Origin of the sequence: Bradyrhizobium sp. SPXBL-04 (assembly GCF_051853035.1) — a bacterium.
GTDB classification, from domain to species: domain Bacteria; phylum Pseudomonadota; class Alphaproteobacteria; order Rhizobiales; family Xanthobacteraceae; genus Bradyrhizobium; species Bradyrhizobium zhanjiangense.
The window spans coordinates 6,822,205-7,048,957 of record NZ_CP182472.1 but is presented as its reverse complement, the minus strand read 5'-3'; the positions used below and the strand labels follow the sequence as shown (position 1 = coordinate 7,048,957).

The following is a 226,753-nucleotide window of genomic DNA, read 5'->3' as shown; positions in this document are numbered from 1 at the left end:
GTAACCGATCGCATTGTCGTTGTAGGACGGACGATCGAAGGTGCAGTCGGTGACGGGGCAGACCAGGAGCTGGCCGGCGATGTCAGGCCCGCCGCGGTCGCGCGCGAGCTGGCAGGTGACGGCGGCGATGTTGCCGCCGGCGCTCCAGCCTGCGACCAGTACCGGGCCCGGCGTGCCGCCGAGCTCGGCGGCGTGCTCGGCGATCCAGCGCGTCGCCGCATAGCCGTCCTCGGCCGCGGTTGGGAAGCGGTGCTCCGGCGCATGGCGATAGCCGACGCTGACGAAGATCATGCCGGTCCGCCGCACCATGTCGCGGCAGAACGGCTCGTCCGACTGCTCGTCACCGAGCACCCAGCCGCCGCCGTGGAAATAGACCACGATCGGATGCGGTCCTGCTGTTGCGGGCTTGTAGACGCGGTAAGGCAACGCGCCGTCGGTAACTGGCAGGGTGCCGTCGACGATGCCGCCGATCGGCCGCCCCGCAGGCCGGCCCTTGTTGAACTCGTTGACGAAGGCACGTGCGCCGAGCGCGCCCATCGACTCGATCGGCGGCAGGTTCAGCGACACGAGCAGGTTCAGCACCAGCCGCACGTCCGGCTGCAGGCGCACCACTTCGCCGTCATTGCATTGCGCGGCGCTGTTGGGGCCGGTGAGCCTGAAGCCGAGCATGCCGCGGCTGACCACCTCGTCGCAGATGCTGCGATAGGGGCCGACGCCGCCGGTATAGGGCATCAAGCCCTGGACCTTGCCGGGCACGTTGGCGCCCGTGTACCAGGTGTTGGCGAGCCGGTGCAGCGTCAGCATCGAGCAATCGGCCATGTGCCGGCCCCAGGCGGCCTGCGCCGTCTCGGTCGGCTCGATCGTGTTGAAACCGGCATCGCGCAGCGCGGCAAGGCGATCGACGACCCAGTCGACATGCTGCTCGATCGACACCGCCATGTTCGAGAGCACCGACGGGCTGCCGGGGCCGGTGATCATGAAGAAGTTCGGGAAGCCTTCGACCGTGAGGCCGAGATAGGTCTGAGGTCCCTGCGCCCAGACGTCGGAGAGCGACCTGCCGCCCCGCCCGGTGATCGGATGCACGGCACGGATCGCGCCGGTCATGGCGTCGAAGCCGGTCGCGAACACGATGACGTCGAGATCGAAGCTGCGGCCGTTCGTGGAGATGCCGCTCGCGGTGATCGCCTTGATCGGCTCCTGGCGCAGATTGACCAGCGTGACGTTCGGCCGGTTGTAGGTGGCGTAGTAGTTGGTATCGAGGCAGGGACGCTTAGCGCCGAAGGGATGATCGTGCGGCGTCAGCGCCGCAGCGGTTTCGGGGTCGTTGACGGCGGCGCGGATCTTCTCGCGGATCAGGTCCTGAACGATCTTGTTGCCGTCGACATCGACGGCCTGGTCGGCCCAGAGCTGCGTCAGGATGTGGACGAGGTCGCCGGCTGCCCAGGCGCGTTCGAACCGCTCGCGACGCTCGGCATCGCTCAATTGCCAGCTCACGACGGTCTGCTGCGGGTAGGGGACGCCGGCCATCGACTGGCGCGCCTGCTCGCGATAGGCCGCGCGATCGCCTTGCAGCAGGCTCATGCGGTCTGCTGGCGCCGGGCCATTGTGTGCAGGCAGCGCGAAATTCGGCGTGCGCTGGAACACGGTCAGATGCGCGGCCTGCTCGGCGATCAGCGGGATCGACTGGATGGCCGACGAGCCCGTGCCGATCACAGCGACGCGTTTTCCCGCGAGATTGACGCCGTCATGCGGCCAGCGTCCGGTGAAATAGATATCCCCCTTGAAGTCCTTGACGCCGTCGATCTCCGGCGGCTTTGGCGCGGAGAGGCAGCCGGTGGCCATGATGTAGTGGCGGCAGGAGACCGGCGCGCCGTTATCGGTCATGAGCTGCCAGCGCTCCGTCGCCTCGTCCCATTTGGCTTCGGTCACCTTGGTCTTGAAGCGGATGTCGCGCCTGAGGTCATAGCGATCGGCGACGAAGCCGAGATAGCGAAGGATTTCGGGCTGCGTCGCGTATTTCTCCGACCAGGTCCAGGCGGTCTCGAGGTCCGGATCGAAAGTGTAGCTGTAATCGATGGTCTGGATGTCGCAGCGCGCGCCGGGATAGCGGTTCCAGTACCAGGTGCCGCCGACGTCGCCGGCCTCATCGAGGGCGATCGCCTTGAAGCCGGCCTTGCGCAGGCGATGCAGGAGATAGAGCCCGGCAAATCCGGCGCCCACCACGGCGACGTCGACCTGCTGGGCTGTTCCGCCCGCCGCTTGGGACTCACGTGCGGCGACCATTGCGTCAGGCATGGCATTCCTCCCGTGGATTTGTTTTGCCGGCAGGCTATCGCTGCAGGTTCGGCTTGTCATCAGGACAAGTGCAATCTTCGGTAGTCGTTTGCGGCGGCATCGTGGCCGCGGGAAGGTTATGGCGATACACGCACCGCGATGCACAATCGCCGGGATTGTCCGGGCTAATCAGACCACATCCTTCTGTGTATGCTTGCGCTTACAAGCCACGCGTACCGACCGGGCGTCATGACAGAGTTGAGCGAGCGAACCAAAGCGAACATGGACGTCGTCCTGGAGGAGACGTGCCGCCAATTGCCACATGGCGGCGATCACGACAGCCGCAGATTCATCGCCGAACGCCTGATCGAGGCGGCACAGTCAGGGCACTCCACGCTCGGTGAGCTCGGCATCATCGCGCGCCGCGCGCTGGCGGAGCTCCTCGCCAAGAGTGGTTAGGTCGCAGGCGCGATTGAGCCAAGCGTCTGGCCGCATCGAAGGTGCGCTCCCTCGCCCCGCGCTTACGGGGCCGCGACGAGCTTCGCTCGCGCTGGGAGGTAAGACCTAGCTTGCCTCGCTGGCGGCCGCGGACGTAACCTGCTGGAACCGTTCCGCGCATCGAGATGCTCCGAAGATGCGATCCGTGCTCGCGCTTGTTGCGGCTTCCATTGTCCTGTGTGGCGTCGGCTCGGCCGTGGCACAGCCGGTCGGACAGTTTCCATTTGCGCTGACGCGTGAAGGACAGATGCTTGGCGCCGTCGAAGGCGAGGTGGCCTCCTTCAAGGGGCTGGCTTACGCGGCGCCGCCGGTCGGTGCGCTGCGCTGGCGCCCGCCGCAGCCGACGGCCGAGAGTTCGGAGATGCACACCGCCTACGACTACGGCGCGCCGTGCCTTCAACCGTCGCTGCCGGCCGCGCGCGAGGATTGCCTCACGCTGAACGTGTTTCGTCCCTTCGGGGTCGATGGTCCGTTGCCGGTGATGATGTTCATCCATGGCGGCGCCTTCGTCACGGGCACCGCGAACGATGCGGTGTTCGACGGCGCCAGGCTGGCACAGGCCGGCCTCATCGTCGTCACCGTGAATTATCGCCTCGGTGTGCTCGGCTGGCTCACTCACCCGGCGCTGTCGGAGGGCGGCTCCGGCAATTACGGCCTGATGGACCAGATTGCGGCGCTGCATTGGGTGCAGGACAATATCGCGGCATTCGGCGGCGATCCAAACAACGTCACTCTGTTCGGCAACGGCGCAGGCGCGACATCGATCGCACTGCTGATGCTGTGCCGGCAGGCGCGCGGTTTATTCCAGAAAGCCATTTTGCAATCGGTGCCCGGCCGCGCAGCTCTGCACTCGCCGCAGGAGGCGGAGGTCGTGAGCGCGTATTTCGCCGCTGGCCTCGCTTCCGAGCCGGATTTGCGGGCGGTCCCGCCGGCACGATTGCTGGCTGCCGAAGATCGCCTGCTGGCGAAGTTCGCGCGCGCCTTTGTGCCGGTCATGGATGGGAGCCTGGTGACGGAGAACATCGCTGCGGGATTCACAGCAGGGCACGAGAGCCGCATTCCCCTCATCATCGGCTCGAATGACGACGAGACGGGTTTCGGCGATGAACTCGACGACCAAGACGATCTTGCATCATCGGGCCGCACGATCGATGGGCTGCGCGAGCTCTATCCCAACCTTTTGAAACCTTCGGAGCTGAAAGCTCGGTTCTATACCGACAAGGTCTTCTCCGAGCCGGTCAGACTGCTGGCCCGTCTTCACGCGGCCACGGGCGCGCCGACCTTTCGCTATCGCTTTGGCTATGTCCCCGAGGCGCGGCGCGCAAATCCCGATCGTGGGCACGGACGCGAGTTGCAGTTCATCTTCGGTGCGGAAGGCGTGCCCGGTGCAGGAATCTTCTCGCGCGGCGATCGCGAGGTCGCGAGCCGCATGCGCGGCTACTGGATCAACTTTGCAAGAAGCGGCGATCCCAATGGTCCCGGTTTGCCCCATTGGGACGCGGCCGCAGACCGTGATCGCCTGCTGCTGATCACCGACGACCGCATCGCGAGCGGAGACGACCCCTTCGCGGAGCGTCTCGATCGGATGGCAGGTGAGGGCAGGAAATGAGTTGGATTATGCCGCGAGCTCGACGCGCGGCGCCGGGCTCAGCCGGTCTTCTTCCAGATAGTCGATCGCGCCGTCCTTTTCGACGGCGTAGAACTGCTGGCCTTCCCGCGACTTGAAGGCGGCGCGAACGACGCCGCGGCGGCCCTTGTCACTGTTGACGACGTCCCCCAGCGCAAACTTCCTCATCTTCCGTCCTCGTCTTCTGGCCGACTGCTTCGGCCACGCCGGGGATTTTGGAAGCCAAATCGTTAACGGCTTGCTAACCATGCCAGTTTGCCTATGCTCGCCGCCGATCGCGCGGGCAGCTCGCACGCGCCTGTTGCCAACGAGACACGAGCCTATGACGCGACTTCCGACCTTGTTCCTGTCGCATGGTGGCGGCCCCTGGCCGTTCATGGAGGACAGGCGGGTGCAATATGCGAAGACCGCCGCGGAGTTCGGCCGGTTGCCGCAGCTGCTCCCCGAAAGGCCGAAGGCCGTGCTCGTCATCACCGGACATTGGGAGGCCGACGCCTTCACCGTGTCGACCTCGGCGCATCCGCCGATGGTGTACGACTATTACGGTTTCCCCGAGCATACCTATCACCTCAAATATCCGGCGCCGGGCCAGCCCGCGCTTGCCGCAGAGGTGAAGGCGCTGCTCGCGCGCGCCGGCCTCGATTGCCGGGAGGATCCCAATCAGGGTTTTGACCACGGCACTTTCGTGCCGCTCGGCCTGATGTATCCGAACGCGGACATGCCGATCTTGCTGCTGTCGCTGAAGTCGAGCTATGACGCGGCCGAGCACATCAAAGTGGGGGAGGCGATCGCGCCGCTGCGCGACGAAGGCGTTCTGATCGTCGGCAGCGGGCTGACCTATCACAACATGCGCGGCTTCAATCGACCGGAGTCCAAGCCGGTTTCGTATGACTTCGAGGCCTATCTGAACGAGGCCATCAGCAATCCGGATGCGGCGTGCCGCAATGCCATGCTGGTCGACTGGGAGAACGCACCCAGCGCGCGTCTTGCGCATCCGCGCGAGGACCATCTGCTGCCGCTGATGGTCGCAGCCGGCGCCGCCGGCAGCGATTTCGGCCGCCGCGTCTTCGTCGACGAGGTCGCGGGCGTGGCGATGGCGTCGTATGTGTTTGGTGCGTGACTTTTCTCCCTCACCCCGCTTGCGGGGAGAGGGTCGGCGTGAGGGGGAGTCTCCGCGAGCGAGGTGAGAGTTGGATTCGTGGAGAGTCCCCCTCACCCGGAATCCGCGCTGCGCGAATTCCGACCTCTCCCCGCAAGCTGGGAGAGGTGAAGGGCAGCTCATCCGTATTTCAGCTTCATGAACAGAATGCCGCCGGCGAGCAGCATGGTGATGGCGTTGGCGGCGACCAGCGGGGCGTCGCCAGAGAGCAGGCCGTAGAGGAGCCAGAGCGCCAAGCCCAGCACCATGACCAGGAACATGCCGAGCGAGATGTCGCGCGCCGAGCGCGTTTTCCAGACTTTGATGAATTGCGGCGCGTAGGCGACGGTGGTGCAGGTGGCGGCGGCAAAGCCGAGCAGCTTGATCACGAAGGGGTCCATGCCGGGCTCTATAGCATGGATTCGACAATGGCCATGCCTAGAGTCCCGTTCCGATGAAATCGGAACGGGATTCTAGATTCTAGTTTTGACGCGTTTTCTTCACGCGAACCGGCATCCACTTCGCTCGAAAACGCTTTACGTGCGGCGCGCCGCCATGAGGTTGCGGTAGAGCACGGCATAGTCGCCGGCGCGGTTGCGCCAGGAGACGTCGGTCGCAAGGCCGCTTCGTTGCAGCCGCCGCCAGGTCAGCTTGTCGTGGAAGGTGGTGTTGGCCTTGCGCAGCGTGCCGGCGAGGGCGTCCGCTGTCACGGGGCCGAACTTGAAGCCGGTGGCATCGTGGCCGGACGCGTCGGCCTCGCCGATGTCGACGATGGTATCCTCGAGGCCGCCGACACGTGACACGATTGGGACGGCGCCATAGCGCAGCGCGCAGAGCTGGGTCAGGCCGCATGGCTCGAAGCGCGACGGCACGATCAGCGCGTCCGAGCCGGCCTGGATCAGATGCGCCAAGATCTCGTCATAGCCGATCACGACTCCGATCCGGCCGCGATTGGCGCGTGCGGCGGCCTGGTAACCGTCCTGGAGATCGCGATCGCCGCTGCCGAGCAGCGCGAGCTGCATGCCTTGGTCCAAAATGGTCGGAATGGCTTCGAGCAGGAGATCGAGCCCCTTCTGCCAGGACAGGCGGCTGATGACGCCGAGCAATGGCGCCTCGTCCGAGGAATCGAGATTGAACTGCTGTTGAAGCGCCGCCTTGTTCGCGGCCCGAAAGGTGAGGTCTTCCGCGCCGAAGCGGTAGGCGATGTGCGGATCGGTTTGCGGATTCCACACGGAAATGTCGATGCCGTTGAGGATGCCGCTGAGCACGCCCGCGCGTGCACGTAGCAAGCCGCCGAGCCCCATGCCGCCTTCGTCGCTCTGGATCTCCCGCGCGTAGGTCGGCGACACCGTGGTAATGCGATCGGCGAATTGCAGGCCCGCCTTTAAAAAGCTGATGCCGCCGAAATATTCGATTTCGTTGACGTTGAGGGAGTGCCAGGGCAGGCCGATCGCACCGATCAGCTCAGGGGCAAACTTGCCCTGATAGGCCATGTTGTGAATGGTCATCACGGTGCCGGGCCGCGGCCGGTTGTCATAGTGCAGATAGGCCGGCGCGAGCCCCGCCTGCCAATCGTGGGCGTGCACGATGTCGGGCACGAAGGCAGGCACGAGGCCGTGACCGATATCGGCGGCGACGCGCGAAAGCGCGGCGAAGCGCACGCCATTGTCCGGCCAGTCGACACCCTCGCTGGTGACGTAGGGGTTACCGGGCCGCGCATAGAGATGCGGCACGTCGAGCACGAACAGATCGAGGCCGTCGTGCGAGCCGGCGAGCAGCCGGCCCGGCCCGCCGAAATAGTTTGGCCAGCGCCGGATTTCCTCCGCGCCGGCGAGCATCCGCGTCACGTCGGGATAACCGGGCATCAGGGTGCGCATCTCGACGCCATGCGCCTTCAGTGCAACCGGGAGCGCGCCGGCGACATCCGCGAGGCCGCCGGTCTTGACGATGGGATAGACTTCAGAAGCGACCGCGAGGACGCGAACAGGTGTCATGTATTCAGCTTGTCGATCATCGGCTGGGTGATCAGCGAGATGCCCTGCTCGGTGGTGCGGAAGCGCTTGGCGTCGAACTCGGGATCTTCGCCGACGACGAGGCCCTCGGGGATGTCGACGCCGCGGTCGATCACGACGTTCTTCAGGCGAGCGCCGCGGCCGACATTGACATAGGGCATGATCACGGCGTTCTCGACATTGGCGTAGGAGTTGACCCGCACGCCGGTGAACAGCAGCGCGCGGCGCAGTGCGGCGCCGGAGATGATGCAGCCGCCCGAGACCAGCGAGCTCACGGCCTGGCCGCGCCGGCTCTCCTCGTCGTGGACGAATTTGGCCGGCGGCGTGATCTCCGCATAGGACCAGATCGGCCAGGCGCGGTCAAACAGATCGAGTTCCGGCACGACATCGGTGAGATCGATATTGGCGGACCAATAGGCGTCGACGGTGCCGACATCGCGCCAATAGGCGCCGTTGTGGCTGCTGGAGCGGACGCACGAGGTCGAGAACTGGTGCGCGAACGCGCGGCCGTTCTTGACGAGGTATGGAATGATGTCTCTGCCGAAATCGTGGTTCGAGTTCGGGTCCTCGGCGTCGCGCTTGAGCTGGTCGAACAGGAATTTCGCGTTGAAGACGTAGATGCCCATGCTGGCGAGCGAGACGTCCGGCTTGCCGGGCATCGGCGGCGGATCTTTCGGCTTCTCCAGGAACGAATGGATCCAGCCTTTCTCGTCGATATGCATGATGCCAAAGCCCGAAGATTCCGCGCGCGGCATCTCGAGGCAACCCACCGTGACGTCGGCGCCGCTCTCGACATGCTCGCGCAGCATCACCTCGTAGTCCATCTTATAGATGTGGTCGCCGGCCAGCACCACGATGAAGCGGCAGGCGTGGGATTCGATGATGTCGATGTTCTGGTACACAGCGTCCGCCGTGCCGACATACCACATGTTCTCGGAGACGCGCTGGCTGGCCGGGAGAATGTCAAAACTCTCGTTTCGCTCCGGGCGGAAGAAGTTCCAGCCCATCTGAAGGTGCCGGATCAGGCTGTGCGCTTTGTATTGGGTCGCGACCGCGATACGGCGGATGCCCGAGTTCACCGCGTTCGACAGCGCGAAGTCGATGATGCGGGACTTGCCGCCAAAATAGACCGCCGGCTTGGCGCGCCGGTCGGTCAGCTCCAAAAGCCGGCTGCCGCGTCCACCGGCGAGGACGAACGCCAACGCTTGGCGGGCAAGCGGTTCATTACCGACGGCACTCATGTCATCCTCCCACACTCTGGCATGCCGGGCTTTTTGTCGCGAGAAGCCCCGCGGTCCCGCGCCCATTGGAACCGATAGTAACGGTACGAATAGTAAATCGGGAAGTGGGTTGTTGGTTGCGCGCAACGGGAAGCTTAATGCTTTGCCTTGATGTCTTTGCCGTGGCCGAAGTGCTACAGCGTCGCGCCGCTGTCACATCGGGCGGAGCAGGTCGTTGGGCCTCACGTGCCGGCGACCACTTTGCAGCGGGGTATGAACGGGACTTGTGCGCCGCACGCAAGGTCCGGGCTTTGACTTGGCGCTTTGACTTGGCGCAAGGATGTTCGATCATGGTGTTGCGATCCTTTTCCAAGCGAAACGTCAGACAGGGAGTAAGACGATGAGGATCTGGACAACGGCAATTGCCTGTTCGCTGGCCGGCGTGGTCATGGCCGGCCAAATCGAGCAGGCCGCGGCGGGACCGATGCCGACCAACGTCGCGACCATGAAGGCCGCGGCCGGTGATGATGTCACGCAGGTGCATTGGCGCGGCGGCGGCTGGGGATGGGGCCTCGGTGGCCTCGCGGCCGGCGCGATCATCGGCGGCGCCATCGCCAGCGGCGCGCCCTACGGCTATGGCTATTATGGCGGCCCATATTACGGCGGCTATGGATATCCGGGATACGGCTATGGTTATGCGCCGGCCTATTACGGCTACGGGCCGGCCTACGCCTATCCGCGGTACTATGGCTATCGCCGGTACTATCGGCCTTATTACGGCTATCGGCCGTATCCGCGTCCGTACTACCGTGCCTATTGGTGATTTCACGCGGCTAAAGCGGAAGCCACACGATCAGGCTCATGCAGGCCAAATGCGCGAGCACGATCGCGGCGAGATGCAGCGGGCCTGGCTTGAGGCGAAAGCCGCGCATCTCGCCGCCCTTTGCCTTGCGGGATTTGCCTATTTCCGCGAACACAGTGCGCTCCCTCTCCCGCTTGCGGGGGAGGGTCGGGGTGGGGGTGTCTCCACGGACGAGAACCCCCAGAGGAGAAAGCCCTCACCCGGCGCGCTGCGCCGACCTCTCCCGCAAGCGGGAGAAATTGAGCGAGCCCGCGGCGCAGTCCGAAGGTCATCTCAACCGCCGTGCCACAGAACTGGCTCTCGCGCGCAAAGATCCGCATCGCGCCGATCGACGACGGCGTGGTCGCGGACGAGCAGAGCACGATCGACCTCTATTTCCGCTGGGGCCTGATCAAGCAGAAGCTGGATGCCGCGGAGATCGTGGATCGTTCGTTCGCCGATGCAATTGCGAAGGTGGGGTTGTAGTAGCGGCTCTCGTGTCCCGGACGCGGCGCAGCGTGAAACGCTGCTCCGCAGAGCCGGGACCCATGCCGCACAGAATGCTCTCACGGTTGGATGGGCCCCGGCTCAGCAGCGCATCGCTGAAGAAGCGCTGCGCTGCGTCCGGGGCACGAAACCTCACGAAGTTCTCAAGCATCCGTGAGACGAGACAGTGTTTCCATGGCACTCGCATTCCTCGATGCTTTCCTTCTTCGTTCTTCACGCCTGACAACACCCCCATTGCTATTTGCATCGCCTCCCTTGCACCCCGCGGCTCCGCGGCAAAAATCAATCCGACGACCATATCGGGAGACCGGCCATGGGCCTGCAAGAAACAAAAATCGAATCGCTTCCCTTCGTTACTGCCGAACTCAACTATCTCGCACCGACATCAGCCAAACCGCGTACCTACGCGTTCGATCCGCCCCCGGGCGAGCCGAAGAGCACGGCGCTTGCGGAGCCGCATCAGGTCCCGATCTTTGACGCGCGGCTGATTGCGCAGAATTTCTCGCTCGATCGCGAAGGCTTTGCGCTGGTGCGCCATCCGACGCAGGTGAAGGATTTTTACAACGACGAGGAAATTCGCGCCGTCTACTATCCCGCCGTCGAGGCGTTCCTGCAGGCGACGCTGAAGGCCGATCGTGTCGTCATCTTCGATCATACCGTGCGCAAGCGCGTCGAGGGCGCCGCCGACATTCGTGGTGGCGGCCCGCGCCAGCCGGCGACGCGCGTGCATGTCGATCAGACCGCTGTCTCCGGCGCCAATCGCGTGCGCGAGCACTTGCCTGACGAAGCCGAAGAGTTGCTGAAGGGGCGCGTGCAGGTGATCAATCTCTGGCGGCCGATCCGCGGCCCCTTGCGCGATTCACCGTTGGCGATGGCCGACGGCACGACGGTTGCGCCCGACGATCTCGTCGCCTCCGATTTGATCTATCCCAACCGTCGCGGCGAGACCTATTCGGTGAAGTACAATCCGAACCACCGCTGGTTCTATTTCCCCGAGATGACGCCGGGCGAGGCGCTGCTGCTCAAGTGTTATGACTCCGCAATCGACGGCCGCACGCGGTTCGGGCCGCACACGGCCTTCGTCGATCCGACCACACCGCGAGATGCCGCCCCGCGCGAGAGCATCGAGGTGCGCACGTTGGTGTTTCACAATCGGTAACAAAGTGTGATGGCACTGCCGGGCACCGCCCGGCAGTCTGTTGGGAACCTTGGGGAACAAAGCGACGTTGGCAGCGCCGGGCAGGTAACCGGGAGGGTGCCGTGCAAGCGCAGACGACGCTATTGATATCTCTTGCCAGCTTTTTGCTTTTTGCCTTTTCCGTTGCCCACGCCGAAAGCGGGCTTGCTTCGTACTACGGATATGGAAAGGCCGGTAAAGGTGGCGAGCTGACATGCGCGCACCGGACGCGTCCTTTCGGCACCGTGCTGAGGGTATCCTTCAGCGGACGAACGATTCAGTGCCGCGTCAACGATCGTGGCCCGTTCATCCGCGGCCGCATCGTCGATCTCTCCGTGCCCGCCGCCCGCGCACTGGGCATGATGAGCGCCGGCGTGGTGCGGGTCTCGGTGGATTAGGCCGGCAAGCGGGCTATAGTGCCACCCAAAGCAAGGGGTGAGGGCGCTATGGCAAGAATCAGAGTGGGACTCGTCGGCTGCGGCTTCGTGTCGGAGCTGCACATGTATGCGTTCCGGCGCGTCTATGGCGTGGACGTCGAGGTTGCGGCAGTGGCTGCGCGCGGCGATCATGTGGTCGAGTTCGCGACCCGCCACAACATCCCGCGCGTCCATCGCAGCTTCGCGGAAGTGATCGCGGACCGCGAGCTCGATGTCATCGACATCTGCACCCCGCCCAACCTTCATGCCGAGATGATCGTCGCCGGCATACAGGCGGGCAAGCACGTCATCTGCGAAAAGCCGTTTGCGGGCTATTTCGGCCGCGAGGGCGATGCGCGGCCGATCGGCAAGCATGTGCCGAAGGCGCTGATGTATGAGCGCGTGCTGGAGGAGATGGACGCGACGCGAGCCGCGATCGAGCGTAGCGGAAAATTGTTCATGTATGCCGAGGATTGGATCTACGCGCCCGCGGTGACCAAGACCGCCGAGATCATCAAGGCGACGAAAGACAAGATCCTGTTCATGAAGGGCGAGGAGAGCCATTCCGGCTCGCACGCCGCGCATGCCGCGCAATGGGCGATGACGGGCGGCGGCTCGCTGATCCGCATGGGCTGTCACCCGCTCTCGGCCGTGCTTTATCTGAAGCAGGTCGAGGCCAAGGCGCGTGGCGAGACCATCGGCGTCGCCAGCGTCACTTGCGATGTCGGCAACGTTACCGCTGGCCTCAAGAGCGAAGAACGCACCTACATCAAGGCCAATCCGGTCGATGTCGAGGATTGGGGCACGCTGACGGCGACCTTCTCCGACGGCACCAAGGCGACGGTGTTCTCCGGCGACATGATCATGGGCGGCGTGCGCAACCTGATCGAGACTTACACGAGCGGCGGCTCGCTGTTCGCCAACATCACCCCGAACACGCATCTGATGAGCTATCAGACCAGCGAGGAGAAGCTCGCCAGCGTCTACATCACCGAAAAGGTCGACCGCAAAACCGGCTGGCAATATGTCTGCCTCGAGGAGGAATGGACGCGCGGATATTTGCAGGAGATCCAGGACTTCATGGAATGCGCCGCGACGGGACGGAAGCCGCTCTCGGACCTCGCGCTGGCCTATGAGACGATCAAGGTGAACTATGCCGGGTATTGGGCGGCGGAGCAGGGAAGAAGGGTGGTGTTGTAGGGAGTGCTGCTCTTTACCCTCCCTGGAGGGGGAGGGTCGATCGCGCGAAGCGCGAGCGGGGTGGGGTGATCTCTCCAATCGGGCAGTGCCCGTGTGGAGAGATCACCCCACCCCGCCACGCATTCCGCTTCGCTGCATGCGTAGCGACCCTCCCCCTCCAGGGGAGGGTGGACCGCTCGCGCCGCGCCTCACGCCCCGTAGGTCGAGCCCTTCGGCAGCGGGAAGACCGGCTCCCGCGTCCGGATATTCGTCGGCCACACCACCGAGATGTGCTCGCCGGCATTCTGCATCACGACCGGGGTCGAACGCTCGTTCTGGCCGGAGAGCGGCGTGCCCGGCGGGAAGAATTTCACGCCATAGCCTTGGATGGTGCCACCGGCGGGGATGTCGACGTCGAGCGCTGCTTTGCGAACGGCCTCGGGCTCGAAGCTGCCGTACTTCTCCTTGGCGACCGGCAGCACATTGTTGAGCAGCACCCAGGTCTGGTTAAAACCCATCGAGCAGTGCGGCGGCACGTCGGTCGCGCCGGTCTTGGCCTGGTAGCGGGAGACCATGGTCTTGATCAGATCGCCCATGCCCGGCGCGAGCTTGGCGGGATCGAGCAGCTGCGCCGGTACCGGATCGATGTTGCAGAAATTGTCGATGTCGGAGCCGAAAGTCGCACGCAGCTTGTCGAGCTGGCTGTAGCCGGCACCGGCCCCGAACAGCATCTTGAAACGCAGGCCGCTCTCGCGGGCCTGGCGCAGGAACAGGGTGATGTCGGGGTTGTAGCCTGCGTGCGAGATCACGTCGGCCTTGGCGCGCTTGATCTTGGTGACCAGCACCGAGAGATCGGGCGCCGAGGCCGAATATCCCTCGCGCAGCACCACCTGGATGCCGGCCTGCTTGGCGTAGGCCTCGTCGGCGGAGGCAACGCCGACGCCATAGGGGCCGTCCTCGTGGATCAATGCGACCTTGACCTCCTTGGGGTCGATGCCGAGCTTGGCTTTCGCATGCTCGTTGATGAAGCTTGCAAAGGCCTGCCCGTACTGGTCGGAATGAATCTGCGCGCGGAAGACGTATTGCAGATTCTTGTCCTTGAACACGGCGGTCGAGACCGCGGTCGTGATCCAGAGGATCTTCTTCTGCTGCTCGACCCTGGCGGCGAGCGGCACGGCGTGCGAGCTCGCATAGACGCCGTTGAGGATATCGACCTTCTCCTGGTTGATCAGGCGTTCGGCCTCGTTGATCGCGACGTCCGGCTTGCTCTGGGAGTCGGCGGCAACAGGCACGATCTTGGTCTTGCCTCCGATCCCGCCCTTCTCGTTGACGAGATCGATGGCGATCTGCGCACCGATCGAAGAGGCGACCGAACCGCCTGCGGCGAACGGGCCGGTCAGATCGTAGATGACGCCAATTCGCAAATTCTCGGCTTGGGCCTGGGCCCGTGTCCAATCGAGGCTGAGTGCGGCGGCGGCAGCCGCCGAGGTCTTCAGCAGCTGCCTGCGTGAAGTCGGCATCCTATCCTCCCTCAATTAATTTGGATATTTGGCTGTTATTTTTGCGAAGTATTGGGAGCGGGATGGCGAAAGTCAACATCGCCCAAGGTCGATAGGGCAGGCGGCGGCGTAGAACGCATCTGCGAAAGGCAGCAAAAAGCCCATCACTCCGCGCGGAGCGATGGGCCTCCTGTCGATGCGACTGGTTACTGCGACAGCTTGACGAAGGTCGGAAACTTCATCTTGCCCTCCGCGATCTTCTCGGGCCAGACCACGACCTGCTTGGAGTCCTGCCACTGGAAGACGAGGCCGGTGACAGCACCGGGGCCCGACTTGATGCCATGGGTGAACTCGTCGTTCTTGCCGTAGAACTGGATGCGGCCGATCGTGCCCTCGTAATCGGTCTTCTCGAGCTCGGCGACCATCTTGTCGGGATCGGTCGAGCCGGCGCGCTTGATTGCTTCCGTGATGAAGTAGACCTCGTCATAGGAGGTGTAGCCGGTATAGGCCGGCGGCGTGCCGAACTTGGCCTTGAAGGCGGCCGCGAACGGCTTCGTCTTGGGAGTGACGGCGACGTCGGGCGTCGCCACCGCCAGCGACGGTATGCCGTCGGCCGCGCCATTGGTGTCCTTCCAGAAGGTCGGGCTCAGCGCCTGCGCGCTGATGCCGAACATCGGGATCGGCACCTGCTGGTTCTTCCACTGCACCGTCGGCTGCACGCCGACATGCGAGATGCCGGTGACGATCACGTCGGGCTTCTTGCCTTCGATGTTGTTGAAGATCGGCGTGAAGTCGGTGGTATCAGGTGAGAAGCGGACGTGCTCGACGACCTTGAGGCCGGCCTTCGGCAGGCATGCCTCGTAGCCGACATCGAGCGGCTTGGTCCAGGCGGCGTCCTCGCTCATGATCGCGACGGTCTTGAACTTGAGCTTGTCGACGAGCAGGTCCTTGGCCGCGTCGCAGACGAGCTGCGCTTGGGCTGCCGAGGTCAGGTAGCCGTGGAAGGTGTACTTGTTCTTCTCGTAGTCGTTGTGGATGGCCTTGGTGATCTCGTTCGAGGCGGCGCCTGGCGTGATCAACGGCATCTTCAGCCGCGCCGCCCAGGGCTCCAGCGCCAGAACGACCTCGCTGATATAGCTTGCGATCACCGCGGAGACCTTGTCCTCGCTGACCGCACGCTGGAAGGCGCGCACGGAATCCGCCGACGAGCTCTTGTTATCGTAGGTGACGATCTCGATCTTGCGGCCGAGCACGCCGCCGTTGGCGTTGATCTCGTCGGCAGCGATCTGCGCGCCGCCCGGCGTCGCCGCACCGGCGATCGACTGCACCTCGGCGATGACGCCGATCTTGATCGGATCGGTCGACTGCGCGTAGGCGGGTGCCGCGAGGCACAGCGCCAGCGCGTAGGCGAGCAGGCTGCTGTTGAGAACTAATGGTCGCATGGTCGTTTCCTTTTCCATGTTTTTTGTTGATGTTGACGGACTCAAAGAAAATCGGCGCCGGCCTCGCTCGCGAAGCGGCCGGGATCGCCCTCCCAGACGATCCTTGCATGCTCCAGTACATAGACCCGGTCGGCATGCGGCAGCGCGAAGGTCACGTTCTGCTCGCCGAGCAACACCGTGATCGACGTGGTCTGCCGCAACTTGGTCAGCGCCTTGGACAGTTGCTCGAGGATGACGGGGGCAAGGCCCAGCGTCGGCTCGTCCAGGATCAGGATCTGCGGCTGCATCATCAATGCGCGGCCGATGGCGAGCATCTGCTGCTCGCCGCCGGAGAGCGTCTGTGCCAATTGCCCCTGGCGCTCCTTCAGGATCGGGAACAGCTCGAACAGCCAGGCGAGCTGTGCCGCGCGCTTGTCATCGGAAAGGTGCTGGCCGCCGAGATCGAGGTTTTCCCGCACGCTCATCTCGCCGAACAGCTCGCGCGATTCCGGGCATTGCACAAGGCCGCTGCGTGCGATCCTGGCTGGGCTGATGCCGCGCAGCTTCTCGCCGCCACGGACGATCTCGCCACTATAGGGCAGGAAGCCGGAGATGGTGTTGAATAGCGTGGTCTTTCCGGCGCCGTTGAGGCCAACGACCGAGACGAACTCGCCCTCATGGACGTGGATCGAGACGTTCTCCAGCGCCTGGGCCTTGCCGTAGAACACGCTGACATTCTCGACCTGGAGCAGCGGCACCTTGTCCTTGAAGCTGGTCTCGGGCCGCGCATGGGTCTCGATGGCGCCGCCGAGATAGACACGACGCACGGTCTCGTTCTTCATCACGTCGTCGGCCCTGCCGGTGACGATCTCCTCGCCGAGATACATCGCGAGCACGCGGTCGACGAGGGCGGCGACGCTCTTGACGTTGTGGTCGACCAGCATCACCGCGCGGCCCTCGTCGCGAAAGCTGCGGATCAGGTCGGAGAAGATGTCGACCTCGGCCCGCGTCAGGCCGGCGAAGGGCTCGTCGACCAATACGACCTTGGGGTCACGCGCGATCGCCTTGGCAAGCTCGAGCCGGCGCAGATCGGCAAACGGCAGCGTCGGCGGGCGGCGGTTCATGACTGCGCCGAGGCCGACGCGCTCGGCGATCCATTTGGCGCGCTCGACCAGCGCCTTGTCCGGAAACAGCATGAACAGGCTGTCCGGCAGCAGCGCCACCATGATGTTTTCCAGCACCGTCTGCCGGTTCAGCGGCCGCGAGTGCTGGAACACCATGCCAAAGCCTTTGCGCGCGATCTTGTGCGCGGGCAGGCCGGCGACGTCCTCGCCCTCGAAGACGACTTCGCCTGATGTCGGGCGCTCGATGCCCATCACGCTCTTCATCGCGGTCGACTTGCCGGAGCCGTTCGGCCCGATCAGGCCAAAGATCTCGCCGGCGTTGACCTCGAAGCCGAGGTTCTTCACCGCGGTTAAGCCACCGAAGCGTTTGGTCAGGCCGCGAACTTCGAGCACGGCCCGGTTTGAAAGCCTCATATCCATCACGAGCGCGCCTCGCGCGAGAGGGCCGCTCCGAGGAAGCCGCCGGGGAAGAACAGCACGACGAGGAGCGCGACCGCCGAGACGATGAAGGTTGCGAGCTCACCGGTCGGCCGCAAGAACTCGCCGGCGACGATCAGGAAGATCGCGCCCAACGCCGCGCCAAGCACGGTGCGGCGGCCGCCGAGCACGGCCGAGACGATCACGTTGACGCCGACCGCGACGTCGACGACGGTGCCGACCGAGGCGGTGCCGAAGTAGAACACCAGCAGCGCGCCCGACAGCCCCGAGAAGAACGCGCTGACGATGAAGGCGGCGAGCTTGTGCTTGACGATGTTGAAGCCGAGCGCGCCGGCCTGCACCGGATCCTGGCCGCTGGCCTGCAGCACGAGTCCAACAGGCGATTGCGACAGGCCGTAGAGGATTGCGGCCGAGATCGTCATGAAGCCGAGCGCGATCCAGTAGTTCGTGCCGGCATTGATGGAGATGACGTCGGGGATGGTGAGCCCGATCTCGCCGCCGGTGAGGTCGGCGAACACCACGATGAAATTCTGCAGCATCAGCACCGCAACCAGCGTGGTCAGGCCGAAATAGGGCCCGCGCACGCGCAAGGCCGGCAGCGCCAGCACGAGGCCGGCGATGACGGCGGCGAGGGCGCCGAGGACGATGCAGAGATAAACCGACCAGCCAAACTGGGCATTGAGGATGCCGGCGGCGTAGGCACCGACGCCGATCAGGAAGGTCGGCCCGAAATTGACTTCGCCGGCAAAGCCGAACAAGAGGTCCCAGGCCATCGCGAACACGCCGAAATAGAACGCGACGGTGAGCAGGCCGAGCACGTAGCCGGAGACGTAGAGCGGCAGCGTTGCCGCGATGATGACGAGCGCGAGCGAGATGAAGAACAGGCGCGAGGTGAAGAAGGTAGACATCTCAGCGCCTCCCAAGAAGGCCCTGGGGCCGGATGTACATCACGAACACGAGCAGCAGCAGCGCCGGGATGGTGCGGTAGGCCGGCGAGAGCAGGTAGGCCGTCAGGGTCTCGAGATAGCCGACCACGAAGGCCGCGATCAGCGAGCCGGACACGCTGCCGAGCCCGCCAAGCACGACGATCGAGAACGCGCTCGCGGTCAGCGGACCGACGCTGTAGGAGCTGACCCCTAAGAACATGCCGAGCAGCACACCGGCGATGCCGGCCAGGATGCCGTAGATCGCCCACACCACGATGTAGATGTTGGTGAGCTCAAGCCCGAGCAGGGTGACACCGCGCGGGTTCATCGAGGCCGCCAGCACGGCCTTGCCGGTGCGGGTGCGGTTCACCAGGAGCCACAGCAGCGCGATGACCAGGCAGCAGACGATCGCCGTGAAAATCTCGTTGCGCGGCGTGCGGACGCCGAGGATCTCGACCACGCCGTCGACGATCGGCAGCACGGTCTTGGCGTTGTTGGTGAAGAAATAGGCGATCAGCTCCTGGATCATGATGCCCCACAGCAGGGTGCCGGTGAGGACGAAGATCTCCTTCTCCTCGTTCGGAATGCGCCGCGAATCCTGGATCGGCTTCACCACCGCGAAATAGGTGGCGAAGGCGGTGAGAAGCGCGACGCCGACGCCGATCAGCGCGCCGGCATAGGTGCCGACATTGAGGATGCTGGCGGCGGCCCAGGCCGCCACCGCTGCGGCCACCATGATGGCACCGTGAGAGAGGTTGAGCACGCCGGAGACGCCGAAGATCAGCGTGAAGCCGGTTGCACCGAGAGCGTAGAGAGCGCTGATGGCAAAGCCGTCGATCAAAATCTGGAATGCTCGCATTGAGAATTGGCCGGGCAGTCTGGCTGCCGCTTGGAGGAAAAGCTGCTGCGTGCACCGCATGCGGAATGCTTTCCGGGCAAGGCCCGGATGCCGTTCCGTTCAATTTGCGGTGGGCTTGATGGAGCTCTGGAGACTGACGTCAGTCCTGACGACGTCCTCCGGCGCGCCGGTCACGGCGGCGTCGAGCGAATTCGCAATGCAACAGAGAGTCTTTTCTTCATGTTGTTTTTCTCCCTTGAGCAAGCCTCTTGTGAGCTATTGGGGCGCGACTATACCGGCGAGGGCATTCTCGGCAAGTGAAACTGCATTGAGGATTGTGAGAGGCGGACTAAAGTCTAGCGCCGCGCAAATAGAGAGCAGCGGGGGCTCAGGGCCATTAGGCATGCAGATTTCGTCGGCGCCCATGCAAGTACGCGCGAACATGACTTCGCTCGGTTCAGCGCGTTTGCAGCAGCGACGGATCGAGTGGACTAAGCCGCGCGGGATCGAATGGTGAGAGGTCGATCTGCGTTGTCCCCTCGGCGATCAGTTGCGCCAACGCCTCACCGGTGGCGGGTGCGTTGAGAATGCCCCAGACATTGTGTCCGGTCGCAACGTAGAGACCCTCGCTCTGCGGCACCTTGCCGATCAACGGCAAGCCGTCCTGCGTCACCGGGCGGAAGCAGGCCTGCCGCGCGATGATCTTCTCGGGCCGGAACAGCGGCGACAGCCGCTCGCTCATCGCCTCCAGGCGCGCGATCGCGTCCTGGTCGGGCGTCACGGCTGCGGGATCGAGCGGCAGCGGCGCGACGTCGGAGAGTGCCGTGATATGCGTGCTACCATCGGCGCGCGGGAAAACCTCGATCGACACGGCGCTGCCGCCGTCCTCGTGCTCGAGGAACAGCGCATCGGCCGGCACGTCCGCGCCGGTGTCGTACACGATGCTCGGGCTGCGCTGGCCGTAGACCGCGGGCAGGCTCATCCATTGCGAGGCCAGCAGCGACCATGGTCCCATGGCGATGACGACGGCGTCCGCCTCGATGATGTCTCCGTCGATCTCGACGCCCTTTGCGGCTATTTCATCTGCGTCGCGCACGATGCCGGTGACGCGGCCGAGGCGAAGCTCCGCACCTAGCGCGAGTGCCCCGTTCATCGTGGCCGACGTGAATTTTCCGGGATGGACGATCGCAGTGGTTTTTGGCGTGCCGATGCGCTGTGCGATGATGACGCCGTCACTCAGCCAGCCGAGCGCGGATGGTGAGTCCCGGCGAGGATCACTATCGGCTGCAACGAATCCGCTATATGCGGACATCGCGCGATAGCCCCAATCGCCCGCGATCTGCTCCGGCAGTTGTGCGTGAAGCGCAAAGCTACGCCGCGCCAGCGCATCGAGCGGCGTGCCGGCGCACCAGTCGCCCGCCAGGAAGCCACCAGCCTTGCCGGACGCGGCGGCCGCGATCTCGGTTCGCTCCACGACAGTCACGTCGATGCCGCGGCGCCGCAGAAACCAAGCAGTGCATGCGCCGATCACGCCGCCGCCGCAGATCACGACACGCATGGTTTTCTCCTCGAAGTGCACTCGCGCGCCGAAGGATTATCAAAACAATTCGGCGCCGGCGAGGAGCGCCGGCGCCGCTTCGCAATGGAGCTTGCATCGCTCAGCCCGGGCCGGCGCCTTGCGTCGCCGTGTAGACCGCGTAGAGCGACTGGCTCGCGGCCATGAACAGGCGGTTGCGCTTGGGGCCACCGAAGCAGACGTTGCCGCATACTTCCGGCAGGCGGATGCGGCCGAGCAGCTTGCCGTCCGGTGACCACACCGTCACGCCGTTGTAGCCGACGGCGCGCCCGGCATTGCTGGAGGCCCAGACATTGCCGTTGACGTCACAGCGCAGGCCATCCGGCCCGCACTTCACGCCGTCGATCACGCAATCGCTGAACTTCTTAGGGTTGGAGAGCTTGTTGTCGCTGCCGACGTCGAACACGAAGATCTCGCCCTTGCCGCCCGCTCCGGTGTCGCCCGGTCCCTTGCCGGTCGAGGCGATGTAGAGCTTCTTGTAATCGGGTGAGAAGCAGAGGCCGTTCGGATCTGGCACCTGGTCTTCGGTGACGACGAGGTCGATGCGGCCCGAAGGGTCGATGCGATAGCAGTTGGTCGGCAACTCGCGCTTGCCTGCCACGAAGCCGGCGGGTTGTCCGATCCGCGGATTGAGCTTGCCGCCTGCATTGCTCGGGCCGCCTGCGACATCGGGCTCGCCTTCGTAGAGCTGGCCGCCATAGGGCGGATCGGTAAACCAGTAGCTGCCGTCGGGATGCGCGGCGATGTCGTTCGGCGAGTTCAGCTTCTTGCCCTGATAGGAGTCCGCGAGCACGGTGGCGGTGCCGTCATGCTCATAGCGGGTCACCCGACGCGTCAGGTGTTCGCAGGAAAGCTGGCGGCCCTGGAAGTCGAATGAGTTGCCGTTGGAATTGTTGGACGGCGCACGAAACACGCTGACGCGACCGTCGTCCTCGCTCCAGCGCATCTGACGGTTGTTGGGAATGTCGCTCCACAGCAGATAACGTCCTTGCGCGCTCCAGGCCGGGCCCTCGGCCCAGAGCACACCGGTGTAGAGCCGCTTGATCGCGGTGTTAGGCTGCGCGAGATCGTTGAAGGACGGATCGACGGCGATGATGTCGGGGTCCCAGAAATAGGTGGTCGGCGCGCCACTGGGGCCGAAGTCGCGCGGCGGGGTGGTGATCGTCGTTGGCGGTGCGGCGGGGCCGGCCTGCGCCAGCGCGGAGCCGGCTCCGGCCATTGTGGCGGCGGCGCCGAGCGCAAGCCCTTGTACAACTCCTTGGACGAGTGTTCGTCGTGACAGCGCACCATCGTGGTCACGCTGCTCTCCGTCACGAGCCTCTTGGCGTGTCATCGCGTCCTCCCGATCATGTTCGCTGGCCGGTTGATCCGGCCGAGCGGGCGGAGGTTAATGCGGTCCGCAGCCGGTTGCGAGGGGTGGAATCGAAACCGCTGCGCGAGGCGGGTCGCAATTTCGTCACCTTCGAATGCGTTTGGGTTGGAGGCTGACGGGGATAAAGCCGGAGCTCATTGTGCAAATTGTCGTCCTGGTCATTCTGCTCGCGATCCCATTTGCGGCCGGCTACTTCACGCGGGACTACGTCTCCCGCAAAAGGCGGGCGGAGGCACGCCGCTGGCGTGAATACACTGAGCCGGATTGGCTCTCCGCCCACGCGCCGGCAAACACCAACGAGATCACGAACGCCGGCGCCTCCGTGGTTACCACCGGCGAGCTTGGCCAGATGCTGAACCGCTGGGAGAGCAGGGCCCGCGCCCGTCGCACCGGCACCGGATAGCCGGCAGTCGCGCGCTAGCCGACAAATTCCCCTCTACTAGGTCAGCTCTCCTGACCATCTTTTGGCGTTGCAGTTGCGGCCGTTTCTCGTCTAGAAACGGGCGCATCGAGCCTCCCGGCAACCAACCGTCAACGGTTTTGACCGAGGATTGTGGGCTCAAAAAGGGTCTGGCAATGCTGATTCGCGGCCAAATCGATGGGATTTCGGGTGAGGTGGCTGCGGCCGCCGCCACGATCCCGGCCGCGCTGCCCACCCTCCTCCTTGGCGGGCTTCTTCTTAGCTGCCCCTGAGGGCCGGCTGGGCGCCACGCGCCTGGGCGCTCAGGGGTTGGTCGAGATCACCGGACACCTCAAGCGCCCAGCAGACTGAACGGCGCAAAAGCTCAAAAGGAAATTTGGAATGGCCACCGTGAACAAGTCCGACAAGGACCGCGTCATCATTTTCGACACCACGTTGCGCGACGGCGAGCAGTGCCCCGGCGCCACCATGACCTTCGAGGAGAAGCTCGAGGTCGCCGAACTCCTGGACGACATGGGCGTCGACGTCATCGAGGCCGGCTTCCCGATCACCTCCGAAGGCGACTTTCAGGCGGTCAGCGAGATCGCACGCCGCTCCAAGAATTCGGTGATCGCCGGCCTGTCGCGCGCGCACCCGGCCGACATCGACCGCTGCGCCGAGGCGGTGAAGTTCGCCAAGCGCGGTCGCGTCCACACCGTGATTGCGACCTCGCCGCTGCACATGCGGGTGAAGCTGAACAAGACCCCGGAGCAGGTGATCGAGACCTCGATCGCCATGGTCGCCCGCGCCCGCAACCAGATCGACGACGTCGAATGGTCGGCCGAGGACGGCACCCGCAGCGAGATGGACTTTCTGTGCCGCATCGTAGAGGCCGTGATCAAAGCCGGCGCCACCACGGTGAACATCCCCGACACCGTCGGCTATACGGTGCCGGAGGAATACACCCACTTCATGAAGACGCTGATCGAGCGCGTGCCGAACTCGGACAAGGCGGTGTTCTCCGTGCACTGCCATAACGACCTCGGCATGGCGGTGGCGAACTCGCTGGCCGGCGTGGTCGGCGGCGCGCGCCAGGTCGAGTGCACCATCAACGGCATCGGCGAGCGCGCCGGTAACGCGGCGCTCGAAGAGATCGTGATGGCGATCAACGTGCGCAACGACAAATTCCCGTACTGGAACAAGATCGACACCACGCAGCTGACCCGCGCCTCGAAGATGGTATCGGCGGCGACCTCGTTCCCGGTGCAGTACAACAAAGCCATCGTCGGCCGGAACGCGTTCGCGCATGAGAGCGGCATCCACCAGGACGGCGTGCTGAAGGACGCCTCCACCTACGAGATCATGCGCCCCGAGATGGTCGGCCTGAAGCAGTCCTCGCTGGTGCTGGGCAAGCATTCCGGCCGTCATGCCTTCGTGCACAAGCTCGAGGAGATGGGCTACAAGCTCGGTCCGAACCAGCTGGAAGATGCGTTCACGCGGATGAAGGCGCTGGCCGACCGCAAGAAGGACATCTACGACGAGGACATCGAGGCGCTGGTCGATGAGGAGATCGCGGCCTCGCACGACCGCATCAAGCTGACCTCGCTGACCGTGATCGCCGGCACCCATGGCCCGCAGCGTGCGACCATGAAGCTCGACGTCGACGGTCAGATCAAGATCGAGGAGGCCGAGGGCAACGGTCCGGTCGACGCGGTCTTCAACTGCATCAAGCGCCTGGTGCCGCACGAGGCCAAACTCGAGCTGTACCAGGTTCACGCGGTAACCGAAGGCACCGACGCACAGGCCGAGGTCTCGGTGCGGCTGTCGCAGGACGGCCGTTCGATGACGGCGCGTGCGGCCGACCCGGATACGCTGGTGGCCTCCGCAAAGGCCTATCTCGGCGCGCTCAACAAGATCGTCATGAAGCGCCAGCGCGATACGGTGACGGCGGCAGCGGCGAGCTGACGCAGCTGACTCCGCCTCTCCCGCTGGCGGGAGAGGCCGACGCGCTCGGCAGCGCACTTGCGCGCCGGAGCGAGGCGGGTGAAGGCTCCGTTCTCACAGGGAATGTCCCCGCGCTCTCCCCAACCCTCTCCCGCAAGCGGGAGAGGGCGCAGCGATGCTCGCGGCATTCACCATGAATACCTGCCCTGCTAACGGCCAATAGCCGTGCAGGCTGCCGGCCTGTATTGATGCTGTCGGCATGAGGATAGGCCGCTCGGCATGCTGGGCGGCCCAATAACACCAGGGAGAGATTATGCGCACCTTTGCGATCGCGGCCTCCGTCGCGGCTTTGGCCTTGGGCCTTGTCGGCCCCGCCAGCGCTGACCCGATCATCATCAAATTCAGCCACGTCGTCGCCACCGACACGCCGAAGGGCAAAGGGGCGGAGAAATTCAAGGAGCTCGCCGAGAAGTACACCGGCGGCAAGGTCAAGGTCGAAGTCTATCCGAACTCGACGCTCTACAAGGACAAGGAAGAGCTCGAGGCGCTCCAGCTCGGCAGCGTGCAGATGCTGGCGCCGTCCAACTCGAAATTCGGTCCGCTCGGCATCCGCGAGTTCGAGGTGTTCGATCTGCCCTACATCCTTCCCGACCTGAAGACGCTGCGGAAGGTGACGGAAGGCCCGCTCGGCGCAAAGCTGCTCAAGCTCCTGGACGCCAAGGGCATCACGGGACTTGCCTATTGGGACAATGGCTTCAAGCAGATGAGCGCCAACAAGAAGCTGATCGCGCCTGCCGACTATCAGGGCGTGAAATTCCGCATCCAGTCCTCGCGCGTGCTCCAGGCCCAGTTCAAGGCGCTCGGCTCGCTGCCGCAGGTGATGGCGTTCTCGGAAGTCTACCAGGCACTCCAGACCGGCGTCGTCGACGGACAGGAGAACACCTGGTCGAACATCTATACCCAGAAGATGCACGAGGTGCAGAAGTACATCACCGAGACCAATCACGGTTACATCGGCTACGTCGTGATCGTGAACAAGAAGTTCTGGGACGATTTGCCGGCCGACATCCGCGACCAGCTTTCGAAGGCGATGAAGGAAGCAACCGCCTTCAGCAACGCGCAGTCGCAGAAGGAGAACGACGACGCGCTCGCCGAGATCAAGAAGAGCGGCAAGAGCGAGATCATCAAGCTCACGGGCGAGCAGGACGAGGCGATGCGCAAGGCGATGGAGCCGGTCTACAAGGACGCCGCAAGCCGCGTCGGCCAGCCGCTGATCGACGAATTCCTGAGGGAAGCCAAGAGCACGACCAACTGATCTGGAAAGACGATGAAGGGGGCTTCCGTGCGAGCTGCACGGAAGCCTTTTGTTGCGAATGATTTCCAATTGTGGCTGGCGGTAAAATCAGGCGTCACGTCGTCGTAAGAGCGCCGCTTCCTGTCCAAGTTGTAAGTTGCGCGCCAGCCGCACCGCGCTCATCCTCAGGGCATCCTTCCAGAGGAGGTCCGTATGAGGAAGTTCACCATCGCTGCCATTGCCGTGCTCAGCATCGCCGGCTCGGGCGTGGTCTATGCTCAATATCATCGCCCGTGGATGGAGCGCTTCCATCACATCCGCATGAACCCCGAGGACCGCGCCGCCTTCGTCGACGCGCGGATCGCCGCCGTCCATGCCGGCCTGAAGCTCAATGCCGATCAGGAGAAGCTGTGGCCGCCGGTCGAGGCCGCCGTGCGCGATTTCGCCAAGCTGCGCATCGACCGCGCCAATGCGCGGATGAATGCCGGCCCGGGCGATACCGACAAGCCGGAGGATCCGATTGCGCGCCTGCGCCAGCGCGCCGAGGACATGGGCGCCAGTTCCGCGGCCCTGAAGAAGATCGCCGATGCCGCCGATCCGCTCTACAAGACGCTGGACGAGGGCCAGAAGCGGCGCCTCGCGGTGCTGACCCGCCACCGCGGCCCATTCGGCGGCGGCGAGGACAGCCCGCCCCGCAACTTCATGGAACGCGGCATGGACCGCATGATGGAGCGCGGCATGGAGCACTTCCACCGTGACCGTTTCGACCGCGACGGCGGTCCGGACCGGGACGGCGAAGGCCGGCTCTAAGGGGGGGCCGGATTGTCCCCGGATTAACCCTGGCGAAGCCGCTGGAATCCGGCGGCTTTTCGCTTTTTTGGACGTGTGGACGAAGCCTTGGAAAACTTGCGTCCCATCGCTTGCCATACCCGGATCGCTTTGCTAAACGACCGGCCTCGCAAGGCTTTAACCGCCTTTCGGGCGCATAGCTCAGTTGGTAGAGCAGCTGACTCTTAATCAGCGGGTCCCAGGTTCGAGCCCTGGTGCGCCCACCAAGCTTTTCAAAGACTTGGCCAGACCTCGCGCAGAACGGACCTTTCAGTTGGGAGGTCAGTTGGGAGTTTTTGTTCGGTTTCCGTGCTCGTCGACACTGCCGTCTGCTCAGCAATTGACTGGCGGGATGGCTGCGCGTTACCGCAGCGGCTATCTCATTCCCGGCGGCGTGGAGCGCTCTCTCACGCAGAAGCCTTGGCGACCGGTGAACGCCTTCACCTGGAACCGTCCACATCCCAAATTCTCGCTGCTTCTCTATCCGTAGACCGCGCTCAGCTTCTTGATCGCTGATTCCGCGAGTTCGACGCGACCCCCGAGGTAGTGTGCGTCCAGTATCTGCTGCACCGTAGCCATGGAGTGTCCAGTAATCGCGGCGATCTCGGGCACTGAGCAGTTCGACAGCGCAAGCCGGGTGACCGCCGTTCCGCGCAAATCATGAAAGTGCAAGTCTTTCAGCGACGTCTTTTTGAATGCCTTGTCCCAACTTGTCCGGAAACCGTCTTCCGTCCAGGGGCGGCCGAACGAGTTGACCAAAATGGTGACAGCTGAACGCTTCTCCTTAAGCGCAGCATCGAGGGCCTCCTTCAGCGGTGGTCCGACTGGTATCGTTACGCGCTGCCGCCCCTTATTGCCGCGGCCCTTTGACTGGCGCATCCGGATACACGTGCCATCGTAGTGGCTCCAGGTCAGCCGTAGCAGATCTCCCTGGCGCTGGCCTGTCCATAGCGCAAGCAGGAGAGCGGCCTGCAGCTCGATAGACGCCACACTGCAAAAGGCACGGATGTCGTCGGCGGTCCAGATTATCTCCGAGCGATCGGATTCATAAAGCCGCCCGCCACGTTCGCAGACGTTCACACCGATCTTGCCGTGGTCCTTTGCGACCGAGAGCACTCGCGCGATCGTCGTCCAGACGTAATCCGCCTTACGCGGTGTGGACGCGAACGTATTCCGAAATGCCTTGAAGTCCCCCCGTGCACGCCTGTCCTCGATCGCGCCAAGCGGCATCCCGCCAAACTTGCCCTCGATCAGAGCGAGATACTGGTCGTAGGCGCGCTTGCTCTTGTCGCCAAGACCCGTGTACTCGCTCTGATCTTTGAAGTAGTCGATGAGCGAGCTAAACGTTTCTGCATCCTTCTTCGGTCTGGCCGCAATCGCCTCACTGTACAGCCGTACGAAATCCGGTGTGCCAGGCTCTGCATCGATACGTGGACCGCCCTTCCATGCGTACCAGTACGTCTTGACCGTCCCGTCAGCGAGCCGTTTTGTTAAGCTGTTGATGCCTCTGAGCCGCATCCGCATTTTGCGAAGCCTTCCATTCGTCGTAGGGTGACAGCTGCGGTCGAATTTTAGAGTCGAGACCAGACATCCGGTCAAGGGCTGCATCGATTGCTTTTCTATCCCATTTGCGTGTTCCAGGAATTGACTTCGGCATAATTCCGCGTCGAACCCAGTCGTGGAACGCCGAAATCGACTCGCAACCTGCGTAAGCGGCAGCCTGTTCTTTCGACATGCCACGGGACTCGATCACTCGGCGCGCTCCATTGCCAATTTAAATGGTGTCGAATTTCGATCAAACCCGAAAATGCGGCCGAGCAAAGAGTGTTGGATCGGCTGTCGTATGTTCGGCCAGCCCGGCGTGGAAATGGGTCAGTGTGCGCGCATGATCACGGATTTGGCTCGTGGAACATGATGCGGCACGCGGCAAGAGTGAAGGCGCTCGAAATCTGGACAAGCTTCCAAAAGATTATAAAGCACTGCTTTGCGGAGTTTCGTGCCTGCGTCTGATCAGCGCCGCGCGCGGGCGTTCTTGGTGTGGAGCTGCTTTGGTCTCGATCGCTTGTCCTGTAGTGCTGGTGCACAACGGTCTTTAAGTGTTACTAGCTTGGCGATCGCTCGAGCCAAAGCGTCAGGGGTATCGAAGCGAGCGATTCCACGACGAACGCGAGCCCTCTCAGAAAAGTTTATGGTTCGTTTTACTTTCCCGTCGGCCGACAGCAGTACGTAATCGAGCACTGACTCGTTATGCTCAGACAGCCTGATGGCGGCGATCCAGCCCTGAGGCAGGCGTGCCCTGCGCTTGATCGACCAATACGGCGCTCGATTTTGCCTTCCGCAGCAGAGGGCTGATCGAATTGAGATGTTGACCGATCCACGCACGCGCAAGTAATCGGTCCGGTTGCTAGAGGTGATGCGACCACCAGCTTTCCTGATGGCCATGGCGATGTGAGAGCCCAGCTTGGCCTCTTGCTCCGCCCAGCGCGGACGCGACTCAAGAAATGCATAGTTTCGCTTGGGAGCGTAGCCGATTAACCGATACACGTTCATCATGCTGCCGAAGTGAGTTTGATAGGTCGAAGCGCAGGGAAGGCCGACCGTGCTGGCTATGATAGCAGAGCTCAGGCGCCCTTCCTTGAGCAGCGTTTTGCGTAGACGGGCAAGCATCTCCTCTTCAGTGAGATCGACACGCCGTTCCTCAATGATCTTGTTTACTTTCAGGAAGACTTCGCGTTCGATGATCGGCTCGATACATCTCTCGCTGGTGATCCAAAGCTCGGGAGGATTGCAGGTGCAGTTCCGCCGCAGCTTGCGTGATCGGCGGTTGAAGGTCAGGTTTCCAATGTAGTTCTCGTTTCTAAGCACCGTGTTAACCGCTGCGCGCGTCCACCGAACTCCCGTGCTTGTGAGTATGGCCCTCCGGTTTAGCTCCCGGGCGATAGTCGCTTCCGACTTTACCTGCAGAAAGCGCTCGAAGATCCACTTCACCACGGCTACTTCCTCGGGAATGCCGGGTCGCACTCGGACGTGATCAGTCATGAGGTACTTTTGGTCACCGTTCTTCAGCACACCTCGCGACCGCTGACTCTGATCGACAAGTTCTCGCAAGAGAGCATAACCAGGGCGACCTCCGACCTTGAAGCCAAGTCGGGCGAACCGGCACTGCGCAGCGTGGACCTTCGCCGAAAGCTCACGACTGTACTCGGCTGCCATTACGCGCTTGATGTTTTTGATGATGCTGGAGAGCACGCTGCCGTCATTGTCAAACTGCTCAGCACAATACACGATGTTGATGCCTGCCTGTTTGCATACGAATTCGTAATACGCGCTCTCATCGACGTCCTGAAAGCGGCCCCACCGGCTTACGTCATAGACCAGAATATGACCGAAATCGGCTTCTCCTGTTTGGACATCCTTGATGAGCTGTATAAGGCCGGCCCTGTTCTTGATGAGCAGGCCGCTCTCTCCCTCGTCGCGATAGGTTCGTACAATGGTCAGGCTATGGGCGTGCGCGTATGCTGCAATCACAGCAGCCTGATTCTGAATCGAGTATTGCTGCCGTTGTGTCGACATGCGGACATATTGTGCCGCTCTCATGCCGAGCTGCGATCGTACCGGATGAGCCTTATAGATATCGAGCGCGTTGGCCATCATTCTCGCTCCCGAAAGTTACACCGGAGCAAATCAAACATCTATACGACGCTTGCAGCAAGAATTACATCAATTCAAGAAAATAGTCCGCCATCGCCGCCGGTGTCGACGCAGTTGGGCGACCACCTCTCTTCGCAGCTCGCGTGCCGAGGAGCTCGTTCAAGAAGCATCTACAACGCCCAGCGGCGGAGGGCGCGATGCGGGCAAAGTATGTCTTCGGTGCCGCGTATATTTAGCGCATTAAGGCGGTCTTATGCTATGGCTGTATCAATCCTTCTCTGTAACGCTCAAGCATGATCGTGGCGATGCGCGACGTTCTGCAGGAGCTTCTCTCCTCCGCCGATGCGGTCGAACGCGAGGTCTACCGGCTCCTCTACGAGCCTTTCCTGCATCCGCTGCGGAACTGCGCCAACGTGATCTTCCCGGAAATGGATCCCGAATGACTGACGAAGAGACGCTGTTCGTCCGATCGTATGGGGATCAGAGCATCCTCGAGAGCGCGATTGTCTGGCGGGGACTCGGATTTCTGCGCAACGGCGCGGTGGATACCGGTAAGTTCGAAGCTCTCTCGAAGACGCTGACCGCGGTCGCGTCGGCCGGAATCACATCGCTCGGAGAGAAGCAGCCCGAGAGGCGCGAAAACTTCCTGTCCTTCGTGCGACGCGTGGTGGACGAGGTTGCGGCCGAAGATGCCAACGCGCTGGTGCTGGTGGATTACACCTCCGCCCGGTCGCTGTGGTCCTGGCTTTCCGACGAGAACATCTCTTCGGACATCTATCTCGAGGACGTCGCCGCCGCGCCTCCCTCGTCGTGGAAGAAACTGCGCTTCGTTCGCGTCAGAGAAGGGTCCGCCGGACGGCTTTCCGTTCTGACCGAGAGGAAATGGACGCCCGTCACGCGCGAGGGTCTGCCGGTCGCCGCCGACCCCGTCGAGGAAGTCTACGCCAACGCCGCGGAGCGCCTCATCGAAAGTTTGCCCGAAGGAAACGCGCGGGCACGCCACTATCTGACTGCGCATGGCTTCGACGTCCGCAATCGCGGAGCTCGCCGGCAGTCCGTCTGACTCGATAAACGAGGTTCAGGCGTCGCAGGAAACCGGAGGCAATGAGGACTCTTATCGTGGTGCTGCACTTTGCCCGAGCTGCCCGTCTTGCGCTCGAAGCTGACCCGGGCCCCCTCACAAAGAGCGGTGTAGCCCGCCTTCTCGACTGTCTTAAACTGAACAAATACGTCAGCTTCGCCACCTATCTCATGGCCAATGCACCCGCATGAATGGGCTTCGCAGATGGTATCCGCGGTCGTTGTGACATCCCTGTACCTGGTTACCATATCGTCCCGCGCCGTTGATGCCTGACGCATCGCCTTAGTCGGGGCTCGCGTATGGCGCAGCGCCTGAATTTTCGTCAGATCGAGGCTTTTCGCGCGTTCATACTCACCGCACGAGATCGCGGCCGCAAACAAGCTCAACACCGCGCACCCGTCGATTAGCCGCTCGATTGCGCAAATTCAGTCGGCAGCAAACTCAAGCTGTCCGAACTCGATCGCGGCCGGCTGCCTCCGACGACGGAGGCGCTCATGCGGTTGGAGACGGCGTGGCGGAGTTTCCGTCCTTGAAGTCATCGAGGGGATGGTGGTGCTGCTACGGCTCTCAGGGATAGGACAACTGCGCACGTCCCTGTACGCCGCGCCGGGCATGAGCGTCATGCGCGCCTTCATAGCGCGACGCCGCCCTCTCAAAAGGAGCCTCAACGGTGAGGGCGTGCGAGGGGGCGCGTAACCTTCGTACCTGACCATAAGCTTAGCGGTCTGCGCTAAAGTATCTCGCAACCGGTCAGGAGCGGGCATTGTCGATGGGTGCCTGCGAGGGTTAGCTCCGGGTGGAGCAATTTTTGTCAAAGCCCATTGTGCCCCTGCTGTGCCCCAGCTTTTTCGGGGCACACATCAAGGGAATAAGATCCCTAACTAGCTGTCCTAAAATGCTAAATGGTGGGCGCACAAGGGATCGAACCTTGGACCTCTCCCGTGTGAAGGGAACGCTCTCCCGCTGAGCTATGCGCCCGGGACCATCATGCAGGCGGCCGGACTTTCGGCCGGCCGGCACATCGGAGCCCGCGATTTAGAAGTGCGGGCCCAAGGTGTCAAGTTTCCAGGCGCCGTGGGGCCGGAAAACCTGCTGCAAGCCAGGCAATTCGGTAGGAAGCCGGGTTTTGGCCCAATTACGCGCCCTGTTGGCGGGCACGCGAGGCGTGGGCCTGGAGCGCACGGATGCGCTCGGCGAGCGTTCCGCCGCCTTCGGGCAGGGTGCTACCGGCCGCGCCGTTGCTCGCGGCATCGTTGGCCGGGCGCGGCGCCGGCTTCGGCGGCTCGCCCGCCTCGGCCGCGAGCAGCGCCTCGATCGGCGAGTTCGGGCCTTCGAGCTGCATCGCGAGCTTGGCGACCTCGGCGGCGATGTCGTTGATGCGCTCGCGCAACAGCGCGTTCTCCATGCGCTCGGTCGCCCAGGAGCTCTCCGCCTGCTGCTGGATCGCGTTGATGTCGCGCTGAAGCTTTGCGCGCTCGTCGCGCGCGGTACGGAGTTGCTCTTCCAGCGCGGTCTTCTCCGCGCGCAGCGCTTCGAACGCGGCCGACGACTTGCCGCCGCTCAAGGCGGCGATCTCGACGCGGAGCTCCTTGACGGTGCGTTCGGCACTTTCATTGGCCTGGCGCAGCTGGTTGTTCTCATAGTCGCGCTCGGCGAGCAGCTTGCCCTGCGTGGCGAGGCGTCCCTCGAGGTCGGCGACGCGGCCCGACAGCATCTCGGCCTCCTTCACTTGCACGATGAGCTGGCGATCCAGCTCGGTGACGCGCTGGCTCAAATTCTCGACGCGGCCGCGCGCCTCGCCGAGTTCGCGCGAGGCGGTCTCGGATTCGGTCCGCTCGTGCGCAAGGCGCGCTTGCGTCGCGGCAAACTCCTTCTCGGCATCGCCGACGCGGTTCTTCAATTCCTCGATCTGCGCGCGGACGACGACGAGCTCGACTTGGCGGCTCTCCGCCATGATCGAACGGTCGGACAGTTCGGAGTTGATCTTGGCGAGCTCGGCCTGCTTGTCGCTCAGCGCCAGCTCGGCGGCGTGCAGCGCCTCGGTCTTGGCGTTGAACTCCTCCTCGGTGGCGCGGAGCTGCTCCTTCACCGCTTTCTCGCGCGCCTCGAGCGCGAAGATCGTGGCGTTCTTTTCGCCCAGTTCGATCTTCATGCGGTTGATGGCGTCGCTCTTCTTGCCGAGCTCGGCGAGCTGGCTCGTGGTCTTGTTCTTGAGCTGCTCGACGCTCATCTCCAGCCGCCGCGCCGACATGGCGAATTCGGCGCGAAGCTGGTCCTTGTCGGCCTGGATCTCGGCCATCGACAGCGGGGTGGCCGCCTCGAGCCGGCGTGTGGTCAGGCGCACCGCGCGGTTATGCACCAGCGGCACGAGGGCAAGCCCGCACAGCATCGAGAGCAGGAAACCGATCGCCAGGTACATGATCGGTTCGACCATGGGCCAAAACTCCCAGAGCTAAGGAAAAATTTACCAACGACAATGCCATGGCGGGCCGGCAAAAAGCCAGACCCGCCCTGTCGTTAACCTTGATCCGTACCCAGCTGGGAGAAGAGCCCTAAAACGGGTTCCAGGTCGCACGCGGCGTGTATTTGAGATAGCCGATATTGGCTCCCAGCCGCAGGCCGAGGCCGGAGCGAATCGGCACCAGCACGATGTTGTTGGCGGTGAGCGCCGTCATGCCGAAGCCGCCGATGATATAGGCCGAGCCGTCGAGGCCGGCGAAGCGCTGGTAGATCGCGTTGGTCGCGGGCAGGTTATACACCAGCGTCATGGTGCGGGCGCCGTCGCCGCCCCAGTCGAAGCCGAGCGAGGGGCCCTGCCAATAGACGCGCAGGTCGCCGGCGTTCTTGGTGTAGAGCGTGCCCTCGCCGTAGCGCAGGCCGGCGACGAAGGCGCCGGAACCTTCCTCACCCAGGATATAGCCGTTCGGCAGACCCCATTGGCTGACCGCCTTCTCGATGATCGAGGCGAGCCCGCGCGAGACGTTGCCGAAGAAGCGATGACCGGCGGTCACGAGCTCGTCCGGCCCATAGGTGCTGGGCGTCGGGGTGCGCTGCGGCGGCGGCAGGTTGGGCGGCGGCGCCTGCTGGGCGGAGGCCGGCACGATCCAGCCGACCATCGCGGCGAGCGCGAGCGCAGCAAGGCGTGATGCGAAAGTCATAAAAGAACCCCTGGTATCGAAACCGATCGCTTCCTTAACCTGATGCCAACAGGCACGGTTCTAGGTTGCACCGGATGTCCCCTCGACTCGGATGTTATCCGCAGCAACTATGACGGCACAACGGCAGGAAGATAGCCCTTTGCGCCCCGGAATTGCCTTGATCGGCCGCCGCGTTTGCCTCGTCTGCCTGCTGACGGGCATTTGGATCATCTGCGCAGGGTTGCCGGCAAGGGCTGCCACCACCGAGCGGATCGTCGTCAACCGGTTCAGTGGCGTCGCCATCGAGGGCTTCGATCCCGTCGCCTATTTCGTCGATGGCGCGGCCGTGCGAGGGAAGGCGCAGTTCGAGGCGAACCTCTGGGGCGCGGTCTGGCGCTTCCGCAACGAGGGCAACCGGGCCTCCTTCCTGTCCCATCCCGATATCTACGGGCCGCAATTCGGCGGCTATGATCCCGCCGATATCGCCCGCGGCGTCGTCATCGCCGGCAATCCCCGCTTCTTCGCGCTCGTGGCGCAGCGGCTCTATCTGTTCAGCCGCGAAGCCAATCGCGACGCCTTCGCTGCCGACCCGGAGCGTTTCCTCTATGAGGTCGGCAAGCGCTGGCCGGCCCTCCAGGACCAGCTCGGTCAGTAGCGGTCGACCGCCTGCGGGTCGCCCCAGGCGACGAACTCCGGGATGATGAAACCATTGCCGCTGCGCTGGCCGAAGCGGAGCTCGCCGCCCTGGCCGTCGGTCACCCTGCCGCCGGCCGCGGTCACGACCGCAGAGCCGGCCCCGACGTCCCATTCCGAGGTCGGTCCGAAGCGGGGATAGATGTCGGCGCTGCCTTCCGCGATCCGGCCGAATTTCACGGCCGAGCCGACCGTCCGCCTGACCGCATTGGGCCTGCCATCGATGAACGCCTCGCTCTTGGGATCGCCGTGAGAGCGGCTCACCGCCGCGATCCAGGGCTCGCCCGGCGCCGGAAGCTTGCGGGTATGGATCGGCTCGGCCGCGCCGATGGTTGCGCCGTCAAAGCTCACGCGCTCGGCGCCGCGGCCGACAATGCCGCGCCAGAGCAGCCCGAGCGCGGGCGCAGAGACGATGCCGAGCAGCGGCACGCCTTCAGTCACCAGGGCGAGGTTGACGGTGAACTCGTCGCGGCCGGCAACGAATTCCTTGGTGCCGTCGAGCGGATCGATCAGGAAGAAGCTTTCGCGAAACGGCGGCGAGGCGAGCTGGCTCCGCTCTTCCGACAGCGTCGGCACGTCGGCCGCAAGCTGCGCGAGACCCTCCGCGATGATGCGGTCGGCGGCAAGATCCGCCTCGGTCACCGGCGAGCCGTCCTGCTTGCCGTCCACCCGCATCGCCGCGCGGTTGACGGCAAGGATCGCTTCGCCTGCCTTGACCACCAGCGCGGTGAGCGGCTCCATCAGGCCGGATGCGGCCGCGCCGTCGATGATCCGCTTCACTTGGATGCCTCATTCATCGGCAATTTCGTTCCTCCTCGACTGATTCGCCAGGATTGATCCGATTGGGGGCTTATGGCCGCCTCGACGTGATCGCAAGCTAGCTGCCGCGGGCTTGCGAATGTTAGAACCCGCAGCATCCGTCAAGCATGCGTGATTCGCGGCGTCCAGCGCCGTGCAATTCCAGGAACTCTCCAGGACCCCATTATATGTCTGACGCCTCGTCGCCCGCGACCGTTACTGCTCCCGATATGCTCGAACTCGCCGCGCTCTTGTGCTCGCGGGTCTGCCACGATCTCATCAGCCCCGTCGGCGCCATCGTCAATGGGCTCGAAGTGCTCGACGACGATCCCAAGCCCGAGGACCGCGAGTTCGCGCTCGACCTCATTCGCAAGAGCGCCAAGACGGCCTCGGCCCGGCTCCAGTTCTGCCGCCTTGCTTTCGGCGCCGCTGGGTCCTCGGGCGCCCAGATCGATCTCGGCGATGCCCAGACCATGGCGCGCGGCCACATCGAGGACGGCAAGTGCTCGATCACCTGGAATCTGCCGCGGCTCCTGCTGCCGAAGAATCGCGTCAAGCTGCTGCTCAACATGCTGGTGGTTGCCCAGCACACGATCCCGCGCGGCGGCATGCTGACGATCGATCCGATCGGCGAGGGCGAGACGATGAGCTTCCGCATCACCGCGACCGGACACAATGCGCGCCTGCCGCAGAACATCTCCGAGCTCCTGAGCGGCGAGCGCGGGCCTGCCGCAGATGCGCATGCAATCCAGCCTTATTATACCAGGCTGTTGGCGCAAGCCTGCGGGCTCACCGTGAGGCTCGCACCGGAAGGCGAAGCCATCACCGTTACCGCTTCGTAAACGCGCCCTTCGCTCTCGAAGTCTTAATCCAATCTTTACGAGGCGCTTCGGTTTGTCCGGAGCGCCTTATCTCTTTGTTGGTTCCGTTCTTTTGCACTTACTCAACCAATATTAAACGCTTTGCGGTGAAGCTGGCCCCATTCTGAAATGGCGCATCACGCCTCGTGCGCGCCCTTCCTGTATGAAGGCCTGTTTTCATGGATGATCTGTTGCGGGAGTTTTTGACGGAGACCAGCGAGAGCCTGGACACCGTCGACAATCAGCTGGTGAAGTTCGAGCAGGAGCCGAACAACGCCAAGATCCTGGATAACATCTTCCGCCTGGTCCACACCATCAAGGGCACCTGCGGCTTCCTCGGCCTGCCGCGGCTGGAAGCGCTGGCGCATGCCGGCGAGACGCTGATGGGCAAATTCCGCGACGGCATGCCGGTGACCGGGCAGGCGGTGACGGTGATCCTGTCCTCGATCGACCGCATCAAGGAGATTTTGGCTGGCCTCGAGGCGACCGAAGCCGAGCCGGAGGGCAATGACCGCGACCTCATCGACAAGCTGGAGGCGATGGTCGAGCAGGGCATGGCGGCCATGGCGGCTGGCGCAGCTCCCGTTGCCGACGCGCCGCCGCTGGCGCCGGAAGCCCCCGCCGCTGCGCCCGCCAAGGAGATGACCACGGGCACGCTGATCGAACAGACGCTGGAGCGCCCGTTGCGTCCCGGCGAAGTCTCGCTCGACGAGCTCGAGCGCGCGTTCCGCGAGACCGCGATCGAAGCGCCGGTGCCTGCGGCGCCCGTTGCCAAGGCTGAAGCCAAGGCCGAGCCCGCGCCGGTGGTTGAAGCCCCGGCAGCGAAGGAAGCCGCCAAGCAAAAGCCCGCGCCGAAGAAGTCGATGGCCGACGAGAGTGCCGGCGAAGGCGACCGCATCGCCAACCAGTCGATCCGCGTCAACGTGGATACGCTGGAGCATCTGATGACCATGGTCTCCGAGCTGGTGCTGACCCGCAACCAGCTGTTGGAGATCTCCCGCCGCAACGAGGACACCGAGTTCAAGGTGCCGCTGCAGCGGCTGTCCAACGTCACCGCCGAGCTGCAGGAGGGCGTCATGAAGACGCGCATGCAGCCGATCGGCAACGCCTGGCAGAAGCTGCCCCGCATCGTCCGCGATCTCTCGAGCGAGCTCGGCAAGCAGATCGAGCTGGAGATGCACGGCGCCGACACCGAGCTCGACCGCCAGGTGCTCGACCTGATCAAGGACCCGCTCACCCACATGGTGCGCAACTCCGCCGATCATGGCCTGGAGACCCCCGCCGAGCGCTTAGCGGCCGGCAAGGGCGAGCAGGGCACCATTCGGCTGTCCGCCTATCACGAGGGCGGCCACATCATCATCTGCATCGCCGACAACGGCCGCGGCCTCAACACCGAGAAGATCAAGGCCAAGGCGATCTCCTCAGGGTTGGTCACCGAGGCTGAGCTGGAGAAGATGAGCGAGGCGCAAGTGCACAAGTTCATCTTCGCGCCCGGCTTCTCCACCGCGGCCGCCATCACCTCGGTCTCGGGCCGCGGCGTCGGCATGGACGTGGTCCGCACCAATATCGACCAGATCGGCGGCACCATCGACATCAAGAGCGTGGCCGGCGAGGGAAGCTCGGTCACCATCAAGATCCCGCTGACCTTGGCGATCGTCTCGGCCCTGATCGTCGAAGCCGCCGGCGACCGCTTCGCCATCCCGCAGCTCTCGGTGGTCGAGCTGGTGCGCGCCCGCGCCAACAGCGAGCACCGCATCGAGCGCATCAAGGACACCGCGGTCTTGCGCCTGCGCAACAAGCTGCTGCCGCTGATCCATCTGAAGAAGCTCTTGAAGATCGACGACGGCGCCGCGTCCGATCCCGAGAACGGCTTCATCGTGGTGACCCAGGTCGGCAGCCAGACCTTCGGCATCGTCGTCGACGGCGTGTTCCACACCGAAGAGATCGTGGTCAAGCCGATGTCGACCAAGCTGCGTCACATCGACATGTTCTCCGGCAACACCATCTTGGGCGATGGCGCCGTGATCATGATCATCGATCCCAACGGCATTGCCAAGGCGCTCGGCGCCGCCGGCTCCTCGGCCCATGACATGGCCGACGAGAACGCAGGCCATCACATCGGCAGCGGCGAGCAGACCACCTCGCTGCTGGTGTTCCGCGCCGGCTCGTCCCAGCCCAAGGCGGTCCCGCTCGGCCTCGTCACCCGCCTGGAGGAGCTGCCGGCCGACAAGATCGAGTTTAGTAACGGCCGCTACATGGTGCAGTACCGCGAGCAGCTGATGCCGCTGGTCGCGATGGAGGGCGTCACCATCGCCAGCCAGGGCGCCCAGCCGATCCTGGTGTTCGCCGATGACGGCCGCGCCATGGGCCTCGTCGTCGACGAGATCATCGACATCGTCGAGGAGCGGCTCAACATCGAGGTCGGCGGCTCCGGTTCGGGCATTCTGGGCTCGGCCGTGATCAAGGGCCAGGCCACCGAGGTGATCGACGTCGGCCACTTCCTGCCGATGGCGTTCGCCGACTGGTTCACCCGCAAGGAGATGAAGCCGTCGCTGCACGCGCAGTCGGTGCTCCTGGTCGACGACAGCGCCTTCTTCCGCAACATGCTGGCGCCGGTGCTGAAAGCGGCGGGCTACCGCGTCCGCACCGCGCCGACCGCGCAGGAGGGCCTCGCCGCGCTGCGCGCGCAGAGCTTTGACGTGGTCCTGACCGACATCGAGATGCCCGACATGAACGGGTTCGAGTTCGCCGAACTGATCCGCTCCGACAACAATCTGGGGTCGATGCCGATCATCGGCCTCTCCGCGCTGGTGTCGCCGGCGGCGATCGAGCGCGGCCGTCAGGCCGGCTTCCACGACTATGTCGCCAAGTTCGACCGTCCCGGTCTGATCGCGGCGCTGAAGGAGCAGACCGCGGGCGCCGCCGGCGCCTCCGAGCTGAGCCGGGCGGCGGCGTAAGGGCGACAAGGAGATAGATCGATGAGCCGCAAGACCCAGTCCACCGAGGGCGCCATGGTCGAATACGTCACCGCGATGATCGGCGGCCAGCTGTTCGGCCTGCCGATCTCCCGCGTCCAGGACGTGTTCATGCCCGAGCGCGTCACCCGCGTGCCGCTGTCCTCGCGCGAGATCGCCGGCGTCCTGAACCTGCGTGGCCGCATCGTCACCGTGGTCGACATGCGCGCCCGGCTCGGCCTGCCCAAGGCCGAAGACGGCAAGGTGCCGATGGCGGTCGGCGTCGACCTGCGCGGTGAATCCTATGGCCTCCTGATCGACCAGATCGGCGAGGTGCTGCGCCTGCCCGAGGACGGCAAGGAGGAAAACCCCGTCAACCTCGATCCGCGCATGGCCAAGCTCGCCGGCGGCGTCCACCGCCTCGACGGCCAGCTCATGGTCGTCCTCGACGTCGATCGCGTCCTCGAGCTCGCGCCCGAGATGATGGCGGCCTGATACGGCGGCATCGCCATCATCGGGCCCGCAACCGGAAGTGCCCCGGCAAAGGGGAGGAAGCAGAGGTTCACATGCGAACTTGTCTCGTCGTTGATGATTCCAGCGTCATCCGCAAGGTTGCGCGCCGGATCCTGGAGGGCCTCGACTTCCAGATCCTCGAAGCCGAAGACGGTGAGAAGGCGCTGGAGGCTTGCAAGCGCGGCTTGCCCGACGCGGTGCTGCTCGACTGGAACATGCCCGTGATGGATGGCTACGAGTTCCTCGGCCATCTCAGGCGCATGCCCGGCGGCGACCAGCCCAAGGTGGTGTTCTGCACCACCGAGAACGACGTCGCGCACATCGCGCGCGCGCTGCACGCCGGCGCCAACGAGTACATCATGAAGCCCTTCGACAAGGACATCGTGACGGCGAAATTCCAGGAAGTCGGCCTTATCTGACCGATCGCCCGGAGGCTGAACGGATCCTTCGGCGCTTGTTTTCAACTGAACCGTTTCAGTCTGAGTTGGTGAGTAATGAGTACTGCGTTCGCAGGTAGTTCGACCACGGGTTCGTCGCGCGAAGCGGGGCCGCTGCGGGTGATGATCGTCGACGACTCCGTCGTCATCCGCGGTCTGATCTCGCGCTGGATCGGCGCCGAGCACGACATGGAGGTCGCGGCCTCGCTGCGCACCGGGCTCGAGGCGGTCAACCAGATCGAACGCATCAATCCCGATGTCGCCGTGCTCGACATCGAAATGCCCGAGCTCGACGGCCTCTCGGCGCTGCCGCAACTGCTGGCGAAGAAGCGCGATCTCGTCATCATCATGGCCTCGACGCTGACCCGCCGTAACGCGGAGATCAGCTTCAAGGCGCTGTCGCTTGGTGCGGCCGACTACATTCCGAAGCCGGAGTCGACGCGCGAGGCTTCCGCGGCGGACACCTTCCACCACGATTTGATCCAGAAGATCCGTCACCTCGGCGCACGTCTGCGCAGGAAGCCCGCGATTGCGAGCCCGCCGCTGGCGCCCGCGAGCCCCGCTCCGGCCGTACGTGCACCAGCCGTCGCGCGGTCCGCCGCGCCTGCGCCGGTCCCGGCCGCGCCGTCGTTGGGAGCGCTGGCGATGCGCCCGTTCTCGACGCAGACGCCGAAGGTGCTGCTGATCGGCTCCTCGACCGGCGGTCCCCAGGCGCTGATGGCACTCGTCACCGAGCTCGGCCCGGTCATCGACCGCGTCCCGGTGCTGATCACTCAGCACATGCCGCCGACCTTCACCACCATTCTTGCCGAGCATCTGGCGCGCTCGAGCCGCAAGCCGGCAGCCGAGGCGATCGATGGCGAGCCGGTGAAGCCGGGACGGATTTATCTGGCGCCCGGTGGCAAGCACATGCGCGTCGTGCGCAGCGGCGCCGACACCGTGATCGCGCTCGACGACGGCCCCGCCGTCAATTTCTGCAAGCCCGCAGTCGATCCGCTCTTCACCTCCGCCATCGACATCTGGCACGGCGGCATCCTCTCCGTGATCCTGACGGGCATGGGCTCCGACGGCATGCGCGGCGGCAAGGACATCGTCGCCGCCGGTGGCAGTGTCATCGCGCAGGACGAAGCTTCCAGCGTGGTCTGGGGCATGCCGGGCGCGGCCGCCAATGCCGGCATCTGCGCGGCGATCCTGCCGCTCAACCAGATCGGCGCCAAGGTCAATCGCCTGTTCGCGGGAGACCGCTCGTGACGCCGGTCGACTACGACTATTTGCGCAAGTTCCTGAAAGAGCGCTCCGGTCTCGACCTGTCCGCCGACAAGCAATATCTGGTCGAGAGCCGGCTGCTGCCGCTCGCTCGCAAGGCGAGCCTATCTGGCATTCCCGATCTCGTGCTGAAGATCAGGAACGGCGACGGCCGGCTCGCGACCGACGTGGTCGAAGCGATGACCACCAACGAGACCTTCTTCTACCGCGACAAGATCCCGTTCGATCATCTGCGCGACACCATCCTGCCCGGCCTGATCCAGGCACGCGCGGCGCGCAAATCGCTGCGCATCTGGTCGGCCGCGTCGTCGACGGGCCAGGAGCCCTATTCGATCGCGATGTGCGTGAAGGAGATGGGAGCGGCCTTCGCCGGCTGGCGCATCGAGATTGTCGCCACCGACCTGTCGCAGGAGGTGCTGGAGAAATCCAAGGCCGGCGTCTACAGCCAGTTCGAGGTGCAGCGCGGCTTGCCGATCCAGCACTTGATGAAGTACTTCACGCAAGTCGGCGAAGTCTGGCAGCTCAATGCCGACATTCGCGCGATGGTGCAGTTCCGCCAGCTCAATCTGTTGCAGGACTTCTCCCATCTCGGCACGTTCGACGTGATCTTCTGCCGCAACGTGCTCATCTATTTCGACCAGGACACCAAGGCGGTGATCTTCGAGCGGATGGCGAAAGGACTGGAAGCCGACGGCACGCTGCTGCTTGGCGCCGCCGAATCCGTCGTCGGCATCACCGACGCGTTCCGCCCCATCACTGAGCGCCGCGGTCTCTACCAGCTCAACCCCGCGCGCTCCGGCCGCCCGATGGGCGGGCTGATGCCGCCGTCGCTGAAGATCGCCGCGGCGCGGTGAGGTGCCTCTTCACCCTCTCCCCTTGCGGGAGAGGGTGGCTTCGCGGCAGCGAAGCCAGGTGAGGGATCTCTATCCTCACGAACGATCTTGCGAGTGGAGAGAACCCCTCATCCGGCGCTTCGCGCACCTTCTCCCACAAGGGGAGAGGGGAAGAGATGCATCTCTCACAAAATCGCGTGCGGCAGAAACCGCGAGCGGTTGCCCGTGATCGGGCTCTCGTCCTCGCGGATCGACAGGCCGCAGGGTTCATGGTTCACCAGCCAGCTTCCGAGCACCGGATAGAAGCCTGAAAAATTCGGCAGCGGTGCTAGAGCCTGTCGCACGAAACCTTCGGCACCGTACGGACCCGCCTGCTCGTCGAGCGGCATGCCACCCGACACGATCGTGACGTTGGCGCCTTCGCGCGACAGCAGCGGCTTGCGCACATAGGACGTGCCGAGCTCGGCTGCGCGCGGGTCGTCCTCGAAGAAGGCCGGCAGCAGATTGGGATGGTTTGGAAACATCTCCCACAGCAACGGCAGGATGCCCTTGTTGGAGAGCACGGCTTTCCACGGTGGCTCGATCCAGCGTGTCGGTGCGTCCTTGAGCTTTGCGCCGAACGTGTCGTGGAACATCCACTCCCAGGGATAGAGCTTGAAGGCGAGCGCGATGTCACAATCGTCGAGATCGACGAGCCCGCCACCATCATCGCGCCAGCCGACCTGTTCGATGTCGAGCAGCCTGGTCGAAAGCCCCGCTGGCGGGCGGTGTCTTCGAGATAAGCAAGCGTGCCGGCGTCTTCCTCGTTGCCGGTGATGCCGGTGAGATGGACGTGGCGACCTGCTGCAATCTGCTTCCACGCTGCGATTAGCCGCTCATGGATCGAGTTGAACTGATCGGCACGCGCCGGGATCATGCGGCGTTCGATCGCCTGTTCGAGCCAGGTCCATTGAAACACCGCAGCCTCGAAGATCGAGGTCGGCGTGTCCGCATTGTATTCGAGCAGTTTTGCCGGGCCATTGCCGTCGAATTTCAGGTCGAGCCGGCCATAGAGGCTGCGGTCGTTGCGCTTCCAGCTCTCGGCGATCAAGCTCCAGAATGCTTCCGGAATCTTCAAACGGCGCAAGTAGCGCTCATCGCCGATGACGCGGCCGGCGAGCTCCAGGCACATGGCGTCGATCTCACCGGTCGGCGTCTCGATGCCGCGCTCGATCTCGTCGAGGGTGAAGCCGTAATAGGCGCGCTCGTCCCAATAGCGTTCGCCGTCGATGGTGTGGAAGACGAAGCCGCATTGCGCTGCGGTCTCTCGCCAGTCGTCGCGCTCGAGACAAACGATGCGTTGCATGTTATTTCCTGCGCATGATCTTGCCGGAAAACCGGTGGCCACTTTTCCGGATCATGCGCTAGCCGCCGCCCGAGAAGCCATGGCCGAACGAGCCGAAGCCGCCGCGGGTCACGCTGTGGGAGCCCGAGTCGGACGACGTTCCCGACGAAGAATGGCTTGAGGAATCGCCGCTGAAGAAGCTCGATCGCGACGACCAGCGCGAGCTGCTGCCACTGGAGGAGCTGCTTCTGCTGCTGCACGCGGTGCTCACCTGTGCCGGCGTCTCCGTTCCGGAAACTGTCGCCCCGGCAGGAGGCGGCTCGCAGGTCTGCCGCGGCATCATCGTGTAGGCGGTGCTGCCGACCGCGAGCGTGCCCATCACCAGCAGCGCAACATGGCCGGAGCGCTTCATCGGTGGCCGCGGAGGCGGTGGCTCGGTCACCGGCCGGCGCTTGCCGAACTCCTTTTTGGAGGATTTGTCGGCCATGTCAGTAGATCATGCAGGCGGCGTTCAGCAGGCCCGCGGCGAGCGAGGACAGGCCGAGCCAGATCGACGGGGCAAGCTCGCCGGCAGAGATCCGCGCCGACAGGTTCGGCACCGGGACCTTCACGAGGAAGAACACGATCACCTGCACGATCAGTGCGATCGTCGCCCAGATCAGGCAGTCGAGCACGTTGGCCGAATGCGCGATGGCGCTGACCAGCGGTGCGACGAAGCCGAGCAGGCTGAGGCCGAGCGCGATCGCCGCGGCCGGCTCATTGTCGCGGATCAGCTGAAATTCGTTATGCGCCGTGATGCGGGTGTAGACGAACAGATAGGCCACGATCGCGATCAGCCCGGCGCAGAAATAGACCAGGAAAGCGGGCAGGCCGGCGAGTGATTGCAGGATCATCGTTCCCCCATCGTGCAGCGACCATTCGTCGGCTGGCGGAGGGTAGCGGTTCAAACGTTAAGCTTCGTACGAAGCGTCCCCAAAAACAAAACCCCGCCATTTGCGGCGGGGTCCAGGCTGGGAGGAGCGAGCCCCGAGGGGCTCGCGACGTAAACCCAGGATCAGGCGGGGATGCGCTCGTCGGCCTCATGCGGCTCGCGCAGCACGTAGCCGCGGCCCCACACGGTCTCGATGAAGTTGCGTCCCTCGGAAGCGTTGGCGAGCTTCTTGCGGAGCTTGCAGATGAAGACGTCGATGATCTTCAGCTCCGGCTCGTCCATGCCGCCATAGAGATGGTTGAGGAACATTTCCTTGGTGAGGGTCGTGCCTTTGCGCAAGCTGAGGAGCTCCAGCATCTGATATTCCTTGCCGGTCAGATGCACGCGCTGGCCGCCGACTTCCACCGTCTTGGTGTCGAGGTTGACGACGAGGTCGCCGGTCTGGATGACCGACTGGGCATGGCCCTTGGAGCGGCGCACGATCGCGTGGATGCGGGCCACCAGCTCGTCCTTGTGGAAGGGCTTGGTCATGTAGTCGTCGGCGCCGACGCCGAGACCCTTGACCTTGTCCTCGATGCCGGCGAGGCCGGAGAGGATCAGGATAGGTGTCTTGATCTTGGAGACCCGGAGCTGCTTGAGCACGTCGTAGCCGGACATGTCGGGCAGGTTGAGGTCGAGGAGAATAATGTCGTAATCGTATAGTTTACCGAGATCGACGCCTTCTTCCCCCAAATCGGTCGTGTAGACGTTGAAGCTTTCCGACTTCAACATCAGCTCGATCGACTGCGCGACGGCGCTGTCATCTTCAATCAGCAAAACGCGCATGCCAGTTCCCCATAGTCGCCGCTCCTGGGCGTCAGGTCGGCCGCATTCGCGGCACTCAACAAAACGCCTTTGAACAACTGATTCGGATCCTGACAACAGATGGTTAACAAACTCTGATTCTGGAACGCAAGTCCCCCCGGTGCAATTTTTGTCGAATCGCCCTAAGGTCTTGCGTACGAAGCAGCTTTCGTCACCCGATTCCGTTCAAGCTCCACTTTAAGAGACGGGCCTAACCGACTCCCGCGACTCAGCCTTCTTCTGAAGGGAAGTCACGCTCAGTCTCAAAGACAGTGACGCAATGATTAATGATGCGGGTAAACACGAAGTTAAGCGCCGTTCAGAAATATGGCGAAACTTAAGAGTTTCACCGTGAAGTCCCGGATGACGAAGGTGCGCACCTTATGAAGGCCCACCGATGAAGGCTTTGGCCGAACAGATCGGCGACATCGACGGCATTAATATTTACGGCCGCGTGGTCGGCGTGCGCGGCCTGATGGTCGAGGTGGCCGGTCCCATTCACGCCATGTCGGTCGGCGCGCGGCTGGTGATCGAGACCGGCGCCAACCGCTCCATCCCCTGCGAGGTGATCGGCTTCTCCGGCAACAATGCCGTCGTGATGCCGTTCGCCGGTCTCGATGGCGTGCGCCGCGGCTGCAAGGCGGTCATCGCCAATGCTGCCAATCAAGTGCGACCGTCAGCGGCCTGGCTCGGCCGTGTCGTCAATGCGCTGGGCGAGCCGATCGACGGCAAGGGGCCGTTGCCGCAAGGTGCCTCGCCGATGCCGTTCCGCAATACGCCGCCGCCCGCGCATTCGCGCAAGCGCGTCGGCGCGCCGCTCGATCTCGGCGTGCGCGCGATGAACACCTTTCTCACCTGCTGCCGCGGCCAGCGCATGGGTATCTTCGCAGGCTCCGGCGTCGGCAAATCGGTGCTGCTGTCGATGCTGGCGCGCAACGTCGATGCGGCGGTCAGCGTCATCGGGCTGATCGGCGAACGCGGCCGCGAGGTGCAGGAATTCTTGCAGGACGACCTCGGCGAGGAAGGCCTGGCGCGGTCCGTCGTGGTGGTCGCGACCTCGGACGAGCCGGCGCTGATGCGCCGTCAGGCCGCGTATCTGACGCTCGCGGTCGCCGAGTATTTTCGCGACGAGGACAAGGACGTGCTGTGCCTGATGGACTCGGTGACGCGCTTTGCCATGGCCCAGCGCGAGATCGGCCTGTCCGCCGGCGAGCCGCCGACCGCCAAGGGCTATACGCCGACCGTGTTCACCGAACTGCCGAAGCTTTTGGAGCGCGCCGGACCGGGCCTGGGGGAGGGCGCCATCACCGCGATCTTCACCGTGCTGGTCGACGGCGATGACCATAACGAGCCGATTGCGGATGCCGTCCGTGGCATCCTCGACGGTCATATCGTGATGCAGCGCTCGATCGCCGAGCGCGGCCGCTACCCCGCCATCAACATCCTCAAATCCGTCTCCCGCACCATGCCGAAATCGGCCGATCCGCAATTCTGGCCAACCATCCAGCGGGCGCGGCAGGTGATGGCCACCTATGCCGACATGGAGGAATTGATCCGGCTCGGCGCCTACCGGGCCGGCTCCAGCCCCGAGGTCGACGAGGCGATCCGCCTGCATGAGCCGCTGGAGGCCTTCCTGCGCCAGCGCAAGGACGAAAATGCATCACTCGCGGACGGCTATCGCCAGTTGGCGCAAATCCTCGGTGATTTGGAAACGGAACGCTAACTTTGTCGGTTCATCATCCGATCCCACAGAGTAGCAGAGCCGGTCTTGGCCGCAATCGGGCCTGTGGGCAGACCGGTGCCGTCCCACGTGCAGCGAGGGGACTTCTGGGGAGTACGAGTCGATGAAGTCACGTGATACCCTCATCCGCCTGAAGAAGTTTCAGGTCGACGAGAAGCGCCGCCGGGTCACCCAGATCGAGACCATGATCGCCGACTTCCAGCGGATGTCGGTCGATCTCGAGCGCGAGATCCAGACCGAGCAGGAGCGCGCCGGGATCAACGATCCCTCGCACTTCGCCTACCCGACCTACGCCAAAGCCGCGATCCAGCGCCGCGAGAACCTGACCCGCTCGGCCGACGAGCTCAAGGGCCAGCTCGACGAAGCCAAGGCTGCGCTAGCCGAGGCCTTCGAGGAGCTGAAGAAGGTCGAGCTGCTGGACGAGCGCGACCAGGCCCGCGAACGCGCCGAAGAGAACGCCCGCGAGCAAGCCGACCTCGACAGCATCGGCCTGATGCGCGCCCGCATCGGCGCCGTCGCCTAACGGCGCCAGCCGCCAGATCGCCGAGAAATCTGCAAAACCCGGACCCGCAAGGTCCGGGTTTTCGTATGTGCTGTCCACAGTGTGGCGCTGCGCCCCTTGGTGGTCGGCTTTGTCGCGCGCTATGGTGAGGATGATTTTAGGTTTAGGGCCGGTCCGCTGGCTCGGTTCACCTCGCCCCGCTTGCGGGGAGAGGTCGGATCGGCATCGCCAGATGCGATCCGGGTGAGGGGGACTCTCCGCGAGTCCGTCTGTTACCTCCTTCGTGGAGACTCCCCCTCACCCCGGCCCTCTCCCCGCAGGCGGGGAGAGGGAGAGGAGCAACGGGGCCGCGTGTCGGGGGGCTGAATGCTGACGCCAGCAGAGCTGGTTGGGCTGATTGAGGCGGTGGCGAAGGGCGATCAGGCCGCGTTCGAGCGGCTCTACGTCGCCACGCGCGCGAAACTTTATGGCGTCGTGCTCCGTATCTTGCGCCGGCAGGATCTCGCAGAGGAGGTCATTCAAGAGACCTACGTCAAGATCTGGAACAACGCCGGCCAGTTCAATCCGGCCATGTCCTCGCCGATCACGTGGATGGCGTCGATCGCGCGCAACCGCGCGATCGACATCGTGCGCAAGAAGTCCGAAGTCTCAATCGAGGAAGAGCCTCAAGCGATGGAGGTGGCGGCCGACAGTCCTGATCCGCTGGCGCGGAGGGAGATGACCGAGGAGTTGAAGCGGCTCTTGGAATGTATCGGCCGGCTCGAGCCGGACCGCCAGCGGCTCGTGCTTCTCGCCTATTACAATGGCTGGAGCCGCGAGCAATTGGCGGAGAAATTCGCTGCGCCCGTCAACACCGTGAAGACGTGGCTTCGGCGCAGCATGTTGGATATCCGCGAGTGCCTCGGACTTTAGAACATGATGAGAGTGGCAGGAACAAGCGCGGCAACGACGACATTCCACCTCTCCCCGTTGGGGAGAGGTGAAGGACAGTGATGGCCTACACGGAGGACCATATCGCGCTCGCCGCGGAATATGCGCTCGGTACGCTCGACGCCGACGAGCGCGCGCAGGTCGAGACCATGATGGCGGTGGACGAGGCGTTCGCCGAAATCGTGCAGGCCTGGGCCCATCGGCTCGGCGTCCTCAACCAGATGGTCGGCTCGGTCGAACCGCGTCCGATCGTGTGGGAGGCCATCAGGTCCGAGATCGCGCGCACGGCCCTTGCGCAGGAGCCACCTGCGCTTGCTGAGGCTTCGCCGCTGCCACCTCCGCCCATACCGGAATTGCCCTCGCCGGAGACTGCGCCACCGGAATCCGCGACGGAGGGCGTGCAGTCCCCTGAGCCGCTGCAACCCGAAGCGGAGCAGCCGCAGCCGTCGCGTCCCGAGCCCGACGCTCTTCCGGACATCGCGCCGCAGTTCATCCCGCAGGTCCATGCCTCCGATCTCAATGTCGTCCGTCCGCAGGCGCCGGTCGTCGACGATGGCAACGTGATCCGTCTCGAAGGGCGCGTGAAGCGCTGGCGCAACATCGCATCCGCCGTCGGCGCGCTTGCGGCCGCGCTGCTCGTGACGCTGTCGCTTCAGATATTCCTGCCTGATGCACTGCCGGGCGCCTTGCGTCCTGCGCCACGCATCCAGACGGTGGAAGTGAAGACACCGGCCGCCCCGCTCACCGCCTCCGCGCAATATGTTGCCCTGCTGCAGGGCCAGGGTGGCGGCCCCGCCTTCATCCTTACGGTCGACGGTGCGACGCGGAATTTCACGGTCCGCAAGGTCGGCGCGACCCCGGAGCCCGGCAAGAGCTTCGAGCTCTGGCTGATCTCCGACAAGCTGCCGCGGCCGCGTTCGCTCGGCGTAATCGGTGCGAGCGATTTCACCGCGCGTCCGCTGCTCGCTTCCTATGATTCCGACGTCGTCAACGGCGCGACCTACGCCGTCACCGTCGAGCAGGCCGGCGGTTCGCCCAATGGCCAGCCGACTTCGGCGCCGGTGTTTTCCGGCAAGCTGATCGAGACCGTGCCGCCCGCGCAGCCGCCGGCGCCGGCGAGGAAGTAGGTGTCGTAGCCCGGATGGAGCGCAGCGCAATCCGGGTCCACCGTCCCGCATTCCGCTCTGCTCCATGCGGGCTACGAGCAAAAATTGTCGTCACGGTCCACCCCGCCGTCGCATTCCGACAAGTCCCGCCGATTCCGACCGCGATTTGAACCTGCCTGCACTTGGCGGCGTCAAATCCCCGGAATTTGCAGTCGGCGCCGCCGATCATGGTGCCGGAGAGGGGCTAGAAATCAGATGGATGCAGCGAGAACGCCAGGCATCTTCGTTCACCAATATGGAGGCCTGCCGCAGGGTGCTGCGTTCGAGCATTGGCGCGAGCGGGCCTTCGGGTCCTGCGGCCTCGATATCGGCCCGAGCCAGGGCGAGAGCATCGACTGCCGGATCCAGGTCAGCGTCGTCGACAACATTGCGCTCGCCATTCCCGAAGGCGCTTCCGCACAATATTCACGCACGCAGAGCCACCTTGCCGACGGCAGCGACGATCTTGTGCTGATTGCAGCACATGCGGGCCTCGTCCGCGTCGGGCAGAACGGCCACACCGTCGAGCTCGCGCCGGCGCAGATGGTGCTCGTCGACATGAGCATCACCGGCACCGTCGGCCACACCGACGAGGAGCGCTTCACCACCATCCGCATGCCGCGCCGCGCGCTGCTCGACATCAATCCGCGCGCGGAGGACAAGCTGTCACAGGTGCTCTCCGACGGCGCGGTCGCCGAGACCATCTTCCGCTACCATGCGCTCGCCGCCAATCAGGCGCCGCATCTCGATGCCGTCGGCCAGCGCCTGACCGCGCAGCACATGGTCGATCTCGTCGGCCTCCTGCTCGGGACCGACGCCGAGCATGCCGGACTTGCGCGCGGACGCGGGCATGCCGCGGCTCGTCTCGATCTCATGCGCGCCGACGTGATGGCCGCGCTCGGCCGTAACGATCTCTGCCTGTCCGAGATCGCGACGCGCTCGGGCCTCAGCCCGCGGCAGGCGCAGCGCCTGTTCGAGCAGGCCGGCACGACCTTCACCGAATTCGTGTTGGAGCAGCGCCTGCTACAGGCCCGCAAGCTGCTCGGCGATCCCCGCGCCAGGGCGCGCAAGATCAGCGACATCGCGCACGCCTCGGGCTTCGCCGATCTGTCCTATTTCAATCGCGCCTTCCGCAAGCGTTTTGGCGCGACGCCGTCGGAGCTGCGCGAGGCGTAAGTCGCGATTTTGTGCAGCGGTGCGGCGCTGCCGTAGTTGGTGGATGCGGGCTGTTGAGCTATATCTACCTGCGCGGGCAGACCGCGGGATTGCTTTGGAAAGTAGTGTAGGCGGACATGGCGCGTATCGTCGTGCTCGGCGCCGGGTTTGCAGGCCTGTGGGCGGCCATCGGTGCTGCGCGCAAGCGCGACGAGATCGGCGCGAGCGGGCGGGACATCGAGATCCGCCTCATTGACCGCAATCCCTATCACAACATCCGCGTGCGCAATTACGAGGTCGACCTCGGCGAGGTTGCGCTACCGCTGCCCCAACTGCTCGATCCGATCGCCGTCAGCCATGGTCTCGGCGAGGTTGAGGCCATCGATCCGGCACATCGCGAAATCTCGCTGGTCACCAGCGGCGGCGAGGAGACGTTGCACTATGACCGCCTCGTGCTGGCGCTCGGCAGCGAGGTGATGCGTCCGGACATTCCAGGCCTTGCCGAGCACGCCTTCGACGTCGACACCTATGCTGCGGCGCTTCGCCTCGAGGATCATCTCGTCTCGCTCGGACGCAGCGCCCCGTCGCCGGGGCGTGCGACGGTCGTGGTGGTCGGCGCCGGCTTCACCGGCATCGAGGTCGCAGCCGAGATGCCGGCCAGGCTGACGCGTGCGGGCATCAGCGGCAGCCGCCGCATCATTCTCGTCGATCCCAATCCAGCGGTCGGCGCCACCATCGGCGCGCAGGCGCGTCCCGTGATCGAGACGGCCTTGGCCTCGCTCGATGTCGAGATGCGGCTCGGTGTGCGCGTCGTCTCGGTCGAGGCCGGCGGCATGCACCTGAGTTCGGGCGAGTTCATTGCGGCGCAGACGGTGATCTGGTGCGCCGGAATGCGTGCAAGCCCCTTGACGGCGAGCCTTCCGGACGCGCGCGATCGCCTCGGACGCATTCTGGTCGATCCCTTCATGCGGGTTGCGGATGTCGGCGGCGTGTTCGCGGCCGGCGACGTTGCCTCGAGCGTGATCGACGGGCTGCATCCGACCGTGATGTCCTGTCAGTTCGCGCGGCCCATGGGTCGCTTCGCCGGCCACAACGTGGTGGCCGATCTCGCCGGCCTGCCGATGTTGCCGCTGCGGATCGACTGGTACGTGACCGTACTCGATCTCGGTGCCTGGGGCGCGCTCTATACCGAAGGCTGGGATCGCGAGGTGCGCGCCACCGGCGCGGCTGCGAAGGTAACCAAGGAGACGATCAACCGCAGGCGAATCTATCCACCGCTCACAGGCAGCAAGGACGAACTCTTCGCTGCCGCCGCGCCGACGGTGCAGGCGCCGCCGCCGACTTATGGGGGGCCGCGTCGTTGAGCTGCTCGTGCGCCCTTCAGCCAGTCGAAACGAAACGTAGGCGACGGACTCGCACGGTCGAAATCGCCACGACCACGGAAGAGACCCGCTTTGCAACAGCCTCGCGTAGATGAGCGCAAGCGTTCAAACCAGAGCATCATCGGACATGTTGGAGCTTGTAGTCGGCAGCGCCTGGGGCGAACAGCTCCAGCGCGGCGGCTGCCGGCCTTCGTCCGCTCCGGGGCCCTAAGCCGACCTTGCCGCTAGCTGCCGAGAGGTCGGCAATTGGACCCGAAGCCGACCTTAGGCCGCCGCGCCGCGTCCGGAGCGGTTCTGCCTGCGTACGGGTGGCTTAGGTTGAATATGCTAGGCTCCATTTGATGGTCCGGTAGTCGACGCGATGAAGTGGGATCGCTTCATTGGTGTCAACAACTTAGCTGAGGTCGCGCCATGCCGTTCCGTTTCAGCATAGTTGTCACAGTCCTGCTTTTCGTGGGAGCTTCCGTATCGGGTGGCGAGTTGCAGGTAAATGGATTTCCCACCGATGCCAACTTCTTCCCGATTGGCGTTTGGTTGCAATCGCCGACTCGCGCTGCCTCTTACAAGGCAATCGGGATCAATACCTTTGTGGGATTGTACGAAGGACCCACTGAAGAGCAACTCGCCGCATTGGCGCGGCAGCACATGTTCGCCGTTGCCGGCCAAAACGACGTTGCGCTGAAATCGGTCAACCGGCACGTTATAAAAGCGTGGATGCAAGAAGACGAACCGGACAATGCCCAACCAATCGGGCCAGGACTGTACGGAACATGCATTCCAGCAATTGAAGTCGCTCGGCGTACGCAAGAGATGAAAGCCCGGGATCCAACGCGACCGATGATGATCAATTTCGGGCAGGGTGTGGCCAACGAATTCTGGCGCGGTCGTGGCCCCTGCAACGGTGATCAGGGATACTACGATATTGCGATCCAAGGTGCAGATATCTTGTCGTTCGACATCTATCCAGTGGGATCCACTACGCCTCAAGTTAAAGGAAGGCTGGAATATGTTGCGGGTGGCGTCACCAATCTCGCGAAGAGGGCTACCGATGGGCAAAGCGTATGGATGGCGCTCGAGACGACGGCACTAGATCCTACTCGTCGACCGACTGCGGCGGAAGTTCGGGCGGAGATCTGGATGGCATTGATTCATGGCGCGACAGGAATTTTTTATTTCGTGCATGAGTTTAAACCAACCTTCCGGGAAGACGCCATCTTCCGTTACCCCGATATCGTGGAGGAGGTCACGAGAACGAACCGATTGATCTTGTCTCTCTCGCCAGCGTTGAAGAGCCCAAGCGTATCCGGGGCTATATCCGTAAGCTCGCAGGTCCCGATCGCAACCATGGTGAAGGTGTACAAAGACAACACGTATATCTTTACCGTCGCGATGCAGAACTCTCCGTCCACAGCGCGGATCACGGTCAATAACGTTCATCAGACCAGTGCTCGGGTCATCGGCGAGGAGCGTAGCGTATCCCTCGCGCAAGGTTCTTTCGAAGACCAATTTGAAGGCTACGGGGTACATCTTTATCAAATTCCCTAGCAGGCCATTCTGGAGCGAACGGGATTTCGCCGCCCAAGCTGCGACTTCCGAATCTGGCCCGTAGCTGACCTTGCGGTGCGGTTCGCCGACGTCAGCTTTGATTCCAATTCCAGAAATTTGACACAGAGGCTACTGATCGAGACCAACCCGAGTGGGCCCAGTTACAAGCCATTGCGTTGCCTGACGGGCAAAACACCCCAGGCCATGGGCAATCAGCACCACCAAAAATATTTCACTTTATCGAAATTCGGAAACGGCGTATGTGTCGCCGCAACCCGGGCCCAAGGAAGAGGGGCGTATCGCGATCGTCACGAAGGCGGGCCGGGCGGCGGTGGACGTGGGTCACATCGGCGCGAAGGGTTTTGCAGGGCGGGTAACCGTGAGCAAAGGCCTCGCGCATACGACCGGTGTGATCGGGGTACGGCCAAATCGTGTCGTCCTGGCGCCCGGGGTCTGTGCGCCAAGTCTTGTGGTGATGTGGCGGCCCAACCGGGCACGTGCATCAGCCATCTGCAAGGCGACGGGGGCAATAGTGCATCGCTCCAGAGAGCACGACATACGCCGTTCCAACCACTGCGCAGGGAAGGCCGGGATGTCCTGGCTACACCTGTATGCCGCTGTGCAGATTTTCTCACTGCAATTTCGCACAGTGGACCGCGGGTGCCAGCGGGCTCCCGGTCTTCCCTGCGCCCTCTTTCATTTGAGGGTGAAGAGATAAAGCAAAGCTCGGGCGAAATGCGCCGCGAGGCTGCGAAGGTGTGTCTGCAATGAAGATGCGCTTGATGAAGCGGCCATGTCGTCCCACACTCCGTCATTGCGAGGAGCTCTTGCGACGAAGCAATCCAGACTATCTCCGTGGAGGGAGTCTGGATTGCTTCGCTGCGCTCGCAATGACGGGTACCCCAGACATGAGAAAGCGCCCGTGGGGGGCGGGCGCTTTCTGTAGTCGACTTGGGGTTGGGGTCGTCTACATATCCACGTGGCGACTTTGGGGGGCTGGTAAAGAGCCGCGTGAATTCACAAAACTCGTCAGATCTCCTTAGCGAACGAGGGACGCGTTCGAACTGGTGATAACGACCGGCTTGTCGGCCTTGATGACGCGGGCGGTCTGGGTCAGGCCTTCATCCGAACCCGTGCGTGCCGTGATGCCGAGGCCCGCCACCGCGATCCCTGCGACGAGGGCGACGACCACAATCTTCAAATGGGTCGCGCGATCAGCGCTGTAGATCGAGTGGTTCATGGAAGCCTCCTGCCGCCATCTACCCGAAGTAGTCGCCAGCCTTTCCCGGCCGGTTCATGCTTCCGGTGCCCAACAACCTAGTATTGGGAGGATTCGTTCCCAAGAGGCCATCACAAGGGCGTGAAAGGACGTGAAACGTCGCGATCAAAAACGCCGCTGGATCGTTCGATTATATAATTATTTCAAAGATGTAATGCGCCCGCTGGTTGCCTTTTCGATGCTTGGTCCACAAGGCGCCAGGAACTGAAAAACCATTTGCCTGTGGCCGAAAAACACACGGCTTCTTAAGGCAAATCAGATGCTTCCGACCGTTTTCAACCTCGCCCTAGGGTGGATTTCGGCCTGCGACAGCACGGTGGTCTGGGCTCGGAACCGTTCCACCAGGGAACGCACGAACGGACGAATTGCGGCAGAGGTGACCAGCACCGGCGCCTCGCCTTCGCGGGCGGCACGCTCGAAGGCTTCGCGCACGGCGGTCATGAACTCCGACAGTTTCGAGGGCTGCATCGCGAGGCTGCGCTCCTCGCCCTGGCCGATGATGGATTCGGCAAAGGCCTGTTCCCAGCGCGCCGACAGCGCGATCAGCGGCAGATAGCCGTTGTAGGAGGTGTTCTGCGCGCAGATCTGGCGCGCCAGGCGGGCGCGGACATGCTCGACCATGGTCGCGGGATTGCGCGAGAAGGCGAGCGAATCGGCGATGCCTTCGAGGATGGTCGAGAGGTCGCGGATCGAGATGCGCTCGGCGAGCAGGAGCTGCAGCACGCGCTGGATGCCGGAGACCGTGACCTGTCCCGGCACGATGTCCTTGACCAGCTCGCTCTGCTCCTTCGGCAGCTCCTTGAGCAGCTTCTGCACCTCGCCATAGGAGAGCAGGTCCGACATGTTGGCCTTGAGCAGCTCGGTGAGGTGGGTCGAGAGCACGGTCGCGGCGTCAACCACGGTGTAGCCCTTGAGCGAGGCCTCTTCCTTGAGGCTGGCGTCGACCCAGGTCGCGGGCAGGCCGAAGGTCGGCTCGGTGGTGTGGATGCCGGGCACCTGCACCTGGCTGCCGCCGGGGTCCATGACCATGAACTGGTTCGGCCAGATCTTGCCGGAGCCGGCGTCGACCTCCTTGATCTTGATGACGTAGGTGTTGGCCTCGAGCTGGACGTTGTCGAGGATCCGCACCGCCGGCATCACGAATCCCATCTCGATTGCGAGCGAACGGCGCAGCGCCTTGATCTGCTCTGTGAGGCGGTCGGTGCCATCGGGTCCGTTGACCAGCGGCAGCAGGGCATAGCCGAGCTCGATCTTGAGGTCGTCGATCTTGAGCGCCGCCGAGATCGGCTCTTCGGCCGCAGCCGCGCCCGGCGCACCCGGCATCCCCGGAGCAGGCGCGGCCTTGGCGGCTTCCTCGGCCTTGACGGCGGTCTTCTTGTGGTTGCGGGCGTGCCAGGCCAGCGCGCCAGCGCCGGCGCCGAGCGCGAGGAAGGGGATGGTCGGAATGCCGGGCAGGGCCGCCAGCACCAGCATAACCGCCGAGGACATGGCCAGGGCCTGCGGATAGCCGGAGAACTGCTTCATCAGCGCCTTGTCGGCGGCGCCGGAGACGCCGGCCTTGGAGACGAGCAGGCCGGCCGCGGTCGAGACGATCAGCGCCGGCACCTGGGTGACGAGGCCGTCACCGACGGTCAGCAGCGTGTAGCTGCGGCCGGCGTCGGCAAAGGACATGCCCTGCTGCGCCACGCCGATGATCATGCCGCCGACGACGTTGATGAAGACGATCAGCAGGCCGGCGATGGCATCGCCGCGGACGAACTTGGAGGCACCGTCCATGGCGCCGAAGAAGCCGCTCTCGTCCTCGAGCTCCTTGCGCCGCTCCTTGGCGACCTTCTCGTCGATCAGACCGGCAGAGAGATCGGCGTCGATCGCCATCTGCTTGCCGGGCATGGCGTCGAGGTGGAAGCGGGCGGCAACTTCAGCGATACGGCCCGAACCCTTGGTGATGACGACGAAGTTGACGATGATCAGGATGGCGAAGACGATGATACCGATGACGAAATTGCCGCCCATCACGAAGCTGCCGAAGGCTTCGATAACGTGACCGGCGGCAGCCGTGCCCTCGTGCCCGTGCGACAGGATCAGCCGGGTCGAGGCCATGTTGAGCGACAGGCGCAGCATGGTCGAGATCAGGAGGATGGTCGGGAAGGCGGAGAATTCCAGCGGCGCCTGAATGAACAGCGACGTCATCAGGATCAGGATCGAGAGTGTGATCGAGATCGCCAGGAACAGATCCAGCACGATCGCGGGCAGGGGGAGGATCAGCACCACCAGGATGGTGAGGATGCCGAGCGCCAGCGCGATGTCGCCGCGCTTGAGGATCGTGACGATCTCGTTGAGGGAGGGAATCGAGGGCCTTGCTGCGCCTACGCCCTGTCCTGCGGTGACGTCGACCATGGTAGCTGCCTCCCCGCGCGACTGCCGTCCGCGCGCCCCAAACGTCTGCGCGGCGGCCGAAGGGCCGCCGCTCCGAAAGTGAGGCACCGCACTGGCGTCCACGGGGGATCTCCCGTTCTACCCGGCTGACGACACTCGACTTCACCCGGCAATTTTTGCCCGGTGTATGGTTAGCAAAGGGTTAACGGAGGGCGCGGCAGGGGCGCGGGGCGGGTGTTTCGGGCCACCAAGGGTTGTCATTCCGAGGCGCCCGAAGGGTGAACCCGGAATCCATCGTGCTGCAGGTGTTGTGGGGAATTTTCTGATGCGCAATTGCGCATCATAGCTCGCGCCAAGAGGCGCGCGCCCCGGAATGACGGCTGAAGAGCGGTCGCCTACTTCGCCTTCTCCATCTTCGTCACCGTGTACCCCGATGCCGCCTCCTCGGCCTCGAAGGTCACCTTGTCGCCGACCTTCACCTGCTTGAGCATCGCTGTGTCCTTGACGCGGTAGACCATGGTCATGGGTTCTTCCATGCCGAGGCTCTTGGCCGGCCCGTGCTTGAGCGTGATCTTGCCGGCGCCCTCGTCGATCTTCTTGACCTCGCCACTGATCGAGGCAGCCCCGGCTGCCAGGGCTCCAGTGGCAACGCCTAACGTCAGCGCCAGCGCTGCAGTGATACGGATGATGCGGTTCATGGGGGTCTCCATTGCTTACTTCACGGTGACGTGGCCGACCATGCCGTAGTCGCGGTGGTCGGGAATCAGGCACGAAAATTCGAACGTGCCGGCCTTGCTGAACTTCCAGACGATCTCGGCCGTCTTGTTCGGGGCAAGTCGCACTCCGTTCGGATCGTCATGCTCCATGTGCGGATGCTTCTTCATCACCTCGGCATGCGCGAGATTCTCCTTCGGTGTGGCGAGCAGAAACTCGTGATCCTCCTTGCCGACATTGCGCAGCACGAAGCGGATCTGCTCGCCGCGCTTCACGTTGATGTTCGACGGATCGTACGACATCTCGCTCAGCGCGATCTCGATGGTGCGCGCCGGCTTTTTGGGATCGCCGGGCTCGCCCGCTGAAAAGGACGTATGGCCGTGATTTTCGTGCGCACCGGCGGACGAGATCGAGAGCGCTGCCAGCGCGAGGACGAATGTGACGGTCTTCTTCATTGTAGTCTCCAGTTGGTGGTTCATCGAAACGCTCACATCTTCATGTGCTTCATCGGGGGGCTGCCTGGTTTTTGCCGTGCCGGCTCTGTGGTTGGCGCCGTGACCTCGTAGGCGACGGTGCCTTTCGGGAATTGGTAGGGCCCGGGATCGCGGTAGTCGTCGCGGGCGAGGTCCTCGCGGATCTTCATCACCGTGAACATGCCGCCCATCTCGATCGGCCCAAACTGGCCGGTGCCGGTCATCATTGGCAGCGTGTTGTCGGGCGCGGGCATCTCCATGTTGCCCATCGCCATGCCGGTCGAGCCCATCGCCATGCTGTCAGGCGCGAGCTTACCGACGGCCTTCGCGAGATCCTTGCGCGACACGCCGATCAGATTGCGCACCTCGTGTCCCATCGCATTCATGGTGTGGTGCGACTTGTGGCAGTGGAAGGCCCAGTCGCCGGGATTGTCGGCGAGCACGTCGAACACCCGCACCGCGCCGACCGGCACGTCGGTCGTCGTCTCCGGATATTGCGCGCTCTCCGGAATCCAGCCACCGTCGGTGCAGGTCACCGCAAAGCTGTGGCCGTGCAGGTGGATGGGATGGTTGGTCATGCTGAGATTGCCGATGCGCACGCGCACCTTGTCGCCGAGCCTGACCGGCAGCGGATCGATGCCAGGAAACACCCGCGCGTTCCAGGTCCACATATTGAAATCGGTCATCTCATTGACCAGCGGCAGATAGGTGCCGGGATCGACGCGATAAGTGCTCATCACGAAGACGAAGTCGCGGTCGACGGGCCGGAAGTTTTGATTGCGCGGATGCACGACGACCATGCCCATCATGCCCATCGCCATCTGCACCATCTCGTCGGAATGCGGGTGGTACATGAAGGTCCCGCTCTTCTTCATCTCGAATTCGTAGACGAAGGTTTTTCCCGGCTGGATGTGCGGCTGGGTCAGCCCGCCGACACCGTCCATGCCGCTCGGAATGATCATGCCGTGCCAGTGCACGGTGGTGTATTCGGGCAGTCTGTTCGTGACGAAGATGCGGACCTTGTCGCCCTCCACCGCCTCGATGGTCGGGCCCGGCGACTGGCCGTTGTAGCCCCACAAATTCACCTTCATGCCTTCCGCGAACTCGCGCACCACAGGCTCGGCGACGAGATGGAATTCCTTCCAGTCGCCGTTCATGCGGAACGGCAGCGACCAGCCGTTCAGCGTGACCACGGGCCGGTAGGCCGGACCGCTGATCGGATGCAGCGGCGGCTGCATCACCACCTTGTCCATGTGCGGGGCCTCCGGAATCGACGCGGCCTGGACGCGGCCGCTGATGGCTGAGGCGCTGGCAAGCGCGGCTGTGCCCAAAAATCCTCGGCGGGAAAACATGTCGGCCTCCATGTCAGTGGCCGCCATCGGCAGGCGCTGCCGCGGCGATGGTGGTTGGATTGTCGCTGCCGGCCGCAGGCGAGCCGCCGCCGTTGACGACGGTCTGTAGGTCGGATTGGGCGAGGAAGAACCTTTGCTTTGCATCGATGGCGCCGCGCAGCGACGCCAGGCGCTGCCGTGCCTCGGTGAGCAGCGCAAAAATGTCGACCTGCATGCTGGAGAAACGCAGCTGCATCTCCTCTGTGATGATCTTTCGCAAGGGGATGATCTCGCGCTGGTAGTGGCTGGCGATGTCGTAGCTGGAGCGATAGCTGCGATAAGCGTCGCGTGCTTCCGAACGGACGTTGACGGCGCGCTCGGTCAGGCGGTTGAAGGCGAGATTGTAGGTTTCCGCCGTCTGGCGCACGCGGACCTCGCCGCCGTCGAAGATCGGGATCTGGAACTGGACGTCGAAGCCGCGCTCGCGGAACGGCGCACCTTCCGGATCCTGGGTGCGGCGGGAGATGCCGGCTAGATCGAGCAGGGTGACGAAGCGCGTCGCCTCGGTGAGATTCAGCGATTTCGCCAGCGCCGTCAGCTCCAGCCGCGCGATCTGCAGGTCAATGCGATGGGCCACCGCGTCGGTTTCGATCGAAGGCAATGTGTGCGGTCGGCGCGGCAGCGGCGGCAACGCGTTCGGCAGGCGGAAGTCGAGGCCGCCGTCCCACAGTCCCATCAGGCGTGCGAGCCTTTCGCGTGCGCTCGCTGCCGTCTGCCGTGCGGTGGCGAGGTCGGCGGTGGTCTCGGCGTAAAACACCTGCTCGCGCGCCTGGTCGAGCTTGTTGAGCGAGCCGGTTTCGCCGAGCTTGACCGCGAGCTGTGCGGTCGATTCCGCCGTCGCCTTCGCGTCCGTCAGCAGCACCACCATCTCGTTGCCGGCAACGGCGCGCCAATAAGCGCGGCGGACGTCGGCGGCGAGCCGCAATGTTGCCAGTGCCGCGCGCAATTGGGCCTGGCGAAAACGGTCGCGGGCGATGTCGGAGCGGAACGGCAGGGTGGCGAGCGCGAGGATGTCACCCACCACCTGGCGCTCGATCTCGCTGGCGCCATTGCCTGAGATCCGCGAGATCGAGAACACAGGATTGGGCGGCAGGCTCTGCTCGACCAGATCGGTCTCGGCCAGCGCCAGCTCGTTGTAGGCCGCTTGCAGCCCCTTGTTGTTGAGCAGCGCGATCTGCACGGCAGTGTCTGCGGTCAATGTCCGCGACAGCAGCTGGCGCATGCGCCCGTCAACTGCGCCCTCTCCCTCGCTTGTTCGCACGAAGGCGACGTCCTTGCTGATGCTCTGGCTCGTCAGCTCCGAGACTGTCGTCATGCCGCTGTCGGGCGACAACGCGGCGCAACCGGACAGACTGAGCGCAGCGAGAACGAGCAGGCTTCGCGCGAAATGATGTGCCATGGCGCGCTCCTACCGGTCTTGCTTCGGCTGCGGCGCGACATTCTCGTTGCGCTCGCGCCATGGTGCCGGCGTCGCCGGCCGCAGGCTGCTGTAGGGCGCGATCGTGGAACGATAGATGGTCGGCGCCACCTTGGCCGCGGGATCGGCAGGATCCGCGGCGGCGATGTGTGTCGTTGCGGGCATGCAGCCGGCCAACGCCAGCACAATCACGGTCAGCAGCGACCAACTAAATAGAAAATGTCGTCCACGCGCCGCGGATGCGGCGGCGGACTTCGCCCCGGAAAGCGTCAACATGATTCATCCCTGATCTGTCCGTAAAGACCACAGGTTCGCGCGCAGACGCGCGCTCGGCCTGAGGTCGTCGCGTCAGATCAGGCGATGGGAGGGCGGTAGTGCAGGGGCGGCGTCGCGCTGTGCAGGCTGGCCACGATCTCGGGCGCGCAGGCGGAGATGGGCTGAAGCGGCTTGGCGACGCTGGGCAGATCGGTCGGCAGCGCACTCACGCACATCATCCCGCAGCACGGTCCGGTGGTGCCCTTGCCGCCATGATGATGCGGAGCGGGCGCGTCCTGCGCAGCGGTCTGGTGATGCGCATGCGCTCCCGCGTGGTCATGCGAGGGAGCGCCATGCTGATGGCTTGCCTGCATCTGGTGGTGCGCCGGCGCGAGATCGGCGAGCGGGGCCTCGTCCGCAAGGCACGGTGCCGGACCGCTGCCCCAGGCGAGCGCTGCTGCGGGCGCGAGCACGCAGAACAGATAGGCGAGGGCAACGAGGCGCCCCACCCTGATCCGCATCGATCGTGTCAATCGCAACAGCATTCCGCCGACATGTTCCCCGCGCGGCAATGTTGCACACGCTGATTGCAAACTAGTGGCAAAACCCGCGTTCGCCAAGCTCCTTCTTACCGCAGTGCACCGCGCATGCCCAATATCGCGCCACGATGCTTGACCATGTGGCAATCAACGAACATGGTCCGTTCCGTGCACGCGCCAAATCATCCAGGACAAACCCCGGCTTCATTCACCCCTGATTCGCGTCAGGCTTGGATACGGCTGGTCATTGCGCTCCTGATCGGCTCGATCGGCGCCGTCGGCATGTGGGCGGTCGTGGTCGTGATTCCCGTGGTGCAGACCGAATTCGGTGCCACACGCGGCGCGGTGTCGCTGGCTTTCACGCTGATGATGTTCGGTTTTGGGCTGGGCGGCGTGATCGCCGGCAAGATCACCGACCGGTTCGGCATCGTGCCGGCGATGGCGATCAGCATCGCCTTTCTCGGCATCGCCAACGTGCTCGCGGGGCTGTCGACGCAGCTCTGGCAGTTCGTGGCGGCGTATTTCCTGATCGGGCTCGGCACCTCCGCGACTTTCGCGCCGCTGATGGCGGAAGCCTCGCATTGGTTCGAGCGCTATCGCGGACTTGCGGTGACCATCGTCGCCAGCGGCAATTATGTCGCCGGCACGATGTGGCCGCCGATCGTGAGCTGGGGCACGCAGACCGCCGGCTGGCGCTACACCCATATCGGCATCGGCCTCGTCTGCGCGAGCACGATTGCACTTCTGGTCCTCGTCCTGCGCGCGCAGATGGGCGACGACCATATCCGCGATCATGCCAATGCGCCGCCGCCGCGGGTCGATCTCAAGCTGTCGACCAACACGCTGACGGTGCTGCTCTCGATCGCCAGCATCTCCTGCTGCGTCGCCATGGCGATGCCGCAGGTGCATATCGTCGCCTATTGCGGCGATCTCGGTTATGGCGTGGCGCGTGGTGCCGAGATGCTGTCCTTGATGATGGGCTGCGGCATCGTCAGCCGGATCGGGTCGGGCTATCTCGCCGACAAGATCGGCGGCATCCGCACGCTGCTGGTGGGATCGCTGGCGCAGGGCTTTGCGCTGGTGTTCTATTTGTTCTTCGATAGCCTCACTTCGCTTTATCTGATCTCGGCGATGTTCGGCCTGTTCCAGGGCGGCATCGTGCCGAGCTATGCCATCATCGTGCGCGAGGCGATGCCGGCGAGCGAAGCCGCAACGCGCGTCGGCATCGTGATCTTTGCGTCCGTGTTCGGCATGTCCTTCGGTGGCTGGGTGTCGGGCGTCATCTTCGATGCCACCGGCTCGTATGCCGCGGCATTCGCGAACGGCGTGGCGTGGAATGCGCTGAACATCGGCATCGTCGTGCTGCTCTTGATCCGCTCGCGGATGGGCTCGGTCAAGACCGGCCCGGGTTTTGCCACCTAAACGGACTGTCCCGCCTTCAGCAGCGAGCAGCCGGTGATCTTGTAGCTGCCATCCGGCTGTTGCTCGAGCGTGTAGAGCGCCTCCCAGGCCTCGCCATTGGCATCGATGATATGGACGCGCTGGGCGATCCAGTCGCCGTCGGTCTTGCTCTCGCCAAATTCGAAACTCTTGTGACGATAGACCGGCGCGTAGCCGTTCTGCACCATGGACATGAAGATGTCGGGTGCGGGAAAGATCTCCTTGATCGCCGGTGCCGCATAGGAATAGGCCGCCGTCGCATCGTCGCGAACGAAGGCTTGCTCCTGGGCGCGGATGACGCTTTGCGCCGCCGTGACATCGCCGGCGCGTGCGGCGAGGAGACTAAGGGCAATCGTGAGGGCGACGACCAAGGCTGCGATGCGCATGACAGGCTCCGCGTCGATATCCCGACGGTGGCGATGCTAGCACATCTCCGCGCCTACCGCTTCCGCCTCGGCGCCGATTTCGCTGGCCTGGCTGCGCGCGCCTTGGCCTTCTCTGGCTGCACCCGCAGCCCGTCGATGAACACGTCGAGGAGCCGCAGCGCGGTTGACTGCCAGCCGGGCTGGTCGTGGATGTAGCACATGCCGAAGAACGCGCGCAGCAAGTCCTCGGCACTGATGTCGGCGCGCATCTCGCCGGCCGCGATTGCGCGGTCGAGCAGCGAGCCGGTCGCCTTCGTCAGCCGATCGAACGAGAAGGCGTGCAACTCGGACCCGCTCTGCACCGCGAGCGCCAGGGCTGCCATCATCCCCTTCTTGGTGGCGACGAATTCGACACCTGAGCGCAGCCAGCGCCTGAGCGCATCGACGGGGTCCTTGGCGTTCTTCAGCTGTTCGGCGAGTTCGCTGAGCTGCTCGACCTCGCGCCGGTACACCGCCTCGAACAGATCCTCGCGCGTGGGAAAATGGCGGTAGAGCGTGCCGATGCCGACGCCCGCGCGTTTGGCGACCGCTTCCAGGCTCGCTTCGGGGCCGCCCGCGCTGAACACCAGCTTCGCCGCTTCGAGCACGCGCTCGCGATTGCGCACGGCGTCGGCGCGGGGCTTTCGGGTCTGGTCGGTGTGGTCGTCCATATCAGGCAATGTAGATCACGAATTGGTTAGATTGAACACTTCTTGAACCCTTGGCGAGCCGCATCGCGTTGTACGCGCATGGGCTTTTGACGAATTCCAAATATTTCCGAGCGGCTCTTGTTAAACGGAGGGTGCCTCCGTATCTTCGCTTGAGCGTCGGCCGCATCATGTCCGGGCGACGCCACGTTGACGGCGGCCACGGCGGTGGCGCGCTGCACGACTAGTCATGTCCATATCTGATCGGAGCCTTGTATGAACCACTCCATCAGCCTCACCGTGAACGGTGCGCGGCGCGAATTCGTCCTCGACGATCCGCGCGTCACGCTGCTCGATCTCCTGCGTGAGCGCCTTCATCTGACCGGAACCAAGAAAGGATGCGACCGCGGCCAGTGCGGTGCCTGCACCATTCTCGTCGACGGCAAGCGCATCAACTCCTGCCTCGCACTCGCCATCAGCCATGACGGCGCCGACATCCTCACCATCGAAGGCGTTGCGCGCGGCGACCAGCTTCATCCGGTGCAGGCCGCCTTTATCGCCCATGACGGCTTTCAGTGCGGCTTCTGCACCCCCGGCCAGATCATGAGCGCCATCGGCATGATGAGCGAGGCGCAGGCCGGCAACGATCCCGAGCGCATCCGCGAATGCATGAGCGGCAATCTGTGCCGCTGCGGCGCCTATGCCGGCATCGTCGATGCCGTGCTCGACGCGCAAGGACGCATGGACGAATCCAATCAGAGGCGCTCCGCATGAAACCGTTCGATTATGTCAGGCCCGCCACGGTCGCCGAGGCCGTTGCCGCCGCGGCCCAGCAGGGCGCCGTCTATCTCGCCGCAGGCACCAATCTGCTCGATCTGATGAAGGGGGGCGTCAGCCGTCCGGATCGTCTCGTCGACGTCACGCATCTCGATGGGCTCGACGGGATCGAGCGCCTCGCCGACGGGTCGTCGCGGATCGGCGCGCTCGTGAGCAACGCCGATCTCGCTCATGACACCGAGTTCGCGAGATCGTATCCCGCGGTCGCCGAAGCGCTGCTCTCCGGTGCATCCGCGCAACTGCGCAACGCCGCGACGGTCGGCGGCAATCTCCTGCAACGGACGCGCTGCGCATATTTCTACGACACCGCGAGCCGCTGCAACAAGCGCGAGGCCGGCAGCGGTTGCGATGCGCGTGAGGGCGAGAACCGCAGCCATGCCGTGCTCGGCTGGAGCGAGAACTGCATCGCCACGCATCCGTCCGATTTCTGTGTGCCGCTGGTCGCACTCGACGCCGTCGTCGAGATCGAGGGCAGGAACGGCCGGCGCGAGATCGCGCTCGACGGACTGCACCGCCTGCCCGGCAATACCCCGGAGCGCGAGTCGGCGCTCGAGCCCGGCGACCTCATCACTGCGGTGCGCCTGCCGCCTGCGGCGCGCGGCTTTGCCGCGCATGCGCGCTACCTCAAGGTTCGCGAACGTACGTCCTATGCCTTTGCCGTGGTATCGGCTGCGGCCGCATTGCGGATCGAGAGCGGCAAGATCGTGGAGGCGCGGCTCGCGCTTGGCGGCGTCGCGGCAAAGCCCTGGCGTGCGCGCGCCGCGGAGGATGTTCTGAGGAGCGTCGCGCCCACGGCCGACGCCTTCCGGGAAGCCGCCAGCCGCGCGCTCACCGATGCAAAGCCGTCCGGCGACAATGCTTACAAGATCGAGCTCGCGCACCGCATTCTCGTGCGCGCGTTGACGCTGGCCGCAGCCGGTACGCCCGCGCGCCTGCCGGCGCTGCCGGCCTCTCCCTTTGCCTCGACCTCCGGAGCCATCCATGCCTGAGCTCAACCTGACCAGTGCGCCCGCCCATCTGCGCCACGGCTCGAATATCGGCCAGCCGCTGACCCGCCGCGACGGCATCCTCAAGGTCAAGGGGCAGGCGATCTATGCCGCCGACAATCATCCGCCCGGCATGCTGTTTGCGGTGATGGCCGTCGCCAGCATTTCGCGCGGCCGTGTGACCTCGCTCGATGTCGCCGCTGCCAAGCGCCATCCCGGCATCGTCGACGTCATGACGCCGGACCACAAGCCGCAGCTCGCGGTCGACCCGGAGATCAAGACCAATCCATTCGTGTTCCGGATGGAAGTGCTGCAGAGCAATGAGGTCCGCTACGCCAATCAGCCGATCGCCGTCGTGATCGCCGAGACGCTGGAGGCCGCAACGGAAGGCGCGGCGCTGCTGGCGCCGCGTTACGAGACGCTGCCCGCGCTGATCGGTCTCGATGCCGGCGAAAGTTTCGTGCCGCCGGTCGTCGGCGTCGGCAATCCCGCGGAGCATCACCACGGCGATGTCGAGGCGGGCCTTGCCTCGGCCGAGAAGCAGATCGACGCGGTTTACGAGACGCCGCCGCAATATCACAACGCGATGGAGCCGCATGCGATCGTCGCCAGCTGGAACGGCGACAAACTGTCGGTCGACATGCCGACCCAGGGTTTGACAATGTCGCTGGCGCGTATCGCCGAATTGTTCGGCATCGCGCACGACAAGATCCACATCCGCAGCCCGTTCCTCGGCGGCGGCTTCGGCTCCAAGGGGCTGATGGCCGGCCCGCCGACGCTCGGTATCATGGCGGCCAAGCTGGTCGGCAGGCCGGTCAAGCTCGTGCTGCGCCGTGAGCAGATGTACGGCCCGGTCGGCCATCGCGCGCCGACGCGCCAGCGGTTGCGCATCGGCGCCGACGGTAAGGGGCATCTGACCGCGCTCGATCATCATGCCCGCACTGTGTCGAGCACGTTCGACGATTTCTACGAGCCCGCGGCCGGCGCCTCGCACTCGCTCTATGCAGCCCCTGCAATCCGCACCTCGCATGACGCCGTGCGTGTCAACACCGGCACGCCGTTGTTCATGCGCGCGCCCGGCGAGGCGACAGGATCGATCGCGCTCGAAAGTGCGATCGACGAGATGGCCTGGGCCTGCGGCATGGATCCGCTGGCCTTTCGCCTCAAGAACTACGCCGAGGTGGAGCCGATCACCGGCAAGCCCTTCTCCTCGAAAGCGTTGCGCGCCTGCTACGAGCAGGGCGCGGCGCGCTTCGGCTGGGCGAAGCGCTCGCTCCAGCCACGGCAGATGCGCGACGATGCCGGCCTGCTGGTCGGCTGGGGCATGGGCACCGCGACCTTCCCGGCGCTGATGTTCCAGGCCGAGGCCCGCGCGGTGATCCGCCGTGACGGCTCCGGCGCCATGGAGATCGGCGCGCATGACATGGGGCAGGGCGCCTGGACGGCATTGGCGCAAATCGCCGCCGATGCGGTCGGTCTCGACATGGACCGCCTCACGTTCAAGGCCGGCACGTCCGACCTGCCCGATGCTGGCATCGCCGGCGGCTCGGCGCACACCGCGACCGCTGGTGCGGCGATCCACAGCGCCGGCGCGGCCGTGATTGCAAAGCTCGCCGATCTCGCCACGAACGATGAGCGCTCGCCACTGTTCGGTGCCGGCAATGCCGGCGTGGTCGCGCGCGACGGAAAGCTGTTTCGGCGCGACGACCTGGGCCGCGGCGAGAGCTATGCCGAGATCCTGGCACGCGCTGGCGTCTCCGAGGTCGAGGCGCGCGGCACCGGCGCGCCGAACCCTGCGGCGATGGAGGAATACGCGATGCACGCCCACGGCGCGGTGTTCGCGGAGGTGAAGGTCGATCCCGAGCTCGGCCAGGTCCGGGTCACCCGCATGGTTGGCGCCTTCGCGGCGGGACGCATCGTCAATCCGCGGATGGTGCAGAGCCAGCTGTTCGGCGGCATGATCTGGGGTCTGTCCTTCGCGCTGCACGAGGAGGCCATCACCGACCGCCGCAGCGGCCGGATCATGAACGCCAATCTCGGCGAGTACCACATCCCCGTAAATGCCGACGTGCCGCCGCTCGACGTGATCACGGTCGAGGAGCATGACCCCCACGTCAATGCGCTGGGCATCAAGGGTGTCGGCGAGATCGGAATCACCGGCAGCGCCGGCGCGGTCGCCAACGCGGTCTGGCATGCGACCGGCGTGCGTGTCCGCCGCTTTCCGATCAGGATCGAGGAGTTGTTGGCGCAGTTCTAGTTGCCGTTCCGGAACAAAGCGGCCCCGGAGTGCCTAGGAGTCCGGGGCCATAACCTCAGCACCTTTTGCGCGAGGCTGCTCGGCTACGTGATGACCGTTAGCCCAGGTTCGGCCAGCGGACATTGAGGTGGCTCAAGCGCGCTGAGAATTCGAGCGTGACCAAATTCCTTGAGTTAGCGCAAGAAGGCTGGCGGGCCGACGCGGGCTCGCTTCAGAACGTCGGCGGCGTGCAGGCCGAGATCACTTCGCACGGCTTGCCGCCGACGCAGCGGAAGCGATGCGGGCGGCGGCTCTCGAAATAATAGGCATCGCCCGGATTGAGGATGCGGCGCTCATCCTCGACGGTCACTTCGAGCTTTCCGGAGATCACGATGCCGCCTTCCTCGCCATCATGGACGAGGTGGACGCGCCCGGTATCGCTGCCGGGCTCGTAACGCTCCTTCAGGATCTGCAGGCTGCGGCCGAACAGATTGTCGCCGACTTGTTGGTAGGAGATCGGCTTCTTGCCGACCTCGGTCAGCTCCTCGGCGCGGTAGAAGATCTTGCGCCTCGACTCCGGCTCCAGCGCGAAGAACTCGGCGAGCCCCATCGGGATGCCGTCGAGGATGCGCTTGAGCGCGCCGACCGACGGGTTCATCTGGTTGGATTCGATCAGCGAGATCGTCGAATTGGTGACGCCTGCTCGCTTTGCCAGCTCACGCTGCGACAGCTTGTGGCGCGCCCGGATGAATCGCAGCCGTCCACCGATGTCGACGCTCATGCCTTGGTCTCGTGTTGCAGGTGTTGCGGATCGCGCAAATATGGACCGACAGCCCTAGTGAAATCAATGGTTTGCAGCTGATCAGAAAAGGACTTGTTGCGCCTTATGAGCCGTGGCTCTGGTAGCAGGTCAGCAAAGGAGCGCGGCCGTGACCCTTCATCAGATTCCGAACACTATCAAGACCGACTCGTTCTGGATGCCGTTCACGGCCAACCGGCAGTTCAAGAAGGCGCCGCGCCTGTTCTCCTCCGCCGAGGGGATGCACTACACCACCGTCGACGGCCGCAAGGTGATCGACGGCTCCGCGGGCCTGTGGTGCGTCAATGCCGGTCACGGCCGCAAGCAGATTGCTGCTGCGGTCGAGCGGCAGCTCATGACGCTGGACTTCGCACCGTCGTTCCAGATGGGCCATCCGCTGGCGTTCGACTTCGCCGAGCGGCTCGCCGAGATCGCGCCGAAGGGCCTCGATCGCGTCTTCTTCACCAACTCCGGATCCGAATCGGTCGATACCGCGCTGAAGATCGCGCTCGCCTATCACCGCGCCAACGGCCAGGCCAGCCGCACCCGCCTGATCGGCCGTGAGCGCGGCTATCACGGCGTCGGCTTCGGCGGCACCTCGGTCGGCGGCATGGTCGCCAATCGCCGCGCCTTCGCCACCCTGCTGCCGGGCGTCGACCACATCCGCCACACCCACGATCTCACCCGCAACGCCTTCGCCAAGGACCAGCCTGAGCACGGCGCCGAGCTTGCCGACGATCTCGAGCGTCTGGTGGCCCTGCACGGTGCCGAGACCATCGCCGCCGTCATCGTCGAGCCGGTGCCGGGCTCGACCGCGGTGCTGCCGCCGCCGAAGGGCTATCTGCAGCGCCTGCGCGAGATCTGCGACAAGCACGGCATCCTCCTCATCTTCGACGAGGTCATCACCGGTTTCGGCCGCCTCGGCATGCCGTTCGCCGCCAACTTCTTCGGCGTCACGCCGGACCTGATGACGACGGCCAAGGGCATCACCAACGGCACCATTCCCTGCGGCGCGGTGTTTGCGAGCCGCAAGGTGCATGACGGCCTGATGGTCGGCCCCGAGAACCAGATGGAGCTGTTCCACGGCTACACCTATTCGGCGCATCCAACCGCCTGCGCGGCCGGCATCGCGACGCTCGACATCTACAAGGATGAAGGCCTGCTCACGCGCGGTGCGTCGATCGCCGAATATTGGCGCGATGCGCTGCATTCGCTGAAGGGCCTGCCGAATGTCGTCGACATCCGCAATTGCGGCCTGATGGGTGCGGTGGAGCTGGCGCCGCGCGGCGGTGCGGTCGGTGCCCGCGGCTACGACGTCATGGTCGATTGCTTCAACACCGGCCTCTACCTGCGCATGAGCGGCGACAGCTTCGCGATGTCGCCTCCGCTCATCGTCGAGAAGAGCCACATCGACCAGATGGTCTCGATCCTCGGCGACGCCATCAAGAAGGTGGCCTGATAATTGCTCCCGCGGTTCACGGAGTTTCTTCTTGCAGCGGCGCGTGATGCCGCGGGAGTTTGACGAAGCGTGAAAGTCTTGATCCTCGGCAGCGGTGTCATCGGTGTCACCTCTGCCTACTACCTCGCGCGTGCCGGCCATGAGGTGACGGTCATCGACCGCCAGCCCGAGCCTGCGCTGGAAACCTCGTTTGCCAACGCCGGCGAAGTGTCGCCGGGCTATTCCTCGCCCTGGGCCGGCCCCGGCGTGCCGGTAAAGGCGATCAAATGGCTGTTGATGAAGCACGGCCCGCTGGTGATCCGGCCGAAGCTCGATCCGGTGATGTGGGTCTGGCTGCTCAAGATGCTGCGCAACTGCACCAGCGCGCGCTACGCGGTCAACAAGAGCCGGATGATCCCGATCGCGGAATACAGCCGCGATTCCTTGCGCGATCTGCGCCGCGACATCGGCATTCAATATGACGAGCGCTCGAAAGGAACGCTCCAGCTGTTCCGCTACCAGGCGCAGCTCGACGGTACGGCCGAGGATATCGCCGTGCTCAAGCAGTACGGCGTGCCTTTCGAGGTGCTGAGCCGCGAGGGCTGCATTGCGGTCGAGCCGGCGCTCGGCGGCGTGAAGGAGAAGTTCGTCGGCGGGCTTCGCTTGCCGCAGGATGAGACCGGCGACTGCCACATGTTCACGCAGGCGCTGGCCAAGCATGCCCAGGCGCTCGGCGTGCGCTTCATATTCAACACAGGCATCGACCGCATTGTCACCGATGGCGCGCGTGTCAGCGGCGTCGCGACCAGTGTCGGCCTGTTACAGGCAGACACTTACGTCCTCGCGCTCGGAAGCTGGTCGTCACGGCTCGTTGCGCCGCTTGGCATCTCGCTGCCGGTCTATCCGGTGAAGGGCTATTCGATCACGGTGCCGATCAAGGACGCCTCCGGCGCGCCGGAATCGACCGTGATGGACGAGAGCTACAAGGTCGCGATCACCCGCCTCGGCAATCGCATCCGCGTCGGCGGCACGGCGGAAATCTCCGGCTACTCGGACAAGCTCTATGATGCGCGCCGTGCGACGCTGGACCATTCGCTGACCGACCTGTTCCCGCGCGGCGGCGATCTCGCCAAGGCGACGTTCTGGAGCGGCCTGCGTCCGATGACGCCGGACGGCCCGCCCGTGATCGGCCCGACGCAATACACCAATCTCCACCTCAACACCGGCCACGGCACGCTCGGCTGGACCATGTCCTGCGGTTCAGCGCGCGTGCTCGCGGACATGCTGTCGGGCAAGAAGCCCGACATCGACGTGAGCGCGCTGGCGGTGGACCGGTACAAGCATCGGTATGGGTGACGCTCTCTCCGCGCGTCATTGCGAGCGCTGCGAAGCAATCCAGTATCCGTCCGCGGAAACAGTCTGGATTGCTTCGTCGCAAGGGCTCCTCGCAATGACGGCGTGGAGGCAGCGCGCCCTTAATCTATCACCGTCACCCTGCGGCGTGAACGCGGCGGCGCAACAGCGCCGCTGAGCGAGCCTCGAAGGATGCACGGAGCTGAGAATGTGCGCGTGGAAGGAAGCTTACGCCCCCGTCACGCAATTCACCCACAGCACCATTGCCTTCGCATCCTGTGCCGGATTGGAAAACCGGTGCGGCCGCCGGCTCGCAAACCTAAAACTGTCGCCGCTCTTCAGCGACCATGTCTCGCTGTCCACCGTCAGCATCATCTCGCCTTCAAGCACGAGGCCGGCCTCTTCGCCGTCATGGGTGTAGAGCTCGTCGCCGGTGGAGCCGCCGGGCTCCAGATGCACCAGGAATAGATTGAGTTTGTTGTCGGCGCTCGCCGGGCTCAGCAATTGCTTGGATACGCCGGTGCGCCAGAGCTTCAGCTCGGGGCGCTCAAGCCCACGGGTCACGACCTGGTCGGATCCGCCGTCAGCGCTCGGGCTCGCGCCGAACAGCGCGGCGATGCCGACGCCGAACACGTCGGCCAGCGTCGCCAGCACACGCAGCGAGGGAGATGACAGGCCGCGCTCGATCTGGCTGAGGAAGCCGATCGACAGCTCCGTGCGCGCCGCGACCGTTTCCAGCGAAAACTGCCTGACGCGCCGGAGATCCCTGATGCGGCGGCCGACCGCGACGTCCATTGCGGGCTCTGCGGGTTTGGTGACAGCCTTGGTCCTGGCTTTGGCCTTCAGCTTCTTCGCCGGCCTCGCGGCCGGTTTGCGCATTCTTTTGCCACCGCTCACGTCAGATCGCTTCCTTCATGTGCATGAAAACCGCTTGCGCGATCTGCGAAAGTATGACCAAATTTTCATATTGGTGAAAATAGGCCGAAACGGTCTGGCCCGCAACGTCTGATCCCATGACACGCGCCAGTGCCGCCATCGGCCAGACCCAAAGGGGGATGCGATGAAGCGTTTTGGTCTGGCCGCGATCGCGGCACTCGCAATTGCAGCCGTGGTGCCGGCTTCGGCGCAACAGGTGCTGAAAGTCGGCTCGACACCGACGGGCATTCCCTTCACCTTCCTCGACACCAAGACCAACACCATCCAGGGCATCATGGTCGATCTCGTCACCGAGATCGGCAAGGACGCCGGCTTCAACGTGCAGATCGAGCCGATGCAGTTCTCGGCGCTGATCCCGTCGCTGACCTCGAGCAAGATCGACATCATCGCCGCCGCGATGTTCATCACGCCGCCGCGGAAGGAAGTCGTCGACTTCTCCGACCCGATCTACACTTACGGCGAAGGCCTCGTCGTGCCGAAGAGCGACACCAAGGCCTATACCACGCAGGACGACCTGAAGGGCGAGACGGTCGGTGCCCAGGTCGGCACCGCCTTCGTCGATGCGCTGAAGAAGTCCGGTCTGTTCGCCGAGGTCAAGGCCTACGACACCATCCCCGACATATTGCGCGACGTGAACACCGGCCGCCTCAAGGCCGGCTACGCCGACTATCCGATCCTCGCCTACAATCTGAAGCAGGGCGGCTTCCCCGAGGTGCGCCTCGTCGACGGCTACAACCCCGTCACTGTCGGCTCGGTCGGCATCGGCGTTCGCAAGGGCGAGACCGCGCTGCTCGGCAAGATCAATGCCTCGCTGGCGAAGCTCAAGGCCAATGGCACCATCGCCAAGATCCTCGATAAATGGGGCCTGAAGGCGCAAGGTTGATCGTCAAAGTCTGATCAATAGAGACCGGTCGAAGGCTGCCCGATGAAAGGCTTCTGGCGCGACGCCGTCGAGTTCTTCCCGATCCTGTTGAACGGCGTCGCGCTGACGATCATCGTCACGGTCGGCTCGCTGCTGCTCTCGACGGTGCTCGGCCTCGTCTGGGCGATGATGCGGGTCTCCGGCATCAAGGTGCTGTCGATGCTCAGCGCCAGCCTGATCAACGTGATCCGGGGCATCCCGATCATCGTGCTGTTGTTCTACCTCTATTTCGTGATGCCCGATCTCGGCGTCACGCTGTCGGCGTTGCAGGCCGCGATCCTCGGTCTCGGCATCGCCTATTCGGCCTATCAGGCGGAAAATTTCCGTGCCGGCATCGAGGCGATCGACAAGGGCCAGATCGAGGCGGCGCAGACAATCGGCATGGGCTGGTGGCTCACCATGCGCCGCGTGGTCCTGCCGCAGGCCGTCCGCATCGTGCTGCCTCCTTACGGCAACGTCATGATCATGATGCTGAAGGATTCGTCGCAGGCCTCCACCATCACGGTCGCCGAGCTCGCGCTGCAAGGCAAATTGATCGCGTCCTCGACCTTCAAGAACACCAGCGTGTTCACCCTTGTTGCGCTGATGTACCTCACCATGAGCATCCCGCTGATCTTGCTGGTCCGTCACTTCGAGAAGCGGGCTGGCAAGCGATGATCGAGCTGAACGACGTCCACAAGAGCTTTGGCAAGGTCGAGGTGCTCAAGGGCATCAATGCGTCGGTGCAAAAAGGCGAGGTGGTTTGCATCATCGGCCCGTCCGGCTCGGGCAAGTCTACAATCCTGCGTTGCATCAACGGGCTAGAAAGCTACGACCGCGGCGAGATCAGCGTCGAAGGTCTGAAGGTCGATCACGATGCACCGTCGATCGTGGCGATCCGCACCCAGGTCTCGATGGTGTTCCAGCGCTTCAACCTGTTCCCGCATCGTACGGCGCTCGAGAACGTGGTCGAGGGACCGCTCTATGTGAAGAAGGAGCCGCGTGCGCAGGCGCTGGAGCGCGGCCGCGCGCTGCTCGCCCAGGTCGGGCTCGCCGAGAAAGCCGACGCGCATCCGCCGCAACTCTCGGGCGGCCAGCAGCAGCGCGTTGCTATCGCGCGTGCGCTCGCGATGCAGCCCAAGGCCATCCTGTTCGACGAGCCGACCTCGGCGCTCGATCCCGAGCTCGTCGGCGACGTCCTCGGCGTCATGCGCAAGCTTGCCGATGACGGCATGACCATGGTCGTCGTCACCCACGAGATGGGCTTTGCCCGCGACGTCGCCGATCGCGTGCTGTTCATCGACGGCGGCGTCATCGTCGAGCAGGGGCCGGCCAAGGCGCTGCTCAACCAACCCCAGCATCCGCGCACGCAGGACTTTCTGCGCCGTGTGCTGCATCCGCTCTGATCGGTCTTTGCCATGACCACGCGCCTGCCTCTGCCGCCCTCGCTCTACGCCGACACCGCCGTCGCGCCGGTCGCCACGCCGCCGCTCGACATCGACAAGACCGTCTCCGTCGCGATCGTCGGCGGCGGCTACACCGGCCTGTCCACGGCGTTGCACCTGGCCGAGCAGGGTGTCGAGGCGCTGGTGCTGGAGGCGCAGGAGCCCGGCTGGGGCGCGTCCGGCAACAATGGCGGCCACACCAATCCCGGACTGAAGCACGACCCCGATCAGATCGAGGCCGATTTCGGCGCAGATCTCGGCCGCCGCATGATCGACTTCTCCTACGGCACCACCAACTTCACCCACGAACTGATCCGCCGTTACCAGATTCCCTGCGAGGCGCGGCAGAGCGGCACGCTGCGCGCGGCCTACAACGAGGCCAGCGCCGCCGCGATCGAAAACACCGCGCAGCAATGCATCCGGCGCGGCATGCCGGTGTCATTCCTGAACCGCGAGCAGTTGCGCGAGATGACCGGCACCGACCGCTATATCGGCGCCATGCTGGACACGCGCGGCGGCGATCTGCATCCCCTCAGCTACGCTCGTGGCCTCGCGCGCGCCGCGATCTCCGCCGGTGCGAAGGTTTTTGGCGAGACGCCGGCGCTGTCGCTGCGCCGCGAGGGCACGCGCTGGCGCATCGAGACGCCGCGCGCGATCGTGCATGCCGAAAAAATCCTGCTCGCCACCAACGGCTTCACAGACGATCTCTGGCCGGCACTTCGCCGCACCATCGTGCCGGTGTTTTCCTCGATCGCCGCCACCGCGCCGCTCTCGGACGCTATCGCGCACGCGATCATGCCGACGCGTCCCGTGCTCTACGAGAGCGGCCACATCACGGTCTATTACCGCATCGATCAGCACAACCGCCTGTTGATAGGCGGCCGCGGCCCGATGCGCTGGATCAAGTCGCCGAACGACGTCGCCTATCTCATGCGCTACGCCGAGCGGCTATGGCCGCAGCTCAAGGGCGTCACCTGGACGCATGGCTGGAACAGCCGGCTCGCGATCACGGGTGATCATTATCCGCACGTGCATGAGCCCGCGGAGAACATGCTGATCTCGCTCGGCTGCAACGGCCGCGGCGTTGCGCTCTCCACCGCGATGGGGGCGCAGCTGGCGCGCCGGCTGCTCGGCGGGCCGAAGGTGGAGATCGATATGCCGATCACGGGCATCAAGCCGATGCCGATGCACGCGTTCTGGCCGATCGGGGTGACTACAGCGGTGATCGCGGGGCGGGTGAGAGATCGGTTAGGGATATAGAAAGGGCGCTGCCGAGGCAGCGCCTTGCTCGATCCGATGTTCAGCAGCGGCCCTGTTTCCACAGGCCGGGCGGGCAGCCCATGCCGCGCCAGCCGACCTTGCGCCCGTGGTACCATCCCGGCGGCGTGCCATGGTAATGATAGCCCATCGCGTGGCCACGACCGTAGCCGTGCCCATGTCCATGCCCGCCCTTGGCCAGTGCAGGGCTGGTCAATGTGAGACCGGCCGCAACCATCAGCGACGCGGCGAGCGCAAGTTTCTTCATCATGTCCTCCACTGGGGCGAGCGCACTTGTCCGTTCACTGAACGAACGGCGGGTGGGTAAGTTCCCTGCGAATGTGGAGGAGTCATGACGCTCGCGGAGATTCGCAATCGCGCGACGGCTCAACGAGCGCTGGCACAAGCTCGCATCGATCCGTGCGCTCAGCCTTCCACCACCGCTTCGGCCCACGGTTGGAAAATCTCGACCGCGCCCGAATTCGTGTCGCCCTGGCGCATCACCACGCTCGGGCAGGCGAACTTCATCGGCAGTGCCTGCACCTGCGTCTCCTCATAGTCGAACCGCGCCGCCAGCGTCTTGCGCGCGTCCGCGGGCAGGCGGGCATCGCCGATCACGACCGCGCCTTCGCTGGCGTCGATGCGCGGCTGGTGGATGGCGGCATCGAGGTCCATGCCGAAATCCATCGCAAAGGAGACGAGCTGTATCACCGCCGGCAGGATACGGCGGCCGCCGGAGGCGCCGACCGCGAGGCGCCTGCCGTCCTTCGTCTCGGCGATGACGGGCGTGTAGTTGGTGAGACAACGCTTGCCAGGGGCGAGCGAGTTGGTGGTAGCAGGCGTCGGATCGAACCACATGATGCCGTTGTTCATGGGGATGCCGGTGTGCGGCGTCACGTATTTCGAGCCGAAGGTGGATAGCAGCGTCTGGGTCACCGCGGCCATGTTGCCGTGACGGTCGACCACAGAGAAATGCGTGGTGCAGGCCGGCGCCAGATATTCCGCCCCGAGCGAGCGCTTGCCGTCGGCATCGCCCATGTCGCCCAGCCGCTGGCGGTAGGCCGATTGCAAAGCGAGCGCGTATTCAGCGTAGGCGGCCGCATCCGGCGCGGTGCCCGGCTTCAGGTTCTGCTGCAACAGGCGTAGCGCATGCGCCATCGTCGGCCCGGCCGTGAGCTCCGGCGTCGCAAACACCTTGCCGCCGCGATAGGGGATCGCCAGCGGCTCGCGCAGGTGGCTGCGGAACGCGGCGAGATCCTCCACCGACAGCGAACCGCCATCGGCCTTGATGTCGGAAGCGATGCTCTTGGCGAGATCGCCCTCATAGAAATCGCGCGGGCCGGCCGCGGCGAGATGGGCCAGCGTCGCCTTCAGCTTGTCCTGAGGCAGCCGCGTCTCGGCCTTGATGCCCCAGGGCGCATTCGGCGGCAGACCGTCCTTCAGGAATGTCTCCGCGCTGGCGGGATAGCGCCGGAGGTCGGCGGCCGTGCTCGCGATCATCAGCGTCGTCCACCAATCGACCAGCAGGCCTTCGCCGGCGATTGTCGCGGCGGGCACGACCAGATCTTTCCAAGGCATCCTGGCGTGGCGGCGATGCGCTTCCTCCATGCCGGCGACGACGCCGGGCACCGCGATCGAGCCAGGCCCGTGAATGTTGCGATCGTCCTTCACCCGCGGCCAGGGGAACAGGTCGGAGGCCGCGCCTTCGCCCGTGATCGGATAATCGGTTACGCGCAGGCTCTGCGGCGCGCACATGCCGTAGTCGATCACCTCGTAGCGATTGTCCTTGGCGCGGTAGAGCACCATCGCGCCGCCGCCGCCCATGCCGCTCATCCAGGGCTCCAGCACGTTCAGCGCAAACGTCGTCGCGACGATGGCGTCGACGCAGTCACCGCCCGCCGCCAGCACCTCTGCGCCAACCTCGGCGGCCCGGCGCGATTGCGCGGCGACGATGCCGCCCTTGGTTCTGACTGCGGGTTTGCGGATCTGTTGGGCGCGGCTGAACTGGTGAGGCATGTTGTCGTCTTGATGTTTGTCGTGGCTTTGCTGCGTTAACGTCGAGGCTCCGCAATTGGCGAAGCCCGCGGACAATGGCACATTGCCGCCAACGAGAACATCGAAAGCGGGCGCGACATGGCTGGTGTGAAACAGGCGCGGGATGGGAGGATACTGGTTCGTCGCGACCAGGCTAGTCCCGGGCATCCATATCTTCCGCGGGTGCTCCAAAAACGTGGATGGCCGGGACAGGCCCGGCCATGACGACGGAGATCAATGGGAAAGCGACGAGCCGGAGCGCTCAGAGTGGGCGGGTCAGCCGGCTCGCCTGATATTTGGCGCGCCATTTCGGGCCAGGGCCGCGCATGTAATGAAGCTCGGGGCGGTAAGGATCGCCTGCGACCCTCATCAAGGTCTGCCATTTGGTGGCGACGAAGCTCAGGGGGTGGCGGAGCAGGGTCAAGGGAGCGAGCAGCATGGCATCACCTCAATGCGGCTTGCCGAGCATGGCCGTGAAGGGGAGATCGAAAATCTCCTCGCCATCGTCGTCGCTGACATGGATCACCCAGTCGCGCCAATCCTCGTTGCTCGGCGTCAAGATCATCGACCGCATGATCTGGGCTGCGCGGTCGCGGGCCTCGGTGAGATTGGAGACGGCGGCGCCGTAGCGATCGATCAGTGTGCCCTCGGTATTGGAGCAGTGAAAATAGACCTGGACCATATACGCCTCCTGTAGGGAGCGATTGGGATGGCAAACTGATACCACCCGAGGCATTCGCGAAACATTCGGGTCGAACCCGGTAAGGGAATTTACGGAGATTGGTCGCCTCCGAGGTCGTTACAGGTTTAATCACAGGCGGGTGATGATCAGCTGGACCGCGCTTCGGCGGCATGGAACAACCTCCGACGAAAGTCGGGGGAGGCGGCAGTGAAACATCTGACAATCTGCGTGGAGCGCCGGAGCCTGCGCGTGTGTGCAGCCGCCTTCGTCGCGCTCCTGCTTGGTCTTGCCCCCGGGGCATCGTCCGAGTTCGCCAGGCGAGGCGGCTATGCGATCGGCACGGACAACTGCGGCAGCGGCGATCTCGCTTTTCCCAGGATCCAGATCGACATGAAGGCAGGCTTTTGCGCCGGCCTCGTCGCCAGCGAGGACGACCGCCTGAAATTCCCGCGCGCGATCATCCAAGTGCCGGGCCGTGACCTGTTCGTGGTGGCCGACATGGGCGGCTGGGGCCATACCGACGGACGGCTGCTGCTGCTCGACCCGCGCGCGCCCCAAGGCCAGCGGTTGAGGGAATTGCTGACCGGCGTCGAGTATCCGTTCGGTCTGGTGATCGGCCCCGACAGGAAGCTCTATGCCTCGACCGCAGAGACGATCTTCCGGTTCGATCCGCTTGCGGACAATCCGCGCGACACGGTCGAGACCATCATCCGTCGCATGCCCGGTCGGCGGATCAGTCTGCCCGACGGCACTAGGCTCGACGAAAGCGCGCATCCGCTCAAGCAGTTTGTCTTTGACAGGAGCGGGCGGCTGTTCGTCAATATCGGCTCACATAGCGACGACTGCATCACGCCGGCACCGATCACGAAGCCTTGCGCGGCCGCCGAGGGCGCGTCCGCGATGGCATCGATCTGGCTGTACACGCCGCCTGCGGGTGGCGTCTTCCCGGCGCTGCAGCCGAGCGATCCGGATCCGCCGCACACCGTCTATGCGCGGGGCTTGCGCAATTCGATGGCGCTGGCGCTGCATCCGAACTTTCCCGATTCCGGCTACGCCTTCCTGCAAGGCGAGAATGGCCGTGACCTGCCAGACATCTTCAAGCCGAACGAGGAGATCAACGCGATCGAGCAAGGCAGGCATTATGGCTGGCCCTATTGTTACGATGTGTCGACGCCGAGCCCGGAATTCAGGGGCGTGTTGCAGTCCGGGGTCTACAAATCGCTCTGCACCGCGAATGCGCTTTACAAGCCGCCGCTCTCGCTGATGCCGCCGCACGGTGCGCCGCTCGCGATGCTCTATTATCACGGCACAAAATTCCCGGAGCTGGAGGGCAAGCTGCTGGTCGGTCTGCACGGCTATCGCCCGACCGGCAGCCGCGTCCTCATCTATGACGTCGACGACCACGGCTTCCCAAAGCCTGTCCCGGCGCCGGTGCACTATCACGTCAGTTGCGCCGCGGACCCGACCCTCAGCTTCCTGACCGATGCCGGCGAAGTCGCCGCCGCGCCGTTCGAGGAGCTGATTTCAGGCTGGCACCGCGTCAACGGCGCGCGGCCGCACGGCGCCCCGGTCGGCATGACGGTGGCGGAAGACGGCGCGATCTGGCTGGTCGAGGACAAGAACAAGACCGTGATCCGCATCGATCGCGCCACAGGCGACGCGCCGGCGCCGCTACCCTGCGACATCCGCAGCCAGGCGATGATCGACCAGCTCGCGGCATTCGTGGTGAGAGACGCACAGAACAGCGTCCGGCTCACGACGCTGCGCAAGGGCCTCGTCGAGAAGCATTGCGTCGGATGCCACTCGGATTTCGGCCTGAAGCCGGGACAATCGGATGCGGATAAGGACGGAGCCGTGCTCCGCTTCATGCTGTCGCAGGACGGCTGGATCTATCCGGGCGATCCCGACGCCGGCAAGCTGCGCACGCGGCTGCGCGGTCTCGGTGCGGAGAAGCTGATGCCGCCGGGCGGCGAGGGCCTGCCGAAGAGCGAGCCGGGTTACACGCGGCTGCTCGACATCGCGGACCTGCTCGTTGCGAAAATGGTTCCGGGCACGCGGATGCGGATCAAGCCCGGTCCGCCGCAGCGCAAGTTCTTTGATAAGACCAACAAGGAATGCGGCGAAATACCGGCCGCCAAGGTCGTGGTCGTGACACAAAGGAGCGCTGTAGACAAACCCGGCTTCAGCCGATTCTTCCGGCCGGCCGATCCCTATCTGAACGGCGAGTGCACCGACGGCGATGGCTATTACATCCGGCAGGAATTTCTGGTGCCTGTGCAGTAGCATTTTGCTCGTCGCGACGCTGCCGGCCGCTGCCGAGACCAAGCTGTTCGAAAGCGCACAGGTGACGCCGACGGGCGAATACACCTTCGGCATCGAAGGGCCTGCCGCCGACCTCGACGGCAACCTCTTCGTGGTCAATCTCGGCAAGCAAGGCACCATCGGCAGGCTGCCAGCCGGCGGGGCGGCGTCGGAGCCGTTCACGATGCTGCCCGAAGGCAGCGTCGGCAATGCCATCCGTTTCGATCGGAACGGCACCATGTTCATTGCCGACTACAAGAAGCACAACGTCTTCACGATTCCGAAGGGAGCGACAGAGCCGTCCCTCTGGTTTCACTCCGACGAGATGAACCAGCCCAACGACATCACGATCGCCCGCGACGGCACGATCTATGCGAGCGACCCGAACTGGAAGGGCCGCGAGGGGCACATCTGGCGCATCGCGAAGGCAGCGGACGGATCGGTGCAGGGCCAGGTCATGGCGGCGCCGCGCGCGATGGGCACCACCAACGGCATCGATCTCAGTCCTGACGGCAAGACGCTCTATGTCGGCGAATCCAGCAGCGGCCAGATCTGGTCCTATGGCATCCGGGGCAACGACCTCGTCGACGCAAGGCTCGTCAAGTCGTTCCAGCCCGACACCATCGACGGCCTGCGCACCGATGTCACCGGTCGGCTGTATGTGGCGCGCATTCTCAAGGGCACGATCGCGTTGATGAAGCCCAACGGCGCGGTCGAGCGCGAGATCGCGCTGAGGGCCAAGGAGCCGACCAACCTCGCCTTCGGCGGTGGCGACGGCAAGACCGTCTTCGTCACGCAGCGCCAGGGCGGCTTCATCGAGGCCTTCCGGACCGACCAGCAGGGCCGCGAGCACTGTCTTCAGCGCGGGCGTTGCTGAGCATCACGGGCGATCTGCCTTCAGCGCAGGACAACGCGACAGGGGCGGCATTCTTCTTGCTTGCATCTGGCCGCCGCGGAGATCAAGACTCTGCGCAAATTGAAGAGCATGCGACCCACGGAGTGTTTGAGTGAAAGCCGTTCATACCGAACTTCATCGCAGCCATGATCCGCAATTCTTCCTGGTTCGCGGTGTCGTCAAGCGCACCACCGAACAGCCCGAGCGCGCCGACCGTCTGCTCAAGGGATTGAAGGATGGCAAGCATCAACTGGTCGAGCCGACGAAATTCGGGCAGGGCCCCCGCGCGCGCATCCATAGTCCGGAATATCTGTCGTTCCTGAGCGAAGCCTGGGATGCCTGGACTGCGCTCGGCGATTCCGGCCCGGAGATGATCGGCAACATCCATCCGGTGCGCCACGCCGCGACCTATCCCACCCACATCGTCGGCAAGCTCGGCTGGCACACCGCCGACACCGCCGCGCCGATCGGGCCAGGCACGTGGGCGGCCGCCTGTGCCGCGACCGACGTCGCAGTCACCGCGGCGCAGATGGTGATGGACGGCGAGGATGCGACCTATGCGCTCTGCCGTCCGCCGGGCCATCACGCCTATCGCGACATGGCCGGCGGCTTCTGCTTCCTCAACAACAGCGCGATCGCGGCGGCTCATCTGCGGCAGAAGCACGAGCGCGTCGTGATCCTCGACGTCGACGTCCATCACGGCAACGGCACGCAGGGCATCTTCTACGCGCGACCGGACGTCTACACGATCTCGATCCATGCTGATCCGATTGCGTATTATCCGTTCGTGTGGGGCTATGCTCATGAGCGTGGCGAGGGCCCCGGCCTCGGCACCAATCTCAACATTCCCTTGGCCATCGGCACCGGCGATGACGGCTACATCCAGGCGCTGGACGTCGCGCGCAAGGCGATCGAGTCCTTTGCGCCTGGCGCCCTCGTCATCGCGCTCGGTCTCGATGCCTCCGAGTACGACCCGCTGAAGGGACTGGCCGTCACCACGCCGGGCTTCCGCCGCATCGGCCAGGCCATCGCGAAAATGGGCCTGCCAACCGTATTCGTGCAGGAGGGCGGCTACCTCTCGGATATTTTGGGCGCGAACCTGACCTCGGTGCTGGCAGGGTTCGAAGAGGCGCGGTGATCTCCGCCTCTTGCCGCCCTTGCCAGAAGCCTTGGCGAAGGCGGATGCGGGCAGAGGCCGGAAAACGCATCATTGCATCGACAGACGCGCAGCCGCGAGGTCGTCATTCAGCCGCTTCCTGGAGCGGCCAGGCATTGCGGCTGATGGGAAGGCCGCCGTCCGCACGGGAGCCGTCGGCGATCGCGAGGCGATGTGAGGGCGATGGCGAGCACAGCGAGAAGCGCCATCCATGCGGATCGTCGGCGATATCGGGCTTGAAGCTGATCTCGATGCCCGTGCGTGACACCTGCATTGCGAATGCATCGAGCGGCAGATTGAGCCCAAAACCCCTGGCCTTCAGGTAGGCTTCCTTGAGCGTCCAATAGTCGAAGAAGCGCTCGATCGCGTCGGGCTCGGGCAGTCCGCGCAAGACTTCGACTTCCTCCGGGGCAAAGAAGCGAAGCGCGGTGGATAACGGCGCGACGCGCCGGGATACGGTTTCGACGTCGACGCCGACGGCCTCATGCCGCGACACGACGCAGGCGACGCAGCCGTCGGCATGCGACAGGCTGAAATGCAGCGCGGTCGAGGTCTTGGGCGCTGCGACAAACGGCCGCCCATAGCGGCCGGCCGCAAAGGACCAGTCGGAGGGCGCAACGTTGGAGGCGACCTGCGACAGCGCCATGCGCAGCATGGCGTGCGCGAAAATATATTGCCGGCGATGCCGCTCGAACATGAAACGGTCGGCGCGTATCCGCTCGTCGGCCGAAAGCAGGCGCCAGCACGCATCGACGACGCCTGGCGTGTCGATTGTCTCGATCAGTCCGACAAACAGTTCAATTCCGTCGTCTGCCATCAATGAGGCCTTTGGCGTCAGGCGGGAGGGAATCCCCCGGCGCGGGACGCAAGAATCAATTGAGCAGACCGCTTCTAGCGGTCCACTCGGGCGAATCCTTGTCGATTGCTGGCCGGTTTACAGACGCAAGCTTGTGCGAGACCCCAACTCGACAGGCGAGCGGTCGATTCTTAAACAATCGCGCGGCGTCCCCGGCCGACGCTTACTTTTTCTTCTTCCTGGATTTCTTCTTGGCCCCGCGCAGAGCCTTAAGGCTGTCGTCGACATCCTTCAGCGCGACCTTGAGCTTGTCTTTCTCGAAGTTGAGCAGCTCTCGCAGTGCCTTGCGGTCCTCCTCGCTGAGCGAGGTCTTCTTCGTAAATTTGATGAAACCCATAACATTTCCCCGGTTGAAAATAATCGTGCAAATCAAAGCCCGCGAACAATCTTGCGCGGTGGCGCCAAATAATCAAGATGCAACTGGATCATTCACAGCTTCGACGAGCCGGCGTTTTCCTCCGGCTTGAAATCAGGCTGCTCTGCGGTCGAGCAATTTGCCGAGAGGCACGCTGGGCTCCGCGATCGCCGCCGCCAGCAACGCGACGAGATCCTCCATCCAGGCGCCGACCATGCGGCCGTCTAACAGCTCCCGCTTGTAATTGCATGAACCAGTGATTCCGGTCGGGCGTTCCTTGAGCATCAGTGACAGCCAGGTCTGGTCGATCGGCAGCACCGGCTGGCCCTCGCGAGCGATGTTGCCGATCGATTCTGTCGCGAGATCAGGCAGATCGAGCGGCTGGCGCAGTGGATTTTGCAAGGTGAAGTAGACCTGGAGCAGCGAGGCCGGATCTACCCCTTCCTGCTCGAGATGGTCGGCCAGGATGTTGAACGGCAGCTCCTGCCGGGCATGCGCGTCCAGCACGCTCTGGCGCACCCGCGCCAAGGCTTGCACGAACGACAGCTCCGGCGTGATTTTGGTGCGGACGATCACCGTGTTCTCGAACGGGCCGACGATTCGGTCAGTGTCCGGCTGGGCGCGATTGGCCATGGCGGTGGCGACCGAGATGTCGGTGCGGCCCGTCCGCGACAGCAGCAGCGCCTTCAGGCCGGTGAGAAGGCACATGAACAGCGTAGCGTTATGCCGGCCGGCGAACGCCGTGAGCCGGCCGATCAGCTCACGCTCGAGGCTCACCGGATGATGCCCGGTGGATGCACCCGGTCTTGATTCGCCATCGAAGAGCGGGGCCGCGCCGCGCAAATTTTCGGTCCAGTCGGCGAGCTGGCGGCGGGCCGCGTCGGTGCCGCACCACCAGCGCTGCCAGCGCGCGACGTCCGAAAAGGCTGGCACTCGTTTCGGCAGCGGCACCGACGGATATCCGGCCAGCGCCGAATAGCGGTTCGACAATTCCTCGAACAGCACGCCGATCGACCAGCCGTCGACGATGGCGTGATGCAGCGTCAGCAGCAGCACGTGATCGTTGTCGTGGAGTCGCAACAACCGGGCGCGCAACAGCGGCGCGCGCGTGGTGTCGATCGGAGTATAGGTTTCCTGCTCGATCAGGAGATCGATCTTCCTGAGCTCCAGGGCCCTGCGTCGCTTGTTGTTGTGGGGAAGACCATCGCCGATGACCTCATTGGTCAGGACTCGGCCGAGGGTGCCGGGTGCGCCGATGTGGCTGATGGGCGCCTCGCCGTTCCAGTCGAACCAGGTTCGCAGCGATTCGTGTCGGCGAACGATATCATCGATCGCCTGTGCCAGGGCGGCCCAATCGAGTGGGCCCTTGAGGCGGAAGGCGAAGGGCAGGTTGAACAGCGGCAGCCCCGGCAGGTTCTGCTCGATCCGCAGCATCTGATCCTGCGCGATCGAGAGCGTCGGAGGACTGCGGTCGGCCAGCCTCGTTTCAGTTTGCCTTATCCCGCTTGCGGCAGGCTTGCGCGGCTTCGCCGCTACGGCCGCGTCGACCTGCCGGGCCAGCTCTTCGATCGTCGGGGCCTCGAAGATGGTCTTGATCGGCAGCGACACGCCGAGCGCACGTGCGACGCGCGCCATCATCTGTCCCGCGAGCAGCGAATGGCCGCCGAGATCGAAGAAATTGTCGGTCACACTGATGCTCTCGACCTTCAATAGGTCGATCCAGATGTCGGAGAGCGCCTTTTCGGTGAAGCGCCGCGCCGGTACGGCCGCATCCGGTCCGGACACGTCCTGCTGCGCCGGCGCCAGCAGCGCAGACCGGTCGAGCTTGCCGTGGGCATTGAGCGGCACCTGATCGAGGAACAGGAATGCGGACGGGATGGCATGGCCCGGCAGCCGGCTCTTCAGGAATTCGCGCAGCTCGCTGGCGCTGCTGGTGCTGCCGGGCCTTGCGACGATATGAGCGATCAGCCTGATATCGCCGCTCGCCTCGCGGCGCGGCTCGACGATGCCGGCGTGCACACTCGGATGCTCGGCAAGTACATTCTCGATCTCCTTGAGCTCGATCCGGTAGCCACGGATCTTGACCTGATGGTCCGCACGGCCGAGGCATTCGATCGTGCCATCAGCGCGGCGGCGGGCGAGGTCGCCGGTCCGGTAAAGCCGCGCGCCCGCCCGGCGCGAGAACGGATCGGGCATGAAACGCAGCCGGCTCTGGGCGGGATCGTTGATATAGCCGCGGCCGACGCCGGCGCCGCCGATGCAGAGCTCGCCGGTCACGCCGACCGGCTGCGGCTGGAGGCTTGCGTCGAGTACGTAGAGCTGGGTGTTCGGCAGCGGCGCGCCGACCGGAACGTTGCCGGTCGCGATTGCCGGCGCCTTGGTCAGGCGATGCAGGGAGACGTCGTCAGAACATTCCGACGCGCCATAGGCGTTGATCAGCGGCACTTTCGGGCAGCGGGCGAACCAGGCCCGGCAGAGATCGACGGGCAGCGGCTCTCCGGTCGAGATCAGCAGCCGCAACTTGGAGAAGGCGCGTTGGACCTGCGCCTCGTTCATCCGTTCGACGACGACCCGCAACAGCGAGGGAACGATCTCGAGCACCGTGACGCCTTCGCGCTCGATCTCCTGCGCCAGCAGGATCGGGTCCCGCACGGTCGCGTTGCCGCAGATATGCACGCGGGCGCCGACCATGGGACCGGCGAGGAACTGCCAGACTGAAATGACGAAACTCTGTGGCGCGGTCTGCGCGATCACGTCCCTGGCCGTGAGCCCGAGCTCGGAGATGAGCGAGGCCAGATGGTTCGACAGGCCGCGCTGCTCGATCATGACGCCCTTCGGCGTGCCGGAGGACCCGGAGGTATAGACGAGATAAGCGAGGCTCGCGGCGGCGCGCGGTGCGGCGCGGGCCGGCTTGGTCGTCTCTAGCGCGATCACGTCTTCGACCTCGGCCACATGGATGCGCTCGACCAGCGGATCGAGCAGCGTCTCGACCATGGCGGATTGGGCCCGCCCGGTCAGCAGCACGCGGGCGCAGCTCGATCCGAGGATGGTCGCGAGCCGTGCCGTCGGCTGGTCGGGATCGAGATTGAGGAAGGCTGCGCCCACGCTCTGCACCGCGATCATCGCGGCGAGCAGGTCGGGCCCGCGCTCCGCCAGCAAGGCGACCACGCTCTCGGCACCAACGCCTTCGCGGGCCAGCCAGCGCGCGACCGCCTGACTGCGGCGCCCAAGCTCGCGATAGCTCAGGGACGTGCGGCCGTCCGACACCGCAATCGCGTTCGGTGTCGTCTTGGCCTGGCGGTCGAAGCGTTCGCTCAAATTGCCGCGCATGGTGAAATTGGCCGGCACGCCCCGGCCTTTCGCCAGCAATTGGCGGCGTTCGGCTTCGGTCAGCAGCGGCAGGCGCGAGATGCGCTGCTCCGGATTGGCGATGGCCGCCTTGAGCAGGGTCTTGAACTGGGCGGCAATGCCGTCGATCGTCGCCGCGTCGAACAGATCGGTGGCGTATTCGAAGAAGCCAGTGAAACGGCCGTCGGCCTCGACCAGTTCGAGCGTGATGTCGAAGCGCGCCACCTTGGGATCGACTTCCAGCCGCCGCGTCGAGAGGCCCGGGAAGCGCACCGCCTCGATCGAGGCGTTCTGGAGGATGAACATGACCCGGAAGAGCGGATTGCCGTCGCTGCAACGCGCGACCTGGAGCGCGCGCAACACTTCCTCGATTGGAAGATCCTGGTTGCGGTAGGCGTCCAACGTGACCTGCCGCACCCGCCGCAACATCTCGCCGAAGCTCGGATCGCCGCTGAAATCGTTGCGCAGGATCAGAGTGTTGGCGAACAGCCCGATCAGGCGCTCGTTTTCGATCTGGTTGCGATTGGCGATCAGCGATCCCGTCGCGACATCCTCATGCGAGGTGTGGCGGAACAGCAGGCATTGGAACACGGCGAGCAGCGTCATGAACGGCGTGACGCCCTGGTTCTGGCTCAGCGTGCGCAGGTCGGCCGACAGAGTCTTTGAGAATTCGAGGTAGTGACGGGCGCCGTGGCCGCTCCAGATCTCCGGTCTCGGCCGGTCGGCTCGCAGTGGCAGCATGGTGACGCCGTCGAGCTGGGTTCGCCAATAGTCGAGCTGTTCCTTTGCCGCCGGCGTCTGCGCCCAGCTCTGCTGCCACAGCGCAAAGTCGCGATATTGGAAGGCGGGTGGCGTCAGCGCGGCGGCGCTCCTCTTGTGCGCGGCCGCATAATGGGCGGCAAGCTCTTCCCAGAACAGCCGTTGCGACCAGCCGTCGGTGACGAGGTGATGGACGTTGACCACCAGCGCGTGGCTCGTCTTGTCGAATGACAGCAGCGTCACCTTGAGCGGCGGTTCGTGCGAAAGATCGAACGGATGTTGCGCGAGCTTGAGCGCCTCGCGCCGGATCACTGCGATCCGCTTGTCCGCAGGGCACGGCTTGAGCTTGATCCGCTCGAACTGCGGTGGCGATTGCAGCACAAGCTGCGCCGGCTCGCCCTGCCGTTCGGTGAAAACCGAGCGCAGCGCCTCGTGGCGCACGCAGATCGCCGCGAGGCCCGCAGAAAGCACCGCGACGTCGACCGGGCCCTTGAGAAGCGCGACTTCGGCGACATTGTAATTGTAGTTGGTCGGATCGAGCCGCGAGAGCAAATACATCCGCTGCTGCTGGAACGACAGCGGCGCGTTCGCGTCTATGGCCTTGCGCCATGCCGGCGGCGCCGCCTCGCGGTGGCTTGCGGCGGTCTCGAGCCGGGCCGCAAGAGCTGTGACCGTGGCGCAGTCGAAAATGTCCTCGAAGGAGAAATCGACGTTGAAGCGTTCGCGCAGGCGCGAGCGCATCTGCGTCACCGCGAGCGAATCTGCGCCGAGCGCGAAGACGTCCTGATCGGCGCCGACCTGCGGCAGCTCCAGTAGACCGGCCCAGATCGCGGCGAGCTGGGTCTCTAGCGCGTTGCGCGGCAGCCGGGCCTCGTCGCCGCCCTCTACTGTTGCGATCAGATCGGCCAGCGCATTGCGCTTGACCTTGCCGCTGGCGCCTTTCGGCAGCGCGGTGACGCTGCGGATCAGGCTCGGCACCTTGTAGGCCGCGAGCCGCTTTCGCGCGAACTGGCGCAACTGCTCCGAGCTCGCCTCGGAATTCGGTCGCAGCACCACGACGGCCGCAACGTTCTCACCGAGCTTCTCGTGCGGGACGGCGAACACGCCCGCCTCCAGCACCGCCGGATGGCTGAGCAGGACCTCTTCCACCTCCAGCGGCGAGATCTTCTGCCCGCCGCGGTTGATGACGTCCTTGATGCGGCCAACGATGAAGAGGTAGCCGTCGGCGTCGAGATAGCCGAGATCTCCGGTCCGGAACCAGCCGTTGCGGAACGCGGCCTCTGTCGCCGCCGCGTCATTATAGTAGCCGCGGCTCATGTTGGGGCCGCGCAGCATGATCTCGCCATGCGTGCCACTCGCGACTGCGCGGCCCGTCTCGTCCATAATCGCGATCTCCGGGCCCGCCGCGCGGCCGACCGATCCGACCTTGCGTAGCTCGAACGGGTTGGCCGCGATCTGCGAGGCCGCCTCGGTCATGCCGTAGGTCTCGAGCACGGGAACGCCGAACATCGCCTCCAGCCCTTCGAGGATCGCCGGCGCCAGCGAGGCGGAGGCCGAACGGATCACGCGCAAGGACGACGACCGGGCGCGGTCCGGATCAGCTTCCGCCGCCGTCAGCAGCGCGCGATGAATGGTCGGCACCGCCGTGTACCAGGTTGGCTGCAGCTCCCGCATCCAACTGAAGAAGGACGAGGCGTCGAAACCGTCGGTGCAGATCACGCTGGAGCCTACGGTCAGCGCTGTCAGCAGGCCAGAGATCAGACCATGGGCGTGAAACAGCGGCAGGACGTTGAGCAGACGATCGTGCGACGTGAGCGACAGCACGCGGCCGGCATTGTGGGCGGATAGGCACACATTGCGATGCGTCAGCGGCACCATTTTCGGCCGCGCCGCCGTGCCCGACGTCAGCAAGATGAATGCATCGTCGTCGCCGCGCGAGGTGCCGCTGGCATTTGCCGGCCCGATCGTCGGCCCGATGAACGTACAGCCGGCGAGATCGTTCACCGGCCCTGGCACGAAATCGATCACCGCGATGTCGAGCGCCCTGGCGACGTCGCGGCTCGCCGAGTTCATGTCGGCCCGGGTCACGAGAGCCGTCAGCTTCAGTTCGCTGAAATAGCGCTGCAGCTCGTCCGCGGTCAGATCGGGATTGATGGGGACGCAGGCACCGCTCGAGGCGACCGCGATCAATGCCAGCGCGCTGTCGGCGCCGCGCGGCAGCGCGACGGCGATGCGGTCTGCGGGACCGATGCCGAGCCCACGTAAGGTACGGACAAGTTGCTGGATCAATTCGCCCAGTGCGCCGTAGCTGAGGGCCGGCCGGCCCGGGGCGAGGAGGGCGGGTGCCGCCGGCATCTTCCGCGCATGGAAGTCGAGGACGCCGCCGATATGGGCAAAGGACCTGGTTTCGGCGCCTATGCCTTCCGATTCCCGTTTCGCTCCGGATGCAATGTCCGACAACGCCATTCCCTTTTGATCTGATTGAGCTATTCTTTCCAGGAGTTAGGGAACGCGTCCAGTCTGAGGTGAAGTTCGGGCCCCAAAATCTGTGGTTGAGGGGTCCAAAGCCCTAGGACGGAGTGATGGTCGGTCAGAAATCACCATGCTGGAGAACGAGCCGGGTACGGGAACGGAGGGCGGGCTGAAGCGCTGGCTCGAGGGTATCGGTCTCGGCCACTACACTGATCTGTTCGCGCAGCACCGTCTCGATCTCGACGTCGTGGCGGACCTGACCGAGTCGGATCTAGTCGAGCTCGGATTGCCGCTCGGTGATCGCAAGCGGCTTCAGCGAGCCATGTCGGCGCTATTCCAGGCTGAAACGGCGGAGCCGTCGGCGGCAGTGGCGCCTGCGCAAGCGCGGGCGGAGGTTGGCGCGGAACGGCGTCAGCTCACCACCATGTTCTGCGACATGGTGGATTCCACCTCGCTCTCGGTTCAATTCGATCCGGAAGACGTGCGCGACATAATCGCAGGCTTCCGCGAAACCTGTGTCCGCGTGGTCAAGCATTACGAGGGCTTTGCCGCCCGTTTCGTCGGCGACGGTATCCTGGTCTATTTCGGTTATCCGACCGCTCATGAGGACGACGCCGAGCGCGCGGTGCGCGCCGGGCTCGAGATCGTGCGAGTGCTGTCGAGCGCGCGCGCGACCGAGCCGCGCGGTGCGCTCAGCCACTCGCCCGCCGTCCGCATCGGGATCGCGACCGGTCTCGTCGTGGTCGGCGATCTGGTTGGGCAGGGCACCGAGGAGCGCGATTCCGCGGTCGGAGAAACCGTCAATCTCGCCGCGCGCCTGCAAGGCCTGGCGCCGCCCAACGGCGTCGTGATCTCCGCCTCGACCCAAGCGCTGCTGAAGGGGAAGTTCGACTACCGCAATCTCGGCGTCCATGACCTGAAGGGCATCTCCGAGAAGACGCAAGCCTGGCACGTGATGCGCGCCTCGCGGGTGGAGACCCGGTTTGCCGCCGCCATGGGCACGCGGCTGACACCGCTCGTCAACCGCGAGGAGGAGATCGCGCTATTGATGGGGCGCTGGCAGCAGGTCAAGGACGGCGACGGCCAGGTCGTCGTCAAGTTCGGCGAGCCCGGCATCGGCAAGTCGCGCATCATCCAGGAAATCTTCGAACGGATATCCGGCGATCGCCATGGACAAGTCTCGCTTCAGTGCTCGCCTTACTACACCTCCACGGCGTTCCATCCCTTCGTCGAGCAGCTCAAATTCTCTCTCGGTCTCGACCGCGAGGATGCGTCCGCGCAGTCGCTGGCGAGTCTGGAAACCGCGATCTCCGCTGCGCATGGCGACGTCGAGCAGGTCGCGCCGCTGTTTGCTGCACTGCTGTCGATACCGACCGGCGACCGCTATCCGCGGCTCGACCTTTCGCCGCAGCAGCAGAAGGATGCGACCGTCGCGGCGCTGGTCAATCACTTCCTGGGCCTTGCGCGCGAGATGCCGCTGGTGATTGTGTTCGAGGATCTGCATTGGATCGACCCGACCTCGCGCGAGGTGATCGACCTCCTGGTCGACCGGGTGCAGAACCGGCCGATGCTGGTCATCATCACCGCGCGATCCGAATTCCAGCCGAGCTGGAACGCGCATTCGCATGTCACGACCCTGGTGCTGAACCGTCTGAGCCGGCAGCTGCGCACGACGCTGGTCGAGCGCGTCGCCGGACGAGAGCTGCCTAAGGAAGTCGTCGAGGAGATCATCGTCAAGACCGACGGCGTGCCGCTGTTCCTGGAAGAGTTGACCAAGACGGTTCTGGAATCCAACCTCCTGACCGAGCGGCATGGGCGCTACGTGCTGTCGGGCCCGTGGCGGCAGCTCGCGATCCCGGCGACCCTGACGGACTCGCTGATGGCGCGGCTGGACCGGATGGGACCGTTCAAGCGGATCGCACAGATCGGCGCCACAATCGGCCGCGAGTTTTCCTACGAGACGCTGCACACAGTCGCCAACACGCCCGCCGAGCAGATCGAAGCCGCGCTCAATCATCTGGAGCAGGCGGGCCTGATCATGCGCCGCGGCCATCCGCCGGACGCGCTCTACTCCTTCAAGCACGTGATGATCCAGAACGCCGCGCATGCGAGCCTGCTGCACAGCGAGCGCCGCAAGCTGCATTCCCGGATCGCCCAGGTGCTCGCCGAGATGTATCCGGAGAAGACCGAGCGCGAACCGGAGCTGCTCGCTCATCACCTGACCGAATCCGGCCAGAGCGAGGGCGCCGCGAGCTTCTGGCTCAAGGCCGGCAAGCAGGCGGCCAAGAGCGGCGCCAATCTGGAAGCGATCGGTCATTTGCGGCGCGGCCTCAGCGTCGTGCAGGCCAATGCGCGCATGCAGGGCGCCGACGAGATGGAGCTCGAGCTGCGGATCGCACTTGGCAACGCGCTGATCGCCGCCAAGGGCTATGCCGTGCAGGAGGTCGAGGAGAACTACATCCGCGCGCTCGAGCTCGGCCAGCAGCTCGACGACGACGAAAAGACCTTCGCCGCCACGCGCGGGCTCTGGGTGTGCCATTTCATCCGCGCCGATCTCACGCGCGCGCACGATCTCAGCGTCGAATTGTTGAGATTCGCCAAGCGCGAGCGGCTGAACCAGCGGGCGCAGCCGTCGCAGCAAACCGGTTATCTGATCGAGGCGCACCGCGCGATCGCGATGACCATGCTCTATCGCGGCCGCTTTGCTGCCGCCCAGCATCACCTGCACCGCTGCATCAACCTCTACAGCCCCGATCTGCACTCCGATCTGATGGAGCGTCACGGCATTGATCCCGGCGTCGTCTCGCTCTCCTATCTCGGTTATCTCCTCTGGTTCCTCGGCCGTCCCGACGCGGCGCGCCAGCACAGCGAGCAGGCGATCGCGAACGCCGAGAAGATTCGCCATCCCTTCACCCTCGCCTTCGCGCTCATGTTCGGCGCCTATCTTTGCCAGCATCTGCGTGACGTCGAGGGCACGCGTGATCACGCCAACCGCGCTATGATCATCGCCACCGAGCACAATTTCCTGCACTGGAAGCAGCAGGCGGCGATCCTGCGCGGTTGGGCGGTGGCTCAGCTCGGCGAAGCCGACGAAGGCCTCAGCCAGATGCGCTTCGGCCTCGACGAGTATGAGGCGATGGATTCCTGGCTCGCCGGCTGCTGGTTCCGCTGCCTGCTCGCGGAGGCCTATGCCAAGGTCGGGATGCGAGATGCCGCCTTGCGCGCGTTGGATGGTGCGCTCGCGACCGCAAGACGAACCGGCGATCACTCCTACCTCGCCGAAGTCTATCGCCTGCAAGGCGAGATCACGCTGTCGGACGGCGACCCGGCATCAGTGCGGGAGGCCGAGGATATGTTCGCCCTGTCGCTGGAGACCGCGCGCAAGCAGGGCGCATTGTCCTGGGAGCTTCGTACCGCCGTCAGCCTCGCGCGGCTGTCGCACCAGGCCGGCAGGCGCGAGCACGCAAAGCTCCTGCTCGTGCCCATCGTCGGCAAGTTCAGCGAAGGTTTCTACACGCCGGACCTGAAGCAGGCGATGCAGCTGGTCGACGAGCTCGGTGCGGACGCGCTCGTCCGCGAGCAGGCCGCCCCTTGACATGAGCGATCTTGCCGCAGCGCGTGCGCGTTACGCCGAGACAATCGCAAAGCGCGAGCGGATTGCCTCAAAGCGCCTGCTCGAAGCGCTCGCCACCGTCCCGCGCGAGGATTTTCTGCCACGCGGACCCTGGCGCATCAAGAGCGCGACGTCGCGCAGCTATCGGCTGACGCCGGACGCCGATCCCGTACATCTCTACGACAATGTGCTGGTCGCGATCGACGCGCGCCGCAGGCTTGATACCGGGCTGCCGAGCCTGTGGGCGCACTTCATCGACGTGCTCGAGGTCGGGGAGAAGGACCGGGTGGTCCAGATCGGCTGTGGGCTCGGCTATTTTTCCGCGGTGCTGTCGAAGATCGTCGGCCCAAAGGGCAGGGTGCTTGCAATCGAATGCGACGAGCGGTTTGCGAAACGCGCTGCGGGTCACCTCCGCGCTTATCGCAATGTCGAAGTGGTCCATGGCGATGGATGTGAGAAGATCAGCGAACCCGCCGACGTCATCATCGTGCACGCTGGTTTCACGCACCCGCACCCACTCTGGCTCGAGCAGCTCCGTCCGCGCGGGCGGCTCCTGGTGCCGCTGACGCAGCGGGACCGCGAAGGTGCCGCCCTCAAGATCACGCGCAAGGGCAGGGGTTTTGAGGCCGAGGCGGTGCAGCAGATCCGGATCTTTCCCGGTCAGGGCCGCGGCGTGTCCGCCCTCGACGACCGCGTCGCCGACTGGTGGCAGCGCGCTTCCGCACTGGAGCCACTGCGCTTTCGCAGGCTCGAACAGGGGCTGCCGGCGGATGGCTAATACTTCGTTTCATTTTACCTTGATTGCGAATGGACGTATCCAACGCGTCCTGACGCGGCTATGACTGCGGCTTGACTGCCATTCGAGCGCGCCCATGCATTCCGTTGCCCTGCTGACCGCCAGCTACGCCAAGGATATCGAGCGCTTTTCGCTGCTCAGCGAGAGCATCGACACCTGGCTCTCGGGGTACACGCGGCATTATGTTCTCGTTAACGATGAGGATGTGCCGCTGTTCGAGCGGTTCGGTTCCGACAAGCGCGTCATCGTCCCGGCCTCGCGTTACCTTCCGAAATGGCTCTTCGCGCTGCCGCCCGCCCTCCAGTTCATCAGCAGCCGGCGCGTCTGGCTCTCGCTGCTCTCGTCACCGGTGCACGGCTGGCACATCCAGCAGATCCTGAAGATCGCCGGCGTTCTCAACGCGCCGGAGCAGCGCGTCTGCATCCTGGACTCGGACAATCTGTTCTTCCGCGAATTCGACGTCGGCCAATACGCCGGCGGTGAGAAGACGCCGCTCTTCGTCACGCCGAAGGCCATCGCTGCCGATGCGCCGCTGCACAGCCTGTGGCTGCGCACGATCGATCAGCTCCTCGGGGTGAAGGACCGGTCCTTCCCCGCGGACGACTATGTCGGCAACGCGCTGGTGTGGGACAGAGACACCGCGCGCGCGATGACCGGCGCCATCAAGGCGGCGACGGGGCTGAACTGGGCCCTGGCACTGTGCCGCAAGAAGAAGTTTTCCGAGTACCTGCTCTATGGCCATTTCGTCGCGAGCTCGCCCGAGCAGCTGGCCACTCACCAGGTCACGGAAGACAGCATCGCGGTCTCGCACTGGGACGACACGCGCCTCGACTGTCCGGCCATCGAAGCGATGATGCGCGCTGCCTCGCCCGAACAGGTCGCGCTCTGCATCCAGTCCTATTCATCGACCTCGATCGACGACATCCGCGATGTGTTCCGGTTGAATTCGCGCGACCGGCGCGCGCCGAGCCTGTCTCCCGACCATATGGGAGAGGTGGCCATATTCGAGGTGCCGAAGACACGCTAGACGCCGACGCGCTCAAGCATCCTTCGTGAACTTGCTGATCACGTCCATGAACGGCTTCGGCTTGAACTCGCCGTCGAGCGGCAGAGGACGGTTCGGCTGCTTGTCCTTGCGGGCGAAGGTGCCGTTGATCCAGCTGTAGCGATCCGAGATGCCCCAGGTCAGGATCGAGCGCACCGGTCCGCTGGTTGAAATGGCCGTCAGCAGATCGTCGACGCGCTTGGCGACGATGACGTCGCGCTCGGCCGGGCTTCCCGTCAGCTTCTGGTCGTCGACGTCGAGCTCGGTGACGAGCACCTCGAGCCCCCAGGAACGCAGCTCGGTGACGAATTCGGCAAGCCCGTGCGTGTCGATCTCGAGCTCGGCATGCAGATGCGATTGCAAGCCCACGGCATGAAGCGGAACGCCCTGGTCGAGCAAATCCATGATCAGGTTACGGTACGCTGCGCGCTTGGCGGTGAAGGAGTCCTTGGCCGATTCGATGTCGTATTCGTTGATCGCGAGCTTGACGAAGGGGTCGGCCGCGGCGGCGGTACGGAAGGCCAGCGGAATCCAGCGCTCGCCGAGATGCTGTGTCCAGAACGTATCGCGCCGGTCAGTGATCTTCTTCGGATTGTCCGGGATCGGCTCATTGACGACGTCCCAAGACGTCAGCTTGTCCTTGTAATAGGAGACGACGGTGCCGATGTGATCGACGAAGGCGCGCTCGACGCCCTTGCCGTCCTTGATCTGCTTGGTCCAGTCTGGAATGTCGTGATACCAGGCGAGCGCGTGGCCGCGCATCGTCAGATCGTTGTCTCGCGCGAAATCCAGGATCGCGTCGGCGCGCTCGAAGGCGAAGGTGTGCGCGTCCGGCCGCAGCATCGGCCATTTCAGCTCGAGCACCGGCACGACCTGCGTGCAATAGGTGCTGATGGCGTCCCCGAGCCGCGGATCGGCTTGCAGGTCCCACAGCGTCGCCGCCGCGCCATAGCCCGGGCGGCGCTGGGCACGTTTCGAGGCCGGCACTGCTGACGCGGATGCGCCCGCTGCGAGCGTTGCAGCGCTACCGAGCAGGAATTCGCGTCTGTCGAGCCTCGTCACGCGTGGTTCTGCATTGCCGCTTCGGCGATCTCGTAATACTGAAGCGCGCCCTTCTCGAGCGTCAGATTGTCCAGCACATAGTCGCGCGGCGCGAAGTCGCCGGCGCTAGCCTGCGACCAGAAGCCGTTCCAGCCGGATCTGAAGCCGTCCGCATCGGTGAAGGTCATGCCACAGCGTGCGTCGAAATAGGGCACCGAGGATACGCCGCCCTGGTACCTCACTTTGTTCGGGAAATATTTCGGATCCTGCCACGGCCCGCCGCGATCCCAGGCAAAGACAGGGACACCGCTCGACAGCGCCTGCTGGCAGGCGATGCCCTGGCTCTCGTGCTCGCAGAGGAAGACCATGCTGCGGCAACGCGCTAGCGCCGCTTTGTAGTCGTCTTCCTTGTAGTGGCCGTAGCGGATCACCTCGACTGAGCGGCCGCTCGCTTCGAGATACCTGCGGACCGGCTCGATCAGCTCCGCCTCGTACCGCTCGTAATCCCAGCGGACCTTGTCATAGAGCAGCACGTCGACGCTCTTCTGCTCGGTTGGCGCTGGTGTCCACAAATCGGTCTCGATGCCGACGGGCCAGGCGCCGACATGGGGCCAGTGCGGACGGAACATGTCGGCGTACCAGGTGCATGGCACCAGCACGCGCTTTACGTCGAGGTCCTTCAGACTCTCCGGCGCATCGATCGGGTGGTCGTACATGGCGACGCCGAGCAGCAGCGGGTTCTTCCACTTGAACCAGTCGAGCACGAACGGCCGGCCGATGATGCAGGCCAGTTCTTCGGGATGCTTCTGGATGTAGCGATAGTCGTTGATGCGATAGCGGATGCCGAGCCGATCGAGGCCCGCGCACAGATTGAGGAGCACGCGCCGCTGGCCGCTGACGTAGGACTTGCCCAGCAGCAAGCGCCGCAGCAGCGGCCGGAGGTGGCGGTCACCGGGAAACCAGCGATCGTCCCGTTCCTCGAAGAAGAGGTTGAGGACCATCCTGTCGCCGCCAGTCATGCCTGGGGTCGCCGGAACCAGCGGCGCGTCAGCGCCGCGATGCGGCCGAGAGGTCGGCTTCGCCCGTGTTCGTTCGGCAACGTCCATGTCAGTCACATCAGCGCATCGGAGGAGTCGGGCGACGTTTCGCTATCATTGCTTCTTTTCTTTGATCCCGCCGGCCCCTTCAAGGACAGGGCAAATTTAACGCTAACGCGCGATAACCGCGCGAACGCTTCATTCGCGGTCCGATTTTGCAGGCTTATGCGGCTATCTTGCCGATGCCCAGCGGTGCAGTTCGATTGTTCCAGCAAAGTCCAAGTGTTTTAACGCTTCGTTAATCCTCACGGCCGCAACCGGTCCCAGTGCGCATGCTGAATCGCCATTTCTCCATTTATCTCGTCGCCTACATCCTGCCGGCGGCGGTGGGGTTCTTCGCGGTCACGGCCTACACGCGGCTGCTGACGCCGGCGGAGTACGGCGTCTATGTCGTCGGCATCAGCCTTGCCGGAATCTTGGGCGCGATCTTCTTCGCCTGGATCAAGCTGTCGGTATCGCGCTATCAGGCGATGTCGGCGGAGGTGGATTTTCGCGGTACGGCCATGGTCGCCTTTGCGCTGACCGCCGCGGTTCTCTGCGCCACCACTCCGCTGGTCTTCCTGTTCCGCAGCGACGTCAGCGTCGAGCTGCTGCTCGCCAGCATGTTCGTCGCGATCATGGCCAATGCGGTCGATGTCGGCCAGGAATTCGAGCGTGCCAAGCTGCGCCCCTACCGCTTCGCGGCGATCTCGATCGTGCGCAGCGTGTCGAGCGTCGGCTTTGGCCTCGCCGGCATCTGGCTCGGCTGGGGTGGATTGGGGCTGCTCGCGGCATTCGGCCTGGGCTCGCTCACCGGCATCATCCTGAATCTGGTCGGTGACCGCACCAAGATCGCGCGCTTCCAGCGCAGCCAGTTCATGCAGCTCGCACGCTATGGCCTGCCATTGACGCTGGCCGGGCTTTCCGTTGCGGTCTATTCAGCCTGTGACCGTCTTATCGTCGCTTATTTGCTAGGCACGGACGCCGCCGGCATTTTTGGCGTCGCCGCGGACCTGCCGCGCCAGTTCATGGTCATGATCGCCTCCAGCGTCGCTGCGGCCACAGTGCCGCTGGTGTTCCGCTCGTTGTCCGAGAAGAACGATGTGGTGACGCGGGAGCGACTATCCGAGAGCCTCGAGCTGCTGCTCGTCGTCGTCGCGCCGGTCGCGGTCTGGCTCGCGCTGGCGGCAGACCAGGTCGCCGGCACGCTGGTCGGCGTCGACTTCCGCGCCGGTGTGTCCGCGCTGCTGCCGACCCTGGTGCTCGCGCGCTTGTTCGGCATTGCCAATCAGTTCTATGTCCAGATCAGCTTCCAGCTCGCCGAGCGGCCCTTCATGCTGGCGGCACAGTCCTTCCTCACGCTGGTCGTCAGCGTCATCCTGATGTTCGCGCTGGTCGCTGGCTACGGGCTCTACGGTGCGGCACTGGCGACCTTCGCGACCGAGGCGATCGGTTTCCTCGTTGCCGTCGTCCTGATGCATCGCGCCCACCCGGTCCCGTTCGACCTCAACCGCCTCGCCGCTGTTGCCGCTTCCGCTGCGGCGATGGCGGTCGCGATCCTGATCGCGCGATCGCAAATGGGCGGCACCGGTATCGGGTCGCTCATCGTCGTGAGCCTCGCCGGTGGCCTCGCTTACGCTGCCGCGGCGTGGCTGATGAACGTTGCGAACGTGCGAACGTTGTCACTGCGCCTCCTGCGAACGTTCAACCGGAAGGCGCTGGGCGTCTAGTTGTGCAGTGGGCGTGGTCGCCGCCAGACGTCGGCCCCCGGGGCAGCCAATCCGGACATTCTGCCGCAGCGATCGAGGCCAGCTTCGGGCCAGCTTCGGCCGGAGGCCGCCTTCCGCCTGTGCGAACCGTCATATATGAGAGATTGTCGCCGGAACGTGCCGAATCTCGCCACAGAGGGAACGTAAGGCGGCTGCGAATTCTTAAGTCAAAGAGCGCAATTTGACATTTGAGCGACACCGGCAGACTGGCAGTTCGACCGAGGATGGCATGAAAAACCGATCGACGACGGCGCAATCCACCAGGGCGATGCGGCGTCGGGGGCCTGCCGGGATCATTGCGCTTGCGGCAGTGGCCACGTTTGCAGCGGTGGCCCCGGCGACCGCGGCCAAGCAGCCCCGCCAGGCGGCCGAGGCGGTGGCGCCGCGCGTGGCCGGCGAGCCAATCATGGCGATCGTGTCGATCAAGAGCCAGCAGGTCACCTTCTACGACGCCGACGGCTGGATCCTGCGCGCGCCGGTGTCGACCGGCACCACGGGACGCGAGACGCCGGCCGGCGTTTTCGCCGTCATCGAGAAGGACAAGGACCATCATTCGACCATGTATGACGATGCCTGGATGCCGAACATGCAGCGCATCACCTGGAATGGCATCGCGCTGCATGGCGGGCCGCTGCCCGGCTATGCCGCCTCGCATGGCTGCGTGCGGATGCCGTTCGGCTTTGCCGAGAATTTGTTCGAAAAGACGTATATCGGGATGCGCGTGATCATCTCGCCGGACGATGCGGTCCCGACTGAGTTCTCTCACCCCTCGCTATTCATGCCGAAGCGGGAGGCCATGGCGGCGGCGCCGAGCCGTGCCGACAAGCTCTCCGTCGAGGCCGAGGAGGCCACGAGGGCCGCCGACGAGGCCAAGAAGGCCGCATCGGCCGCGGCGAAAGAAGCCGCCTCGCTCCCGGCGGCGCTGCGCAAGCTGGACCAGCAGAAGGCCCGCGCTGACGCCGAGCTCGCCTTCGCCGACAAGTCGCTCGCGAACGCAAAGACCGATCAGGCCCGCGCCAAGGCCGAGGAGCTGAAGCAGAAGGCCGCCACCAAGGCGGCGGATGCCGCGACGCAGCTCGATGCTGCCAAGACCGCCGCGCAGCCGAAGCGCGACGCCGCCGCCGCCACCAAGGAGGCCGCCAAGGCGGCGGCGACCAGGAAGGCCGACGTCGTGAAGGCGGCGACCGACGCAAAGCTCGCGCTCGAGCCGGTCTCGGTCTACATCAGCCGCGCGACGCAGAAGCTGTATGTGCGGCGAAACACCCACAAGCCGGCGCCCGACGGCGGCGGCGAGGTGTTCGACACCAGCATCGAGGTCCCCGTCACGATCCGCAATCCCGACCTGCCGCTCGGCACGCACATCTTCACGGCGATGGCGAAGACCGATACGGGTCTGCGCTGGAGCGTGGTCACGATTGAAAACGGCGACGGGGCGAGGAACGCGCTCGACCGGATCACCATCCCGCAGGAGGTGCTCGACCGCATCGCGCCGACCGCGTTGCCGCGCTCGTCAATCATCATCTCGGACGAACCGTTGAGCAGCGAGACCAATTACCGCACCGAATTCGTCGCGGTGCTAAGCAACCAGCCGCAGGGCGGCTTCATCACGCGCAAGCCGACCGCGCCGGCCATGATCGCGAGCGATGACGGCTGGGACAATGGCGGCAACGGCTTCTTCTTCTTCCAGCAGCGCGACCCGTATGTGCAACCGGTCAATCCGCGCCGGCAGCGTGGCCAGTACCAGTACTATCAGTCGACGCAGCCGATGCAGCGGAATTGGTGGTAAGCGGGCGCGCCATCGCGCCGGGGCCGTACATGACGGACGCCGAAGTCATCAGATGCGGCGCGCCGTGATCACTAGCGCCTGGATCTTGGCTTCGACCGGCCCTGACCCGTGGCGGATTCGGATCGCCTCGGCAACGGCGTCGGTCGCAGCCTGAAGCCTGCTCGCATCCCGGGCTTCGATCTCGCCACGTAGTGGCGTTCCCTGGCAGTATGCGATCGCCACGTGGTCCGCCGTTGGCGCGCGGCTGATTGCGGCTCGCGTTTCGATCGAGACGTTGCCAAAACCTGCGCGTTCGAGATCGGCTCGGATGATCGTCTGGTCGAAATAGCCGTGCGGTGTCCGCGCCATGAAACGAGGCGGATCATCGGGAAACAATTTGCCGAGGGCCATCGTTGCATCGTGGGCGAACACGTTCTCCTCGATGCGGTCCCAGACATTGAAGAGGAACGTGCCGCTCGGCTTCAAGACGCGCCTTGCTTCTGAATAGCCCTTGACGCGGTCCGGAAAGAACATGGCACCGAACTGACAGCAGACCACGTCGAACTCGGCGTCGCCGAAGGGAAGAGCGGTTGCATCCGCCTGGCGCCATGAAACGCGGGGATCCTCACCCTGGCGCTGCGCTGCGATCGCCAGCATCGGCTCGTTGAGATCGGTTGCAACGTAGCGGATGCCGGGCGGCAGCGCTGCCGTCACCGCGCGCGTGACGGCGCCGGTGCCTGCGGCGGTCTCGAGTAGGACCGAGGGCGAAAGTGCGGCGACGCGTCTTGCGATGTCGTCGGCATACTCGGCGAAGATCATCGGGACGAGATATTCGTCGTAGAGTTTTGGGACCGAGCCGGCGAAAACCTTGTCAGTGTCGGACATGCTTGCCTCGCTGAAGGTCTGGACACGGGATTCAAGCTAGCACGGATCGCCACGTCGCCGCGCCAGCAAAGACGTGACCCGGGCCGGCTGCTGCATCGCCTATGCGGTGCTGTTCTTCCTGTCGGACGAAAGCGTCTACGTCACCGCGCAGACGCTCGCGGTCGACAGCGGCCTGAGCGGGATGTGAGGCCGCCAGCGTCTTATCGCGCGTGCGATCGCGCGCGACAGATGAGATGGTCGAGCGAGATATGCCCGGGTCCGTAAGCCATGAGTGCGAGTGCCATGGCCGCCCAGGTGAGGTGAAGCGGCCAGCCGTCGGGCACGGTGAGCTCGACGATGACGGTCATGAACAATAATCCGAGCGCGGCGAACCGTGTGCCGAGACCCAGCACCAGCAGGATCGGAAACATGATCTCGCCACATCCCGACAGAAAGGCCAGCACCGCCGGCGCAGGAAAGTGATAGGGCCCGCCGGGCAGATGCAGCATGAACTCGTCGCTGAACAGCGCCACCGCGGTGTCGTTGAGTCTGAGGAAGCCGTCCCACTTGAGGATGCCCGAGCGCCAGAACGGAACGGCAAGCGCCGCGCGCAGCACGAGCTGAACGAGCGAGGGCGCGGCAATCGTCCGTATCAGATCGTTGGCCTTGTCGAGCAGCAGCCCGAGTGACGGCAGGCCGCTTCCTGCGGTCATGCGTTGGTCGGTGATCATCGTGCGTCTCCGAGAACAAGCGAAGTGAACGCGCCAGCCTCGATCAGGCCGGTGATGTTGAAAGCGAGATCGAAATCGGGGCATGCATCCAGCGCCGACGCAGCGGCCCCGCCGAGTGGTTCGCCCGACGCCAGACGTTCGGCAAACACTGCGCCGCCGGGCGGAAGGCGCCGCACCATGACGTCGAGTTCGGGCCGGCTGATCAGTGCGTCTTCCGGCGTAGATGCGTCGATGCGCTCAAGCGGTGCGTCGTCGCGGTTGGCGGCAAACACCGTCACCGCCGAGAATGACGAGCGCACGATCCGCAGCGCCGGATGCGGGACGAAGACGAGATCGGCCAGTCGCTCCGTGGCGACGGCTGCGAGCCCGGCGGGCGACAGCGGTGCGGCGTCTCGCGCATGGTAGGCATCGAGCCACGCCCGCTCGATGCGGGCGACATCGGCAAGCCAGGGCATTGTCTGCGCGTACTCATATCGTGCGATGAAGTCGGCAAACTCGCGGCCATATTCGAACAGCAGCGGGGAAGTTGGCGGGCTGCTGCGGATGTGGAAGCGCGCCATGGCACGGAAGAAATCAGGACCGGTGATGCGCTGCACCGCTGGATAAATCGCAGCGAGCGCGCTGATCAGGCTCATCGTGACATTGTTGCGGTAGACGGCGTAGCGCTTGCCGGCGGCCTTGCCGTTGGGACCCGCCACGATCGCAGGCGCCGACCGCGCGGGGTCCAGCAGGCCCCGCGCAAAGGCGGCGGCAAAGGATAGATCCTGCTCAGGCGGCATGACGGTCTCCCACCAGCGCGGCCGGGCCGTAACGATCCAGAATCGCTTGTGCTGCGGTGGCTTCCGCCTGCAGGACCGGCCAGTCCGGAATCATGCTGTCCCATTCGATCAGCGTCGGCACGCTGCCGCGGCGCCGGATGACGATCTCGTAGAGCTTCCATACGGCATCCGCGACCGGGCCGTCATGGCTGTCGATCAGCAGCAGGTCGCCTTCGTCGTCCGCCTGCTCAGCATGGCCGGCGAGGTGGATCTCTCCGACGCGCGACAGCGGAAACTCCGCGAGATACTCAAGCGCGGAAAATCCGTGATTGGTCGCGGATACGAAGACGTTGTTGATGTCGAGCAGCAGCCCGCAGCCGGTGCGTTCGGCAATGGCGCGGATGAAATCGGTCTCGCTCATCGACGATTCGCGAAAGGCGACATAGGTCGACGGGTTTTCCAATAGCAGCGGACGGCGGATCGCGTTCTGCACCTGGTCGATGTGGTCGCAGACGCAAGCCAGCGTCGCTTCGGTGTAAGGCAGTGGCAGAAGATCGTTGAAGAAGCTGGTGTCATGCGTCGACCAGGCAAGATGCTCGGAGACCAGCGCCGGCTGGTAGCGAGCTACCAAGCCTCGGAAGCGGGCCAGATGCGCCTTGTCGAGCGGCTGGGGTGAACCGATCGACATGCACACGCCGTGCAGCGACAGCGGATGGTCGCGGCGGATCGCCTCCAGCGCGCGATGGGGCGCGCCGCCCGCGCCCATGTAGTTTTCGGCGTGCACCTCGAAGAATCCGCGTTGCCGGTCCGCGCTCAGGATGGCCTGGAGGTGCTCGGGCTTGAAGCTCGTCCCGGCAACGCCGCCGATGGGAGCGGAGTAGCGGAGTGGCACCGCCGACACGTCGGGCACGATTGCCGTCGTCATGGTCTCCTCCGCTTTTCCATATTGTCGTGGGCGCGACGCCGCGCGTTAGACCGGCTTGAGCGAACCCTTCTTGCCGTTCGGCAGCTCGATGCCGGAGCAGGTGCCGCCCTGCACGAACTTCCAGGCGTTGCCCTGGAAGTCGACGGTCGAGGTGCCCTGGCAAGTCGTGCCCGGCCCCGCCGCGCAATCGTTCTGGCCCTTCAGCGCGACGCCGAAGCATTTTTCCTTCTTGGCGGCGATGGCCGCATCGCCCTCCGCCTTGGTCAGCGGGCCGGCGGCGGCAAGGGTGGCGAGGGCGGTTGATACCGCGCCGGCGAGAACGATCGACGTGACGACATGCTTGGCAGACATCGGAGTTTCTCCTGTTCGAGATAGCATCGCCCGGGCAGGCGAAGGCGCATGGTCTGCTTCGCTCCGCGCGCAGCCCGCGTTACCGCGAAGCTGCTCACGAATCCGTGAGACCGTTTGGATCTGGCGCACCACAGGTGCGCTTGGGTCAGGATTAGCGGGCATGCGGCCGTTCAAATCCAATGCCTTGGCGCTATCGAGACATTAGCGGGAGAGCATTGGCTGCGACCGATTGAGCCTGCCAGAGGTAACGAACGGCGGAAGCCTGCGTAGAGCGATGACAGGAGCCGTGCGCGGCCGAAGGCTGAAACAACCCATGAACGTCGATCCCGGACGGCAGCTTCGCGCGATCGCCAGGCTGACGGTCAGCATTCGCCTGGCCGTCTCGGCCCTGGTCCTGGCCGCGATCCTGCTGACCGCGGCGCTGTCGAGCCTGTTGTGGTGGCGAACGGCGGAGGCGACCAGCCGGCAGCTTGCTTCGACTATCAACGAGCAGATCGTCGCGGCGGTCCGCAAGGAGGTCTCGGCCATCGTCGACGAGGCGCGCGCCGCGCACACCGCAATCCGCACCCTGTTCCTCCAGAACGTGCTCGACACCCGCGAGGCGGACAAGCGCGAATTCGTGTTCCTCTCGCAGTTGCAGTCGCAGGCGACGATCTCCTGGGTCGCCTTCGGCTGGCCGGACGGCTCCTTCTTCGCCGCGCACAAGCTCGGCGATCGCCGCCTGGAGATGATGGAGATATCGCTGACCGACCATGCGGGCCAGCGGCGCGTCGACGAGTATGACGTCGTGCCCGGCGATATCGAGTTCGCCAATCGCCGTTTCGAGCCGACCGAGTTTCGCGTCGCCGACCGCACCTGGTTCAAGGCTGGGCTCGCGGCCGAGGAGCCGCAATGGTTCAGGGTGATGGACCATCCCACCGGCGAGCGGCCGTCGATTGCCTTCGCAGGACCGATCGACGTCTATCAGGAGCGGCAGGGCGTGCTCGCGATCATGATCGAATATACGCGGCTCGCGCGCTTCCTGTCGCAGCTCGAGGTCGGGCGGACGGGAACGGCCTTCATCATCGATGATAGCGGTGAGCTGGTCGCCGCACCGGATAAGGACGCCGACGAGCTGCATCCCGCCAAGGGCGATACCAAGCTGCTCCCATTGGCGCGGTTGGCGCTGGCGGCGGCAGGCGACGAGGGCCGCAAGCGGGCCTCGCGCAGCCGGCTGACGTCCGCTGGCGCCGCCTATGAAGTCGCGCTCGCGCCGCTGCCTTTTCACGGCTGGTCGCTCGCCACGGTGATCCCGGAGGCCGAGTTTCTCGGGCCGGTCGAGGCGACGCTGCGGCGGCTGATCCTCGGCCTCGCAATCGGCGCCGTGCTCGCGGCGCTGGCATCGGCAATGTTGGCGCGCTCCGTCATTGCTGCGCCGCTGTCGCGTGTCGTGGGCGAGCTCCGCCACGTCGAGGCTTTCGCGCTTGAGCAGGTCCGCCGCCATCCGTCGCGTCTCAAGGAGATCGCGAGCCTGTCGGGCGCGATCGCCGAAATGGCAGCCGGCCTCTCCGCGTTCCGCAAGTTCATCCCGGCCGATCTCGTCCGTTCGCTGCTGCGTCAGGGCGTCGAGGCCAAACCCGGCGGCGGCATTCAGGTGCTCAGCGTGATGTTCATCGACATCGCCGGTTTCACCGGATTGTCGGAGCGGCTCGGCGACCGCGTGGTGCCGCTATTGTCGCGCTACCTCGACCTCGCCTCCGAGGTCATCGTCGCCAATGGCGGCACCATCGACAAGTTCATCGGCGATGCCGTGATGGCATTCTGGGGCGCGCCGCAGCCGCAGTCCGACCACGCGCTGCGATGCTGCCGCGCGGCACTCGGCTGCCGGAGAGCAATCGACGCCTCTGGCCTTGCCGACGATCTCGGCCAGCCGCTCCAGATCCGGATCGGCATCAATTCCGGCCGGATGCTGGTCGGCAATATCGGTTCGGAGCTGCGCCTGAACTACACCGTGATTGGCGACGCGGTGAACGTTGCCAGCCGTCTCGAGGGCGCCAACAAATCCTATGGCACGCAAATCCTGATCGGCGAGGCAACCGAACGTCTGGCCCGCGGCGCCATCATCACGCGCGAGATCGACAGCATTGCCGTGTACGGACGCGAGGAGGGATTTTCGGTCTATGAGCTGATCGGGCTCGTCGGCGAGGATGGCGTCGGCAACGAGCCTCCCGGCTGGGTCGGTCACTACGCGCAGGGACTGGCCCATTACCGCGCACGCCGATTTACTGCCGCGCTCGCCGATTTCGAAGCCGTGCTGTCTGAGCGCGGCCGCGATGGTCCAGCCGAGCTGATGCGCGAGCGCTGTCGGAAATCGTCCGCCGCTGCACCCGATGACTCCTGGCGTCCGGTCGCAGCGTTGACGACGAAGTAGCAAGCGCGTTGCTCAACGAGCCGACCGGCGGACTCCGACGCGAAGGTCTGATGGCGCTCGGAATCGGCGCGCGTCATTTGCCAAACCAGTTGGCAAAGTCTGCCCATCACGGGCATGATGCGGACATGAAAACCACGCTGCTCAAACCCGAACACTACACCCGCTCGCCCTGGAAGAACGGCGGCGGCATTTTCACCGATATCGCGGATGCCCATCGCGCTGGCGCGCCCGTGAAGGATTGGGACAGCCTGCTATGGCGCTTCGCCTCGACGCCGATTGTGGCGCCGGGTCCGTTCTCCCATATGCCCGGCATCGACCGGCTCCAGATGATCGTAGGCGGGCGCGGGCTGGTGCTGAAGTCGCCCACGCAGGAATTCGACGAGCGCGAGCCGTTCACCACGGTGCGTTTTGCCGGCGAGCTCGCGATCGTCACCGAGCTCGAGGCGGGTCCCGTCGAGGTCGTGAACCTGATGGCGCGGCGGGGTGCGGCGGAGATCGAGCTCGAAGCGCTCAGGGAGCCCGGCGATCGAGCGTTGTTTGCCGGCACGCATCTGGTTTACGCGGTTCGGGACGATTGCAGCATCCGTCTTGGCGACGCGCATTTTGCCATTCCTGGCGGCGGCACGCTGAAGATCGAGCTCACCGAGCCATCGCGCCTTGCGCTCGCATCGGGTCTGGCGGTGCTGGGATCGATCCGGATCGTCGGCTAGACGGCGACTGTCCCGCCAAGCCGCTGCGCACAAACCGGGCAATTGGCCAGGTTGACGCCGCCGCATCGGAGCACGATATCTGCTCGATGTAGACCGCCGCTAAAAAGGGCAGGATATGAACGCGCCGCCAGACAACCACGCCCCCACGCAAGCCGACAGCGTCGTCGACTGGCTGACCAACGGCACGCGCGACGAGCGCTTCGTCGACAATATCTTCGCACAGATGTGCATCCGCCTCCAGCAGGCGGGCATCCCGCTCAAGCGGTCGACGCTTCACATCCTGATCCATCACCCGCAATGGCTGGGGGCCCGCATGATGTGGTCCGACGGGATGCGGGAGGCGGAGATTGCATTGGTCGACTATGACGTGCGCGAGCGGTCCGAATATATCGGCAGCGCCGCCAACGAAATCCATGACGGCGCCGCCGAGGTGCGCGAGCGGCTCGAGCAGGATTCCTCGCTCGGCCGCAAGCACGCCCTCTATGACGAGATGCGGGCGCGAGGCCTGACCGACTATGTGGCCTGGCCGCTTTACCACACGCTCGGCAAGCGCCATATCGTCACCTTCGCGACCGACCGGCCCGGCGGATTCGACGATGCGCACATCGCCGGCCTGAAGAAGCTGCTGCCGGTGCTGGCGCTGGTCAGCGAGATCCGCGTCAAGAACCGGCTGGCGCGCACTCTGCTCGAAACCTATGTCGGCTCCCATGCCGGCGAGCTGATCCTGGCCGGCGCCACCAGGCGTGGCACCGGCACGACGGTCCGCGCCGCGATCATGATCTGCGATCTCAGGGATTTCACGAAAATCTCCGACAACTGGCCGCGCGACGACGTCATCGATCTGCTCAACGACTATTTCGATGCGATGTCCGAACCGATCGCGCGACATGGCGGCGAGATCCTCAAATTCATCGGCGACGGCCTGCTCGCCATCTTCCCGCTCAGCCAGCCCGATGCCTGCGCCAACCTGCTGCATGCCGTGACCGAAGCCCGCAAGGCCATGGCCGCGCTGAACGAGCGCAACAACGGGACCGGCCGCGCGCCGCTGAATTACGGCATCGGCGTCCATGTCGGCGACGTCATGTATGGCAATATCGGCTCGACCAGCCGGCTCGACTTCACCGTCATCGGCCCCGCCGTCAACATGGCCTCCCGCCTCGAGGCCTTGACCAAGCAGCTGGGACGAACGGTGCTGCTGTCGCGCGCCTTCGCCGAGCTGGTGGAGCGGGAGTTCGAGCTGGAGCATGTCGGCCAACACGAGGTGCGCGGCTTCAGCGACCCCATCGAACTGTTTGCGTATCAGGGGTAACGGCGCGCGGAAGACCGGCGACGTCGTCGTCATAGATGTCCATGTCCTTTCGGGTGCGGGCTGGCTTGAATGGCGCCCCCGCAACGGCCATGGCCGCGATCGCGCCTGCCTGGTCGTTGCGTTTCCGAGATCGAACGAAAATTCGGCCCCCGCGATCTGCGGCGGCAGCGGAGCCTAGGATGCGGGCCTAGGAGGGAGGAGGGGCGGGTTGGAAGTGCTGTTGCCAACCCCGGATTGTACGACTACGTTTTGCCGAAGGTCCGCCCAAACGGTCTTTGGCCCATCCGTTCATGCCGAAATTCCTTCGCATCGGAGTCCATCAGTCCAACGTTTCCGGATACACGTCGAAGGCGTGGTGTGTCAGGCGCGTCGGCTCGGCGGTCTTCCTGAAGTGGGGCGCCGTCGAGGTGCAGGGCGCCGGCGACGGGCGCAAAGTCTACTGGTCGCGATCGCCGCAGCAGAAGACCGTTCGTTGTGGCACGGCGCAACGTGCCATTGATTACGCAACGGCGGCGATCGCGCGGCGGCGCAACCATCGCTACGAGCCGCTGACCGGACCGATCGCGCTCCGGCGCAGATCCACGATGCGCAGCACCGAGCTCAAGCAGGCGCTCGCCACCATCCTGATCGTCGATATTGTCGGCTCCACCGCAAAGGCTGCCAAGCTCGGCGATGCGCGCTGGACCAAGGTGATGGGCCATTACTACGCAGCCGTCCGCAAGGAGCTGAAGAGCTCGCGCGGCAAGGAAGTCGTGACCACCGGCGACGGCGTGCTGGCGACCTTCAAGAAGCCCGCCGCCGGCATCAATTGCGCGACCGCGATCCAGAAGGCCGTGCGCACGCTCGGGCTCGAGATCAGGGTAGGCCTGCACGCCGGCGAATACACGATCAGCGGCGGCGAAATGGTCGGTCTCGCCTTCCACATCGGCACCCGCGTTGCCGCGAAGGCGCGGGCGGGGGAGGTTTTGGTGTCGAGTGCGGTCAAGGAGCTGGTTTCGCAGCCCGAGATCCGTTTCAGGGATCACGGCGTGCATCAGCTGAAGGGCGTGCCGGAGCGGTGGAGGCTGTGGCGGGTGGAGGGGTGAGTTCTCAAACGCGTTCGGCAAGCCCCGTCGGCTAAGAGGGTCGCGGAGGCGAGGTCATCGCTTCCAGTTGCGCTGTTCGCGTTGCTAACCCAGCGAGCAAGCTCTTGTGCAGCCGATCCTCGGGGTCGAAATTTCGCGCGAGCCTTCGGACGGTCTCGACAAATCGCAAGCGATAAGTCGCCGCCCTGTCGACGTCTCCGTGCTTCGCGAAGATCTCGGCGGCAGTGCCGTACACCCGCCACGAAGCAATCGGGAAATCGGCGTCGTCAACGATCTCCAGCGCGCGGGAGAGGTGCGGTAGAGCGTCCCCCGAATCGCCCAGGCCAAATGCGATGCGCGCAAGCAGCTCGTGGGCCTTGGCCAGGTGATTGAGATCGGGCGCCGATGCGACATAGTCGTGCAGCTGGCGTGCCCATCTGCGAGCCTGGGTGAAGTCGCCGATCAGCAGGCAATATTCGCCGAGACAATGATACACCTGCGTTGCGGCAGTAAATTCGATGTCGATGCCTTCTTCACGCCTGCGGCGCTCAATATCATCGAATTGCTTGCGAGCTCCCAACGGATCATTCAGGCCGACAAACGCCTTCGCAAGGACGGCCCGCTTGTGGAAATATGTGGACTGATCGCCCACCAGCAGACTGTCGTCGACGCTTTCGCAGAGCTCCCGGGCTCCCTCGAAATCCATCGCTTCGACATGCAACCACGCAAGCGTCAGCCGGCACAATGCGCTGCTGGGATCGTTCGCGTTCCTGACCGCCAGTTCGAGGCCGGCCGTGATTTCGCGCTGTAATTCGCGCCACTCGCCGAGATGAATGAGCGCGATCGACTCGAGGACATTGAACAGGACGAACGTGTAAACGTCGCCAACCATGCGCGCCAGCCGCTTTCCCTCCGTGCCGGCGCGGCGGCATTGCTGGTACCGCGATCTCCAGCAGTCAACGATCCCCGATATTCCATGACGCCGGATGAGGATGCCATAGTTGGTCGCGCTGGCGCTCAACTCGATCGCCCTGTCGCAGAGCGTGGCGTCCTGATCCCTCCAGCCGTTGAGGAACAGGTTGATGCTGGCGCTGCTGCCCTGGGCCAGGGCCTTGAATGTGTCGTCCGCAAGCGCCTGGCTTCGCGCCAATACATCGTCGGCTGCCTCGAGGCAGGCGTGGCGATCGACCCGCAGCCATAAAGAGCTCACGGCCATGAGACTGTTGAGCTGCTGCTTGATTTCACCGACCTGTTCGGCGCACGCAATCACATCCTGGAGATCGCGGATCGAGCCGACGAGGTCGCCTCCCGAACGGAGAGCCAAGCTTCGTTGCCGCAGAAGTGCGATGCGGGTTGAGAGTTTGTCGGCAGCATCGAAGCGGTCGAGTATGCCAAGCGCGCGGGTGAGATAGCTCGCGGCCTCGGCATGGCCGAGGCGCTTCATCGAGCTCTGTGCCGCTTCTCCGAGGTAGCGCAACGCGCTCGGGAAATCGCGACCCTGCTCGAAATGAAGGGCAAGCTCTGGCGCTATTTCGCCGGTGCGGCCCGCATAGGCCTCCTGCAGCCTTTTGCCCAAGCGCTTGTGTGTCTGCGCGCGATGTCCAGGCGGTAGATTCTGATAAATGACGTTCTGATAGAGAATGTGACGGAAGGCGTAAGCACCCGAATAAGTTCCATCGGGCCATTCGGAAACACCTGAACGAACAAGGATATGATCCTTCCGGATCAACGCTTCGATGTCGCGTTCAACGTCGATGGCGTCATCGGATAGGCCGGCTGCAACGAGAGCTGCAGAAAATTCTTCGCCGGCAACGCTGGCGACATCGAGCAGGCGCCGTTCGTTATCGGTAAGGCGTTCGAGTTCATGGCCGATCATCTTCAAGAGGCTGTCCGGAATGCCGTCTCGAGCAAACGCGCCTTGCGAAGACAGGCGCCATCTGCCGTCCACCTCGACGATCCATTCCTGGTCGATCAGATGCTTGAGCAGTGACGCAACGAACAGCGGGTGCCCCAAAGTTCGCTCGAATACCGGCTTTGACAGGGTCGAGGCCAATTCGGCGTCATTGAAACGCAATGCGAGATAGTGCCCGACCTCCTGGGGCGACAATCGATCGAGGTGCAATTCGCTGCAGCACCCATGAATCTCGAGATCCTGGTGCAGGCGGCGGATCGGATGCCCACCGATGGCGCTGTCGGCGGGCCGATAAGAGCAGAGGACCAGCACGCGTGCCTCACCCTTCCCGCGCGCGAAACGAGACAGCACGTCGAGTGTCGCGAAGTCGCTCCAATGCAGGTCTTCGAGAACAATCACCCAGGGGCGGCCGGCGCTCAGCGCTTCGAGGAGATCGCAAAACTCGCGCAGCATCCGCTCACGCGTCGCGCCGAACACTTCATTCTGGAAAGCCGCGCGTTCCGATGCGTCGATGGCGCCTGGCAATTGCAGCAGCCACGTGGGCGCGTGGGTGCGAACCGCCGAAATCAGCTCGGGACCGTTCGTTCGATACCTGTTCACCAGGGCATCGATGAGCGGCAGAAACACCTCGTCTGTTCCGAACCGTTCGGTACAGCGCCCATAAAGCAGATCGAAGCCCTGTTCCGTCAACCGCTCGATGGCTTTGGCGATGAACGCCGTCTTGCCAATTCCGGCTTCGCCCGTGACAAAAGCCATCTGCCGTTTGCCGGACGATACGTGCCGGGTCATCTGATCGATCATCCCGAGGGGGGCTGTCCGGCCGACCACCAGGGTGGAGGTTTCGATCTTCAGAGGTGCGACTGCGCTCTCGACCTCCCTCGGTGCTTCCCGCACCGTGCCGATAAAGCGGACGCCTTTGCGCGGTAAAGTCTTGATCAGCCGTTGCGCCTCGCCGGAATCGCCTATTCCCGTACGAGCGGCGTTGATGCGGGTGGTGAGCGCTGACTCCGAGATGATGCGCCCGCCCCAAATTGCACTGATCAGATCGTCCTTGGTCACCACCCGGGCGCGGTGGCGGATCAGATATTCGAGGAGGTCGAAAACCTGAGGCTGCAACGGAATCGCACGTCCGTCGCGGCGCAATTCCCGCTGGTCGGTGTCGAGAACAAATTCGTCAAATAGATACAGCAAAACAATGCCTTCGGAGGTGCGCGCCAGGCGGATATTGAACCGGTACACCGGGCCGAAATCAAGCACACCCTGCAAAATCAAGGAAACGATAAGAACAAATTAAGCCCGCCTTAAAGCGCGGCGCGGCGTCCCGTTCGATACTTCCAGCCGTATCCAGCCACTCACACAAGGTGTTCGTGTCATGCGCTTGGAAGAAAGAGCGCCGCGTCTCACTCGCGTGTTCTATGAGGCGTTGCTTCACAAGGTGTTTCAGTCGATCGCGGCACCCTCCGTAGCACTATTTAACAGCAGAGCTTCAACCAGAAGCGATGCGCCATTTTCGGCGAATTCGTTTGTCGCCTCCACGAGTTCTTCCCGAAAAGAAGACCGGTTTGGGCGCCTCCTTCAAACGCTCCACCACTCGCGACGGCTGCAGGCAGGGTCAACCCTTCGACAGCATCGTCGTCTGATCGACAATACGTGGCACCAGTTTGCCTCTCGGTCAGATATTGGCGGAGGTGACAATGTCGGCCAGTGAAGAGTCGTTCGAACGCAAGCTTCTGATTTCGGCATTGAGCGAGAATGCGCTGCTTGCAACGATCGCCATCTGCTTTGTCATTTTGCACATCCTTGCAGCCACGATGTTGACGTCGACCGGCCAGAGCGATGCTGGAGCTGCGCCCGAACTGCCCGGGCTGTCGTCGGAGGACTAATCGCAAGGTCGCCATTCCAGGATGAAAGGTTAGCTCATGGGCGACATTGCGTCGTTTTGCCTGCTCAGTATCGCAGTGTTTTGCGGCGCGTTCGTCTCGGGCCTCGCGGGCTTTGCCTTTTCGGCGGTGGCTGGCGCTATTCTCCTTCACGTTCTCCCGCCACTGGAGGCGGTCCCGCTGATGATGGCCTGCAGCATCACCGTGCAGGCCACAGGTCTTTGGGCCTTGAGAAAAAGCATTCGCTGGAAACAGAGCTCAGTTCTCGTCGTTGGCGGTTTGCTTGGCGTCCCGATCGCTGTGTGGTTGCTGCAAGCTGCAGACGCGCGGATATTCAGGGAGAGCTTTGGTCTCGCGGTCGCCTGCTATGCGGCCTACACGTTATTCCGGCCGGTGCTTTCTCATCGCTCGCAGATGAATGCGGGACGCAATGCATTAATCGGTTTCGGCGGAGGCTTTGTCGGCGGGTTGACGGCAATGCCGGGTGCAATACCGACCATATGGTGTGACATCCACGGGGTGCCAAAAACCGAGCAGCGCGGAATGGTTCAACCCTTCATCGGCGCCATGCAGATATTCGCCCTTGTTCTTATGCTGATCCGAAGAGATCTCTCGACAAAGGTCCTGGTTGACTTCGCCATCACCATCCCGGCGCTCCTCGCAGGAACGGCGCTCGGTATTTATGTTTTTCGCTGCGTCAATGACGCGCTGTTCCGGCGGATTATTCTCAGCATCCTGCTGGTTTCGGGACTGTTGCTGGTATTTTAGTTCCGAACGTCGCGCCTCCGGTTGCAACGGCAGCCATTTGGAGCACGCGCACGCGCTGATCCTGAAAGCAAGCCGGCGCCGTCGATTTCTTCAACGCGATCTATGGAACCATGGATTCGACCATGGCTTGGCCGAGGAAAATATTCCCGGCATGTGCTCGCGTCTCGTACCCTGTGTCAAACCGGTCGGGGCGTTTCGCCGTGAAGTGGGCTGCGAAAACGCTTGACAGCTGACGAAATACTTAACATGTTAAGTATATCCACCAGTACCCGGGATGATTGAGGCCATCGGAAGAGCGATGCCATTCGTCCCTGGATTCGCGGAAAAAAGGTGGAGGCTCGCTGCCCGCGTGCGGCGCTGCAAAAAGGGAGTGAACCGTCATGTCCAAGCTGCAGGAAAATATCGTCAAGGCCGAGCGCCACCTTGCCCGCTTCAGAGAGACGGGCGTGCTCAACCGTATCGGCGGTGAAGATGTCCCGGCTGCGGACAATGCGACTTTTGAAACGATCTCTCCGGTCGACCTGAAGCCGCTCGCCAAGGTATCGCATGGCAAGGCCGCGGACATCGATCGCGCCGCGAGGGCGGCGCAGGCGGCCTTTCCGCAATGGGCCGAAACATCCGGCGATGCGCGAAAGGAGCTGTTGCACAAGGTGGCCGACGCTATCGTCGCCCGCGCTGAAGAGATTGCGTTCGTCGAATGCATGGATACGGGACAGTCGTTGAAGTTCATGGCCAAGGCCGCGCTGCGGGGAGCGGAGAATTTCCGCTTCTTCGCCGACCGCGCGCCCGAGGCGCGCGACGGCAAGTCGCTTCGCACCGCCGGTCAGGTGAACATGACCACCCGCGTGCCGATCGGTCCGGTGGGCATCATCACGCCCTGGAATACGCCCTTCATGCTGTCGACGTGGAAGATCGCGCCGGCGCTCGCGGCCGGCTGCACCGTCGTCCACAAGCCCGCCGAATTCTCGCCGTTGACTGCACGTCTGCTGATCGAGATTGCGGAGGGGGCCGGGCTGCCCAAGGGCGTCTGGAATCTCGTCAACGGCTTTGGCGAGGGCGCCGGCAAGGCGCTGACCGAGCACCCGCTCATCAAGGCGATCGGCTTCGTTGGCGAAAGCCGCACCGGATCGATGATCATGAAACAGGGCGCCGATACGCTGAAGCGTGTTCATTTCGAACTGGGCGGCAAGAATCCGGTGATCGTATTCGCGGATGCCGACCTCGAACGCGCCGCGGACGCGGCGGTGTTCATGATCTACTCTCTCAACGGCGAACGCTGTACCTCGTCCTCGCGTCTTCTCGTCGAGGCGAGCATCTATGATAAATTCACGGCGATGGTTGCGGAGAAGGCCAGCCGGATCAAAGTGGGGCATCCACTCGATCCCGAGACCGTCATCGGTCCGTTGATCCATCCGGTTCACGAGAAGAAGGTGCTCGAATACGTCGAGATTGGTACAACGGAGGGCGCCAAGATTGCGACCGGCGGCCGCAAGATCGACGGTCCCGGCGGCGGTTGCTACGTTGCGCCGACCCTCTTTACCGGCGCCAACAACCAAATGCGCATCGCGCAGGAGGAGATCTTCGGGCCGGTGCTGACGGCGATCCTGTTCAAGGATGAGGCCGAGGCCCTCGCGCTCGCCAACGACGTTCAGTATGGCCTCACCGGATATCTCTGGACTGCCGACGTCACCCGTGCCTTCCGTTTCACCGACCGGCTGCAAGCCGGCATGATCTGGGTCAATTCGGAGAATGTTCGTCACCTGCCGACGCCCTTTGGCGGTGTGAAGAACTCGGGCATCGGACGCGACGGCGGAGATTGGTCGTTCGATTTCTATATGGAGACAAAGAACGTCGCGTTCGCCACCACCGCGCACAACATCCAAAAATTGGGCGGCTAAGCGGTCCGCAGCAGACCAACGGAGGAAATCATGGCATTGCCCAAGCCCAATCTTTATCCACCATTCAACATCGTGCGTCTCAGTCATGTCGAACTCGGCGTGAGCGATCTTGCGAGGTCACGGGCCTTCTATGTCGACACGCTTGGTTTGCAGGTGACGGACGAGAGCTCGGAGGCGATCTATCTTCGGGCGATGGAAGAGCGCGGCCATCATTGCATCGTGCTGAGGAAGTCCGAGAAGATCGAAGCCCGTGACCTCGGCTTCAAGGTGTTCAGCGAGGAGGATCTCGACAAGGCGGCCAGCTTCTTCAGCAGCAGCGATCTGCCGGTTGAATGGGTCGAGCGTCCCTATCAGTCCCGCACGTTCCGCACCCGCGATCCCCATGGCATTCCCCTCGAGTTCTATTCCAAGATGGACCGGCTGCCGCCGATTCATCAGAAATACGCGCTCTACAAGGGCGTGAAGCCGCTCCGCATCGATCACTTCAATTGCTTCTCGCCGAACGTCGATGAATCCGTCGCCTTCTACAACGAGATCGGCTTTCGCGTGACGGAGTACACGGCGGATGAGGAGACCGGGCGGCTGTGGGCTGCCTGGACTCACCGCAAGGGCGGCGTTCACGATCTGGCCTTCACCAATGGCCGCGGCCCGCGCCTGCACCACACCGCATTCTGGGTGCCGACCCCGCTCAACATCATCGATCTTCTCGACCTCATGGCCACCACCGGATGGGTGTCCAACATCGAACGCGGTCCCGGCCGCCATGGCATCTCGAATGCCTTCTTCCTCTATATCCTTGATCCGGATGGTCATCGGATCGAGATCTATTGCTCGGATTACCAGACGGTCGATCCCGATCTCGAGCCGATCAAGTGGGACCTGAAGGATCCGCAACGTCAGACGCTTTGGGGAGCGCCCGCGCCGAAATCCTGGTTCGAGCATGGCAGCCTCTTTGCCGGAGCTGAACCGCGCGACGCCGATCTGGCCGCCCAGCCGATCATCGCCCCGTGACCGGCATTCGCATATCGCCTGAAACAAGGGAAAGACGTCACATGTCTCGTCCGAGGTTCGTCAGCTTCACCCGCAACGGCACACCCGGCTACGGTCTCCTGGGCGATCAGGGCGTCGTCGACCTGTCCGGCCGCCATGGCAAGCGTTGGCGTACGTTGCGTGAGGTGATCGAAGCCGGCGCGCTGGTGTCGCTGGCCGACGAGAGCGCAGCGTTGCCGGCGGATTTTCCGGTCACTGATATCCGCTACGAGATTCCGATTCCGGAACCGGAAAAAATCATCTGCGTCGGCGTGAACTTTCCGGACCGAAATGAGGAATACAAGGACGGGCAGGCAGCCCCCTCAAATCCCTCGCTCTTCATCCGTTTTCCGCGCTCGTTCACGGGCCATGAACAGGCTCTGCTGCGTCCCCCGGAGAGCCCGCAGCTCGACTATGAAGGCGAAATCGTCATCGTGATCGGCAAGGGCGGTCGCCGGATTCCACAGAGCGAAGCGCTCGACCATATCGCCGCAATATCGCTGTGCAACGAAGGCACGATCCGCGATTGGGTGCGGCACGCCAAATTCAATGTGACGCAGGGGAAAAACTTCGATCGCACCGGTTCGATTGGGCCTTGGCTCATCCCCTATACCGATGAGAGCCAGCTTGGCGACGTGAAGCTGGAAACCCGGGTCAACGGCGAGGTCCGCCAGCAGGACCGCACGAGCCGGATGATCTTCTCCTTCCGCAAGATCATCAACTATATCTCGACCTTCACGACGCTGGTTCCTGGCGATGTCATCGTGACCGGTACGCCGACGGGTGCCGGCGCGCGTTTCGAGCCGCCCATCTGGCTGAAGCCCGGCGACGTCGTCGAGGTGGAAGCAGAGGGCATCGGTATCCTGCGCAACACGATCGCAGATGAGGCATGATCCTTGTCGACTGCCAAGGTCGGGCAGAGGACTTTGGATTGCTCAAGCCGCTGATGCGGCATGCACGCGAATCCGACCGTCGTCATCCACGACGATCGGAATGGCATCGAGGGCGCAATTCAGGCCCAGTCCCTCGACGCCGGTGCCATCTTGAACGCGAAATCCGGCACTGTGGTTGGTGCACCGAAGAACCGTGCCGTCCGCGCTCAGCACGTTCTCGCCGCGATGATCGAGGGGCAGGTACTGATGCGGACATGCATTGACATAGGCTGCGAGAGTGTCCGCCGACCTGACGATCAGGATCGGAAAATCTGCGGGACCGAACTTGATGGACTTGAGGCTCCCTTCGCCAACGTCATGGGCGTCGCACAGGATGGTTCCTTCGGCCGGCGCGCCGCGATAGCTCTTCCATGCGTCAGGTATGGCTGCCTCCATCAGGATGCCTTGAGGACGCCGCGCTCAATCTGATCGGCCTCGATACTCTCGAACAGGGCCTTGAAATTGCCCTCGCCGAAGCCGTCATCTCCCTTCCTCTGGATGAACTCGAAGAAGATCGGGCCGATCACGGTCTTTGAGAAGATCTGAAGCAAAATGCGGGTCAGTCCGCCATTGACGACACCTTCGCCGTCGATCAGGATTCCGTGCTTGCGCATGCGATCGAGCGGCTCGGTGTGGCCCTTCACGCGGTCAAACGACTTGTCGTAGTAGATCGAGGGCGGCCCCGGCATGAATTCGAGCCCGCGACCGGCGATAGCGTCGGTCGCCGCATAGATGTCGTCGGTGCCGACTGCGATGTGCTGGATGCCCTCGCCCTTGTACTGGCGCAGATATTCCTCGATCTGGCTCTTGTCGTCGGCGCTTTCGTTAATCGGGATCCGGATCTTGCCGCAGGGTGACGTCAGAGCGCGCGAGGTCAGGCCAGTCAGTTTGCCGGAAATGTCGAAGTAGCGGATCTCGCGGAAATTGAACGTCTGGCTGTAGAACTTGTACCAGGTGTCCATGTTGCCGCGCATGACGTTGTGCGTCAGGTGATCGAGATAATAGAACCCGACGCCTTTCGGTGTTGGATCGACTTCGCCGGTCCAGTCATACTCGGCTGCATAGGGCGAACCCTTGGCGCCATAGGTCTCGACCAGATACAGCAGGGATCCGCCGATGCCGACGACGGCGGGCACGTCGAGTGACTTGTCGTTGCCGGTGTATTCCGTTCCGCCGAGTTCGAGGACGCGCTTTAGGGCGTGTTTGGCATCGACGACGCGCCAGGCCATCGCCGGCGCGCAAGGTCCGTGTTGTGCGACAAAGCGGGCGGCATGGGAGTTCGGCTCGCGGTTCAGGACGTAATTGATCTTTCCCTGGCGCCAAACAGAGATGTCCTTGGTCTTGTGCCGGGCGACCTCGGTGTAGCCCATTTGCTCGAAGAGCTTGGCGAGCTTCTGCGGCTCCGGATGGGCGAACTCGACGAACTCGAAGCCGTCGGTGCCGGCCGGATTGACTGCCGAAATCGTGGCGGGTGGGGCATCGTGAGGGAAGGGGCCCATATCGCGCTCCTGGAATAGTATTTGATTTAGATCAAAATACCGCGGCTCCGTTGCACGATCTTCGCATAATCTGCTCGACAAAATCAGATTATGCGTGAAACATGCGCACATAGCCATTATCGTGCAAGGATCACGCATGGACCAATTTGACGTGAAATTGCTGCAAGCGCTCCAGTCCGATGGACGCTTGTCGAATTTTGAACTGGCCGATGTTGTCGGCTTGTCGGCATCTCAATGTTCGCGCCGTCGCGCGGCGCTCGAAAATGCCGGCACGATCGCAAGCTACCATGCTCATCTCGATCGCGAATCGCTCGGGCTGGGCATCGTCGTCTTCGTACAGGTGACGCTCGCAACGCACTCGCCGGACAATTCGAGACGCTTCCTCAAGCTCATCGAGAGCCTGGAGGAAGTGCAGGAGGCGTATGCGCTCACGGGCGAAGCCGACTACCTTATCAAGGCCACGATCACCGACCTGAGGGCACTGTCACGCCTGCTGAATGACGTATTCCTGCCGCACGACAGCGTTGCGCACGTGCGCTCGTCCATCGTTCTCAATCGGTTGAAGCAAACCTCCCAATTGCCGCTCGGGCATCTGATGCCTGCTGATAAGAGCAAGGCTCATCCTGCGGGCCGTTCGGGATCCCGAGGCAACGCTCATCCACAATCCAAGCAATCCAGAAAGGCTTGAGTTGGTAAACCGGTCCACGCCCAGGTACAGGTTTCGCCGCGAGCGCTGAGCAGCGATGCCGTCAACCCTCAGCGCTGCCCATCGTGCACCGAGATATCCGATGCGGCGAGCCCGCCGATCCGCGCATGCGGCCTGCCACCGGTCGCCATCACCAGGCCGAAGGCGATCTCGTCACGTCTCGGTGCATCCCAGAGCGTCATCTCAGCCGTCCCGAAATGACTGCGCACATAACACGCGTGGATGTGTCCAAGTGGGACCATCAGGCGCGTGCCGGGACCGCCGATTGTCTTCGCCGCCGGAACGATCGCCTTGGGTTGCCCAAGCACTTCGCGCATGCCCTGGCCGCCAGCCTCATGCCAGACGGCGCCGTGCTCGAGCTCGCCGTCCTCGCCGACGATGATGCCCTTGCCATAGGCTTCGATATGCGACGCGCCGCCGAGTTGCGCGATTAGCGTGCTCGCGAGCGCGCGCCCGAGCTCACGCAACGACGCTTGAAACGGCATCATGTTCGGCTCGTAGCGGCCCGCGAAAGGATTGGCGACGACCGCAACGGCCGTCCCGACCAGGAGCGGCTTTTCCAGCCGGGGGCCGCGCTCGTGCCAGACCGTCTCGACACTGAGCGCGGTCTTGCGAATGTCATAGGACGACATGCGAACCTATGCCTCGTCCACGACCGGATTACTGAGCACGCCGATGTTCTCGATCTCGACCTCGACCACGTCGCCGGGCTTGAGGAAGATCGGCGGCTTGCGGGTGAAGCCGACACCGGCCGGCGTGCCGGTGGCGATGACATCGCCAGGGACGAGGTCGAAAATGGTCGAGCAATATTCGATCAGCCGCGGGATCGAGAAGATCAGCATTGAGGTGTCGGAGGACTGCACCGTCGTGCCGTTGACGCGCGTCTCGAGCTTCAGCTTGGCGGGATCACCGATCTCGTCCGGCGTGACGAGCCACGGTCCGAACGGGCCCGTGCCGACGAAGTTCTTGCCGGAGGCGATCTGCTGCGCATGACGCTGCCAGTCGCGCACGCTGACGTCGTTGTAGATCGAATAGCCGGCGACGTGATTCCAGGCGTCGGCCTGGCTGATGTGACGGCCGCCCTTGCCGATGACGACGGCGAGCTCGCCCTCCCAGTCGAAATTGTCCGAGACCTTCGGCCGGACCACGGGTGCGTTGTGGCCGACCTGGGAGCGCCAGACCCGCAGGAAGATCGGCGGGAATTCGGTGATCTCGCGCTTCATGCCGAAGGCGACCGCTTCGTTGTGGTGGTCGAGATAATTGCGCACCGCGCAGACGATCTTCTCCGGGCGCGGAATGACGGGCAGATATTTGGTGGCGCTCAGCGCCATCGTCGGCTTGTGCTGGGCGACGATGGCATCGCGCCGCGCATAGTCGTCGCTGCCGACGAAGTCCGCGAGCGTCGGATACCGGGGCAGGGCACGGCCCAGATCCACGACCCCGTTTTCGACAACGGCTCCCCAGCTTTCCCGATTTCCATCCAAGAACGACAGCAGCTTCATGATTACGACCCGCGCGTTAGCATTTTTCGATGATATGTATTATTTTCGAAAATAATGCGAGACGCAAGCCCGCGGGACCCAAAAAAGGCCGCAGCGCCTATTCGGCGTCGAGCAGGTGTCCGGCGTATTTCGCGACGTTGTCCGCGGTGGTGCGGATATGGGTCTCGATCAGTTGCACGGCGAGATCGGCATTGCGCGATATGGCCGCCTGCATGATCGCCTGGTGCTCGCCGGCCTTGTCGCGAGGGCGCGGCCGGAAATTGGCCGACAGATGCCGGTAACGCTCAGCACGATCGAACAGCTCGGCCCGGATCGCGAGCAGGGTCGCAGAGCCGCAGGCGGAGACCAGCGCCTGGTGGAATTGCCGGTGGGCGATCTTCCATTCGGGATCGCGCAGCGGATGCTCGGGATCGCGCTGCTCGATGCGCTTCAGCCTGTGCAGCGTCGAGATGACGGCGATTTCCCAGTCGTCGTCGCCCCGCTCAATCGAGCGGCGGATCAACTCCACTTCGATCAGAACCCGGGCATCGGTGACTTCGACAAGATCCTGGCGGCTGACCGGTGCCACGCGAAATCCGCGCTGCTCCTGGGCGTCGACCAGGCCCTCGGCGGCAAGGGCGGTCAGCGCCTCGCGCAAAGTGGTGAAGCTCGCGCCGAAGCGCTCGCGCAACACGTCGAAGCGCAGCGGCTCGCCGGGGGCCAGAGCGCAGGTCACGATCTCCTCGCGCAGCCGGTGGGTGATGTCGGCGGCGATCGTCTTGCCGAATTCCTTGCGGGGGCGAATGGCGCTGTCAGGCATGGTCCTGCCGATGAATCGATGGCCCAAGATGCCGCGCCAACGACCATCTTGCAATAATTTTCGTAACCGCTAGTATTTTCGAAAATACGGGTTCAAGGAGGGGAGATGAGCTCATGAGAGCGGTTCTGGTACGTCAACCGGGCGGGCCGGATGCCCTCGAGCTGGTCGAGGCGCCGGTGCCAGCGCCCGCCGCCGGACAAGTTCAGATCCGTGCTGAGGCGTTCGGGGTGGGGCAGCCCGACGTGCTGATCCGCCGCGGCGTCTACAAATGGATGCCGCCGCTGCCGGCCAATCCCGGCAATGATGTTGCCGGCCGTATTGCCGCGCTCGGGTCGGGCGTTGAAGGCTTGCAGGTGGGCCAGAAGGTCCTGCTGAGCGCGCGTGATCTGTCGCAGCGCGGCGGCTGTTACGCCGAATACGTCGTCGCACCGGCAGACGCCGTTCATGCACTTCCCGACAATGTCGATCTGCAAGCAGCGGTGTGCCTGTCGAACTACCAGGTCGCCTACGCACTGCTGCACGAGTGCCGCCATCCGCGCGCGCCGAAAAGCGTGCTGGTGATTGGCGCAGCCGGTGGTGTCGGCACCGCGCTGGTGCAACTGGCCAAGCTGGCGCAGATGACCGTCATCGGCACGGTCTCGACCGAGGAGAAGGCCGCGTTCGCGCGAAGCAACGGCGCCGATCACACCATCCTCTATCGAAGCGAGGATGTGGTGGCGCGGACCCGCGAAGCGACAAACGGCGAGGGCGTCGGTCTCGTGCTCGATCACGTCTGCGGACCCGAGTTCACCTCCTATCTTGGCGCGCTCGGCAAATGGGGCACGCTGCTGTCGTACAACGCCTTCGCCGGGTTGCCGGAAGAGAATCTGATGACGGCGATGCGCAATCATCTCGACATCTGCCCGGCCGTGCGTTGCTTCTCCTTCCACATCTATGACCACGACCGCGAAGGACGTCGCGCGCTGATGCGCAACGTGATCGAGGCCCTGAGCCGAAATGCGATCAAGCCGGTGATCTCGGCGACACTGAAGCTCGACCAGGTCAGGCAAGCTCACACACTGCTCGAGCAGGGCTCCGCGCTCGGCAAGATCATCATGACGCCATGAGAGAGTGAACCAACACAATGACGACCCAAGCGCCCATTGCCCGATTCACACGGCTGAGACACGCCACTTTCGCCTCGCCGGATTGCGAGCGACTGCTCGACTATTACCGCGGAGTGATTGGCCTCGGCCTGGTCGGTCGCGATGGACATCGCATTTTTCTCGCCAGCGATTCCGAGCAGCTTTCGCTGGTGATCGAGCCCGGCGAGGCGGCGTTGAAGAGCATCGCTTTCGAGATTTCTCCGAATGTGGAGATCGAGGCGCTGAGCGCCGCCCTGAAACGCGCGGATTTGCGTCCCGAACTGCGGAGTGATCCTCTGCCCGGCGTCTCCAGGCTGCTGTCGTTCATCGATCCCGAAGGAACGCAGTTCGAATTGATCCAGGGTTGGACGCCTACGCCGGCGCAGGAGCGGATCGGCGCGCTCGCTGTCACCAAGCTCGGCCATGTCGCGCTTCGTACGCCCGATCCGCTTGCGGCCTCGGAGTTCTATGCGAACGTCATGGGTTTGCGGGTTTCCGACTGGGTCGAGGACCGCTTCGTTTTCATGCGCAGCGGCTACGAACATCACACGCTGAACTTCGCCCGTGCTCCCGTGCGCAGCCTGCATCATCTCGCATTCGAATTGCGCGGCCCGTCCCACATGCAGCAGGCCTGCGATCATCTCGCCCGCCACAAGCTCCCCATCCTTTGGGGGCCGGTCCGTCACGGTCCCGGCCACAACACAGCGGTCTATCACCGCAATCCCGATGGTCATCTGGTCGAGCTGTTCCACGATCTCGACCGCATGATCGATGAGGAGCTCGGCTATTTCGATCCGCGTCCCTGGCATCGCGATCGTCCGCAGCGCCCGAAGGTCTGGGTCGGACTGCCGCGCGACGTCTGGGGTCTGCCGCCATCACCGGAATGCGTCGAGTTCGCCCGCTAGAGCATAAACAACAGTCAAGGGGAGGATGCATCCATGCGGTGGATGAAGCGACTTGCTGCGACCGGATTTCTGCTTGGCAGCTTTGTGGCGGCCGGCCCGGCCCAGTCGGCGGACAACTATCCGTCGCGCCCGATACGCTTGATTCACGGCTTTGCCGCCGGCGGTGCGGCCGATACGCTGTCGCGCATCATCGCCGACGGGCTGTCCAAGAAGCTCGGGCAACCGATCGTCGTCGAGGCCAAGCCCGGCGCCGGCGGCAACATTGCGGCGGACGCGATCGCCAAGGCCGAGCCTGACGGCTACACGATCGGACTCGTCACGGGCGCCCACGCCATATCGGCCGCGACGTACAAGAGTCTGAGCTATCAGCCGGCCGAGAGTTTCGACATGATCTCGACGCTGGTCTACTACGCGCTGGTCATTGCGGTGCGTAACGACTACCCGGCCAAATCGCTCGGCGAATTGATCGCGGCGGCAAAGCAGAAGCCCGGCGCGCTCAGCTTCGGCTCAGTCGGTTTCGGCAGCACGCATCATCTTGCGGGAGAGCTGCTCGACGCGATGGCCGGCATCGACATGGTGCATGTGCCTTATCGCGGGGACTCTCAATCGGTCACCGCGCTTCTCGGCGGAGAAGTGCCCGTGATCGTCGGCACGCCCGTCCTGCTTGCACCGCAAATCCAGAGTGGGGCCATTCGGGGCTTGGCAGTCACTTCGCCGACGCGGACCGCGCTATTGCCGGATGTTTCAACGGTCGAGGAAGCCGGCGTCAAGGGATATGACGTGCGGACCTGGGCGGGCCTTCTCGCTCCCAAGGGCACCCCGCCTGCCGTCGTCGCCTCACTCAACTCAGCGACACTCGACATCCTCAAGAATCCCGAGATCAGGCAGCGGCTGGAAACGGCCGTCGGAGGCGAAGTCCGTGGCAGCTCTCCCGACGAGATGCAGAAGCTGATCCAGTCCGAAATCGCGAAGTGGTCGGGCGTGGTTGAGCGGGCGAAGATCCCCAAGATCTGATCCGCGCGGCCGCCTCGACTCCGCGACGATCATGCTGGCCTTTTCGCCGAGCCCGTCGTGGAGGCCACAGACATTGTGCTCGAGTGATAGAAGTCGGGTCAGACGGATACGGAAGAGGACTGACTTGGTGGGCATGACGAGGCCGCGATGGCATCCGCCTTGAGCCGCGCCAATTCGCCTGCGAGGCGAGGACCCTGGTGGGATTGCCGCTCCGCGAACCGGCAATCGATGAGGCGCTTCTGGCCGCCGGCCCATCCGACCTCGCGCAGTCCTCGGCGAAACGCCTCCAGGGTGCGCCAGCCAACGGTGCCCCAGGCGTCCTGCGGGGCGCGCACACCCATCGGCCGTGCAATGATCGGCTGCGGCCTGCGTTTGATCTTGATCAAGTTCAGCAGCGTCGCCGCCACGATCATTGTTAGGACGCCACCAACGCTGAGCGTGATCTGCATCGCAAGCCCCTCAGATATGTCGAGCAGCGCCAGGAGGCTGACGAGCGTAAGCAGAACGCCGAGGCAGAAGATTGGCAACGAGTGCCTGCCACAGAGGATGGCGCCGCGCATCACCGCAGTCGTCAATGCTTGGCGGTTGGGCGGCACGAACCATACCGCTACAACTGCAAGAGCCAGGAAATGCAATAGACGCAGCGGATCGAGATTCGATTTGTCCATCGGGTAAACCAACTTCGTCAGCCCCTGCGGGATCAACGCCTCCAGCGGCTTGATTCTCCAGCTCAATGCGATGACGAGACTGAAGACCAGATAGAGAACGGCAGGCGTAAGCGCCATGCGTGACGTTAACCAGGGGCGCACTCTTTCGCCCTCGATTATCATCCACGCGCCAAGCACCACTAGCAGCTGCCAAGCCAGCGGATTGAACGCCCAGTGGCCGTTCGGCCACGCCGGCAAGGACCAGCCGAACATATGCACCAGCGTATAAAGCGCCAGCGAGGCGCCAAGCGTCACGTTCGGCAGTCGGAGCAGCAACCACAGCAACGGCGCGAACAAGAGGTGGAGAAGCACGAAGATCGGCAACACGTCGGTATTGACCGGGCGGTACTGCAGAATCGCCGCATGCGCGAGCGTCGCGCCCGGCTGGTCCAGCAGAATGCGCGTATTGCTCTCGTCAGCAAGGCGTTCCACGCCAGCGATGTGGACCAGGAGGGCGCAGGCGAGCGTGAGCAGCAGAAATGCGACATAAATGTCCCGGCTTCGCCGCAGCGTCCGGCGGATCACGCTGGTCCATCCCTCGCACCTCCATACCTTTCCGTAGGCCAGTGCGCAGGTGACGCCCGAGACGAACATGAACACTTCCGCGGCATCGCTGAAGCCGTAGTTTCGCAGCGTCAGCCAACTTCCAATGTTATTGGGGACGTGATCAAGAAAGATGCACCAGAGCGCGATGCCGCGGCAGGCGTCAATGCGCAGGTCGCGGCCGTTGGCTTTCAGCTCCGGCAGCGCGTCCGCTGATGGCTTCGGGGTGGCGGTTCGGTCATGCATTGGCTTGCCTCGTCCAGCGTGCGCGCACGCTTAAAGAGGAACGATCGAGACGGATCGAATTTGAAAAAAAGCGCGGCCCTGCGGGTCGTGACAGCGCCGCAGTTCAGGGTTGCTTCACATCGACCTGGCCACGACAGCAATTGCGACAATGATCATATGGCCGTGTCGAGTAAAACGCTGGTGGAGAGGCGGACTGTCGACATCATCGTTCAAGTGGCGCAGTGTGTAAATCGGCCGCAGGTCGGTACAGAGAGGTGCCTAGGTCCTATGACCAAGGTATCGTCCGGGCCGCGGCATCTATTTGATACCCTTTAGACACGTGATGAGTAATTCATCGCTCGCGTGGACGGAGAGGCCAGCGAGTACCGCGCTTCACGTCGTCCGCGCTCACTACGATTGTGTGCCGATTGCAACCATTGCACACAGCAGCGCTCGACTCCTACTTTGAGTGCCTGACGGCGGAACCACTGGACCAGAGATAGAAGGTGGACGGTTTCGAAGGTGGGTGTATGATTTCATTGATCTCCGGGCGCTCAGAGAACGGAGAGCATTTTTATGAAGGTTCTTGTTGTTGACGATCACACATTGATCCGCGAGGCGTTGCACGGCGTCCTGAAGCAATTGAAGCGAGAGGCCGTGATATTCGAAGCTTCGAGCAGTCGAGAGGCCATGCACATCGTCGAGCAGCATCCCGATATCAGCCTCATTTTGCTCGATATCAATTTGCCTGACCGCGACGGCTTCTCTGTCCTTTGCGAACTGCGCCATCGCTATGCGACGATTGCTATCATCATTCTCTCGTCCTCCGATGATCAGGACACGGTCAGGCGCGCTTTCAAACTTGGCGCGCTGGGTTTCATCCCGAAAACCACGGAACGTGACGTGATGCTCAACGCTATTGAGTTGGTGTTCTCCGGCGGAGTTTACATTCCCTCGGAGATTCTGGAGGAAACGGCGGGTCCGCGGCTTGCAGATAAACCATTGGCTCGCGACTCGCTCAAGGGGCGCGGATTGACCGATCGTCAGATCGACGTACTTGCGCTGCTGATGAAGGGAAAAAGCAACAAGGTCATTGCCAGGACGCTCAATATGGCAGTGCCCACGGTGAAGAATCACATCACGGTCGTTCTCAAGGCGCTCGGCGTAGCGACGCGCACTGAGGCCGTCATAAAGGTCGGAAAAATGGGCTGGGAATGGCCGCCGAAATCTGAATCATGAAACTGCCCCGGTGCCTCTTCCACCATCATGATCCCTAAGGAGCTCATGCATGACAGCGCGGAGCCGCATCGGGTCGACGGGCTTGTGCAGCAAAATGTAACCTCTGTCCCTCGCGTCCCGCAGAGGTTCAGCTCCGGTATCGCCGCTGATGAGAATGGCGGGAATTGACGAGCCAAACGCCGCATTGATTTGTTCAATTGCCCGGATTCCGGTCTTCCCGCTTGCGAGATGATAGTCCGAGATGATGAGATCTGGGCGCTGTTCGCGCTCGGCAAGTCGGACGAGTGCAGCTTCGTCGGATCCGGTGGCAAGAACCGAGTATCCCCATTTGCTGAGCAATCCGCCCGTTCCCTCCCGCACGATCGGAGTATCGGCAATAACGAGAATTGCCTTGCCGTCGACCGCGAAGGCGCCTGGGTATGGTAAATCGGCGGGCGCCGCGGACCTGACGCATTGATCGACTTTCGGAACTAGGATCGCAAATCGCGAACCTCGGCCCACAGTCGAGGCCAGGTCGATTTGATGGTTGAGAAGCAGGCGAAGCTTGTCGACGATGGCGAGGCCGAGGCCCAGTCCGCCCGACCGGTTCTGTTCTGAGGTGGGAACTTGAAAAAACTCGCCAAAGATATTGTGCTTTTGATCGTCGGGAATGCCAGGACCGGTATCGCATACTTCGATGCGCAACATTTCACCGCGACGACGACATCCGACCAGGATACCGCCCTGCAACGTATAGCGCACCGCATTTGATACAAGATTCAGCATGATGCGTTCGAGCAGCATCGCGTCGCTTCGCACCCAGACATCACTTGGCCTGACGCGTAGCCGCAGACCCTTTTTTTGCGTCGCCTGGTCAAACGCCGTCTCGATTTTCTGCAACAGGCGCCCGATCGGGAACTCGGTCATTTTGGGCGTGAGTATCCCGGCATCCAGCCTGGACATGTCCAGGAGCGAATTGAACATTTCATCCATTTCCTTGCGGGTGGCGTCGATCCGTTCGATCGTCTTTGTCCTTTCATCCGGGTTGAGCGGCGTGCGCAGCTGGGCGACGAACAACCCCAACGCATGTAACGGTTGCCGCAAATCATGGCTTGCCATGGCGAGAAAGCGCGATTTCGCTGCGTTGGCGAGCTGCAGCTCCTGCGTGCGCTCTGCGACCTTCTGCTCGAGCTCGAGGTGCGCGCGGCGCAGGCTTCCTTCGGCAATCTTGCGGACCTCGACATCCGCGCTCAACAGCAAGCTTGGAACGGTAATGCTGATCAAGAACATCAACACGAGAAGGAATGACGCATTGGGATCTGGCGTCGCGAAGGGGCCGCCGCCCGTGTGCGTTCCCCAAATCGTGATGCCCGCAAGCACGAGGGCAACCGTTGCGGTATCGCGTGGACCGCGACGCAGCGCCGCCCATAACATGGGCAGGATCACCAGAAAGCCGAGTGGATCTCGGCCGGGCGTCTGCTCGATCAGGGGGCTGAAAGCAATGAGGCCAACAGCCGCCGCTGTTGCGAGGACCGCTGCCGTCTCCACAAAATCGTGCCGGTTGAAGGCATGATGGTGGTTTGATGCCCACAGCACGATCACGGGGGCAATGCCTAGTGCGCCGGTCACGTCGCCCAGCCACCAGGTGATCCACGCGTCCGCGAAATTCTCCGGCTCGATGTACCCGAAGAGTGCCAGGCTGGTCAGTCCGATGCTGGCGCTGATCGGCGTCGCGATCACGACGCAGATCAGGGTAAACTTTGCGACGGAATTTGGGGTTGAGAACGTTTCACAGCCGCCTGACCACTGATTAATGAGATACGCGCCGGCAATCGCTTCAAGAGAGTTCCCGGTTGCAATCGCAGTTGCAGTGGCAACGGAGCCTGCCGTCGTCGCATTGGCGATCAGCGCCGCCGCAAAAATTGCGGGCCAAGTTCGATATCCCCGCAACAGCACCGCCGCCAGCGCAACGCCTGTCGGCGGCCAAATTGGCGTTGCGCTGGGATGAATGGAGGCGAGGGCAAGGCCACCCTTTGCCGAGGCGAAATAGATCACTCCAATCACGACCAGACCGCCGACGTAGCTGACGCTGCGGTATGAATCCATGTTGGAAACTAATGATCGTCGATCGGACATCGTCCTGGACTAGGCAATTGGGTCGTTCACTATGACTGACTTTTAATTTAAAGAGGCGACGCGTGCGCTGGAGGAACATCTGGCCGACTTGCGGTCCATCCCTCGCCTCAGCACCAGTGGGAGACGAACGGGCCGCCGTTGCGCCCGGAGGAATTCGCGCCGTCTCGCGTTCACCCGATTTTTCGGGGGAAGCCATGGTACGACGAAGATAGGCTCTCCGAAAGGCTGGATTTGAACTCGGACAAAGTCGCTGTGTGCGATAAAGGCCCTATCTCTCGTTGGAGCCTCGGGACCAAACCACTTGCACGATAAATGCTGTGGCGGACGAGGAAGCGCAAGTTTGACTCAAGAATAGAAGCATCCCCATGACCGATGAGATGCAGGGTCCATTTGCGTCGGCGGAGGCGTTTGCGATGAGCGGCGCAATTCTCCTTCGATAGAATGAGCGCCAACTCGAACTCGTCTTGAAGTGATCGTGTTCGCAACTTTGTGTTCCTGGCGACCAGGACGACGCCATACGGCGGAGGCCGTGCCACCACCGAGTACCCAATCGGGCACCGGCCGGCCCTGTTGCTCCAGGTCCAAAAGCCCGTCGAGCGTTCGACCAAGTAAGCTACGCCAGCCGCTCAAATGCGCGCTCCAATGTGAGGTTGGTCTCGCCAGTGACCGACTTCATCGATCGATAAGCGGCAGCCAAATCTTTGATGGGAATGGCGTGAAGCCGAGCGAACTGCAAAACCAGTTCAGGTCGCACCTCAGTGAAGAATGTGACGACATGCGCGATCCAGTTCTGCCAATCTCTCGACGTGAGGCGAGCCACGAGATCCGTCGAATTGATTGTCCGGCGGTATGGAGCGTTCGTAGTGCCAAGAACGAGTTGCTCAACATCCTTGGGCGTGGACCGGCGGTTGGAAAAGCGTCGGATGCTCTTCTCAAATTTCTTCGCGGAGTGGGTCCGCTCGTATTCCTCCGCATCGGCCGCAAGGACTTCCAGCGCTTTCCGCTGGGCGTCCATCTTCGTCTTCAGCGTCAATGCGTCCTTTAGCTTCGTGCGGCGGTGCTTGCCGACGAGATCGGCCCATCGCGACATTTGCTGCGGTTGCACAAATGCGGTCGGCATCGGAGCGAAGCGGACATCGCCGACGGCGTCCTAGCTCTTCGTCGGGTGACAGATGATCTGTTGGATGCTGTTGAACGGCGCCACGAGAGGCCTAGCTTTTGCGTGATCCGTATGATCGCTCCCAGCGATGAAATCCCTCCCCACGATGTAGGGCGGGTACATGGTGCATGCATTCTGCACGCCGAACACAATCGTCAAGGACTCGCAGTCCTCTACTAGCTTCGAGAGATGGCCCTCCAGCGTATGCGGGTCGATCTCCGACATCAGGCTGCCCCCTTAGTTGGACTTCAATCTCAATCTGCAGCTTAATGAGGACTTCGACAAATGCAGAAAAAATCCGAGGGACCGACGCCGGAACTTCCCCCGGCCCCTCGCGCGACGGTCCTCCTCTTCGAGCCGACATCTCATATCGAGGCAGGACTGTCCTACGCTCGTCCCACGCCCCCACGGCGCCGGGCGGGCTGCCCGTGCGCGGCGGTGGCGGCATTGCCCCAGCGGATCATTGCCAGCTCGCGGCCGGCCTCGGTGTTGCGGACCACTGGGGCAGGGCAGTCGGAGAATGCGCTGGGCATCGGCGGCAGGTTGCTGACGTAGCGTCACGCGGAACAGGACGATGATGGCCGCTTGGTTCGTCGTGATGCTGTAGAGATTGCACATGTCGTTCGACTACTTCGTCTCGGCTTTGGAATTGAAGAAAGCTAAAAACCTTTGCCATCTCGTAGGCTTCGATTGAAAACCTCGGAGCCAATTTTTGTAGTCGTCTTCCTTGGGCATCAATCCCACTCGGATGCGGAGCCAAGTCAAATAGTTGGGCTGCGGCAACGTCCTGCGCGCCGTAGCACTTCGTGGTGGCTCTGCCGACGCATCATGCGTTGATCATAGCATGCACGGTCCGCCACGACTGTGCGCAGGGACCGTCGTTGTCCACGTCCTTCCGGAATGCTAGCAATAGCCCCATGGCCGAAGGCGACCCATCCGCATCATCCCTCACCGTGGCGTAGACGACGATTGCGAGAGCCTTGAGGTGGGGTTTGCGAACGGACGGAAGTCGATCCGGTTCTATTGGGATAACCTTGTCGCACGCCGATTGAGCAGCAGCACCCTCACGAAAGAGCAGGCCACCGAGAAAGCCACGGCGCTGGCAAGGGCCGATAAGTTGGACAACCCCGAGTGAGCCGACACGGGCGACGCCTGTACCGGCTACGGCTTAATCGAGACATGCGAACGTTTCCAAAACGCGCCAGCGAACACCGCGCGAACCGTTGTCACACCCTAGTGGGCCGGGTGTGACAGCGGAACGAAAAGTGGAATACTTTCAAGGGCGATGATGCTGCCGAATGGTGGGGCCCGGCAGGACTCGAACCTGCAACCAGACCGTTATGAGCGGCGGGATAATGGTCAGGTTCGTTGATCTTGCTGCGTTTTCGTTTGATTTTGATCGCGCTCGTTGCGTTTTGATCAGGTTGTTTCTGGTGCGAATCTGGTGCGTAGCTACAGCACCCGAACCGCGGTGCTTCCTTCCGTCTGGCGGGCAGTGAGGGGGTGCAGGACAACGCAAGGAAGAGTATGGCTGGGTGGTCGAGACCAAGTGCGCAGGAACTGGCCGCTAGTAGGTACAACGAAGCGAGCTTTGAGCAGCGACGTGACCTCTTCGCAGTACGATCAACGCAGTCGGGCAGCAGTGCTGAAAGTCAGTTACCTGCTGGTCGTAACTGCGGCCACATTTGTGCTCCCGGCCCTGTCTGCAACCCATTCCCTCCGCTGGTTTTTTGTCTCGGTCTTGCTCGCCGTTCAGGTGCTAGCGCTGCTCATCTGCCGCGTTCCGACTAGTCAGGTCCTGCGTCCGGGGTGGCGGCTCAAATGGTTGTTCCTGTTCCTGATCGGCTCTTACACGCTGCTTCCGCCGGAGCATTCCGCAGCGGATCTCCTGCTGCACTGGCGAGTTCCCGGCCTCGGATGGGTGTTTCCTTTTAATCTAACCGGCCTGGATCGCGCCGCGGTGATGTGCCTGCAGATTCTGACCGTGCTGCTCACCTCAGCCGTGGTTCGACTGACGGGGAGCCAGGACGACTTGGTCCATGGGCTGCTGCGGCTACGGTTGCCCGACTTGTTCGTTCACTCGTTCGACCGCACGCTCTCGCTGCTCAGCGGTTCCGACGAGCGAAGCCGGCGCCAGGCCCGTGAAGTCGGTGAGGGGGCGCAACACGGGGCCTTGACGGCGCTCAAGCACTTGCTGCGCGGCAATATTGGGGGCTTCGTGCTGTCGATAAAGGCGAATGTGGAGCTTGCGGGCAGCCAATCCGAAGGAGGCGATAAGCCCAAGCTCGAAGCCAGACTCGCTCACGATGTCGCCATCGTGAGCGGCATCGCGCTCTGCATGGCATCCTTCAAGATGCTGAAATTCCTTCCCGGTTTGCCCTTTGCCTCGGGGCATAAGGCTGTTCTCCTGTTCCCGCTGTATGTGCTTGCCGCCCGCCTCACCCATTCGCGCTGGGGTGGCACAACCGCGGGCGCGATCATGGGCGTGATCGGCTTTCTGCAGGGAGACGGGAGATTTGGCGTGCTCGAGATCCTAAAGCATATCGCGCCGGGCCTCGTGATCGACCTTGCAGATCCGCTTGTACGCCGGTTGCCTGTGTGGGCGCTCGGCTACTGCCTGCTCGGACTCCTCGCCGCTGTCGCCAGGACGAGTACGGAGCTGGCTCTGGTTTTTCTTCTGGGCGCGCGGGCGGAAATATATCTTTTTCCCGCGGCTAAACTGGTGCCGAACCTGTTGGCGGGATTTTTGAGCGGTTTCGTGACAGTGTTCGTGTTGCGCGTCTTCTCGCGCGAGCCAACAGTCCAGGATCATCCGCGACACTGATTGCGCGCGTGTCCAGAGCCGACTTATCTGTCAGAAAGTACGCATTATTTCGATTTCGCGCTTTACCACGGAACTCGCCCAGTTTTTGACTTATCTCGCTGCCTTCCGCGTGAGAGAGATCCCCCACGCACCAAAATCTCCTCGCGGGCCATGCGGATGCGCCCAAAATGAACTGAAGGTGCAAACGAGAGTTAATAAGCGCGGCTGCGCCCGGGAACCCGGCGAAGCCCGTCTGACGTGTCGCGAAGGAGTTGTCCCGTGCGGCGCCGGCTCCTGTTCTTCGCCACTATGTCCGCGATACTCGCCGGGCTGTGGTATCCGGATGCGGCGTTAGCCGCCGAGCCGAGCGACGTGCGCGTGGCTGCGGCCGCTGACTTGAAATTTGCCTTGGACGAGGCCGCGGACCTCTTCCGCGCTCGGCATCCGAACATCAAGCTCCAGATCACCTATGGCTCCTCGGGAAATTTCTACGCCCAACTGTCCAACCATGCTCCCTTCGATGTCTTCCTCTCTGCTGATGTTGACTACCCACACCGCCTTGTTCGGGACGGTCTTGCGTCGGAGGGCGACGAGTTCGTCTACGGTGTGGGACGGATCGTAATTTGGGTCCCGCGGTCCTCGTCTATCGACGTCGAAAAGCTCGGCATGCAGTCTCTGCTGAGCCCCGACGTCCGCAAGATTGCGATCGCCAATCCGCGCCACGCCCCTTATGGCCGGGCGGCGGAAGCCGCGATGCAGAGCATGGGGGTCTACAAACAAGTGAAAGACCGGCTGGTGCTCGGTGACACCGTGCTGCAGGCGGGCCAATTCGTCGAGAGCGGCAGCGCCGACATTGGCATCATCAGTCGCTCTCATGCGCTTGCCCCCTCGCTGCGGGACAAAGGAAGGTTTTGGGAAGTGCCGTTGGACGCCTATCCTCGCCGTGTGCAGGGAGGCGTGATCCTGTCGTGGGCGCAAAGCCGTTCCGCGGCCGCGGCCTTGCGCGATTTCATAATGGGCGAGGAAGGCCGAACGATCTTGAGACGCTTCGGGTTCGAGAGTCCGGAGGAGTAAATGGATATCGAGGCGATATGGGTCAGCGTCGAACTCGCGGCGTTCACCACCCTGATCCTGTTCCTCCTGGGGCTGCCTTTCGCCTATTGGCTGTCCGTGACGCGCTGGCGCCTGAAGTTCCTGCTTGAGTCGCTGGTCGTTCTGCCGATGATTCTACCTCCGACCGTCCTTGGATTTTATGTTCTGGTTGCCATTGGGCCGATGAGCCCGTTGGGCCGGGCCTACGAACACATGACGGGACATGCCCTTGCGTTCTCGTTCCAAGGCCTGTTGCTCGCGTCGATCCTCTATAGCATGCCCTTTGCGGTCCGGCCGTTCGCCGCCGCTTTCGCCAGCGTTGACCGGCGACTGATCGAGGCGTCGTGGTGTCTCGGCGTCTCGCGAATTCGTACTTTCCTGCAAGTCGCCTGTCCGCTCTCGTGGGCGGGCATTGTTACAGGCCTCGTCCTTAGCTTCGCGCACACGCTCGGTGAATTCGGCGTCGTGCTCATGGTGGGAGGCAACATTCCTGGTGTCACGCGCACGATATCGATCGCGATCTACGACGAGGTTCAAGCGGTCAACTATAGAGGAGCTGCGATGGCCTCCCTCGTTTTGTTGGCATCGTCTTTCATTGCGCTCTCGGTGACGCATCTCCTCAATCGGAAGGGAGGACATGGAGCCTGAGCTCGTAGCGGAGTTCGAGAAGAAGTTCCCAGACGGTCCTCCGATAAAGGTCCGGCTGCATCGCCCGCTCGGCCATTTTTCGCTCACCGTCTTGTTCGGTCCGTCGGGCTCCGGAAAAACAACTGCTCTGCGATGCCTGGCCGGGCTCGATCGACCGCAGCACGGCTACATTCGCTTCGGCGATGAGACTTGGTTTGATGCAAGTCGCGGCATCCTGGTTCAGCCGCAGCGCCGCCAAATCGGTTATCTGTCTCAAGAATATGCTTTGTTTCCGCACCTCACTGTCGCGCGCAACATCGCTTACGGAATTCGTCGCATCGGTGATGCAGAGCGGCGTAAGCGGATCGCTGAACTGAGCGATCTGCTTGATCTCGCAGGCTTGGAGGGCCGCTACCCTGACCAGCTGTCGGGCGGACAGCAGCAACGCGTCGCGCTCGCCCGCGCATTGGTGTGCCGGCCGCGCCTGTTATTGCTGGATGAGCCGCTCTGCGCGCTGGATCAGCCAACCCGCGAGCAACTTCGACGTGACCTGCGCCGTTGGCTGACGAAGTTGGCAGTACCAGCCGTAATGGTGACTCACGACCGTGTCGAGGCCTTGGGATTGGGCGACCATGTCATCGTGATGGACCACGGCTGCGTTCGCCAATGCGGCCCGCCGCAGGATGTCTTTTCCGCGCCGATCGATCCGGCCGTGGCCCGGATCGTCGGTGTCGACAATATCGAAGGTGGCAAAGTCATTCGGAAGGTGAATGGATTGGCGACCATACAAATCGGCTCAAGCGAGTTGCTCGCGCTGTCGGCAGCCTGCGTCGGCAGCCAGGTATGCGTTTGCATTCGTGCGGAGGACGTCATGCTGGAAAGGGGCGCAGTCGCCCGGCAGGGCAGCGCACGCAACCACCTCGTCGGTCGCATCCGGTCGCTGGACCGTGAAGGTCCGATGGTGCGCGTGGGCATCGATTGCGGCTTTCTTCTCAAGGCGCTGGTCACGTACCAGGCTTACGAGGACATGGGACTGTGCGATGGGATGGAAGTAACTGCTTTGGTCAAAGCGCCCGCCATTCGCCTGATTGCGCGGGATTGAGCCAGGAAACAATGACCGCTCGTGAATGGCGGAGCTTGCATCGAAGCTTGAACGAGGAGGAGCCATGTCGCGAGTTGGTTCTTTTGGAGTGCGATCTGTGCCGGCGCAGCGATACGTGATGGTTGCCGTCGCGATACTCCTGCTCGCGCTCGTGACAGCATCGCCGGGGCAAGCGCAGGTGCGTGCTACGCTGGGAGGGCACACCCTCGCGCTCGCCTCCGTGGCCTACTCGCCCGAGGGAAAACACATAGCCACGGGCAGCTATGATCGCACTGCGAAGGTGTGGGATGCGACAAGCGGCAAAGAGCTGGTCACCCTCATTGGACACGAAGCCGCGGTCGAAGCTGTGGCCTTCTCGTCGGACGGCAGAATCCTGGCGACAGGCAGCTATGACTCGACTGTCAAACTTTGGGATTGGGCTGCCGGAAAGGAGCTCGCTACATTTCGCGGCCATACAAACATGATCCGCTCGCTGGCGTTCTCACCTGATGGCAAGACCGTCGCTTCAGGCAGCCACGACAACACGATCAAGCTGTGGGACGTTGCGACCGGCACGGAGCTGGCGCAGCTCAATCACAAAGGCGCAGTTCGATCGCTGGCGTTCAGTCACGACAGCAAGCATTTGGCATCGGGCAGTAACGACTACACCGTCAAGATCTGGGATGTCGCGACTGGCGCCGAGGAAGCTACCCTGACGGGGCACGGGCATGGCGTGCGGGGCATCGCGTTTTCGCCCGACGACAGGACGCTGGTCACCGGCAGTATGGACACGACAGTGCGGCTCTGGGATGTCGCCACGCGCGCCGAGCGCATGATCCTCGAGGGATCAGAGAACGAGGTGCTCTCCGTGGCGTACTCGCCAGACGGCAAACTTGTTGCCGCGGGCGGCCAGGACGATACCCTCAAGATTTGGGACGCAGCGAGTGGACAGGAATTGGCGAGCATCCCGGATGCGGGTGACCGTGTGCGCGGAGTCGAGTTCTCTCCCGACGGCAAGACGCTGGCGACCGCCACAATGGATACGCTGGCCAGGCTGTGGGACGTCGAAGAGGTCCTCAAGCGCCGAATTCAGGCGCCCGCGGGAATGGTGAAGGATGAGGGGCAGGAATCCTTTGCGGGACATACCGGCTACGTGACCGCTGTGGCATTCACGCCGGACGACAAGATCCTCATATCCGGCAGCCACGACCACACGGCTCGGCTGTGGGATGTCAGGACCGGCAAGGAACTCGCCATCCTCAAAGGTCACACCGGCGCGATCGTCACGCTTGTGCTCTCACCTGATGGGAAGATTCTGGCCACTGGCTCCTATGACCGGACGGTCAAACTCTGGGATATGGCGAGCGGCAAAGAACTTGCGACCTTGCGCGGCCACACCAACATCATTCGCGCTGTGGCCTACGCACCGGACGGCAAGACGATCGCATCCGGAGGATATGATCAAAAGATCAAGATTTGGGACGTCACGGCCGCAAAGGAGCTCACCACAGTCGTCGGCCATACTGGTGGTATTAAGGCGCTGGCTTACTCTCCCGATAGTCGCCTTCTCGCATCGGGCAGCATCGATGGCAGCGTCAAGCTCTGGGATCTTGCTACCTGGAGCGAGATCGCAACGATCGACGTGCATACCGGGCCGGTGCACTCGGTGGCATTCTCTCCCGACGGCAAGCTTCTGGCGTCGGCAGGCGCCAGCAACGATGTGCAGCTCTGGAACGTCGCGACCCACGAAGAGCTCGAGCCTTTCAAGGGCCATACGCGCTGGGTCCGCTCTTGTGCTTTCTCGCCTGACGGCAAAATGCTGGTCTCTGTCGGGCTAGACAACGTCGTGAGGTTCTGGGACGTCGCCACGCGTAGTCAGGTTGCCGCGCTCACCGGACACGAACGGCGGATTCATTTTGTAACATTCTCGCATGCCGGTACGTGGGTCGCGACCGCAGGTATGGATCGTAGCGCGAAGCTTTGGAGCGTGCCTAAGGAGCCGACCGCGCGTGTCTCTGAGCAAATATCCAAATACGATGAAGTGACGCAGAACGAAGCTGGTAGCCGCGGAGCTATGCGTTCCGCCTGCAAGGGGGAAATCGATAGATTGTGCCTCGGTGAAGAGCATGTCGGGCAGTGTCTGCGTAAACACAAGGAGCAGCTGTCCGCTGGGTGCCAAACCTCAATGGGACGAGGACATTGAATGAAGCGATCGTCTCGGCGGCGCGACTGGGCGCTCCGGTTGAATGGAGGACGAGATGGACAAGGAAATCTTGGACCGAATGACGATGGCGCTGATGGGCGCGAGTCCCACCGACGACGAAATGATGGCGAGTCTCGACAATCAGCCGGTCGTGCAAATCCTCCCCGATGCCAACGTCGTCAAGGTCGGCGGTCAGAGCTTCATTGACCGCGGGCGGGCCGCGGTGTTTCCGCTCATTGAGGAGATCGTCGAGAATCTTCCCCGCCATAAGATGATCATTGGTACCGGCGCCGGTACACGGGCGCGCCACGCTTACAGCGTCGGCCTGGACCTCGGTATGCCAACGGGCGTGTTGAGCGTGCTCGGCTTCTTCGTGAGCATTCAAAACGCCAAGATGATTCATTACCTTCTGGCCAAACACGGCATTCCGTCAATCGAGCCGGCGCAATTCGCGCAATTGCCGCTATACCTGGCAGAGCGCCAAGCCTGCGTTTCCGTCGGCATGCCTCCTTATGCGTATTGGCAGCCCAATCCGGCGATCGGGCGCATCCCGCCTCATCGCACCGACACCGGCTGCTATCTGATCAGCGAAGTGCTCGGCGCGCGCTCCATGATATTCGTAAAGGACGAGGATGGCCTTTACACCGCCGATCCCAAGAAGGATCGCAACGCGCGCTTTATCCCGAAGATCACTGTTGAGGAGCTCGAACAGCTCGATCTCGCCGATGTCGTGCTGGAGCGATCCGTTTTCGAATTGATGAAGACCGCAAAACACCGCCGGTCGGTGCAGATCATCAACGGACTAAAAAAGGGCAATCTTACCCGCGCGCTCAATGGCGAGCCCGTTGGGACCATTATCAGCGCGTGATCGGGGATCTTGCCATGTCATCATCAGACACGTCGTTTACCGAAATTCCGGCCGATGGCCGTCATCACGTCAAGTCAATGCTGATGCGCGAGAGTCTCCTCGACAAGAAGGTGATGTCGTCGACCGAAACGCCGGTCGTTCGCATGCTGCCATTCGCTCATGTTATCAAGGTCGGCGGACGATCCATCATCGATAACGGCCGCAAGGCGACTTATCCGCTGGTGGATGCGCTCGCTGCCGCGCTTGATAAATTCAAGCTGGTGATCGGACTTGGCGGCGGTATTCGCAGCCGGCACGTCACATCGATCGGAATGGATCTTGGCTTGCCGACCGGAGTGCTCGCGCAGTTGCGGATCATCGACGCGCTAGGCAATGCCCACTTGCTTGGGACGCTGCTCGCTCCCTATGGCGTCGTGGCAATTCCGCCGGAAATCCTCGGACACATGCTGCCGTTTTTTATCAAGTCAGCTCCGGGCGTCATCTGCAACGGCGATCCGCCGTTCTCGATCTGGGAGCATCCGCCGCGGTTGGGCCGTATCCCGCCGCATCGCACGGATGCGGGCACATTCCTGCTGGCGGAATGTTACGGATGTGCCACGCACACGCTGATCAAGGATGTCGACGGGCTTTACGATGCTGATCCGAATGCCAACCCGAACGCAAATTTCATCAAGGAGATCACCGTCAGCGAGCTGAAGGAGCGCAATATCTCCACACTGCCCTTCGACCGGGTGCTGATCGATCTGCTCGCCTGCGCTCGCCAGGTGAAATGCTTTCAGATCATCAATGGATTGAAACCGCATTTGCTTGAACCGGCGCTGCGAGGTGAACACGTCGGAACGATCGTACGCCAGGACGCGTCCTGAGACGTCACCACCGTCTAAAGGCGCTAACTCTTCAAGCAGGCCTTCGAGCGCGCGGCGACCAAGTGAATAAGGTGAAAGCTCTCGGGAACTTAGAGCCGATATCGAAGTTGCCGTAAGTTTCCCAACTGGAGGAGTGCCATGCGTAGAACGATTCTGGCATTGACAGTGATTTTTTTGGCGCCGACGGCAGTGATGGCGTTGACGGCCGGCCGTGAGCAGGCCGGAGATCCTCAATCGGGAGCTGCTGCGACTGCCATCCAAAAGCGCCAAATCGCTCCCGGCGACGTCGCCGGAAGCGGCCAAGGAGGCTCCTTGGAAGGCAAGGTGATCCTCGCCAAGGGCGACAAGTCTGGAAGCGGTCCTGGTCGTGGCGGCCATAAGGGCGCCCACAAGGGGGAGCGCAAGGGCGGCCAGAAGCATGGTAAATCCTGAGCGTTCGTTACCTTGAGCCGTCATAAGCTTCGTGCGGTCCGCAAGACTTGGACGGCACACGCCACCCCGACACGGCGCCCTGGTCCGCGGTATACACAATTGCGGACCACCGGCGCTGGATAACCCCCCATTGAATGACTGGTGGGCCCGGCAGGACTCGAACCTGCAACCAGACCGTTATGAGCGGCCGGCTCTAACCATTGAGCTACAGGCCCCGCCGCGAGGCGGCCGCTTTGCGCGGCCGGCAACGGTGCGCGGTTCGTTTACAGGCCCTGAGGCGGGGGTGCAATGCCGGCTCTGGTCAACGGAAATCCGGGGCTGCGCGGCAAGCACTGCTGGTCGGATGATTGCTGGATTCGGAATAATCGCATTTTGCCAGTGTTTTGCCCGACGAGTCAAATGGCCATGCGGTCATCCGGCCGGTTCCTGCTCTTGCGTTTCTCTAACCCGCTGTGATTGCTCACGTCTTCTACTGTGCATGGGGTTGTTTTCGCACTTTTTGGTTTGAAGGGGCCTGTCGGCCCCTCCAACCCTCTTGCCCGCAAGCGACGCACCCCGGCGCAGGGCCGCTTCCTAGTCCACCGAAACCCCGGCGAACTCCACCACCTTGCGCCATTTCTCGGTTTCGTCGGCGACCAGCTTGCCGAACTCGGCCGGGGTCATCGGCTTGGGGATGCCGCCGGTCTCCGCGAGGCGCGCGACCAGCTTCGGGTCCTTCAGGGCTTCGCCGACGGCCTTGTTGAGGATCTCGATCACCTCGGGCGGCGTGCCCTTCGGCGCGGAGATGCCGTAGAAGCCGACGGACTCGAAGCCCGGCACGGTCTCGGCGATCGCGGGCACGTCGGGCACGCTCGGCCAGCGCTGCGGCGAGGTCACCCCAATCGCGCGGACATTGCCGCCCTTCGCCTGCTCCATCGCGGAGGGCAGGTTGTCGAAGATCAGCTGCACCTTGTTGGAGATGATGTCGGGGAAGGCGATGGCGGAGCCGCGATAGGGCACGTGCACCATGTCGCATTTGGTCATCACCTTGAACAGCTCGGCCGACATGTGCACCGAGGTGCCGTTGCCGGACGAGGCAAAGGAGACTTTTCCGGGATTGGCCTTGCAGTAGTCGATGAACTCCTGAACCGTCTTCGCCGGGAACGCGTTGGAGACGACCAGCATGTTGGTGAGCTGCATGATGCTGGCGACCGGCACGGTGTCGCGCAGGAAGTCGAACGGCAGCTTCTTGTAGAGCGAGGTCGAGATCGCGTTGTTGGGCGCGACGAACAGCAGTGTGTAGCCGTCCGGCGGCGAGTTGATCGCGGCGGCGGCCGCGATGTTGCCGCCGGAGCCGGTGCGGTTCTCGACGATGAATTGCTGGCCGAGACGATCCGACAGCCACTGCGCCATGATCCGCGCCACGATGTCGACCGGGCCGCCGGCGGAAAAGCCGATCAGCCAGTGCACGGGGCGGTCGGGATAGGCGGCGGAGGCCGGAGGTGTGGCGCTGAAAAGACCTAAAAGAACTGCGAGCCCGAAAACACCATTACGCAAAATTCGCAACATGACGCCTCCCATTGTTCTATTGTCGTTGGGGGCATGCTTTCACAAAATCGGGCTGCTGCCTACATCGTCGCAAGTCGGTGTTGACGCAGGCTCGGCGGTAATGACCATGAGATTCGCGACTATCGTTCTCGCAGCGGCGCTGCTCTTTGGCCCCGCCGCGGCTCAAACCGGAGGCAACGCCATTCCGACCACGACACTCAGCCTCGGCACTGCGACGCCCGGCGGGGGCTTTCCGCTCTATGGCAATGCCTTCGCGGAGGTGATGAACGCGGCCGATCCGCAAATCAGCATCGTCCCGCGCAACACCAAAGGCAGCAACGAGAACATCCCGCTGCTGGAGAAAGGCGAGCTCGATCTCGCGTTGGTCGCAGGCGAGCCGGCCTATGAAGCCTTTGCCGGCATCGGCCGTGCGAAGGTTGCGCTGAAGATCCTCACCGCGATCTATTCCAACCCCGGCATGTTCGTGGTGCGGGCGGACAGTCCCTACAAGACCATTCGCGATTTGGTCGGTCAGCCCGTCGCGTTCGGCGCCAAGGGCTCGGGCCTGCCGATCCTGGCGCGCTACGTGCTCGATGGCCTCGGCCTCAAGCAGGACGAGGATTTCAAGGCGGTCTATCTCGATCGCGCCGGCGACGGCCCCGCGATGGTCGAAGACGGGCGCGTCGCCGCGCTGTGGGGCGCCGGCATCGGCTGGCCCGGCTTTGCCGCGGTCGCATCGAGCGCGTCAGGCGCACGCTTCATTGCGCCCAGCGCCGAAGAGATGACGCGCATCCGCGCCAGGCATGCGTTCCTGAAGCCGCTCACCGTGCCGGCCAATAGCTATCCGAAGCAGACGGAGCCGATTGCCTCGCTGGGATCGTGGAGTTTTGTCCTGACGCGCGAGGATTTGCCGGATGACGTCGCCTATCGGCTGGCAAAGACGCTGCACGGCGCAGAAGTGACGTTCTGCAAGAAGCTCGCGCAGGCTTGCGAGACGACGGCCGCGAACACGGTCGCGGCCGCGCCGAAGGTGGAGCTGATCCATCCGGGCGTGATGAAGTATTTTCGCGAGATCGGAGTTGTGAAGTGACGGTCGCAACCACACCCCACGCTCGTCATGCCCGGGCTTGTCCCGGGCATCCACGTTCTTCTGTCCACGTGGCGAGACGTGGATGGCCGGAACAAGCCCGGCCATGACGTTTGCGGCTAGCTTGCGTTGCCCGTCACTTCTTCACCAGCGCACATGCCGGGTCCGGCGGCCCGAACGCCTTGTCGCCGGAGATCGTCGTGAGGATCTTGTAATAGTCCCACGGATATTTGCTCTCCTCCGGCGTCTTCACCTGAACCAGCCAGAGATCGTGCACCATCAGATTGTCCTCGCGCAGTCTGCCGTTGCGGGCGAAGAAATCCTCGATCGGCTTCTCGCGCATCTTGGCGGCCACTTTAAGCGGATCGTCGGTGCCGGTCTCCTTGATGGCGTTGAGATAGTGCATCACGCTGGAATAGACGCCGGCCTGCCACATCGACGGCATCTTGTTCATCTTGGCGAAATAGCGCTTCGACCATTCGCGGGTCTTGTCGTCCATGTCCCAATAGAACGACGTGGTCAGGAGCAGGCCTTGGGCCGCCTGCAGGCCGAGACCGTGGATGTCGGTGATCAGCGCCAGCAGCGCCGCCATCTGCTGGCCGCCCTTGAACACGCCGAACTCCGAGCCGGTCTTGATCTCGTTCATGTTGTTGGGCGGACCGGCGGCAATGCCGATGATCTTGGCCTTGGAGGCCTGCGCCTGCAGCACGAAGGAGGAGAGGTCGGGCGTTGCCAGCGGCGGCCGCACCGAGCCCAGCACCTTGCCGCCATTGGCGGTGACGACGGCGGAGGCGTCGCGCTCCAGTGAATGGCCGAAGGCGTAGTCGTCGGTGATGAAGAACCAGCTGTCGCCGCCGCGCTTGACCACCGCATCCGCCGTGCCGACCGCGAGCGCGCGGGTGTCGAACACCCATTGGATCGCGTAGGGCGAGCAGAATTTGCCGTGGAAATCCGCGGTGCCGGTGGAGTGGGTGATGAACAGCCGCTTCTTCTCGTTGGCGATGTTCTGCACCGCGAGCCCGACCGCGGAGACCGGCACGTCCACGATCAGATCGACCTGGTCGACGTCGTACCACCGCCGCGCGATCGCGCCGCCGACATCGGCCTTGAGCTGGTGGTCGCCGATCACGACGCTGATCGGCTTGCCGAGCACGGTGCCGCCGAAATCGTCGATCGCCATCTGCGCCGCCGTCACCGAGCCCTGGCCGGTCGGTGCCGAGGCCGGGCCGTTCATGTCGGTGAGCACGCCGATCTTGACGACGTTGTCCGACACCTGCGCCGACGCCACACCCGGCAGCAGCGCCGCCAAGGCGGCCGCGACCGGCAGTCCAAATCTGTTTGGATTCATGCTTCTCCTCCCCTGATCCGGCTCGTTGGCCGGTGTTGCCCGGGTATGCCCGGCTGAATTGGTTTCTTTTGCAACTATTCGGGGGCGGGCGTCAATGTCAGGCCGCAAAGCGGATCTGTCCCGCGGGCGAGGGGTCGTAGCCGGTCAGCTCCTCGGCGCGCTGTCGCAGCCGCCTTTCGCCGAGCAGCCGGAGCAGGGCCTGCATGGCGGGGCGGAAATAGCTGCGCTGCCGCATCGCGAGGTCAAAATTCTCCCAGACCAGCGGCACGAAATCCAGCCCGGCCGAGCGCGCCGCCGCGCGCGTCGCGATCCCGCAATCGGCCTGGCCGGCGCGGAGGATATCGACGAGGTCCGGGCCGGTCAGAGCCGGCGTCTCGATGCGGCGCAAATCCCGCGTCGAGGCGCCCGCGCGCTTGAGCAGCCCGTCGAGCAGCATCTGCGCGCCCGTGCCCTGTGGTCGCATAGCCATCCTGGCGCCGCGTGCGAGCACGTCGGACAGGTCGTGCAGCTGCTTGGGATTGCCGTGCGGCAGCACGAGACCCTGCTCGCGGCGCACGAACGCGACCAGCACCGCATCGTGCAGGTCCGGAGCTGCCCGCAGCGCTTCGACACTGGCATCGCTGGCGAGATTGTCGGCGGCGTCCAAGGCATGGAAGTGCACCGCCGCGGCCATCACCTCGTTGCGCTGCAAGCGCTCGAGCCCGCGCGCGCTGCCCTCGCTCATCGATCCGAGCCCAGAGCCGGATTCGCGCAGGCTCCAAGCCAAGAGCTCGTCCTGGCTGCCGCCCACGACCGGCGGCGGCTCCGCGATCAGCATGCCGGCCGGGCGCGCCAGTCCCGACAGCACCCAGAGATCGAGCTCGTGCCGCGGGAAGAGCCACTTCCCGGTCACCTTGGTGCAGGGGATCGCACCGGTGGTGACGAGTTCGTAAAGCTTGCGTTCGCCGAGCCGAAGATAGTCGGCGGCTTCGCTGGTCGTCAGGAATTCCATCCTGCATTCCTATGCAAATTCTTGCTTCTTTTTGACGTTCGACGCAGGTGGAATTCTGCATTTCAATTCGTGTCCGCGGGAACCATGCCCGATCATCTCGCTGCTTTGCAACACATCCGCGCGCGCGATTTCTGCTTTGGTGAACGATCCCAAAGCATTCGCGCTTTGCCGAAATTTCCCGAGTGGGGGGCGCGAGGAGCAGATGACGTCACGAGTGCGGCGCAATCGATCATCATCATGATTCCGTCACAGCCAAGGGGAACCCGCATCATGGCCGTCCGCCGCCTCGCCGTTGCATTCGCGCTTCTCTGCGGCCTTGCTGCGGGCGTTGCGGCGTCAGCCGCGGAGGAGCGTGGCATCGTCCTCGCCACGACGACGGCGACCCAGGAGTCCGGCCTGCTCGATTATCTGCTGCCGATCTTCCGCGCGAAGACCGGCATCGACGTGACGGTGATCGCGCGGCGCGCCGATGAAGTGCTCGACGGGGCGCGAAGGGGCGAGGTCGACGTCGTGCTGATGCATGCGCGACCGCAGGAGGAGAAATTCGTCGCCGATGGTTTCGGCGTGAAGCGCCTCGACGTGATGTACAACGACTATGTGCTGATCGGGCCGAAGAGCGATCCTGCGGGCGTGAAGGGCAAGGACATCGCGACCGCGCTGAAGGCGATCGAGGCCAAGGGGGCGCCATTCGTGACGCGCGGTGACCGCTCGGGCACCCATGCCGCGGAGCTCGCGCTCTGGATCGTCGCCGGCATCGACATCGCAAGCGCCAAGGGCGCCTGGTATCGCGAGGCCGGGGCGGGCATGACGAGAGCCCTCGACGCCGCGCGCGCCGCGAACGCCTATGTGCTGTCGGACCGCGGCAGCTGGATCTCGTTCAGGGATCGCGGCGATCTCGACATCGTCGTCGAAGGCGACAGGCGCCTGCTCAATCAGTACGGCGTGATGCTGGTGAACCCCGAGAAGTTTCCGAACGTGAAGAAGGATCTCGCGCAGACCTTCATCGACTGGCTGACCTCGCCGGAGGGGCAGACGGTGATCGCCGGCTACAAGGTCGACGGGCAGCAGCTGTTCTTTCCCAATTCGGACAGGTCGGGCGGCTGACGTCCGCGGCGCTGGCGGTTGCCAAACCGGGCGATGCATGGTCCATCATGGCGCATGACCCAACGCCTGCCGTCCTCGCTCACGCCGCTCGACACTGCGCTCGCCGCGTTGCTGCGAGGCGTCGATGCTGTTGCGCCGGTGGAGTTGCCCCTGGCGGAAGCGATCGGTTGCGTCGCGGTGGGCACTCCGCTGCTTCCCGCCTATCCTCCGCGCGACATGGCCGCCGCAGACGGCTGGGCGCTCTCAGCCAATGATCTCGTCGGTGCGTCGGCATACGCGCCGCTGCCGCTGGCGATGGCTCCTGCGTGGGTCGATGCCGGTGACGCGATGCCGGAGGGATGTGACTGCGTGCTCGATGCCGGCGCGGTCGAGGTGTCAGGTCCGCTGGCCCAGGTGCTGGCAGAGGCCGTGCCAGGGCAGGGCGTCAGGCGCGCCGGAAGCGACGTCGCCGCGTGCACGCCCGCCGGCGCCGAGGGATATCCCATCGCTGCGGCCGATCTGCTGATCGCGCGCGTTGCGGGCTTGGAAAAGCTTTTCGTGCGGCGGCCGCGGCTGCGCATCGTCAATGTGCTGGGCGCAACAACGACAGCGCAGACGATCGCCGGGATCGCGCGCGCAGCGGGACTGGATGTGAAGACGTTTGAGGCCGGCGCGCGCGATGAAGCATCGATTGCCGAGGCGCTCGATGCTTCCTCCTGCGATCTGCTGCTGACGGTGGGCGGCAGTGGCGTCGGTCGCCGGGATGCAGCTGTCGCGGCGCTGGCCCGGCGCGGCGAGGTGCTTGCCCATGGCCTTGCGCTCCAGCCTGGACGCACCACCGCGGTCGGCCGGCTCGGGCAGATTCCTGTTGTCGCCTTGCCCGGCTCGCCCGATCATGCGCTCGCGGCCTGGCTCGCGTTCGTGCTGCCGCTCATTGACCACCTGTCGGCGCGCCGGCCACGCCGACAGGTGAGCTTGCCGCTCGCGCGCAAGATCGCATCCGGCGTCGGCATCGCCGAAATCGTCCTCTTGGCCGAGGAACATCATGCGTGGATGCCGCTTGCCGTGAGCGAATGGTCGCTCCAGGCCATCGCCCGTGCCGATGCATGGCTGCTCGTCCCCGCCAGCCACGAGGGATTTGCGGCGGGCACGCCGGTCGGTGCTTATCTGATGCGGGAATGATATGGGTTCCGGCATGACGATGATTCCGCGGTCGCAAGAGCGCAGCGCGCTGGAACAGGAGCAGTTCCTGAAGGTCCTGTCGCGGGAGGAAGCGCTGGCCCGCTTCGAGGCGGCGCTGTTCCCGCGGTCGATTCCGAGTGCAGTGTGCAAACTCGCTGATGCACTCGGTGCGGCGCTCGCCGAAGACGTCACGGCACCGATCGACGTTCCGCCGTTCGACCGCTCCAATGTCGACGGGTTTGCGGTCCGCTCAGCCGATGTCGTTGCGGCGGGGGAAGGTGCACCCATTCGTCTCGCGCTGAACGCTGAAACTATCCACTGCGGCACAGCCCCGACGCTGCAAGTGGCGGCTGGATCCGCAACAGCGATCGCCACCGGCGGTCCGCTGCCACGCGGCGCCGACGCTGTCGTCATGGTCGAGCACACACAGCCGGCCGGGTCGGATGCGATCGAGGTTCGTCGCGCCACGTCTCCCGGGCAATTCGTCTCCTATGCCGGATCCGACATGGCGCGCGGCGAAGCGCTGCTGCGTGCGGGGACGATCATCGGCTCGCGCGAGATCGGCATGCTGGCCGCTTGCGGCATCGCCGAGGTGAATATCGCGCGCAAGCCGCTTGTGGCCGTCGTCTCCACCGGCGACGAACTGGTGCAGCCCGGAGAGCTGCTCGCGCCCGCCGAGATCTACGACACCAACGGTGCGATCGTCGCTGCTGCGATCGACGAGAATGGCGGCAAGGCGGTCTTCCTTGGCGCCATTCCCGACGATGAAGCCAAGCTCGAAGCCGCCATGCGCCGCGCGCTGGCGGATGCCGACGTGCTGGTGCTGTCGGGCGGCACGTCGAAAGGCGCGGGCGACCTGTCCCACCGCATCATCGACCGGCTCGGCCAGCCCGGCATCATCGCGCATGGCGTTGCGCTCAAGCCCGGCAAGCCGCTGTGCCTTGCGGTCTGCGACGGCAAGCCGGTGGTGATCCTGCCGGGCTTTCCGACCTCGGCGATGTTCACCTTCCACGACATGATCGTGCCGGTGCTGCGCAGGATGGCCGGGCTGCCGCCGCGCTCCGAGGCCAAGGTCAGCGCGACCGTGCCTGTGCGCATCGCTTCCGAACTCGGCCGCACCGAATTCGTCATGGTCTCGCTGGTCGAGGGCCGGGACGGCCTGATCGCCTATCCCTCCGGCAAAGGATCCGGTGCGATCACGTCATTCGCGCAGGCCGATGGCTTTCTGCGCATCGACGCGCTCGCCGATCAGATGCCGGCCGGCACGCAGGCCGAGGTGACGCTGTTCACGCCGCATGTGCGCGTGCCCGATCTCGTCATCGTCGGCAGCCATTGCACCGGTCTCGATCTCGTTACCGCACAGCTCGCGCATGCCGGCCTGACCGTACGCTCGATCGCGGTCGGCAGCCTCGGCGGGCTCGCCGCGGCGAAGCGCGGCGAGTGCGATCTCGCGCCGATCCATCTGTTCGACGACAAGAGCGAGACCTACAACACGCCCTATCTCGTCGAGGGGCTCGAGCTCGTTCCGGGCTGGCGGCGGATGCAGGGCATCGTCTTCCGCAAGGGCGACAAGCGTTTCGAAGACCTCGGTGCGAAGGACGCCGTTGCAGCGGCGCTCGCCGACCCCGCCTGCATCATGGTCAACCGCAACCAGGGCGCCGGCACGCGCATCCTGATCGACCGGCTGCTCGGCGGGGCGCGTCCGGAAGGTTATTGGAACCAGCCGCGCTCGCACAATGCGGTGGCGGCGGCCGTGGCGCAGCACCGCGCCGACTGGGGCATGACCATTGCGCCGGTCGCCCATGCGGTCGGCCTCGGTTTCATTCCGCTCGCGGAGGAGCATTATGACTTCGCGCTGGTGACGGCGCGCAAAGACCGGCCGGCAGTGCAGGCCTTTCTCGATGCACTCGGCTCGAATGAAGCGCGCGCCGCGCTGGAGCGGGCGGGGTTCCGGCCCGCCTAGATTGACGAAGCGGCGCTTCTCAATGATCCAACCTAACCGGAGCACACCGCCTTACGAGGCGTCATCCAGCGCCGCCAGCCGCTCGGCTTCCGCGATGTCCTCGACGGTATTGGCATTGAAGAACGGGTCGAGCGGCTCGGTCGGCCACATCACCGTCGCCAGCGGATAGCGCGCGGTCCAGCGGTCGATCTTGCGGAGGTCCTCGACGACGAGTGCGTGGCGGAGCTCCTCACGCAGGTCCACGCGCCACAGGCCGATCACCGGATGCGACTGATCGCCCGATGCGGCGACCGCGAGTTGCGCGTTCTCGCGCGCTCGCGCCTCATGCAGGCGGGCGACCAGATCGCGCGGCAGGAACGGGCAGTCGCCGGCGGCGCTGAGCACCCACTCGATGTTCGGTCGGTTTGCCGCAGTCCAGTCGAGCGCGGCGAGGATGCCGGCGAGCGGGCCGGGAAAGCCGGGCACGTCGTCGGCGACCACCTGCAAGCCGAACGCGGCGAAGCGCGCGGGATCGCCGTTGGCATTGAGGATCAGTCCGATACATTGGGGTGAAAGGCGCGCGATCACACGTTCTAGGATGGTGCGGCCACCGATGCTGCGCATCGGCTTGTCGCCCCCGCCCATGCGGCGGGCGAGACCGCCGGCGAGCAGAACGCCAAGAGTCGGCGGAACACTCGTCGCGGGAATCTCAGTCGTCACCACCTTCACCCTTGCGCTTGTGCTTCGCCGATTCCTCCTCGACGTAAGCGAGGTTCTGGTCGTAGACGATGCGGTCCTCGCCCGAGAGTGCGATGAAGCGCTTGCCGCGTGTGCGGCCGATCAGCGTCAGCCCGACCTGCCTTGCGAGATCGACGCCCCAGGCGGTGAAGCCGGAGCGCGACACCAGGATCGGAATGCCCATGCGCACAGTCTTGATCACCATCTCCGAGGTGAGGCGTCCCGTGGTGTAGAGGATCTTGTCGCCAGGCTCGACGCCGTGGCGGTACATCCAGCCCGCGATCTTGTCGACGGCGTTGTGGCGGCCGACGTCCTCGGTGTAGCAGAGCGGGGCGCCCTCCTTGCACAGCACGCAGCCATGGATCGCGCCGGCCTCCAGATAAAGCGAAGGCATGGTGTTAATGGTCTGTGTCATCTGGTACAGCCAGGAGGTGCGCAGCTCCGCCTTCGGCAGTGCGACACTCTCGACCGCTTCCAGCAGGTCGCCGAAGGCGGTGCCCTGCGCGCAGCCCGAGGTCTGCGTGCGCTTCTTCAGCTTGGCCTCGAAATTGGTGTGGTGTGAGGTGCGCACTACGACCACCTGGAGGTCATCGTCGTATTCGACCTCGGTGACCACGTCATTATATTTCAGCATGTTCTGATTCAGCAGGTAGCCGAGCGCCAGATATTCCGGATAGTCGCCGATCGTCATCATGGTGACGATCTCCTGCGAATTCAGGTAGAGCGTCAGTGGCCGCTCCATCGGCACCTTGATCTCGACCCTGGCGCCGGTCTGGTCGGTCCCGGTCACGCTCTGGGTCAGGCGCGGGTCGTCCGTGTCAGGGACGATCAGGGGCACCGGGGTCTTGTCGATCTTCATCATGGTTGCGACGTTAGCATGACATTCGGGTCAAGCCGATATAAGCATGGCGGGGAGAGGCCGGAAGTTCCATCGGCTGGCGAGCCGTTGGCGGAGATCGGAAGGTTATGAAAGTCATCGGCCTTGCAGGCTGGAGTGGGGCGGGCAAGACCACGCTGTTGACGCGGCTGATCCCGCATTTCAACGCGCAGGGCCTGCGCGTTTCCGTGATCAAGCACGCGCATCACCAGTTCGACGTCGACGTGCCCGGCAAGGATTCCTGGCGCCATCGCGAGGCCGGCGCGGCCGAGGTGTTGGTTGCTTCGTCCAACCGCTGGGCCTTGATGCACGAATTGCGCGGCGCGGCGGAGCCGCGGCTGCCGGAACTGCTCGAGAAGCTCTCCGCGGTCGATCTCGTCGTGGTCGAGGGCTTCAAGCGCGAGCCGCATCGCAAGATCGAGGTGCATCGTGCCGCGAACGGCAAACCGCTGCTGTTTCCCGACGATCCCGGAATTGCCGGGATTGCGAGCGACACCGCGGTTGAAACCCGGCTGCCGACCGTCCATCTCGATGATATCCCTGCTGTAGCCGCGTTGTTGCTGCTCGCGGCGATGCCGGTCGAGGAAGTGGTGGCAAGAAGCACCGCGATACGCTGACGAGGCACCATGGCTCAATTATCGGACGATTGCTTTGCCTTCGGCGGCCCGATGATGTCGGTCGACGAGGCCGTCGACCTCATCACGACACGCGTCAACGCGATCACCGATCTCGAGACTGTTGCGCTGGTCGATGCCGACGGGCGCGTGCTTGCGCGCGATATCGTGGCGCCCCTGCCGCTGCCGCCGTTCACCAACTCCGCGGTCGACGGCTATGCCGTGCGCAACGCCGACCTTCCGCAAGCTGCGGAGCAGGCGTTCCCGCTCGACGGCCGCATCCAGGCCGGCGGCCTTGCACAGACGCCGATCAAGCCCGGCCACACCGCGCGCATCTTCACGGGTGCGCCGATGCCGCCGGATGCCGAGACGGTCTTCATGCAGGAAGATGTCCGCATCGATGATTCTGGCAAGATCGTGCTGCCGCCGGGACTGAAGCCGGGTGCCAATGTTCGCCCTGCGGGCGAGGACATTCCCGAAGGGTACGTCGCGCTGCGCGCCGGCCAGCGCTTGCGGCCGCAGCACGTTGCCCTCGCTGCCGCTTTCGGCCTGACCAGCCTCGACGTCGTCAGGCGCATCCGCGTCGCGGTGTTCTCGACCGGTGACGAGCTGGCCTCGCCCGGCGAGCCGCGCGCGGCCTCGCAACTGTTCGATTCCAACCGCTTCATGCTGATGGCGATGCTGCGCCGGCTCGGCTGCGAGGTCAGCGATCTCGGCATCTTGCGCGACGAACGGACGTCGCTTGCGAACGGCCTGAAGCAGGTCGCAGGCGAACACGACCTTATCCTTACCACCGGTGGCGTCTCGACCGGGGAGGAGGATCACGTCAAGGCGGCGGTCGAGAGCATCGGCTCGCTGGTGCTGTGGCGGATGGCGATCAAGCCGGGACGGCCGGTCGCAATGGGCATCATCGACGGCACGCCGCTGATCGGATTGCCCGGCAATCCCGTTGCGAGCTTCGTCACCTTCGTCCATGTGGTGCGGCCGACGGTGCTGGCGCTCGCCGGCAGCCTGCCGGAGCCGCTGACGCCGATCCCTGTGCGCGCCGCGTTCACCTACAAGAAGAAGGCGGGCCGGCGCGAATATGTTCGCGTCTCCTTGCGGCGCGGAGAGGACGGCGCGCTGGAGGTCATCAAGTTCCCGCGGGAAGGCGCTGGGCTGTTGTCGTCGCTGATCGAGACCGACGGCTTGGTCGAACTCGGCGAGGACATCACGAATGTCGAGCCGGGGCACAGCGTAGGTTTCCTACCCTACGCCGATCTGCTCTGATGCGGCTGCGTTGACGCCATCGCCTCATCCCGCCATGTTGCGCCCATGACCCGAACGACGCTCGATCTAACCGGGCTGAAATGCCCGTTACCTGCTCTGAAGACGCGCAAGGCGCTGAAGCCGTTGCAGCCTGGCGATCAACTCGAAGTGCACTGCACCGATCCCTTGTCGGTGATTGACATTCCGAATCTGATTCGCGAGACCGGCGACAAGGTCGAGATCACCGAGCGCAACGAGGCGCGCATCGTATTCCTGGTCGAAAAGAGCGACGCCCCGTAGAAAGGCGAATGTTCACGGCGGTGACGTTTGACTATGCTGCGCCCGCGGGGGAAGCGGCCGAAGCTTCGCTGCAGTGCGAAAGCGCCGAATATTGCGGTGGATGGATCTCAAACCTAAGACATCGGGCATGACTTTCTCAACTTCGAGGGCAAGCGCAGCCGCGAGTCCCGCGGTGGGCCGCGAGCCTGCCGTCAAGCTCGGCAAGACGGCTGCAGGGCCGGAGTTCGGCGCGCTGGCGCAGGCCTCCATCCTGATCGTCGACGACGAGCCGGGCATGCGCAATTTCCTGGTGCGCACGCTTGCGCCGCGCTGCAAGCTGGTGGACGAGGCGGCCGATACCGACCAGGCTTCGCGCAAGCTCGATTCCAACCGCTACGACGTCGTCATTCTCGATAACATCATGCCAGGCAAGAATGGCGTCGATTGGCTCGCCGAGCAGCGCGCCGTCGGCTTTTTCGCCGACGCCATCCTGATCACCGCCTACGCCGACCTCGACACTGCGATCCAGGCCCTGCGCGCCGGTGCGGCCGATTTCGTGCTCAAGCCGTTCCGCTCCAACCAGATCCTCAACGCGGTGGCACGATGCCTCGACCGTGTCCGCCTCCAGCGCGAGAACTATGTCCTGCGCTATGCTCTGCGTGCCTCGTCCGACCGCACCTTTCTGCGCGACAATCTGATCGGACAGTCGGCAGCGACGCTGCGCGTACGGGAGACCATCGCGCGCGTCGCGCGCCTGCCGACCTCGGTTCTCCTCACCGGCGAATCCGGCACCGGCAAGGAAGTGGCAGCGCGCTCGATCCACTCGCTGTCCGACCGCGCCGACAAACCCTTCGTGCCCGTGAATTGCGCGGCGATCCCGCCCGAGATGATCGAGGCCGAGCTGTTCGGACACATCAAGGGCGCGTTCACCGGCGCCGATTCGGGGCGCGAGGGCTTATTCCTGTATGCGCATGGCGGCACGCTGTTCCTCGACGAGATCGGGGAGCTGCCGCTGCCGATGCAGAGCAAGCTGCTCCGCGTGCTCGAAGACCGCCGCGTCCGTCCGGTTGGCTCCGAGCGTGAAGTTCCGGTCGACCTTCGCTTCATCTTCGCAACCAATGCCGAGCTTCAGAAGGAGGTCGAGAAGGGCCGTTTCCGAGCTGATCTGTTCTACCGGCTCAACGTGATGCAGATCCGCCTGCCGCTGCTGAAGGATCGCGGCGATGACGTGCAGGAGCTTGCCGCCATCTTCATGAGCAAGCTGTCGGCTCAGCTCGGCATGCCGCCGGTGCCGATCGACGCCGCGGTGCGGGCGGCGCTCGCAAGCTATGACTGGCCAGGCAATGTGCGCGAGCTGCGCAATTTGATCGAGCGCACGCTGATCCTCGGCGCCTTCCCCGACGATTTCGCCGGTCCCCGCAACAACGGTCAGTCGGCGCCTGCCGACAGTCTCGCGGAGCTCGAGCGCCGTCACATTCTCGGCGTGCTGAAGGAGGTCAATGGCAATCGCGAGGAGGCGGCGCGTCGCCTCGGTATCTCGCGCAAGACCATCGACCGCAAATGCGCGTTGTGGGATGTCTGATGCTGCCGGCCGCAGCGGCGAGCCCGTGCGGGGACGCTCCGTCCGCTTCCGGCTGCTCGCCATCGCGCTGCTGCCGATGCTGGTCATCCTGCCGCTCCTGCTCGGCGTTGCGATCTATCGCTGGAACGCGAAGTTCGATGCGACCCTGATCTCCAAGGTCAACGGCGATCTCACCATCGCCCACCAATATCTCGCCCGCATCCTGGAAAAGACCGGCGTCCAGCTCCGGGCGCTCAGCCTGTCGGCCCGCTTCCATGAGGTGCTTGCGCCGGATGCGCGCGGCTCCCTGCAGGATCTGCTCGACGAGACCCGCAAGGAAATTGGTCTCGATTTCCTGTATCTGACCAACGATCGCGGCGACGTCCTGGCCTCATCGCCGCCGCTGCAGCATCGACCGAGAAGTGACTGGCCAATCATCAGGTCGGCGCTGTCGGGACAGGTCCCTGCGACGGGCGTCGACATTTTCGGCAATGACGAGCTCGCCGCAATTTCGCCGGCCCTGGCTGAGCGCGCGCGATTAGACCTCGTGCCGACCCCGAACGCGGTGCCGACCGACCGCAGCACCGAGACGCGCGGCATGGTCGTGCATGCGGCGAGCCGGGCGATGCTACCTGACGGTGGCGCCGCTGCGCTGGTCGGCGGCACGCTGCTCAACCAGAATCTCGAATTCATCGACACGATCAACGATCTCGTCTATCGCGCGGCGAGCCTGCCGGAGGGCAGCCAGGGCACTGCGACGCTGTTCCTGGACGACGTGCGGATATCGACCAACGTCCGTCTGTTCGAGGGACGGCGCGCGCTCGGCACGCGCGTGTCGGCGGCGGTGCGCTCGGCCGTGCTGGGCGAGGGGCGCACCTGGCTCGACAGCGCTTTCGTGGTCAATGACTGGTACATCTCCGCCTACGAGCCGCTGGTCGACAGTTATGGCAAGCGGGTCGGCATGCTCTATGTCGGCTTTCTGGAGAAGCCGTTCAGTGAAGCCAAATACCAGACATTGATGATCATCATCGCAGCGTTCATCGCGATCACCGCAGCGACCGTACCAATCTTCCTGCGCTGGGCGAGCTCCATCTTCATGCCGCTGGAGCGCGTCACGGCGACGATCACCGAGGTGGAGCGCGGGAACCTCTCCGCCCGCACCAAGATGCCGGTGTTGGGTGACGAGATCGGCCGCGTCGCGGTTCATCTCGACAGCCTGCTCGACCAGATCCAGGAACGCGACCGACAGCTCCGGGAATGGAATGAGGAGCTGAACGTCCGCGTGCGGGAGCGCACGCGCGACCTCGAGCACGCCAATCTCAAGCTCGAGGCGACCACCAAGCAGCTCATCATGTCGGAGAAGCTGGCTGCGATCGGCGAGATCACCGCCGGCGTTGCGCACGAGATCAACAATCCGATCGCGGTGATGCAGGGCAATCTCGACGTCATCCGCAGCGTGTTCGGGGCCGATGCCGACAAGGCGAAGGTCGAGTTTCGCCTGCTCGACGAGCAGATTCACCGCATTAGCCAGATCGTGACCAAGCTGTTGCAGTTTGCAAGGCCGGAGGAGTATGCCGGCTATGTCGAGCGCCATGCGCTGGCGAGCGTCATCTCCGACTGTCTGCCGCTGGTGCAGCATCTTCTGAACAAGACCGAGATCGCCGTGGTCAGGGACGACCGCGCCAACCGGCTCGTGCTGATGAACCGCAACGAGCTGCAGCAGGTGCTGGTCAATCTCATCGTCAACGCGATCCACGCCATGCCGGAAGGCGGGACCCTGACGCTCCGCTCCTTCGATGCGGAGCGCGACGGCCATCAAGGCGTCGCCATCGAGGTCGCCGACACTGGCATCGGCATGAGCACTGAGGTGATCGAAAAGATATTCGACCCCTTCTACACCACCAAACGGCGGCAAGGCACTGGGCTCGGCCTCTCCATCAGCCAGACGCTGATTAAGCGCCAGGGTGGACAGATCACGGCCGAAAGCCGCGTCGGTTCCGGAAGTAAATTCACGGTGTGGCTGCCGGAAGCGACCTGATTGGACATTTTGTCCGAGGATCTCAGGACATTCTGTCCGGCGCAGCACATTGCGCTGCGGGAAGTCATTGAATCATCACGATGCGATTTCTGGCACGTACGTTGCTCGTCTCGAGACAGGGTGTTGAGGGGGATGAGGGCGCGATAGCCGTCACAGCAACGCTGCTTGCGAGGCGAAGGGACATCACCCGCGATCAGCTGCTTGCTCGGCGCATATGACGCGATGCGCACCAGACGATTCCGCTTCGGCATGAAGTCCGACCTGTCATGCGCGGCTGCCAAGCTCGCACGGCCGGTCTCAAACCGATGTGCCGGCAAGGCTGCGCTTGGGAGGTAATGCTTATGACGACTGCCGATACCGTTCTTGCACCAATTGGTGCTTCCGGCTTCCTCGATCGTGAACGCACGATCGCGACCGCCGGATTCAACCGCTGGCTGGTTCCGCCGGCAGCGCTGTGCATCCATTTGTGCATCGGCATGGCCTATGGCTTCTCGGTGTTCTGGCTGCCGCTGTCGCGCGCAATCGGCGTCACGGCGCCGAAGGCCTGTCCGGACATGTCGCTGTGGCAGGAGCTCTTCACCACAAGCTGCGACTGGAAGGTCGCGAGCCTCGGCTGGATGTACACGCTGTTCTTTGTCCTGCTCGGCGTCTCCGCCGCGATCTGGGGCGGCTGGCTCGAGCGTGCCGGTCCGCGCAAGGCGGGTGTCGTCGCCGCCTGCTGTTGGGGCGGCGGTCTTCTGATCGGTGCCTTCGGCGTCTACGTCCACCAGCTCTGGATCATGTGGCTTGGTTGCGGCGTGATCGGCGGCGTCGGTCTCGGCCTCGGCTACATTTCCCCGGTGTCGACCCTGATCAAATGGTTTCCGGACCGCCGCGGCATGGCGACCGGCATGGCCATCATGGGATTTGGCGGCGGCGCCATGATCGGAGCGCCTCTGGCCAATCTCTTGATCAACTACTTCAAGACGCCGACCTCCGTCGGTGTCTGGGAGACCTTCGTCACGATGGGGGTGGTCTATTTCGTCTTCATGATGATCGGCGCCTTCGCCTATCGCGTGACGCCGGCCGGCTGGCAGCCCGAGGGCTGGACGCCGCCGAGCGAAAAGAAGTCGATGATCACCGAGCATCATGTGCACCTTAACAACGCGCACAAGACGCCGCAATTCTGGCTGATCTGGTGGGTGCTCTGCTTGAACGTCTCTGCGGGTATCGGCGTGATCGGCATGGCTTCGCCCATGCTGCAGGAGATCTTCGCAGGCAAGCTGATCGGGCATCCGGAGCTGACCTTCAGCCAGCTCTCGGTTGAACAGAAAGCTGCGATCGCAGCGATCGCTGCGGGCTTCGCTGGTCTGTTGTCACTGTTCAACATCGGCGGCCGCTTCTTCTGGGCCTCGATGTCGGATCTCATGGGCCGCAAGAACACCTACTACACGTTCTTCGTCCTCGGCATCGCGCTCTACGCGCTGGCGCCGACCTTCGCGGCGATGGGCTCGAAGCTGCTGTTCGTGGTCGGCTTCGGCATCATCCTCTCGATGTACGGCGGCGGCTTTGCGACCGTGCCGGCCTATCTCGCCGACATGTTTGGCACCCAGTTCGTCGGCGCCATCCACGGCCGGCTGCTGACGGCATGGTCGACGGCAGGCATCATCGGCCCCGTCGTGGTCAATTACATCCGCGAGTTCCAGCTTGCGGCCGGCGTGCCGCGTGACCAGCTCTACAACACCACTATGTACATCCTGTGTGCGATGCTGATCGCGGGCCTGATCTGCAACTACCTGATCAAGCCGGTCGATTCGAAGTGGCACATGAAGGACGCCGATGTCGCCAAGTTGCAGGCGGCGAGCGCCAGCGCCGCAGCCGCGGGGCCGCACGGCTCGTACGGCATCGGCTTTGGCGGACTGGACGCCAAGGCGGCACTGTTCTGGGCCTTCGTCGGCGTTCCCTTGGCCTGGGGTGTGTGGAAGACGCTGGAGAGCGCGGTCAAGATTTTCTGATCGCACATTCATCGCGGGCGGGAGCGCAGCTTGCGCGCTCCCGCCGTAGCCTCGGAGCGGGAGCGCGATACGATTTCGCTATCGCAGCATGGGAAGCCTTTATTGATCTCCAGGCCAATTCAGGCTTCGTTCTATCAGTTGGCGCGTTAGACGAACGCAAGGCCGTGTCCGGGCAGCGATCCAGGGGTTGCCCTTTGAGCCGCGCTTAACTGCTTCCGCGAGCATGATAATTTGCTTGGCATCTGGCATGCCAGCGGCTAGAACTGGAGCCGTTCTAAAGAACGAGATCGAGACGAATCGATGAGCCACGACGTGCACAGGGTCCGCCCGTTCGAGCATCCCGGCGAGGGACGCCGACGCGCCAAGGCCACCCCCAAAGGGCGCCAGGTTGATCCGACCGCTGCGCACGAGATCGAGCTGTTGCTCGGCGACAGGCCGCGGCGGCGCGATCTCTTGATCGAATATCTGCACCTGATCCAGGACAAGTACCACCAAATCTCGGCTGCGCATCTGGCCGCGCTCGCCGACGAGATGAAGCTCGCCTTCGCCGAGGTGTTCGAGACGGCGACCTTCTATGCGCATTTCGACGTGGTGAAGGAAGGTGAACCCAACATTCCACCGCTGACGATCCGCGTCTGTGATTCGCTGACCTGCGCGATGCTCGGCGGCGAGAAGCTCCTGCAGGATTTGCAGAGCGCCTCGGGTCCCGGCATCCGCGTCGTGCGCGCGCCCTGCGTCGGCCGTTGCGATACCGCACCTGCTGCTGAGGTCGGCCACAACTTCGTCGACCACGCGACCGTCGCCAATGTCATGGCGGCCGCGAAGGCCGGCGACACCCACGCGCATCTGCCCAACTATGTCGGCTACGAGGCCTACCTCGCCGGCGGTGGCTACAAGCTGCTCAATCGCCTCCGCTCCGGCGAGCTGCCGAAGGACGATCTCTTGAAGGCGCTCGACGACGCTTCGCTCCGCGGTCTCGGCGGCGCAGGCTTCCCGACGGGACGCAAATGGCGCGCGGTGCTCGGCGAGCCTGGGCCGCGGCTGATGGCGATCAACGGCGACGAAGGCGAGCCCGGCACGTTCAAGGATCGCTTCTATCTCGAAAGCGATCCGCATCGCTTCATCGAGGGCATGCTGATCGGCGCGCATGTGGTGCAGGCATCCGACGTCTACATCTATCTGCGCGACGAATATCCGGCCTCACGCGAGATCCTCGAACGCGAGATCGCCAAGCTCCCGCCGGGCGGTCCGACGCTGCATATGCGCCGCGGCGCCGGTGCCTATATCTGCGGCGAGGAATCTTCACTGCTGGAGAGCATCGAGGGCAAGCGCGGCCTGCCCAGGCACAAGCCGCCTTACCCGTTCCAGGTCGGCCTGTTCGGCCTGCCGACGCTGATCAACAACATCGAGACGCTGTGGTGGGTGCGCGACATCGTCGAGAAGGGCGCCGACTGGTGGAAGGGCAATGGCCGCCATGAGCGTCATGGCCTGCGCAGCTTCTCGGTCTCGGGCCGCGTCAAGAATCCCGGCATGAAGCTGGCGCCTGCGGGCATCACCGTGCGCGAGCTGATCGACGAATATTGCGGTGGCATGGCCGACGGCCATCAGTTTTATGCCTACCTGCCGGGCGGCGCGTCCGGCGGCATCTTGCCGGCATCGATGGATAACATCCCCCTCGATTTCGGCACGCTGGAGAAATACGGCTGTTTCATCGGCTCCGCCGCGATCGTGATCCTGTCGCAGAAGGACAGCGTGCGCGCGGCGGCGTTGAACCTGATGAAGTTCTTCGAGGACGAGAGCTGCGGTCAGTGCACACCATGCCGCGTCGGAACCCAGAAAGCGGCGCTACTGATGCAGAAGCCGGTCTGGAACCGGGCCTTGCTGGAAGAATTGAGCCAGGCGATGCGCGATGCCTCGATCTGCGGGCTCGGACAGGCGGCATCGAATCCGCTGACCACCGTGATCAAATATTTCCCTGACGAGTTCAAGGACGCGGCCGAATGACCAAGATTACGTTCGAGCTTGACGGCAAGCAGGTCGAGGCCAAACCCGGCGAGACGATCTGGCAGGTGGCCCAGCGCCAGGGCCGCGAGATCCCGCACCTTTGCTATTCGCCCGCACCCGATTATCGGCCCGACGGCAATTGCCGCGCCTGCATGGTCGAGATCGAGGGCGAGCGCGTGCTGGCGGCGTCCTGCAAGCGCACGCCATCGGTCGGCATGAAGGTGAAGACCGAGAGTGCGCGCGCCGTCGCCGCGCAGAAAATGGTGATGGAGCTGCTCGTCGCCGACCAGCCGGCGCGCGAGACCTCGCACGATCCGGATTCGAAGTTCTGGCACTGGGCCGAGACCACCGGTGTCACCGAGAGCCGCTTCCCCGCCGCCGAACGCTGGGCGACCGACGCCAGCCATCCGGCGATGCGCGTCAATCTCGACGCGTGCATCCAGTGCGGCCTGTGCGTGCGTGCCTGCCGCGAGGTCCAGGTCAACGACGTCATCGGCATGGCCTATCGCAATGCCGGCGCCAAGATCGTGTTCGACTTCGACGATCCCATGGGCGAATCGACCTGCGTCGCCTGCGGCGAATGCGTGCAGGCCTGTCCGACCGGCGCCCTGATGCCGGCCGTGATGCTCGACGACAAGCAGACCCGCGTCACCTATGCCGACAAGAAGGTCGATTCTCTGTGCCCGTTCTGCGGCGTCGGCTGCCAGGTGACCTACGAGGTCAAGGACGAGAAGGTGATCTATGCGGAGGGCCGCGACGGCCCCGCCAATCACAACCGTCTCTGCGTCAAGGGCCGCTTCGGCTTCGACTACATCCACCATCCGCATCGTCTGACCAAGCCGCTGGTGCGGCTGCCGAATGCGAAGAAGGACGCCAACGACCAGGTTGACCCGGCCAATCCCTTCACCCATTTCCGCGAGGCGAGCTGGGAGGAAGCGCTCGACATCGCGGCCAAGGGCCTGGTCAAGATCCGCGACGAGAAGGGCGTGAAGGCGCTGGCGGGCTTCGGCTCGGCCAAGGGCTCGAACGAAGAGGCCTATCTGTTCCAGAAGCTGGTGCGCACCGGCTTCGGCTCCAATAACGTCGATCACTGCACGCGGCTCTGCCACGCTTCGTCAGTCGCCGCACTTTTCGAAGGCCTGAGCTCGGGCGCGGTGTCGGCGCCGTTTGCTGCAGCGATGGATGCCGAGGTCATCTGGGTGATCGGCGCCAATCCGACCGTGAACCACCCGGTCGCGGCGACCTACATCAAGAACGCAGCGAAGAACGGCGCCAAGCTGTTCGTGATGGATCCGCGCCGGCAGTCGCTGTCGCGTCACGCGACCAAGCATCTGCAGTTCAAGCCGGGCTCCGACGTTGCGATGTTGAACGCGATGATCAACACGATCATCACCGAAGGCCTGACCGACGACCAGTACATCGCGGGCTACACCGAAGGCTTCGAGGAGCTCAAGGAGAAGATCAAGGAATTCACGCCGGAGAGGATGGAGCCGATCTGCGGCATCCCGGCGCAGACGCTGCGCGAGGTCGCACGAACCTATGCGCGCGCGAAATCGTCGATCATCTTCTGGGGCATGGGCATCAGCCAGCACGTCCACGGCACCGACAATGCGCGCTGCCTGATTGCGCTGGCGCTGATCACCGGCCAGGTCGGCCGTCCCGGCACCGGCCTGCATCCGCTGCGCGGCCAGAACAACGTGCAGGGCGCCTCCGATGCCGGCCTGATCCCGATGTTCCTGCCGGACTATCAGCCGGTCGGCCGCGACGACATGCGCGGCGCTTTCGAGAAGCTGTGGGGCCAGGATCTCGATCCGGTGCGCGGCCTGACCGTGGTCGAGATCATGAACGCGATCCATGCCGGCGAGATCAAGGGCATGTACATCGAGGGCGAGAACCCCGCGATGTCCGACCCCGATCTCCAGCATGCCCGCGAAGCGCTCGCCATGCTCGATCATCTCGTGGTGCAGGATCTCTTCGTCACCGAGACCGCGTTCCACGCCGACGTGATCCTGCCAGCCTCGGCCTTTGCCGAGAAGGAGGGCTCCTTCACCAACACCGATCGCCGCGTGCAGCTCGCACGTCAGGTGATCAAGCCGCCCGGTGATGCGCGGCAGGATCTCTGGATCATCCAGGAGATCGGCAAGCGCATGGGGCTGCCGTGGAATTATTCCGGCCCCGGCGACGTCTACACCGAGATGGCGGAGCTGATGCCGTCGCTGAAAAACATCAGCTGGGAACGGCTGGTGCGCGAAGGCGCGGTCACCTATCCGGCCGACGCTCCCGATAAGCCCGGCAACGAGATCATCTTCACCACGGGCTTCCCGACCGCGAGCGGCCGCGGCAAGATCGTGCCGGCCAAGGTGATTCCGCCGGACGAGCTGCCCGACGCCGAATATCCGATGGTGCTGTCGACCGGCCGCGTGCTCGAGCACTGGCACACCGGCTCGATGACGCGCCGCGCGCAAGTGCTCGACCAGATCGAGCCCGAGGCCGTCGCGTTCATGTCACCGAAGGACATGCGCAAGAAGAGGCTCGCGCCAGGCGACTTCATTCGCCTGGAGACCCGCCGCGGCGCCGTCGAGGTCAAGGTGCGCTCCGACCGCGACGTGCCAGAGAACATGGTGTTCATGCCGTTCTGCTACGCAGAGGCGGCGGCGAACCTGTTGACCAATCCGGCGCTCGATCCCTTCGGCAAGATCCCGGAGTTCAAGTTCTGCGCGGCCAGGGCGGAGCGCGTGGAGATGCGCGACGCGGCGGAGTAGGGGCGACCTCCTCCCTGTGGAGTTTGGCGGCGTAGCGCCGCCAAACTCCGCTGTCGTCATCGCGCACGAGGCTTGCCACAGAAACCGCTGTCATGCCCCGGCTTGACCGGGGCATCCAGTACGCCGCGGCGATGTGGTAAGAGCGAGTTTCCAATGCCGGCGTCAGGGATACTGGATCGCCCGGTCAAGCCGGGCGATGACACAGAGGGTGTGGCGCGCAAGAGTGCCCACATCGTCATTGCGAGCGCAGCGAAGCAATCCAGACTGTCTCTCCGGCGGGATTCCGTCGCTTCGCTCCTCGCAATGACGGTGGTAAACGTGACTCATGTCCAAAGTCACCCCCGCCACGCGCGCGCTTGAAGCCGCCGGAGTTGCCTTCACCGTCTACACTTATGACTACGATCCCGATGCCGCGAGCATCGGGCTCCAGGCCGCCTCCGCGCTGGGTGAAGACCCGGCGCGGGTGTTGAAGACGCTGATGGCCTTGGTGGACGGTAAGCCGGTCTGCGTGGTTGTGCCGTCCGACCAGGAAGTCTCCATGAAGAAGCTCGCCGCAATCGTGAGCGGCAAGTCGGCGCAGATGATGAAGCCGCTCGAGGCTGAGCGCCTCACCGGCTACAAGGTCGGCGGCATCAGCCCGTTCGGGCAGCGCAAGCAGGTGCGCACCGTGATCGACCGGCGGGCCGTGACGCAGGAACAGGTGTATCTCAACGGGGGCCAGCGCGGCTTACAGGTGCGGCTCAAGCCGGACGATGCGCGCAAGGTCCTCAAGGCAGTCGTGGCCGACGTGATTGCCTGACCACGCCGGCGCGTTGCACGCGCCATCAGTTGCGGTGCACAAACGCAGCGTCTTGCAGGTTGAATTTATTGCATGCTCGCGTGCATTGATCCTGCACAGCGTCATTAGACTATGGTAGGGTACGACATCCGCTGAAAAAAAGTGCGTCGAAAACAGGGAGGACGACATGCGGGGGATTGCGTCGAAGGTCCTTGGCTCGCTGGCCGCAGGACTTTTTTTTATGTCCGGTGCCGTGATGGCCGCGGAGCCGCCGAAGGAGATGAAGCTCTACGTCTTCTCGTCGGGGGCGCTCAATCTCGACAAGTCGATCATTCAGAATGGCAGTAGTGGCAAGGTCCAGATCCCGGTCGGCTTCTTTCTGATCCGGCATCCGAAGGGCGACGTGCTGTTCGACTGCGGCAACAACGACCGCATCATCAAGGATCCCGACTACTGGGGCCCGTTCGTGAAGGCGCTTGACCCCGGCCGTTCGCCCGACATCGCCATCGACGCACAGCTTGCCAAGATCAACGTCAAGCCGTCCGATATCAAATATGTCGTGCTCGGCCATTTCCACGTCGATCACGCTGGCAACATTGGAAAATTCCTGGACTCGACCTTCGTGTTCCAGCGTGACGAGATCAGGAACGCGTTCTGGCCGGCGCCGGGCTATGCAACCTTCTTCATCTCGGACGACTTCGCCATGCTGCGCAACAGCGTCGGCGGCGGCATGCCGGCAAAGTACAAGACCATCGAGCTCGACGGCGATCTCGACCTGTTCGGGGACAACAGCGTCTTCATCCATCGCACCGTGTCGCACACGCCCGGAAGCCAGATCCTGGTGGTGCGGTTGCCGAAGACCGGAACAGTGGTGCTGACCAGCGACGCCATCTATCTCCAGGAGAATCTGGATAAGAACATCCTGCCGAGCATCGGCAGCGTCTATGATCCGGTCGGGATGCTCGATGCCTATGCCTGGGTAAAGCGGGTCCGCGACACGGAGGGCGCCGACATCATCTACGCCCACGATCCCGACGTGTTCAAGGCGCACAAGCACTCGCCCGAATTCTACGAGTGATCGGTCGCGACATCGGGTCATCTCGCGCAAGTCGTTATCCCGGGTCCCTGTGCCCGGGATTCCGTTCGGTGCTCCGAGGGAGTACCTGCCAGAGGGGTGTCTAAAGTCTTCATGCTTCCGGCTGTCTCTCCGGTCGTTGTCGCCGAGCGCGTGACAAAATGGTACGGGCCGCGGCGCGCTGTCGCCGACGTCTCGTTTTCCATCGCGCCGGGCGAGATCGTCGGACTGCTCGGGCCGAACGGATCCGGCAAGAGCACGATCTTCCGCATGCTTACGGGCTATCTGGTTCCGACGAGCGGGCGCATTGCGGTCGCCGGCCACGACGTGGTTGAGGATTCCATCGGCGTGCGCCGCGCCATCAGCTACGTGCCGGAAGATGCGCCGCTCTACGATCACATGCGGGTCGGCGAATTCCTGCATTTTATGGCGGGGCTCAAGGGCCTGCACGGGGCGAAGGCAAGAGCCGCGGTCGACGAGGCGGCCGAGCGGCTCGACCTTGCGCGCGTCATGAAGCTGACCGCCGGCAAATTATCGCGCGGCTTCCGCCAGCGTGTCTCGATCGCGCAGGCACTCTTGGGCAATCCAGACGTTCTGGTGCTGGACGAGCCGACCAGCGGGCTCGATCCTCATCAGGTGATCGCCGTACGCGACCTGATCCAGTCGCTGGCCGGACGGCACACCGTGCTCATGGCCTCGCACATCCTGCCCGAGATCGAGAAGATTGCTTCGCGGGTGATGATCCTGCTCGATGGCGTGCTGCTTACATCCGATGCATTGAAGGATGCCGCGCCCGATCTCCGGCTTCGCTTGTCGGCGGATGCGTCGCTCGAATCCATTCGCGCTGCGGCTGATGCGGTCGCCGGCGTGCGCGACATCGTCGCCGCTGCCGATGGAGGTGGGCGCTTTCTCGTTGCGGCGGATCGGCGTCCCGCACTTGCCGCCGACCTCTTGTCCGCGCTGGTCGGTGCGCAAATTGCGGTGCGTGAGCTGACCGAGCTGCGGCCCGACCTCGAGCGGGTGTTTCTCGACCTCACCCGCCAGCCGGAGGCGGCCGCATGAGAAGCTTTGCCGTGCTGCTGGGCAAGGAAGCGACAGCGCTGTTCTCTTCGCCGATCGCCTACGTGCTGATGACCGTGTTCCTGCTGATCATGGGCTATAGCTTCACGCTGACGCTGTTCCTCAGCCATCAGCCGAGCATGGTGCACGTCTTTTTCCAGATGTTCGTGCTGTTCATGCTGACCGCGCCGCTGATCACCATGCGCCTGTTCGCGGAGGAGCGGAAGCTCAAGACGCTGGAGGTGCTGCTGACCGCGCCTGTCTCCGAGGTCTCCATCGTGCTTGCGAAATTTCTCGCCGCGATGAGCCTGATCGTGGTCATGCTTGTGCTGTCGGGGGCCTATGCGGCTGCGCTCGCCTGGTTCGGCGATCCGGATTTCGGCCCGATCTACAGCGGCTATTTCGGCCTCTTGCTGTTCGGCTCGGCACTGGTCGGCGCGGGGCTGTTGGCCTCGGCGTTGACGGCCAACCAGGTGATCGCGGCGCTGATCTCGCTCAGCGTGTTCCTCCTGCTCTGGATCATCGACAATTTCGGCTGGCTGCTGCCGAGCCCGTTCGACACGCTGGTGGTGAACCTGTCGCTCTCGGTCCATTTCCGTCCCTTTGCCGTCGGCTCGGTCTACCTGTCCGACGTGGGCTTCTTCCTCAGCGTCACGTTGCTGATGTTGCTGTTGACGGTCCGCGCGTTGGCGCGGCGGTGAGAGGCAACCGAATGACCGGCCCAGCCAGATCGAACGTCGCGCTGCTCGTCCTGGCGGCCGGAGCGATCATCTGCGGCGCACTCGGCTTTGCCGGACTTGGCGAGTCGGCCTCGAAAACCTTGCTGTTCATGGCCTGCGGTCTCACCTTGTTCGCACTCTTCATCGTCGCGATCAGGCTGCCGTTGCGCAGCGGCGGTTCGGCCTGGCTCGCGAACACGTCGATCGTCCTTGCCGCCATCGCCGTCGTGATCGGCGCCAACGTTGCGCTCTATCGCCATGATTTGCACTTCGACGTCAGTCGCGAAGGGCGCAACACGCCGCCGCAGCAACTCACCGACGTGATCGCGCAATTGCGCGTGCCGCTGTCCCTGACCTATTTCTACAATGCCGGCGATGCAAATGCAGTCAACGTCAAGGAACTGGTTCAGACCGCGGCGCGCAATCATGCGCTGTTCGCGTTCCGCGCCATCGATCTCGACAAGGAGCCAGGCCTTGCCCGCGATCTCGGCGTTCGCGCCTACAACACGGCGGTGCTCCAGGCCGAGGATCGCAAGGTCCTGGTCGAGAACGTCATTGATCCCGCTCGCATCGGCTATGCCGCGCTGCGGGTGCTGCGCAAGCGGGTGGAGACTGTGTGCTTCGTCACCGGTCACGGCGAGACGTTTCGGCCGCTGCCTTCGCATTTCCATTTCAGCCATGTCGAGACGCTGAAGGGGCACGAGACGCCCGGCGCCGGCGACGTGCTGGAGGCGGCGCCGGAAGCGCTCGACCGTCTCCAGCTCGCGTTGAACCAGATCGGTTTCGAAATGCGCGAGCTCGTCACGGCGACTGCCTCCAGCATCCCGTCGGACTGCTCGGTCGTGGCCGATGTCGGCCCACGCACCGCCTTTTCCGCTGACGAGGCGGCGCTGCTTGGCGACTATGTCAGAGGAGGGGGCCGGCTTCTGCTGCTGATTGATCCGCTATCGGAGGTCAACGGCGATTTCGAGCGCCTGCTGCTGAGGCCTGTCGGCTTGTCGACCGAGGCGGCGATCGTGATCGATCCCCTCAACCATTTCCGCACCGACGCCGACAAGGTCGCGGTCCCCTATTATCCGCCGCATCCGATCACCCGGCGCCTGGCGTTGACCGTGTTTCCGCAAGTCCGGCCGCTCGCGGTGACGCAGCCGCCAAGCGACGTAAGCACGATCGTGCTCGCGGCCAGCAGCCAGGACAGCTACCTGCGTTCGCCCAGGAATGTCGCCGCTGCGAGCGATGGGGCGGCAACAGGGCCCCGCAATGCCCAGCCGCTCGCGGTTGCTCTCGAGGGGACCTGGCCGGGCGGCGCGCCAGACAAGCGCTTCCGCATGGTCATAGCCGGGACCAGCAAGTTCGCGAGCAACGAATATTTCCCCTATGTCTCCAACGGCGAGCTGTCGCTCGCCACGCTACGCTGGCTCGCCGAGGATGATAATTCGCCAAGTGTCGCGCCGCAGACCTTCAAGCTGCCGGAGATCGTGTTGACCAGCGGCCAGATGCGCGACACCTTCATTGTGCTGGAAGTGCTGTTGCCGCTGAGCACGGCCTTGTTCGGTGTTGCGATGTGGTGGAGGCGGCGGTGAGGGCCGGGGCGGCCGGAGGCGGGACGCCCCGATGGCTGATGCCGCTCCTGGCTGTGGTGCTGGTGGCGCTCCTCGGGCTGCTGGTCCTCAGTGGAGAGTGGCCGGCGCTGCGCAGCAAGGTCGCATTCGCACCCAAGGGCCTCCTGGCTCTCCCGCCGGCTGACGTTCGGAGAGTGGAGATCCGTTCGGATGGTGACAGCGTCGTCCTGCTTCGCAGGGAGGGCGCATGGGCGATCGAGGGGCTGGATGGCACCATGCCGGCTGAGCTCAGGACGCATCTCGAGACGGCGCTGCGGCTCGCCACGGTGAGCGAGCCGGCGCGCGAAATCCAAGCCGGCGAGCTCAGCCCGGCAAGCTTCGCGGGCTTCGGTCTGGACCCACCCGCAACCGTCGCGGTCATCGAGGCCGTCGACGGTACGGCGACGTCGGTGAATGTGGGCGCGCTCAATCCGGCGAACACGTCGCACTATGTCCGGGTCAGCGGTCGCCCCGCCGTATACCTGATGCCGCGCCATGTCGGCGAGGAGTGGCGCGTCACCTTCGACATGACACGCCGCCTGCGCGGTCCGGCCGGCGCCGATGCGGCGAGCCGCGGCAAGAGCCTGTTGCTGCCGGTATCGATGGCACAGGTCTGGGCGCTCGAGATCGTCTTCGCTGGCAAGCTCACCCGTTTCGAGCGCGATGCCGGCGGCAACTGGTTCCGCCATCTCGGTCAGCACAACCATGCCGCCGGTCATGTCATCCACGTTGCCGATCCCGAGCAGGCCCGCATCATCGATGCAGCGTTGCGTGCGTTCGATGCCGCTGCGGTCGAGACGCGGATTGGCGCTGTCGATCCGTCGCAATTGGCGCGCTACGGCCTCAATCTGCCGAGCCTGATCGTTCTGGTCTTCGCGCGCGACGCGTCGGCGCCGCTCGCAAGGCTCGAATTCGGCGCCTCCGCCGACAGCCTCGATCGTTACGCGCGGCTCGCGCCCGAGGGCGCCGTGGTCACGGTGGCCGAGTTCGAGATGCGCCGCTTGACGGAGCTGCTGCGCGCGGTCGGAGCGGGATCATGATGCGAGCGCGCCTGGCGCTGCTCGGCATGATTCTGCTCGGCATCGGCATGCCGGCATGGGCACACCAGGTCAATCTGTCGACCGCACGTGTGGCACTGACCGCCGCTCGCGCCGTGACCATCGAGGCGGCACTCAAGGGTAGCGACGTCGACCGGCTTGTCGGCACGAAGGTCTATGACGCGAAGCAAGATGCGGTTGATCCGGCCGCGGTCGAAATGGCCGCGGCCTCGATCCTGACCTATGTACGATCACATCTCGCGGTAACCGGCGCCGACGGCACGGCGTGCTCGGCCGGGACTGCCGCGATCCTGGCGGACGGCGACGGCATCATCTATCGCAACAGTTTCGATTGTGCCGCCGTGGCCGGTGACATCGTCTATCGCTCCACCGTGCTGACCGAGAGGGATCCCACCGCGCGTCAGGTGGTGCTGGTCGCGCAGAATGGGACCGAGGCGCAGGCGCTGCTCGATTCTGGCAACACGACGATCACGCTGTCCGCCCCCGCACCGCCGCTGTGGTCGACGATGCAACGCTATCTCCTCACCGGCATCGAGCACATTTTCCTCGGCTACGATCATGTCGCCTTCCTGATCGCCGTCGTGCTGTGGGCGCGCCGGCTCATTCCCATCATCAAGATCGTCACCGCCTTCACCATTGCCCATTCGCTCACGCTGTCCCTGGCCGCGCTGGACGTCCTCGCCATTCCGAACCGGATCGTGGAGCCGGCGATCGCCGCCTCGATCGTATTCGTTGCCGTGGAGAATTTCTTTTCGCGCGACATCGACAAGCGCTGGCGCGTGACCTTTCTGTTCGGGCTGATCCACGGCTTTGGTTTCGCCGGTGCGCTTCAGGAGATCGGCCTGCCGCCGAACGCGGTGGTGCCGGCGCTCGCCGCCTTCAACCTTGGCGTCGAGATCGGGCAGGTCGCGATCGTTTCGATCGTGCTGCCGCTGCTTGGCCTGGTCGATCGGCTGTTTGCAGCCGACCGGACGAAGCCAGTGCGGGCTGCGAGGCTGGTCTATGCGGTCTCCGCGGCAATCAGCCTGCTCGGCGGCTACTGGCTGCTGACGCGCGTCTTCGAGGCGTGATCCGCGCTACTGCTTCTGCAGCAGTTTCAGCCGGCAGCGCAGCGCTTCACGGATGTGTGCACGCGCAAGCTGCTCGGCCCTGTCGCCGTCGCGCGCGGCGATGGCGTCGATGATAGCCCGATGTTCGCCGTGGCTGGTTGAAGGACGGCCGGTCACCGTAAAGGTGGTCGGGCCGAGCAGAGCGATCCAGTCCTGCAATTCCCGCGAAGCGTTGTCGAGATAGCGGTTGCGCGCGGCGCGGCAGATGGCTTCGTGGAAGGCGCGATTGAGCCTCGCCATCTCGGCCGCGTCGCTCTCCGATACCTCGACAAGGGCTTGCTCGATATCGCGGAGTGCGTCGATCTCCGTGGCGGAGGCGTGTGCGGCGGCGAGGCGCGCGGCGGCGCCTTCCATGATCTCGCGCATGGCGTAGAGCTCGAGCACCTCGGAGATGTCGAGGCTGCGCACGATCAGCCCGCGGCCGCCGGCCGGCTCGACGAAGCCGCGTGCCGCGAGCCGACCGAGGGCTTCGCGAACCGGGGTGCGGCTGACCTTCAGCCGCTGCGCGACCTCTTCCTCGCGCAGGCGGTCGCCGGCGCGGTAGCTGCCGGCCTGGAGTGCCTCGCAGAGCGAACGGAACACCGCTTCGCCCAGCGCGACACCGCCGCCGCGCGAGATCGTTCCGCCTGTCTTTGCTGGACGTCTGGCCATTGTTCCTCGATGCGCATCCGCCTATGCGGAAATGCAGCTTGCGCCGTCTATGTATATATTTGTATACAAAGGTACGCAACGGCGCCCTGGTTGGGCATGGTCGCTGACGGACAGAATGTCTCTAATCTCGCGTGCCAGCGGGCAGACGGTATGGGCAGCAAGTACGATGTGCTGGTGATCGGCGGTGGCAATGCCGCGCTGTGCGCGGCGATCGCGGCGCGGCGCGCTGGAGCGTCGGTGCTGGTGCTCGAGGGCGCGCCAAAATGCTATCGCGGCGGCAACACCCGCCACACCCGCAACATGCGCTGCGCCCATGACGCCGCCACGGAAATCCTGACCGGCCCCTACACCGAGGAGGAGTTCTGGGAGGACCTGCTGCGCGTCACCGGCGGGCAGACTGACGAGGTGCTCGCCCGTCACATGATCCGGGAGTCCAAGGACATTTTGAACTGGATCGTGGAGCAGGGCGTGCGCTGGCAGCCCTCGCTCGGCGGCACGCTGAGCCTCGGCCGCACCAACTCGTTCTTTCTCGGCGGCGGCCGCGCGATGCTGAATGCGCTTTATCTCACGGCCGAGCAGCTGGGCGTCGAGGTCGAATACGATGCCGAAGTCATCGACCTCGTGATCGAGGACGGCATGTTCCTCGCCGCGCGCCTCAAGCGGCCGATTAACGGCGAGACCGAGATCCGCGCGACCTCGCTGGTTGCGGCGGCCGGCGGCTTCGAGGCCAACATCGAATGGCTCAAGCAATATTGGGGCGAGGCCGCCGACAATTTCCTGATCCGCGGTACGCCCTATAATCGCGGCTCGATCCTGAAGATGCTGCTCGACAAAGGCGTGCAGGAGGTCGGCGATCCCACCCAGTGCCATGCGGTTGCGATCGACGCCCGCGCGCCGAAATTCGACGGCGGCATCATCACCCGCCACGACTCCGTCGTGTTCGGCATCGTCGTCAACAAGCATGCGCAGCGCTTCTATGACGAAGGCGAGGACATCTGGCCGAAGCGCTACGCGATCTGGGGCCGGCTGGTCGCGGCGCAGCCCGACCAGATCGCCTATATCATCTTCGACTCGACCGTGGTCACGAGTTTCATGCCGACGCTGTTTCCGCCGATCACCGGGCAGACGGTGGCGGAGCTTGCCGGCAAGCTGGAGCTGGATCCGGCGGCGCTAGAAAAGACCATCACCGAGTTCAACGCCGCGGTGCGGCCCGGCACCTTCGATCACACGATCCTGGACGACTGTCGCACCGAGGGCATCACGCCGCCGAAGACCCATTGGGCGCGGCGGATCGAGACGCCGCCTTATCTCGCCTATCCGGTGCGGCCCGGCATCACCTTCACCTATCTCGGCACGCGCGTGAACAAGGAGGCGCGCATGCTGATGGCTGACGGCAGGCCGTCGGCCAACATGTTCGCAGCCGGCGAGATCATGGCCGGCAACGTGCTCGGCAAGGGCTATGCCGCCGGGATGGGCATGACCATCGGCAGCGTGTTCGGGCGGATCGCGGGGCGCGAAGCGGCACGCCATGCGAAGAACTAGAATGAAGAAAAGACTTAAGGAGACACCATGTCGCGCCTTGCCATTGCGTTGATCACGGCTTTGCTGATCGTCGGCCACGCTCGCGCCGCCGAGCCGATCACCCTGCGCGACATGGGTTCGTTCCATGTCGGTGGGCGTCTCGTCGAAATCTCCGGCAAGCCGGTGAAGGAGGTCGTGTTCACGCCCGGCGGCGTGCCGGCCAAGGTCGATCCCAACGGCACCTATCAGGTCGAGCAGATGTATGTGCAATACTTCCTGCCGGCAAACGAGAAGGGGGCCTATCCGCTGCTGATGTGGCATGGCGGCGGGCTGACCGGCGTCACCTACGAGACCACGCCTGACGGACGCGAAGGCTGGCTGAATTATTTTCTGCGCAAGGGGTGGGCGGTCTATAATTCCGACGCGGTGGAGCGCGGGCGCGCAGGCTGGGCGCAATACCCCGATATCTTCAAGGGCGAGCCAGTCTTCCTCACCACCGCCAATCCGTTCGAGCGTTTCCGCATCGGCGATGGGCCAAACTCCTACGATCCCGATCCCGCCAAGCGAAAGCTGTTGCCGGGCAACCAGTTTCCGGTCGAGGGCTACGACAATTTCGTCAAGCAGAACGTCCCGCGCTGGACCACGACTGATGATGCGGCCATCGCCGCCTATATCGCCGAGATCGATCGCGTCGGTCCCTCGGTGATCCTATTCCACAGCCAGGCCGGCAGCTTCGGCTTCAAGGTCGCGCAAGCCCGGCCTGACAAGGTCAAGGCGCTGATTGCGATCGAGCCGGCCGGCATCGGCGATCCCGCCAAGGCGGATGTGCTGAAGAACATTCCGACCCTCATCATCTATGGCGACTATATCGAGCGCGATTCGCGCTGGCCCAAGATCCGTGCCAACGGCATCGCCTTTGCGGACGCCATCAAGGCGGCCGGCGGCAGCGTCGACGTCGTCGACCTCCCGCAGGCGGGCATCAAGGGCAATTCGCATATGGTGATGATGGACAAGAACAACCTCGAGGTCGCAGGCCTGATCCAGAAGTGGCTCGAAGCAAAGGGCCTGACGAAGTAAAGCCAATGCACGGAACCAGAATTTTGGACGAAGCTGACCGTCTGATGACGGTCTGCAATTCCTGCCGCTACTGCGAGGGATTGTGCGCGGTGTTTCCGGCCATGGAAATGCGTCGCGCCTTCTCCGACGGCGACCTCAACTATCTCGCCAATCTCTGCCATGCCTGTGGCGCCTGCTATGTCGACTGCCAGTTCTCGCCGCCGCATGAATTCAACGTCAACGTTCCGAAGACGCTGGCAATTGCGCGCGCCGAGTCCTACGCGGCCTATGCCTGGCCGCGGGCGCTATCCGGCACATTTGCGCGGAACGGCCTCGTCATCAGCATCACCGCCGCGCTCAGCATGGCCGCCTTCATACTCGGCTTCGCCGCCTTGAACGACCGCAGCGTACTGTTCGGCGTGCACACCGGCCCCGGCGCGTTCTACAGGCTGATGCCGCATAACGCGATGGCCGCGCTGTTCAGTGCCGCCTTGCTTTATGCGATCCTGGCTCTCGTCCTGAGCGTGCGCGCCTTCTGGCGCGACATCGGTCCGCCGATTGGCGGCCGCGCCGATGGCGGTTCGATCTTTCAGGCGATCCGCGATGCCGGCGAACTGCGCTATCTCCATGGCGGCGGCGTCGGCTGCTATAACGAAGACGACAAGCCGACCGATCGGCGCAAGCTCTATCACCACCTGACCTTCTACGGCTTCCTGCTGTGCTTTGCCGCGACCTCGGTCGCCACGCTGTATCATTATCTGCTCGGCCGCGAGGCGCCGTATCCGTGGTGGGACCTTCCGGTCGTGCTGGGCACGCTCGGCGGCATCGGCCTGATCGTCGGGCCGATCGGCCTGTTCCAGGCCAGGATGCGGCGCGATCCGGCGTTGCTCGACGAGAGCCGCTACGGCTTGGATGTCGGCTTCATCGCCATGCTGTTCCTGACCGGCATCACAGGCATGGCACTTCTGCTCCTGCGCGAGACCGCTGCGATGGGGCCGTTGCTGGCGCTGCATCTCGGCGCGGTGTTCGCGCTGTTCATCACCATGCCCTACGGCAAGTTCGTGCACGGCATCTATCGCTTCGCGGCGCTGGTGCGCTACGCGCAGGAGCGGCGGACGGCGACGTGACCGTTACCCCGGCTGAAAGCGGCCCTCGCGCAGGAAGGCGATCGTCTGTTCGATTGCAATAGTGTGGCGGGGCAATCCGGTATGGGACGCCTTCACGACGATGTGGTCCGCCATGCCGGCGAGCATTGCGCTTTGTACCGACACCCGCCCGTCATTCGGCTTCGGCAGGACGAAGAGGCCGGCGACGGGATCAATGAAGCGGTTTCCCGCGATGACGCCGACGGGATAGTCCACGGGCGGCAGCACGCCCGGCTGGGTCGCCGGCGTGGTGAGCTCCAGACCGGCGGGCCCATAGAATGCGCGGTAGAGCCGAGATCCGCTCAAGAGATCGGCGACCTCGCTGCCGCCATTCGGCGTGCCCAGCATCACGATGCCGCCAAGGCGGGGCGGCCGGTATCTTGCGATGTAGGCTCGCGCGACGAGACCGCCCATTGAATGCGCGACGAAGTGCAGCGGCGCGCTTCGTTCGGCGAAGCGCGCGATTGCCGGGTGGATATCGTCCGCAAGCGCTGCGATTGGCTTCTTGCGGCTGGCATAGTCGATGTTGAGCGTCGCGAACCTGCTTGCCTGGAGCGCCCGTTCCAGCTTGCTCAGGGAAGCAGAGGTCCGCGCGATGCCATGAAGCAGAACCACTCCCGGGCATCGCGCCTCGCCTGTTTGGGGCGCCCCGTGCATCTCTCGTTACGCCACCTCGCGCTCCGGTGCCGACGCTTGCTCGCGGGCCATCGTCGTTGCCGTGACATAGTCGGTCTTGCCGGTGCCGAGCAGCGGCACCTTGTCGACCACCATGATCGTCGCCGGAACGGTCAGCTCGGACGCGCCGATCGTCTTGGCCCGGGCCTGCATCGCGCTGCGCTCGGCGTTCTTCTCCGTCGTCAGCAGCACGATGCGCTCGCCCTTGCGCTGGTCGGGGATCGACACGGCGACCGATGCGGCCTGCGGCCACAGCGTCGTCGCGATGCTCTCGACCGCCGACAGCGAGACCATTTCGCCCGCGATCTTGGCAAAGCGCTTGGCGCGGCCCTTGATGGTGATGAAGCCGGCCGCGTCGATCGACACGATGTCGCCGGTGTCGTGCCAGCCCTCGGCGAGCGGCTCGAGCACGCCGGGATTTTCGGCCCGCAAATATCCGAGCATCACGTTCGGTCCGCGCACCGAGAGGCGACCGCCGTCCTCGATGCCGGGGACCGGATCGAGCCGGCTTTCCATCAGCGGCGACAGGCGGCCGACGGTGCCGGGGCGGTTCGCCATCGGCGTGTTCATCGCCAGCACCGGCGCCGTCTCGGTGACGCCATAGCCTTCGAGGATGCGGATGCCGTAGCGCTCCATGAACACTTGACGCGTCCGATCCTTGACCGCTTCGGCACCGGCGATCACAAGGCGCAGCGTGCGGAAGTCGTAGGCGTGTGCCGAGCGTGCATAGCCGGTGAGGAACGTGTCGGTGCCGAACAGGATCGTGGCGCCGGTCTGATAGATCAGCTCGGGCACGATCCGGTAATGCAGCGGCGAGGGGTACATGTAGATCGGAATGCCCGCCAGCAGCGGCATCATCATTCCGCCGGTCAGCCCGAAGGAGTGGAACACCGGCAGCACGTTGAACACCTTGTCATTGGCATTGGCGTCGACCCGCGCCAGCGCCTGCGCCGCGTTGGCGAGGATGTTGCGATGAGACAGCACCACGCCTTTGGGCGTGCCTTCCGAGCCCGACGTGAACAGCACGACGGCTGGATCGTTCGCCTGGCGCGTGACGCGCGGCGCGGTGCCGGCGAGCAGACCCTTGATCTTGTCGGCGGCACTGATCGAGGCGCGCACATCCTCGAGATACACGACGCGAGCCTCCGCGGAGATCGCCGCCATCAGCTTGTCCAGCTTGCCCTTCTCGATGAAGGCCTTCGAGGTCAGAATGGTCTTGACCTGCGCGGCCTTCATGGCGGCGGTCACGTTGACCGGGCCCGCCGAGAAGTTGAGCATCGCCGGCACCCGACCGATGTTTTGTAGCGCCATGAAGACGACGGCGACGCCCGCCGAGTTCGGCAGCAGCACGCCGACATTCTCGCCGGCCGAGGTGCCGTTCTCGAGCTTGCGGCTAAGCACCTGCGCGCCGAGGATCAGCTTGCGATAGGTCAGCTTGGTGCCGAGCGCGTCCTCGATGATGACCTTGCCGGTGTCGCGATCGCGGTAGGCGTGCCCGAGCGCTTCGAACAGGGTGTGATCGAGCATGGCATTCTTGACGAGGGCGTCGATCATCACGTCCTGGAGTGCGTTGCCGGCGGCGTTGCGGCGCGCCTTGCCCTTCAGCGACGGGTCAACCGGCAGCTTGACCGGCGGCAGGATGGTAACGGTCACGCGCGGGAACCAGGAGCGCTTGATCTGGCTGCTGTTGAGATAGCTGAGATGGGAGCGCTGCGCGCCTTCGATGCGGACCGGCACGACCACGGCGTCGGCCTTGTCCGCGATCATCGCGGTGCCGTCATAGACCTTCATCAGCGAGCCGGAGACGGTGATGCGTCCTTCCGGAAAAATGACCACCGGCTCGCCGGCGGCGACGAGCTTGATCAGGTCGCGCGCGGCCAGCGGCTTGGTCGGATCCATGGTGTAGTGCTTGACCACGCGCAGGAACGGCTTGGCCCACCAAGCCTTGGAGATGCCGGTATCGACCGCGAAGCTGGCGTCGATCGGCAGCACGGCGTGCAGCAGAGGGCCGTCGATCAGGCTGACATGGTTGGGCGCGATCAGCATGCGCGTGCCGGCGGGTGGCAGGTTCTCGAGCCCGCGAACCTCAGTGCGGAACAGTGCACGGAACAGCAGTCCGCCGAAGTCGCGCACACCTTCCTTGCCCCACTTGGTCAGGACAAACCACACCGCGCCGAAGCTCGCGACGCCGAGGCCGAAGAAGATCCAGCCGACATGCAAGCCGCCCGCCTGCAACAGCGCGACGAACAGCGAGCCGACCACCATGAACGCGGCCTGCAGCACATTGCCGGCGGCGATGATGCGGGCGCGCTCGGACGGCGCTGACCAGGCCTGGACGGCAGCAAAGGAGGGAACGACAAATAAGCCTCCGCCGAATGCAAAGGCGACGAAGTCGATCATCATGCGCAGGCCCGCGAACGAGGTCGCGAAACCGGCCGCGGTGATGTCCTGACCCTTGGTGGTCACGGCGATGGCCCAGGCGAGATCGAGGCCAGAACATCCCATGATGATGGCGCCGATCGGCACCAGAGCGAGGTTCGGGCGAACGTGGCTCAGGCTGGCGGCGAACAGCGAGCCGATGGCGATGCCGATCGCGAAGATCGCAAGACACAGCGTCACCACGCCCTCGGTGCCACCCACGACGTCCTTCACCAGCGCCGGCAGCAGCGACAGCACGATGGCGCCGACCAGCCAGAACCAGGAGACGATCACGGTGCCGTCCCACAGCCGGTGGTCGGCGTGCAACGTCCTGAGCAGGCTGAGCGTCGAGGTCCAGGGATTGGCGGTGACGGGCAGTTCGGGCGCAGACGGCGTGGTCGCGGGAATGCGGGAGGCGAAGGCCCAGGACAACAGGGCCAGCACGACCACGGCCGATGCGACCCAGCCCATATGCGCGGAGCCGGCCACGAACTGGCCGCCGGCGACGGTGCCGAGCAGGATAGCCATGAAGGTCGCGCCTTCGACCAGCGCGTTGCCGGTCGCGAGCTCGCCGAGCTCGAGCTGGTCCGGCAGCATGGAATATTTCACCGGGCCGAACAGGGCAGCGATGATGCCGAACAGCGCGAGCGCTGCGAACAGCAGCGGCACCGAATGCAGGAAGAAGCCGGCGGCGGCAAAACAAGCGGCGAAGATCTCGGCGAATTTGAGCCGCCTTGCGACGACGGACTTGACGTATTTGTCGGCGAGCTGGCCGCCGAGCCCGGACAGGATGAAATAGGGAAAGATGAAGACGGCGCCTGCGATCGTCACCAGCGCATCGCCATGGCCGGTCGCGGCACTGTAAAGCAGGATGATGACGAGTGCGTTCTTGAGCACGTTGTCATTGAGCGCCGAGAAGAATTGCGCCCAGAACAGCGGCGCGAAGCGGCGTGACGACATCAATTCCCTGATCATGACTAGTCCTGTTTTGAAAAAGGCAGCCTGAGATTCGTTACGTTGTCTGTGAAGCGTCACGACCGGAAGGGTGTGGACGAACGATTGCAGGGTGACGATGTTGCCGGCCTGCTTTGTCCCCTCGATCCCTCCGATCCTGTTGGTCTCCAGCTGGTCTTGTTAGGTTCGCAAATATCTGGTCGCGGCCAGGTTCGGCCGGAAACGCCTTGTCGGGATATCGGCCCAGCAGTGAGGAAAAGCTGAACCGCATTGTCTAGCGCCGCGGTGTCGGTTGCGAATGTCGGGACATGGTGAGTCCTTTGTTGCAACCGGATATTGCATTCGAACCGATCGGAACGTGCCGGCTGCGCCGTCTCAGGTGAGATGGGCGAGGTGGCGAAAGGGCGAGAGGCGGCCGAGCAGGCTGAACCGGCGGCCCTCGTGACGCGCACGGGCACGGCTCTTCCGCCACATCCGGAAGGTCGCGCGCCGCTCGGTGAGCACGCCGGCGATGTCGCAGGCATTTGCAATGCGATCGATCGGGGCCATGGCGAACCGCAGCAGGGCCCGGCCAAAGCCGGTCACGAGAGCTGCGGCGTCATCGAGGAAGGTGGCGGCGATATCAACAGCGAGGGTTTGCATTTTGCAGATCTCCGGGTTAATTTGAACAATGTTCAAATGAGTAGCTTGAAAATGAACAATGTTCAAGAAGAATCGTTGCGCGGGCAGAAAAAAAATCGGCGACGGCTTCAGATCGTGGAGATCGCCCGCGGCATCATTTCCGCTAAGGGGCTGAGATCATTGAAGGTTCGGGATGTCGCGGAGGCTGCCGGCTGCTCGGTCGGCAGCGTCTATAACGAGTTCGGCGACTTCGATGGGGTGATCCTGACCGTGAACCGGGAGACGGTTCAGGCGCTCACGGCGCGGCTGCGCGGAGTTCCTGCCGATGATCCCGTTCGCCAGCTCTATGGACTTGCCGCGACCTATCTCGACTTCTTTGCCGAGCACGCCAACCTGTTGCGCTCGCTGTTCGAGCATCGGATGGAGGACGATCGTCCCTATCCCGACGACATCCTTCAGATGGTCATGGATGCCTTCGCGTTGATGCATCCACCCCTGGTGCGGCTATTGCCGGATGCGGATGACGTGAAGATCGCGCTGTTGTCGCGCACGCTGTTTTCCGCGGTGCATGGAATCATCTCGCTCGGCCTCGAGGAGCGCATGGTGGCCGTGCCGCCGCAGATGCTGCGCCAGCAGATCGAACAATTTGTTGACGCCCATCTCGCCGGCCTCGGCATTTTGCCTCGGCGGTGACGGGGCGGGCAGCGTCAAGCGCGCGCAGCTTCGCGTGGCCGGGCTGTCACGACGACGACGTCCGGTCTCCCGCCGTCGACCTGGACCCGGTTACGTCCCTTTTCCTTGGCGCGATAGCAGGCTGCATCCGCACGCCGCATCGCGTCCTCGAGCGTGGTGTTGCGGTCGGCGATGCAGGCAACGCCGATGCTGGCGGTCACCGCAAAGCAACGGTCGTCCCAGGCGAAATTGAACAGTTCGAACGATCGGCGCAGCCGTTCGGCGATATCGACAGCTTTCGCGGGCGGGCACCAGGGCAGGATCAGGCCGAATTCGTCGCCGCCGAGCCGGGCCACCTGATCATGCGCATGCCGATCCTGTTGCAGAAGGCGCGCCACCTGGCACAGCAGGCGGTCGCCGGCGAGATGACCGCAGCTGTCGTTGACGCTCTTGAACTGGTCGAGATCGAGCAGGATCAGGCCCAGCGAACCCGCCGCGGCATTGTCCAGCTCGCTTTGCAGACGCGCCTCGAAGGCGCGGCGGTTGGACAGGCCGGTCAGCCAGTCGTGCGACGCCTGCCAGGCCAGGCGCTCCTTCTCGGCGTGCAAGGCATCCTCGAATGCCTGTCGCTGCAGCACCAACCGCCGCGTATGCCAGATCAGGAGCAGGATCAGCGTCGCGGCGGTGACGATGTTGATGCAAGTCAGCGTCAGCTTGATGGCACGGGAGCCTTCACCGAGGACAGTGGAGAACCGCTTGGCATGCACCGTGAATTGGGTGTTGAGATCCGAGAGGCGCGACGACAGGAATTGCAGGCGGTCGTCGTCTTGAATGGGGCCGTTCTCCAGCTCGGAGCGGATCACCTCGCCGAACACGCTCAGCTCCAGCAGCATGGGATCGGTGGCAGCCCATTCGCGAATCGCTTCCTGGAGGAAGCTGACGCGATTGAAGTAGCGAAACAGCCAGATCAGTCCCGGCACGTCATCGGGATGGTTGCCGCCTTGCAGGAAGCCGATGCGGGCGACCTCGACGTCGACCGGATCGCGCTCGAGCGCCCAGCGCGCGAACTCGTCGCCAATGGGAACGGCGAGGGCGGCGCGGTATTGTGCGAACTGGCTGGCGTCGCCCGAATGCAGGTAGCGATGGAGGAAATAGACGGCGTTCTTCTGCGAGCGCGACCACAACGCTTCCCCTGCAACATAGGCGCGGACCGAGGACATCACCTCGAGGCTGAATCCCGCGATCGCCGCCTGGAGCAGGACGACCATCACGAAAGGCGAGACGAGCTTGATGACGTGAAGGAAACTGTGTCCCTTCGTCGACGTCGCTGTTCTGCGAAACACCCTGCGTTCCCCCAAATCGATCAACGATCCCAGCGGAACGTTGGCCTACAACGCGAAGTAGAGCAGAATGTTGCTTAACTCGACCTGAAAACGCGAGCGACTGCACCGCACGGTGAAGGCGCTGTGAAGTGGATGCGCGCAGATAGCGTCAAATACCGGTCAATCGGAACTGGCGCGGCATCGGCGAACCAATGCTTCGCATTCATCGTGCGCCGTTTACCCGATCGAGAGGAGTCCAGTCCGCTGCTAGAGCATGATGAGATAAGGCTCGATAGCCGCAAAGGCGAAGGTGGGCTCCCTCTCCCGCTAGCGGGAGAGGGTTGGGAGAGGGTGCTTCCGCAATGGGACAATCCACTAATGGAGAGAGCCCTCACCCGGCGCTTCGCCATAGCCGAGGCTTTGCCTCGGCGTCTCTTGAGATGACGGCCGCCGAAGGCGGCCTACGCCTCTCCCGCAAGCGGGAGAGGTGAGCGAGCCCGCGGCAATGGATTCGACCTAATGCGATTCCACTTTACACCAGCACCGGCTTGCGCACGCGGCCGGCATCGCCGAACACGCGCAGGTAACGCTCGATCTCCGAGGGCAGGCCGGTCGCTTTCTCCGGATTGTCGGAGAGCTTGACGGCCGGCTGGCCGTCGACCGACGACACCTTGCAGACCAGCGAGATGGGATCGAGATTGAACGAGCCGTCCGGCGCGCAGCCGACGAAGTCGTTGGTGAGGTTGGTGCCCCAGCCGAACGAGAGCCGCACACGGCCGGCGAAGTGGTGATAGGTCTCCTCGATCGAGCCGACGTCCATCGCGTCGGAGAAGACGAGCAGCTTGTCCTTGGGATTGCGGCCCTTCTTCTTCCACCAGGCGACGATCTCCTCGCCGGCCTGGATCGGCGGCGCGCTGTCGGGGCGGAAGCCGGTCCAGTCGGCGACCCATTCCGGCGCATCGCGCAGAAAGGCTTTCGTGCCGAAGGCGTCCGGCAGTGCGATCAGGAGATTGCCGCCATAGGTCTGGCGCCACTGGTCGAGGATGCGATACGGCGCCCAGCGCAATTCCTCGTCGTCCCTGGCGAGCGCGGCCGCGACCATCGGCAGCTCATGCGCATTGGTGCCGATGGCTTCGAGATCGTTGTCCATCGCGAGCAGCACGTTGGAGGTGCCGATGAAGGATGAGCCGAGGCCTTCCTTCACCGCCTCCACGCACCAGCGCTGCCAGAGGAAGCCGTGGCGGCGGCGGGTGCCGAAGTCGGACAGCCGCAAATTCTCCAGCTTGCGCAGCCGCTCCACCTTGGTCCACAGCTTGGCCTTGGCGCGGGCGTAGAGCACGTCGAGCTCGAAGCGGCCGCGGTCTTTCATTGCTGCGCGCGAGCGCAGCTCGTTGAGGATGGCAAGTGCCGGAATCTCCCACATGGTGGTGTGGGTCCAGGGGCCGTGGAAATGCAGCTCGTACTGGCCTTCGACCTTGCGCAGCTCGTATTCGGGCAAGCGGAATTCGGCCAGCCAGCGGATGAAGTCCGCCGAGAACATGTGGGTCTTGCCGTAGAAGGTGTTACCGGCAAGCCAGATCAGCTCCTTCTTGGAGAAACGGATGGTGCGGGCATGGTCGAGCTGGGCGCGCAGCTCGCCCTCGTCGATGATCTCGGCGAGGCGCACATGGCGCGAGCGGTTGATGACCGAGAAGGTCACCTGCTGATCCGGGTAATCCTCCCGAATCATCTGTAACATCAACAGCTTGTAGAAATCGGTATCAAGCAGGCTGCGGATGATGGGATCCAGCCGCCAGCTGTGATTGTAGGTTCGGCTCGCAATGTCGGTCACGGTCATAAAGGGATTTTAGCGTGGCTCCTCCTGCGCAACCAGTGGCTTTGGCGGGAATCAGGTTTTCGCAGGCCGCGGCCCGTCGCTCAGGCGGTGGCCGTCGCCGCGACAGTCTCGAGTTGATTCCTGATCCAGCGATGGGCCGGATCCTTCTGGTAGCGCTGGTGCCACACCATGAACATCGGCAGCTCGGCCAGTGTCTGTGTGCGCAAGGCCAGCGGAATTCGCACGTGGGCGAAGCCCAGCATGACGCCAGGCGCCAGCAGGCTCGGCATGCTCGCAAGCATTTGCGAGCCGCGCAGGAACGATGGCACGCCCGAAAAGCTCGGCACGGAGATGGCGATATCGCGGTGGAAGCCATTGGCTGCCAGGCGACGGTCGAAGTCGAGCCGCTCGTTGTCGGTGTAGACGACCGTGATGTGGCGCGCGGCAAGATAGGCGCTACGGCCGCTTGGCGCCGCACGCGCTTTGGCGTCGTAATAGCAGACGTAATGGTCTCTCAGCAGCCGCTTCTGCACGATGTCAACGCCGGCAGGCGGCAACGGCGTGATCAGCAGATCGCAGCGGTTTTCGCGCAGCATCGCAGGCGAAGGCGACTGCGAGGGGATCACGCGCAGGTTCAAGCTCTTCACTTGCGCGGCGACATGATCGAAGAACCGTGGCAGCAGCAGGTCGCGTTGGAAGTCATTGGCGGCGACCGTCAGCGAGAGCTGGGCCTGCGCCGGCGCGAAAGCGACGCCGCCGGCGAAGCTGCGCATCTCGTCGATCAGCGCGCGCGCCTTCGCCGCGAGGGCCTGGGCGTGCGCCGTGGCGACGATGCCGCGGCCGGACTTGGCGAACAGCGGATCGCCCGCGATCCGCCGCAGCTTGTTCAGGGCGTGGCTGACGGCGGATTGCGTCAGGCCGAGCCGCGTGGCGGCCGCCGTCACCGAGCCTTCCTCCAGCACGGCCAGGAACAGCTCGAGCGCGTGGCCGTCGAGAGCCAAATGATCGATTTCTTTCATGAAATATATTATAATCGATCTATTTATCTGTGGAATAGACCGGCTCATGATCTCCCGATAAGCCGCGCCCCCGGACCCCGGGGCGCCAAGGGAGAGACAACGCCGATGAATGCCCAGGCTCCATTCGCAGCCTTGCAGGATCCCCGCCTCAACCGGCCCGAGCCGTTCACGCCCCGCGACGGCGGCTTCTTCCAGCGCGACCGTTCGATCCATCCGCCGGCGCATGCGCCCGGCTACAAGTCCTCGGTGCTGCGTTCGCCGCGCCAGGCGTTGCTGTCGCTGGAGAACTCAGTCTCGGAGATCACCGGGCCGGTGTTCGGCCATAACGATCTCGGGCCGCTCGACAATGATTTGATCCGCAACTACGCCAAGGACGGCGATCCCATCGGCGAACGCATCATCGTCCACGGCCGTGTGCTGGACGAGACCGGCCGCGGCGTGCCGAACACGCTGGTCGAGTTCTGGCAGGCCAATGCCGGAGGCCGCTACCGGCACAAGAAGGACACCTATCTGGCGCCGATCGATCCCAATTTCGGCGGCTGCGGCCGCGCGCTGACCGACGACACCGGCTACTACTACTTCCGCACCGTGAAGCCCGGGCCCTATCCCTGGCGCAACTACGTCAATAGCTGGCGCCCCGCCCACATCCACTTCTCGGTGTTCGGCTCGGGCTTTGCGCAGCGGCTGATCACGCAGATGTATTTCGAGGGTGATCCCTTGATCCCGGTCTGCCCGATCCTGACGACGATCCTGGACAAGGACGCGCTCGACCGCCTCGTCGCGCCGCTCGATCTCAACGCCTCCACGCCCTTCGACTCGCTCGCCTACCGCTTCGACATCGTGCTGCGCGGCCAGCGCTCCACCTATTTCGAAAATCGCTCCGAAGGAAACTGAGCAATGCCGCAGCCGCTCAACTACCTCAAGGAAACCGCCTCGCAAACCGCCGGTCCCTACGTTCATATCGGTCTGATCCCGGCAATGGCCGGCTTCGACATCTTCGAGAAGAACTTTTCGAATGTCCTGGTGACGCCGAACACCAAGGGCGAACGCATCACGCTGGAAGGCAGGGTCCTCGACGGTACCAGTACGCCGCTGCGCGACGTGCTGCTGGAGATCTGGCAGGCCAATGCGGCCGGTCGCTACAACCATCCGGCCGACCGCTCGGCGGGTGCGCTGGAGCAGGAGTTTCGTGGTTGGGGCCGCGCCGGCTCCGACTTCGACAGCGGCCTCGTCACCTTCGAGACCATCAAGCCCGGTGCCATCATCGACAAGACCGGCCGCAAATGCGCGCCGCATGTCAATGTCTGGATCGTCGCGCGCGGCATCAACATCGGCTTGAACACGCGGCTCTATTTCTCGGATGAAGAGGCCGCCAATGCCGCCGACCCCGTGCTCAACCTGGTCGAGCCGCCGGTGCGCCGCAAGACGCTGGTTGCCACGCGCAGCGAACGCGCCGGCAAGGTCGTGTATGCCTTCACGATCAATTTGCAGGGGCCGGAGGAGACGGTGTTCTTCGACGTGTGACGGGCGGCGGCCGTCCCGGGATCATTCCACCCGGTCGCCCCGATTGATCGATCCGCGCGTGAGGAATTGCGGTGGCTGCCGCAGCTCGCGTGGCCGGTCGGCGGGATCGCGCCCCACTTTTGGCTTCAGCTCTGCCAAATCAATGAATACGTCCGTCTGTCGGCGCAGGTCGTCCGCGATCATGGGCGGCTGAGTGGAGAGCGTGGAGACGACCGTCACGCGGACACCGCGGCGCTGCAGGGCTTCCACCAGCGAACGAAAATCCCCGTCGCCCGAGAACAACACGATCTGATCGACGTGCTCGGCGAGCTCCATCGCTCTTACGGCGAGGTCGACATCCATGCTGCCCTTCACCTTGCGGCGGCCGGTGGTGGCGTCGACGTACTCCTTGGTGAGCTTGGTGACGACGGTGTATCCGTTATAGTCGAGCCAATCGATCAACGGGCGGATTGACGAAAACTCCTGATCCTCGATGACGGTCGTGTAGTAAAAAGCGCGCAACAGTGAGCCTCGGCTTTGAAATTCGCCGAGCAACCGCCTGAAATCGATGTCGAAGCCGAGCGCCTTGGAGGTGGCATAGAGATTGGAGCCATCGATAAAGAGTGCGATCTTCTCAAGAGAAGACATTGTGCACAAATCTCCAGTTCCGCAAAAAAGCCGGCCCAGCCGACAGGGCACGCTTTGCCAGCCGGAAAACACTGAAGGCGCCGATGGCTTGCTGAAAAAGGCGGCGCAGACGACCAGACAGGGGTAGCCGTCTTGCGCCAAGGTCAGGGAGGTTCCATGCCACCAGCGCCAGGGCGCCGAATATAGCCACGCTAAAGCGCGCGCATGCCCTACTCAATTGTACTGAGGTAAAGGGCCTATATACGAAGGTAAGTGGCTGCGAAGACGCCGGATTGAGCAGGTGGGCTCAAATCACGGCCTGCGACCAAAGTCTATTATGCGAAGCGCGTTGATCGGGAACCAAAGCGCCGGCGAATGCTTCCTCCAACATATCCTCGTTGAGAGGTGTGTCATGAGCAGGTTGCAAGAGCGCGAAACTGTCCCTGACGTCTACAATCTGTTTCTCGCCGCTGTACTCTTCATATCCCCGTGGCTGTTCAAGCTGACGATCAGCCAGGGCAAGATCGACCTCTGGGTAACGAGCGCGATCATCGGCATCCTGTCGCTGGCTGCCATCATCGCCTATCGGGATTGGGAGGAGTGGCTCAACGTTCTGATGGGCATTTGGCTCATCGTGTCGCCCTGGTTGCTTGGCTTCCCGCACACACGCGCGATGCACCTCAGCATCGGCTTCGGTATCGTCATTGTGCTTCTGGCGCTGCTCGATCTCTTCCTCCATTACGACAAGAGGCATCCCGAGGAAGAGCCGATCCATGGCAGGCGGGAAAGCGCGCGCGAGTAGAATGCGACGCTTGGAAGTTTGGCATCCGGAGCCTCAGCTTTCATGGAGCTGCGCGCGGAAGGCGCGCGGCGACAGCCCGGTGGCAGCGGCATAAACCCGGCTGAAATAGGCGGGGTCCTCGAAGCCGAGCGCGTACGCAATCGTCGAGACCGGCAGGTTGGTGTAAACGAGGTTGCGCCGCGCCTCGCGGATCAGCCGGTTGAGGATCAGATGCGAGGCTGTGTCGCCGGTCGCCGCCCGCGTGATCCGGTTGAGATGCGTCGGCGTCACCGACAGCGCATTGGCATAGTCGGCGACGCTCCAGCGCTCCAGATGATGCTGCTCCAGCAGCGCCTCGAAGCGGCGGAACAATCCGCTTTCCGCTGAACCGTTGCCGCCGCTCTCGCTCGTGAGCGCGCGCGCCACGAGCCCGATCATGGCCGACGACAATGCGCGCAGCACATGCGCGCGGCCGAAATCGCGGGCGGCGTGTTCGGCGAAGATCTGCTTCATGGTGGCGCGAATCTGCGGCGTGCCGCGCACCACGCCCGATTGCGACAGGGCTCCGCGCAGACCTTCGGCCGCAAGCAGCGCCTCGTCCAGGATCTCCGCGGCGATGGTTAGCACCCAGCCCTGGGTATCGGGCACGAAGCGGAAGCCGTGGACGTGTCCGACCGGAACGTTGACGATCTGCATCGGTCTCAAGGATACCACGCGCCCGTCCAGCGTTGCCTCGCCGCCACCGCGCTCGATCAGGAGCACCTGGTGCAACCGGGCGTGGCGGTGCACGGCCAGTGTCCAGTCGTGCAGCACCGAGCGGGACGCGATGGTCTCGCAATGCACGACGTCGGGCAGGTCACCGGACTCGCCAAAGAGATTGTAGACCCGGATCGCCGGGGCAGGAGCTGTGCTTCTCATGTTCGAATAGTACAAGACAAAGACGAAACACTCCATCGGTTTGCGGCTTTGAATCTGCAAAATAGCGCCGACGGGAGGACGCAAAAATGAAAGTTCAGGTCTGTATCATCGGCGGCGGGCCGTCCGGGCTGCTGTTGTCCCAGCTGCTGCATCTGAAGGGCATCGATACCGTCGTGCTGGAGAAATACAGCCGCGACCACGTGCTGGCCCGCATCCGCGCCGGCGTGCTCGAGCACGGTTTTGCAAAACTGATGCGCGAGGCGCAATGCGGCGAGCGGATGGACCGCGAGGGCGAGATCCATCGGGGGTTCGAGATCGCCCATGACGGCATGCTCTCCCAGATCGACCTGCACAAGCATTCCGGCGGCAATTCTGTGCTGGTCTACGGCCAGACCGAGCTGACGCGCGACCTCTACGAAGCGCGCGACCGGCTCGGCGGCAAGGTCGTGCACAATGCCGAGGACGTGACGCCGCGCGATCTGACGTCGGACCGTCCCTACGTGACCTATCGTTCGAACGGCGAGACCGTTCGCATCGATTGCGACTACATCGTCGGCGCCGACGGCTTTCACGGCGTCAGCCGCAAGTCGATCCCGAAAGACGTGCTGCGCGAATATGAGAAGGTCTATCCGTTCGGCTGGTTAGGAGTGCTGTCGCGCACAAAACCGGTGTCGCCCGAGCTGATCTATGTGAAACACGAGCGCGGCTTCGCGCTCTGTTCGCTGCGCTCGCAGGTGCTGAGCCGCTACTACATCCAGGTGCCCTTGACCGACAAGGTGGAGGACTGGAGCGACGATGCGTTCTGGGCCGAGTTGAAGCGCCGCCTGCCGGTCGAGGTCGCCGGCCGCCTGATCACCGGTCCGTCGATCGAGAAGAGCATCGCGCCCTTGCGCAGCTTCGTCGCCGAGCCGATGAGCTATGGACGCCTGTTCCTCGCCGGAGACGCCGCCCACATCGTGCCGCCGACCGGCGCGCGCGGGCTGAACAGCGCCGCCTCCGATATCTACTACCTCTACCACGCCATGCTCGCGCACTATCAGCACGGCGACGATTCCGGCCTCAAGGGCTATTCCGCCAAGGCGCTGGCGCGGATCTGGAAGGCGCAACGCTTCTCCTGGTGGATGACGATGCTGCTGCACCGCTTCCCCGACCGGCTCGAATACGAGGACCGGCTTCAGCAGACGGAGCTCGACTATCTGCTCTCGTCGGAGACCGCGCAGCGCCTGCTCGCGGAAAATTATGTGGGGCTGCCGTTTTAGGCAGGGGCGCGTCTAGCGCGGACGTCTTCCCTTCTCCCCTTGTGGGAGAAGGTGGCGCGAAGCGCCGGATGAGGGGTCTCCCTCCACGGACTCATTGAGAGAAGTGCGCGCGGAGAGAGACCCCTCACCCGTCTCGCCGCTGCGCGCGAGCCAACCTCTCCCACAAGGGGAGAGGGGAAGTACGCCCGCGGTTGACGTCGCTACTTCCCTTCCAACGTGTTTACCGGCGTCCACTCCGGCGGTGGCGGATTAGCAGTTAATGCTTTTGCGCGCTCCGCGAACATTGATGACGGTAGATCGATCTTCGCTACGCCATCGAACGCATCAGCCGCCTTGGCGAAATCCTTTGCCCGCCAGCAGGCCAGCCCTTCGGCATACGCCGCGGCTACCTTTGTTTGCTCGGCGCTCTCTGCGCCCCTCTCCGCCAACGGCTCGAACACCCTGATCGCTTCGCCGCGTCCCATCACCCTGATCGCATCGAGCTCGCGCCAGGCGAAGGTGTCGCCGGTCTGCGCCATCGTGGTTTCGGAGGCCATGATCGCAGTGCCGTAATATTTGTTGGCACCCTCGAGCCGCGAGGCCACGTTCACCGTGTCGCTCATCACGGTGTAATTGAATCGGCGGCGCGAGCCGATATTGCCGACCACGGCTTCACCGCTGTTGAGGCCGATACGGTGCGACAGGCCGTGGCCGGCGAAAGCGGGATTGTCGGCGTTGAGCTCCGCCAGCTTCCGGTGGCACTCCAGCGCGGCATGGACGGCATTGCGCGCATGTGCGCGATCGTCGGCCGGAGCACCGAACATGGCGACGATGGAATCGCCGATATATTTGTCGACGTAGCCGCCATGGCCCTCGATGATATCGGTCATGGCGGACAGATACTCGTTCATCAGGGTCACAAGCTCGCCAGGCGTCATCGTCTCCGCGATCGAGGAGAAGCCGCTGAGATCGGAGAAGAACATGGTGACATTGCGCATCTCGCCGCCGAGCGCCGGCATTTTGCCGGACGCAACCATGGTGTTAATCACTTCAGGGGCGAGATAGAGGGCAAAGCTCTTGCGCAGGAAGCGCTCGTCGCGATCGGCCAGCACGAAGCGGTAGCCGATCATCATCGCGAGCGCCGCAAGACTTGCGAGCGCCGGCTCGGTCAGCGGCAGCGCCAATGCGTGAACGAACGCACCGACGGCCATTGCGGCGTAAACGGCGGTGAGGCCGAGCCAGGCAATCAGCGCGCCGCTCGGCGCAAGCATGCCGGCGGCGCAAGCGATGACGAGGGCGAACGCGATCGTGAGAATGCTCCGTGCGGGAAAGCCGAGCTCGGTCACGGCATCGCGTTCGATCAGGTTGCGAACGACGGTGGCGTGCACGAAGACGCCGGCGACATCGCTGCGCGGGCGTTGCGCGCCACGCTCCGGCGCGGGCAGGGCGCATCGCGCGGCCGGCGTGCCGTCATATCCGCCAGACAGGCGCATCGAGGTGAGCTTACGGTCCTCGAAATTCAGGACCGTGCCAAGCAGCACGACCTTGCCGTCGAAGGCGCGGCGAAAGAAATCGCGATCGCCCTTCTCGACGCAGGCGCGCAGGTCGGCGAAGGAGAAGGTCGGGACGTCGCGACCCAGCCCGCGAAAGTTGAGCGTCATTGTATTCGACATCGCGCTCGGGATCGCATAGCCGGACAATTCGGTCGCGCCGGACGACGCAATTTCGGGCTTTGCGCCAAGCGCACGCGCAGCGAGCTCGACCGCCATCGCGGGGACCGACCTGCCCTCGATGGCAAAGCTCAACGGCATTCGGCGGATCACGTCGTCGTGGTCGGTGTAGACATTGAGCGCGCGGATGGTGTTGCGCACGGCCACTTGCTGTGCGCGATAGGGCACTTCCGGATGATCGATGCTCAGGATTTCGCCGAGCACGAGTTTGCCGCTGTCGGAGATTTGCCGCAGGGCGATCAGGTAATCCCGGTCAAATCCCTTCATGCGGCTGCCGACCGACATGTCGCCGAAAGGAATCTCCGACTGCTCGATCGAGCTCGGAAAGATCACGTCGAAGCCGATAACCTTGGCGCCGCCCTCGGTGATGCTGCCGAGCACCCGGCCGATTTCGCGCGTCCAGGTCTGGGTCGGCGATCCCTTGAAGGGTGGTGTGTCGTAGGTCTCTCCATCGATCGCCACCACGACGACTGGCGACGCCGCAGGTTCGCGGTGCTCGCCGACCAGCTTGCCGCGCATCGCCGTGAGGATGTCGAGCGAGAGACCTTGCAGCATCTGGAGCGGCGGAGACGTGACGATCGCGCCCGCGAGGAGCGCAATCAGGATCGCCGCAACGATGTCCCGCCTGCCGATCCGCCGCATCGTGTTGTCGAGGCCGTCTATTCGAGCCGCAGCAAGCGGCCGATCACCGGGGTGGGCGACGCGGTGGCGCTGGCATCGACCTGGAAGGCGTAACGCTTGGCGCCGAGAATGGCGAGATAGCTGCCGCCCGGGGTCAGGGACTTGCCGGCCTTGGCAAAGTCATAGAACTTGCCGCGGATCATGACGTCGTTCTTGAGCGGCACGCTGATCGTGGGCTCCTTGCCGTCGGTGCGCTCGATCACGAGCGTGCTGCCGCTCTTGGCCTGGACCAGCGGCGCAACGCCATAGATCGTCGGCAGCTTGGACGGAGCGCCCTTGGCATCGGACCGCATGGTCCGGAACGTGGTCGCGGCACTCTGGTTCGCCTCGCGTTCGGAGAGCTGCGCCGCCTTGGTATCGCAGGGCACCTTGGCGCGCTGCACGTCGCCGAGCTGCACGGTGCTCTGTTCAGTGCCGACCAGGACGACGCCTTCGCTGATCGTCTCGCGCAAGCAGGATTTGAGATAGCTGAGGGTAATGCTGGTCTTGGGCCCGAGCTTGATGATTTTGCCCGGCGCCACATAGTCCATGAACTCGACGCCGTCGATCTTGCCTTGCACATCTTCGACGATTGCGGCCGGGGTCTCCGCCAGGGCGGGGCCCGCAACACAGAACGCGCCGACAAGGGCGCCGATCAGGCTTCTCATGCGTATTCTCATTCGGTTCGACCGATACTTTGCCGTCCCCGGCCCGGTCCGATGCTTAGCAGCGGCGCGCCCAGGCAAGTGTGACCAGAATCACTCTTTGATATTGGTGCACCTTATCAGGAACAGGTTCAAATCGGCGATCGGGTATCAAGCCGACCGGCGGCGATCTCGACCACCTCGTCCCAGCGCGACAGGAAGGCCTCGACGCAGGCCGGATCGAACTGTCGACCTTTGTTCTCGACCAGGTAATTGCGCGCCACCTCGAGCGGCATCGGCTCCTTATAGGGCCGACGGGTCGTCAGGGCGTCGAAGACATCGGCGACCGCGACCACGCGCGCGGCGACCGGAATCGCGTCCGCCCTGAGGCCGTTCGGATAGCCCGCGCCGTCCCAGCGCTCGTGATGGCCTGCGGCAATTTGTGCTCCGAGCCGGATCAGCTCGCAGCTGGAATCCGCCAGGATCCGCTCGCCGATCGTTGCATGCGTCCTGATCACTGCCATCTCCTCCTCGGTGAGCTTGCCGGGCTTGAGCAGGATATTGTCGGGAATGGCGACTTTGCCGACGTCGTGCAGGGGCGCGGCCAGATAAATGTCGCGGCAGAGCCGGGCCGGCAGGTCGAGCTGTTCGGCGATGATGCGGCTATAGCGGGCGACTCTCAGGGTGTGCTCGCCGGTGTCGTTGTCGCGGTATTCGACCGCGAGCGCGAGCCGCAGGATGATCTCCTCCTCGCGCTCGCCGAGCTTTCGTGTTGCTGCCGCGACGTCGCTGGCCAGATGCGCGGCACGATCGCTGAGCTTGCGCACGGCTGCACCAAGCTGAATCAAGTTGCGCAGACGTACCGTCATCTCGACGCTTTGCGGCTGCTTGGGCAGGAAGTCGGTCGCACCGGCCTGCAGCGCTTCCATCTTGAGGTCATCGGTCTGTCGCGAGGTGATCATCCCGATCGGGATGTCGGCGTAGCCGGGCAGGGTGCGGAAGACACGGATGAAGCTGATGCCGTCCATATGCGGCATCTCGTAGTCGACCAGCACGAGGTCGAAGACGCGCTCGCGCGCGCAGGCCAGCGCTTCGACGGGATCGAGGAAGGTGGTGGCTTCGACCAGACCTTCGGCCTCGATATGACGTTTGAGGAAGTTGAGGACGGAACGGCTGTCATCAACCAGAAGCGCTTGGGTCAGCATCGGCGGCCGGGGCTCTCTTCGCTGGCAAAGGCACGAACCCCAGGCATAACCCGAGCGAATTTAACGCGAAGCAAATGCCCGTACGGAGGCCATGGCGCTCAAGGAAATGCTCGCCCGCGCACGAGATGTCAGCAGGCTGTGCACGCTTGCATGCATTTGCGCGAATTACGCGGGAGTGTGACCCGTAGTTGTACGGAGTCCCGCGTTAGGGGTTTGCTCATCCGATTCGCGTTAAACGTGTATCGGAATCTTGCAAAGGCGGGGCAGCGATGGCGCTCAATCCCACGGAGCCGAAGTGGTCGTTGCGGTTGCCCGCCGATTGCAGCATTGCGGCCATTCGCAGCGTCTATGACCTCATTCGCGAGGCGTTCGGCCGCCAGGAGCGGCTCGAAATCGACTGCTCCAGCGTCGACAAGGCCGACGTGACCTCGATCCAGCTTCTGCTGTCGACCGCCAAGACGGGCGAGGCGCAAGGCCGCCCGGTGGTCCTGACCTCCTTCTCTCAGTCTCTGCGCAATACCCTTCGCCGCGCCGGCTTTGCCAGCGAAGCGATGATGGATCAGCACTTCCCGCAAAAGAAAGATGGCACCTGATGGCCACGATTCTGACCGTCGACGATTCCCCCAGCATTCGGCAAATGATCAAGGTCGTGCTCGAGCCGGCCGGTCACAACGTGATCGAGGCCGGCGATGGCGCGCAGGGGCTTGCCAAGGCCCAGGCCGGCAAGCTCGACCTCGTCATCACCGACCTCAACATGCCCGTCATGAACGGGCTGGAGCTGATCCGGGCGCTGCGCAAGCTGCCGAGCGCGGTCGGCATGCCCATCGTGTTCCTGACCACCGAATCCAACGACACGGTGAAGCAGGAAGCCAAGAGCGCCGGCGCCACCGGCTGGATCACCAAGCCGTTCAAGCCTGAGCAGTTGCTCGCCGTCGTCGGCAAGCTGGTGCGTGCATGAGCGCAATGGACCCGACCGAGGTCTTTCGTCAGGAAGCCAGCGAGCTCTTCGAAGTTCTGGAAGGGGCTCTGCTCGATCTCGGCCAGCGTCCCGACGACCGCGAGCTGGTCGATTCCGCATTTCGCGCCCTGCATACGATCAAGGGCTCGGGCGCCATGTTCGGCTTCGACAAGGTCGCCTCGTTCACTCACGAATTCGAAACCGCCTTCGACCGCGTCCGCAAGGGCGAGATCAAGCCGACGCAGGAGCTGATCTCGGTCGCGCTCGCCGCCAAGGACTACATCCGCGCGCTGATCGAGGATCCTCAGTCCACCGACGACATCATCGGCGAAGCCATCCTCGACGACCTCAGGCGCTTCGTCTCGTCCGACCAGCCTGCTGCTCCCGTCGCCGAGATCGAGGAGGCGCCGCCGCTGGTCCCCGGCGCGCGCAAGCAGGCCGGCTGGCACCTCAATCTCGAATTCGAATCGCACGTCCTGCGCAACGGCTCGAACCCGCTCGACCTGCTGGAGGACCTCTGCAAGCTCGGCCCCTGCTTCGTCGTCCCGATCACGGACGGCATCCCGTTCCTCGACGAGATGGAGCCCGAAGATTGCTATCTGAAGTGGGACGTCAAGCTGCATGCGGCCTGCGACAAGGACGCGATCGACGACGTCTTCATGTTCGTCCAGGACGAGATGAAGCTGACGCTTTCGCCGCTGGAGCATGTTGAGGCACCCGCCCCGGTACCGCTGTTCCAGCTGCTCGACGAGGAGCCGGCGGCCCCGACGGCCGAGATGCCTGCGCCGGCGGTTGAGCTTGCTGCCGCTCCGGTCGAGCAGCCTGTTGCAAAGGCGGAGCCGAAATCTGAATCAAAGCCGGAACCGAAGGCCGAGGCCAAGCGCGACGATCGCGGCATCGCCACCGTCCGCGTCCAGGCCGAGCGCCTCGACGAGCTCATGGATCGGGTCGGCGAGCTCGTCATCGCCCAAGCGCGGCTGACCCAGCTCGCCGCCGCCGGCTCCGACCTCTCGATCAAGATGATCGCCGAGGAGATCGAGCGCCTTGCGTCCTCCTTGCGCGACACCACGATGGGCGCGCGCCTGGTGCCGATCGGCTCGCTGTTCGGCCGCTTCCGCCGCCTGGTGCACGATCTGTCGCGCGACCTGTCGAAGCCGGTCGAATTCGTCACCTCGGGCGAGGACACCGAGCTCGACAAGACCATGATCGAGTGCCTCGCCGATCCGCTGGTGCACCTGATCCGCAACGCCATCGATCACGGCATCGAGGACACCGCGACGCGCGCTGCCAGCGGCAAGACCGAGCAGGGCCGCATCGAGCTCGCCGCCGTCCATTCCGGCGCGCAGGTGCTGGTCACCGTGAAGGACAATGGCGGCGGCCTCAACACCGCGCGCATCCGCGCCAAGGCGGAAGAGCAGGGGCTGATCGCGGCGGGGGCCGCGCTCACCGATCACGAGATCCACCAATTTCTGTTCCACCCGGGCTTCTCGACCGCGCAGACCATCTCGGCGCTATCCGGCCGCGGCGTCGGCATGGACGTGGTCAAGCGCACCATCGAGAACATGCGCGGCTCGATCGACCTGTCGACCAGGTCGGGCCAGGGCACCACCGTGACGCTGCGCCTGCCGCTGACGCTCGCAATCATCGAGGGTCTCCTGATCCGCGTCGGCGAGGGCCGCTACATCATTCCGCTGTCGGCGGTGGAAGAATGCGTCGAGCTCACGGCCGAGGACGAACGTTCGCGCGGCCGCAATTTCCTCAACGTGCGCGGCAATCTGGTCCCGTTCCTGCGCTTGCGCGAGATCATGAGCGCATCGGGCGTGCCCGACCGCCACCAGAAGACGATCATCATCTCGACCGGCGAGACCCGCGTCGGCCTCGTTGCCGATCAGATCATCGGCAACCACCAGACCGTAATCAAGTCGCTCTCCAAGCTGCATTCCGATGTCACGATGTTCTCCGGCGCGACCATCCTCGGTGACGGCACGGCGGCGTTGATCCTCGACGTCGCGCAGCTCGTCGCGCTGGCTCAGTCGAAGGTCGAAAAGCACATCAGCGAGGCAGCGTGATGAATGAGGGTTTGGCTGGCGAGCGCCAGGCTGACGCGATGCAGGTCGTGATGATCGGCCTCGGCGAGGAGAAATTCGCGCTCGACGCCGGCCTCGTGCGCGAGATCATCGATCCCGTGCCGGTGACCAAGGTGGCGGGCGCGCGGGCCTTCGTTCCCAGCGTGATCAATGTGCGCGGCAACGTCATCCCGCTCGCTGACCTCCGCATCCGCTTCGGCATGCCGCAACTCGACAATTCGGCCGATACGCGCATCGTCGTCATCGAGCTCGAGCTTGACGGCGAGCCTGTGCTGGTCGGCGTCACCGCCGACAAGGTCTACGAGGTCACGGAGATTTCGCACACGGACGTGCAGCAGACGCCGCGCGTCGGCATGCACTGGAAGCCGGAATTCATTCGCTTCATCGCCAAATGGCGGGAAGAGTTCGTCATCGTTCCCAACATGGAACGCATCCTGAATTGAAACGGGGTCTCGGGCGAGACTGGGGTAGAGGCTGGAAATGAGATTTACCGTCAAGGCAAAGCTTGCCACTGCATTCGGCTTGATCATCATCCTGTCCGCGCTTGCGGGCGGTGTGGCTTACATGAAGCTCAGCGACATGATGGCGACCGCAGACAGCATGGTCCTGCGCGCAAGCCGGATGGAGAAGGCGACGCAGATCGAAAAGGATATCCTGCTTCAACTGCGCGCGGAAAAGAACTCCGTTCTCGGAACGGAAGCCCAGGCCGAACAATTTGCAGCGGAAGCAGCCAGGCTTCGTGAGGAGGCGACGAAGACCAGGGATGAGGTCTACGCGTTGGCGAGCGAGGCGGGCAGGAAGCTGCTCGACAGCTTTGCAGCCGCATACGCGAAGATGAATACGTACCAGGAAGAGACGATCCGGCTGGCGAAGACGGACAAGACGAAGGCCATGGAGCGCTCGATGGGCGACGGCCGCAAGGTCGTCGCAGACGCGATGGAGGCGATGGGCGCCTATGTCGTCAACACCAAGAAGCAGATGGCCGAGCAGGCCGTCCAATCCAAGGCAGAGGGGCACCAGGCGCAATTCTTGCTGATGACGCTGATCGGCATCTCGTTGGCAGTTGCGATCGGGGCTGCGCTTTGGATCTCTATCTCGATCAGTCGTTCGCTCGGAAGGGCTGTTGGCCTCGCCGGCGCGGTCGCCGAGGGTGACCTCAGCCAGACCATACCTTCGGCGAGCAACGACGAGATCGGAGATCTCGTCAAGTCGCTGAACGGCATGGTCGAGAAGCTCCGGCAGATCGTCGCTGAGGCGATCACGGCGGCGCAGAACGTTTCCGCCGGCAGCCAGGAGCTGTCGGCCAGCGCCGAGCAGCTCTCGCAAGGCGCGACCGAGCAGGCCTCGTCCGCGGAGGAAGCCTCCTCCTCGATGGAGGAGATGGCCTCGAACGTGAAACAGAACGCCGACAACGCCAACCAGACCGAGAAGATTGCTGCGCAATCGGCCAGGGATGCCGAAGCCAGCGGGGTCGCCGTGGGCCGTGCCGTCGAGGCGATGCGGACCATCGCCGAAAAGATCACCATCGTGCAGGAAATCGCCCGCCAGACCGACCTGCTCGCGCTCAACGCGGCGGTCGAAGCCGCACGCGCCGGCGAGCACGGCAAGGGTTTTGCCGTGGTCGCGTCCGAGGTCCGCAAGCTCGCCGAACGCAGCCAGGCGGCTGCGGCAGATATCGGCACGCTGTCGACCGAGAGCGTGAAGGTTGCGCAGGAGGCGGGCCAGATGCTGTCCAAGCTCGTGCCCGACATCAAGAAGACCGCCGAACTGGTTCAGGAGATCACCGCGGCCTGCCGCGAGCAGGATGTCGGCTCCGCCCAGATCAACCAGGCGATCCAGCAGCTCGACAAGGTCGGCCAGCAGAACGCCAGCGCGTCCGAGCAGGTCTCCTCGACCTCGGAGGAGCTCGCCTCGCAGGCCGAGCAGCTCCAGTCGACCATCTCGTTCTTCCGCATCGAGCATGCCGGACGTGGCGAGAATGCCGCGCCCGCGCCAATCGACCGTGCCGTGACCCAGCTCCGCGCCAAGGCCGCGCACATGGCGGCGGCGGATCGGGGCGCGAAGAAGCCCGCGCCCGTCCGCAAGCCGGCGCGTGCGATGAAGGTCGCAAGCGGCGGCGGCTTCGCCTTCGACATGCATGACGGCGAGGACGATCGCGACGCCGAGTTTCAACGCTGACTGACTGGTCCGGCCTCGAGCCGGACCATGCTCATTTCCAAACCTTCGGACCCTCCTTCGGACCCTTGGACTGCATCATGGCCGCAACCTCGCAATATCTGACGCTCGGGCTCGCCGGCGAGACGTTCGGCATCAGCATCCGCAATGTCCGCGAAATTCTCGACATGCGGCCGATCTCGCGGCTTCCGCATGCGCCGGATTTCCTGCTCGGCATGATCGACGTGCGCGGTAGCGGCTATCCGATCGTCGATCTCAGGACCAAGCTCGGCCTGCCGAGCGTCGCTGCCACTGAAGCAACCCGGATCATCATCCTCGATGTACCGATGAAAGATCGCCTGGTCGGCGTCGGCTTCGTTGCCGACTGCGTCTTTGAGGTCACCGATATCGACGAGCAGGCGATCGAGCCCATCCCCGAAGTCGGCGGGAAATGGCAATCCGACTATGCCGCGGGAATCGGCCGTAAGGGCGAAAAGTTCGTCGTCATCTTCGATCTCGCCAAGCTGATGGCGCATGACGAGATCCCGGAGGGGCGTGATGCCGATGCATCTCGCGCCGCATGAATTGCGAAGCGTAAAGCGTTGCCGAGTAGCAATCCCAATTTGAACCAATGAGATCGAACATGAGATTCACCGTCAAAGCTAAGCTTGCCAGCGCCTTCGGCGTCGTCATCCTTCTGCTCATTGTGGCAGGCGCTGTGAGCTACACGAAATTGGCCGACATGGCCGCGACTGCAGATTCCATGGTGCTTCGCGCCAAGCGGATGGAGAAAGCATCCGAAGTCGAAAGGATCATTTGGCAGCAGGTCAGGGCGGAAAAGAACGCAATTCTGGGAACACCAAGCGAAGTCGATGAATTCGCCGCGAACGCGGCCAAGCTCCGCGAGGAGGCGACGAAGATCAAGGACGAGGTCTATGCGCTCGCCAGTGAAGGTGGCAGGAAGCTGCTCGACAATTTTGCGAGTGTCTACGCCAGGATGAATGTCTACCAGGAAGAGACGATCAGGCTGGCAAAGACGGACAAGACCAAGGCAACGGAGCGCTCGATGGGTGACGGGCGCAAGGTGGTCGCGGACGCGACGGAGGCGATGGGAGCCTATGTCGCGAACACGAAGAGGCAGATGGCCGAGCAGGCCGTGCAGTCCAATGAAGACAGCCGTCGCGCCCAGTTGATCCTCATCGTTCTCATCGTCGTCTCGCTCATCGCTGCCGCGATCAGCGCAGTCTGGATTTCGATCAATATCAGCCGGTCCCTCGCCAAGGCCGTCGGACTGGCGGATGCTGTGGCGATCGGCGATCTCAGCCAGAAGATCGATGCGTCCAGCAACGACGAGATCGGCGATCTCGTGAAGTCCCTGAACGCGATGACGGTCAACCTCAACAAGACCGCGGCCGTCGCCAATGAGATCTCGCAAGGCAATCTGATGGTCGAAGCCAAGCCGCTGTCGGACAAGGACACGCTCGGCCTTGCGCTCCAACGCATGGTGGAGAAGCTTCGGCAGATCGTATCGGAGGCGCTCACCGCGGCGCAGAACGTCTCGGCCGGCAGCCAGGAGCTCTCCGCCAGCGCCGAACAGCTCTCGCAGGGCGCGACCGAGCAGGCCTCGTCCGCCGAGGAGGCCTCCTCCTCGATGGAGGAGATGGCCTCCAACGTGAAGCAGAACGCCGACAACGCCAACCAGACCGAGAAGATCGCGGCGCAGTCCGCCAAGGACGCGGAGGCCAGCGGCGCCGCGGTCGGCCGCGCCGTCGACGCGATGCAGACCATCGCCGAGAAGATCACGATCGTGCAGGAGATCGCGCGCCAGACCGACCTGCTCGCGCTCAACGCGGCGGTCGAGGCCGCCCGCGCCGGCGAGCACGGCAAGGGCTTTGCGGTGGTGGCGTCCGAAGTGCGCAAGCTCGCCGAGCGCAGCCAGGCCGCCGCCGCCGAGATCGGCACGCTCTCGGCCGACACCGTCAAGGTGGCGCAGGAGGCCGGCGCCATGCTTTCCAAGCTCGTTCCGGACATCAAGAGGACAGCCGAGCTCGTCGAGGAGATCACCGCGGCCTGCCGTGAGCAGGACGTTGGCTCGGCGCAGATCAATCAGGCGATCCAGCAGCTCGACAAGGTCGGCCAGCAGAACGCCAGCGCTTCCGAACAGGTGTCCTCGACGTCCGAGGAACTCGCCTCGCAGGCCGAACAGCTGCAGTCGACGATCGCCTATTTCCGCATCGAGCAGGGCGGAAAGAGCCCGGCGGCGGCGCCGATCGACCGGGCGGTTAATCAGTTGCGGGCCAAGGCGGCGACAATGGCGGCCACTGAGCGTCCGGCCAAGAAGCCGCAAGGCAAGCCGGTGCGCGCCCTGAAGGCTGCCAATGGCGGCGGCTTCGCATTCGACATGAACGACGGCGGGGACGACCGGGACGCCGATTTCCAGCGCTAGGGCCCGCGAGGGCTCCTGCGGGCCGGCCCGCTCGATGACGGTGGACCGGTCCGTTTTCAGCGGTTACGTGAACGCGTGGGATTCAAGATGGCCAGGACGGCCCGACATTCACTGCAGGCGGCCATCCCGGACCGGGGCAGGCGGCCATGATGCCCGCCGTGCAGGATACGGCCGTGCATCTGTCGGACCGCCACTTCCGGACCATCGCCCAATTGATCGAGGGTCAGGTCGGCATCAAGCTGCCGCCGGGCAAGCGGCTGATGCTGGAGGGGCGGCTGCACAAGCGCGTGCGCGCGCTGAACTATTCGGATCTGAACGAGTACGTCGAAAACCTGTTCGAGGCCGATCATTTCGATACCGAGCTCACTCATCTCATCGATGTGGTGACGACCAACAAGACCGATTTCTTCCGGGAGCCGCAGCACTTCACCTTCTTGCGGGATGTCGCGATCCCCGCCCTGCTCAAATCGCATGGACGCAAGAATGCGAACCTGAAGATCTGGAGCTCGGCAAGCTCTACCGGCATGGAAGCCTATACGACCGCGATGGTGCTGGACGACATGACGCGGAACGGCTCGCGCTTCCAGTATCGTATCCTCGGGACCGACATCTCGACTGCAGTGCTGCGCCTTGCCAAGACCGCCATCTACACGCGCGACGTGCTTGCGCCGGTGCCGGAAAACTTCGTGAAGCGATATTTCCTGTTGTCGCGGGACAAGTCGCGCGGCGAGGTGCGGGTGGTGCCGGAATTGCGGCGCATGACGCATTTCATGCGAATGAATCTCATGGATACGTCCTATCCCGTCGATCGCGACGTCGACATCATCTTCTGCCGCAACGTCCTGATCTATTTCGAGCGCGAGACCCAGCGCAAGGTGATCGAGCAACTGTGCAGCCATTTGCGGCCCGGCGGTTATCTGCTGGTCGGGCATTCGGAATCGATGATTCACAGCGCCGTGCCTGGTCTGAAGCAGGTCCAGCCCACCATCTTCCAGGTTTGATCGGAGCGCCGCCAAAAATGCCGAAGGAGAAAGTTCGCGTACTGATCGTGGACGATTCGGCGTCGGTGCGCCAAATCCTGCAGACGATCCTCAACGACGATCCCGACATCGAGGTGATGGCAACGGCTTCGGATCCGTTCGCGGCGGCGCGCCGCCTCCAGAACGAAATTCCCGACGTCATCATCCTCGACATCGAGATGCCGCGCATGGACGGCATGACGTTCCTGCGCAAGATCATGGCGCAACGTCCGATCCCGGTGATCATCTGCTCCTCGCTGACCGAGGAGGGCTCGAACGTGATGTTCGAGGCGTTCGAGGCGGGTGCGGTCGACATCGTGCCGAAGCCGAAGATCGACACGCGGCAGGCGCTGCTCGAATGCTCCACGCGGCTGCGCGAGGCCGTGAAATCGGCCGCCCGCGCCCGGGTGCGCCCGCGTGCGCAGCGTCGGGTGGTCGAGAAGAAGCTGACGGCCGATGCGATCATCCCGCCGCCGGTGCAGGGCAAGGTCCGCCCGACCACCGAGCGCATCGTGTGCATCGGCGCCTCGACGGGCGGCACCGAGGCGCTCAACGACGTCCTCGAGATGCTGCCCTCGCATTGTCCGCCTATCGTCATCGTCCAGCACATGCCGGCGGGCTTCACCGCGGCCTTTGCCAAACGTCTCGACGGCGTCTGCCAGATCCGGGTCAAGGAGGCCGAGGACGGCGAGCCGGTGCTGCCGGACTGCGCCTACATCGCGCCGGGTGCCCGTCACATGCTGCTCCAGCGCATCGGCCTGCGCTACCAGATCGCGATCAAGGATGGCCCGCCGGTGTCGCGCCATCGTCCGTCCGTCGACGTGCTGTTCCGCTCGGCGGCCCAGCATGCCGGCGCCAACGCGCTCGGGGTGATCATGACCGGCATGGGCGACGACGGCGCGCGCGGAATGCTGGAGATGCGCAAGCTCGGCGCCTCGACGCGGGCGCAGGACGAAGAGAGCTGCGTGGTGTTCGGCATGCCCAAGGAAGCCATCGCCCATGGCGGCGTCGAGAAGGTCGTATCGCTGCATCATATCCCGCGCGAGATCATGCACTGGTACCAGGCCGGCCACGCCGCGGCGGCAGGTTGATCGCAATGTCCGTCATTCCGGCCAACACGCTCAATGAGGCGATCACCGCGATCGAGGACGTTTCCTCGCGCATCGAAGACGTGTTCGCGCGCGTCGGTCACGAGCTCGGGCGCGGCCACCTCATTTTCAAGGAGCTGAACCAAGGTCTCGCGACGCTGTCCTCGGAACTCTCCGGCGCAGAGATCGAGGGCGCCGCGACCGCGTTGCAGGAGATCGCCGCACAGCTCAGCGAGCTGGCGCAGGCGCTTCCGGCCGAGACTGCCCTGCTGGAGACGATCGGCAAGAGCACGGCGGAGGGATCCTCGCTGCTCAAGCCGGTGTTCAAGCACATCCAGATGATCACCATCATTGCCCGCAGCGCGCGGATCGAGGCAGCCTCGCTCGATGGCGACCGCGAGGGTTTTCTCGCCTTCACACAGGAGGCCTACGATCTCGGCAGGGCCGTGCAGGGCTCGATCGAGGGCTGCGCGCGGGATCAGCAGCGCCTGTCCGAGGCGGTCGCCACCGCACTCGGCCGGCAGAAGGAGTTCGAGAGCCGCTACCGGAATCAACTGGCGGCCGAGAGCGTCGAGCTTGGTGCAGCCTATTCCGGATTGCACGATCAGCGCCGCAACAGCAGCCGTCTCGCCGACCTCGCGAGTTCCAGCACCAGGAAGATCGCCGAGGCGGTGGGGAGCGCGATCATCTCCTTGCAGGCCGGCGACAGCACGCGCCAGCGCCTCGAGCATGTCGCGCACGGCCTCGGCCTCGCCTCGGAATCCGCCCCGAGCCTCGTTCCCGAACCGGTCGCGAGCAATGACGGCGCGCGCGCGATTTGCCAGTTGCAGGCGGTCCAGCTCAGGGATGCCCAGCGCGAGTTCGGCGGCGACATCGGCCAGATCGTTCGCGCGCTGACCGCCATCCTGCACGATGCGAGCAGTGTCGTCGGCCAAGGCCGCACGCTGTTCGGCGACGAGGACGGCGGGTCGTCATCGTTCCTGGCGCGCATCAAAGAGACGCTGGCACACGCCTCGACCCTGATTGCCACCTGCGAGGGCGCTGGCCGCTCGGTGGACGAAGCGCTTGCGATCGTCGAGGACACGCTGACGAAGTTTCGTCAGGCGATCGCCGGGCTTGCCGAGGCGACCGTCGACATCACGCTGATCGGGATGAATGCCGGTCTCAAGGCAAGCCATCTCGGCAGCCGCGGCAGCGCCTTCGTCGTCATCGCCAACGAGCTCAAGACGACCGCCGATCAGGTCTCGGCGGGGGCAGGACGCTTGCGGCCGGTGCTCGATGGCATCGAGCGCTCGGCCAGGGAGTTGAAGGAGCTGCGCGTGCAGGGCGATCCCACGCAGCTCGCCAAGCTCGAGCCGCAGATCCTTCAGGCGCTGCGCGAGGTCGAGGCCGGCAATGAACGGCTCGGCAAGCTGATGAGCCGGCTCGTGGTTGAAGGCGCGGAGTTCGAGGGGCTGATGAATTCGGCGCAAGGCCTGATGAGCACGCTCGGCGAAGGCTCCGCGGCTTTGCCCGCGGTCGCCGCGCGCCTCGAGACGGCCGGTGCCGGCGCGCAGAAGCCACTTCCGCAGGACGAGGCCGTGCTCGATGAACTCTTCGCGCGCTACACGATGGAGCGCGAGCGGGACGTCCACAGGCAATTCCTGCAAACGCGCGGGCTGGCGTCGATCGCCACTACGCGCCGGGTCGAGGCGGTCGAGACTGCCGATGACGGCATAGAACTGTTCTGACGTCGCCGCCGGCTTCAGCAATTTGACAGGTTGACTTTGCGAGGCATTAACCGTGGCGGAATGCACGCCGCTTGGGTCATTGTCGCGCCCCACGGTTCGTTGCAAATACGCATGGAATTCACGACGGATGTTTCCATGCTGAAAGAGGGCAAATACGCGGCGTGGTTTAGAACCGCGCAGGCGCAAGGCACCGGCATTGTGCATCTGTCCCAGGGCCGGATTTCGGGCAGCGACAGCTTCTTCACCTATGGCGGCTCCTATCAATTCGATGACGACCAGCGTTTCACGGCCGTTCTGACCACGCGCCGTCATGCGGAGGGCCCGCCAACCGTGTTCGGACGTGACGAGGTCGAAGTCTATCTCTCCGGCGTCTTCAGCGGTGCGATGGCGACCTGCTCGGGGACGGCGAAGCAAGCGCCTGACGTGAAGTTCGAGGCGACGCTGATCTACAGCCAGGAAGACGCGCCGCCTGCCGACGTCAGGAGCGCAGTCGTGAGGCTGAACGCAGATAAGCTGCCCAAGGGGCCCGACAGCCGTTACCGGCCGCGGCATCCGTTCACGGCAGGCCCGTCCAAATGAAATCGCGCAGCTCCGCGCCTGCCGCCGTGATTAGCGTTGCATTGACGCTGTTGTCTCGAAATCACGCCGCGGCCGCGCTGCAGCAACTCTGCCTTTAGAAGCGGGGAGCTAGTCTCGCGGCCGATCAAGCGTGGTGGAAGAACATGCCTCAAATCTGGATGACATACGATGAACTCGGCGCGCTTTGCGGCTGCGGCGCAATGGAGGCCAGGGACCGCGCCATCCATCTGTCGCTCGATCGTCGCAAAAGTCGCGACGGGACGACGCGGGTCAAACTCGATCTGGCACTGACGGCCAAGTTCTTTGCATCCGTTCGTGAGGCGGATTTCGATCTCGATTGCGCCATTGAGGCGCTGCACAACACCCACCGGCAAATGGCCGAACTGCTGGCTCCCACCCAGCTCCACAACAGGCATGGGGCGGCCTGAACCTCCGCATGTTCCGGCCTACGCCGAAGGCTAATTCCCGCGCTCGTTGTCCCGAATCAGCATAAGCTCTGCAGCGGAATTTCCGGCTGTCGTCGGTGTTCAAATCGCGATGGGGAGCGAAGCCTGCAGGAGGAGTGCATGAGCAAAGCCGTGTGTCGGCCGTCGGTGGCACTGTTGGGGACGATCGCGCTGGTTGGAAGCGTCATTGCAGCGAGCGGAATAGCAAACGCGGAAGCCGTGAAGCTGCAAGCCGAGCTCAAGGGAGGCAATGAAGTGCCCCCGAACAGCTCGTCCGGATCGGGCAAGGCAGAAGCCAGCTACGACACTGTAACGAAGGTTCTGACTTACACCGTCACCTATGCCGGGCTGACGGGACCGGCAATGGGGGCGCATTTCCATGGCCCCGGCGAAGCTGGCACGAACGCCGGCATCGTCCTCCCGTTCAAGACGGTGCAAAGCCCGATCCAGGGCAGTGCCACACTCACCGACGCGCAAGCGGCAGATCTGCTCACCGGAAAATGGTACGCGAACATCCATACGGCCGCGAACCCGGGCGGTGAGTTGCGCGGCCAGATGATGAAGTAAGGACCCGGTTGTGCGCGCCACCGGTCATCTCGCTCAAGCGATGCCGGTCGCTTCAGGACGGCGGTCTCGGCAAGAACGCCAGGATCATCTGGGCGAGCATGACGCCGACGGTGCCTCCTGCCGCCTTCTGGAGTACGTCGAGAAAGCCCGCATCCCGGTCAGGTATGAACGCCTGCATCAGCTCCAGCCCCATAGCGACCGCCACGACGAGCGAGCAAGCCAAACCGAGCCGTCCCGGCAGCAGGAAGGAAAGAAGGAAGCCGAGCAGACCATAGGCGCTGAAGCGCTCGATCACGACGATCCAATAGGCCTCGTGATGTCCCATGAGCGCGGGTCTTCCCGCCAGCTTCGCCAGGGTGGCATAGACGATCAGCGCTAGACAGATGCTCGCGGCTGCGATGAGGTGGCTCCTGCGCATGGCGCCAACATACAAGGTTGGGCGCCCGTCCGGTTCGAAAGACGAAAATATCGTTAAAGGCGCTGGCCGCCGCCAAAGGCTCCGCTGGCACAAGCACGGTGATACCGTTTGGCGGGTCACCCCCCGTTAGGGAAATGGAAGTTCTTCCTCGACGGTCAGGCCACCAAGGCCGCATCGTTCGAGACCGCCGCGCCTGACTGCGCCGCCCGGCGCGACTCGACGAGCTCACTAAACCTCGCGAAGGGCAGGGGCGGCGCAACGAGATAACCTTGGCCCTCCGCTACGCCGGATGCGAGCAGTGCGCGGAGCTGCTCCTCGGTCTCGATGCCTTCCGCGACCACGCCCATATGGAGGTCTCTCGCGAGCGCCACCAGCATCTCCACGATCGTCGTCGTCGACGCGTCCACCGTGATCGTGTCCACGAAGAACTTGTCGATCTTGATCATGTCGGCGCCGAGGCCCTTCAGTCGAGACAGTCCACTATGGCCGACGCCGACGTCGTCGATGGCGACGCGGAAGCCATGGTCCCGCAGCTCGGCGACAACCGCCGCAGCGCGCGCGAGATCGTCGAGCTCGTCGCGCTCGGTTATCTCGACCACGATCTGGCGCGCGGAGACCCTTGCGGTCAGAACCTTGCGACGCAGCGTTTCAACGAAGCCTGCACTCAGGAGATGCCCGGGCACGACATTCAAGGACATCTTGAAATTCTTGTTTGCCCTCAGCAATGGCTTCAGCTCGGCGAGCGCCGATCCCAGGATCTGCCAGGTCATCGCCTGGATGCGTCCGCTGGATTCGGCGAGCGGAATGAAGTTCATCGGCGGGACGACCGAGCCATCTCGGCGCAGCCAGCGAACCAGAATCTCGCAGCCCTTGATCTGACCTGTCCTGAGATCGAAGATCGGTTGGTAGTACGGCTTGAATTCGCCGGCCGTCAGCGCCCGGTCGAGATCGGCGACGGGCCCCTCCATTCGGCGGCTGCGTGCCAGCAGGATGCCAAAGATTGCGCCAAGTCCAAGGGCTACTGCGAGCGCGGGCCAATAAGCCTCGTGATTCCAGCTCGAAAGCACCGCATGCTCGAGCCCGATCGTGGCATGAAGCGGGAAGCGCGTGGAAGTCCTGTCGAAGCTGATCGGCTCCAGCAGGGACTTGCCGGCGTCGGTCTGGAATTCGCCAAGCTTCTCGCCACTGCTCAAGGCGAGGATCACCTCGCTGTGCGCCCGCAGTTCGGCAGGCATGATGTCGAACAGGCTGGCGTTGATGCCGACAATGGCGACGAGGGCGGAGCTGCCATTGATGTCCCTGAGCACGCCCAAGGCGTCGCCGCCGAACTGCTCCACGCGGAACAGCGAAAGCGCCTTGTCGCGCGAAGGCAGCATATCGCGGCGATTCACCCATCCCTTGTCGAATTCGAGCGTCTCGGAATAGGCCGAGCAGATCACCGAGCCGTCCGGGTTGACGAGGCGGACGTCCTTGATCGCCGAGCGCTGATAGACGTGGAGGCGGATGGCTTGCAATGCCGCGGGCTCGCAGCTGGCGAGATTGCGCTTTGCGAGCTCGTCCAGGCTGGCCGCGGCAAAATCGACCGCAAATTCGGAGCGGCGCAGAACGACCTCGGTCAACTCGCTCAGCTGATGCGCCTGCTGGTGGCGAAGGACGGCCTCCGCCGCGAAATGGCCCGCCAGGGCGAACGCCATCGTGCTCGCAAGCACGAGCGCCGCAAACGGGAGGTCGGGTCGCTGTAATCTCATCCGGTCCGGGCGAAATTCAGGGCAGGCTTGGAAAATTGATCCTAGCCTGCGGGGACTAAGATAGCGTTTAACGGGCCGAAGGAACGGGGATGCCCCAGCTACGGAACCACCTTTAGAGGGGCCCAGAAGAAGACGTACAACTGGCCGGTGAACGGGCCGGACGGACCGCCGCAGGCAGGCGGCTCAATTGGCGCTCACCGCCCGCCGCGATGGCGGACGGAAATGACCTCTGGAGAAGGTCGGCTCGGCCTATCGCTGTGGAGCGTGGCGGGATGGCGGGTGGCTCGCAGCCGAAGCACCACGAAAGCGACGTTGATCGCCAGCCAAACCAATATCGCGGAAATGGCAAAGTGGAGCACTGCCAGACCTCGCCGTGAAGTCTGGAATCAAACACCCAATGGTTGCTTTGGTCCCGTCCTGCCAAGGCGAAAAGCTGCGGCTGGGTCGAAGAGGAGCGTTACCGCGATGATCCTCGACTCTCTGTTTCCGAGGCTAGCCTTTTTTGTTCGTCTTCGGCTTCAACGAAAGACCAAGCCGCAACGCCATGCGCTTGATCGCATCAGTCGAGCGCCCGAGAACTTTCGCCGCCTCTTCCAGCGAAGCCGAAGACTTGGCCAACTCCATGAGCCGGCGGTCTTCCTTGAACGACCAGGGCTTGCGCGCCATAACCGAAATGATCCTCTCGTCGACACAAGGGACAAAGCCGCCAAGCGACCCATGTTCGCTCGACGGCTTTGCTTGGGTGGGGCCGGACTTGGGGGAGCCCGGTGCGAAGATGGATAAGCGAAACGCGAGACTTCGCAACAAACACTGCGGATTAAGCTAACCGCTCAACCTTACCGCGATGAAGTTGGTGTATGACGCTCCGTATAACCACGGAGGTTTCGTCGGTGTTATCTGCAATCGCCAGCAGCCGCGTGCGAAAGATGTGTCGGAAGCGACTTCATCAGGCAGAGTACGGACACGCTCGACCACCAGCGCGCTTGCAGCTTGCGGCTGCTTGCCGAGGTGAACAGCGGTTAACATCGTCGGCTGGATATCGCTCTCGAACAATGAGAGATTTCGTCATCCTCTCCTGCCCCTAGGTTTTCGCGCGACCAAACTTCAAGCACCATGTTGCACAAACTTCATGATCGTCTGACAAAAGTTTCAGCGCCGATGACCTTGAAGTCGTCGCAACATCACGTTGAAATGTACCGGGAGGAGCGTTCCGAAAATTGGGAACATTCCAAATGCTTGCGATTCTGGTTTTGATTTCGATTTTCGCAGCTGGCTTTGGCTGTGGCTATGGTGTGCGAGCGTGGCGCTCGCGCAAGCGATCAGAACGATATCGTCTCTATGCGCCCTACACGCCGGCATCGATGGGAGTGAGACAAAGCGAGCATCCATCGTAATGGCAGAACCATGGGCGCGATGTTTCGGTCGGAAGTTGATCTTGCCTTGCGGCAAGGTCGGATAACCATGTGCGGTTAGGTTAACGTGGTGCGGTCCTTGAGAGCTTCGGAAAGGCAACCTAAAACGTATCGGTTCATTGCAAGAGTTTAGCCGCCTCGATTTTCTCGGGGCCCGCATGAGTGGGCGTAGATGGGTTATTTGATTGCGTTGCTGGGCGCGACTTGCGTCCTCATTTTGATCGCTTTTGTTTGTACCTTTGATCGGCGACTGAAAGATCTTCCGGGGCCTTGGATCATGAATGAGGGCCATTCGAATGATTGATCAAAGGCACAACGCACCCCGCAGGTATTTCGTCGACGCCCAAGGGCATCGCGTCCTGATCGGCCTTTCGCTGGAAGAGACGGCGGAGTTCGAAGCGCTGGATCCTTCACAGAACGAGACGGCGCAATTCGCGTCCGAGATTTGTGTGAACGACGGAGCCGTTGCGGCGGACGAAGTTCGCTGGCTTGAGCTCTATTCCAAGCACGAAGGGGCTTGGCGGGCGTGGATCGCACAAAGCCAGGCGGAGCGGGCGCAGGATTTAAGCTTTGTTAACTATGTCTGTCCGATGGTAGCCGCCTAAATCTCGAATGTGGGATGGCCCAAATGTTTCAGCTGTTCCTGAGAGCGCGCGCACACAATCTTCTCGGCTCCCGCCGTGAGGACAAAGGTTTTAAAGCCCGCTCCGTCGAGCGTGACGCAGAGACCGACCGCGCGCGGATCGGTGCCGTGCTGGCGGCGATCGAAACAGCATTGCAGGAGGCGGAGAGGGAGCAGGCCGGCCTCAACCGGCGTGTTGACGATGCTCTCGCACGTGCATCCGTCACCTTCGGAAACGGCACCGATGAGTATCTCGAGCGGGAGCCGCTCGACAATTATCATCAGGATCTCTTTGCGGCCGACATCTCGAATGGCCAGCGACGGCTCAAGGAATTGGCAAGCACCATCGCGCACTTGAAGTTCGTCAAGACCGCAATGCTCACCCGCTTTCCGGATTTCAAGCCGCCGCAGCTCGACAGCTAGTATCGCGGATCTTGCTGCGCGCTCTGCGGCCATCCTTCGAGACGCCCGCTCTAGGCGGGCTCCTCAGGATGAGGACGGAATGCGCGGCAGCAGTTTCAACGGGGCTGACGCCGATTAGCGTCATCCTGAGGAGGCGCGTAAGCGCCGTCTCGAAGGACGAGGCGTGTGCGCGCAGGCCGCCGCCAAGAGTCATTTCCGATAGCCCTGCGGCAGGCAGGTCGACCGCGTGACAATTCGGCGCTGCTTTGCCGTTGGGCGCTTCGACCCTTTTTGATATGGTTCGGCGGCCATTCATGGATTGAAGGAGCGAAGAGGTGCCAGTCAAGAATTTGAGGACGTTGGTTGGATTGGCATGCGCTTTGACGCTGGCCGCGCCGGCGACGGCTTCGGCCATCACGGCGGAAGTGGCCCGCGCATGCGATGCGGCGATGGCCAAGGCCTTTCCGCCCAGACAGATCGGCAACCCCGCGGCCGGGAGCACCAAAGGAACGGCCAAGGATAAGCGCGAATACTTCCAAAAATGCGTTGCCAACAATGGCAAGGTCGATGACATGCCGGCGGACGCGCCAAAGGACAACAAGCCGGCGAAATAAGAACAGGGTGGCTACGGCCGGAGCGTTTTCGAGCGAAGTGGATACCGATTCGCGGGAAGAAAACGCGTCAAAACAAGAATCTAGAGCTTGGTTCTGATTCAATCAGAACCGATCATGCTTTAAAGCATGATCCGGAAAAGTGCGCCGCGGTTTTCCGAAAAGATCATGCTCAAACAACAACCTGAAGCGCGGTGACGATACATCCTGATCTCATCGCGCTTTAGCGTCGAGGCGGCGGACAGGGCGAGTAGAACGCGCCGTTCGCCGCATTGATGCGTTCGACGCATTGATTGGGATCAGTGACCGTTCCGGCGACCGTGAAGTCGTAGCCCATGCCCTTGACCACCACGACGTAGCGGCCGGGGGCGAGCGTAAAGCCGTCTTGCTCTGGTTGGAGCAACAGCATTCTCGACTGGTCTTCGACCGGACCTACCTTGTAGGGGTACGACATGCTGCGGATGACCCAGGAATCGCCGGCGCTGACCATGGCGGCTTTCCCGGTGGCATCGACGCCCATCGCCCGGGAGACTTTCGCGACCACCCGAACTTCGGTTCCGCTCGCATCGACACCCCCGTCGGGCCTGAACACGATGAATCTGACGTCGCCGCCCATCAATGTGGTTGCGCTCGGCGTGTTGATGGCTGCCGAGATCGCGACGCGCCGGTCCGGAATCTTTCCGGGCACCGGCTTGAGCTCATGGAGCTGGCCCTCGCTCAAGGCGTAGACGCCGAACGTCGTCGGCAAAGGCATCGACGGCTGTGCAGCTTGCGTCGGCTCCTTATTCGGGGTCCGTTCAACGGTTTCGCCCACCGAGGGAGTCGGAGTGACAGCCGGCTGAGATTCCGGGCCTTTGGGTGCGCGCTCGAGCGGCAGCGCCACCTGCGACAATGTGGTCGGTTGTGTCCTCAATCGCGACCAATAGGCAGCCGCGGCCCCGGCGCACGCAATGACCAGGAGGATGCCGGTCAATCGAACGAGAGATTTGAAGGCGCCGCTCCGTTTGAGTTGGTCCAGCGATCTTGACGGTGCCGCGGGTCCGCGTGGCGTTTCCGCGGCCTTCGAAGGGGCTGGCGAAGCCATAGCCGGCGGCGTCGGAATGGGCGGCGGAGCAGGGGCGTTGTCCGGCGCAGAATTCGCCACGACAGTGGCGGCTGCCCTTGCCGGTGAGGACGGCTCGCTTCGTTCAAAGGACCGTTCGACCTCCCGGATGGCGCGTTCGAGCACTTGCTGGAGCGCTCGCGCCTCCCGCGCATCGGCGTGGTTGAATTGTTCCAGCAGCCTGATGCGGGCCAATTCGTAAACGACGTCCCGCATCTGCCCGGGGTCGTCGGAGATTTCGCGGATCCGCCCTGATAACAGGCGGACAAGTCCAGCCTTGATCTCGTCCGCGTTGGCTGCAGTGTCGCCGGGCTCGGTCATCAAGGCCGATCAACTACCCCGGATACAGCTGTTTCGCTAGGCTTTTTCATCCCCGGATCCCTCGATCCTGCGCGCACATGTCTCGAAGAGCTTGCTTTTGGGCAAAAACCTGTGACATTTCGCCCAGCTCCTCTTTCCGGTGTTTGACGATGCGCGGCATTTTGACAGCAATCACATTTTTGGCGTTCCTGGTTCAGCCCGCTTCGGCGCAAGGGGTCAAGGATCAGGCCAACACCACCAGCTCCAGCATCATCACAACGCCCACGAAAAAGGCGCAGACCATCCAGGCCGCGTCGCGGCCGACCGCCGTCCGAAATGTGACGGGGAGCCTTCCTGCCGGAAGGGCGGTCCAAGGCGTCTGGCGGGATGGCAAGCTGATTGCCGTGCCTCGGTGAGGTCACGCAAGGAACCGTGAAGCAGCCGTGAAGGAACGGTGTTCGCCTCCCTGACGTTCTTGCTCGGGAGATCTCGCATGAAACGCTTAGTCTTGATCACACTCGCGCTTGTCGTGCCTGCCGGTGCCTGGGCCCAGGGCGTCAACGATCCGTCGACGCCCAATCGCAACGTGATCATCGTCAACCCGTCGCAGCCCTCGCCCTCCACAGCGACGCCAAATATTCCGAGTCGAATCGAGCCTCCCGTGACGAGGGGCGGACACGCTCACCCCTATCACGGGAACAGAACCCGGGGCAGCGGGTCGAGCCGTCGTTAGCCCTGCCTGCACCTTTCGGTGGCGTCGTGAGACAGCTATTGCGGGTTTACCTCGACCTCCAGGATCGATGTCCCGCGATGATGACGGCTCTTGCCCGAGATCACCAGCGTGAACTTGTCGGCGCCGGGCGTTTCGTTTCCTGCCGAATAGCGGAAGCCGGACCCGACCACCGCCAATTGTCCCCATGATGGCCCGCTCACGACCGACACGTTGAAAATCTGCATATACGACCAACGCAGTCCCTGGATGCAATCTGCCCCAGGCGCGATCGACATGGTCCATCTCACTGAATCTTCCGAAAAGGCAAACGGCGTCCGCTCCTTGATGCACACGGGACTGGCGTGCGCCGTCAGGCCAGACATGAAGGAAGCCGCGACGGCAATACTTAACAGCAATAACGGTCTTGCACGCATTCTCGGCAACTCCACCAGCGCGTGCCGAAGTTAACAGCAATGACCTAACGAGGTCTTAGAACAGAGCGTTTGCCCTCAAGCCGATCAAATGACGCGGATCTCAGATACATCAATCAATCCGTCGGCCTCTTTCCGGATCATGCCATCCTGCCCCTGTTTTGCCCGACGAGTCAATCCGAATTTCGGAAAAGGCGTAACCCATTGATCCGACTGGTGCCGGCTACTGTGCATGGGGTTGTTTTTCAATTTTTTGATAGGACGGCCCCGAAGGCCCCCAGGTGCTGAAATCCCCGCGAGCTAAGTGGAAAGGTTGCCCCGCGAATTGGCTTTCTTGCAATCGGCAAAGGTATAGACTGAAAAGCTGAAGATGAGGAAATTGGTCAATGGCAGTCCTTGTCGCTCTGCCTGGAGTCATCAGCGTGCGAACGGCTCGACGTCGCCACTGTGAAAGGCGGTTTGGGAAGCTGCCTCAGGCGGTCATCATCGTTGCCGGTGTGCTCGGCCTTAGTCTTGCCTGTCCGTCCTTGTGTCTCGCTCAGACCGAACCGGAGCCCTCGATCAACGACTATCTTCCGCCAAGCGAGCCGGAGATCACGCGCGACGAATGGCGGCAGCGGATCGAGGACGCGCGGCGCCGAGCCAAGGAGGTCTCACGCAAGCGGCGCGAGCATCCAGAGCTCTACAAGCCGATTCCGGAAGATCCGGACCTTGTCGCGAGCGAACGTCTCCTCAACGACGAGAGCTTGCAACGAGGCGACATCGTCGCGACCAAGAAAGGCATGTTCGTCTACCAGGGGCGATCCGAGCAACCGCGCCGCGACCACGACTTTGTGCCGGTCAACCCGAAATCGGTGCGCTGAGGAATTCGCTGCAGCCCAAGGAACGATGGCAACGAAGCTCGCACGGGTTCAGTATCGCCGCATAATCTCGTTGAATTTGGGGTCGGTCACTTTCGTGGTCTCGAGCAGCAGCGACTTGCCTTGCGGCGTCGCCTGCACATAAGCCGCGATCAGCAGGGGCTCGTAACGAGAGCGATTGGCCAGCGCCGACCGGATGTCGGACTGCGCCAGGAGCTTGATCTCTTCATCGGTCGCGGCCGCGCTCGACGTCACAGTCTGAACGCGAGAGAAGGCAACGTCGATCGGCACCGATCCGGTCAAGTAAGACATCTTCACCGCAGGCGTTACCGCCTCGCTGGCCTGAGCCTGTAGCGTGCCGAGCGTGAGCCATAGCGCGGGCCTGATCGGTGATAGTTTCAAGGCTGCCACGACGGCACCTTGAGCTGCCTTGTTCTCGCTGGCCCTGCCGCCCGCGTCCATGGAGGGGCGGTGAAGGAAGTTAGCGGCCATCGCTGCCGCGTAATTCGCAAGCAGCTCGCCATCCCATGAAAAGGATGCAAGGCCACCGGCTGCCGCCAGCTTGGCCTTGTCGGGCGGAATCTCGCCCGAGAACAAGTCGCTCGCACGAAAGTTCGGCCGTATGAGATCGCCGTAGAACGCCATGCCGGCGTGAAGCGCCAGCACGATTGCGGTCAAGATGCCGATGACACGAAGCAGGATCATGCGATTCATGGTGGAATTGACGAGGCCTGTGAGCGCGAGCCGACGACGGGACCGAGGTTCAGCTCTTAAATTGCGAGCAGACTATCGCCTTGGATCGTCAACAGCGTCAAGTTTCCGGTCGCGTAGGCGCCGGTGTCGATGTTGATGCGGTTTGGTCGAATATCGGGCGCGCTGACCGGCGTGTGACCGTGAACGATATATTTGCCGAAGCGCTCCTCGGAGGCCAGGAATTCCTCGCGGATCCAGAGCAGATCCTCATCCTTTTGGCGATCGAGCGCGATGCCCGGCTTGACGCCGGCGTGAACGAAAAAGAAATCGCCGCAGGTGAAGGAGGAAGGCAGTTGCTGGAGGAAGGCGAGATGCTCGGGCGGGAGCGCGCGCTTCAATTCCTCGATCAGCTCGACCTGCTGCTCCGCGGACGGATTCATGGTCGGCCTGATGCCATAGGAGACCAGCGTCAGGAGGCCCCCATAGTGGCGCCACTCCTGCAGGCGGGCGGGGTCCTTGAGGACCTCGAGCAGGAAGACTTCGTGGTTGCCCTTGAGGCAGACCGTCTCGTGTGATTTCGAGCGCGCGATCAAGAGATCAAGAACGGCACGCGAGTCCGGGCCGCGGTCGACATAGTCGCCGAGAAAGACCTGAATGGCTCGTTGGGGGGCCGAGCGGGCAAGATCGGCGTCGATCACGGTTAACAGCGATTGAAGCAAATCGGCGCGGCCATGCACGTCGCCGATCGCATAGACGCGAACGCCGTCGGGAAGCCGAGGCTTGGTCTTCTTTCGAAAGCGTGAGGAAAGGCCCATCAGGTCGGTCGAATCGCATCCAGCGTCACGAGCGTCGTGACCGCTCTTAGCAGAACCAGTCACACATCGATATTCTTAATTGTTTGCAACCAACGCGCCCGCATTTTGATTAAAGGATCGCGTGGCCTTTGAGCCGTATTTCAAGAGGTCTCGCGTAGCGTCCTTTCCTACAAGAAGGGGAGCGCGACATGCGCAAAGTTGTAAAGTTCCTGGCGGCCGTGGCCGCAATCGTCGTTGCTGCGGGGTTGCAGCAGAGAGCGGAAGCCGCCTTCGTCGGCGCGCCCTTGGGGTTGCGCGGTGCCATCCAGTACATCAAGTTCGATCAGCCGACTCTGGCACCGATGGCGTTCACCATCTTTTGCCTGAAGTACAAGGACGAGTGCAGGCCGCGGCCGCAGCAGATCGTGTTCAGGGGCGGTCGTCTGAAGCTTACGGCCGAACGGCTGGCGCAGATGCAAGAGGTTAACCAAAGGATCAACACCGCGATCCGTCCCGAGGCCAACCTGGAGGGGCTGCGCGGCGAGAAATGGCTGCTGCATCCGGCGAGCGGCGACTGCAACGACTACGCTGTGACAAAACGCCACGATTTGATCGCCAAGGGTTTTCCGGCGCGTTCGGTGCTGCTCAGCGAGGTCGTGACGACCTGGGGCGAGCACCATCTCGTGGTCGTGGTGCGCACCTTCTCCGGCGATCTCGTGCTGGACAATCTCTCCGGCCATATCCTGCCGTGGTCGAAGAAGCCCTATCGCTGGGTCCGCATCCAGTCACCCAAGAACCCGAACTACTGGGCGTCACTCGGCGATCGCGCCGTCTGATGATCGGCGTTCTATCGTGATGAGGATTGGCTGACGCTCTGCGACAGCCCCAGTCCCACGATCACCGAAAGACACAGGATCGCTGCCGGGCGCAGCAGTCCCGGACCGGCGAAGCTCTGGACGAGTGCAAAGAGAACGCAGGCCGCGGTCGCCGCTGGGAAGAACGAGTCGCGTCCGCGCTGGAGCGCGCCGAAGAACAGGCGCACCAGAGCGATCAGGCTTACTGCCATCATGGCGGTCAAACCGATCCATCCCGTATCCGCAAAGACGGCGATGGCCGCCGAGGGCGCAGCCAAAGTCGTGCCAGCCTCGCTCTGATAGATCTTCGCGACGGCCGAAAAGCTTCCTGCCCCCGCGCCGAACCAGCGTGTGTCGGCCAACATCCGCTCGAGGGCGGCCTTCGTCTCGCCTCCCGCGTCCGGGATGAGCTGCATGAGGATCGGCCCAGAGCTCTTCTCGAAGAGGAAGGTCAGGATGATGGTCGCGCCGATCAGAGCTGCCGCCGACAATGCGCCCGCGGCCAACGGCGAGAGGTCGAGCCTCCGGATGACGAGGATCAGCAGGATCAGCATAACGCCAAAGGCCGCTGCGATCGCGCTGTTCGTTCCGGAAAACCCAAAGATCGCGGCTGCGCAGAACAGGGTCCCGACAAGGCCGCAAAGGCCGATCGCGATCGAGCGCAGGACCGAGTGATGCGTTTCGGCCCGTTCAGCAGCGAGCTGCATGACCGCTAAATTGAGCATGAGCCCGAAGCCGGCCAAAGTCGTGGTGAAGTCAGAGGGCGCGGCTGCCGCAACGGCCGGCGACAGCCGATGCAAGTCCAAGGTCAAGGCGGAGACCGCGGTCACTCCGCTGAGCACGAAGAGAACCAGCTCGGCACGGCCGCGGTTGCGGACCACCAGGATGGTGACGCCGAGCAACGAGATCGCCGCGAGTGCCAGCAGCAGCGCGTTCACCGTCAAGCCGGTATCGGCCGTGATCGGCCCGAGCGACAGGCCACCGAGGACGTCGTGAGCGCTGGCCCAGATCGGATGCGCCCAGCTCAGCGGAAGAGGGACGAGTTGGGCCGCGATGCACAGCGGAATGGCGAGCAGGATCCACCGGCCCCAGGCGGCCGCGCGCACATAATGGTCGTAGTCGGCCTTCCGCGCGGCCGAAGCGGCCGCCAGCAAGCTCAGCGCTGCGGCCATCGTCCCGAGCTGCGCACCGACCCTGGCGCCGGCAATTTCGAGAGCAGAAGCTGAGACGATTGAAACGATGAGGGCAAAATAAGCGAAGGACAAACGGCGCGCTCGAAGGGAATCCTGAAACGGTCAGGTCACCATACAAGCGGTCGGTGGGTTTTCAAACAGAGCTCCGTCAGGACAACAGCTCGGTCTTCACCTTTCGCGCGCTCGCGAAAGATTCATCGCAGCGTCAGTCCGACGCCATCAGCGGACGGTTTTGACCGGGCGGGCGAATACGCGGGTGGTACGCGCGGCAGCAAGGCCAAAGCGCGCTCCTGAACCAAAGAGGTAGCCGCCCTGGAGGGCGATGGCGGCGAACACCACGTCTTTCAGGCTCTCAACCACGGTGAGATCGACCATCAAGCCGACCGGAATGGCAGCGAGCACCATGACGAAGGTCAACGGCAGGAGCACCAGGACGCGAAAGCGTTGGCCCAGCACGGCACCTACGAGAAAGCTGAAAATCAAAAACGCGGTCATCCGAAACACTCTCCGTGCTCCGGACCCTAGGTTCCCCCGCTAAAAAGACCCTTAAGTTGTATGGCTAAATTTGGCCTATTGGCTGCAATTTGCCAGCAGCGAATGATAGGCCTCCCGCAGTCCGCTTAGGGCCACCGTACCTTTGATCTCGCTGTCGCTTTCCTTGACGACAACGGACAGTGAGGGGGTCGTCTGCCACTTTCCGGCGGCAAAGGCCGAGACCTCATCGGGCAAGAGCACGGCGGCCCCCGCGGCCGCCATGCTGGCATCAAAGGTCAAGGTGCCGCCGCCGGCCGCAGCGATCGTGACCCTAGGATGGCTCCGCGGTGGGAAAGGCCGGATCAAGGCCACCAACACGTCGATCTTGCCCTTCGGCGCGCAACGGACGATCAGGCCGGCGAAGTCCGGATCGGATTGGCTGGTGTCCGCCGTCTTCATGATCGCGGCGAAGCTCTCGCCGTCCTTCGTCCCTTGGGTCCGGGTGAACTTCCAGACGGAGGAGGTGGCGGCGACCTCAAAAACAGCCGGGCCGTGGCAGGTGGATCGGGCGCTGTCAGCGCAAGGTATTGTACCGTCCAATGGGCGATCAGCGGCGCCAAGGAGGGAACCTGCCAGCAGCGGGATCAGAAGGAGACCAGACACGGGGGGTCCTACTCTTAACAGGCCCAGCCTTAGCAGACGGCGGCAAGGTCAAGACGCGTCGCGCTCGCCACACCGCGCCTTGACTTGGGCGGTTTGCTCGCCGACCGGGCACACGAAATACAACAAATAGTCACAAAGGGTTAAACTAAGCCCCAAAGAGTGGCTCGCACGCAACAGTAGCCGACTGATCGCACCGTTAACCACTAGGGAACCCTTGTCGCACCGCCCGCGCCGCCGTACCAATCGACGGTAATTGGGGTCTCTTGGGGCGCGATTCATGCATTCCTTTGCCAAAACTTATGTATTCAAGCCGGCATTTCTGGCGGCCGCTCTAGCGCTCGGGGCGTGTTCAACCAATCCAGGTTCGGGCCCGCTGACGGATGACGTCAACAATAAGATCCAGACCGAAAATGCGCCGGCCTATGAGCTGGTGCCGATCAATCCGGCTACGGTGAAGATTCTGCACACCCATGAGCCCAAGGGGCTCGCGGGGGCCTTCACGGACAAGCGGCCGCCGGCCAGCATCGTGTTCGGCATCGGCGACGTCGTCAGCGTTACCATCTTCGAAGCTGCCGCCGGTGGTCTGTTCATCCCGGCGGAAGCCGGCGTCCGTCCGGGTAATTTCGTGACGATCCCGGATCAATCGGTCGACAATGACGGCTTTATCACCGTGCCCTATGCCGGTCAGGTCAAGGCGGCGGGCCTCACAGCAGTTCAGATTCAGCGAGCCATCGTTGAAAAGATATCCAACCGCGCCATCGAGCCGCAGGTTGTGGTTGCGATGTCCTCGCAGCGGACCCAGCTCATCAGCGTGCTCGGCGAGGTCAATACGCCGGCGCGTTATCCGGCGAGCGCGGCGGGTGCGAAGGATCGCGTGCTCGATGCGATCACCCGCGCCGGCGGTATCAAGGGTCAGGGCTTCGAGACCTGGGTCATGCTGGAGCGTGCCGGACGGCGGGCTACCGTGCCGTTCGAAAATCTCGTGATGACGCCTGAGAACAACATCTATGTTCGCCCCGACGACAGCATCTATGTCTATCGCGAGCAGCAGAAGTTCCTGGCGTTCGGCGCCAGCGGCCAGAGCGGCGAGTTCAATTTCGATGCATGGCGCATCAACCTCGGCGAAGCCGTCGGCAAGGCCGGAGGTCTCTTGGATGGCCAGGCCGATCCGGCTGCCGTGTATCTCTACCGTCGCGAGCCGCGCGAGGTTGCCGCTCAGCTCGGCATCGACGTGAGCAAGTACACGTCGGAGACGATCCCGGTCATCTTCGCGGTCAATTTCCGCGATCCGGGTGGCTTCTTCCTCGCCACCAAGGTCATGATGAAGAACCAGGACATCATCTACGTCTCGAACTCGCGCAACGTCGAAGTTGCCAAGTTCCTGAACTACCTGCGCGTGATCATGGCGACCGGCAGCGATGCCGTGAACCTCTCCAACGATGTCCTGATCTTCCGCAACAACATCAAGACGGCGCCGTAAGACGCCGACTTGATCGACCAAAACGATGGCACCGGGGCTTTGTCCCGGTGCCATTTTCGTTTAGCAATCGAAGCGGTTCTGCTGCGGCTAGGAGTTCGGGATTTGGATCAAGGCGCCACTGAGCACGTCGCGCCGGTCATCGGTCATCCCGCAGTGTTGCAAGGGGCTTCATGCGCTTTCGAGGATTCTGGCGTCTTCTGGCTCTCGTCCCTTCTGCCGTCGGATTTGCACCGTTCGGGCAGGCCCTTGCTGCTGCAGGGGAGCTCGGCGTTCGCCATCGCATCGACGTGATAGTCTCCGCCGAACCTGATGCGCCGATCTTGTCGCGCCTTCGCGGAGAAAAAGGCGAGCTCTCGTTCACGGTCCGGCTGTCGGCGAACTCCAAGGAGAGCCGGTTCTTCGGGATGCTGCACCCGTCTTTCCCGGAGATCGTCGTCCCCGATGGCTCGGGCAAGCCGCTGGTCCAACAGACCAAGCTGTGGGAGGAGGATGTCTGCCATCAGCGTCGCGGGCTGCCGAAGGTCACCGTCACCCGGCTCGAGGGTCGGTTCGGCGAGGGGGAGGGGCGGATCGAGATTTCCGCCATCAACCGGCACATCGGCCTTCTGGTCCCACCGGATGAATTAACCCCTGGAATAAAACTCGAGCCGGGGA

At 63.8% G+C, this 226,753-nt stretch carries 200 protein-coding genes, 3 tRNA genes and 5 pseudogenes (2 of these 208 running past the window's edge); 120 read left to right on the top strand and 88 right to left on the bottom strand.

The genetic code is table 11. The features are described 5' to 3' along the window. On the bottom strand, nt 1–2,295 hold the 5' portion of the coding sequence (locus tag ACNJX8_RS33675) for a flavin-containing monooxygenase (protein WP_439358244.1). The gene continues 393 nt to the left of window position 1, outside the view; only the first 2,295 of its 2,688 coding nucleotides appear in the window; its start codon is at nt 2,293–2,295; its stop codon lies beyond the left edge, outside the window. Nucleotides 2,296–2,484: 189 nt separating this feature from the next. Here ACNJX8_RS33675 and ACNJX8_RS33670 point away from each other — a divergent pair, with 189 nt between their 5' ends. Then, nucleotides 2,485–2,733, top strand: coding sequence for a hypothetical protein (locus ACNJX8_RS33670; protein ID WP_128935934.1), 249 nt, complete (start codon nt 2,485–2,487; stop codon nt 2,731–2,733). 175 nt (nt 2,734–2,908) lie between these two features. Continuing rightward, nucleotides 2,909–4,381 carry a carboxylesterase/lipase family protein gene (locus ACNJX8_RS33665; RefSeq protein ID WP_439358243.1) on the top strand — a complete coding sequence of 491 codons (1,473 nt, stop codon included), beginning with the start codon at nt 2,909–2,911 and terminating at the stop codon, nt 4,379–4,381. Nucleotides 4,382–4,387: 6 nt separating this feature from the next. Here ACNJX8_RS33665 and ACNJX8_RS33660 read toward each other — a convergent pair whose 3' ends face one another. Continuing rightward, nucleotides 4,388–4,567 carry a hypothetical protein gene (locus ACNJX8_RS33660; protein WP_027572935.1) on the bottom strand — a complete coding sequence of 60 codons (180 nt, stop codon included), beginning with the start codon at nt 4,565–4,567 and terminating at the stop codon, nt 4,388–4,390. Nucleotides 4,568–4,721: 154 nt separating this feature from the next. Between ACNJX8_RS33660 and ACNJX8_RS33655 the strand changes: the two genes are divergently transcribed. After that, nucleotides 4,722–5,519 (top strand): DODA-type extradiol aromatic ring-opening family dioxygenase, encoded by a 798-nt coding sequence (locus ACNJX8_RS33655; RefSeq protein WP_439358242.1) that lies wholly within the window; start codon nt 4,722–4,724, stop codon nt 5,517–5,519. Between the two features lie 158 nt (nt 5,520–5,677). On the opposite strand, the gene ACNJX8_RS33650 is transcribed toward ACNJX8_RS33655, so the two are convergent. The 3 genes from ACNJX8_RS33650 to glgC form a co-directional block, all read right to left on the bottom strand. Further along, nucleotides 5,678–5,938 (bottom strand): SemiSWEET transporter, encoded by a 261-nt coding sequence (locus ACNJX8_RS33650; RefSeq protein WP_091878893.1) that lies wholly within the window; start codon nt 5,936–5,938, stop codon nt 5,678–5,680. Between the two features lie 135 nt (nt 5,939–6,073). Next, nucleotides 6,074–7,531 (bottom strand): glycogen synthase GlgA, encoded by a 1,458-nt coding sequence (gene glgA, locus ACNJX8_RS33645; protein WP_439358241.1) that lies wholly within the window; start codon nt 7,529–7,531, stop codon nt 6,074–6,076. Next, nucleotides 7,528–8,790, bottom strand: a complete 1,263-nt coding sequence (gene glgC, locus ACNJX8_RS33640) for a glucose-1-phosphate adenylyltransferase (protein WP_128935929.1) — start codon at nt 8,788–8,790, stop codon at nt 7,528–7,530. The genes glgA and glgC overlap by 4 nt, the downstream gene beginning before the upstream one ends. A gap of 379 nt (nt 8,791–9,169) precedes the next feature. Here glgC and ACNJX8_RS33635 point away from each other — a divergent pair, with 379 nt between their 5' ends. Then, a complete protein-coding gene (locus ACNJX8_RS33635; RefSeq protein WP_091878885.1) occupies nt 9,170–9,592 on the top strand; it encodes a hypothetical protein in 423 nt (140 codons plus the stop codon). 10 nt (nt 9,593–9,602) lie between these two features. Here the strand turns inward: ACNJX8_RS33635 and ACNJX8_RS33630 are convergent, their stop codons facing one another. Next, nucleotides 9,603–9,746 (bottom strand): hypothetical protein, encoded by a 144-nt coding sequence (locus ACNJX8_RS33630; RefSeq protein ID WP_439358240.1) that lies wholly within the window; start codon nt 9,744–9,746, stop codon nt 9,603–9,605. 155 nt (nt 9,747–9,901) lie between these two features. Between ACNJX8_RS33630 and ACNJX8_RS33625 the strand changes: the two are divergent. The 4 genes and pseudogenes from ACNJX8_RS33625 to ACNJX8_RS33610 form a co-directional block, all read left to right on the top strand. Next, nucleotides 9,902–10,096 (top strand): annotated as a pseudogene (locus tag ACNJX8_RS33625) (ABC transporter substrate-binding protein); the annotation flags it as partial. Between the two features lie 334 nt (nt 10,097–10,430). Further along, entirely contained in the window at nt 10,431–11,276 is an 846-nt protein-coding gene (locus ACNJX8_RS33620; protein WP_439358239.1) for a CmcJ/NvfI family oxidoreductase, read from the top strand. A gap of 101 nt (nt 11,277–11,377) precedes the next feature. Beyond that, entirely contained in the window at nt 11,378–11,692 is a 315-nt protein-coding gene (locus tag ACNJX8_RS33615) for a septal ring lytic transglycosylase RlpA family protein (RefSeq protein WP_128942820.1), read from the top strand. Between the two features lie 48 nt (nt 11,693–11,740). Continuing rightward, nucleotides 11,741–12,910 (top strand): Gfo/Idh/MocA family protein, encoded by a 1,170-nt coding sequence (locus ACNJX8_RS33610; protein WP_439358238.1) that lies wholly within the window; start codon nt 11,741–11,743, stop codon nt 12,908–12,910. 188 nt (nt 12,911–13,098) lie between these two features. Here ACNJX8_RS33610 and ACNJX8_RS33605 read toward each other — a convergent pair whose 3' ends face one another. The 5 genes from ACNJX8_RS33605 to ACNJX8_RS33585 form a co-directional block, all read right to left on the bottom strand. Further along, the gene (locus ACNJX8_RS33605; RefSeq protein WP_128942818.1) at nt 13,099–14,409 is read right to left on the bottom strand and encodes an ABC transporter substrate-binding protein; all 1,311 of its coding nucleotides are present in this window, start codon (nt 14,407–14,409) and stop codon (nt 13,099–13,101) included. A gap of 185 nt (nt 14,410–14,594) precedes the next feature. Next, entirely contained in the window at nt 14,595–15,830 is a 1,236-nt protein-coding gene (locus ACNJX8_RS33600; RefSeq protein ID WP_439358237.1) for an ABC transporter substrate-binding protein, read from the bottom strand. Nucleotides 15,831–15,871: 41 nt separating this feature from the next. Then, nucleotides 15,872–17,353, bottom strand: coding sequence for an ATP-binding cassette domain-containing protein (locus ACNJX8_RS33595; protein ID WP_439358236.1), 1,482 nt, complete (start codon nt 17,351–17,353; stop codon nt 15,872–15,874). After that, entirely contained in the window at nt 17,353–18,279 is a 927-nt protein-coding gene (locus tag ACNJX8_RS33590; protein ID WP_128945942.1) for a branched-chain amino acid ABC transporter permease, read from the bottom strand. The genes ACNJX8_RS33595 and ACNJX8_RS33590 overlap by 1 nt, the downstream gene beginning before the upstream one ends. A 1-nt stretch (nt 18,280) precedes the next feature. Further along, complete coding sequence (locus tag ACNJX8_RS33585; protein WP_091878870.1) at nt 18,281–19,156, bottom strand: branched-chain amino acid ABC transporter permease; 876 nt, start codon at nt 19,154–19,156, stop codon at nt 18,281–18,283. Between the two features lie 30 nt (nt 19,157–19,186). Here ACNJX8_RS33585 and ACNJX8_RS33580 point away from each other — a divergent pair, with 30 nt between their 5' ends. Beyond that, nucleotides 19,187–19,456, top strand: a complete 270-nt coding sequence (locus ACNJX8_RS33580) for a hypothetical protein (RefSeq protein WP_439358235.1) — start codon at nt 19,187–19,189, stop codon at nt 19,454–19,456. 136 nt (nt 19,457–19,592) lie between these two features. Here the strand turns inward: ACNJX8_RS33580 and ACNJX8_RS33575 are convergent, their stop codons facing one another. Further along, nucleotides 19,593–20,693: an NAD(P)/FAD-dependent oxidoreductase gene (locus tag ACNJX8_RS33575; protein ID WP_439358234.1), complete on the bottom strand. Its 1,101-nt coding sequence runs from the start codon at nt 20,691–20,693 to the stop codon at nt 19,593–19,595. A 100-nt stretch (nt 20,694–20,793) separates the two neighbouring features. Then, complete coding sequence (locus ACNJX8_RS33570) at nt 20,794–22,044, bottom strand: SMP-30/gluconolactonase/LRE family protein (RefSeq protein WP_128942812.1); 1,251 nt, start codon at nt 22,042–22,044, stop codon at nt 20,794–20,796. A 175-nt stretch (nt 22,045–22,219) separates the two neighbouring features. On the opposite strand from ACNJX8_RS33570, the gene ACNJX8_RS33565 reads away from it, so the two are divergent. From ACNJX8_RS33565 to ACNJX8_RS33540, 6 genes are all read left to right on the top strand, one after another. Next, nucleotides 22,220–22,486: a hypothetical protein gene (locus ACNJX8_RS33565; protein WP_439362017.1), complete on the top strand. Its 267-nt coding sequence runs from the start codon at nt 22,220–22,222 to the stop codon at nt 22,484–22,486. A 399-nt stretch (nt 22,487–22,885) separates the two neighbouring features. Next, nucleotides 22,886–24,448: a 2-isopropylmalate synthase gene (locus ACNJX8_RS33560; RefSeq protein ID WP_439358233.1), complete on the top strand. Its 1,563-nt coding sequence runs from the start codon at nt 22,886–22,888 to the stop codon at nt 24,446–24,448. A 292-nt stretch (nt 24,449–24,740) separates the two neighbouring features. Further along, complete coding sequence (locus tag ACNJX8_RS33555; RefSeq protein WP_439358232.1) at nt 24,741–25,742, top strand: TRAP transporter substrate-binding protein; 1,002 nt, start codon at nt 24,741–24,743, stop codon at nt 25,740–25,742. A 192-nt stretch (nt 25,743–25,934) separates the two neighbouring features. Then, on the top strand, nt 25,935–26,531 hold the full coding sequence (locus ACNJX8_RS33550) for a Spy/CpxP family protein refolding chaperone (protein ID WP_439358231.1): 597 nt from the start codon (nt 25,935–25,937) through the stop codon (nt 26,529–26,531). 169 nt (nt 26,532–26,700) lie between these two features. Then, nucleotides 26,701–26,776: transfer RNA gene (locus ACNJX8_RS33545), tRNA-Lys, on the top strand. Nucleotides 26,777–26,901: 125 nt separating this feature from the next. Then, the gene (locus tag ACNJX8_RS33540) at nt 26,902–27,039 is read left to right on the top strand and encodes a hypothetical protein (RefSeq protein WP_439358230.1); all 138 of its coding nucleotides are present in this window, start codon (nt 26,902–26,904) and stop codon (nt 27,037–27,039) included. Here ACNJX8_RS33540 and ACNJX8_RS33535 read toward each other — a convergent pair. Both ACNJX8_RS33535 and ACNJX8_RS33530 read right to left on the bottom strand, forming a co-directional pair. Next, entirely contained in the window at nt 27,030–28,073 is a 1,044-nt protein-coding gene (locus ACNJX8_RS33535) for a tyrosine-type recombinase/integrase (protein WP_439358229.1), read from the bottom strand. The genes ACNJX8_RS33540 and ACNJX8_RS33535 overlap by 10 nt on opposite strands. A 486-nt stretch (nt 28,074–28,559) precedes the next feature. Continuing rightward, entirely contained in the window at nt 28,560–30,200 is a 1,641-nt protein-coding gene (locus ACNJX8_RS33530; protein ID WP_439410299.1) for a recombinase family protein, read from the bottom strand. Nucleotides 30,201–30,505: 305 nt separating this feature from the next. Here ACNJX8_RS33530 and ACNJX8_RS33525 point away from each other — a divergent pair, with 305 nt between their 5' ends. Beyond that, nucleotides 30,506–30,643: a hypothetical protein gene (locus ACNJX8_RS33525; RefSeq protein ID WP_164935218.1), complete on the top strand. Its 138-nt coding sequence runs from the start codon at nt 30,506–30,508 to the stop codon at nt 30,641–30,643. Then, nucleotides 30,640–31,263, top strand: coding sequence for an RNaseH domain-containing protein (locus ACNJX8_RS33520; RefSeq protein ID WP_439358227.1), 624 nt, complete (start codon nt 30,640–30,642; stop codon nt 31,261–31,263). Before ACNJX8_RS33525 ends, ACNJX8_RS33520 begins: the two co-directional genes overlap by 4 nt. A gap of 921 nt (nt 31,264–32,184) precedes the next feature. Here ACNJX8_RS33520 and ACNJX8_RS33515 read toward each other — a convergent pair. From ACNJX8_RS33515 to ACNJX8_RS33505, 3 genes are all read right to left on the bottom strand, one after another. Then, nucleotides 32,185–32,259: transfer RNA gene (locus tag ACNJX8_RS33515), tRNA-Val, on the bottom strand. A gap of 157 nt (nt 32,260–32,416) precedes the next feature. After that, on the bottom strand, nt 32,417–33,715 hold the full coding sequence (locus tag ACNJX8_RS33510; RefSeq protein ID WP_439358226.1) for a hypothetical protein: 1,299 nt from the start codon (nt 33,713–33,715) through the stop codon (nt 32,417–32,419). A gap of 118 nt (nt 33,716–33,833) precedes the next feature. Continuing rightward, nucleotides 33,834–34,439, bottom strand: a complete 606-nt coding sequence (locus ACNJX8_RS33505) for a DUF1134 domain-containing protein (RefSeq protein ID WP_018646986.1) — start codon at nt 34,437–34,439, stop codon at nt 33,834–33,836. 139 nt (nt 34,440–34,578) lie between these two features. On the opposite strand from ACNJX8_RS33505, the gene ACNJX8_RS33500 reads away from it, so the two are divergent. Then, a complete protein-coding gene (locus ACNJX8_RS33500; RefSeq protein WP_439358225.1) occupies nt 34,579–35,073 on the top strand; it encodes a YHS domain-containing (seleno)protein in 495 nt (164 codons plus the stop codon). Here ACNJX8_RS33500 and cysQ read toward each other — a convergent pair. Continuing rightward, a complete protein-coding gene (gene cysQ, locus ACNJX8_RS33495; protein WP_164940364.1) occupies nt 35,067–35,891 on the bottom strand; it encodes a 3'(2'),5'-bisphosphate nucleotidase CysQ in 825 nt (274 codons plus the stop codon). The genes ACNJX8_RS33500 and cysQ overlap by 7 nt on opposite strands. A 206-nt stretch (nt 35,892–36,097) precedes the next feature. Between cysQ and chpT the strand changes: the two genes are divergently transcribed. The 6 genes from chpT to ACNJX8_RS33465 all read left to right on the top strand — a co-directional run bounded on the left by chpT (nt 36,098) and on the right by ACNJX8_RS33465 (nt 42,793). Continuing rightward, entirely contained in the window at nt 36,098–36,751 is a 654-nt protein-coding gene (gene chpT, locus ACNJX8_RS33490; protein WP_164935214.1) for a histidine phosphotransferase ChpT, read from the top strand. A 197-nt stretch (nt 36,752–36,948) separates the two neighbouring features. Next, a complete protein-coding gene (locus tag ACNJX8_RS33485; RefSeq protein ID WP_439358224.1) occupies nt 36,949–39,726 on the top strand; it encodes a hybrid sensor histidine kinase/response regulator in 2,778 nt (925 codons plus the stop codon). Between the two features lie 21 nt (nt 39,727–39,747). After that, nucleotides 39,748–40,218: a chemotaxis protein CheW gene (locus ACNJX8_RS33480; protein WP_128935906.1), complete on the top strand. Its 471-nt coding sequence runs from the start codon at nt 39,748–39,750 to the stop codon at nt 40,216–40,218. A gap of 71 nt (nt 40,219–40,289) precedes the next feature. Next, entirely contained in the window at nt 40,290–40,655 is a 366-nt protein-coding gene (locus ACNJX8_RS33475; protein WP_007600538.1) for a response regulator, read from the top strand. A 75-nt stretch (nt 40,656–40,730) separates the two neighbouring features. Further along, the gene (locus ACNJX8_RS33470; RefSeq protein WP_128935905.1) at nt 40,731–41,924 is read left to right on the top strand and encodes a protein-glutamate methylesterase/protein-glutamine glutaminase; all 1,194 of its coding nucleotides are present in this window, start codon (nt 40,731–40,733) and stop codon (nt 41,922–41,924) included. Continuing rightward, a complete protein-coding gene (locus ACNJX8_RS33465; protein WP_128938339.1) occupies nt 41,921–42,793 on the top strand; it encodes a CheR family methyltransferase in 873 nt (290 codons plus the stop codon). The genes ACNJX8_RS33470 and ACNJX8_RS33465 overlap by 4 nt, the downstream gene beginning before the upstream one ends. Nucleotides 42,794–42,957: 164 nt before the next feature. Here the strand turns inward: ACNJX8_RS33465 and ACNJX8_RS33460 are convergent. From ACNJX8_RS33460 to ctrA, 4 genes and pseudogenes are all read right to left on the bottom strand, one after another. Beyond that, nucleotides 42,958–44,117, bottom strand: a pseudogene (locus tag ACNJX8_RS33460) (glutathionylspermidine synthase family protein). A 58-nt stretch (nt 44,118–44,175) separates the two neighbouring features. Next, nucleotides 44,176–44,583 carry a hypothetical protein gene (locus ACNJX8_RS33455; protein WP_439358223.1) on the bottom strand — a complete coding sequence of 136 codons (408 nt, stop codon included), beginning with the start codon at nt 44,581–44,583 and terminating at the stop codon, nt 44,176–44,178. 1 nt (nt 44,584) lies between these two features. Beyond that, the gene (locus tag ACNJX8_RS33450) at nt 44,585–44,989 is read right to left on the bottom strand and encodes a DUF350 domain-containing protein (RefSeq protein ID WP_439358222.1); all 405 of its coding nucleotides are present in this window, start codon (nt 44,987–44,989) and stop codon (nt 44,585–44,587) included. Between the two features lie 161 nt (nt 44,990–45,150). Then, nucleotides 45,151–45,852 (bottom strand): response regulator transcription factor CtrA, encoded by a 702-nt coding sequence (gene ctrA / locus ACNJX8_RS33445; protein WP_016848562.1) that lies wholly within the window; start codon nt 45,850–45,852, stop codon nt 45,151–45,153. A gap of 415 nt (nt 45,853–46,267) precedes the next feature. Here ctrA and fliI point away from each other — a divergent pair, with 415 nt between their 5' ends. From fliI to ACNJX8_RS33410, 7 genes are all read left to right on the top strand, one after another. Next, entirely contained in the window at nt 46,268–47,593 is a 1,326-nt protein-coding gene (gene fliI, locus ACNJX8_RS33440; RefSeq protein WP_249759981.1) for a flagellar protein export ATPase FliI, read from the top strand. Nucleotides 47,594–47,714: 121 nt separating this feature from the next. Continuing rightward, nucleotides 47,715–48,134 (top strand): flagellar export protein FliJ, encoded by a 420-nt coding sequence (fliJ, locus tag ACNJX8_RS33435; RefSeq protein WP_011084990.1) that lies wholly within the window; start codon nt 47,715–47,717, stop codon nt 48,132–48,134. Nucleotides 48,135–48,479: 345 nt separating this feature from the next. Beyond that, complete coding sequence (locus ACNJX8_RS33430; RefSeq protein WP_128935900.1) at nt 48,480–49,025, top strand: sigma-70 family RNA polymerase sigma factor; 546 nt, start codon at nt 48,480–48,482, stop codon at nt 49,023–49,025. 80 nt (nt 49,026–49,105) lie between these two features. After that, a complete protein-coding gene (locus ACNJX8_RS33425) occupies nt 49,106–50,170 on the top strand; it encodes an anti-sigma factor (protein ID WP_439358221.1) in 1,065 nt (354 codons plus the stop codon). A gap of 234 nt (nt 50,171–50,404) precedes the next feature. After that, nucleotides 50,405–51,364 carry an AraC family transcriptional regulator gene (locus tag ACNJX8_RS33420; RefSeq protein ID WP_439358220.1) on the top strand — a complete coding sequence of 320 codons (960 nt, stop codon included), beginning with the start codon at nt 50,405–50,407 and terminating at the stop codon, nt 51,362–51,364. A gap of 116 nt (nt 51,365–51,480) precedes the next feature. Then, nucleotides 51,481–52,707, top strand: coding sequence for an NAD(P)/FAD-dependent oxidoreductase (locus ACNJX8_RS33415; protein ID WP_439358219.1), 1,227 nt, complete (start codon nt 51,481–51,483; stop codon nt 52,705–52,707). 429 nt (nt 52,708–53,136) lie between these two features. Continuing rightward, the gene (locus ACNJX8_RS33410; RefSeq protein WP_439358218.1) at nt 53,137–54,270 is read left to right on the top strand and encodes a hypothetical protein; all 1,134 of its coding nucleotides are present in this window, start codon (nt 53,137–53,139) and stop codon (nt 54,268–54,270) included. 1,039 nt (nt 54,271–55,309) lie between these two features. Here the strand turns inward: ACNJX8_RS33410 and ACNJX8_RS33405 are convergent. The 8 genes from ACNJX8_RS33405 to ACNJX8_RS33370 all read right to left on the bottom strand — a co-directional run bounded on the left by ACNJX8_RS33405 (nt 55,310) and on the right by ACNJX8_RS33370 (nt 62,696). Then, nucleotides 55,310–55,510: a hypothetical protein gene (locus ACNJX8_RS33405; RefSeq protein WP_128935890.1), complete on the bottom strand. Its 201-nt coding sequence runs from the start codon at nt 55,508–55,510 to the stop codon at nt 55,310–55,312. 294 nt (nt 55,511–55,804) lie between these two features. Further along, the gene (flhA, locus tag ACNJX8_RS33400; RefSeq protein ID WP_439358217.1) at nt 55,805–57,946 is read right to left on the bottom strand and encodes a flagellar biosynthesis protein FlhA; all 2,142 of its coding nucleotides are present in this window, start codon (nt 57,944–57,946) and stop codon (nt 55,805–55,807) included. Between the two features lie 374 nt (nt 57,947–58,320). Further along, the gene (locus tag ACNJX8_RS33395; protein WP_128935888.1) at nt 58,321–58,623 is read right to left on the bottom strand and encodes a copper-binding protein; all 303 of its coding nucleotides are present in this window, start codon (nt 58,621–58,623) and stop codon (nt 58,321–58,323) included. Between the two features lie 15 nt (nt 58,624–58,638). Beyond that, nucleotides 58,639–59,094: a cupredoxin domain-containing protein gene (locus tag ACNJX8_RS33390; RefSeq protein WP_439358216.1), complete on the bottom strand. Its 456-nt coding sequence runs from the start codon at nt 59,092–59,094 to the stop codon at nt 58,639–58,641. A 32-nt stretch (nt 59,095–59,126) separates the two neighbouring features. Further along, entirely contained in the window at nt 59,127–60,464 is a 1,338-nt protein-coding gene (locus ACNJX8_RS33385) for a copper oxidase (protein WP_439358215.1), read from the bottom strand. Between the two features lie 13 nt (nt 60,465–60,477). After that, nucleotides 60,478–61,902, bottom strand: a complete 1,425-nt coding sequence (locus ACNJX8_RS33380; RefSeq protein ID WP_439358214.1) for a TolC family protein — start codon at nt 61,900–61,902, stop codon at nt 60,478–60,480. A gap of 9 nt (nt 61,903–61,911) precedes the next feature. Further along, entirely contained in the window at nt 61,912–62,196 is a 285-nt protein-coding gene (locus ACNJX8_RS33375) for a hypothetical protein (RefSeq protein ID WP_439358213.1), read from the bottom strand. A gap of 77 nt (nt 62,197–62,273) precedes the next feature. Next, the gene (locus ACNJX8_RS33370; protein WP_420809130.1) at nt 62,274–62,696 is read right to left on the bottom strand and encodes a hypothetical protein; all 423 of its coding nucleotides are present in this window, start codon (nt 62,694–62,696) and stop codon (nt 62,274–62,276) included. A gap of 174 nt (nt 62,697–62,870) precedes the next feature. Here ACNJX8_RS33370 and ACNJX8_RS33365 point away from each other — a divergent pair, with 174 nt between their 5' ends. After that, a complete protein-coding gene (locus tag ACNJX8_RS33365) occupies nt 62,871–64,136 on the top strand; it encodes an MFS transporter (protein ID WP_439362016.1) in 1,266 nt (421 codons plus the stop codon). On the opposite strand, the gene ACNJX8_RS33360 is transcribed toward ACNJX8_RS33365, so the two are convergent. Both ACNJX8_RS33360 and ACNJX8_RS33355 read right to left on the bottom strand, forming a co-directional pair. Further along, nucleotides 64,133–64,540, bottom strand: coding sequence for a DUF4864 domain-containing protein (locus ACNJX8_RS33360; protein WP_439358212.1), 408 nt, complete (start codon nt 64,538–64,540; stop codon nt 64,133–64,135). The genes ACNJX8_RS33365 and ACNJX8_RS33360 overlap by 4 nt on opposite strands. Before the next feature lie 53 nt (nt 64,541–64,593). Then, nucleotides 64,594–65,229: a TetR/AcrR family transcriptional regulator gene (locus ACNJX8_RS33355; protein WP_439358211.1), complete on the bottom strand. Its 636-nt coding sequence runs from the start codon at nt 65,227–65,229 to the stop codon at nt 64,594–64,596. A gap of 252 nt (nt 65,230–65,481) precedes the next feature. Here ACNJX8_RS33355 and ACNJX8_RS33350 point away from each other — a divergent pair, with 252 nt between their 5' ends. Genes ACNJX8_RS33350 through ACNJX8_RS33340 form a run of 3 tightly spaced genes read left to right on the top strand, consistent with a single transcriptional unit; the run spans nt 65,482 to nt 69,285 of the window. Further along, nucleotides 65,482–65,979 (top strand): (2Fe-2S)-binding protein, encoded by a 498-nt coding sequence (locus tag ACNJX8_RS33350; RefSeq protein WP_128938320.1) that lies wholly within the window; start codon nt 65,482–65,484, stop codon nt 65,977–65,979. Next, nucleotides 65,976–67,031 carry an FAD binding domain-containing protein gene (locus ACNJX8_RS33345; protein ID WP_439358210.1) on the top strand — a complete coding sequence of 352 codons (1,056 nt, stop codon included), beginning with the start codon at nt 65,976–65,978 and terminating at the stop codon, nt 67,029–67,031. Before ACNJX8_RS33350 ends, ACNJX8_RS33345 begins: the two co-directional genes overlap by 4 nt. Further along, nucleotides 67,024–69,285 carry a xanthine dehydrogenase family protein molybdopterin-binding subunit gene (locus ACNJX8_RS33340; RefSeq protein WP_439358209.1) on the top strand — a complete coding sequence of 754 codons (2,262 nt, stop codon included), beginning with the start codon at nt 67,024–67,026 and terminating at the stop codon, nt 69,283–69,285. Before ACNJX8_RS33345 ends, ACNJX8_RS33340 begins: the two co-directional genes overlap by 8 nt. A gap of 211 nt (nt 69,286–69,496) precedes the next feature. Here ACNJX8_RS33340 and ACNJX8_RS33335 read toward each other — a convergent pair whose 3' ends face one another. Beyond that, nucleotides 69,497–70,045 (bottom strand): cupin domain-containing protein, encoded by a 549-nt coding sequence (locus ACNJX8_RS33335; protein ID WP_038972074.1) that lies wholly within the window; start codon nt 70,043–70,045, stop codon nt 69,497–69,499. A gap of 148 nt (nt 70,046–70,193) precedes the next feature. Here ACNJX8_RS33335 and ACNJX8_RS33330 point away from each other — a divergent pair, with 148 nt between their 5' ends. Both ACNJX8_RS33330 and ACNJX8_RS33325 read left to right on the top strand, forming a co-directional pair. Beyond that, nucleotides 70,194–71,522, top strand: coding sequence for an aspartate aminotransferase family protein (locus tag ACNJX8_RS33330; RefSeq protein ID WP_439358208.1), 1,329 nt, complete (start codon nt 70,194–70,196; stop codon nt 71,520–71,522). 69 nt (nt 71,523–71,591) lie between these two features. Beyond that, entirely contained in the window at nt 71,592–72,857 is a 1,266-nt protein-coding gene (locus tag ACNJX8_RS33325) for a D-amino acid dehydrogenase (protein ID WP_439358207.1), read from the top strand. 225 nt (nt 72,858–73,082) lie between these two features. Here ACNJX8_RS33325 and ACNJX8_RS33320 read toward each other — a convergent pair whose 3' ends face one another. Then, entirely contained in the window at nt 73,083–73,733 is a 651-nt protein-coding gene (locus ACNJX8_RS33320; protein WP_439358206.1) for a helix-turn-helix domain-containing protein, read from the bottom strand. A 19-nt stretch (nt 73,734–73,752) separates the two neighbouring features. Next, nucleotides 73,753–73,890 carry a hypothetical protein gene (locus ACNJX8_RS33315; protein WP_439358205.1) on the bottom strand — a complete coding sequence of 46 codons (138 nt, stop codon included), beginning with the start codon at nt 73,888–73,890 and terminating at the stop codon, nt 73,753–73,755. Between the two features lie 24 nt (nt 73,891–73,914). Between ACNJX8_RS33315 and ACNJX8_RS33310 the strand changes: the two genes are divergently transcribed. The 4 genes from ACNJX8_RS33310 to ACNJX8_RS33295 are packed head-to-tail and all read left to right on the top strand — an operon-like array spanning nt 73,915 to nt 77,396. Further along, nucleotides 73,915–74,673 carry an ABC transporter substrate-binding protein gene (locus ACNJX8_RS33310; RefSeq protein ID WP_439358204.1) on the top strand — a complete coding sequence of 253 codons (759 nt, stop codon included), beginning with the start codon at nt 73,915–73,917 and terminating at the stop codon, nt 74,671–74,673. Between the two features lie 42 nt (nt 74,674–74,715). After that, nucleotides 74,716–75,369, top strand: a complete 654-nt coding sequence (locus ACNJX8_RS33305; protein ID WP_091884027.1) for an amino acid ABC transporter permease — start codon at nt 74,716–74,718, stop codon at nt 75,367–75,369. Continuing rightward, a complete protein-coding gene (locus ACNJX8_RS33300; protein WP_439358203.1) occupies nt 75,366–76,097 on the top strand; it encodes an amino acid ABC transporter ATP-binding protein in 732 nt (243 codons plus the stop codon). Before ACNJX8_RS33305 ends, ACNJX8_RS33300 begins: the two co-directional genes overlap by 4 nt. 12 nt (nt 76,098–76,109) lie before the next feature. Then, nucleotides 76,110–77,396, top strand: a complete 1,287-nt coding sequence (locus ACNJX8_RS33295; RefSeq protein ID WP_439358202.1) for an NAD(P)/FAD-dependent oxidoreductase — start codon at nt 76,110–76,112, stop codon at nt 77,394–77,396. Between the two features lie 40 nt (nt 77,397–77,436). Here ACNJX8_RS33295 and ACNJX8_RS33290 read toward each other — a convergent pair whose 3' ends face one another. From ACNJX8_RS33290 to ACNJX8_RS33275, 4 genes are all read right to left on the bottom strand, one after another. Next, the gene (locus ACNJX8_RS33290; protein ID WP_439410298.1) at nt 77,437–77,661 is read right to left on the bottom strand and encodes a hypothetical protein; all 225 of its coding nucleotides are present in this window, start codon (nt 77,659–77,661) and stop codon (nt 77,437–77,439) included. Nucleotides 77,662–77,819: 158 nt separating this feature from the next. Continuing rightward, the gene (locus ACNJX8_RS33285) at nt 77,820–79,409 is read right to left on the bottom strand and encodes a gamma-glutamyltransferase (RefSeq protein WP_439362014.1); all 1,590 of its coding nucleotides are present in this window, start codon (nt 79,407–79,409) and stop codon (nt 77,820–77,822) included. Nucleotides 79,410–79,689: 280 nt separating this feature from the next. After that, nucleotides 79,690–79,866: a hypothetical protein gene (locus ACNJX8_RS33280; RefSeq protein ID WP_164934414.1), complete on the bottom strand. Its 177-nt coding sequence runs from the start codon at nt 79,864–79,866 to the stop codon at nt 79,690–79,692. 9 nt (nt 79,867–79,875) lie between these two features. Next, nucleotides 79,876–80,109 (bottom strand): DUF6894 family protein, encoded by a 234-nt coding sequence (locus ACNJX8_RS33275; protein WP_091884042.1) that lies wholly within the window; start codon nt 80,107–80,109, stop codon nt 79,876–79,878. A 207-nt stretch (nt 80,110–80,316) separates the two neighbouring features. Here ACNJX8_RS33275 and ACNJX8_RS33270 point away from each other — a divergent pair, with 207 nt between their 5' ends. The 3 genes from ACNJX8_RS33270 (at nt 80,317) to ACNJX8_RS33260 (ending at nt 84,443) form a co-directional block, all read left to right on the top strand. Beyond that, on the top strand, nt 80,317–82,392 hold the full coding sequence (locus ACNJX8_RS33270; RefSeq protein ID WP_439358201.1) for a PQQ-dependent sugar dehydrogenase: 2,076 nt from the start codon (nt 80,317–80,319) through the stop codon (nt 82,390–82,392). Next, nucleotides 82,349–83,287 (top strand): SMP-30/gluconolactonase/LRE family protein, encoded by a 939-nt coding sequence (locus ACNJX8_RS33265; RefSeq protein ID WP_439358200.1) that lies wholly within the window; start codon nt 82,349–82,351, stop codon nt 83,285–83,287. The genes ACNJX8_RS33270 and ACNJX8_RS33265 overlap by 44 nt, the downstream gene beginning before the upstream one ends. A gap of 130 nt (nt 83,288–83,417) precedes the next feature. Beyond that, entirely contained in the window at nt 83,418–84,443 is a 1,026-nt protein-coding gene (locus ACNJX8_RS33260) for a histone deacetylase family protein (RefSeq protein ID WP_439358199.1), read from the top strand. A gap of 103 nt (nt 84,444–84,546) precedes the next feature. Here the strand turns inward: ACNJX8_RS33260 and ACNJX8_RS33255 are convergent, their stop codons facing one another. The 3 genes from ACNJX8_RS33255 to ACNJX8_RS33245 all read right to left on the bottom strand — a co-directional run bounded on the left by ACNJX8_RS33255 (nt 84,547) and on the right by ACNJX8_RS33245 (nt 92,245). Beyond that, nucleotides 84,547–85,278, bottom strand: coding sequence for a 4'-phosphopantetheinyl transferase family protein (locus tag ACNJX8_RS33255; protein ID WP_439358198.1), 732 nt, complete (start codon nt 85,276–85,278; stop codon nt 84,547–84,549). Nucleotides 85,279–85,480: 202 nt separating this feature from the next. Further along, nucleotides 85,481–85,654 (bottom strand): hypothetical protein, encoded by a 174-nt coding sequence (locus ACNJX8_RS33250; RefSeq protein ID WP_164934413.1) that lies wholly within the window; start codon nt 85,652–85,654, stop codon nt 85,481–85,483. Between the two features lie 132 nt (nt 85,655–85,786). Then, a complete protein-coding gene (locus tag ACNJX8_RS33245) occupies nt 85,787–92,245 on the bottom strand; it encodes an amino acid adenylation domain-containing protein (protein ID WP_439358197.1) in 6,459 nt (2,152 codons plus the stop codon). A gap of 136 nt (nt 92,246–92,381) precedes the next feature. Here ACNJX8_RS33245 and ACNJX8_RS33240 point away from each other — a divergent pair, with 136 nt between their 5' ends. The 3 genes from ACNJX8_RS33240 (at nt 92,382) to ACNJX8_RS33230 (ending at nt 97,687) form a co-directional block, all read left to right on the top strand. Then, nucleotides 92,382–95,846 carry an ATP-binding protein gene (locus ACNJX8_RS33240; RefSeq protein WP_439358196.1) on the top strand — a complete coding sequence of 1,155 codons (3,465 nt, stop codon included), beginning with the start codon at nt 92,382–92,384 and terminating at the stop codon, nt 95,844–95,846. A gap of 1 nt (nt 95,847) precedes the next feature. Further along, nucleotides 95,848–96,642 carry a protein-L-isoaspartate O-methyltransferase family protein gene (locus ACNJX8_RS33235; protein WP_439358195.1) on the top strand — a complete coding sequence of 265 codons (795 nt, stop codon included), beginning with the start codon at nt 95,848–95,850 and terminating at the stop codon, nt 96,640–96,642. A gap of 94 nt (nt 96,643–96,736) precedes the next feature. Further along, complete coding sequence (locus ACNJX8_RS33230) at nt 96,737–97,687, top strand: DUF6492 family protein (RefSeq protein WP_439358194.1); 951 nt, start codon at nt 96,737–96,739, stop codon at nt 97,685–97,687. A 12-nt stretch (nt 97,688–97,699) separates the two neighbouring features. Here the strand turns inward: ACNJX8_RS33230 and ACNJX8_RS33225 are convergent, their stop codons facing one another. Beyond that, nucleotides 97,700–98,767 (bottom strand): endo-1,4-beta-xylanase, encoded by a 1,068-nt coding sequence (locus ACNJX8_RS33225; RefSeq protein ID WP_439358193.1) that lies wholly within the window; start codon nt 98,765–98,767, stop codon nt 97,700–97,702. Continuing rightward, nucleotides 98,764–99,852 (bottom strand): glycosyltransferase, encoded by a 1,089-nt coding sequence (locus ACNJX8_RS33220; RefSeq protein ID WP_439362013.1) that lies wholly within the window; start codon nt 99,850–99,852, stop codon nt 98,764–98,766. Before ACNJX8_RS33220 ends, ACNJX8_RS33225 begins: the two co-directional genes overlap by 4 nt. A gap of 263 nt (nt 99,853–100,115) precedes the next feature. On the opposite strand from ACNJX8_RS33220, the gene ACNJX8_RS33215 reads away from it, so the two are divergent. Both ACNJX8_RS33215 and ACNJX8_RS33210 read left to right on the top strand, forming a co-directional pair. Further along, nucleotides 100,116–101,552 carry a lipopolysaccharide biosynthesis protein gene (locus ACNJX8_RS33215; RefSeq protein ID WP_439358192.1) on the top strand — a complete coding sequence of 479 codons (1,437 nt, stop codon included), beginning with the start codon at nt 100,116–100,118 and terminating at the stop codon, nt 101,550–101,552. Between the two features lie 268 nt (nt 101,553–101,820). Beyond that, nucleotides 101,821–103,377, top strand: a complete 1,557-nt coding sequence (locus ACNJX8_RS33210) for a L,D-transpeptidase (RefSeq protein ID WP_439358191.1) — start codon at nt 101,821–101,823, stop codon at nt 103,375–103,377. Between the two features lie 48 nt (nt 103,378–103,425). On the opposite strand, the gene ACNJX8_RS33205 is transcribed toward ACNJX8_RS33210, so the two are convergent. Continuing rightward, a complete protein-coding gene (locus tag ACNJX8_RS33205) occupies nt 103,426–104,241 on the bottom strand; it encodes a class I SAM-dependent methyltransferase (protein ID WP_439358190.1) in 816 nt (271 codons plus the stop codon). Nucleotides 104,242–104,335: 94 nt separating this feature from the next. Between ACNJX8_RS33205 and ACNJX8_RS33200 the strand changes: the two are divergent. Further along, a pseudogene (locus ACNJX8_RS33200) lies at nt 104,336–104,428 on the top strand (oxidoreductase); the annotation flags it as partial. 13 nt (nt 104,429–104,441) lie between these two features. On the opposite strand, the gene ACNJX8_RS33195 reads toward ACNJX8_RS33200, so the two are convergent. The 4 genes from ACNJX8_RS33195 to ACNJX8_RS33180 are packed head-to-tail and all read right to left on the bottom strand — an operon-like array spanning nt 104,442 to nt 106,985. Then, on the bottom strand, nt 104,442–104,951 hold the full coding sequence (locus ACNJX8_RS33195) for a DoxX family protein (RefSeq protein WP_128935857.1): 510 nt from the start codon (nt 104,949–104,951) through the stop codon (nt 104,442–104,444). Continuing rightward, complete coding sequence (locus ACNJX8_RS33190) at nt 104,948–105,730, bottom strand: HvfC/BufC N-terminal domain-containing protein (RefSeq protein ID WP_439358188.1); 783 nt, start codon at nt 105,728–105,730, stop codon at nt 104,948–104,950. Before ACNJX8_RS33190 ends, ACNJX8_RS33195 begins: the two co-directional genes overlap by 4 nt. Beyond that, complete coding sequence (gene bufB / locus ACNJX8_RS33185; RefSeq protein ID WP_439358187.1) at nt 105,720–106,634, bottom strand: MNIO family bufferin maturase; 915 nt, start codon at nt 106,632–106,634, stop codon at nt 105,720–105,722. The genes ACNJX8_RS33190 and bufB overlap by 11 nt, the downstream gene beginning before the upstream one ends. Before the next feature lie 45 nt (nt 106,635–106,679). Next, nucleotides 106,680–106,985 (bottom strand): BufA1 family periplasmic bufferin-type metallophore, encoded by a 306-nt coding sequence (locus tag ACNJX8_RS33180; protein ID WP_249760017.1) that lies wholly within the window; start codon nt 106,983–106,985, stop codon nt 106,680–106,682. Nucleotides 106,986–107,298: 313 nt separating this feature from the next. Between ACNJX8_RS33180 and ACNJX8_RS33175 the strand changes: the two genes are divergently transcribed. From ACNJX8_RS33175 to ACNJX8_RS33160, 4 genes are all read left to right on the top strand, one after another. Then, on the top strand, nt 107,299–109,395 hold the full coding sequence (locus ACNJX8_RS33175; protein ID WP_439358186.1) for an adenylate/guanylate cyclase domain-containing protein: 2,097 nt from the start codon (nt 107,299–107,301) through the stop codon (nt 109,393–109,395). Between the two features lie 125 nt (nt 109,396–109,520). Next, nucleotides 109,521–110,105, top strand: coding sequence for a HutD/Ves family protein (locus tag ACNJX8_RS33170; protein WP_439358185.1), 585 nt, complete (start codon nt 109,521–109,523; stop codon nt 110,103–110,105). A 115-nt stretch (nt 110,106–110,220) separates the two neighbouring features. After that, nucleotides 110,221–111,414: an adenylate/guanylate cyclase domain-containing protein gene (locus tag ACNJX8_RS33165; RefSeq protein ID WP_128938295.1), complete on the top strand. Its 1,194-nt coding sequence runs from the start codon at nt 110,221–110,223 to the stop codon at nt 111,412–111,414. Nucleotides 111,415–111,704: 290 nt separating this feature from the next. After that, a complete protein-coding gene (locus ACNJX8_RS33160; RefSeq protein WP_091884142.1) occupies nt 111,705–112,499 on the top strand; it encodes an adenylate/guanylate cyclase domain-containing protein in 795 nt (264 codons plus the stop codon). Between the two features lie 31 nt (nt 112,500–112,530). Here the strand turns inward: ACNJX8_RS33160 and ACNJX8_RS33155 are convergent, their stop codons facing one another. After that, nucleotides 112,531–115,647, bottom strand: a complete 3,117-nt coding sequence (locus tag ACNJX8_RS33155; protein WP_439358184.1) for an ATP-binding protein — start codon at nt 115,645–115,647, stop codon at nt 112,531–112,533. 437 nt (nt 115,648–116,084) lie between these two features. Here ACNJX8_RS33155 and ACNJX8_RS33150 point away from each other — a divergent pair, with 437 nt between their 5' ends. From ACNJX8_RS33150 to ACNJX8_RS33130, 5 genes are all read left to right on the top strand, one after another. Next, a complete protein-coding gene (locus ACNJX8_RS33150) occupies nt 116,085–116,273 on the top strand; it encodes a hypothetical protein (RefSeq protein WP_439358183.1) in 189 nt (62 codons plus the stop codon). 36 nt (nt 116,274–116,309) lie between these two features. Then, a complete protein-coding gene (locus ACNJX8_RS33145; protein WP_439358182.1) occupies nt 116,310–117,038 on the top strand; it encodes a sulfite exporter TauE/SafE family protein in 729 nt (242 codons plus the stop codon). Nucleotides 117,039–117,418: 380 nt separating this feature from the next. Beyond that, nucleotides 117,419–118,936 (top strand): 5-carboxymethyl-2-hydroxymuconate semialdehyde dehydrogenase, encoded by a 1,518-nt coding sequence (gene hpaE, locus ACNJX8_RS33140; protein ID WP_439358181.1) that lies wholly within the window; start codon nt 117,419–117,421, stop codon nt 118,934–118,936. A gap of 30 nt (nt 118,937–118,966) precedes the next feature. Further along, on the top strand, nt 118,967–119,947 hold the full coding sequence (gene hpaD / locus ACNJX8_RS33135; RefSeq protein WP_439358180.1) for a 3,4-dihydroxyphenylacetate 2,3-dioxygenase: 981 nt from the start codon (nt 118,967–118,969) through the stop codon (nt 119,945–119,947). Nucleotides 119,948–119,988: 41 nt separating this feature from the next. Further along, on the top strand, nt 119,989–120,858 hold the full coding sequence (locus ACNJX8_RS33130; RefSeq protein ID WP_439362012.1) for a fumarylacetoacetate hydrolase family protein: 870 nt from the start codon (nt 119,989–119,991) through the stop codon (nt 120,856–120,858). A 42-nt stretch (nt 120,859–120,900) separates the two neighbouring features. Here ACNJX8_RS33130 and ACNJX8_RS33125 read toward each other — a convergent pair whose 3' ends face one another. Together ACNJX8_RS33125 and hppD are read right to left on the bottom strand one after the other, a co-directional pair. Further along, nucleotides 120,901–121,293 (bottom strand): Rieske (2Fe-2S) protein, encoded by a 393-nt coding sequence (locus tag ACNJX8_RS33125; RefSeq protein ID WP_439358179.1) that lies wholly within the window; start codon nt 121,291–121,293, stop codon nt 120,901–120,903. Continuing rightward, nucleotides 121,293–122,396: a 4-hydroxyphenylpyruvate dioxygenase gene (hppD, locus tag ACNJX8_RS33120; protein WP_439358178.1), complete on the bottom strand. Its 1,104-nt coding sequence runs from the start codon at nt 122,394–122,396 to the stop codon at nt 121,293–121,295. Before hppD ends, ACNJX8_RS33125 begins: the two co-directional genes overlap by 1 nt. A gap of 136 nt (nt 122,397–122,532) precedes the next feature. Between hppD and ACNJX8_RS33115 the strand changes: the two are divergent. Then, a pseudogene (locus ACNJX8_RS33115) lies at nt 122,533–122,991 on the top strand (Lrp/AsnC family transcriptional regulator); the annotation flags it as partial. Between the two features lie 161 nt (nt 122,992–123,152). Here the strand turns inward: ACNJX8_RS33115 and ACNJX8_RS33110 are convergent. The 3 genes from ACNJX8_RS33110 to ACNJX8_RS33100 form a co-directional block, all read right to left on the bottom strand. After that, nucleotides 123,153–123,734: an amino acid synthesis family protein gene (locus tag ACNJX8_RS33110; protein WP_439358177.1), complete on the bottom strand. Its 582-nt coding sequence runs from the start codon at nt 123,732–123,734 to the stop codon at nt 123,153–123,155. A gap of 6 nt (nt 123,735–123,740) precedes the next feature. Beyond that, nucleotides 123,741–124,604 (bottom strand): fumarylacetoacetate hydrolase family protein, encoded by an 864-nt coding sequence (locus tag ACNJX8_RS33105; RefSeq protein ID WP_439358176.1) that lies wholly within the window; start codon nt 124,602–124,604, stop codon nt 123,741–123,743. A 97-nt stretch (nt 124,605–124,701) separates the two neighbouring features. Then, nucleotides 124,702–125,403 carry a GntR family transcriptional regulator gene (locus tag ACNJX8_RS33100; RefSeq protein ID WP_128937556.1) on the bottom strand — a complete coding sequence of 234 codons (702 nt, stop codon included), beginning with the start codon at nt 125,401–125,403 and terminating at the stop codon, nt 124,702–124,704. A gap of 113 nt (nt 125,404–125,516) precedes the next feature. Between ACNJX8_RS33100 and ACNJX8_RS33095 the strand changes: the two genes are divergently transcribed. Genes ACNJX8_RS33095 through ACNJX8_RS33085 form a run of 3 tightly spaced genes read left to right on the top strand, consistent with a single transcriptional unit; the run spans nt 125,517 to nt 128,446 of the window. Continuing rightward, nucleotides 125,517–126,509, top strand: coding sequence for a zinc-dependent alcohol dehydrogenase family protein (locus ACNJX8_RS33095; protein WP_439358175.1), 993 nt, complete (start codon nt 125,517–125,519; stop codon nt 126,507–126,509). 17 nt (nt 126,510–126,526) lie between these two features. Then, nucleotides 126,527–127,432 carry a VOC family protein gene (locus ACNJX8_RS33090; RefSeq protein WP_439358174.1) on the top strand — a complete coding sequence of 302 codons (906 nt, stop codon included), beginning with the start codon at nt 126,527–126,529 and terminating at the stop codon, nt 127,430–127,432. Nucleotides 127,433–127,465: 33 nt separating this feature from the next. Continuing rightward, entirely contained in the window at nt 127,466–128,446 is a 981-nt protein-coding gene (locus ACNJX8_RS33085; RefSeq protein WP_439358173.1) for a tripartite tricarboxylate transporter substrate binding protein, read from the top strand. A 98-nt stretch (nt 128,447–128,544) separates the two neighbouring features. Here ACNJX8_RS33085 and opgC read toward each other — a convergent pair whose 3' ends face one another. Further along, nucleotides 128,545–129,942, bottom strand: a complete 1,398-nt coding sequence (opgC, locus tag ACNJX8_RS33080) for an OpgC domain-containing protein (RefSeq protein ID WP_439358172.1) — start codon at nt 129,940–129,942, stop codon at nt 128,545–128,547. Nucleotides 129,943–130,497: 555 nt separating this feature from the next. Between opgC and ACNJX8_RS33075 the strand changes: the two genes are divergently transcribed. Beyond that, nucleotides 130,498–131,160 carry a response regulator gene (locus tag ACNJX8_RS33075; RefSeq protein ID WP_128956415.1) on the top strand — a complete coding sequence of 221 codons (663 nt, stop codon included), beginning with the start codon at nt 130,498–130,500 and terminating at the stop codon, nt 131,158–131,160. Here the strand turns inward: ACNJX8_RS33075 and ACNJX8_RS33070 are convergent. The 4 genes and pseudogenes from ACNJX8_RS33070 to ACNJX8_RS33055 form a co-directional block, all read right to left on the bottom strand. After that, nucleotides 131,155–133,245, bottom strand: coding sequence for an MASE1 domain-containing protein (locus tag ACNJX8_RS33070; RefSeq protein ID WP_439358171.1), 2,091 nt, complete (start codon nt 133,243–133,245; stop codon nt 131,155–131,157). The two genes, ACNJX8_RS33075 and ACNJX8_RS33070, sit on opposite strands and share 6 nt — an antisense overlap. Before the next feature lie 643 nt (nt 133,246–133,888). Beyond that, a complete protein-coding gene (locus tag ACNJX8_RS33065; protein WP_439358170.1) occupies nt 133,889–134,395 on the bottom strand; it encodes a hypothetical protein in 507 nt (168 codons plus the stop codon). Between the two features lie 30 nt (nt 134,396–134,425). Beyond that, nucleotides 134,426–134,659: a hypothetical protein gene (locus ACNJX8_RS33060; RefSeq protein WP_128935836.1), complete on the bottom strand. Its 234-nt coding sequence runs from the start codon at nt 134,657–134,659 to the stop codon at nt 134,426–134,428. A 224-nt stretch (nt 134,660–134,883) separates the two neighbouring features. Next, nucleotides 134,884–135,052 (bottom strand): annotated as a pseudogene (locus ACNJX8_RS33055) (SOS response-associated peptidase); the annotation flags it as partial. Between the two features lie 973 nt (nt 135,053–136,025). Between ACNJX8_RS33055 and ACNJX8_RS33050 the strand changes: the two are divergent. The 8 genes from ACNJX8_RS33050 (at nt 136,026) to ACNJX8_RS33015 (ending at nt 144,406) form a co-directional block, all read left to right on the top strand. Further along, a complete protein-coding gene (locus ACNJX8_RS33050) occupies nt 136,026–137,258 on the top strand; it encodes a hypothetical protein (protein ID WP_439358169.1) in 1,233 nt (410 codons plus the stop codon). Between the two features lie 258 nt (nt 137,259–137,516). After that, nucleotides 137,517–138,311: a molybdate ABC transporter substrate-binding protein gene (gene modA, locus ACNJX8_RS33045; protein WP_128935834.1), complete on the top strand. Its 795-nt coding sequence runs from the start codon at nt 137,517–137,519 to the stop codon at nt 138,309–138,311. Continuing rightward, on the top strand, nt 138,312–138,977 hold the full coding sequence (gene modB / locus ACNJX8_RS33040) for a molybdate ABC transporter permease subunit (protein WP_128935833.1): 666 nt from the start codon (nt 138,312–138,314) through the stop codon (nt 138,975–138,977). After that, the gene (locus ACNJX8_RS33035) at nt 138,967–140,058 is read left to right on the top strand and encodes an ABC transporter ATP-binding protein (RefSeq protein WP_439358168.1); all 1,092 of its coding nucleotides are present in this window, start codon (nt 138,967–138,969) and stop codon (nt 140,056–140,058) included. Before modB ends, ACNJX8_RS33035 begins: the two co-directional genes overlap by 11 nt. 118 nt (nt 140,059–140,176) lie before the next feature. Continuing rightward, entirely contained in the window at nt 140,177–142,240 is a 2,064-nt protein-coding gene (locus ACNJX8_RS33030; protein WP_439358167.1) for a WD40 repeat domain-containing protein, read from the top strand. Nucleotides 142,241–142,295: 55 nt separating this feature from the next. Beyond that, a complete protein-coding gene (locus ACNJX8_RS33025; protein WP_128935830.1) occupies nt 142,296–143,108 on the top strand; it encodes an amino acid kinase family protein in 813 nt (270 codons plus the stop codon). Continuing rightward, on the top strand, nt 143,105–143,974 hold the full coding sequence (locus ACNJX8_RS33020; RefSeq protein WP_439410297.1) for an amino acid kinase family protein: 870 nt from the start codon (nt 143,105–143,107) through the stop codon (nt 143,972–143,974). The genes ACNJX8_RS33025 and ACNJX8_RS33020 overlap by 4 nt, the downstream gene beginning before the upstream one ends. 138 nt (nt 143,975–144,112) lie before the next feature. Next, nucleotides 144,113–144,406, top strand: coding sequence for a hypothetical protein (locus ACNJX8_RS33015; protein WP_128935828.1), 294 nt, complete (start codon nt 144,113–144,115; stop codon nt 144,404–144,406). A gap of 139 nt (nt 144,407–144,545) precedes the next feature. Here ACNJX8_RS33015 and ACNJX8_RS33010 read toward each other — a convergent pair. Both ACNJX8_RS33010 and ACNJX8_RS33005 read right to left on the bottom strand, forming a co-directional pair. After that, nucleotides 144,546–144,621 (bottom strand) — tRNA-Ile (locus ACNJX8_RS33010). Between the two features lie 358 nt (nt 144,622–144,979). Continuing rightward, complete coding sequence (locus ACNJX8_RS33005) at nt 144,980–145,954, bottom strand: Bug family tripartite tricarboxylate transporter substrate binding protein (RefSeq protein ID WP_128956408.1); 975 nt, start codon at nt 145,952–145,954, stop codon at nt 144,980–144,982. A 106-nt stretch (nt 145,955–146,060) separates the two neighbouring features. Between ACNJX8_RS33005 and ACNJX8_RS33000 the strand changes: the two genes are divergently transcribed. Continuing rightward, on the top strand, nt 146,061–147,023 hold the full coding sequence (locus ACNJX8_RS33000; RefSeq protein ID WP_439358165.1) for a TAXI family TRAP transporter solute-binding subunit: 963 nt from the start codon (nt 146,061–146,063) through the stop codon (nt 147,021–147,023). Nucleotides 147,024–147,156: 133 nt separating this feature from the next. Here ACNJX8_RS33000 and ACNJX8_RS32995 read toward each other — a convergent pair whose 3' ends face one another. Together ACNJX8_RS32995 and ACNJX8_RS32990 are read right to left on the bottom strand one after the other, a co-directional pair. Further along, nucleotides 147,157–148,368, bottom strand: coding sequence for an ABC transporter substrate-binding protein (locus ACNJX8_RS32995; RefSeq protein WP_091884229.1), 1,212 nt, complete (start codon nt 148,366–148,368; stop codon nt 147,157–147,159). A gap of 97 nt (nt 148,369–148,465) precedes the next feature. Next, a complete protein-coding gene (locus ACNJX8_RS32990) occupies nt 148,466–149,359 on the bottom strand; it encodes a helix-turn-helix transcriptional regulator (protein ID WP_249760037.1) in 894 nt (297 codons plus the stop codon). A 270-nt stretch (nt 149,360–149,629) separates the two neighbouring features. Here ACNJX8_RS32990 and ACNJX8_RS32985 point away from each other — a divergent pair, with 270 nt between their 5' ends. Genes ACNJX8_RS32985 through ACNJX8_RS32975 form a run of 3 tightly spaced genes read left to right on the top strand, consistent with a single transcriptional unit; the run spans nt 149,630 to nt 153,587 of the window. After that, entirely contained in the window at nt 149,630–150,463 is an 834-nt protein-coding gene (locus ACNJX8_RS32985; protein ID WP_128935824.1) for a substrate-binding domain-containing protein, read from the top strand. A 54-nt stretch (nt 150,464–150,517) separates the two neighbouring features. Further along, nucleotides 150,518–151,624: a molybdopterin-binding protein gene (locus ACNJX8_RS32980; protein WP_439358164.1), complete on the top strand. Its 1,107-nt coding sequence runs from the start codon at nt 150,518–150,520 to the stop codon at nt 151,622–151,624. A gap of 13 nt (nt 151,625–151,637) precedes the next feature. Continuing rightward, nucleotides 151,638–153,587, top strand: a complete 1,950-nt coding sequence (locus ACNJX8_RS32975; protein ID WP_439358163.1) for a molybdopterin biosynthesis protein — start codon at nt 151,638–151,640, stop codon at nt 153,585–153,587. A gap of 51 nt (nt 153,588–153,638) precedes the next feature. On the opposite strand, the gene mobA is transcribed toward ACNJX8_RS32975, so the two are convergent. Both mobA and ACNJX8_RS32965 read right to left on the bottom strand, forming a co-directional pair. Next, on the bottom strand, nt 153,639–154,295 hold the full coding sequence (gene mobA / locus ACNJX8_RS32970; protein ID WP_439358162.1) for a molybdenum cofactor guanylyltransferase MobA: 657 nt from the start codon (nt 154,293–154,295) through the stop codon (nt 153,639–153,641). Continuing rightward, nucleotides 154,276–155,166, bottom strand: coding sequence for a formate dehydrogenase accessory sulfurtransferase FdhD (locus ACNJX8_RS32965; RefSeq protein WP_439358161.1), 891 nt, complete (start codon nt 155,164–155,166; stop codon nt 154,276–154,278). The genes mobA and ACNJX8_RS32965 overlap by 20 nt, the downstream gene beginning before the upstream one ends. Before the next feature lie 104 nt (nt 155,167–155,270). Here ACNJX8_RS32965 and mobB point away from each other — a divergent pair, with 104 nt between their 5' ends. The 15 genes from mobB (at nt 155,271) to ACNJX8_RS32890 (ending at nt 175,041) form a co-directional block, all read left to right on the top strand. Continuing rightward, nucleotides 155,271–155,798, top strand: a complete 528-nt coding sequence (gene mobB, locus ACNJX8_RS32960; RefSeq protein ID WP_439358160.1) for a molybdopterin-guanine dinucleotide biosynthesis protein B — start codon at nt 155,271–155,273, stop codon at nt 155,796–155,798. A gap of 9 nt (nt 155,799–155,807) precedes the next feature. Further along, on the top strand, nt 155,808–157,064 hold the full coding sequence (locus tag ACNJX8_RS32955) for a molybdopterin molybdotransferase MoeA (protein WP_439358159.1): 1,257 nt from the start codon (nt 155,808–155,810) through the stop codon (nt 157,062–157,064). Between the two features lie 45 nt (nt 157,065–157,109). Continuing rightward, complete coding sequence (locus ACNJX8_RS32950) at nt 157,110–157,343, top strand: sulfurtransferase TusA family protein (protein WP_028142272.1); 234 nt, start codon at nt 157,110–157,112, stop codon at nt 157,341–157,343. Between the two features lie 127 nt (nt 157,344–157,470). Then, nucleotides 157,471–158,904 carry a sigma-54-dependent transcriptional regulator gene (locus ACNJX8_RS32945; protein ID WP_128935817.1) on the top strand — a complete coding sequence of 478 codons (1,434 nt, stop codon included), beginning with the start codon at nt 157,471–157,473 and terminating at the stop codon, nt 158,902–158,904. Next, nucleotides 158,897–160,921, top strand: a complete 2,025-nt coding sequence (locus ACNJX8_RS32940; protein ID WP_439358158.1) for a sensor histidine kinase — start codon at nt 158,897–158,899, stop codon at nt 160,919–160,921. The genes ACNJX8_RS32945 and ACNJX8_RS32940 overlap by 8 nt, the downstream gene beginning before the upstream one ends. A gap of 341 nt (nt 160,922–161,262) precedes the next feature. Continuing rightward, a complete protein-coding gene (locus ACNJX8_RS32935; RefSeq protein ID WP_439358157.1) occupies nt 161,263–162,915 on the top strand; it encodes an OFA family MFS transporter in 1,653 nt (550 codons plus the stop codon). Between the two features lie 300 nt (nt 162,916–163,215). After that, entirely contained in the window at nt 163,216–164,919 is a 1,704-nt protein-coding gene (locus ACNJX8_RS32930; RefSeq protein WP_439358156.1) for an NADH-ubiquinone oxidoreductase-F iron-sulfur binding region domain-containing protein, read from the top strand. Continuing rightward, nucleotides 164,916–167,681: a formate dehydrogenase subunit alpha gene (gene fdhF / locus ACNJX8_RS32925; protein ID WP_128956396.1), complete on the top strand. Its 2,766-nt coding sequence runs from the start codon at nt 164,916–164,918 to the stop codon at nt 167,679–167,681. Before ACNJX8_RS32930 ends, fdhF begins: the two co-directional genes overlap by 4 nt. A gap of 325 nt (nt 167,682–168,006) precedes the next feature. Further along, a complete protein-coding gene (gene ybaK, locus ACNJX8_RS32920) occupies nt 168,007–168,480 on the top strand; it encodes a Cys-tRNA(Pro) deacylase (protein ID WP_439358155.1) in 474 nt (157 codons plus the stop codon). A gap of 220 nt (nt 168,481–168,700) precedes the next feature. Next, nucleotides 168,701–169,537, top strand: coding sequence for an N-acyl homoserine lactonase family protein (locus ACNJX8_RS32915; protein WP_164940322.1), 837 nt, complete (start codon nt 168,701–168,703; stop codon nt 169,535–169,537). 111 nt (nt 169,538–169,648) lie between these two features. Continuing rightward, nucleotides 169,649–170,596, top strand: a complete 948-nt coding sequence (locus tag ACNJX8_RS32910) for an ABC transporter ATP-binding protein (protein ID WP_439358154.1) — start codon at nt 169,649–169,651, stop codon at nt 170,594–170,596. Continuing rightward, nucleotides 170,593–171,294: an ABC transporter permease gene (locus tag ACNJX8_RS32905; protein ID WP_439358153.1), complete on the top strand. Its 702-nt coding sequence runs from the start codon at nt 170,593–170,595 to the stop codon at nt 171,292–171,294. Before ACNJX8_RS32910 ends, ACNJX8_RS32905 begins: the two co-directional genes overlap by 4 nt. 11 nt (nt 171,295–171,305) lie before the next feature. Then, nucleotides 171,306–172,895, top strand: coding sequence for a Gldg family protein (locus ACNJX8_RS32900; RefSeq protein WP_439358152.1), 1,590 nt, complete (start codon nt 171,306–171,308; stop codon nt 172,893–172,895). A 38-nt stretch (nt 172,896–172,933) separates the two neighbouring features. After that, nucleotides 172,934–173,953, top strand: a complete 1,020-nt coding sequence (locus tag ACNJX8_RS32895; protein WP_439410296.1) for a DUF4340 domain-containing protein — start codon at nt 172,934–172,936, stop codon at nt 173,951–173,953. Next, nucleotides 173,950–175,041: a HupE/UreJ family protein gene (locus ACNJX8_RS32890; protein ID WP_439358150.1), complete on the top strand. Its 1,092-nt coding sequence runs from the start codon at nt 173,950–173,952 to the stop codon at nt 175,039–175,041. Before ACNJX8_RS32895 ends, ACNJX8_RS32890 begins: the two co-directional genes overlap by 4 nt. A 6-nt stretch (nt 175,042–175,047) precedes the next feature. On the opposite strand, the gene ACNJX8_RS32885 is transcribed toward ACNJX8_RS32890, so the two are convergent. Further along, nucleotides 175,048–175,731 (bottom strand): GntR family transcriptional regulator, encoded by a 684-nt coding sequence (locus ACNJX8_RS32885; RefSeq protein ID WP_128935805.1) that lies wholly within the window; start codon nt 175,729–175,731, stop codon nt 175,048–175,050. A 150-nt stretch (nt 175,732–175,881) separates the two neighbouring features. Between ACNJX8_RS32885 and tcuA the strand changes: the two genes are divergently transcribed. From tcuA to tcuB, 3 genes are read left to right on the top strand one after another with little or no spacing between them, the layout of a single operon-like run. Further along, nucleotides 175,882–177,273, top strand: a complete 1,392-nt coding sequence (tcuA, locus tag ACNJX8_RS32880; protein ID WP_439358149.1) for an FAD-dependent tricarballylate dehydrogenase TcuA — start codon at nt 175,882–175,884, stop codon at nt 177,271–177,273. 27 nt (nt 177,274–177,300) lie between these two features. Then, nucleotides 177,301–178,329 carry an esterase gene (locus tag ACNJX8_RS32875; protein ID WP_439358148.1) on the top strand — a complete coding sequence of 343 codons (1,029 nt, stop codon included), beginning with the start codon at nt 177,301–177,303 and terminating at the stop codon, nt 178,327–178,329. 5 nt (nt 178,330–178,334) lie between these two features. Continuing rightward, a complete protein-coding gene (tcuB, locus tag ACNJX8_RS32870) occupies nt 178,335–179,435 on the top strand; it encodes a tricarballylate utilization 4Fe-4S protein TcuB (protein ID WP_439358147.1) in 1,101 nt (366 codons plus the stop codon). A 3-nt stretch (nt 179,436–179,438) separates the two neighbouring features. Here tcuB and ACNJX8_RS32865 read toward each other — a convergent pair whose 3' ends face one another. Both ACNJX8_RS32865 and ACNJX8_RS32860 read right to left on the bottom strand, forming a co-directional pair. Continuing rightward, a complete protein-coding gene (locus ACNJX8_RS32865; RefSeq protein WP_439358146.1) occupies nt 179,439–180,110 on the bottom strand; it encodes an esterase/lipase family protein in 672 nt (223 codons plus the stop codon). Between the two features lie 6 nt (nt 180,111–180,116). After that, nucleotides 180,117–183,521, bottom strand: coding sequence for an acyl-[ACP]--phospholipid O-acyltransferase (locus ACNJX8_RS32860; protein ID WP_439358145.1), 3,405 nt, complete (start codon nt 183,519–183,521; stop codon nt 180,117–180,119). Nucleotides 183,522–184,193: 672 nt separating this feature from the next. Here ACNJX8_RS32860 and ACNJX8_RS32855 point away from each other — a divergent pair. Next, nucleotides 184,194–184,814: a TetR/AcrR family transcriptional regulator gene (locus tag ACNJX8_RS32855; RefSeq protein WP_439362011.1), complete on the top strand. Its 621-nt coding sequence runs from the start codon at nt 184,194–184,196 to the stop codon at nt 184,812–184,814. 14 nt (nt 184,815–184,828) lie between these two features. On the opposite strand, the gene ACNJX8_RS32850 is transcribed toward ACNJX8_RS32855, so the two are convergent. The 3 genes from ACNJX8_RS32850 to ACNJX8_RS32840 form a co-directional block, all read right to left on the bottom strand. Continuing rightward, nucleotides 184,829–186,136, bottom strand: coding sequence for a GGDEF domain-containing protein (locus ACNJX8_RS32850; protein WP_439358144.1), 1,308 nt, complete (start codon nt 186,134–186,136; stop codon nt 184,829–184,831). Between the two features lie 511 nt (nt 186,137–186,647). Continuing rightward, the gene (gene pncB / locus ACNJX8_RS32845; RefSeq protein ID WP_128935797.1) at nt 186,648–187,952 is read right to left on the bottom strand and encodes a nicotinate phosphoribosyltransferase; all 1,305 of its coding nucleotides are present in this window, start codon (nt 187,950–187,952) and stop codon (nt 186,648–186,650) included. A gap of 80 nt (nt 187,953–188,032) precedes the next feature. Then, nucleotides 188,033–188,950, bottom strand: coding sequence for a LysR family transcriptional regulator (locus tag ACNJX8_RS32840; protein ID WP_439358143.1), 918 nt, complete (start codon nt 188,948–188,950; stop codon nt 188,033–188,035). 105 nt (nt 188,951–189,055) lie between these two features. Here ACNJX8_RS32840 and pcaH point away from each other — a divergent pair, with 105 nt between their 5' ends. Together pcaH and pcaG are read left to right on the top strand one after the other, a co-directional pair. Further along, entirely contained in the window at nt 189,056–189,844 is a 789-nt protein-coding gene (gene pcaH, locus ACNJX8_RS32835; protein ID WP_439358142.1) for a protocatechuate 3,4-dioxygenase subunit beta, read from the top strand. A 3-nt stretch (nt 189,845–189,847) separates the two neighbouring features. After that, nucleotides 189,848–190,474, top strand: coding sequence for a protocatechuate 3,4-dioxygenase subunit alpha (pcaG, locus tag ACNJX8_RS32830; RefSeq protein ID WP_439358141.1), 627 nt, complete (start codon nt 189,848–189,850; stop codon nt 190,472–190,474). A gap of 21 nt (nt 190,475–190,495) precedes the next feature. Here the strand turns inward: pcaG and ACNJX8_RS32825 are convergent, their stop codons facing one another. After that, a complete protein-coding gene (locus ACNJX8_RS32825; RefSeq protein ID WP_128937555.1) occupies nt 190,496–191,101 on the bottom strand; it encodes a LabA-like NYN domain-containing protein in 606 nt (201 codons plus the stop codon). Between the two features lie 391 nt (nt 191,102–191,492). Here ACNJX8_RS32825 and ACNJX8_RS32820 point away from each other — a divergent pair, with 391 nt between their 5' ends. Then, complete coding sequence (locus tag ACNJX8_RS32820; RefSeq protein WP_249760061.1) at nt 191,493–191,882, top strand: SPW repeat protein; 390 nt, start codon at nt 191,493–191,495, stop codon at nt 191,880–191,882. A 33-nt stretch (nt 191,883–191,915) separates the two neighbouring features. On the opposite strand, the gene ACNJX8_RS32815 is transcribed toward ACNJX8_RS32820, so the two are convergent. Then, on the bottom strand, nt 191,916–192,815 hold the full coding sequence (locus ACNJX8_RS32815) for a helix-turn-helix domain-containing protein (protein WP_439358140.1): 900 nt from the start codon (nt 192,813–192,815) through the stop codon (nt 191,916–191,918). A gap of 50 nt (nt 192,816–192,865) precedes the next feature. Between ACNJX8_RS32815 and pobA the strand changes: the two genes are divergently transcribed. Beyond that, complete coding sequence (gene pobA / locus ACNJX8_RS32810) at nt 192,866–194,038, top strand: 4-hydroxybenzoate 3-monooxygenase (RefSeq protein WP_439358139.1); 1,173 nt, start codon at nt 192,866–192,868, stop codon at nt 194,036–194,038. A 200-nt stretch (nt 194,039–194,238) separates the two neighbouring features. On the opposite strand, the gene ACNJX8_RS32805 is transcribed toward pobA, so the two are convergent. The 3 genes from ACNJX8_RS32805 to ACNJX8_RS32795 form a co-directional block, all read right to left on the bottom strand. Beyond that, nucleotides 194,239–196,389: a CHASE2 domain-containing protein gene (locus tag ACNJX8_RS32805; RefSeq protein ID WP_439358138.1), complete on the bottom strand. Its 2,151-nt coding sequence runs from the start codon at nt 196,387–196,389 to the stop codon at nt 194,239–194,241. Between the two features lie 17 nt (nt 196,390–196,406). Further along, complete coding sequence (locus ACNJX8_RS32800) at nt 196,407–197,075, bottom strand: hypothetical protein (RefSeq protein WP_370988128.1); 669 nt, start codon at nt 197,073–197,075, stop codon at nt 196,407–196,409. A 128-nt stretch (nt 197,076–197,203) separates the two neighbouring features. Then, a complete protein-coding gene (locus tag ACNJX8_RS32795; protein WP_439358137.1) occupies nt 197,204–198,256 on the bottom strand; it encodes an HD domain-containing phosphohydrolase in 1,053 nt (350 codons plus the stop codon). A 269-nt stretch (nt 198,257–198,525) separates the two neighbouring features. Here ACNJX8_RS32795 and ACNJX8_RS32790 point away from each other — a divergent pair, with 269 nt between their 5' ends. The 13 genes from ACNJX8_RS32790 to ACNJX8_RS32730 all read left to right on the top strand — a co-directional run bounded on the left by ACNJX8_RS32790 (nt 198,526) and on the right by ACNJX8_RS32730 (nt 211,330). After that, a complete protein-coding gene (locus tag ACNJX8_RS32790) occupies nt 198,526–198,849 on the top strand; it encodes an STAS domain-containing protein (RefSeq protein WP_128938203.1) in 324 nt (107 codons plus the stop codon). Then, the gene (locus ACNJX8_RS32785; RefSeq protein WP_008142319.1) at nt 198,849–199,214 is read left to right on the top strand and encodes a response regulator; all 366 of its coding nucleotides are present in this window, start codon (nt 198,849–198,851) and stop codon (nt 199,212–199,214) included. Before ACNJX8_RS32790 ends, ACNJX8_RS32785 begins: the two co-directional genes overlap by 1 nt. Beyond that, entirely contained in the window at nt 199,211–201,283 is a 2,073-nt protein-coding gene (locus ACNJX8_RS32780) for a chemotaxis protein CheA (RefSeq protein WP_439358136.1), read from the top strand. Before ACNJX8_RS32785 ends, ACNJX8_RS32780 begins: the two co-directional genes overlap by 4 nt. After that, nucleotides 201,283–201,744: a chemotaxis protein CheW gene (locus tag ACNJX8_RS32775; RefSeq protein WP_164934405.1), complete on the top strand. Its 462-nt coding sequence runs from the start codon at nt 201,283–201,285 to the stop codon at nt 201,742–201,744. The genes ACNJX8_RS32780 and ACNJX8_RS32775 overlap by 1 nt, the downstream gene beginning before the upstream one ends. A gap of 37 nt (nt 201,745–201,781) precedes the next feature. Further along, nucleotides 201,782–203,479, top strand: a complete 1,698-nt coding sequence (locus ACNJX8_RS32770; protein WP_439358135.1) for a methyl-accepting chemotaxis protein — start codon at nt 201,782–201,784, stop codon at nt 203,477–203,479. A 77-nt stretch (nt 203,480–203,556) separates the two neighbouring features. Then, the gene (locus tag ACNJX8_RS32765) at nt 203,557–204,039 is read left to right on the top strand and encodes a chemotaxis protein CheW (RefSeq protein ID WP_128938196.1); all 483 of its coding nucleotides are present in this window, start codon (nt 203,557–203,559) and stop codon (nt 204,037–204,039) included. Between the two features lie 59 nt (nt 204,040–204,098). Further along, nucleotides 204,099–205,901, top strand: coding sequence for a methyl-accepting chemotaxis protein (locus ACNJX8_RS32760; protein ID WP_439358134.1), 1,803 nt, complete (start codon nt 204,099–204,101; stop codon nt 205,899–205,901). Nucleotides 205,902–206,047: 146 nt separating this feature from the next. After that, the gene (locus ACNJX8_RS32755; protein WP_249760068.1) at nt 206,048–206,902 is read left to right on the top strand and encodes a CheR family methyltransferase; all 855 of its coding nucleotides are present in this window, start codon (nt 206,048–206,050) and stop codon (nt 206,900–206,902) included. Between the two features lie 17 nt (nt 206,903–206,919). Continuing rightward, nucleotides 206,920–208,011, top strand: a complete 1,092-nt coding sequence (locus ACNJX8_RS32750) for a protein-glutamate methylesterase/protein-glutamine glutaminase (protein ID WP_249760069.1) — start codon at nt 206,920–206,922, stop codon at nt 208,009–208,011. Between the two features lie 5 nt (nt 208,012–208,016). Then, a complete protein-coding gene (locus tag ACNJX8_RS32745; RefSeq protein ID WP_439358133.1) occupies nt 208,017–209,738 on the top strand; it encodes a chemotaxis protein in 1,722 nt (573 codons plus the stop codon). Nucleotides 209,739–209,873: 135 nt separating this feature from the next. Continuing rightward, nucleotides 209,874–210,317, top strand: coding sequence for a hypothetical protein (locus ACNJX8_RS32740; protein ID WP_128956372.1), 444 nt, complete (start codon nt 209,874–209,876; stop codon nt 210,315–210,317). Between the two features lie 200 nt (nt 210,318–210,517). Then, nucleotides 210,518–210,745, top strand: a complete 228-nt coding sequence (locus ACNJX8_RS32735; RefSeq protein ID WP_439358132.1) for a hypothetical protein — start codon at nt 210,518–210,520, stop codon at nt 210,743–210,745. Nucleotides 210,746–210,883: 138 nt separating this feature from the next. Further along, the gene (locus ACNJX8_RS32730; protein ID WP_439358131.1) at nt 210,884–211,330 is read left to right on the top strand and encodes a CHRD domain-containing protein; all 447 of its coding nucleotides are present in this window, start codon (nt 210,884–210,886) and stop codon (nt 211,328–211,330) included. A gap of 52 nt (nt 211,331–211,382) precedes the next feature. On the opposite strand, the gene ACNJX8_RS32725 is transcribed toward ACNJX8_RS32730, so the two are convergent. From ACNJX8_RS32725 to ACNJX8_RS32715, 3 genes are all read right to left on the bottom strand, one after another. Further along, the gene (locus ACNJX8_RS32725) at nt 211,383–211,748 is read right to left on the bottom strand and encodes a VanZ family protein (protein WP_128938189.1); all 366 of its coding nucleotides are present in this window, start codon (nt 211,746–211,748) and stop codon (nt 211,383–211,385) included. A 155-nt stretch (nt 211,749–211,903) separates the two neighbouring features. Continuing rightward, nucleotides 211,904–213,442 (bottom strand): EAL domain-containing protein, encoded by a 1,539-nt coding sequence (locus ACNJX8_RS32720; protein ID WP_439358130.1) that lies wholly within the window; start codon nt 213,440–213,442, stop codon nt 211,904–211,906. Between the two features lie 546 nt (nt 213,443–213,988). Then, on the bottom strand, nt 213,989–214,162 hold the full coding sequence (locus ACNJX8_RS32715; protein WP_164940318.1) for a hypothetical protein: 174 nt from the start codon (nt 214,160–214,162) through the stop codon (nt 213,989–213,991). A 1,042-nt stretch (nt 214,163–215,204) separates the two neighbouring features. Here ACNJX8_RS32715 and ACNJX8_RS32710 point away from each other — a divergent pair. The 3 genes from ACNJX8_RS32710 to ACNJX8_RS32700 all read left to right on the top strand — a co-directional run bounded on the left by ACNJX8_RS32710 (nt 215,205) and on the right by ACNJX8_RS32700 (nt 216,546). Further along, nucleotides 215,205–215,513, top strand: a complete 309-nt coding sequence (locus tag ACNJX8_RS32710; protein ID WP_439358129.1) for a hypothetical protein — start codon at nt 215,205–215,207, stop codon at nt 215,511–215,513. Between the two features lie 23 nt (nt 215,514–215,536). Next, a complete protein-coding gene (locus ACNJX8_RS32705; protein ID WP_128935771.1) occupies nt 215,537–215,953 on the top strand; it encodes a hypothetical protein in 417 nt (138 codons plus the stop codon). Between the two features lie 359 nt (nt 215,954–216,312). Then, nucleotides 216,313–216,546 (top strand): hypothetical protein, encoded by a 234-nt coding sequence (locus tag ACNJX8_RS32700; protein ID WP_245471156.1) that lies wholly within the window; start codon nt 216,313–216,315, stop codon nt 216,544–216,546. Nucleotides 216,547–216,766: 220 nt separating this feature from the next. On the opposite strand, the gene ACNJX8_RS32695 is transcribed toward ACNJX8_RS32700, so the two are convergent. Next, the gene (locus tag ACNJX8_RS32695; protein WP_245473516.1) at nt 216,767–217,435 is read right to left on the bottom strand and encodes a hypothetical protein; all 669 of its coding nucleotides are present in this window, start codon (nt 217,433–217,435) and stop codon (nt 216,767–216,769) included. A gap of 680 nt (nt 217,436–218,115) precedes the next feature. On the opposite strand from ACNJX8_RS32695, the gene ACNJX8_RS32690 reads away from it, so the two are divergent. Further along, a complete protein-coding gene (locus ACNJX8_RS32690; RefSeq protein ID WP_128935769.1) occupies nt 218,116–218,361 on the top strand; it encodes a hypothetical protein in 246 nt (81 codons plus the stop codon). A gap of 352 nt (nt 218,362–218,713) precedes the next feature. Here the strand turns inward: ACNJX8_RS32690 and ACNJX8_RS32685 are convergent, their stop codons facing one another. Next, nucleotides 218,714–219,091 (bottom strand): hypothetical protein, encoded by a 378-nt coding sequence (locus ACNJX8_RS32685; protein WP_128935768.1) that lies wholly within the window; start codon nt 219,089–219,091, stop codon nt 218,714–218,716. Nucleotides 219,092–219,474: 383 nt separating this feature from the next. Between ACNJX8_RS32685 and ACNJX8_RS32680 the strand changes: the two genes are divergently transcribed. Then, on the top strand, nt 219,475–219,951 hold the full coding sequence (locus tag ACNJX8_RS32680) for a hypothetical protein (RefSeq protein ID WP_439358127.1): 477 nt from the start codon (nt 219,475–219,477) through the stop codon (nt 219,949–219,951). Nucleotides 219,952–219,999: 48 nt separating this feature from the next. Here the strand turns inward: ACNJX8_RS32680 and ACNJX8_RS32675 are convergent, their stop codons facing one another. Together ACNJX8_RS32675 and ACNJX8_RS32670 are read right to left on the bottom strand one after the other, a co-directional pair. Continuing rightward, nucleotides 220,000–220,662 carry a hypothetical protein gene (locus tag ACNJX8_RS32675; RefSeq protein WP_439358126.1) on the bottom strand — a complete coding sequence of 221 codons (663 nt, stop codon included), beginning with the start codon at nt 220,660–220,662 and terminating at the stop codon, nt 220,000–220,002. Nucleotides 220,663–220,718: 56 nt separating this feature from the next. Beyond that, entirely contained in the window at nt 220,719–221,456 is a 738-nt protein-coding gene (locus ACNJX8_RS32670) for a metallophosphoesterase family protein (RefSeq protein WP_128935766.1), read from the bottom strand. A 188-nt stretch (nt 221,457–221,644) separates the two neighbouring features. On the opposite strand from ACNJX8_RS32670, the gene ACNJX8_RS32665 reads away from it, so the two are divergent. Continuing rightward, entirely contained in the window at nt 221,645–222,271 is a 627-nt protein-coding gene (locus tag ACNJX8_RS32665; protein ID WP_128935765.1) for a transglutaminase-like cysteine peptidase, read from the top strand. Between the two features lie 11 nt (nt 222,272–222,282). Here the strand turns inward: ACNJX8_RS32665 and ACNJX8_RS32660 are convergent, their stop codons facing one another. The 3 genes from ACNJX8_RS32660 to ACNJX8_RS32650 all read right to left on the bottom strand — a co-directional run bounded on the left by ACNJX8_RS32660 (nt 222,283) and on the right by ACNJX8_RS32650 (nt 224,415). Further along, nucleotides 222,283–223,461, bottom strand: a complete 1,179-nt coding sequence (locus ACNJX8_RS32660) for a hypothetical protein (protein WP_439358125.1) — start codon at nt 223,459–223,461, stop codon at nt 222,283–222,285. 240 nt (nt 223,462–223,701) lie between these two features. Then, on the bottom strand, nt 223,702–223,977 hold the full coding sequence (locus ACNJX8_RS32655) for a hypothetical protein (protein ID WP_128938180.1): 276 nt from the start codon (nt 223,975–223,977) through the stop codon (nt 223,702–223,704). 75 nt (nt 223,978–224,052) lie between these two features. Beyond that, on the bottom strand, nt 224,053–224,415 hold the full coding sequence (locus ACNJX8_RS32650; protein WP_439358124.1) for a hypothetical protein: 363 nt from the start codon (nt 224,413–224,415) through the stop codon (nt 224,053–224,055). A 481-nt stretch (nt 224,416–224,896) separates the two neighbouring features. On the opposite strand from ACNJX8_RS32650, the gene ACNJX8_RS32645 reads away from it, so the two are divergent. Both ACNJX8_RS32645 and ACNJX8_RS32640 read left to right on the top strand, forming a co-directional pair. Continuing rightward, nucleotides 224,897–226,099, top strand: coding sequence for a polysaccharide biosynthesis/export family protein (locus tag ACNJX8_RS32645; RefSeq protein ID WP_128938179.1), 1,203 nt, complete (start codon nt 224,897–224,899; stop codon nt 226,097–226,099). A gap of 170 nt (nt 226,100–226,269) precedes the next feature. After that, a protein-coding gene (locus ACNJX8_RS32640) for a hypothetical protein (RefSeq protein WP_439358123.1) crosses the window boundary here: on the top strand, nt 226,270–226,753 show its 5' portion. The gene runs 98 nt beyond the window's last position; the window shows 484 of its 582 coding nt (coding positions 1–484); its start codon is at nt 226,270–226,272; the stop codon falls past the right edge of the window.

Bases quoted from the DNA above. Each gene is read 5' to 3' on its own strand.
- ACNJX8_RS33670 (WP_128935934.1), top strand. From the start codon at position 2,485: ATGCTTGCGCTTACAAGCCACGCGTACCGACCGGGCGTCATGACAGAG.
- ACNJX8_RS33665 (WP_439358243.1), top strand. From the start codon at position 2,909: ATGCGATCCGTGCTCGCGCTTGTTGCGGCTTCCATTGTCCTGTGTGGC.
- ACNJX8_RS33660 (WP_027572935.1), bottom strand. From the start codon at position 4,567: ATGAGGAAGTTTGCGCTGGGGGACGTCGTCAACAGTGACAAGGGCCGC.
- ACNJX8_RS33655 (WP_439358242.1), top strand. From the start codon at position 4,722: ATGACGCGACTTCCGACCTTGTTCCTGTCGCATGGTGGCGGCCCCTGG.
- ACNJX8_RS33650 (WP_091878893.1), bottom strand. From the start codon at position 5,938: ATGGACCCCTTCGTGATCAAGCTGCTCGGCTTTGCCGCCGCCACCTGC.
- glgA (WP_439358241.1), bottom strand. From the start codon at position 7,531: ATGACACCTGTTCGCGTCCTCGCGGTCGCTTCTGAAGTCTATCCCATC.
- glgC (WP_128935929.1), bottom strand. From the start codon at position 8,790: ATGAGTGCCGTCGGTAATGAACCGCTTGCCCGCCAAGCGTTGGCGTTC.
- ACNJX8_RS33635 (WP_091878885.1), top strand. From the start codon at position 9,170: ATGAGGATCTGGACAACGGCAATTGCCTGTTCGCTGGCCGGCGTGGTC.
- ACNJX8_RS33620 (WP_439358239.1), top strand. From the start codon at position 10,431: ATGGGCCTGCAAGAAACAAAAATCGAATCGCTTCCCTTCGTTACTGCC.
- ACNJX8_RS33610 (WP_439358238.1), top strand. From the start codon at position 11,741: ATGGCAAGAATCAGAGTGGGACTCGTCGGCTGCGGCTTCGTGTCGGAG.
- ACNJX8_RS33605 (WP_128942818.1), bottom strand. From the start codon at position 14,409: ATGCCGACTTCACGCAGGCAGCTGCTGAAGACCTCGGCGGCTGCCGCC.
- ACNJX8_RS33600 (WP_439358237.1), bottom strand. From the start codon at position 15,830: ATGCGACCATTAGTTCTCAACAGCAGCCTGCTCGCCTACGCGCTGGCG.
- ACNJX8_RS33595 (WP_439358236.1), bottom strand. From the start codon at position 17,353: ATGGATATGAGGCTTTCAAACCGGGCCGTGCTCGAAGTTCGCGGCCTG.
- ACNJX8_RS33590 (WP_128945942.1), bottom strand. From the start codon at position 18,279: ATGTCTACCTTCTTCACCTCGCGCCTGTTCTTCATCTCGCTCGCGCTC.
- ACNJX8_RS33585 (WP_091878870.1), bottom strand. From the start codon at position 19,156: ATGCGAGCATTCCAGATTTTGATCGACGGCTTTGCCATCAGCGCTCTC.
- ACNJX8_RS33575 (WP_439358234.1), bottom strand. From the start codon at position 20,693: ATGCGTGTCGTGATCTGCGGCGGCGGCGTGATCGGCGCATGCACTGCT.
- ACNJX8_RS33570 (WP_128942812.1), bottom strand. From the start codon at position 22,044: ATGACACGCCAAGAGGCTCGTGACGGAGAGCAGCGTGACCACGATGGT.
- ACNJX8_RS33560 (WP_439358233.1), top strand. From the start codon at position 22,886: ATGGCCACCGTGAACAAGTCCGACAAGGACCGCGTCATCATTTTCGAC.
- ACNJX8_RS33555 (WP_439358232.1), top strand. From the start codon at position 24,741: ATGCGCACCTTTGCGATCGCGGCCTCCGTCGCGGCTTTGGCCTTGGGC.
- ACNJX8_RS33550 (WP_439358231.1), top strand. From the start codon at position 25,935: ATGAGGAAGTTCACCATCGCTGCCATTGCCGTGCTCAGCATCGCCGGC.
- ACNJX8_RS33540 (WP_439358230.1), top strand. From the start codon at position 26,902: ATGGCTGCGCGTTACCGCAGCGGCTATCTCATTCCCGGCGGCGTGGAG.
- ACNJX8_RS33535 (WP_439358229.1), bottom strand. From the start codon at position 28,073: ATGCGGATGCGGCTCAGAGGCATCAACAGCTTAACAAAACGGCTCGCT.
- ACNJX8_RS33530 (WP_439410299.1), bottom strand. From the start codon at position 30,200: ATGGCCAACGCGCTCGATATCTATAAGGCTCATCCGGTACGATCGCAG.
- ACNJX8_RS33525 (WP_164935218.1), top strand. From the start codon at position 30,506: ATGCGCGACGTTCTGCAGGAGCTTCTCTCCTCCGCCGATGCGGTCGAA.
- ACNJX8_RS33520 (WP_439358227.1), top strand. From the start codon at position 30,640: ATGACTGACGAAGAGACGCTGTTCGTCCGATCGTATGGGGATCAGAGC.
- ACNJX8_RS33510 (WP_439358226.1), bottom strand. From the start codon at position 33,715: ATGGTCGAACCGATCATGTACCTGGCGATCGGTTTCCTGCTCTCGATG.
- ACNJX8_RS33505 (WP_018646986.1), bottom strand. From the start codon at position 34,439: ATGACTTTCGCATCACGCCTTGCTGCGCTCGCGCTCGCCGCGATGGTC.
- chpT (WP_164935214.1), top strand. From the start codon at position 36,098: ATGTCTGACGCCTCGTCGCCCGCGACCGTTACTGCTCCCGATATGCTC.
- ACNJX8_RS33485 (WP_439358224.1), top strand. From the start codon at position 36,949: ATGGATGATCTGTTGCGGGAGTTTTTGACGGAGACCAGCGAGAGCCTG.
- ACNJX8_RS33480 (WP_128935906.1), top strand. From the start codon at position 39,748: ATGAGCCGCAAGACCCAGTCCACCGAGGGCGCCATGGTCGAATACGTC.
- ACNJX8_RS33475 (WP_007600538.1), top strand. From the start codon at position 40,290: ATGCGAACTTGTCTCGTCGTTGATGATTCCAGCGTCATCCGCAAGGTT.
- ACNJX8_RS33470 (WP_128935905.1), top strand. From the start codon at position 40,731: ATGAGTACTGCGTTCGCAGGTAGTTCGACCACGGGTTCGTCGCGCGAA.
- ACNJX8_RS33455 (WP_439358223.1), bottom strand. From the start codon at position 44,583: ATGGCCGACAAATCCTCCAAAAAGGAGTTCGGCAAGCGCCGGCCGGTG.
- ACNJX8_RS33450 (WP_439358222.1), bottom strand. From the start codon at position 44,989: ATGATCCTGCAATCACTCGCCGGCCTGCCCGCTTTCCTGGTCTATTTC.
- ctrA (WP_016848562.1), bottom strand. From the start codon at position 45,852: ATGCGCGTTTTGCTGATTGAAGATGACAGCGCCGTCGCGCAGTCGATC.
- fliI (WP_249759981.1), top strand. From the start codon at position 46,268: ATGAAGGCTTTGGCCGAACAGATCGGCGACATCGACGGCATTAATATT.
- fliJ (WP_011084990.1), top strand. From the start codon at position 47,715: ATGAAGTCACGTGATACCCTCATCCGCCTGAAGAAGTTTCAGGTCGAC.
- ACNJX8_RS33430 (WP_128935900.1), top strand. From the start codon at position 48,480: ATGCTGACGCCAGCAGAGCTGGTTGGGCTGATTGAGGCGGTGGCGAAG.
- ACNJX8_RS33425 (WP_439358221.1), top strand. From the start codon at position 49,106: ATGGCCTACACGGAGGACCATATCGCGCTCGCCGCGGAATATGCGCTC.
- ACNJX8_RS33420 (WP_439358220.1), top strand. From the start codon at position 50,405: ATGGATGCAGCGAGAACGCCAGGCATCTTCGTTCACCAATATGGAGGC.
- ACNJX8_RS33415 (WP_439358219.1), top strand. From the start codon at position 51,481: ATGGCGCGTATCGTCGTGCTCGGCGCCGGGTTTGCAGGCCTGTGGGCG.
- ACNJX8_RS33410 (WP_439358218.1), top strand. From the start codon at position 53,137: ATGCCGTTCCGTTTCAGCATAGTTGTCACAGTCCTGCTTTTCGTGGGA.
- ACNJX8_RS33405 (WP_128935890.1), bottom strand. From the start codon at position 55,510: ATGAACCACTCGATCTACAGCGCTGATCGCGCGACCCATTTGAAGATT.
- flhA (WP_439358217.1), bottom strand. From the start codon at position 57,946: ATGGTCGACGTCACCGCAGGACAGGGCGTAGGCGCAGCAAGGCCCTCG.
- ACNJX8_RS33395 (WP_128935888.1), bottom strand. From the start codon at position 58,623: ATGAACCGCATCATCCGTATCACTGCAGCGCTGGCGCTGACGTTAGGC.
- ACNJX8_RS33390 (WP_439358216.1), bottom strand. From the start codon at position 59,094: ATGAAGAAGACCGTCACATTCGTCCTCGCGCTGGCAGCGCTCTCGATC.
- ACNJX8_RS33385 (WP_439358215.1), bottom strand. From the start codon at position 60,464: ATGTTTTCCCGCCGAGGATTTTTGGGCACAGCCGCGCTTGCCAGCGCC.
- ACNJX8_RS33380 (WP_439358214.1), bottom strand. From the start codon at position 61,902: ATGGCACATCATTTCGCGCGAAGCCTGCTCGTTCTCGCTGCGCTCAGT.
- ACNJX8_RS33375 (WP_439358213.1), bottom strand. From the start codon at position 62,196: ATGTTGACGCTTTCCGGGGCGAAGTCCGCCGCCGCATCCGCGGCGCGT.
- ACNJX8_RS33370 (WP_420809130.1), bottom strand. From the start codon at position 62,696: ATGCGGATCAGGGTGGGGCGCCTCGTTGCCCTCGCCTATCTGTTCTGC.
- ACNJX8_RS33365 (WP_439362016.1), top strand. From the start codon at position 62,871: ATGGTCCGTTCCGTGCACGCGCCAAATCATCCAGGACAAACCCCGGCT.
- ACNJX8_RS33360 (WP_439358212.1), bottom strand. From the start codon at position 64,540: ATGCGCATCGCAGCCTTGGTCGTCGCCCTCACGATTGCCCTTAGTCTC.
- ACNJX8_RS33355 (WP_439358211.1), bottom strand. From the start codon at position 65,229: ATGGACGACCACACCGACCAGACCCGAAAGCCCCGCGCCGACGCCGTG.
- ACNJX8_RS33350 (WP_128938320.1), top strand. From the start codon at position 65,482: ATGAACCACTCCATCAGCCTCACCGTGAACGGTGCGCGGCGCGAATTC.
- ACNJX8_RS33345 (WP_439358210.1), top strand. From the start codon at position 65,976: ATGAAACCGTTCGATTATGTCAGGCCCGCCACGGTCGCCGAGGCCGTT.
- ACNJX8_RS33340 (WP_439358209.1), top strand. From the start codon at position 67,024: ATGCCTGAGCTCAACCTGACCAGTGCGCCCGCCCATCTGCGCCACGGC.
- ACNJX8_RS33335 (WP_038972074.1), bottom strand. From the start codon at position 70,045: ATGAGCGTCGACATCGGTGGACGGCTGCGATTCATCCGGGCGCGCCAC.
- ACNJX8_RS33320 (WP_439358206.1), bottom strand. From the start codon at position 73,733: ATGCGCAAACCGGCCGCGAGGCCGGCGAAGAAGCTGAAGGCCAAAGCC.
- ACNJX8_RS33315 (WP_439358205.1), bottom strand. From the start codon at position 73,890: ATGGCGGCACTGGCGCGTGTCATGGGATCAGACGTTGCGGGCCAGACC.
- ACNJX8_RS33310 (WP_439358204.1), top strand. From the start codon at position 73,915: ATGAAGCGTTTTGGTCTGGCCGCGATCGCGGCACTCGCAATTGCAGCC.
- ACNJX8_RS33305 (WP_091884027.1), top strand. From the start codon at position 74,716: ATGAAAGGCTTCTGGCGCGACGCCGTCGAGTTCTTCCCGATCCTGTTG.
- ACNJX8_RS33300 (WP_439358203.1), top strand. From the start codon at position 75,366: ATGATCGAGCTGAACGACGTCCACAAGAGCTTTGGCAAGGTCGAGGTG.
- ACNJX8_RS33295 (WP_439358202.1), top strand. From the start codon at position 76,110: ATGACCACGCGCCTGCCTCTGCCGCCCTCGCTCTACGCCGACACCGCC.
- ACNJX8_RS33290 (WP_439410298.1), bottom strand. From the start codon at position 77,661: ATGAAGAAACTTGCGCTCGCCGCGTCGCTGATGGTTGCGGCCGGTCTC.
- ACNJX8_RS33285 (WP_439362014.1), bottom strand. From the start codon at position 79,409: ATGCCTCACCAGTTCAGCCGCGCCCAACAGATCCGCAAACCCGCAGTC.
- ACNJX8_RS33280 (WP_164934414.1), bottom strand. From the start codon at position 79,866: ATGCTGCTCGCTCCCTTGACCCTGCTCCGCCACCCCCTGAGCTTCGTC.
- ACNJX8_RS33275 (WP_091884042.1), bottom strand. From the start codon at position 80,109: ATGGTCCAGGTCTATTTTCACTGCTCCAATACCGAGGGCACACTGATC.
- ACNJX8_RS33265 (WP_439358200.1), top strand. From the start codon at position 82,349: ATGGCTATTACATCCGGCAGGAATTTCTGGTGCCTGTGCAGTAGCATT.
- ACNJX8_RS33255 (WP_439358198.1), bottom strand. From the start codon at position 85,278: ATGGCAGACGACGGAATTGAACTGTTTGTCGGACTGATCGAGACAATC.
- ACNJX8_RS33250 (WP_164934413.1), bottom strand. From the start codon at position 85,654: ATGGGTTTCATCAAATTTACGAAGAAGACCTCGCTCAGCGAGGAGGAC.
- ACNJX8_RS33245 (WP_439358197.1), bottom strand. From the start codon at position 92,245: ATGGCGTTGTCGGACATTGCATCCGGAGCGAAACGGGAATCGGAAGGC.
- ACNJX8_RS33240 (WP_439358196.1), top strand. From the start codon at position 92,382: ATGCTGGAGAACGAGCCGGGTACGGGAACGGAGGGCGGGCTGAAGCGC.
- ACNJX8_RS33235 (WP_439358195.1), top strand. From the start codon at position 95,848: ATGAGCGATCTTGCCGCAGCGCGTGCGCGTTACGCCGAGACAATCGCA.
- ACNJX8_RS33230 (WP_439358194.1), top strand. From the start codon at position 96,737: ATGCATTCCGTTGCCCTGCTGACCGCCAGCTACGCCAAGGATATCGAG.
- ACNJX8_RS33220 (WP_439362013.1), bottom strand. From the start codon at position 99,852: ATGGACGTTGCCGAACGAACACGGGCGAAGCCGACCTCTCGGCCGCAT.
- ACNJX8_RS33215 (WP_439358192.1), top strand. From the start codon at position 100,116: ATGCTGAATCGCCATTTCTCCATTTATCTCGTCGCCTACATCCTGCCG.
- ACNJX8_RS33210 (WP_439358191.1), top strand. From the start codon at position 101,821: ATGAAAAACCGATCGACGACGGCGCAATCCACCAGGGCGATGCGGCGT.
- ACNJX8_RS33205 (WP_439358190.1), bottom strand. From the start codon at position 104,241: ATGTCCGACACTGACAAGGTTTTCGCCGGCTCGGTCCCAAAACTCTAC.
- ACNJX8_RS33195 (WP_128935857.1), bottom strand. From the start codon at position 104,951: ATGATCACCGACCAACGCATGACCGCAGGAAGCGGCCTGCCGTCACTC.
- ACNJX8_RS33190 (WP_439358188.1), bottom strand. From the start codon at position 105,730: ATGCCGCCTGAGCAGGATCTATCCTTTGCCGCCGCCTTTGCGCGGGGC.
- bufB (WP_439358187.1), bottom strand. From the start codon at position 106,634: ATGACGACGGCAATCGTGCCCGACGTGTCGGCGGTGCCACTCCGCTAC.
- ACNJX8_RS33180 (WP_249760017.1), bottom strand. From the start codon at position 106,985: ATGTCTGCCAAGCATGTCGTCACGTCGATCGTTCTCGCCGGCGCGGTA.
- ACNJX8_RS33175 (WP_439358186.1), top strand. From the start codon at position 107,299: ATGAACGTCGATCCCGGACGGCAGCTTCGCGCGATCGCCAGGCTGACG.
- ACNJX8_RS33170 (WP_439358185.1), top strand. From the start codon at position 109,521: ATGAAAACCACGCTGCTCAAACCCGAACACTACACCCGCTCGCCCTGG.
- ACNJX8_RS33165 (WP_128938295.1), top strand. From the start codon at position 110,221: ATGAACGCGCCGCCAGACAACCACGCCCCCACGCAAGCCGACAGCGTC.
- ACNJX8_RS33160 (WP_091884142.1), top strand. From the start codon at position 111,705: ATGCCGAAATTCCTTCGCATCGGAGTCCATCAGTCCAACGTTTCCGGA.
- ACNJX8_RS33150 (WP_439358183.1), top strand. From the start codon at position 116,085: ATGTCGGCCAGTGAAGAGTCGTTCGAACGCAAGCTTCTGATTTCGGCA.
- ACNJX8_RS33145 (WP_439358182.1), top strand. From the start codon at position 116,310: ATGGGCGACATTGCGTCGTTTTGCCTGCTCAGTATCGCAGTGTTTTGC.
- hpaE (WP_439358181.1), top strand. From the start codon at position 117,419: ATGTCCAAGCTGCAGGAAAATATCGTCAAGGCCGAGCGCCACCTTGCC.
- hpaD (WP_439358180.1), top strand. From the start codon at position 118,967: ATGGCATTGCCCAAGCCCAATCTTTATCCACCATTCAACATCGTGCGT.
- ACNJX8_RS33130 (WP_439362012.1), top strand. From the start codon at position 119,989: ATGTCTCGTCCGAGGTTCGTCAGCTTCACCCGCAACGGCACACCCGGC.
- ACNJX8_RS33125 (WP_439358179.1), bottom strand. From the start codon at position 121,293: ATGGAGGCAGCCATACCTGACGCATGGAAGAGCTATCGCGGCGCGCCG.
- hppD (WP_439358178.1), bottom strand. From the start codon at position 122,396: ATGGGCCCCTTCCCTCACGATGCCCCACCCGCCACGATTTCGGCAGTC.
- ACNJX8_RS33110 (WP_439358177.1), bottom strand. From the start codon at position 123,734: ATGTCGTCCTATGACATTCGCAAGACCGCGCTCAGTGTCGAGACGGTC.
- ACNJX8_RS33105 (WP_439358176.1), bottom strand. From the start codon at position 124,604: ATGAAGCTGCTGTCGTTCTTGGATGGAAATCGGGAAAGCTGGGGAGCC.
- ACNJX8_RS33100 (WP_128937556.1), bottom strand. From the start codon at position 125,403: ATGCCTGACAGCGCCATTCGCCCCCGCAAGGAATTCGGCAAGACGATC.
- ACNJX8_RS33095 (WP_439358175.1), top strand. From the start codon at position 125,517: ATGAGAGCGGTTCTGGTACGTCAACCGGGCGGGCCGGATGCCCTCGAG.
- ACNJX8_RS33090 (WP_439358174.1), top strand. From the start codon at position 126,527: ATGACGACCCAAGCGCCCATTGCCCGATTCACACGGCTGAGACACGCC.
- ACNJX8_RS33085 (WP_439358173.1), top strand. From the start codon at position 127,466: ATGCGGTGGATGAAGCGACTTGCTGCGACCGGATTTCTGCTTGGCAGC.
- opgC (WP_439358172.1), bottom strand. From the start codon at position 129,942: ATGCATGACCGAACCGCCACCCCGAAGCCATCAGCGGACGCGCTGCCG.
- ACNJX8_RS33075 (WP_128956415.1), top strand. From the start codon at position 130,498: ATGAAGGTTCTTGTTGTTGACGATCACACATTGATCCGCGAGGCGTTG.
- ACNJX8_RS33070 (WP_439358171.1), bottom strand. From the start codon at position 133,245: ATGGATTCATACCGCAGCGTCAGCTACGTCGGCGGTCTGGTCGTGATT.
- ACNJX8_RS33065 (WP_439358170.1), bottom strand. From the start codon at position 134,395: ATGCCGACCGCATTTGTGCAACCGCAGCAAATGTCGCGATGGGCCGAT.
- ACNJX8_RS33060 (WP_128935836.1), bottom strand. From the start codon at position 134,659: ATGTCGGAGATCGACCCGCATACGCTGGAGGGCCATCTCTCGAAGCTA.
- modB (WP_128935833.1), top strand. From the start codon at position 138,312: ATGGATATCGAGGCGATATGGGTCAGCGTCGAACTCGCGGCGTTCACC.
- ACNJX8_RS33035 (WP_439358168.1), top strand. From the start codon at position 138,967: ATGGAGCCTGAGCTCGTAGCGGAGTTCGAGAAGAAGTTCCCAGACGGT.
- ACNJX8_RS33030 (WP_439358167.1), top strand. From the start codon at position 140,177: ATGGTTGCCGTCGCGATACTCCTGCTCGCGCTCGTGACAGCATCGCCG.
- ACNJX8_RS33025 (WP_128935830.1), top strand. From the start codon at position 142,296: ATGGACAAGGAAATCTTGGACCGAATGACGATGGCGCTGATGGGCGCG.
- ACNJX8_RS33015 (WP_128935828.1), top strand. From the start codon at position 144,113: ATGCGTAGAACGATTCTGGCATTGACAGTGATTTTTTTGGCGCCGACG.
- ACNJX8_RS33005 (WP_128956408.1), bottom strand. From the start codon at position 145,954: ATGTTGCGAATTTTGCGTAATGGTGTTTTCGGGCTCGCAGTTCTTTTA.
- ACNJX8_RS33000 (WP_439358165.1), top strand. From the start codon at position 146,061: ATGAGATTCGCGACTATCGTTCTCGCAGCGGCGCTGCTCTTTGGCCCC.
- ACNJX8_RS32995 (WP_091884229.1), bottom strand. From the start codon at position 148,368: ATGAATCCAAACAGATTTGGACTGCCGGTCGCGGCCGCCTTGGCGGCG.
- ACNJX8_RS32990 (WP_249760037.1), bottom strand. From the start codon at position 149,359: ATGGAATTCCTGACGACCAGCGAAGCCGCCGACTATCTTCGGCTCGGC.
- ACNJX8_RS32985 (WP_128935824.1), top strand. From the start codon at position 149,630: ATGGCCGTCCGCCGCCTCGCCGTTGCATTCGCGCTTCTCTGCGGCCTT.
- ACNJX8_RS32980 (WP_439358164.1), top strand. From the start codon at position 150,518: ATGACCCAACGCCTGCCGTCCTCGCTCACGCCGCTCGACACTGCGCTC.
- ACNJX8_RS32975 (WP_439358163.1), top strand. From the start codon at position 151,638: ATGACGATGATTCCGCGGTCGCAAGAGCGCAGCGCGCTGGAACAGGAG.
- ACNJX8_RS32965 (WP_439358161.1), bottom strand. From the start codon at position 155,166: ATGATGAAGATCGACAAGACCCCGGTGCCCCTGATCGTCCCTGACACG.
- mobB (WP_439358160.1), top strand. From the start codon at position 155,271: ATGAAAGTCATCGGCCTTGCAGGCTGGAGTGGGGCGGGCAAGACCACG.
- ACNJX8_RS32955 (WP_439358159.1), top strand. From the start codon at position 155,808: ATGGCTCAATTATCGGACGATTGCTTTGCCTTCGGCGGCCCGATGATG.
- ACNJX8_RS32950 (WP_028142272.1), top strand. From the start codon at position 157,110: ATGACCCGAACGACGCTCGATCTAACCGGGCTGAAATGCCCGTTACCT.
- ACNJX8_RS32945 (WP_128935817.1), top strand. From the start codon at position 157,471: ATGACTTTCTCAACTTCGAGGGCAAGCGCAGCCGCGAGTCCCGCGGTG.
- ACNJX8_RS32940 (WP_439358158.1), top strand. From the start codon at position 158,897: ATGTCTGATGCTGCCGGCCGCAGCGGCGAGCCCGTGCGGGGACGCTCC.
- ACNJX8_RS32935 (WP_439358157.1), top strand. From the start codon at position 161,263: ATGACGACTGCCGATACCGTTCTTGCACCAATTGGTGCTTCCGGCTTC.
- ACNJX8_RS32930 (WP_439358156.1), top strand. From the start codon at position 163,216: ATGAGCCACGACGTGCACAGGGTCCGCCCGTTCGAGCATCCCGGCGAG.
- fdhF (WP_128956396.1), top strand. From the start codon at position 164,916: ATGACCAAGATTACGTTCGAGCTTGACGGCAAGCAGGTCGAGGCCAAA.
- ybaK (WP_439358155.1), top strand. From the start codon at position 168,007: ATGTCCAAAGTCACCCCCGCCACGCGCGCGCTTGAAGCCGCCGGAGTT.
- ACNJX8_RS32915 (WP_164940322.1), top strand. From the start codon at position 168,701: ATGTCCGGTGCCGTGATGGCCGCGGAGCCGCCGAAGGAGATGAAGCTC.
- ACNJX8_RS32910 (WP_439358154.1), top strand. From the start codon at position 169,649: ATGCTTCCGGCTGTCTCTCCGGTCGTTGTCGCCGAGCGCGTGACAAAA.
- ACNJX8_RS32905 (WP_439358153.1), top strand. From the start codon at position 170,593: ATGAGAAGCTTTGCCGTGCTGCTGGGCAAGGAAGCGACAGCGCTGTTC.
- ACNJX8_RS32900 (WP_439358152.1), top strand. From the start codon at position 171,306: ATGACCGGCCCAGCCAGATCGAACGTCGCGCTGCTCGTCCTGGCGGCC.
- ACNJX8_RS32895 (WP_439410296.1), top strand. From the start codon at position 172,934: ATGCCGCTCCTGGCTGTGGTGCTGGTGGCGCTCCTCGGGCTGCTGGTC.
- ACNJX8_RS32890 (WP_439358150.1), top strand. From the start codon at position 173,950: ATGATGCGAGCGCGCCTGGCGCTGCTCGGCATGATTCTGCTCGGCATC.
- ACNJX8_RS32885 (WP_128935805.1), bottom strand. From the start codon at position 175,731: ATGGCCAGACGTCCAGCAAAGACAGGCGGAACGATCTCGCGCGGCGGC.
- tcuA (WP_439358149.1), top strand. From the start codon at position 175,882: ATGGGCAGCAAGTACGATGTGCTGGTGATCGGCGGTGGCAATGCCGCG.
- ACNJX8_RS32875 (WP_439358148.1), top strand. From the start codon at position 177,301: ATGTCGCGCCTTGCCATTGCGTTGATCACGGCTTTGCTGATCGTCGGC.
- tcuB (WP_439358147.1), top strand. From the start codon at position 178,335: ATGCACGGAACCAGAATTTTGGACGAAGCTGACCGTCTGATGACGGTC.
- ACNJX8_RS32865 (WP_439358146.1), bottom strand. From the start codon at position 180,110: ATGCACGGGGCGCCCCAAACAGGCGAGGCGCGATGCCCGGGAGTGGTT.
- ACNJX8_RS32860 (WP_439358145.1), bottom strand. From the start codon at position 183,521: ATGATCAGGGAATTGATGTCGTCACGCCGCTTCGCGCCGCTGTTCTGG.
- ACNJX8_RS32855 (WP_439362011.1), top strand. From the start codon at position 184,194: ATGAACAATGTTCAAGAAGAATCGTTGCGCGGGCAGAAAAAAAATCGG.
- pncB (WP_128935797.1), bottom strand. From the start codon at position 187,952: ATGACCGTGACCGACATTGCGAGCCGAACCTACAATCACAGCTGGCGG.
- ACNJX8_RS32840 (WP_439358143.1), bottom strand. From the start codon at position 188,950: ATGAAAGAAATCGATCATTTGGCTCTCGACGGCCACGCGCTCGAGCTG.
- pcaH (WP_439358142.1), top strand. From the start codon at position 189,056: ATGAATGCCCAGGCTCCATTCGCAGCCTTGCAGGATCCCCGCCTCAAC.
- pcaG (WP_439358141.1), top strand. From the start codon at position 189,848: ATGCCGCAGCCGCTCAACTACCTCAAGGAAACCGCCTCGCAAACCGCC.
- ACNJX8_RS32825 (WP_128937555.1), bottom strand. From the start codon at position 191,101: ATGTCTTCTCTTGAGAAGATCGCACTCTTTATCGATGGCTCCAATCTC.
- ACNJX8_RS32820 (WP_249760061.1), top strand. From the start codon at position 191,493: ATGAGCAGGTTGCAAGAGCGCGAAACTGTCCCTGACGTCTACAATCTG.
- ACNJX8_RS32815 (WP_439358140.1), bottom strand. From the start codon at position 192,815: ATGGAGTGTTTCGTCTTTGTCTTGTACTATTCGAACATGAGAAGCACA.
- pobA (WP_439358139.1), top strand. From the start codon at position 192,866: ATGAAAGTTCAGGTCTGTATCATCGGCGGCGGGCCGTCCGGGCTGCTG.
- ACNJX8_RS32805 (WP_439358138.1), bottom strand. From the start codon at position 196,389: ATGCGGCGGATCGGCAGGCGGGACATCGTTGCGGCGATCCTGATTGCG.
- ACNJX8_RS32800 (WP_370988128.1), bottom strand. From the start codon at position 197,075: ATGAGAAGCCTGATCGGCGCCCTTGTCGGCGCGTTCTGTGTTGCGGGC.
- ACNJX8_RS32795 (WP_439358137.1), bottom strand. From the start codon at position 198,256: ATGCTGACCCAAGCGCTTCTGGTTGATGACAGCCGTTCCGTCCTCAAC.
- ACNJX8_RS32790 (WP_128938203.1), top strand. From the start codon at position 198,526: ATGGCGCTCAATCCCACGGAGCCGAAGTGGTCGTTGCGGTTGCCCGCC.
- ACNJX8_RS32785 (WP_008142319.1), top strand. From the start codon at position 198,849: ATGGCCACGATTCTGACCGTCGACGATTCCCCCAGCATTCGGCAAATG.
- ACNJX8_RS32780 (WP_439358136.1), top strand. From the start codon at position 199,211: ATGAGCGCAATGGACCCGACCGAGGTCTTTCGTCAGGAAGCCAGCGAG.
- ACNJX8_RS32775 (WP_164934405.1), top strand. From the start codon at position 201,283: ATGAATGAGGGTTTGGCTGGCGAGCGCCAGGCTGACGCGATGCAGGTC.
- ACNJX8_RS32770 (WP_439358135.1), top strand. From the start codon at position 201,782: ATGAGATTTACCGTCAAGGCAAAGCTTGCCACTGCATTCGGCTTGATC.
- ACNJX8_RS32765 (WP_128938196.1), top strand. From the start codon at position 203,557: ATGGCCGCAACCTCGCAATATCTGACGCTCGGGCTCGCCGGCGAGACG.
- ACNJX8_RS32760 (WP_439358134.1), top strand. From the start codon at position 204,099: ATGAGATTCACCGTCAAAGCTAAGCTTGCCAGCGCCTTCGGCGTCGTC.
- ACNJX8_RS32755 (WP_249760068.1), top strand. From the start codon at position 206,048: ATGATGCCCGCCGTGCAGGATACGGCCGTGCATCTGTCGGACCGCCAC.
- ACNJX8_RS32750 (WP_249760069.1), top strand. From the start codon at position 206,920: ATGCCGAAGGAGAAAGTTCGCGTACTGATCGTGGACGATTCGGCGTCG.
- ACNJX8_RS32745 (WP_439358133.1), top strand. From the start codon at position 208,017: ATGTCCGTCATTCCGGCCAACACGCTCAATGAGGCGATCACCGCGATC.
- ACNJX8_RS32740 (WP_128956372.1), top strand. From the start codon at position 209,874: ATGCTGAAAGAGGGCAAATACGCGGCGTGGTTTAGAACCGCGCAGGCG.
- ACNJX8_RS32735 (WP_439358132.1), top strand. From the start codon at position 210,518: ATGGAGGCCAGGGACCGCGCCATCCATCTGTCGCTCGATCGTCGCAAA.
- ACNJX8_RS32730 (WP_439358131.1), top strand. From the start codon at position 210,884: ATGAGCAAAGCCGTGTGTCGGCCGTCGGTGGCACTGTTGGGGACGATC.
- ACNJX8_RS32725 (WP_128938189.1), bottom strand. From the start codon at position 211,748: ATGCGCAGGAGCCACCTCATCGCAGCCGCGAGCATCTGTCTAGCGCTG.
- ACNJX8_RS32720 (WP_439358130.1), bottom strand. From the start codon at position 213,442: ATGGCGTTCGCCCTGGCGGGCCATTTCGCGGCGGAGGCCGTCCTTCGC.
- ACNJX8_RS32715 (WP_164940318.1), bottom strand. From the start codon at position 214,162: ATGGCGCGCAAGCCCTGGTCGTTCAAGGAAGACCGCCGGCTCATGGAG.
- ACNJX8_RS32710 (WP_439358129.1), top strand. From the start codon at position 215,205: ATGATTGATCAAAGGCACAACGCACCCCGCAGGTATTTCGTCGACGCC.
- ACNJX8_RS32705 (WP_128935771.1), top strand. From the start codon at position 215,537: ATGTTTCAGCTGTTCCTGAGAGCGCGCGCACACAATCTTCTCGGCTCC.
- ACNJX8_RS32690 (WP_128935769.1), top strand. From the start codon at position 218,116: ATGCGCGGCATTTTGACAGCAATCACATTTTTGGCGTTCCTGGTTCAG.
- ACNJX8_RS32685 (WP_128935768.1), bottom strand. From the start codon at position 219,091: ATGCGTGCAAGACCGTTATTGCTGTTAAGTATTGCCGTCGCGGCTTCC.
- ACNJX8_RS32680 (WP_439358127.1), top strand. From the start codon at position 219,475: ATGGCAGTCCTTGTCGCTCTGCCTGGAGTCATCAGCGTGCGAACGGCT.
- ACNJX8_RS32675 (WP_439358126.1), bottom strand. From the start codon at position 220,662: ATGAATCGCATGATCCTGCTTCGTGTCATCGGCATCTTGACCGCAATC.
- ACNJX8_RS32670 (WP_128935766.1), bottom strand. From the start codon at position 221,456: ATGGGCCTTTCCTCACGCTTTCGAAAGAAGACCAAGCCTCGGCTTCCC.
- ACNJX8_RS32665 (WP_128935765.1), top strand. From the start codon at position 221,645: ATGCGCAAAGTTGTAAAGTTCCTGGCGGCCGTGGCCGCAATCGTCGTT.
- ACNJX8_RS32660 (WP_439358125.1), bottom strand. From the start codon at position 223,461: ATGGCCGCAGCGCTGAGCTTGCTGGCGGCCGCTTCGGCCGCGCGGAAG.
- ACNJX8_RS32655 (WP_128938180.1), bottom strand. From the start codon at position 223,977: ATGACCGCGTTTTTGATTTTCAGCTTTCTCGTAGGTGCCGTGCTGGGC.
- ACNJX8_RS32650 (WP_439358124.1), bottom strand. From the start codon at position 224,415: ATGAAGACGGCGGACACCAGCCAATCCGATCCGGACTTCGCCGGCCTG.
- ACNJX8_RS32645 (WP_128938179.1), top strand. From the start codon at position 224,897: ATGCATTCCTTTGCCAAAACTTATGTATTCAAGCCGGCATTTCTGGCG.